The organism is Pseudomonas sp. St29 (genome assembly GCF_001547915.1).
In the GTDB taxonomy this organism is placed as follows: Bacteria; Pseudomonadota; Gammaproteobacteria; order Pseudomonadales; family Pseudomonadaceae; genus Aquipseudomonas.
In genome coordinates this window covers 1,111,313-1,341,998 of record NZ_AP014628.1, presented here as the reverse complement: position 1 = coordinate 1,341,998, position 230,686 = coordinate 1,111,313, and the positions used below count along the sequence as shown (strand labels likewise).

Here is a 230,686-nt window from a genome sequence, read left to right as displayed (position 1 = left end):
CGCCCAGGTTGGTCGGGTTGAGGTTGAGACCGGCACTGCCAATGGCCTTGTCGATGGCGCCGAGCATGTTGCGCTCGAATGGCACGACCTGCAGGGTCTGGGAATCCTTCACGGTAACGTTGGCAACGCCGCTCAACGGCGTGTCGGTACCGTAGTAAGGCACCATCACGCTGCCCAGGATACTCGGGTGGGCCTTGCCGGTACGGATCTGGCCGAATGCATGCGCCAGCGATTCCAGGGACTTTTTCATGCGCTCCTGGGCGTCTTTCTTGATTTCGTTGATCATTGTTCGCCTTCCTCGATCAGGGTTCCTTCAGCGCCACCATGCACGATATTCAGCAGGGCGCCGGGCTTGTTCATGTTGAATACCCGCAGCGGCATCTTGTGGTCGCGGCACAGGCAGATGGCCGTCAGGTCCATCACTCCCAGCTTGCGATCCAGCACTTCATCGTAAGTCAGATGATCGAACTTCTCGGCATGCGGGTCCTTGAACGGGTCTGCAGTGTAAACACCGTCGACCTTGGTTGCCTTGAGCACGACATCGGCATCGATCTCGATGGCGCGCAGGCAGGCTGCGGAGTCGGTAGTGAAGAACGGGTTGCCGGTGCCGGCCGCGAAAATCACCACCTCTTTGGAGTTCAGGTGGCGCATGGCCTTGCGACGGTCATAGTGATCGGTCACGCCCACCATGGAAATGGCGGACATCACGATGGCCGAGATATTCGCACGTTCCAGCGCGTCGCGCATGGCCAGGGCGTTCATCACAGTGGCCAGCATGCCCATGTGGTCGCCCGTGACCCGATCCATCCCGGCTGCGCTCAATGCGGCGCCACGGAACAGGTTGCCACCACCGATCACCAGGCCTACCTGGACGCCGATGCCGACCAGTTGGCCGACTTCCAGCGCCATGCGATCCAGCACCTTGGGGTCGATCCCGAACTCTTCCGAGCCCATCAGGGCCTCGCCGCTAAGCTTGAGTAGAATGCGTTTATAGCGAGCTTGATAACCACTGCCCTGCTGAGCCATTGCGAATCTCTCCTGCGGCGTATTTTAAAAATTCTTTGCGGGCTGTTTTCAGCCTGCGTTCACTCTAGCTTGACGCTGTCACAGCGCCATCAGAACACGACTTTGTAAACCGGTTCCGAGGTCACACAACAAAATTGCCCTGCCCATTTGAAAAGAGGCTGCGCGCGTGAGCGGGCAGCCTCTTCTGGGCGACAGTTGAAAAACCGTCTTACTGTTGCTTGGCAGCAGCCAGTTGTGCAGCTACTTCTTCAGCGAAGTTGTCTTCTTTCTTCTCGATGCCTTCGCCTACGGCGAAACGAGTGAAGGAAACGATTTCAGCGCCGCCTTTCTTGGCCAGAGCACCTACGGTGATTTCTGGATCCTTGACGAAGGCTTGCTCAACCAGGCTGGCTTCAGCCAGGAACTTGCTGATACGGCCAGCGATCATCTTCTCGACGATTTCGGCAGGCTTGCCTTTCATCTTGTCTTCGTTCAGCTGCAGGAACACGCCCTTTTCACGCTCGATGGCTTCGGCGGAAACTTGCGAAGGCAGCAGGAACTCAGGGTTGCTTGCCGCTACGTGCATGGCGATGTCTTTGGCCAGGTCAACGGAACCGCCCTTCAGGACAACCGCAACACCGATCTTGTTACCGTGCAGGTAAGTACCGACCACGTCACCTTCAACGCGAGCCAGACGACGGATGTTGACGTTCTCGCCGGTCTTGCCCACCAGGATCAGACGGTCGGCTTCTTGAGCTTCGATCAACGGAGCGGCGTCGGTCAGTTTGTCAGCGAACGCTTTTTCAACGCTGGCAGCAACGAATGCCTTGAAGTCGTCCTGCAGAGCCAGGAAGTCGGTCTGCGAGTTCACTTCCAGCAGGACAGCGGCTTTACCGTCGTCCTTGATGGCGATAGCGCCTTCAGCAGCCACGTTGCCTGCTTTCTTGGCAGCCTTGATGGCGCCGGAAGCACGCATGTCATCAATGGCTTTTTCGATGTCGCCGCCGGCCTTGGTCAAGGCCTTTTTGCAATCCATCATGCCTTCGCCGGTACGCTCGCGCAGTTCTTTGACCAACGCTGCAGTAATCTCTGCCATTTTCAAAATCCTCTTGGATAGGTTTTCAACCATTCCACCCGATCGAACGGGCGTTCAATTCTTGGGCGCTGCCCCGAATTCACTTCATAACAGCCCCGGATTACAGAATCTGTCGGGGCGCGACGACGAAATGATTTTCGAGTTGGCAAAAAGGGGGCCAAGCCCCCTTTTTGCGTACTGAGTAAACGCTAAGCGTCAGTTACTCAGGCTTCAGCCGCCGGTGCTGCAGCTTCTTCGAACACTTCGGTGCCGCCAGCAACGTTGTTGCGACCACGGATCACAGCGTCAGCCATCGAACCCATGTACAGCTGGATGGCGCGAATGGCGTCATCGTTGCCTGGGATGATGTAGTCAACGCCTTCCGGGCTGCTGTTGGTATCGACAACGCCGATGACCGGGATGCCCAGCTTGTTGGCTTCGGTGATCGCGATGCGCTCGTGATCAACGTCGATCACGAACAGTGCGTCAGGCAGGCCGCCCATGTCCTTGATACCACCCAGGGAACGATCCAGCTTTTCCAGATCGCGAGTGCGCATCAGCGCCTCTTTCTTGGTCAGCTTGGCGAAAGTGCCGTCTTCTGCCTGCACTTCAAGGTCACGCAGACGCTTGATGGAAGCACGGATGGTTTTGTAGTTGGTCAGCATGCCGCCCAACCAGCGGTGATCGACGTACGGCGAACCGCAACGTGCTGCTTCTTCAGCAACGATCTTGCCAGCGGAACGCTTGGTGCCGACGAACAGAATCTTGTTTTTGCCCTGGGCCAGACGCTCTACGAAAGTCAGAGCTTCGTTGAACATTGGCAGGGTTTTTTCAAGGTTGATGATGTGAATCTTGTTGCGCGCGCCGAAAATGTACTTGCCCATTTTCGGATTCCAGTAACGGGTTTGGTGACCGAAGTGCACACCGGCCTTCAGCATATCGCGCATGTTGACTTGGGACATGATAGTTCCTTAATAAGTCGGGTTAGGCCTCCACGTATCCCAATGACCAACCAACAGCCTGCGCTGAGGGCACCCAGGTCATCGTGTCGACACGTGTGTGGGTTTGGGCTTTTCGGGGCATCCCCGGAAAGCGGCGCATTTTATACCACAGCGAGGGGCAAAACGGAACCCGGATTCACATCCGCCGATCCTTGGAGTTTTTGCCCTGTTGCTGGAATCGGCCCAGAATGCACCATTGTATGGAGACAAGCGCCAGCAGAACCTCAGATTTGCGCTGAGCGTCTGTTAGAATCGCTCCTTTGCGGCTTCCGAAAACCTTCCTGCTTCCACCCCGGCGCCAGCCTTGCCGGGGCAGGTTTTCAAGCCATTCCGTGTATATCGCGCCACTGAGCGTCAAGAGAGCCTGTATGACCGTCACCCTCAAAACTCCCGAGGACATCGCCAAAATGCGTGTCGCCGGCAAACTGGCCGCCGAAGTGCTGGAAATGATTGCCGAGCATGTCAAACCCGGGGTCACCACCGAAGAACTGGACCGCATCTGCCACGACTACATCGTCAACGTGCAGGGCGCCATCCCGGCCCCGCTGAACTACAAGGGCTTCCCCAAGTCCATCTGCACCTCGATCAACCACGTGGTGTGCCACGGCATCCCCAACGAGAAGCCGCTGAAGGATGGCGACACCCTGAACATCGACGTGACCGTGATCAAGGACGGCTACCACGGCGACACCAGCCGCATGTTCCACGTCGGCAATGTGCCGGTCTGGGCCGAGCGCCTGTCGCAGATCACCCAGGAATGCATGTACAAGGCCATCGAACTGGTGAAGCCGGGCTGCCGCCTGGGCGACATCGGCGAAGTGATCCAGAAGCACGCGGAAAAGAACGGCTTCTCGGTCGTGCGCGAATTTTGCGGCCACGGCATCGGCAAGGTATTCCACGAAGAGCCGCAGATCCTGCACTACGGCCGCGCCGGCACCGGCATGGAACTCAAGGCCGGCATGACCTTCACCATCGAGCCGATGATCAACCAGGGCAAGGCCGACACCAAGGTGCTGGGCGATGGCTGGACCGCCATTACCAAGGACCGCAAGCTCTCGGCGCAGTGGGAACACACCCTGCTGGTCACCGAGACCGGCTACGAAATCTTCACCCTGCGCAGCGATGACACCATCCCCCGGGTATCTGCCTGATCCACAACGCCGCGTCCCGACCTTATAGATAGAAAGGAAAGCCAATCGATGCCGCAGGTGGATCCCGAACTCTTCGACCGTGGCCAGTTCCAGGCGGAACTGGCACTGAAGGCCAGCCCCATCGCCGCCTTCAAGAAAGCCATCCGCCAGGCACGGGAAGTGCTCGACAACCGCTTTCGCAGCGGACGGGAAATCCGCCGGCTGATCGAGGACCGCGCCTGGTTCATCGATAACATCCTGCAAAAGGCCTGGGACCAGTTCAACTGGAGCACCGAGGCCGACATCGCCCTGGTGGCGGTCGGCGGCTACGGCCGCGGCGAGCTTCACCCCTACTCCGACATCGATCTGCTGATCCTCCTGGACAACGCCGATCACGAGATCTTTCGCGACTCCATCGAACGCTTCCTCACCCTGCTCTGGGACATTGGCCTGGAAGTCGGGCAAAGCGTGCGTTCGGTGGACGAGTGCGCCGAGGAGGCCCGGGCCGACCTGACGGTAATCACCAACCTGATGGAAAGCCGCACCATCGCCGGGCCCGAGCACCTGCGCCAGCGCATGCTGGACGTCACCAGCACCGCGCACATGTGGCCGAGCAAGGACTTCTTCCTGGCCAAGCGCGCCGAACAGAAGGCCCGTCACCACAAGTACAACGACACCGAATACAACCTGGAGCCCAACGTCAAAGGCTCCCCCGGCGGCCTGCGGGATATCCAGACCATTCTCTGGGTGGCCAGGCGCCAATACGGCACCCTGAACCTGCGAGCCCTGGCCGGCGAAGGCTTCCTGGTGGAAAGCGAAAACGCCCTGCTGGCCTCCTCCCAGGAATTCCTGTGGAAGGTCCGCTACGCCCTGCACATGCTTGCCGGGCGCGCCGAAGACCGCCTGCTGCTGGACCACCAGCGCTCCATCGCCGAGCTGCTGGGGTTCAGCGGTGAAGACGTCAAGCAGTCGATAGAAAGCTTCATGCAGCAGTACTACCGGGTGGTGATGAGCATCGCCCAGTTGAGCGACCTGATCATCCAGCACTTCGAGGAAGTGATCCTCGCCCCCGAGGACGAAGCCCCGCCGCAGCCGATCAACGCCCGCTTCCAGCTGCATGACGGCTATATCGAGGCGATCAACGACAACGTGTTCAAACGCACCCCGTTCGCCATGCTGGAGATCTTCGTGCTGATGGCCCAGCACCCTGAGATCAAGGGCGTGCGCGCCGACACCATCCGCCTGCTGCGCGAACACCGGCACCTGATCGACGACGATTTCCGCCACGACATCCGCAACACCAGCCTGTTCATCGAGCTGTTCAAGTGTGAGATCGGCATCCACCGCAACCTGCGGCGGATGAACCGCTACGGCATCCTCGGACGCTACCTGCCGGAGTTCGGCTTCATCGTCGGACAGATGCAGCACGACCTGTTCCACATCTATACCGTGGACGCCCACACGCTGAATCTGATCAAGCACCTGCGCAAGATGCAGTACACGCCGATCTCCGAGAAATTCCCCCTGGCCAGCAAGCTCATGGGCAAGCTGCCCAAGCCCGAGCTGATCTACCTGGCCGGCCTGTATCACGACATCGGCAAGGGCCGCCACGGCGACCACTCGGAAATCGGCGCGGTGGATGCCGAAGCCTTCTGCGTGCGCCATCAGTTGCCTCTGTGGGACACCCGGCTGATCGTCTGGCTGGTGCAGAACCACCTGGTGATGTCCACCACCGCCCAGCGCAAGGACCTGTCCGACCCGCAGGTGATCCACGACTTCGCCCAGACCGTGGTCGACCAGACCCGCCTCGACTACCTCTACGTACTCACGGTCGCCGACATCTACGCCACCAACCCGACCCTGTGGAACTCCTGGCGCGCCAGCCTGTTGCGCCAGCTCTACACCGAAACCAAGCGCGCCCTGCGCCGCGGCCTGGAAAACCCGGTGGACCGCGAAGAGCAGATCCGCCAGACCCAGAGCGCCGCCCTGGACATCCTGGTGCGCAACGGCACCGACCCGGACGAAGTGGAACAACTCTGGTCGCAACTGGGCGACGACTACTTCCTGCGCCACACCGCCGGCGATGTGGCCTGGCACAGCGACGCAATCCTCCAGCAGCCGGCGGACGGCGGCCCGTTGGTGCTGATCAAGGAAATCACCCAGCGCGAGTTCGAGGGCGGCACCCAGATCTTCATCTACGCCCCGGACCAGCACGACTTCTTCGCGGTGACTGTGGCCGCCATGGACCAGCTCAACCTGAACATCCATGACGCACGCATCATCACCTCCAGCAGCCAGTTCACCCTCGACACCTACATCGTCCTGGACAACGACGGCGAGTCCATCGGCAACAACCCGCAGCGGGTCGAACAGATCCGCAAGGGCCTGACCGATGCCCTGCGCAACCCCGACGACTACCCGACCATCATCCAGCGCCGGGTGCCGCGCCAGCTCAAGCACTTTGCCTTCGAGCCCGAGGTGACCATCCACAACGACGCCCAGCGTCCGGTGACCGTGCTCGAGCTCAGCGCCCCGGACCGCCCGGGCCTGCTGGCGCGGATCGGCAAGATCTTCCTGGAGTTCGACCTGTCGCTGCAGAATGCCAAGATCGCCACCCTGGGCGAGCGCGTGGAAGACGTGTTCTTCATTACCGATGCGCACAACCAGCCCCTTTCCGACCCACAGCTGTGCAGCCGCTTGCAGGATGCGATCGTCGAACAGTTGAGTGTCAGCCACGAACCGACTATCGAAACGACCCGCCTGAGCATCTGACAGGTCTGAACCGCCGCTTTGAGTGAGAAAACGCACCGATGAACAACGCTCTGAACCAGTTGCAGCCTTACCCGTTCGAAAAGCTGCGGGCCCTGCTCGGCACCGTGACGCCCAACCCGGACAAGCGCCCGATCGCCCTGTCCATCGGCGAGCCCAAGCACCGCTCGCCGAGCTTTGTCGCCGAAGCCCTGGCCAGCAACCTCGATCAGATGGCGGTCTACCCCACCACCCTGGGCATCCCGGCGCTGCGTGAAGCGATTGGTGCCTGGTGCGAGCGCCGCTTCGGCGTGCCGACCGGCTGGATCGACCCGGCGCGCAACGTATTGCCGGTCAACGGCACCCGCGAAGCCCTGTTCGCCTTCACCCAGACTGTGGTCAACCGCGGCGAAGACGCCCTGGTGGTCAGCCCCAACCCCTTCTATCAGATCTACGAAGGCGCCGCCTTCCTCGCCGGAGCCAAGCCGCACTACCTGCCGTGCCTGGATGAAAACGGCTTCAACCCGGATTTCGACGCCGTACCGGCCGAGATCTGGCAGCGTTGCCAGATCCTCTTCCTGTGCTCCCCGGGCAACCCCACCGGCGCGCTGATCCCGCTGGACACCCTGAAAAAACTGATCGCCCTGGCCGACGAACACGACTTCGTGATCGCCGCCGACGAGTGCTACAGCGAGCTGTACTTCGACGAGCAGACCCCACCGCCGGGCCTGCTCAGCGCCTGTGTCGAACTGGGCCGCAAGGACTTCAAGCGCTGCGTGGTGTTCCACAGCCTGTCCAAGCGCTCCAACCTGCCGGGCCTGCGCTCCGGCTTCGTTGCCGGCGACGCCGAGATCCTCAAGGGTTTCCTGCTGTACCGCACCTACCACGGCTGCGCCATGCCGGTGCAGACCCAACTGGCCAGCGTCGCCGCCTGGAACGATGAAGTGCACGTGCGCGCCAACCGCGCCCTGTACCGCGAGAAGTTCGACGCGGTGCTGGCGATCCTCGCCCCCGTGATGGACGTACAACGCCCGGACGGCAGCTTCTACCTGTGGCCGAACGTGGCCGGGGATGACGCCGCCTTCTGCCGCGACCTGTTCGAGCAGGAACACGTGACCGTGGTTCCGGGTTCCTACCTGTCGCGGGATGTGGACGGCACCAACCCGGGCGCCGGACGGGTGCGCATGGCGCTGGTCGCGCCGCTGGCGGAATGCGTGGAAGCCGCCGAGCGGATTCGCGATTTCGTGTTGCGTCGGGCCTGAGCCCCTTCGTCGACAAGCCGGCTCCTACACCCTCCCTGCAGGAGCCGGCTTGCCGGCAAAAGCGTCATCCGTTCACTTCACCAGCCCCAGATTCGCCTCGCTCAAATCCAGGTCCGCCAACACCTCGCGCAGCACATCGTCACCGATCTGGTGATGCCGGCTCAGGCGGTACAGCTCCAGCCGTTGCGCACGCAGGGCCTTGAGCCGCAGGCGGCGCTCCAGCAAGTCCATCTGCAAGGCCAGGGCCTGGGCCTCGGCGGAGTCGTTGTAGACCTCCAACTGATGCCGGTACTCAGCCATCAAGCGTCCCTTGAGCTCGGTGGCCAGCGCCGCTTGCGCCGCGTCCGGAACCTCACTGGTTTCGGCCACCTCCTCGGCTTCCAGGGCATGGATCGCTGCCTCGGCAGTCTTGCGCCAGGCATCGCGCACCTCCCCGCGGCGCTTGTCGTCGGGGCTCTTCACAATGCCGCGCAACAGCAGCGGCAGGGCAATGCAGGCCGCCACCAGGGACAGCAGAATCACTCCGGCGGCGATAAAGATCAGCAGGTCACGCTCGGGAAATGCCTCCCCGGCGCCCAGGAACAAAGGCACCGACATCACACCGGCCAAGGTCACCGCCCCACGTACCCCACCCACGGTCAGCAGCCAGCAGGAACGCGCCGTGGGCACCAGGGTCAGCTCGCCCTTGCCGCGCCAGCGCCGCAGCAGCCCGGACAGACGCCAGATGCTCTGCACCCAGATAAAGCGCAACACCAACAGCACCAGGAAGATCGCCAGCACATCCAGGCAGCGATAGAACAGGGTCGGCCAGAGCGAGGTCTCGTGACTGACCACGGCCTTGACGATGTCCGGCAGTTGCAGGCCCAAGAGCAGAAAAATCAGGCCGTTGAAGGCAAATTCCAGCAGCGACCAGACACTGCGATTGAGCAGCCGGGTGCTGGTCTGGCGCGGCAGCAGGTCGAGCCAGCTCTGCATCATCCCCGCCGCCACCGCCGAGAGAATGCCCGAGGCCCCCAGGCGCTCGGCCAGCACATAGGCGGCAAACGGCAACAGCAGCATGAACACCACATGGGTCGCCGGGTCGTCCCAGCCGCGGGCGATCATCCAGGCCCGCAGGCGCCCCACCAACCAGCTCAGGGCCACGCCGACCGCCAGCCCGCCCACCGCTACCAGAACAAAGGTCAGGCTGGCATTGGCCAGGGAAAACACCCCAGTCACGGCCGCCACCAGGGCGAACTTGAAGGTCACCAGGCCCGAAGCGTCGTTCATCAGGGCCTCGCCCTGGAGCATGTGCATCAGCGGGGTCGGCAGGCGATTCTGGGAAATCGCCGACACCGCCACGGCGTCGGTGGGCGACAGCACGGCCGCCAAGGCAAAAGCCACCGGCAGAGGAATGGTCGGCAACAGCCAGTGAATGAAGTAGCCGGCACCGACCACGGTAAACAGCACCAAACCCACCGCCAGGGTCAGAATCGGTCCCCTCAGACGCCAGAATTCGCGCTTGGGCATGCGCCAGCCATCGGAAAACAGCAGCGGCGGCAGAAACAGGAACAGGAACAGCTCCGGGTCCAGGGCGACGTGCAATCCCAGGGTCGGCCAGGCCAGCAAGGCGCCGGCGACAATCTGTAGCAAGGGCAAGGGCAGCGGAATCACCCGTCCGACCAGTCGCGAAAGACTCACCAGCATCAGCAGGATGAGGACGGTATAGGCGGTTTGCATAAAGCGAAAATCCAAGGCTCAACAGGAAAAATCGTACGCATCTCAGCTGAGAATCGCCGACGAAGTGCCATATTAGCCGCTTAAACTTGGCGCTGACCGCTGCACATAAGTCGCAAGCCCCGCACCCTGCCACGCAACAACCTGCGACAAAGCCGATTTCAGGCCGGCGCCGAAGCGCTGCGGTCGTGGCATAATCCGTGACCTTTGATCTCCAGCATCTCCAAAGGGGGCAATTCCTTGACCGCTTCAAGTAAAACGTTGCACCTTTTCGGCATCAAAGCCTGTGACACCATGAAAAAGGCGCGCACCTGGCTCGATGAACACGCTGTCAGCTATGACTTCCACGATTACAAAACCTCCGGCATTGACCGTGAGCACCTAAACCAATGGTGCGACGAGCACGGTTGGCAGGTGGTGTTGAACCGCGCAGGCACGACCTTTCGCAAACTCGATGACGAAAGCAAAGCCGATCTCGACCAGGCGAAAGCCGTTGAACTGATGCTCGCGCAACCTTCGATGATCAAGCGCCCGGTGCTCGATCTCGGAGACAAGACCCTGATTGGCTTCAAGCCAGACCTTTACGCAGCGGCGCTCAAGTAAGCCTGCTCACTCAATTTCGCAAGAGGTAACTGCATGTCCACTACCCTGTTCAGCCTGGCATTCGGTGTCGGCACCCAAAATCGTCAAGGCGCTTGGCTGGAAGTGTTCTACGCATCGCCACTGCTCAATCCTGCCGCCGAAATCGTTGCCGCTGTCGCACCGATCCTCGGCTACAGCGAAGGCAACCAGGCCATCACCTTCACTACCGCCCAGGCCGCGCAGATGGCCGATGCGCTGAAGAGCATCGACGCCACCCAGGCTGCCCTGCTGACCCGCCTGGCCGAAAGCCACAAGCCGCTGGTAGCCACCCTGCTGGCCGAAGACGCTCAGTTGACCTCCACTCCAGAGGCCTACCTGAAGCTGCACCTGCTGTCCCATCGCCTGGTCAAGCCACACGGCCTGAGCCTGGCCGGCGTGTTCCCGCTGCTGCCGAACGTGGCCTGGACCAGCCAGGGCGCGATCGACCTCGGCGAGTTGGCCGAGCGTCAACTGGAAGCCCGCCTGCGCGGCGAGCTGCTGGAAGTGTTCTCGGTGGACAAGTTCCCGAAAATGACCGACTACGTGGTGCCGAGCGGCGTGCGTATCGCTGACAGCGCGCGGATCCGCCTGGGCGCCTACATCGGCGAAGGCACCACCGTGATGCATGAAGGCTTCGTCAACTTCAACGCCGGCACCGAAGGCCCGGGCATGATCGAAGGCCGTGTATCGGCTGGCGTGTTCGTCGGCAAGGGTTCGGACCTGGGCGGTGGCTGCTCCACCATGGGCACCCTGTCCGGTGGCGGCAACATCGTGATCAAGGTCGGCGAAGGCTGCCTGATCGGCGCCAATGCCGGTATCGGCATTCCCCTGGGCGACCGCAACACCGTGGAGTCGGGCCTGTACGTGACTGCCGGCACCAAGGTGGCGCTGCTGGACGAGAACAACCAGCTGGTCAAGGTGCTCAAGGCCCGGGAACTGGCCGGCCAGCCGGACCTGCTGTTCCGCCGCAACTCGGAAACCGGCGCCGTGGAGTGCAAGACCCACAAGTCGGCCATCGAGCTGAACGAAGCGCTGCACGCTCACAACTAAGCAGCGATTCGGTTTCACTGGAACCGGCCGGGCGCTTATCATCGGCGCCCGGCCTGTTCAAACGAGTTCTGCCACCATGCTTGTAGCCTCCCCCTGGCGCGCCGACTTCCCGGCCATCGCCGCCCTGCATCGCCAGGACCAGACGTACCTGGACAACGCCGCCACCACGCAAAAACCCCAAGCCCTGCTGGACGCCCTGGCCCACTACTACGCCAATGGCGCGGCCAATGTGCATCGCGCGCAACACCTGCCCGGCGCCCACGCCACCCAGGCCTTCGAAGACAGCCGCAGCAAGGTCGGCCAGTGGCTCAATGCCGGTGACAGCGGACAGATCATCTTCACCCACGGCGCCACTTCCGCGCTGAACCTCCTGGCCTACGGCCTGGAACACCAATTCACAGCGGGCGATGAAATCGTCATCAGCGCCCTGGAACACCACGCCAACCTGCTGCCCTGGCAGCAACTGGCCGAACGTCGTCAACTCAAGCTGATCGTCCTGCCGCTGGATGCCGACGGCATGATCGATATCGAGGCGGCCGGCCACCTGATCGGCCCGAGAACGCGGCTGCTGGCGCTAAGCCAGCTGTCCAACGTGCTCGGTGCCTGGCAGCCCTTGAGCCCGCTGCTGGCCATGGCCAGGGCCCGGGACGCACTGACCGTGATCGACGGCGCCCAGGGCGTGGTGCATGGCCGCCATGACGTGCAGGCCCTGGGCTGCGACTTCTATGTGTTCTCCAGCCATAAACTCTACGGCCCGGACGGGGTCGGTGTGCTCTTTGGCCGCCACGAGGCGCTCAAGGGGCTGCGCCACTGGCAGTTTGGTGGCGAGATGGTCCAGAACGCCGACTACCATCACGCCAGCTTCCGCCCGGCGCCGCTGGGCTTCGAGGCCGGCACCCCGCCGATTGCCGGGGTCATCGGCCTGGGTGCGACCCTGGATTACCTCGGCGGCCTGGATCAGTCGGCAGTGGCGGCGCACGAAGCCGCGTTGCACGCCTATCTGTTGCAGGGCTTGCAGGCACGCAACGGCATCCGCCTGTTGGGCTCCCCGCAACTGGCCCTGGTCAGCTTCGTCGTGGACGGCGTGCACAACGCCGACCTGGCGCACCTGCTGACCGAACAGGGCATTGCCGTGCGCGCCGGGCATCACTGCGCCATGCCGCTGATGAAAAGCCTGGGGCTGGCCGGAGCGATCCGGGTGTCGTTGGCGCTGTACAACGACTCCGAAGACCTGGAGCGCTTCTTCGAGGCCCTGGATCAGGCCCTGGAGTTGCTGCGATGAGCCTGCCGGCGGATGCCGTCGCCGCCCAGCAGGTGTTCCAGGGCGCTGCCGGCTGGGAACAGCGGGCACGCCTGCTGATGCAATGGGGCGAACGCCTGCCAGCCCTGAGCGAGGCCGACAAGGTCGAAGCCAATCGGGTGCACGGCTGCGAAAGCCAGGTCTGGCTGGTGGCGAGCCTGGAAAATGATCATTGGCAATTTGCCGCCGCCAGCGACGCGCGGCTGATTCGCGGCCTGGTGGCCTTGCTGCTGGCGCGGGTCAACGGCCTGACGGCGCAGCAATTGCGCGAGGTGGACCTGGCGGACTGGTTCAATCAGTTGGGCCTGTCGCGCCAGCTCTCGCCATCGCGCAGCAACGGCCTGAACGCGGTGCTGCAGCGCATGAACGAACTGGCCGGCCCCCTGTAGCCGCTGCCGAGCCTGCGAGGCTGCGAAAAGGTCCGCAGGACCTTGCCTGGCGCTCTCCCGCCAGCCCCCCCCTAGCGGCCTCAAGCCCCCCACGGCCCGCCGGGCCGCTCGCAGCCTGCGGCAGCGGCTACAGGGGCTTGCTGCGCTCGGACGGGCGGCGCACGCCGGCAACGATCTTGTCCACCGCCTTGGTCGCCGCCACCATGCCAAAGGTCGCGGTCACCATCATCACCGCGCCAAAACCACCGGCGCAGTCGAGCTTTACCCCGTCGCCGACAAAGCTCTTCTGCAGGCAGATGCTGCCATCGGGTTTCGGATAACGCAGTTGCTCAGTAGAAAACACGCAGGGCACGCTGTAATGCCGGGTCACGGTGCGCGAGAAACCATAGTCGCGGCGCAACGTGGAGCGCACTTTGGAGGCCAATGGATCGTTGAAGGTACGGTTCAGGTCGCAGACCTGGATCAGCGTCGGGTCGATCTGCCCGCCGGCACCGCCGGTGGTGATGATCTGGATCTTGCGCCGCTTGCACCAGGCGATCAGCGCCGCCTTGGCATTCACGCTATCGATGCAGTCGATCACGCAGTCGATGTTCGGGGTGATGTATTCGGCCATGGTCTCGCGAGTGACGAAATCCGCCACCGCATGCACGCGGCAGTCCGGATTGATGCCGCGCAGGCGCTCGGCCATGACCTCGACCTTGGGCTTGCCCACGGTGCTGTCCAGGGCATGCAGTTGCCGGTTGCTGTTGCTGACGCAGACATCGTCGAGGTCGAACAGCGAGATCTCGCCCACCCCGCAGCGGGCAATGGCTTCCGCCGCCCAGGAACCGACACCGCCGACCCCGACAATCGCCACATGGGCCGCCCGCAGCCGCTCCAGGCCTTCAATGCCATACAAACGAGCGACGCCGGCAAACCGTGGATCTTCTGTACTCATGACCATCACCTAAAAAACCGGCGCGCATTATAGGGCTGGGAAGCGACAAGTTTTAAGCCGCCAGCTACAAGTAAAGAACTTAAACGCAATTACAGTGCCCAAGGTCTGGCTTTCCTCTGTGCGCTGTACGCTCAGTTGAGGGCCGGTGTAGGATGCCCGCCGTTTGGCGCCTGCCAACCCTTCCCTCGTTCCACACCCTTTGGAACCCGAAATAGCTATGTCATCGCGTAAATTTGGACTCAACCTGGTGATAGTGCTGGCCATTGCCGCGCTGTTCACCGGCTTCTGGGCGCTGATCAATCGCCCGGTCTCGGCCCCCGACTGGCCGGAACAGATCTCCGGTTTTTCCTACTCGCCTTTCCAGCAGGGCCAGTTCCCGCAGAAGGACCAGTACCCGTCCGACGATGAAATGCGTCGCGACCTGGAGATCATGAGCAAGCTGACGGACAACATCCGTACCTATTCGGTGGATGGCAGCCTGCAGGATATTCCCAAGCTGGCCGAAGAGTTCGGCCTGCGCGTGACCCTGGGCATCTGGATCAGCCCGGACCTGGAGCGCAACGAGCGGGAAATCATGCGCGCCATCGAACTGGCCAACAGCTCGCGCAGCGTGGTGCGGGTAGTGGTGGGCAACGAAGCGATATTCCGCAAGGAAATCACCGCCGACCAGTTGTCGGTGATTCTCGACCGGGTCCGCGCTGCGGTGAAAGTCCCGGTCACCACCTCGGAACAGTGGCACGTCTGGGAAGAACACCCGGAGCTGGCCAAGCACGTCGACCTGATCGCCGCGCACATCCTGCCGTACTGGGAGTTCATCCCGGTGGACAAGGCCGAGCAGTTCGTCCTCGATCGCGCCCGCGACCTGAAGAAGATGTTCCCGAAAAAGCCGCTGCTGCTGTCCGAAGTGGGCTGGCCGAGCAACGGCCGCATGCGCGGTGGCGCCGACGCCAGTCCGGCGGACCAGGCGATCTACCTGCGCACCCTGGTCAACAAGCTCAACCGCCAGGGCTACAACTACTTCGTCATCGAAGCCTTCGACCAGCCGTGGAAGGCCAGCGACGAAGGTTCGGTGGGCGCCTACTGGGGCGTGTTCAACGCCGCGCGCCAGCAGAAATTCAACTTCGAAGGCCCGGTAGTGGCGATCCCGCAATGGCGGGTGCTGGCCATCGGCTCGGTGGTGCTGGCGCTGCTGTCGCTGACCCTGCTGATGATCGACGGCTCGGCCCTGCGCCAGCGTGGCCGCACCTTCCTGACCTTCATCGCCTTCCTCTGCGGTTCGGTGCTGGTGTGGATCGGCTACGACTACAGCCAGCAATACAGCACCTGGTTCAGCCTGACCGTGGGCTTTCTCCTCGCGCTCGGTGCGCTGGGGGTGTTCATCGTGCTGCTCACCGAGGCCCATGAGCTGGCCGAGGCGGTGTGGATCCACAAGCGGCGGCGCGAGTTCCTGCCGGTGGAAGGCGACTCCAGCTACCGGCCGAAAGTCTCGATCCACGTGCCGTGCTACAACGAGCCGCCGGAGATGGTCAAACAGACCCTCAATGCCCTGGCCAACCTCGATTACCCGGACTTCGAAGTCCTGATCATCGACAACAACACCAAGGACCCGGCGGTCTGGGAGCCGGTGCAGGCCTATTGCGAGACCCTGGGCCCGCGCTTCAAGTTCTTCCACGTCGCGCCATTGGCCGGTTTCAAGGGCGGTGCGCTGAACTACCTGCTGCCGCACACCGCCAAGGATGCCGAAGTGATTGCGGTGATTGACTCCGACTACTGCGTCGACCGCAACTGGCTCAAGCACATGGTGCCGCACTTCGCCGATCCGAAGATCGCCATCGTGCAGTCGCCCCAGGACTACCGCGACCAGAACGAAAGCACCTTCAAGAAGCTCTGCTACGCGGAGTACAAGGGCTTCTTCCATATCGGCATGGTCACCCGCAACGACCGTGACGCGATCATCCAGCACGGCACCATGACCATGACCCGGCGCACAGTGCTGGAAGAGCTGGGCTGGGCCGACTGGTGCATCTGCGAAGACGCCGAGCTGGGCCTGCGGGTGTTCGAGAAGGGCCTGTCGGCGGCGTACCACCACGAAAGCTACGGCAAGGGCCTGATGCCCGATACCTTTATCGACTTCAAGAAGCAGCGCTTCCGCTGGGCCTATGGCGCGATCCAGATCATCAAGCGCCACACCGCCAGCCTGCTGCGCGGCAAGGACACCGAGCTGACCCGCGGCCAGCGCTACCACTTCCTCGCGGGCTGGCTGCCGTGGGTGGCGGATGGCATGAACATCTTCTTCACCGTCGGCGCCCTGCTGTGGTCGGCGGCGATGATCATCGTGCCGCAACGGGTCGACCCGCCGCTGCTGATCTTCGCGATCCCGCCGCTGGCGCTGTTCGTGTTCAAGGTCGGCAAGATCATTTTCCTCTACCGCCGGGCGGTGGGGGTCAACCTCAAGGACGCGTTCTGTGCGGCCCTGGCGGGCCTGGCCTTGTCCCACACCATCGCCAAGGCGGTGCTGTACGGCTTCTTCACCAGCAGCATCCCGTTCTTCCGCACCCCGAAGAACGCCGATAACCACGGCTTCTGGGTGGCGATCTCCGAAGCCCGGGAAGAGTTGTTCATCATGCTGCTGTTGTGGGGCGCGGCGCTGGGGATCTTCCTGGTGCAGGGCCTGCCGAGCAACGACATGCGCTTCTGGGTAACCATGCTCCTGGTGCAGTCGCTGCCTTATGTGGCGGCACTGGTCATGGCCTTCCTTTCGTCGCTGCCAAAACCTGCGGAACACCCCGAGCCGGCTCCAGCCGCCTAAATCGATGCAAAGCACTAAACGGCGGCCTCAGGCCGCCGTTTTGCTTTAAGATATCCGCCATTTTGCGCGCCTAGCCCGCAGCTCTCCCTGTAGGAGCGAGCCTGCTCGCGATAGATGTCAAGAATGACGCAAGCACCTGATGCTCTGCGCCGCTCTTGAGTCCATCGCGAGCTTGCTCGCTGCTACAACAAGAAAAGAGCCGCGCCTGATCTTGCCTTGCACCGGAGTTACCCATGACGGCCCACGCCGAGCTTTCGCCGACCCTGCAACTTGCCTGTGATCTGATCCGCCGCCCCTCGGTGACGCCGGTCGACGCCGACTGCCAGAAGCTGATGATGCAGCGCCTGGGCGATGCCGGCTTCAAGCTGGAACCGATGCGCATCGAGGACGTGGACAATTTCTGGGCCACCCATGGCCGGCATGACGGCCCGGTGCTGTGCTTCGCCGGGCACACCGACGTGGTGCCCACCGGTCCGGTCCAGGCCTGGCAGAACGATCCGTTCGAAGCCCTGATCGATGAACACGGCATGCTTTGCGGCCGTGGCGCGGCGGACATGAAAGGCAGTCTGGCCGCCATGCTGGTGGCCGCCGAGCGCTTTGTCGCCGACTACCCGGACCACAAGGGATCGGTGGCCTTCCTCATCACCAGTGACGAAGAAGGCCCGGCGCACCACGGCACCAAGGCGGTGGTGGAACGCCTGGCAGCACGCAAGGAGCGCCTGGACTGGTGCATCGTCGGCGAGCCTTCGAGCACCAGCCTGGTGGGCGACGTGGTCAAGAACGGCCGTCGCGGCTCCCTCGGCGCCAAGCTCACGGTCCGCGGGGTACAGGGCCACGTGGCCTACCCGCACCTGGCCAAGAACCCGATCCACCTGGCGGCAGCGGCCCTGGCGGAACTGGCGGCCGAACATTGGGACGACGGCAATGCCTTCTTCCCGCCCACCAGCTTCCAGATCTCCAACCTCAACTCCGGCACCGGCGCCACCAACGTGATCCCCGGTGATCTGGTGGCGGTGTTCAACTTCCGCTTCTCCACCGAATCCACCGTGGAAGGCCTGCAGCAGCGGGTCGCGGCGATCCTCGACAAGCACGGCCTGGACTGGCACGTGGACTGGGCCCTGTCCGGCCTGCCATTCCTCACCGAACCCGGCGCCCTGCTGGACGCGGTTTCGGCCAGCATCAAGCAGGTCACCGGCCGCGAGACCAAGGCGTCCACCAGCGGTGGTACGTCCGACGGTCGTTTCATCGCCACCCTGGGCACCCAAGTGGTGGAACTGGGCCCGGTCAACGCCACGATCCACCAGGTCAACGAGCGGATCCTGGCCAGCGACCTGGATGTGCTGACCGAGATCTACTACCAGACTCTCGTCAAGTTGCTTGCCTGATGCTCGCCTGTCCTCTTTGCAGCGCCCCGCTGAATGCCGTGGACAACGGCGTGGCCTGCCCGGCCGGGCATCGCTTCGACCGGGCCCGCCAGGGCTACCTGAACCTGCTGCCGGTGCAGCACAAGAACAGCCGTGACCCGGGTGACAACCAGGCCATGGTCGAGGCCCGCCGCGACTTCCTCAACGCCGGGCACTACGCCCCGGTGGCCCGGCGCCTGGCAGAACTGGCGGCGGAACGCGCGCCCCAGCGCTGGGTCGACATCGGCTGTGGCGAGGGCTACTACACCGCGCAACTGGCCGAGGCCCTGCCTGGCGCCGACGGGTATGCCCTGGATATTTCCCGGGAAGCGGTGAAACGCGCCTGCCGCCGCGCGCCGCAACTGACCTGGATGGTCGCCAGCATGGCGCGCATTCCGTTGGCCGATGCCAGCTGCCAGTTCCTCGCCAGCGTCTTCAGCCCCCTCGACTGGCAGGAAGCCAAGCGTCTGCTGAGCCCCGGCGGCGGGCTGATGAAAGTCGGCCCCACCAGCGGTCACCTGATGGAACTGCGCGAGCGCCTGTACGACGAGGTGCGCGAGTACACCGACGACAAGCACCTGGCCCTGGTACCTGAAGGCATGGCCCTGGCCCACAGCGAAACCCTGGCGTTCAAGCTGTGCCTGGAACGCCCGGAAGATCGCGCCAACCTGCTGGCCATGACCCCTCACGGCTGGCGCGCCAGCGCCGAACGCCGGGCCGCGGTGATCGAGCAGGCCGAGCCTTTCGAGGTCAGCGTGTCGATGCGCTACGATTACTTCGTGCTGCAATAAACCCCACTAGAACCCACGACTTCGGGCAGCGGCCCGGGGTCGAAGAAATCCGCGAATGGATTTTTCAGACCGGCAATGAGGACATCCATGCGCCAGCCCGATATCGAGATTTACCTGAAAGACGCCGACGTCGACTACAAGGCCATCGCCGCCTGGCTCGGTGCCGTGCTCGGCCCTTGCAGCGACTGGGTGCAGAAAGGCCAGACCTACAAATGCAGCGCAGGCAACGTGCCAGTGACCTGGCTGCCCAAAGCGGTGGGCAAGTGGAACAGCCTGTACCTGGAAAGCGACCAGACCCCATGGGATGACGACATCGCCTGCGCCCGCGCCGCCTTTGCCGCCTTGAACGTGGAAGTGCGCTGCGCACCGGGCAGCTGGGTCGAGGAAGAAGGTGAAGAGTCCGCCGATCGCTGGATTCGCATCAGCGCCGACGGTGAAGAAGAGATTACCTGGCGCACCGCCTGAACATTGAACCCGTAGGAGCCGGCTTGCCGGCGAAGGCGCCGCCAAAGCTTGCATCGCCAGTGCCCCTGTTCGCTGGCAAGCCAGCTCCTACCGGGTTGGTTACAGGCCGACGACGTCTTCGGCTTGCAGACCTTTCTGGCCTTCGACCACGGCGTACTCCACCTGCTGGCCTTCGGTCAGGGAGCGGTGGCCTTCGCCACGGATCGCTCGATAGTGGACAAACACGTCCGCCCCACCTTCACGCTGGATAAAGCCGTAGCCCTTGGCGTCGTTGAACCACTTCACGTTGCCGGTCTCACGAGTAGTCATGAATCCATACCTCATTTTTTTATTATTGGATTGGCGCACTGCAACCAAACCTTGAGAACTTTCCCCAGACCTGTGTCTCTATGACAGGAGGCAACACGGCCGCGAGAGAGTCGGCCGAGTATATGACAGGCGTAAAAACTCTCAACTCAATCTTGTTTCGGCGCTTTTTTGCCGATTTTCGGCGAATCCGGCACACTACCGGCCCCGAGCAGTTGCTCGGTTTTGTGTTCATCCACATATTCACTCACGCAGAAGCCGTATGACCCGCTCCCCGATCCGCCGTCTCGTGTTTGGCACCTTGCGCCGCCTGCTGTACCTCTGGGTGCGCTCGGAAACCATCAACCAGTCGTCCTTCACCCTCGACCTCGACCGCAGCCGGCCGGTGTTCTACGTCCTGCAAAACCCGTCCCTGACTGACCTGGCCGTGGTCGATAGCGAATGCACCAAGGCCGGGCTGCCACGCCCGGTGCTGCCGGTGTCGGTGGGCAATCTGCTGGAGCCTGCGGCCTTCTTCTACCTGACCCCGGAGCCCGACTGGCTCGGCCGCCAGGACAAGCGCGGCGCGCCGCCGACCCTGACCCGACTGGTCAGCGCCCTGGCCCAGAACGCCGCCGAAGACGCGCAGATCATTCCGGTCAGCGTGTTCTGGGGCCAGTCCCCGGACAGTGAATCGAGCCCGTGGAAACTGCTGTTCGCCGACAGCTGGGCAGTCACCGGGCGCCTGCGCCGGCTGCTGAGCATCATGATCCTGGGACGCAAGACCCGGGTGCAGTTCTCCGCGCCGATCAACCTGCGGGAACTGATCGAACACAACAAGGGCCACGAACGCACCGTGCGCATGGCCCAGCGCATCCTGCGGGTGCACTTTCGCAACCTCAAGGCCGCGGTCATCGGCCCGGACATTTCCCACCGACGCAACCTGGTCAAGGGCCTGCTCAACCAGCCCCTGGTGAAACAGGCGATCCTCGACGAGGCCGAGCGCGAGAAGATCTCCCCGGAAAAAGCCAAGGCCCAGGCCCTGCGCTACGGCAACGAGATCGCCTCGGACTACACCTACACCGCGATCCGCTTCCTGGAAGTGGTGCTCAGCTGGTTCTGGAACAAGATCTACGACGGGATCAAGGTCAACCATCTGGAAGGCGTGCAGAAGATCGCCCAGGGTCACGAAGTGATCTACGTGCCCTGCCACCGCAGCCATATCGACTACCTGCTGCTGTCCTACCTGCTGTTTCGCAACGGCCTGACGCCACCGCACATCGCCGCCGGGATCAACCTCAACATGCCGGTGATCGGTAGCCTGCTGCGCCGCGGCGGGGCCTTCTTCATGCGCCGCACCTTCAAGGGCAACCCGCTGTACACCTCAGTGTTCAACGAATACCTGCACACCCTGTTCACCAAGGGCTTCCCGGTGGAGTACTTCGTCGAAGGCGGGCGTTCGCGCACCGGGCGCATGCTGCAGCCCAAGACCGGAATGCTGGCCATCACCCTGCGCAGCTTCCTGCGCTCGTCGCGCATGCCCATCGTCTTCGTGCCGGTGTACATCGGCTATGAGCGGGTCCTGGAAGGTCGCACCTACCTGGGCGAGCTGCGCGGCGCGAGCAAGAAGAAGGAGTCGATCTTCGACATCTTCAAGGTCATCGGTGCCCTCAAGCAGCGCTTCGGCCAGGTGGCGGTGAACTTCGGCGAACCGATCAAGCTGGCGGAATTCCTCGACCAGGAGCAACCGGACTGGCGCTCCCAGGAGCTGGGCCCGCAGTACCGCCCGGCCTGGCTCAACGAAACCACCAACCGCCTGGGCGAGCGGGTGGCCCAGCACCTCAACGAAGCCGCGGCGATCAACCCGGTGAACCTGGTGGCCCTGGCCCTGCTCTCCACCAGCCGCCTGGCCCTGGACGAACGCGCCATGGCCCGGGTCCTGGACCTGTACCTGGCACTGCTGCGCCGCGTGCCCTACTCGCCCCACACCACCTTGCCGGAAGGCGATGGCCGGGCGCTGATCCAGCACGTCAAGGACATGGACCTGCTGGCCGAGCAAAGCGACGCCCTGGGCAAGATCCTCTACCTGGACGAGCAGAACGCCGTCCTGATGACCTACTACCGCAACAACGTGCTGCACATCTTCGCCCTGCCGGCCCTGCTGGCGAGCTTCTTCCAGAGTTCGTCGCGCATGAGCCGCGAACAGATCCTGCGCTACACCCGGGCGCTGTATCCCTACCTGCAGGCGGAGCTGTTCATTCGCTGGTCCCTGGAAGAACTCGACGCGGTGGTGGATCAATGGCTGGAGGCCTTCGTCGAACAGGGCCTGCTGCGTTTCGAGAAAGACCTGTACCTGCGCCCGGCGCCCAGCTCGCGGCATTTTGTCCTGCTGACGCTGCTGTCCAAGAGCATCGCCCAGACCCTGCAACGCTTCTACATGGCCATTTCCCTGCTGCTCAACAGCGGCCAGAACAGCATCAGCGCCGAGGAGCTGGAAGACCTGTGCACGGTCATGGCCCAGCGCCTGTCGATCCTGCATGGCCTCAATGCCCCGGAGTTCTTCGATAAGAGTCTGTTCCGCCACTTCATCCAGACCCTGCTGGACCAGGGTGTATTGCGCCGCGACGAAGCCGGCAAGCTGAGCTACCACCCACTGCTGGGGGACCTGGCCGAAGGCGCCGCCAAGCGCGTGCTGCCGGCGGAGATTCGCCTGTCGATCCGCCAGGTCGCCCTGCACCGCAGCGAAGATGCCGCCGAGCAGCTCGCGGCACCGGTGCAAAGCGACTAGATTCTTATCGGCGCCGCAGAATCTGCGGCGCCCCCGATACGGAGATCCGCAATGAAAAAACTCACCCTGCTGGCAGCCACTGCGCTGCTCGGCGCCTGCCAAGCCATGCAGCCTGCGGCCAAGGCCAGCCTCGATGGTGAAGTCTTCTACCTGCAGCGCATCGCCCTGCCGCCCACCGCCACCCTGAGCGTGAGCCTGCAGGACGTGTCCCTGGCAGATGCGCCGGCGCAAGTCCTGGCCGAGCAGAGCGGTCCGATCAAGGGCCAGGTGCCGCTGCCCTTCCACCTCAGCTACGACCCGGCCCAGGTCAAGCCAGGCCACCGCTACGCGGTCAGTGCGCGGATCGAACTGGACGGCAAGCTGATGTTCATCACCACCGAACACAACGGAGTCAATCTGGACGGCAAGGATCCCCAGCCGCTGAAACTCCGTGTCGACGCTGTACGTTAACTCTCATTGTCCAAGGAAGCCGCCATGCTCCGTACTTCGCTCCGCTTCACCAGCCTGTGCGCTGGCCTGATGATCTCCGCCAGTGCTCTGGCCCTGTCCCTCAGCGACCTGTCCCAGGGTGACGCCAGCGGCGGCCTCAAGGACGCCCTGACCCAAGGTGCGCAGATCGCCGTGAAACAGCTGGGGACCCCTGGCGGTTTCAGCAACAACCCCGATGTGCGCATCGAACTGCCGGGCAACCTCGGCAAAGTGGCGAAGAAAATGAAACAGTTCGGCATGGGTGACCAGGTCGATCAGTTGGAAACCAGCATGAACAAGGCCGCTGAAGCGGCAGTGCCGCAAGCCCAGGCGCTGCTGGTGGATGCGGTGAAGAAAATGACCGTGGCGGACGCCAAGGGCATTCTCGCCGGAGGCAAGGACTCTGCCACCCAGTACCTGGACAAGAGCAGCCGCGAGCAGATCCGCGCCAAGTTCCTGCCTATCGTCAAGCAGGCCACCGACCAGGTGGGTCTGGCCAAGCAGTACAACTCCTTCGCCGGCCAGGCCGCGACCCTGGGTGTGCTGGATGCCAAGAGCGCCAACATCGAAAGCTACGTGACCGAGCAAGCCCTCAATGGCCTGTTCGAAATGATCGGCAAGCAGGAAGAAGCCATTCGCCAGAACCCGGCGGCCGCGGCCACCAGCCTGGCCAAGAAAGTCTTCGGCACCCTGTAAGACCTTCCCCTCACCCGCAGGAGCCAGCTTGCTGGCGAAGGCGTCTGCCGACAGACGCCGGCCTCAAGGCCTCTTCGCCGGCAAGCCGGCTCCTGCTGGATGCAACCCTGCGCAGCGCTTGCTAGGTTTTCTTGACCCGGAACCACGCCGCATAAAGTGCCGGCAGGAACAGCAGGGTCAGCGCCGTCGCCACGATCAGCCCGCCCATGATGGCCACCGCCATCGGCCCGAAGAACACGCTGCGCGACAGCGGGATCATCGCCAGAACCGCCGCCAGGGCCGTCAGCACGATGGGCCGGAAACGCCGTACCGTGGCTTCGATGATCGCATCCCAGGGCGTGTGCCCGGCCTTGATGTCCTGCTCGATCTGGTCCACCAGGATCACCGAGTTGCGCATGATCATTCCCGACAGGGCAATGGTCCCGAGCATGGCCACGAAGCCGAACGGCTGGCGGAACACCAGCAGGAACAGGGTGACCCCGATCAGCCCCAGGGGCGCGGTGAGAAACACCATGGCCGTGCGCGAGAAACTGCGCAGCTGGATCATCAGCAAGGTCAGCACCACCACGATGAACAGTGGCACGCCCGCCTTCACCGAGTTCTGGCCACGGGCCGAGTCCTCGACGGTGCCGCCCACCTCCAGCAGGTAGCCATCCGGCAGTTCGGCGCGGATCGGCTCCAGGGTCGGCAGAATCTGCTGCACCAGGGTCGCCGGCTGTTCCTTGCCGTAGATATCGGCCCGGACCGTGACGTTGGGCAGGCGGTTGCGGTGCCAGATCACCCCTTCCTCGAAGCCGTACTCCAGGGTCGCGACCTGGGACAGCGACACGCTCTTGCCGTTGTCGGTAGGCACCGCCAGGCTCGGCAACAATGCCAGTTCGGTGCGCTCCTGCCGGGTACCCCGCAGGAGGATCTCGATCAGCTCGTTGTCCTCGCGGTACTGGCTGACGGTGGAGCCGATCAGTGAGCTCTGCAGGAACTTCGACAGGTTGGCAGTGCTGACGCCCAGGGCCCGGGCCCGGTCCTGATCGATGTTCAGGTAAACCACCTTGCTCGGCTCCTCCCAGTCCAGATGCACGTTGACCACATGGGGGTTCTCCCGCACCTTGGCCGCCACCTTGCGGGCCAGGGCGCGAACCTCCTCGATGTGCTCGCCGGTGACCCGGAACTGCACCGGATAGCCCACGGGCGGACCGTTTTCCAGCCGCGTGACCCGCGAGCGCAGGGCCGGGAACTGTTCATTGAGGGTGGAGATCAGCCAACCCCGCAGGCTTTCCCGCTCCTCGATGGACTTGGCCAGCACCACAAACTGGGCAAAGCTGGTGGCCGGCAGTTGCTGGTCCAGCGGCAGGTAGAAACGCGGCGAACCGGTGCCCACATAGGCCACGTAGTTATCGATGCCCGGGTGATCCTTGAGCATCGCCTCCAGACGCTTGACCTCGTCGGCGGTATTGCTCAGGGACGCGCCCTCCGCCAGCTTCAGGTCGACCATTAGTTCCAGGCGTCCCGAGGCCGGGAAGAACTGCTGCGGCACGAAGCGGAACAGCACGACCGAGCCGACAAACGCCAGGATGGTCAGGACGATCACGGTCTTGCGCCGCTCCACACACCAGCCGACCACGCGGCGCACGCGCTGATAAAACGGCGTGCCGTGGGGGTTGGACTCGGCGCCGTGCTTGGCGGCATGGATCTTGGCCAGGTCCGGGAGGAGCTTCTCTCCCAGGTAGGGGACGAACACCACGGCGGCGATCCACGAAGCCACCAGGGCGATGGTCACCACCTGAAAGATCGAGCGGGTGTACTCGCCGGTGCCGGACTGGGCCGTGGCAATCGGCAAAAAGCCTGCGGCGGTGATCAGGGTGCCGGTGAGCATGGGGAAGGCGGTACTGGTCCAGGCAAAGCTGGCGGCCTTGATCCGGTCGAAACCCTGCTCCATCTTGATCGCCATCATCTCCACCGCGATGATCGCGTCGTCCACCAACAGCCCCAGGGCCAGCACCAGAGCGCCGAGGGAGATCTTGTGCAGACCGATCCCCAGGTAGTACATGGTGGCGAACGTCATGGCCAGCACCAGGGGAATCGCCAGGGCCACCACCATCCCGGTACGCACGCCGAGGGAGAAGAAGCTCACCAGCAGCACAATGATCAGCGCCTCGGCCAGCACCCGCACGAACTCGCCGACCCCGGTCTTCACTGCCGCCGGCTGGTCGGACACCTTGCGCAGCTCCATCCCTGCCGGCAGGCTGTTCTGCAGGCGCGAGAACTCGCCTTCCAGGGCCTTGCCCAGCACCAGGATGTCGCCGCCTTCCTTCATCGCCACCGCCAGGCCGATTGCGTCTTCGCCCATGAAGCGCATGCGTGGTGCCGGCGGATCATTGAACCCCCGGCGCACCTCCGCCACATCGCCGATGCGGAAGGTACGGTCAGCGATCCGGATCGGGAAATTGCGAATCTGCTCCACCGTCTGGAAATTGCCCGATACCCGCAATTGCACCCGCTCGCTGGGGGTTTCGAAGAACCCGGCGGTGGAGACGGCGTTCTGCTCCTCCAGCGCCTGCTGCACCGCCGCCAACGGCAGCCCCAGGGTCGCCAGCTTGACGTTGGACAGTTCGATCCAGATCTTTTCGTCCTGCAGGCCCAGCAGGTCGACCTTGCCCACGTCCTTGACCCGTTGCAGCTGGATCTGGATGCGGTCGGCGTAATCCTTGAGCACGGCGTAGTCGAAGCCCTTGCCCGTCAGCGCATAGATATTGCCGAAGGTGGTGCCGAACTCATCGTTGAAGAACGGACCCTGGATGCCCGGCGGCAAGGTCTGGCGGATATCGCTGATCTTCTTGCGTACCTGGTACCAGAGATCGGGAATCTCGTTGGAATGCATCGAGTCCCGGGCGATGAAGGTCACCTGGGATTCCCCGGGGCGGGAGAAGGAAACGATGCGATCGTATTCGCCGGTTTCCATCAGTTTCTTTTCAATACGCTCGGTGACCTGGCGCGACACTTCCTGGGCCGTGGCCCCGGGCCAGTTGGTGCGAATCACCATGGCCTTGAAGGTGAAAGGCGGGTCTTCACTCTGACCCAGCTTGGTGTAGGACAAGGCGCCGACAATGGCCAGCAACAGCATCAGGAACAGGACGATCTGGCGATTGCGCAACGCCCAGGCGGAAAGGTTGAAACCCATCGGGACTACTCCTTGGCCGCCAGGTTAACCATACGGTTGTCACGATCCACCGGGCGCACCTGCAAGCCCTCATGGAGCACATGCACGCCGGCAGCCACCACCCAATCGCTGGCACTCAAGCCTTCGAGCACCGGCACGCTCTTCTCGCCAAAGGCGCCGACCCGCACCGGGGTCTTGTGCAGGGTGTTGTTGGCATCGACCCGCCAGACGAAGGTCGCGCCACCTTCAGCAGTCAAGGCCGACAACGGCACCGACAGCGACAGCGCATCGGCGTTCTGGATAAACACCCGGGCGCTCTGGCCCAGCTCGGCGGGCACTTTGCCGGCAGTGAAGGCAATGCGCGCGGCGAAGGTCCGGGACTTGGGATCGGCAGCCGGCGACAGCTCGCGGATACGTCCGTCGAAGCGCTGGCCCGGCTGGGTCCAGAGCTCGACCGACACGGGCTGGCCGACCTTGAAGCGACCGTAATTCTGCTCGGGGAAACTGATCAGCACCTCGCGCTCGCCATCGGTGGCCAGGGTGAAGACCGTCTGCCCGGCCGCCACCACCTGCCCCACTTCCACCGCACGCTTGGCCACCACGCCGTCCTGCGGCGCACGCAGCACGGCATAGCCGGCCTGGTTGTTGGCCACGTCGAACTCGGCCTTGATCTGCTTCAGCCGCGCTTCACCGGCGCGGTAGAGGTTTTCGGCATTGTCGTACTGGGAGCGGCTGACCATCTGCCGGTCCAGCAGGGTCTTGTAGCGATCGCGCTCGGCACGCACCAGATTGAGGTTGGCGCTGGCCGCCGTGACCTGGGCCCGGGTGGCTTCAAGCTGCAGGCGCACGTCCTGCGGGTCGAGTTCGGCCAGGGGTTGATTGGCCTTGACCCGCTCGCCTTCCTCAACCAGTCGTCGACTGACCTTGCCGCCAATGCGGAATGCCAGCTCGGGTTCGTAACGGGCGCGCACCTCGCCGGGATAACTGTCCGAAGCCCGTGCCGAAGGCTCTGGCTGGACCACCATGGCCGGTCGGATGCCAATTTGAACGGGCTCTTCGTGCCCACAAGCAGACAGAAAAAAAGCCAGGCTGACTGGCAAGGCATAGCGGAACATGGCGGCGACCCTTCGCTAATGGTGCTTTGAATAATTATACTGGCCGGTATGTTATTAATAGCAAACTCACCAGTCCAGTATTAACAGCGAAAAATGTCCGACAATCTTTCCGCAAACGTTGGGCCAGGCAGGCCCAAAGATCTGGCCAAGCGCCAGGCCATTCTCGAAGCAGCGAAAAACCTGTTTCTGAGCAATGGCTACGCCAGTACCAGCATGGATGCGGTCGCCGCCGAAGCCGGCGTTTCAAAGCTCACGGTGTATAGCCACTTCAATGACAAGGAGACCCTGTTCACCGCCGCGGTGGTGGCCAAGTGCGAAGAGCAATTGCCGACGCTGATCTACGAACTGACGCCCGACACGTCGGTGGAAAGCGTCCTGCTGAACATCGCCAGAGGCTTTCACCAACTGATCAACAGCGACGAGTCGGTGAACCTGCATCGCCTGATCATGGCCCTGGGCAATCAGGATCCCAAGCTCTCGCAGATGTTCATCGAAGCCGGCCCAGAACGCGTGTTGCAAGGCATGGAACGGCTGCTGAGGCGAATCAATGAGCTGGGCACCTTGCACATCGACAAGCCGCGCAATGCCGCCGAGCACTTCTTCTGCATGCTCAAGGGCGGGGCGAACTTCCGCCTGCTCTATGGCTGCGGCGAGCCGCTGAGGGGCGACGCGGCGGAAGAGCACGTGCAGGAAGTGGTGGCGCTGTTCATCCGCGCCTACAGGCCGTAGCAGCTGGGTTGAGCAGGCCCTGGCCTGCCAGCGAACAGGCCGTGAAGACAGCCTTCGCCGGCAAGCCGGGCCCTGGGGGGATCAGGCCTTGAGGGCCTTCTTCGGGTAGATGTCGTAGCGGCTGGACTTGCCCTCCAGCCCGTGGCTCGGCTTGGGCCCGTCAATGCACGGGGCCTTGCGCGGGCGCTTGACCACCACCCGGTGGCTGGCCAGGGCCAGGGCCGCCGCCAGCAGCGCCGGCGCATCGTTGTCGTCCCCCACCAGCGGGCGGAACAGGCGCATTTCCTTTTTCACCAGCGCGCTTTTCTCCCGATGGGGAAACATCGGATCGAGGTAGATCACTTGAGGCGGCTCGCCTTCCCAGTTGCGCATCAGTTCGATGGAGTTGCCCTTGAGCAAGTGCATGCGAGCCACGATCGGCGCCACTTCGGCGTCCAGCGCGGCACGGGCCAGGCCGTCCTCCAATAGCGCGCCAATCAATGGCTGACGTTCGATCAGGCTCATCTCGCACCCCAGGGTGGCGAGGACAAACCCGTCCTTGCCCAACCCCGCCGTCGCATCCAGCACGCGGGGGCGCACGCCTTGAGCCACCCCTACCGCCTTGGCGATCATCTGTCCGCTGCCGCCGCCGTACAGGCGTCGATGGGCTGCGCCGCCTTCGACGAAGTCGACCCGTACCGGCCCCGGCGCATCCGCCCCCAACTGCTGCAATTGCAGGCCCTGCTCACCGACCTGCAGCGCGAACTCCGGCTCGTCGATCTGCAAGGGCAGGCCCAGGCGCTCGGCCCATTGCCGCGCCAGGGGCTCGAAGCCAGCGCCCAGGGCCTCGACTTGGATGCGGCAGGCCGCGGGTTGCTCATTCATCTGAAACCACACTCAAAAAATTAATGATCGGCAAAAACTGCCGATAACAGAACTATCGGCCATTTTGCCAGAGCTCAAGCGTCGACCGAGAGCAATGTCAGACATTCAACGCACATCGATAGGTTATATCTCTCGCCACGGCGACTATGGCCTACGCAACTCCCAGGCACTGAGCGGCGTCAGCCATCTGTGGCAGGACTTCTTTGCCCAGGCCCTGGCCGAGCAACGGGGAGATGGCGCGAGCGTTGAAGGGCTGCCGGCGGTTGCCGTCGATGGACCGGTAGAACCGGCGGGCGGTAGCGACGTGCTGGCGCAGATCGTCAATCAGCGCCACTGCGACGTGCAGGAAACCGAAGTTCGCCCTCCCGAGCCGCTGTTCCTGCCGATTGCCGAATTCGAAATGGAGCTGCTGGACAAACCCGCTACGCCTTTCCCGCCAGAAGAAATCGTCGCCCAGCAACGCCAGCAGGACTTCGAAAGTGGCTGGGTACGGCCGCTCGTGCTCAACGCCGGTCAGCCAGTGCCTGCTCCAGGTCCTGCGCCGGAGCCGCGCCCGCTGCACCTGCCGATTGCCGAATTCGAGCTGGATCTGCTGGACAAGCCGGCCGAACCGTTCCCACCGGAGGAGCTCATCGAACAGCAACGGCAGATGGATTTCGACATCGGCTGGGCACGCCCGCTGATTCTGCAGAACCTGCGCATCGCCGCCTGAGCCGCTGTTTAGCGACACACCCACCAAGGCCCCACATCCAGATGGAAATGGTTGCGGTGCGCGCTGTTGTAGTCCGGCCCCAGCACCACATTGAACGCATCGCAGGCGCCGTCCCGGGCCAATCGCAAGAAGCGCCCTTCACTGCTGTCCTTGGGCCAATCCCGCAGCACGCTGATACTGCGTCCATCGCTCAAACGAAAGCCGGCAATATCCAGGGCATTGGCGCTGGCATGCTGACTGCGCGCCCCCTTCTCGCGGCTGTACATATTGCGGCAGGCAAAGCTGCCCAGATGATCAACCCGCGCCACTCGCTGCCCATACACCGCCTGCGCCGCCGGCTGCAGTCCATGGCGCTCGTACAGGGCAAACGCCACCGCCAGCGGACAACTGGCGAGAAAGCTGCTGCTCAACGCCACCGACCCACCTTGCACCCGCAAGGTATTGCTCAGCGGACAGGCGACATCGCCACGACTGTCGGGTTGGCGACTGGTGCGCAAACCGGAGCGCCCCAGCACCTCATCGCACAGCTGCGGATTGTCCCGCAGCCGCGCCAGCTTGAAACGGGTCAGCAGATTGGGCTTGGCTTGCACATCCAGCGGCGCCCAGGGGTTCCACGCATCAGCCACCGGCAACCAGCCCAAGCGGATGCCAAGCAACAACAGGGCGCACAACAGCAACACGGCGCCCAACACTTTCAGCCTCCGCACATGCCCCCCCTGTTCATGGCTGCTTGAACAATTGATTGATCTGCCTAAACGGCATCGCACGCTCGGCAAAATCGAAGCGGCCGTGATCGCGAATGTCTTCAGCCGCGCGGTAGAAGGCGCCATAGGCTGCCCGAGCCAAGGCGGAACCGACGCTGATGCGCTTGACCCCCAGCTCCGCCAGTTGCGCCACGCTCAGGTTGAGGCCGCCGGACATCAGCACGTTCACCGGCCTGGGGGCCACGGCCCGCACCACTTGCAGGATTTCCTCGGCACTGCGCAACCCCGGTGCATAGAGCACATCGGCCCCGGCTTCGGCAAAGGCCTGCAAACGGCGGATGGTGTCAGGCAGATCGTCACGACCGTGGAGCAGATTCTCCGCCCGAGCCGTCAGGGTGAAGGGAAATGGCAGGCTACGGGCTGCCACGACACAGGCCTCGATGCGCTCCACGGCCAGATTGAAGTCATAAATGGGCTCGTCGGCACGCCCGCTGGCATCCTCGATCGAACCGCCCACCACGCCACTGGCCGCGGCCAGCAACAGCGCCTGGGCGCAGCCTTCAGGGCTGTCGGAAAACCCGTTTTCCAGGTCCGCCGCCACCGGCAGGCTGCTGGCGCCGACGATCTCGCGGACGTTGTTCAAGGTGTCTTCCAGGCTGACCGCGCCCTCGGCATCCGGGCGCCCCAGAGAGAAGGCGTTGCCCGCGCTGGTGGTGGCCAGCGCTTCGAAACCGAGGCCGACCAGCATCCTCGCGGAACCGGCATCCCAGGGGTTGGGAATGACAAAGGCTCCGGCACGCTCGTGCAGGGCCTTGAAAACGTTGGCTCGAAGGGATTGCGCGTCCATTTGCTCGCTCCTGAAAAAGGCGGTGAAACCGCCTCAGAGCAGGCCGAGCTGCTCCGCGGCGGGCTCTCTGTATAACTCAGGCAACGCGGGCAAGCCAGGCAAACGTTGCATCAGCCGAGCGTGAAAACGTCGGGCCAGTTCCGCTGCCAGGCGGTTGTCCGAGGTGTGCAGGAACACATAGGGTGTGCGCCCTTCCTCGATCCAGGTGGCGACCTTGTCGATCCAGGGCAGCAGGAACGGATCGTTGGCCTCCAGCTCCGGATGGCCGATGAAACGCACCTGGGGAAACTGCGTGAAGGCCGCCGGCCGTGGCGGCACACGGGGCTTTTTCGACTGTGCATGCAGCACTGCCGGAGCGCTGGACGTGCAACTGAACAGGGCCCGCGGATCCAGGCAGATGCGCTCGACACCCCGCTCGCGCAGCAATCGGTTGAGCCTGCGCTCGGCATCGCCCTTGGCAAAGAATTCCGGGTGCCGGACCTCCACCGCCAGCGGCCGCTGCAGACCATCGATAAACCCCGCCAGCTCCGCCAGGCGCTGGGGCGCGAAGCTGGCCGGCAGTTGCAACCACAGGGGCGAGACCCGCTCACCCAACGGGCTGAGCAACTGAACAAAGGTCTCGGCTGCGCTCAACTGCTGGCGCAGGTCACCGCCGTGACTGATATCGCCGGGAAACTTGGCGGTGAAGCGAAAGTGCTCGGGCATGATCTCGGCCCAGCGCTGCACCGTGGTTGGCGCGGGACGGGCATAGAAGGTGGTGTTGCCTTCGACGGCGTTGAAGACCTGGGAATACAGGCCGAGGAAATCATTCGCTCGGGCATCTTGCGGATACAGGTACTCACGCCAGGCGTTTTCGCTCCAGGAAGGACAACCGAGGAAATAAGGCAGCATCAGATGTGCAGGTCGAGCCCCACCACTTCCAGGTCCCAATCGACAAAGCCGGCGGTGGTCAAGTAGCTGGCCAGAGCATTGGCCACGCTCTTTTTCATCGCGCGCTGGAAGATCATGTCCTGAGGACGGGCGGGGAGATTACCGGTGCGGGAGGCAGAAGCCTGGGAACGGCTTTGGGGTTCGGGCTGGACTTCGACCGCATCGGCATCGTCCAGGGACTCGTCTACCAGCACCGGGCCTTTGCGAGGCTTGCGCTTGATGGGGTAGGACTGCGAGGAGATGCCGTCTATGCGCATACTGAAAAGCCCGGGATCAATGATGGCAATTTAGCGGCACTGCTGCGACTTAGCAAATGCCCGAGTGATAACTAGAACACAGAAAAGCCAAAAGGTTTAAAACCGGGCAGGAAGGATGCTGAAAAACAGACGATTGGCGGCTGTCGGCAGAAAAAATCTGAACAGCCGCAAACACTTGGAGCACCCTCAACGGGCTTTGGGCGTGGCCACCTTATCCCGCAGATAGACCGGCTGAGCCTCGTCGGCGACGATCGCCTCGCCCCGCTCCCAGGCAAATTTCGCCAGGGTCAGCAGGTCTTCGGCATGGGGCAGCATGCCCGCGTCCCGAGCGCTGAGCGTGACGGCAATGCGCTCGCCATACCCCCAGCCCGTGCCCGCGCCAAACCAGTCACCACTGGCGCCTGCCGGCAAGCTCGCGACTTCCGGCGCCAGCACGGCTTCGGCCCCGACCAGGCGCATCTCGCCGGCCGTTTCCCGATAACAGCCCCAATAGACTTCATCCATGCGCGCATCGATGGCCGCGGCCACCTGAGTCGCACCGTGCTCACGCAAGGCGCGCTGGGCCAGCACCGCCAGGTTGGACACCGGCAGCACCGGACGCTCCAGGGCGAAGGCCAGCCCCTGCACCACGCCAATGGCGATGCGCACACCGGTAAAGGCGCCCGGCCCACGGCCGAAGGCGATGGCATCCACCGCCTGCAAGGTGGTACCGGCATTGGCCAGCAGTTCCTTGATCATCGGCAACAGCTTCTGCGCATGCAGGCGCGGGATCACCTCGTAATGGCTCGTGACCTTGCCGTCATGCAGCAAAGCAACGGAGCAAGCTTCAGTCGCGGTGTCCAGGGCCAGCAAGGTGCTCATTCGGGGTTCCATCGGCATTGAAAAAAGTGACGCATTATAAACAGCAACGGCCCGCAAGCGGGCCGTTGAACGATCAAACGATCAGGTAATTCAGCTCAGGGCTTCAAGCACCTTGGCAGTGATCACTTCCACCGAACCCACACCCGGGATGTGGCTGTACTTCGGCTTGCCCTGGGTCGAGGCCAGCTGCTGGTAGAACTCCACCAGCGGCTTGGTCTGGGAGTGATAGACCGACAGGCGATGACGCACGGTTTCTTCGGTGTCGTCCTTGCGCTGCACCAGGTCTTCACCGGTGATGTCGTCCTTGCCGGCAATCTTCGGCGGGTTGTAGACGGTGTGGTACACACGGCCCGACGCCTCGTGTACACGGCGACCGGCGATACGCTGGACGATCTCTTCGTCGTCGACAGCGATTTCCACCACGTTGTCCAGTTCCACACCGGCTTTGACCAGTGCTTCGGCCTGAGGAATGGTGCGCGGGAAACCGTCGAACAGGAAACCCTTGGCGCAGTCAGGCTGGCTGATGCGTTCCTTGACCAGGTTGATGATCAGGTCGTCGGACACCAGGCCGCCGCTGTCCATCACGCTCTTGGCCTTCAGGCCCAGCTCGGTGCCGGCCTTGACCGCAGCACGCAGCATGTCGCCGGTGGAGATCTGTGGAATGCCGAACTTTTCGGTGATGAACTTTGCCTGAGTACCTTTACCGGCCCCGGGAGCTCCCAGCAGAATTACGCGCATCGATGTGCTCCTCAATTTTTTATTTAGAAACGCTCGGATTCGCCTCGTGGGGCCAATCTCAAAAATAGGGTGATGACCGCCCAAACGGCCAAAGGCTGATCAAGATACACAGCCGACACAGCCCGCACAAGCAGTCGAAAGTCGGAGGAACCCGGCCTTTTTATGCCACTTTGGCCGGGTAGAACAAGTCGCAACCCCATAACAAAGTGTCGCCAGATGAATCTGAGCGACACCTTGGGTTTGTCCTGATCAGGGCTGCGCCAGAGCAGGCAAACAGCCCTCTGCCGCCTCAGCCGGTGTTGCGCAAACCGGCGGCGATACCGGCCACGGAGACCAGCAACGCCTGTTCCACGGGGCTTCCTTGCGGCGCCTCCTGCTGGCGCGAGCGCGCCAGCAGCTCCGCCTGCAGCAAGTGCAGCGGATCCAGGTAGGTATTGCGCAGGCGGATGAACTCCAGGGTATCGGGGCTGTGGGCCAGCAATTGCGACTGTCCGGTCAACCCCAGGACCACCGCGCAGGCCTGCGACAATAGGTCGCGTAAATGCGCACCCAATGGCAGCAGTTCCGCCTCCACCAGGCGCTCGTCGTAAGAGCGGGCAATGTCCGCATCGGCCTTGGCCAGCACCATTTCCAGCATATCGATGCGGGTGCGGAAGAACGGCCACTGTTCACGCATCTGCCCCAGCAACTCACCCTCGCCCCGGGCCAGCGCCTTGCTCAAGGCCGCCTCCCAGCCGAGCCACGCCGGCAGCATCAGGCGGGTCTGGGTCCAGCCGAAGATCCACGGAATCGCCCGCAGGCTTTCAATCCCACCGGCCCGGCGCTTGGCCGGACGACTGCCCAGGGGCAGGCGGCCCAACTCCTGCTCCGGGGTGGACTGGCGGAAGTACTCGACAAATTGCGGATTGTCGCGCACCACCGCGCGATAGGCCTGGACCCCGTCGCTGGCCAGTTCGTCCATCAGGTGACGCCAGGCCGGTTCCGGTGGTGGCGGCGGCAGCAGGGTCGCCTCCAGCACGGCGGCCAGGTAGAGGTTGAGGTTCTGCTCGGCAATGTCCGGCAGGCCGAATTTGAAACGGATCATTTCCCCCTGTTCGGTGGTGCGGAAACGCCCCGCCACCGAACCCGGCGGCTGCGACAGGATCGCCGCGTGGGCCGGACCACCGCCGCGTCCCACAGTACCGCCGCGGCCGTGGAACAGCAGCAACTCCACCTGTTGCTCACGGCAGATATCCACCAGCCGCTCCTGCGCCCGATACTGCGCCCAGGCGGCCGCGGTGGTCCCGGCGTCCTTGGCCGAATCCGAGTAGCCGATCATCACCTCCTGAGGCCCCTGCAGCCGCGAGCGGTAGCCCGGCAAGTGCAGCAGTTTCTCCATCACCGGGCCGGCGTTGTCCAGGTCCGCCAGGGTTTCGAACAGCGGCACCACGCGCATCGGCCGCAGCACCCCGGACTCCTTGAGCAGCAACTGCACCGCCAGCACATCGGAGGCCGCCCCCGCCATGGAAATCACGTAGGAACCCAGGGACGCCGCCGGCGCCTGGGCGATCTCGCGGCAAGTGGCAAGCACTTCGGCAGTGTCCGCCGAAGGCTTGAAGTAGCCCGGCAGCAACGGCCGCCGGCTGGCCAGTTCGCGATTGAGGAAGGTGATGCGGTCCTCTTCGCTCCAGTCGGCATAGCGCCCCAGGCCCAGGTAATCGGTGATCTCGGTCATGGCCGAGGTATGCCGGCTGGAGTCCTGACGCACATCCAGACGCACCAGAAACAGGCCGAACGTCACCGCCCGGCGCAGGCAATCGAGCAGCGGGCCATCGGCAATCACGCCCATCCCGCATTCATGCAGCGACTGGTAGCACAGCTGCAAGGGCTCGAGCAGCTCGCGGTTGTTCTGCAACACCTCGGGCCCGGCCGGCACCGCCGCGCCAAGCGCCGCCTGGGCCCAGTTGCGGGTGGCCCGCAGGCGCTCGCGCAGTTGCTTGAGCAACGCGCGGTAGGGTTCGGCACTGTCCCCGGCCTTGGCCAGCAGGGCCGGGCTGGCCTGCTGCATGGACAGCTCGGCGGCCAGGTGATCGACGTCACGCAAATACAGATCGGCGGCCATCCAGCGCGCCAGCAGCAGGACTTCGCGGGTCACGCTGGCAGTGACATTGGGGTTGCCGTCACGGTCGCCGCCCATCCACGAAGCGAAACGGATCGGCGCCGACTCCAGGGGCAAACGCAGGCCGGTGGCTTCGAACAGCGCCTTGTCGGCCTTGCGCAGGTAATTGGGGATCGCCTGCCACAGCGAGTGCTCGATCACCGCAAACCCCCACTTGGCCTCATCCACTGGGGTCGGCCGGGTGCGGCGGATTTCCTCGGTGTGCCAGGCCTCGGCGATCAGCCGCTGCAGGCGCTCCTGAATCTGCCCGCGCTCGGCACTGGTGAGATCGCGATGGTCCTGGGCCGCCAGCTGCGCGGCTATCGCATCGTACTTCTGGATCAGGGTGCGGCGCGCCACTTCGGTGGGGTGAGCGGTGAGCACCAGCTCGATCTCCAGACGCGCCAATTGCCGGGCCAGGGCATCGGCGGAGTGGCCCTCGGCCCGCAGGCGTGCCAGCAGCTCCGGCAGTACCCGGGCTTCGAAGGGCGCCGGTTGCGACTCGTCGCGACGGTGAATCAACTGATACTGCTCGGCGATGTTCGCCAGGTTGAGGAACTGGTTGAAGGCCCGGGCCACCGGCAGCAGTTCGTCTTCGCTCAGCGAATCGAGACTGGCGCTCAATTCGGCACCGGGCGAGCCCCGGCGATCGGCCTTGGCGCCCTTGCGGATCTGCTCGATCTTGTCGAGGAAAGCCTCCCCGTACTGATCTCGGATGGTATTGCCCAACAGTTCTCCCAAGAGGTGAACGTCTTCGCGCAAGCGCGCATCAATATCGGTCATCGAGGTGGTCTCCAGCAGACTCAAGGCGGCACGGAAGGCTCAAGAGTGCCGCTTGCACGCCTGCCTTAGCAAGCGTGCAACCTCACCCCGGGCCAACCCTGGCCGATGGGACTAGTCTCAAGGGTAGGCCGCACAAGGGCCACGCACCGGCCCCGGCCGGTTACTCAACCCAACCTGCCACAAGCAGGCGTTCATCGAGGTCAACATGAAAATCCGTGAACTGGCACAACATTGGGAAGAAAACGCCAAGGGGCGCCTGAGCAAAACCGCCTACCGGATTCACCTGGACGTGGAAGCCGCCGCCCGCCTGGCCGCCCTCTCCGAGATGTACCCCAAACGCCAGACCGAGGAACTGCTCGGCGAACTGATTGGCGCCGCCCTGGAAGAGCTGGAAGCCAGCTTCCCCTACATCCAGGGTCGGCAGGTGGTGGCCACCGACGAGGAAGGCGATCCACTCTACGAGGATATCGGTCCGACCCCGCGCTTCCTGGCCCTGTCACGCCAGCATCTGCAGCTCATGGCCAGCCAGTCCGACAAGCCCAAACACTGAGTCGGCGCCCTCTCCAACTCCCGTTGAACTTCATCGTCCCCGGCCCTGAACAGGGCCGGGGATACCCCGCTGCACGGCAAAAGTTCCCGATTTAGAGCCCTGTCCGAGTCGTCAGTTTTTTTCCGGCCAATCGCCATCTTTCTCTGAACTATTCAAAAAAGCCTCGGGTCACACCCAGTAGCCATCACTGGAACGGCCGTTTCAAATTTTGCCATCAGCGCTCGTCACTCAGCACCACGGCGCCAGGACCGGGATGGACATTGATGTTTTCCAGGAGTTACCCAATGGAGTTGAAGACCATGAAGATCAGCACTGCCAAATCCTCGTTCACCTCTCTGCGCGGGCTGAAGCTGGCCGCGCTGGCCCTCGGTAGCAGCATGGTACTGGCCGGTTGTGCCGGTAACCCGCCTTCCGAGCAGTACGCGGTCACGCAATCTGCGGTCAATAGCGCAGTGAGCGCAGGCGGCACCGAGTTCGCCGCCGTGGAAATGAAGTCGGCCCAGGACAAGCTCAAGCAAGCCGAGATTGCCATGCACGACAAGAAGTACGACGAAGCCCGCCGCCTGGCCGAACAAGCCGAGTGGGACGCCCGTGTCGCCGAGCGCAAGGCCCAGGCCGCCAAGGCCGAGCAGGCGCTGAAGGACTCGCAGAAAGGCGTTCAGGAACTGCGTCAGGAAGGTATGCGCAGCGTGCAGTAAGCCGCCGCCGATTCCCACGTACTCGTATTTGATTGAAAGGACGAACCATTATGCGCAAACAACTGATGATCCCTGCCCTGTTGGCCATGAGCGTAGCCCTGGCGGCGTGCTCCACCCCACCCAACGCCAACCTGGAAAACGCCCGGACCAACTTCTCCGGCCTGCAAGCCAACCCGCAGGCGAGCAAGGTCGCGGCCCTGGAAACCAAGGACGCCGCCGACTGGATGGACAAGGCCGACAAGGCCTACCTGAACAAGGAAGACGAGAAGAAAGTCGACCAGCTGGCCTACCTGACCAACCAGCGGGTTGAAGTGGCCAAGGAAACCATTGCCCTGCGCACCGCCGAAGCCAAGCTCAAGGACGCCGGCGACCAGCGCGCCCGCGCGATCCTCGAGGCCCGTGACGCGCAGATCAAGCAGCTGCAGGACAGCCTCAACGCCAAGCAGACCGATCGCGGCACCCTGGTGACCTTTGGTGACGTGCTGTTCGCCACCAACAAGTCCGACCTGAAGTCCAGCGGCCTGGTGAACATCAACAAGCTGGCGCAATTCCTCCAGCAGAACCCGGACCGCAAGGTGATCGTCGAAGGCTACACCGACAGCACCGGCAGCGATTCCTACAACCAGTCCCTGTCCGAGCGCCGTGCCGGTTCGGTGCAGATGGCCCTGATCCGCATGGGCGTCGACCCGTCGCGCATCGTCAGCCAGGGTTATGGCAAGGAGTATCCGGTGGCCGATAACGGCAGCGTTTCCGGTCGTGCCATGAACCGTCGCGTGGAAGTGACCATTTCCAACGACAACCAGCCGGTGGCACCACGTTCGGCCATCAGCCGCAACTGATGCAGCCTCTGCCTTATATAGGCAGGTGAAACACAACGCCGCCGACCTGTTCAGGTCGGCGGCGTTTTTGTGTGCGTCTTCGCCGGCACGCCGGCTCCCGCAAAAAACCTGCAGATCACTGCTGCAGCTGGGGCGTCTCCTGGCCCATGCAGCGCACGGCCTGCTTCTTCTTGTTCACCAGGACCCCGGTCAGGCCCTTCTGCTGGGTGTCGAACAGCACCAGCACGCCATCGATGCACTGGGCCACTTCATCGGCCGGTTGCAGGGAGATCTTGTAGTCCTCGCCCGGCACGGTCTTGAGCATGGTGAAGTCGCTGAGCAGCAGCGCGTCCTCCGGTTTGGCGAAGTGCAGATAGCCGTAGTACCACAGGCTGCCCACGGTAACGATGATGCTGCAGATACCGGTGATGATCATGGGAATGGCGTTGCGTTCTTCACTCATTGCGGACTCTCTGGAGGTTCAACGGCTGAATTCGGGGGCGTCGGATAATTGGGGATTTCCCCCAGCCGACGCAACCCGTCGAAATGCTGCGGATCATCGAGGTAGCGCAGCATCACGCTGCGCCAGGTCGGATCGGCAAAGGTTTGCACATGGCCGCCGCGAGTCAGTTGCAGGACCCTGGGCGGGGGCGCAGCTTGATACACGCGGATGCCGTTGGAAAGGGGCACGATCGGATCATCGATGCTGTGGTAGATGAGTTTCGGCACCCCGGTCAGGCGCGGCAGAAGGTAAACCGCGCTGTCGCTGTCCGGCACCAGCCAGGACAGCGGCGCCTGCAACGGCCAGGTCAGCCAGGAGGTGCTCAGGGCATAACGCCCGACATCGCGATAACTGGCCGGCACGCCATCGAGGACGATGGCCTTGAGCCGGGCCTGACGCTCGGGGTGCTCCACCAGGTAGTGGATCGCCAGCGCGCCACCCAGGCTTTGCCCCAGCACGATCAGGGGTTTGCCTTGCACCTCAGGGGCCTGGTCCAGCCACTTGAACGCAGCGTCGACGTCCTGGTAGATCGCCGGCAGGCTCGGCGCGCCCTCGGACAGGCCATAGCCGCGATAGTCCAGCAGCAGCACCTGATAGCCCTGCTCCGGCAACCACCAACTGCCCCCCAGGTGCCAGGCAAGGTTGCCGCCGTTGCCGTGCAGGTGCAGCACCGTGCCCTTGACCGCCACCCCCGGCTTGGCCGGCAGCCACCAGCCGTGCAGCTTGAGGCCGTCGGCGCTGGTCAGGGTCACGTCACGGTATTCGAGCCCAGCCCGTTCGGGAGTGAATGGCAGCCCGGGTTCGGGATAGAACAGCAGCGAGCTGCAGCCATTGAGGCACAGCAACAAGGTCAGCGCGGCCAGGATGCGCATCATCGGCCACTCCGTGCAGCTAGCAGTACGTCCATGTGCGCCCCCCGGAAAGATTCAAAGGATATTGGAGTAGTCCGCCTCGATCCGGTCCAGGCTCAGGTGGTTGAGGAAGTTGGAGAAACACATCCAGGCCGACAGGGCATTCAGGTCACGGAACTGGTCCGGCAGGTACTTGGGCGGCACCACCAGGCCTTCATCCACCAGTTGGCGCAAGGTACGCATGTCTTCCAGGGTGGTCTTGCCGCAGAACAGCAAGGGGATCTGCTCCAGCTTGCCCTTGCGCACGGCCAGCTGAATGTAGTTGTAAACCATGATGAAGCCCTTGAGATAGGACAAGTCTTTGGTAAACGGCAGCCCCGTGGGCACCGAACCGCGGAACACCCGGCTGGCGTTGCCGTAGCTCTCGGCCATCTCGAAACCCTGCTCGCGGAAAAACTCGAACACCTGCAGGAAGTCCGCCCCCTCCTCCACCATGTGGATGGCCCGGGTGCGGTTGGTCAGCTTGCGCAGGCGGCTCGGGTAGGAAGCGAAGGTGATGATCTCCATGAGGATCGCCAGGCCTTCCTGGGTCACCGTGGACGAGGGCGGCCCCTTGGCCAGGAAGGTACAGATCGGCTGGTTCAGGCCATTGAGGGTGGTGCCGACATGCACCAGTCCTTCATGGACTTCCAGGGCCCGCACATCGCGTTCGTTGAACATCGCGTCGCTGCGGATCTTGATGTAGTCGGCGCCCGCCGCGGCATCGGCGACGATACCGTCGGACTCGAACACGCGGATGGTTTCCTCGGCCTCGCCGAACACCTTGTTCAGCCGGCCCTGCAACAGGCCGACCGCCTGCTTGGCGCTGAGGACCTTGGGTTCGTCCTTGAGGTCGCCGCGCCCGTCGATGTTGTTCAGGTAGTCGGACATCATCAGCCCTAGGTCCGCCAGGGTCGGATCGCCGGCGTGGAAAGCATCGGACGCGGCGCCGTAGAGCTCCTGGGAGATCAGCCCGAAGTCGCCGGTGCCCCGGGCTTCGAGCATGCGCACCACCATGCGGTATTCCTTGCACATGCGGCGCATGATCTGCCCCACCGGGCTGAACTGGCCCAGTTGCCGGGTGATGTCGCGCTCGATGTTCTGGAATTCCAGCTTTACCGCTCCGGAATCGAAGGACAGCGGCCGTCCTTCGTAATAGGCGCGATCCACGGCGGGCAATTCCTTGCCCTTGGCCTTGAGAAAGCCCTTGCGGATGTTCTCGTCCCACTTCACCGCATCCAGTACGCGGATCGGGGTCTGCGCCAGCACTATGCGATCGGACAAAGTGCGTATCGTCTGCTGGTAGTCGTCCACCGGAAGTTCCTATTGATTGGGTCTGTGGCGCAGGCTCAGCGGGCCACGCGCTTGAAACGTGCCGTCTCGACGAACAGGTCGGAGTTGGCGGGGTCGTCAAGGTAAGCGAAGACCTCGGACAACGGACTGCTGATCAGCACCCCCTCGCCTTCGGCCGTGGGCATGGATTGCCCGCTCAGGGCCTTTTGACCCAGGGACTGGCGCATCTGTTCCAGGTCCAGGGTATAGAGCACCAGTTCGTGCCTGGCCGTCAGTTCGAACCCGGCAATGCTGTAGTGCCCGCCGAAGGCCTGGGGCACCGCGGCCGACAGATACCAGCGATTGCCATGTTGCGCCACCGTGAACTCGTAGGTGTCGCGCGGGCGCGCCGTGCCACCGGGGAAACTCGCGGCCCGATAGCGGTTGGGTCCGATCTGACGCAGTTCGATGTTCAGCGGCTCGCCCCAGGCGTTCTGGCTGGCCCACTTGCCCAGCAACGCGGCAGGCGCCGCCTGCTCGGCAGGCAGTGGCTCCTTGAAGACCACCAGGCAACCGCTGAGCAGAAGAAACGCCAGAGCCATCAGGACGCGCCAGGCTTGCATGCAACTCTCCCTTGAACACCAGAATCACTCTAGCCGCTGACGCCGGCTGCACAGCCCGGGACGGATAAATCAGACCGAAGCCAGCACCAGATGCATGTAGCGGGTGAGGATGCCAAGCATCTCCTCCTCCGCCTGCGGCTCGCTGTCGTTGAGCAGGCCCTGATATTCCATCCGGCCGATTATAGACGTCAACACCTTGGCATCCTGCTGCGGCTCCCGGGAGCCCAGGACCTGAAAGAACTGGCAGGTGCCCTGCAACAGGATCTGCTGGTGCGAGCGCACCAGTTGCGCCAGGCGCGGATTGAGCAGCGCCTCCTGGCGGAACGCCTGCTCGGCCATCAGGTGCTCGCGGCGGGTGTACAACTGGCGCTGTACGTAGTCGGCGGTCAGGCGGGCAATGTCATCGGCCAATTGCGCGCGCGACGCTGGGCTGCCATCACCGTAGGCGACCATCTCGCGCAGCAACCCTTCGTTGCTGGCCCACAGCTTGGCCATGTAGGCCGCGCTGCGCTCGACGTACTGGGCGAAGGTATCGGTGAGCAGGTCATCGATATCCTTGAAGTAATAGGTGGTGGCCGACAAGGGCACACCGGCTTCGGCGGCCACCGCGCGGTGACGCACGGCCCGCACACCGTCACGCACGACAATGCGCATGGCGGCGTCGAGAATCTCCTGTCTGCGCTGTTCGCTGCCCTGTCGGCTGGCCTTGCGCCCCTGGTACTGAACGCTTTCAGCCACCGCAGTGGCGATGCCAGCTGCACCTTCTTGAGCAATTGCGCGGTTCACGACAGGTATTCCCTCTGAAAAATCACACAGAATTAGAAGCGGTACGTCAGTTCCAACCAGACAATAAAAAGCCGCCTGTCAAAGGCGGCTTCATATTCACGACATTCAGGCTTGCGGCCGCATGTGTGGGAACAGGATCACGTCGCGGATCGACGGCGAGTTGGTCAGCAGCATCACCAGGCGGTCGATACCGATACCTTCACCGGCGGTGGGCGGCATGCCGTATTCCAGGGCACGAACGAAGTCGGCGTCGTAGTGCATGGCTTCGTCGTCGCCGGCGTCCTTGTCCGCCACCTGGGCCATGAAGCGCTCGGCCTGGTCTTCCGCGTCATTGAGCTCGGAGTAGGCGTTGGCGATTTCGCGGCCGCCGATGAACAGCTCGAAGCGGTCGGTGACGTTGGGGTTGTCGTCGTTGCGGCGAGCCAGCGGCGACACTTCGAACGGGTACTGGGTGATGAAGTGCGGCTGTTCCAGCTTGTGCTCCACCAGCTCTTCGAAAATCATCACCTGCAGCTTGCCCAGGCCTTCGAAGCCCAGCACCTTGGCCCCGGCCTTCTTGGCGATGGCACGCGCCTTGTCGATGTCGTTCAGGTCGTCGGCGGTCAGCTCGGGGTTGTACTTGAGGATCGAGTCGAATACCGACAGACGGGCGAACGGCTCGCCGAAGTGGAACACCTTGTCGCCATACGGCACGTCGGTGCTGCCCAGCACCAGCTGCGCCAGTTCACGGAACAACTCTTCGGTCAGGTCCATGTTGTCTTCGTAGTCGGCGTAGGCCTGGTAGAACTCCAACATGGTGAATTCAGGGTTGTGCCGGGTCGAAACGCCTTCGTTACGGAAGTTGCGGTTGATCTCGAACACCTTCTCGAAACCACCGACCACCAGGCGCTTGAGGTACAGCTCGGGGGCGATACGCAGGAACATTTCCATGTCCAGGGCGTTGTGGTGGGTTTCGAACGGCTTGGCCGCGGCGCCGCCAGGAATGGTCTGCAGCATCGGCGTTTCGACTTCGAGGAAGTCGCGCTTCATCAGGAAGCTGCGGATGTGCGCGATCACTTGCGAACGTACGCGGAAGGTCTGGCGCACGTCTTCGTTGACGATCAGGTCAACGTAGCGCTGGCGGTAGCGCTGCTCGGTGTCGGTCAGGCCGTGGTGCTTGTCCGGCAGCGGGCGCAGGGATTTGGTCAGCAGGCGCACCTGGGTCATTTCAACGTACAGGTCGCCCTTGCCGGAACGGGCCAGGGTGCCTTCGGCGGCAATGATGTCGCCCATGTCCCAGGTTTTCACCGCGGCCAGGGTCTCTTCGGACAGGGTCTTGCGGTTGACGTAGACCTGGATGCGCCCGGTCATGTCCTGGATCACCATGAACGAGCCACGGTTGAGCATGATGCGACCGGCAACCTTGACCGGGATTGCAGCCTCCGCCAGCTCTTCCTTGGTCTTGTCGGCGTACTGCTTCTGCAGGTCCTGGCAGTAGTTTTCGCGGCGGAAGTCGTTCGGGAAGGCATTGCCCTTGGCGCGCTCGGCAGCAAGCTTTTCCTTGCGCAGGGCGATCAGGGAGTTCTCTTCCTGTTGCAGGGCTTGCGGGTCGAGTTGTTGGTCGCTCATGTCTTTAGATATTCCATCAGGTTCGTTGCCCCCGGGCCTTGCGGCCCGGGGATCGCCAGCAGAGCTGGCTCCTACAGGGATCGCGTTGAATCAGCCGATCCTGTATCGCGTCTTTTTACAGGCCGGATTTCAGGCTGGCTTCCAGGTATTCGTCGATGTCGCCGTCGAGCACCTTGTCGCAGTCGCTGCGTTCGATGTTGGTGCGCAGGTCCTTGATCCGCGACGCGTCGAGCACGTACGAACGAATCTGATGACCCCAGCCGATGTCCGACTTGGTGTCTTCCAGGGCCTGGGAAGCCGCGTTGCGCTTCTGCATTTCCTGCTCGTACAACTTGGCCCGCAGCATTTTCATGGCGGTGTCCTTGTTGGCGTGCTGGGAACGTTCGTTCTGGCAGCTGACCACGGTGTTGGTCGGTACGTGGGTGATACGCACGGCCGAGTCGGTGGTGTTTACGTGCTGACCACCGGCACCGGAGGAACGATAGGTATCAATCCGCAGGTCGGCCGGGTTGATTTCGATTTCCACCTTATCGTCGATCTCTGGCGAAACGAACACTGCCGAGAACGAAGTGTGGCGACGGTTGCCGGAGTCGAACGGGCTCTTGCGCACCAGGCGGTGTACACCGATCTCGGTACGCAGCCAGCCAAAGGCGTATTCGCCCTTGATGTGCACGGTCGCGCCCTTGATCCCGGCCACTTCACCGGCGGACAGCTCCATGATGGTGGCGTCGAAACCGCGCTTGTCGGCCCAGCGCAGGTACATGCGCAGCAGGATGTTGGCCCAGTCCTGGGCCTCGGTGCCGCCGGAGCCGGCCTGGATGTCCAGGTAGGCGTTGTTCGGGTCCATTTCGTGGCTGAACATGCGGCGGAATTCTAGCTTGGCGAGGTTTTCCTCGAGACGGGCCAGCTCGGCGACGACATCGCCCACCGCGCCTTCGTCGTTTTCTTCGACCGCCATGTCCAGCAGGTCGCGGCAATCGGCCAGGCCGCCATTCAGCTCGTCCAGGGTCTCGACGATCTGCGCCAGGGCAGCGCGCTCGCGCCCCAGTTCCTGGGCGTATTCGGGTTTGTTCCAGACACTCGGATCTTCAAGCTCGCGATTGACCTCGGTCAGACGCTCATGCTTTTGATCGTAGTCAAAGATACCCCCGAATAGTTTCGGAGCGCTCGGACAGGTCCTTGATGGTGTTCAGGATCGGGTTGATTTCCATGGGGGGCGGCACTCGTTGGCGAACTTTTGAAAGCCGGCGATTATAACGGAATCACCGAATCACGGCAGCCCGCTTAGCGGCTTTAGCGGCCAATCGGCCATCTAATTTCAGCGACAGCCCCACTGAAATCCGAGTGCACACTGAATTTCATTGCCCTCACTGACCTGCAAGCCCTGTCCGGCAAGTCACATCGCCTTCGATACTCACAGGCCGCGACGTAAAATCACGGCGCCCTTGAGACCGGCCGGCGCAATACAATGCCGCCTGAAATGACACGCAAGCAGTAGGCTCATGGGACGCACACTCAACAACGCCGAAATAGAAGAGATCCAGCGCAGGGAGCGGCGAAACGGGAGAGGCGTCCAGACGTTTTTCGCCGCGCTCTTCAGCGCACTGGCCTTTATGCCATTGATGGGAATCTGGCTGATGGTCTCACCGGCGCTGGCCTGCGCCCTGGTCGTGCCCTGGCTGATCTTTTTGTGGTGGTGGATCTACTACCGCACAAGAATGCTGGTGGATGAGGTCGGTGAGCGAACCCAATGGCTGCAGGCCAGGTTCAGCTGTCGCTGGGTCCACGTCCATAGGGGCGGCTACATGGACTACCGCTTTGGCGACTACCCGATCGCCCCTGGCAACCTGCTGAACAACTGGTTCATCGACAAGACACTCAACACCTACACCACCTATCGCATCGAAGCGGTAAAGCTCACTTGTCGGCACACCGCGAGCCACAGCTACTACCTGTTCAGGGACACCCTGGTGGAGGTCGCACAGGATCAGGCGCCGGCCACGCCAATGGCTGACGCCTAGAGCGCACGCCCAACCCGCCTACTCGATCCCGACCTGATTGCGGCCATTGTTTTTCGCCAGGTACAACCCCTTGTCCGCCGCCGAAATCAACTGCCGGCAATGGCTGTTGGGCTGCGGGGTAATGGTGGAAAGTCCGATGCTGATGGTCAGGCTGGAGCCTTCCACGGGGGCGTTATGGGGAATCTTCAGGGCTTCGACGGTCTGGCGCAGCTTCTCGGCCACCAGCCGCGCCCCGCCCGGTGAAGTGTTGGGCAGTACCAGCACGAACTCCTCGCCGCCATAGCGCGCCGGCAGGTCCGACGGCCGGCTGCTGGCCTCGCGAATCGCCGTGGCCACTTTACGCAGGGCTTCATCGCCCTCCAGGTGGCCAAAGGTGTCGTTGTAGATCTTGAAGTAGTCGACGTCGATCATCAGCAATGACAACTGACTCTGCTCGCGCATCGCCCGGCGCCACTCCAGCTCCAGGTATTCGTCGAAGTGCCGGCGGTTGGACAGCCCGGTCAGGCCGTCGGAGTTCATCAGCCGCTGCAGCACCAGGTTGGTGTCCAGCAACTGCTGCTGACTGACCCGCAGCGCCCGGTAGGCGGCGTCACGTTGCAGCAGGGTCATGTAGGAGCGCGAGTGGTAGCGGATCCGCGCCACCAGCTCGATGTTGTCCGGCAGCTTGACCAGGTAGTCATTGGCCCCGGCGGCAAAGGCCGCGCTCTTGATCAGCGGGTCTTCCTTGGTCGAGAGCACGATGATCGGGATGTTCTGGGTCGCCGGGTGGTTGCGGTACTCGCGCACCAGGGTCAGGCCGTCCAGCCCCGGCATCACCAGGTCCTGGAGGATCACCGTGGGCTTGATGCGGATCGCCTGGGCAATGGCCTGGTGCGGATCGGCGCAGAAGTGGAAGTCGATGTTTTCTTCATTCGCCAACCCACGCCGAACCGCTTCGCCGATCATGGCCTGGTCGTCCACCAGCAACACCATGGCGGCATTTTCGTCGGTCTTGAATTCGTCGAGCTGTAAATCATTCATGGGTTGTCACCTGAGTTGCTACCTGGCCAGGACAGCTGCGTTTATCAGTCATTTGGCAAATATCTCCAGCAAACGTGGAGCGATCTTGTCCAGTGGGCGAATCTCTGTGGCGGCACCGATGGCAGCGGCCGCCTTGGGCATGCCATACACCGCGCTACTGTTCTGGTCCTGCGCGATGGTCAGGAATCCCTGGTCGCGCATCAGCTTCAAGCCCTGGGCTCCGTCACGGCCCATGCCGGTCAGCAGCACCCCCACCGCATCGCCATTCCAGTAGCTGGCGACGCTTTCGAAGAACACGTCGATGGAGGGCCGGTAGATCTCGTTCACCGGCTCGGCGGTGTAGGCCAGGGTGCCGTTCTTCAGCAAACGGATGTGGTGGTTGGTGCCCGCCAGCAATACCGTGCCACTTTGCGGCGGCTCGCCCTCCCGGGCCAGGCGCACCTGCAGGCCGGAGGCGCTGCTGAGCCACTCGGCCATGCCGGCGGCAAACACCTGATCGACATGCTGGACCAGCACGATGGCGGCGGGAAAGTCCTTTGGCAAGGCTTTGAGCAGCACCTCCAGAGCGGCCGGGCCTCCGGCGGAGGAGCCAATGGCCACCAGCCCCTGCCGGGGAGCGCCGCTGCGCAAGGGCACCGGCGCCGAACGGACCCGGCTGCCACGCTGGCCGATCAGCCAGCCGATATTGAGGATCTTGCGCAGCAGCGGCGCCGCCGCTTCCTGGGCATTGCCGGCCCCCAGGGCCGGGGTATCGACCACGTCCAGCGCGCCGTGGCCCATGGCCTCGAACACTCTGTGGACATTCTGCTGGCGATCGACGGTGACGATCACGATGGCGCACGGCGACTCGGCCATGATCCGCCGCGTGGCCTCGACGCCGTCCATCACCGGCATGATCAGGTCCATGAGAATCAGGTCCGGGGTCAGCTCGGCGCAGTACTTCACCGCGTCGGCGCCATTGGTGGCGACCCACACCACTTCATGGCTGGGGTCGAAGGCCAGCGCCCGGCGCAGGGCCTCCACCGCCATGGGCATGTCGTTGACGATGGCGATCTTCATGCCCGCGCGCCTCCAATCAGTTCCACCACCGCGTCCAGCAGCGCGTCGTCATGGAAACTGGCCTTGGCAAGATAGTAGTCGGCGCCGGCATCCAGGCCACGGCGCCGGTCCTCCTCACGATCCTTGTAGGACACCACCATCACCGGCAGGGACTGCAGGCGATTATCGCGACGCAAGAGTGTGACCAATTCAATTCCGTCCATTCGCGGCATGTCGATATCGGTGATCAGCAAGTCGAAACTTTCCGAACGCAAGGCATTCCAGCCGTCCATGCCATCCACCGCCACGGCCACATCGTAGCCGCGGTTGATCAGCAGCTTGCGTTGCAACTCACGCACCGTCAGTGAGTCGTCGACCACCAGAATACGCTTGCGCGCGGCCTGTGCGTGCAACGAATGATTGCCCGCGATGCGCTCCAGGCGTCCGGTATTGAGCAGCTTGTCCACCGAACGCAGCATGTCCTCGACATCCACGATCAGCGCCACCCGGCCATCATCGAGCAGGGCTCCGGCGGAAATATCCTGAATCTTGCCCAGGCGGTCGTCCAGGGGCAGCACCACCAGAGTGCGCTCGCCGATAAAGCGCTCCACGGCGATCCCGTACACCGAGTCACGCTCACGGATCACCACCACCTTGAGGGTTGGCGCGCTGCTCGGGGTCGCCGGGCGCTGCAACAGCTGGCTGGCCGCCACCAGGCCGACATGCCGCCCCTCGTGCCAGAAATGCTGACGCCCTTCGACCTGGACGATCTCCTCCGGCTGCAGATCGCACATGCGCTCGATGTGAGCCAGAGGAAAGGCATAGGCCTCGTCGCCGACTTCCACCACCAGACTGCGCACCACCGACAGGGTCAGCGGCACCTCCAGGTGGAAGCGACTGCCCTGGCCGCTGGTCTGCTCCAGCAACACCGCCCCGCGCAACTGCCGGACCATGTGTTGCACCGCATCCAGGCCGACGCCGCGCCCGGACACTTCGGTGACCTTGTCCCGCAGGCTGAAGCCGGGCAGGAACAGGAACGTCAGCAATTCTTCCTCGCTGAGCTGGGCGGCCGTCTGCGCCGGCGACAGCTGGCGCTCGACGATGCTCTGGCGCAGACGCTCAAGGTCCACGCCGTTGCCGTCGTCGCCCAACTCCAGCACCAGCAGGCCGGCCTGGTGCGAGGCCCGCAGGCGGATCACCCCTTCTGCCGGCTTGCCCGCCAGCAAGCGCTGCTCGGGCAATTCGATGCCATGGTCGACGGCGTTGCGCAGCAAGTGGGTCAGCGGCGCTTCGAGTTTCTCCAGCACGTCGCGATCGACCTGGGTCTTCTCACCCTCGATCTCCAGGCGCACCTGCTTGCCCAGGCTGCGCCCCAGATCACGGACCATGCGCGCCTGGCCGCTGAGCACATCGGCAAACGGCCGCATGCGACAGGCCAGGGCCGTGTCATACAGCACCTGGGCCCGCTGGCTGGCCTGCCAGCCGAACTCATCGAGTTCGGCGGTCTTCTGCGCCAGCAGTTGCTGGGATTCGGCCAGCAGCCGCCGCGCATCCTCCAGGGCTTCCTGGGCCTCCAGGCTGAGGCTGTGTTCCTTGAGGTGCAGGTTGAGGTTTTCCAGGGCCGCCAGGCTGTTGCTCTGGATCCGCTTGAGACGCTGCATAGTGGCCAGGTAGGGCTTGAGCCGCTGGGTTTCCACCAGGGACTTGCTCGACAGGTCCAACAGGCTGTTGAGGCGTTCGGCGGTGACCCGCAGCACCCGCTCGCCGCCTTCGGTCACGCGCCGGCCCGGACGCGCCGCACTCACGCTCGATTCCACCGCTGGCTCATTCGGCAACGCCAGGGATTCGGGCTCGCTCAACGCCTCCGGCATGGCGTCGACCGGCTCCGCCACGGCGGGCATGGGCAAGGGCGCATCCGGCGTCGCCGGCCCATGGCTCAGCAGGTGCTCCATCAGCGCCACGTAGGCCAGCACGTCCGGGGCGGCCAGTTCGGCGCCTCCGGGCGTGGCGATGCGCATCAACAGGTCGGTGCCCTGCAACAGCGCATCGATGTGTTCGGGCTGCAGGTAGAGTCGCCCTTCCTGGGCACTGACCAGGCAATCCTCCATCACGTGGGCGACGCTGACCCCGGCATCCACCCCGACAATCCGTGCCGCACCCTTGAGGGAATGGGCCGCGCGCATGCAGGCTTCCAACTGGTCGGCCTGGGTCGGATTGCGTTCCAGCGCCAGCAGTCCGGCACTGAGCACCTGGGTCTGGGCCTCGGCTTCCAGGCTGAACAGCTCCAGCAGCGAGGCATCGCGCATTTGATCGGGGGTCATGTCAGGCTCCGGGTCACGGCCAAGAGCAACTGCTCTTCATCCAGCAAGCGCAGGCTGCGGCCCTGCCATTGCAACACGCCACGGGTGTACTTGGCATTGGCCTGCTCGCCGGACAGCGACGCGCCATCGAGAATGCGCTCGTCAATGGCATGGATACCGTCCACCTCATCCACCGGCACCACCACCGGGCCACCCTCGGCACCGATGATCAGCATCCGCGGCATGATCCGCGCCGAAGGGGCGGCGCCGGCTGGCGCGCCATCGAGCCCCAGCAGTTCGCTCAACGACAGGCAGGCCACCAGCGCCCCGCGCACATTGGCCACCCCCAGCAGCGCCCGCGAACGCTGGTGGGGCAAGGAGTGGATCGCCTGCAGCGGCGCCACTTCCAGCAGGCAGCGGGTGGCCAGCCCCAGCCACTCCTCGCCCAGACGCAAGATCAGCAGCGAGCGGGTGACCACATCGCTGTCGGGCGAAAGGGCCACCGATTGCTCGCGGTCCTCCTGGCGCAGCGAATAGCGATCCAGCAGGCGCGTGGCCGCGGCGGAGTACACCGAACAGTTGCGGCAATGAATGTGCTCGGCCAGCAACGGGCAGGACTTGTTGCCGTGGATACCGATGCGGTTCCAGCAATCGTCGATGGCCTGGGCATCGTCACGGGTCAGGTCCAATGAGAGGGAATGGCTCATCGTTTCAACTCACTGTCGGCAGCGCGGGTGCTGCGCACAGCCCGCGCCTGCAATCGTTGGGCACCGGCGACATCGCCCTGGGACGCCAGCAGCGCCGCCAGGTGCGCCAGGGCCTCGGGGTGCTGGGGCGCCAGGTACAGGGCCTTGCGGTAAAAGCCCTGGGCCTCCATGGCGTTGCCGGCCACGTCACTGAGCAGCCCCAACCAGTAGAACACCTGGGCCACCGGCTCATGCTGCTGCAGGTAGCGCTCACAGGCGGCACGGGCCTCGGCACTCTTGCCCTCGTTGGCCAGGGCGGCAATGGTGGCCAACAGGCTCGCCGCATCGCTGGGCGGCGCGCTGTCCAGCGCTGGAGCCGGCACCGGAACCGCCCGGGTGGCAAAGGGCCGCGGCCGCGGCGCCGGGGCTGCCGGGGTCAGCGGATGACGCGGCCGCAACGGCAGGGACAGCGGCTGCGGCAAGGTCAACGGCAGCGGCGCCGGTTCCGGCTCCTGGTGCCGACTGAAGGCAAAGGACTGGGGAATGCCGATCGAACGCATGCCCAGGCGCCCCAGCAGACTGCCCTCGGCGGGGCCGATAAACAGCACGCCTTCTTCATGGGTCAGGCGCTTGAGCACCTCGAACACCTGACGCTGGGTTGGCTGGTCGAAATAGATCAGCAGGTTGCGACAGAAGACAAAGTCGAAAGGCGGCTCTGCGGCCAGCAATCCGGGGTCCAGGACATTGCCCACCTGCAGCCGCACCTGCTCGCGCACCCGCTCGCTGAGGCAATAACGATCGCCCTCGACATGAAAGTGCCGCTCACGAAACTCGGTGTGCTGGCCGCGAAAGGAGTTCTTGCCATAGCTGGCGCCCCGGGCCCGCTCCACCGACAGCGGGCTGACATCCAGGCCGTCGACCTTGAATTGATGAGGCGCCAGGCCACCGTCGAGCAGGGCCATGGCGATCGAATAGGGCTCTTCACCGGTGGAGCACGGCAGGCTCAGCAGGCGCAGGGCGCGCATGCCCTTGATCTGCCCCAGGCGGGCCTTGGCCAGCTTGACCAGGGTGGCGAAGGATTCCGGGTAGCGGAAAAACCAGGTTTCCGGAACGATCACCGCCTCGATCAGGGCCTGCTGCTCCTCCCGGGAGCCCTGCAGCTTCTGCCAGTATTCGTCGCTGCTGTGGACGTACAGGGCATTGCAGCGCTGGCGCACCGCGCGCTCGATGATCGCCGGGCCGACCGACGCTACGTCCAGGCCGATGCGCTCCTTGAGAAAATCGAAAAACCGTTGCTCGTCACTCATCGAGGCTCCTCAAGCGACGCCGGGTCCAGGGGCTCCTCGGGAAACAGCAGCTCACGCACCTCGGCCGCCAGCAAGTCGTCGACCCGCACCCATTGCAGCAGCCCCAGGTCATCCTCACGCACCGGCCCCAGGTAAGGGGCCTGGCGGTTGTCCAGGCCATAGGGCTGGAATTCCCGGGGATCGCAGCGCAGGGTGTCATTGGCCTGCTCCAGCAGCAGCCCCAGCACCCGCGGCGGCCGCTCGGCATCGCTGCGGTAGTGCACCAGCACCAGCCGGGTACTGGTGCGCAATTGTGCGGGGCGGCCGAAGGTCAGCTCGCACAGGTCGATGACCGGCACCACCACCCCGCGGTAGGCAAACACCCCGGCGACCCAGGACGGCGCCCGGGCAATGGGCTTGAGCTGCAGGCGCGGCAGCACCTCCACCACATCCACGGCCCGCAGGGCGTAGCGCTCCTGACCGATGCGAAACATCAGGAACAGAGCGCTTTTCGCCCCCGCAGCGCCACTGCGCTTGTGCGCCAGTTCGTCCATCAGACTTTGAAACGCGAGACGCCGCTGCGCAGGCCCACCGCGACCTGGCTCAGCTCGTCGATGGCGAAGCTGGCCTGACGCAGGGACTCGACGGTCTGGCTGCTGGCATCGCCCAATTGCACCAGGGCGTGATTGATCTGCTCGGCGCCGGTGGCCTGGGCCTGCATGCCTTCGTTGACCATCAGCACCCGCGGCGCCAGGGCCTGGACCTGATGGATGATCTGCGACAGCTGCTCGCCCACCTGCTGCACTTCGGCCATGCCGCGACGCACTTCCTCGGAGAACTTGTCCATGCCCATGACCCCCGCCGACACTGCCGACTGGATCTCGCGGACCATCTGCTCGATGTCGTAGGTGGCGACGGCGGTCTGGTCCGCCAGGCGGCGCACTTCGGTGGCCACCACGGCAAAGCCGCGGCCGTATTCGCCGGCTTTTTCCGCCTCGATGGCGGCGTTGAGCGACAACAGGTTGGTCTGGTCGGCCACCTTGACGATGGTCACCACCACCTGGTTGATGTTGCCGGCCTTCTCGTTGAGGATCGCCAGCTTGGCGTTCACCAGGTCCGCGGCGCCCATCACCGAGTGCATGGTGTCTTCCATCCGCGCCAGGCCCTGCTGGCCCGAGCCGGCGAGCACCGAGGCCTGATCGGCGGCGCTGGAGACTTCCGTCATGGTGCGCACCAGATCCCGGGAGGTCGCGGCGATCTCCCGCGAAGTGGCGCCGATTTCCGTGGTAGTGGCCGCGGTTTCGGTGGCGGTGGCCTGTTGCTGCTTGGACGTGGCGGCAATTTCGGTCACCGAGGTGGTCACCTGCACCGACGAGCGCTGGGCCTGGGACACCAGGGCGGTGAGCTCGGTCATCATGTCGTTGAAGCCGGTTTCCACGGCGCCGAACTCGTCCTTGCGGTCCAGGTTCAGGCGGCCGCTCAGATCGCCGGTGCGCATGACATCAAGAATGCTCACGATGCGGTTCATCGGCGCCATGATCGCCCGCATCAGCAGCAGGCCACACAGACCGGCGGCAAGAATGGCCACCAGCAAGGACACGCCCATGCTGACCTTGGCCGTCGCCACGGCCTCGTCGATGGCGTCGCTGGCGGCGTCGGCCACGGCCTTGTTCTCGCTGATGATGTCATTGAGCTTCATCCGCCCGGCAATCCAGGCTGGGGTCAGTTGCTCATTGAACAGGCGAATCGCCTCGGCTTCCTGGCGCTTCTGATGCAAGTCGAGCACCGCGGCCTGGATGCGGTTGAACTCCTGGTGGTCTTTCTCGAAGGCATCGAACTCGGTCTGATCCTCGCGACTGTTGAGGGTCTGCTTGTAGTTGCCCATCTGGGTCTGCAGGCGCTCTTCGAATACCTTGAAGTCGGCCTTGTCTTCGGAACTGATGTCCTGATTCTGCTTGAGGCCAATGATCTCCTGGGTCTGCAGGTAGGTATCGACCCAGGCGCTGCGGATCATCGAACTGTAATAGACCCCGGGGATCGCATCGTCACGCATGCTGTTTTCACCGGCTTCGATCTTCAACAGGCGCGAGTACGAGACGACGACCATCAGCAGCATGATGGCGATAATCACCGCAAAGCTCGCCAAAATGCGTTGGCGCAACGTCCAGTTCTTCACAGTCAGTCCTCGGGGCCATTCAAAAATGGAGGGAGTATAGCCGAGGACGATCGCGGTTTTACGGGTGGTTTAACGACACAGGCAGCACTTTGGGCAAATTTGCGCGCCCGCTCTGGCTCGCGCTTTAGCGGGCTTTTTCCGCCCCTGAAGGCATATCGGCAAATCCCTCGGGCAGAACCGCCATCCATGGCAAAGGGGGCCCGTGCAGGTCAGTGAGCGTTCTGGCGCACCTGGTTTTCCAGTTCGGCCTTGAGCCCCACTGGCAGTTGCAGTTGGCGCGCCAGTTCATCCAGGTAGGCCTTCTCCATGAAGTGTTCTTCATCCACCAGCATCACGCTGGCCAGGTACATCTCGGCGGCCATTTCCGGGGTGCTGGCGGCGCGGGCCACGTCCGCTGGGTCCAGCGGCTTGTGCAACTCGCTGTGCAGCCACTGCTGCAGCTGCGGGTCGTTGTCCAGCTTGCGCAACTGGTCCTCGATCAGCGCCCGCTCGCGCTCGTCGACATGGCCGTCGGCCTTGGCCGCCGCCACCAGGGCCTTGAGGATCGCCTGGCTGTGCTGCTCGACCTGTTGCGCCGGCAACCGGTCGAGGGTCCGCGGCTCATTGGCCGGGGCCGTGCCCTGTTGCGCCTGCCAGTTGCCGTAGGCCTTGTAGGCCAGCACGCCGAGGGCCGCGAGGCCGCCATAGGTCAGAGCCTTGCCGCCGAACTTGCGGGCCTTCTTGTTGCCCAGCAGCAAGCCCATGGCCCCGGCTGCCAGGGCCCCGCCGCCAGCGCCGCCGAGCAGTCCGCCAAGACCGCCGGACTTGCCCCCGAGCAAATCGCCAAGGCCGCCCTGGCGGGCCTTGCCGCGCTCGCCGGACGCGGTGCCGGCCTGGTTCTGCAACAGCTCCTGGCCGGACCTGAGTAATTGATCGAGCAATCCACGGGTGTTCATCTGCCGCCTCCGCAAAGTCAGTGTCGTGTCGACACATCAGGCCGCAAGCCTAGAGAGAAGTGCCGAGGCTCAGGGGACGATAGTGCTTCTGAATGTTGCTTTCACCGGATCAGGGAAAGGTGCTAAACAAGGCATCGGTTTTACCAATACAGCGCCCAATACTTCTAAAAAGCCGCCCGGTAGCCCCGCCATGATGACCTTGCGCCAGATCCGTCACTTTATCGCCGTGGCCGAAACCGGCTCGATCTCCGCCGCCGCCCAGGCGGTGTTCATTTCCCAGTCGACCCTGACCCTGGCCATCCAGCAACTGGAGCAGGAAATCGGCGTCAACCTGTTCAGCCGCCATGCCAAGGGCATGACCCTGACCCATCAGGGGCACCAGTTCATGCGTCAGGCGCACCTGATCCTGGCCACGGTGGACAACGCCAAGCGCAGCCTGCAACAGAACAGCGACCCGGTGGCCGGACAGTTGACCGTGGGGGTGACCAGCCTGGTGGCCGGCTATTACCTGGCGGACCTGCTGACCCGCTTCCAGCGCGCCTACCCCAATGTCGACATCCGGGTCATGGAGGACGAACGTCCCTATATCGAACACCTGCTGGTCAGTGGCGAAATCGACGTCGGGGTGCTGATCCTGTCCAACCTCGAAGACCGCCACGCGCTGCAGACCGAAGTCCTGACCCACTCGCCGCACCGCCTCTGGCTGCCGCCCCGGCATCCCCTGCTGGAACACGACAGCATCAACCTGGCGGACGTGGCCCGGGAGCCGCTGATCCAGCTCAACGTCGATGAAATGGAGCGCAACGCCCAGCGCCTGTGGAGCACGGCCGGGCTGCAGCCACGGATCAGCCTGCGCACCGCCTCCACCGAAGCGGTGCGCAGCCTGGTGGCCGCCGGGCTCGGCCTGTCGATCCAGCCGGACATGACCTACCGCCCCTGGTCCCTGGAGGGCGACATCATCGAGGCCCGGCCCCTGGCGGACCTCAACCAGACCCTGGATGTGGGCCTGGCCTGGCGCCGGGGCACCGCGCGCCCGGCCCTGGTGGACCCTTTCCTCACCGTGGCCCGGGAGCAGCCCCCGGGCGGGCGCAAGCCATCTATTTAATCGAACGGCCCCTTCAGTATTAAGAATTTGTCGACCTCAGGCCCCGCCACTAGTCTCTGGGCATTCCCGATAAGAGCAGGCCGGGCACTCACCCCCAGGGGAGCCCCATGGCCCTAGCAGAAAAGAGAACCCGCAAAATGGCTGGCCCACAGACTCCGCTGTGCACGGCATTGCTGATCGACGGCGAACTGGTGAACGGCCAGGGTCGGGTCGAGCCGATTCTCAACCCGGCCACCGGCGAGGTGCTGACGCAGATCGCCGAAGCCAGCAGCGAGCAGGTGGAAAGCGCGATCCTCGCCGCCCACCGGGCGTTCTCCAGTTGGTCGCGGACCACCCCGCAGCAACGCTCGAACCTGCTCCTGGCGATTGCCGACAGCCTGGAAAGACAGGCCGACTACCTGGCCCGCCTGGAAGCCCTGAACTGCGGCAAGCCGCTGCACCTGGCGCGCCAGGACGACCTCGGCGCCAGCATCGACGTGTTCCGGTTCTTCGCCGGTGCGGTGCGCTGCCAGACCGGCCAGTTGAGCGGCGAGTACCTGCCCGGCTACACCAGCATGGTGCGCCGCGATCCCATCGGCGTAGTGGCCTCGATCGCGCCCTGGAACTACCCGATCATGATGGCCGCCTGGAAGATCGCCCCGGCCCTGGCGGCGGGCAACACCCTGGTGTTCAAGCCCTCGGAACACACCCCGCTGTCGATCCTGGCCCTGGCCCCGAGCCTGGCGCAGTTGCTGCCACGGGGCGTGATCAACATCGTCTGCGGTGGCGGCGAAGGGGTCGGCAGCCATCTGGTCAGCCATCCGAAGGTGCGCATGGTGTCCCTGACCGGCGACATAGTCACCGGCCAGAAAATCCTCCAGGCCGCGGCCAAAACCCTCAAGCGCACCCACCTGGAACTGGGGGGCAAGGCACCGGTGATCGTCTGCGACGATGCCGACCTGGCGGCCGTGGTCGAGGGCGTGCGCAGCTACGGCTACTACAACGCCGGCCAGGACTGCACCGCTGCTTGCCGGGTCTACGCCCAGGCCGGCATCCACGACCGCCTGGTGGCGGAGCTGGGCAGCGCCGTCAGCAGCCTGCGCTTTGCCAGCAAGCGCGACGCCGACAACGAAATCGGCCCGCTGATCAGCACCCGCCAGCGCGACCGGGTGGCCAGCTTCGTCGAGCGCGCCCTGAGCCAGCCCCACATCGAACGCATCACCGGCGCGGCGGTGCACTCCGGCGCCGGCTTCTACTACCAGCCGACCCTGCTGGCCGGCTGTCGCCAGAACGACGAGATCGTCCAGCGCGAGGTGTTCGGACCGGTGGTCACCGTCACCCGCTTCGAACAACTGGAGCAGGCCCTGGACTGGGCCAACGACTCGGAATACGGCCTGGCCTCTTCGGTCTGGACACAAAACCTGGACAAGGCCATGCAAGTGGCGGCGCGCCTGCAATACGGCTGCACCTGGATCAACAGTCATTTCATGCTGGCCAGTGAAATGCCCCACGGCGGCCTCAAGCGCTCCGGCTACGGCAAGGACCTGTCCAGCGACTCACTGCAGGACTACAGCGTGGTGCGCCACATCATGGCGCGCCACGGCAACGAGCTGGAATAACACCACTACGCTAATAACAAGCCGTCCGCGGCCGCAGCACACATCGTCAACCACTGCCCCGATCCTAATAAAAGCAGAGGCAATTCCTATGTCCGCGCACAAGACCGCAATCCTCAGTGCTCTCACCACCGCCCTGCTGGCCAGCGCCAGCCTGCAGGCCGCCGAACCGCTCAAGGCCGTGGGCCCGGGCGAAGGCCAACTGGATATCGTCGCCTGGCCGGGGTACATCGAACGGGGCGAGAGCGACAAGAATTACGACTGGGTCACCGGCTTCGAGCAGGAAACCGGCTGCAAGGTCAACGTCAAGACCGCCGCCACCTCCGACGAGATGGTCAGCCTCATGGCCAAGGGCGGCTACGACCTGGTGACCGCCTCCGGCGACGCCTCCCTGCGGTTGATTGCCGGCAAGCGGGTGCAACCGATCAACACCGCGCTGATCGCCAACTGGAAGAACCTCGACCCGCGCCTCAAGGACGGCCCCTGGTACGTGGTCGAGCACAAGACCTACGGCACCCCCTACCAATGGGGCCCCAACGTGCTGATGTACAACACCCAGGTGTTCAAGCAGGCGCCCACCAGCTGGGACGTGGTGTTCACGGCGCAGAACCTGCCGGACGGCAAACCCAACAAAGGCCGCGTCCAGGCCTATGACGGCCCGATCTACATCGCCGACGCGGCGCTGTACCTCAAGACCGCACGGCCGGAACTGGGCATCCAGAGTCCCTATGAGCTGACCGAGGCCCAGTACAAGGCGGTGCTCGATCTGCTGCGCGCCCAGCAACCGCTGATCCACCGCTACTGGCACGACACCACGGTGCAGATGAGCGACTTCAAGAACGAGGGCGTGGTGGCCTCCAGCGCCTGGCCCTATCAGGTCAATGGCCTGGTCAACGAGAAACAGCCGATCGCCTCGACCATTCCCAAGGAAGGCGCCACCGGCTGGGCCGACACCACCATGCTGCACGCCGAGGCCAAGCACCCCAACTGCGCCTACAAGTGGATGGACTGGTCGCTCAAGCCCAAGGTCCAGGGCGACGTCGCCGCCTGGTTCGGCTCGTTGCCGGCGGTGCCAGCGGCCTGCAAAGAGAGCGAGCTGCTGGGGGCCGAGGGCTGCAAGACCAACGGTTTCGATCAGTTCGACAAGATCGCCTTCTGGAAAACCCCGCAGGCCGAGGGCGGCAAGTTCGTGCCCTACAGCCGCTGGACCCAGGACTACATCGCCATCATGGGTGGCCGCTAGAACGACCTGTCCAACCAGGCCCTCGTCGACCCAGCAGTCCAGGCAGGCCGCCAGTGGCGGCCCTGCCTTTGCGGAGCAGTGCACCATGACCCTTGCAGTCCAGTTCACCCAGGTTTCCCGGCAGTTCGGCGAGGTCAAGGCCGTCGACCGGGTGTCCATCGATATCCACGACGGTGAATTCTTCTCCATGCTCGGCCCGTCCGGTTCGGGCAAGACCACCTGCCTGCGGCTGATTGCCGGCTTCGAGCAGCCCAGCGCCGGATCGATCCGCATTCACGGCGCCGAGGCCGCGGGCCTGCCGCCCTATCAACGGGACGTCAACACGGTGTTCCAGGACTACGCGCTGTTCCCCCACATGAACGTGCGGGACAACGTCGCCTACGGCCTGAAGGTCAAGGGGGTGGCCCGCCACGAACGCCTGGAGCGCGCCGAGGCGGCCCTGCAGATGGTGGCCCTGGGCGGTTATGGCGAGCGCAAGCCGGCGCAACTGTCCGGTGGCCAGCGCCAGCGGGTGGCCCTGGCCCGGGCCCTGGTCAACCGGCCACGGGTACTGCTGCTGGATGAACCCCTGGGGGCGTTGGACCTGAAACTGCGCGAGCAGATGCAGGGCGAACTGAAGAAACTCCAGCGCCAGCTGGGCATCACCTTCATCTTCGTCACCCACGATCAGACCGAGGCCCTGTCGATGTCCGACCGGGTGGCGGTATTCAACAAGGGCCGCATCGAACAGGTGGACAGCCCGCGCAACCTGTACATGAAACCCGCCACCACCTTCGTCGCCGAATTCGTCGGCACTTCCAACGTGATTCGCGGCGAGCTGGCGCAACAGCTCAGCGGCAGCCCGCAGCCCTTCTCCATCCGCCCGGAACACGTGCGTTTCGCCCAAGGCCCGCTGGCGGCCTCGGAGATCGAGATCAGCGGCCTGCTGCACGACATCCATTACCAGGGCAGCGCCACCCGCTTCGAAGTGAAGCTGGACAATGGCCAGACCCTGAACATCAGCCAGGCCAACAACCAATGGCTGGACACCGGCAGCAGCCACTGCACCGGACAACGCATCAGCGCCCGCTGGGCCCGGGAGGCGATGATCCCGCTGACCGACACCCCGACCAGCGAGGCCTGAGATGAGCACCCAGGCCCTCGTCCAAGGCAGCGGCGACACGCCCCTGCGGCGCTTGTCCAACCTGCTGTACCGGCGCCCCAACCTGTACCTGACGCTGCTGCTGGTGCCGCCGCTGATCTGGTTCGGCGCGATCTACCTCGGCTCCCTGCTGACCCTGCTGTGGCAGGGTTTCTACACCTTCGACGACTTCACCATGGCGGTTACCCCGGAGCTGACTCTGGGCAACTTCGCCGCGCTGCTGCAGCCGTCGAACGTCGACATCATCCTGCGCACCCTGGGCATGGCCGTGGCGGTGTCCATCGCCAGCGCCATCGTCGCCTTTCCCATCGCCTACTACATGGCCCGCTACACCAGCGGCAAGACCAAGGCGTTCTTCTACATCGCGGTGATGCTGCCGATGTGGGCCAGCTACATCGTCAAGGCCTATGCCTGGACCCTGCTGCTGGCCAAGGGCGGCGTGGCCCAGTGGTTCATCCAGCACCTGGGGCTGGAGACGGGGCTGCAATGGCTGCTGGGCGTTCCCGGGGTCGGCGGCAGCACCCTGTCGACCTCGCACCTGGGGCGCTTCCTGGTGTTCGTCTACATCTGGCTGCCGTTCATGATCCTGCCGATCCAGGCGTCCCTGGAGCGTCTGCCGCCCTCGCTGCTGCAAGCCTCGGCGGACCTCGGGGCCACGCCGCGCCAGACCTTCATGCTGGTGGTCCTGCCGCTGGCGGTGCCGGGCATCGCCGCCGGCTCGATCTTCACCTTCTCCCTGACCCTGGGGGACTTCATCGTGCCGCAACTGGTGGGCCCGCCGGGCTACTTCGTCGGCAGCATGGTCTACGCCCAGCAAGGCGCCATCGGCAACCTGCCGATGGCCGCCGCCTTCACCCTGGTGCCCATCGTGCTGATCGCCATCTACCTGTCCATCGTCAAACGCCTGGGGGCCTTCGATGCACTCTGAACGAGCATCCTTCGGCCTGCGTCTGGCGGCCTGGGGCGGGCTGGTGTTCCTGCACTTCCCGATCCTGATCATCGTCCTCTACGCCTTCAACACCGAGGACGCGGCCTTCAGCTTTCCGCCCCGGGGCCTGACCCTGAAGTGGTTCAGCGTGGCCTTCAACCGCCCCGACGTGCTGGACGCCATCCAGCTGTCGCTGCAGATCGCCGCCATCGCCACCCTGATCGCCCTGGTCCTCGGCACCCTGGCCTCGGCGGCCCTGTACCGCCGCGAGTTCTTCGGCAAGCAGGGCATCTCGCTGATGCTGATCCTGCCCATCGCCCTGCCGGGCATCATCACCGGCATCGCCCTGCTGGCGACCTTCAAGACCCTGGGCATCGAGCCGGGGCTGTTCACCATCGTCGTCGGCCACGCCACCTTCTGCGTGGTGATCGTCCACAACAACGTGATCGCCCGGCTGCGGCGCACCTCCCACAGCCTGATCGAAGCCTCCATGGACCTGGGCGCCGACGGCTGGCAGACCTTCCGCTACATCATCCTGCCCAACCTCGGTTCGGCCTTGCTGGCGGGGGGCATGCTGGCGTTCGCCCTGTCGTTCGATGAAATCATCGTCACCACCTTCACCGCCGGCCACGAACGCACCCTGCCGCTGTGGCTGCTCAACCAGTTGAGCCGGCCCCGGGACGTACCGGTGACCAACGTGGTGGCCATGCTGGTGATGCTGGTGACCATGCTGCCGATCCTCGGCGCCTACTACCTGACCCGTGGCGGCGAAAGCGTGGCCGGCAGCGGCGGCAAATAACCCGCTTCCCTACCCTCAGCGCCAAGAAAGGAGATGAACATGCAGACCAAATTGCTGATCAACGGCCAACTGGTGGCCGGCGAGGGGCCGGCCCAGCCGGTGTACAACCCGGCCCTGGGCAGCGTGCTGGTGGAGATCAACGAGGCCAGCCAGGCTCAGGTGGACGCCGCGGTGCGGGCCGCCGACGACGCCTTCGCCAGTTGGTCGCAGACCCCGCCCAAGGACCGCTCGCTGCTGCTGCTCAAGCTCGCCGACACCATCGAGGCCCACGGCGCCGAGCTGGCCAGGCTGGAATCGGACAACTGCGGCAAGCCCCTGAGCGCGGCCCTGAATGATGAAATCCCGGCCATCGCCGACGTGTTCCGCTTCTTCGCCGGCGCCAGCCGCTGCCTGGGCGGCTCGGCGGCGGGGGAATACCTGCCCGGGCACACCTCGATGATCCGCCGCGACCCGGTGGGGGTGATCGCCTCCATCGCCCCCTGGAACTACCCGCTGATGATGGTCGCCTGGAAGATCGCCCCGGCCCTGGCCGCCGGCAATACCGTGGTGCTCAAGCCCTCGGAACAGACCCCGCTGACCGCCCTGCGCCTGGCCGAACTGGCCAGCGAGATTTTCCCGGCCGGCGTACTCAACCTGGTGTTCGGCCGTGGCCCGAGCGTCGGCCAGCCGCTGGTGACCCACCCCAAAGTGCGCATGGTGTCGCTCACCGGTTCGATCGCCACGGGCGCGAACATCATTTCCAGCACCGCCGACAGCGTCAAACGCATGCACATGGAACTGGGGGGCAAGGCCCCGGTGATCATCTTCGACGACGCCGACCTCGACGATGCGGTGGCGGGCATCCGCGCCTTCGGCTTCTACAACGCCGGCCAGGACTGCACTGCCGCTTGCCGGATCTACGTGCAGGCCGGGGTCTACGAACGCTTCGTCGAGCAGCTCGGCGCCGCCGTCGGCAGCATCCGCCACGGCCTGCAGGACGACCCGGCGACCGAGCTGGGGCCGCTGATCACCGCCGCGCATCGCGACCGCGTGGCCGGGTTTGTCGAGCGCGCCCTCGCCCAGCCGCACATGCGCCTGATCACCGGGGGCAAGGCCGTGCCGGGCAACGGCTACTTCTTCGAACCCACGGTGCTGGCCGACGCCCGGCAGGACGACGAAATCGTCCGCCGCGAAGTCTTCGGCCCGGTGGTTTCGGTTACCCGCTTCGAGGATGAAGCCCAGGTCCTGGGATGGGCCAACGACTCGGACTACGGCCTGGCCTCCTCGGTATGGACTGCCGACGTCGGCCGCGCCCATCGCTTGTCGGCACGCCTGCAATACGGCTGCACCTGGGTCAACACTCACTTCATGCTGGTCAGCGAAATGCCCCACGGCGGACAGAAACTGTCCGGCTACGGCAAGGACATGTCCCTGTATGGCCTGGAGGACTACACCACAGTCCGCCACGTCATGTTCAAGCACTGAGCCTGCACGGGCCATCGGCAGGCGCTGGCCCCACAGCGCCTGCCGCTCGATCCCCAGCCGCCAGACTGGATTAGCGCCCCCAGTTGCGGCACTATCCGCCGCCTGAAAACCCCGGCGCCATCGACCGGAATCGCTGAACACCTTCCGGCAGCAAGGATGCGCCCATGCCCCGCCCTCCCACCACCACCGCCCGCGAGCGCCGTCCATGAGCCTGGACGCCACAAGCCGTTATCACCTGCTGCGCATCTGCACCAGCCTGGTACCGCTTGCGCTGCCGGCGCCGCTGTTCTATCTGGCGCATGTCTGGGGCATACCGGTGTATCGCAGCTACTTCGGCGCCCTGGCCAAGGGCTTTGGCCTGGGTGTGATGGTGGATTTACTGTTTTATCTGCTGATCATCGTCAGCGTGCTGGTGGCCCTGGTGCCCAACCTGAAGGCCAAGCTGGGCCTGGTCGGCGCCCTGGTGCTGTTCACCGCCTGGGCGATGTTTCCCAACCATCCGGTACGCGGCTACGTCTATTGCCTGCTGATGAGCGTGCCGCCGCTGCTGGCGATCGCTCTGGCCCAGTGGCTGTGCCGCCGCCTGCTGCCCGCGCCCGCCCCGGACAGTCCATGACCGACGCTCTGTCTCCCACCTCAACGAGTTCGCCGATGCCCGCCCTTCGTCATCTTTTGCGCCCACTGTGCGCCGCCCTGTTGCTCGGTGGTGCCGCTCAAGCGGCCCAGGCCGCTGCCCCCGCCTGCCCGTCCAGCGACCTGCCGACCTTCCTCCAGGCCTTTGCCAGCAGCCCGGAGCTGCAGCAGGCGTTCACCGATTCGCCGCTGATCGAACAGCGCCCGGCCCACGACGAGTACGGACGCGAGATCACCACCCGGCACAAGCTGACGGGCGATACCCGACACCTGCTGACCCTGCTCGATCCGAAGGCCCAGGCCCGGGCCGGACTGCAATCCTTCTGGGAGAGCCAGACCCTGGTGGTGCATGACCCGCTAGGCGATGTGGTCCAGGCCTTCGTCTTTCAACAGGGCGCCTGCTGGCAGCTGGTGCGGGTGGAGCAGTGGTCCATGGACGGCCTGCTCGACCAGAACGCCCCGGCCAACGAAACAGCCTTGCAACGGCAGATGCGCAAGGCCGATCTGTTCCTGGGCTACGGCGGCCGGGAGCAATACCTGTTGACCCAGTACTTCTTCGAGCTGGGTCAGCAGATTCTGCTGGACGCCGCCCGCCATGGCTCGGCCAAGGCGGCCGTGCAGGCCGTGAGCCTGGGCTACTCGGGCATGGCGCCGGAGCTCAAGCCCGGGGAGCCGGAAGAACTGCTGCTGCCCTATGCCCAGACCGATGCCGAGGCGGCGCTGATGCTGTCGATGTACTACTGCGATCCGCTCGGCGATGGCTCGGTCAATGAATGCCAGCAACCCCGCAAGTCCGAAGAGCTGGTACAGCGCACCGCCCGGGAACTGGACTCGGCCAGCGCCTTCTACTACCTGGGCAGCGGCTACGCCGAGGGTAAGTGGGGCACCACCGATGCCCCCCGGGCCCTGGCCTGCTACCGGGAAGCGATCAAGCGTGGCGACCTGAACAGCCTCAACCGCCTGACCTGGTGGACCAAAAAGGGCGAAACGCCCGCCGCCGGAGCCCAGTGCCTGCCGGCGCAGAGCTGAACCCGGAGCGGCGTGCCAGCCCCGGCGCAGGCCCGTTGACTTTTTTTCACAAGAGTTTGATTGCCCCCACGCCGCCTGATCGCGTTAATTGAGCCTTCACTCCTTTAACCGACAGGCCAGCCCATGCCCCTCGTCCCTCTGGAACATGCCCTGTTGCCCGGGCCCCGGACATGAACGCGCCATTGCCGCGCCAGGCCGCACGCCTGCAGCAGGTCGATGCCCTGCGCGGCTTCGCACTGCTGGGCATCCTGGCGGTGAATATCTGGTCTTTCGCCGATCCCTACTACGCCTCGCCGGTCAGCAACCCGGCCTACGCCAGCGACCTCGACTACCTGATCCGCTGGCTGGTGTCGGTGCTGTTCGAGGCCAAGTTCTACCTGCTGTTCTCCTTCCTGTTCGGCTACAGCTTCACCCTGCAGATGGCCTCCGCCGAGCGGGCGGGTGAACGCTTCGTGCCGCGCATGCTGCGGCGGCAACTGGCCTTGCTGGCCATCGGCCTGGTGCATGGCACGCTGCTGTTCTACGGCGAGATCCTCACCCTGTACGCGCTGCTGGGCCTGGTGCTGCTGGCGTTGCGCGGGCTGACAGCACGGATGGCGGCCATCCTGGCGATCCTGTTGATCGGCGCCACGGCGCTGCTGATTCTGCTGTTTGGCATCGAGTTGCTGAACGCCGGCCTCTATACCGGGGCCGCCGACGACCAGCCGCTGCTCAAGGATCTGGCCCTGGGTGGAGATGCGCTGGACACCCTCGGCTACAACGCTGCGCATTTGCTGGAAACCGCCTCGGCCCTGTGGCTGCTGCAGGGGCCCAGCACCCTGGCGATGTTCCTCCTGGGTTATGTGGCCGGACGCAAGGGCCTGCTGGTGGCGCCCGAGCGCTTTGCCGCGCGGGTGCCCCGGCTGCTGGCCCTGACCCTGCCCATCGGCCTGGGGGGCGCCCTGTTCTACGGTTACTGCAGCGCCTACGCGCCTGGTGGCGGCCTGGAGGTCATCGGCTACGGCATCAGCCAGATCAGCGCACCGCTGCTCTCGGCCAGCTACGCCATGCTGCTGCTCCGGGCCTTCGACTCGCCTCTGGGCCAGCGCCTGTGCCAACGCCTGGCGCCGCTGGGACGGATGTCATTGAGCAACTACCTGCTGCAATCGCTGATCCTGTGCCTGCTGTTCACCGGCTACGGGCTGGGGCTGATCAACCACCTGCAGCCCCTGTGGATTCCCCTGCTGGTGATCGCCATCTACCTGTTGCAGATGCAGCTCAGCGCAGGCTGGCTGCGCAGCCATCAGTACGGCCCCTGCGAATGGCTGCTGCGGGCGCTGACCATCGGCGCCTGGCCGCACTGGCGCAAGCGCGCGCAGGCTTAAACCAGCCGCAGACATAGGTGGATATCCTCCGGCTCGATGCGCAGCAGCTCCGGGTCCGGGGTCGCCAGCACTTCGCAGCCCAGGCGCCGGTAGAAGTCCACCGTGTGCCACGACGGCGTGGCCGATACATACAAGCCCTGGGCGCCCATGGCCAGGGCCTGCTCCCGGGCCAGGGCGAACAGCTGCCGGCCCAGGCCAAGGCCGCGATAAGCCTGGCTCACGTGGAGGAATTTCAACTGCCGCAAATCCAGCCCGGCGCACTCGATCGCCAGGCAATCGACCACCGCTGCCGCCACCAGCACCTCAGCGTCGAAAATCCCGTACAACCAGCCGCCACGCTGGTAACACTGCTGCAAGATCAGCGCGTCATGCTCGGCCTCGCCCTCCGGCCAGCCGCTGACCACCTCATGCTGGGCATAGCCGATCAGACGGCCATCCTGCACACGGTAGAAGCCGTCGATGACTTCGGCGCGGTCGATCCATTTGAGCTGCGGGATATCGTTTGCGGTAAGGGCACGCGGGTGCAACATGAGGCCGGTTCCTGAGGCGATTCAAGTGGTTACCAATGGACACAAGCTAAGCATTTTTCTGCCTGGGGCGAACCGTTTATTCTACCGACCCTCTATTTATCGTCCGCTGCGTCCGGCCAATGGCATGACCGGACCTCACCTTGCGATCCCCCCAGTCAGCCAGGAGCGGCTGACGATCCCAGCCCCCCACAAGGTTCATCTATGCACCGCAGGCACCTCCTCAAAGCTTCCATGGCCCTGGCGGCCTACACCGGCCTCTCGGCCAGCGGGCTGCTGGCCGCACGAGCCTGGGCCGGCGCCGCTGACGGCGACGCCCAGGCCTTCGATTTCGAGCGCCTCAAGGCCCAGGCCAAGCAGTTGGCCGGCAACCCGTATGTAGACACCAAGCAAGTGCTGCCGCCAACCCTGGCGCAGATGACGCCGCAGCACTTCAACGCCATCCAGTACGACAGCCGGCATTCACTGTGGAATGAGTTGAACGGCCAGCTGGATGTGCAGTTCTTCCATGTGGGCATGGGCTTCAAGCAACCGGTGCGCATGCACAGCGTCGACCCCAAGACCCGCCTGGCCCGGGAGGTGCACTTCCGCCCGTCGCTGTTCAACTACCAGAACACCAGCGTCGACACCGCCCAGCTCAAGGGCGACCTGGGCTTTGCCGGGTTCAAGCTGTTCAAGGCCCCGGAACTGGACAGGCATGACGTGGTGTCCTTCCTCGGCGCCAGCTATTTCCGTGCGGTGGACGCCACCGGCCAGTACGGCCTGTCGGCCCGGGGCCTGGCCATCGACACCTACGCCAAGCGCCGCGAGGAATTCCCCGACTTCACCCAGTTCTGGTTCGAGACTCCGGACAAGGACAGCACCCGTTTCGTGGTCTACGCCCTGCTGGATTCGCCAAGCGCCACCGGCGCCTACCGCTTCGACATCGACTGCCAGGCCGAGCGCGTGGTGATGGCGATCGACGCCCACATCAACGCCCGCACCGCCATCGAGCAGTTGGGCATCGCCCCCATGACCAGCATGTTCAGTTGCGGCACCCATGAACGGCGCATGTGCGACACCATCCACCCGCAGATCCACGACTCCGACCGCCTGGCCATGTGGCGCGGCAATGGCGAGTGGATCTGCCGCCCGCTGAACAACCCGGCGACCCTGCAATTCAACGCCTTCGCCGACAAGGACCCGAAAGGCTTCGGCCTGGTGCAGACCGACCATGAATTCGCCAGCTACCAGGACACCGTGGACTGGTACAGCCGCCGGCCGAGCCTGTGGGTCGAGCCCACCACCGCCTGGGGCGAAGGCAGCATCGACCTGCTGGAGATCCCCACCACCGGCGAGACCATGGACAACATCGTGGCCTTCTGGACCCCGAAGCAACCCGTGGCCGCCGGCGACTCCCTGAACTACGGCTACAAGCTCTACTGGAGCGCCCTGCCGCCGGTGGGCACGCCGTTGGCGCGGGTGCACGCCACCCGCTCGGGCATGGGCGGCTTCGTCGAGGGCTGGGCCCCGGGCGAGCATTACCCGCCAGTCTGGGCCCGACGCTTTGCCGTGGACTTCACCGGTGGCGGCCTCGATCGCCTGCCTGCCGGCACCGGCATCGAACCGGTGGTCACCGCCTCCCACGGCGAGGTCAAGGATTTCAGCATCCTGGTGCTGGACGAGATCAAGGGTTACCGCATCCTCTTCGACTGGTACCCCACCAACGACAGCGTCGATCCGGTGGAACTGCGGCTGTTCATCCGCACCCACGATCGCACCCTGAGCGAAACCTGGCTGTACCAGTACTTCCCGCCGGCGCCGGACAAGCGCAAATACCCCTGATCGGCTGACAGCCCCCGGCACGCCCTAGGGGCCTCTTCGCCGGCAAGCCGGCTCCTACAGACCGCACCGCCTCCGTAGGAGCGGGCTTGCCCGCGAAGGCGTCGGTGCATACAGCGCCTGCCTCAAGGGCCTCTTCGCCGGCAAGCCGGCTCCTACAGACCGCACCGCCTCCGTAGGAGCGGGCTTGCCCGCGAAGGCGTCGGTGCATACAGCGCCTGCCTCAGGGGCCTCTTCGCCGGCAAGCCGGCTCCTACAGACCGCACCGCCCCCGTAGGAGCGGGCTTGCCCGCGAAGGCGTCGGTGCATACAGCGCCTGCCTCAAGGACCTCTTCGCCGGCAAGCCGGCTCCTACAGATTGCACCGCCTCCGTAGGAGCGGGCTTGCCCGCGAAGGCGGCCAGCAGTCAGACACAAAAAAACCGGCCCACACGGGCCGGTTTTTTTACATCGGCACAGCCTTAATCGCGCAAGTCCGACTCGTGAATCGGCTGGTCCCTGTGGGTGGCCCGCTGGTACTGCGCCGGCCAGATCGCCTTGCGCCCGCCCAGGTCGTCATCGGCATGCAGCGGCCAGTACGGGTCGCGCAACAGCTCCCGGGCCAGGAAGATGATGTCCGCCTGACAGGTGCGCAGAATGTGCTCGGCCTGAGCCGGTTCGGTGATCAAGCCCACGGTGCCGGTGGCGATCCCCGACTCCTTGCGCACCCGCTCGGCAAAGCGCGTCTGATAGCCCGGCCCGGTGGGTATCTCGGCATTGGCCGCGGTGCCGCCGGACGACACATCGATCAAGTCCACCCCCAGGTCCTTGAGACGCCGCGCCAGCTCCACGGTTTCGTCGGGGTTCCAGCCGTCCTCCACCCAATCGGTGGCCGACACCCGCACAAACAGCGGCAACTCCTCGGGCCAGACTTTTCGTACCGCCTCGGTCACTTGCAACACCAGGCGAATGCGATTTTCAAACGAGCCGCCGTACTGGTCCTGACGCTGATTGCTCAGGGGCGAGAGGAACTGGTGCAGCAAATAGCCATGGGCGGCATGCACTTCCACCACCTTGAAGCCGGCCACCAGGGCCCGCTTGGCGGCCGCGACGAAGGCCTGGATGATCTCGCCGATCTGCCCTTCGTCCAGTTGGGTGGGCGGCGTGTGCTGTGGGTCGAAGGCAATCCGCGAGGGCCCCACCGGCACCCAGCCGCCATCCTCGGGCTTGACGCTGCCGGACTTGCCGAGCCAGGGCCGATGAGTACTGGCCTTGCGCCCGGCATGGGCCAGCTGGATGCCGGCCACGGCGCCCTGGGCGGTGATGAAACGGGTGATGCGCTGCAAGGGTTCGATCTGCGCGTCGTTCCACAGGCCCAGGTCCTGGGCGGTGATCCGGCCCTCGGCGGTGACCGCCGTGGCTTCGGTGAAGATCAGCCCGGCGCCGCCGACGGCACGGCTGCCCAGGTGCACCAGATGCCAGTCGTTGGCCAGCCCGTCCACCGACGAGTACTGGCACATGGGCGACACGGCGATGCGGTTGAGAAGGGTCAGTTGACGCAAGGTATAGGGTTCAAGCAGCAGACTCATGGGGCACCTCTCGATCAATGGTCAGGCTCCAGGGTTCTGTTTGAACGGTCGACGAGTGACTGCGAAGTGAAGCGCCCGCCCCCGCGGGTAGAGGAATGACAAAAGGTCACAAGGCCAATCAGACAGTGCTTAGAGACTAGTCGACAACACTGCCGCTGGCAGGGTTCCTGATGCGTGCCGGGGTAAAAACTTGCCCCCGGGCCCAAGCGCTAGCCGCTGCGGCGGGGCAGCGGTTAGCAGAGCGTCAGATTGCAGGCCCCCTGCGATTGCCATCAAGCAAGGCTTCCACCACGCCGCGGGCCATCTCCACCGAATGCACCAGCGACCAGATCAAGCCACGCTCGATGCCGCTGGCGTGCTCGGTGATTTCATCGGACACCTCCTCGGCGGCCTTGAGCAGCATGGACACATGAATCAATGCTTCTTGCCGGGGCGCACAGCGAAGGGGTTATCAGGCCCTGCAGGGCCGGCCACGGTGGGTTGCAGAGTCGCGATCAACGAGCCATTTACGCAAGTGTTGGCCAGGGCATGGCGCACAGCTTCATTGGCCAGATCGTGGTCTGGATTACGACGGGAAGAAGGATGGAGAACCGGCGGATCGAGGACGATCTTTTTCATGGTGTAGCTCCTCGACGATGAAGCCTCCACACCTAACGCTGCTAGACGTTTAAACAGGGTGGCGGCTGTACGCGGGCTAGCAGACCGGGTCGAGGAACCGGTGCGCCCGAAAGCGCCCCCACGCACAGCCGCCATAACAACACACTGCAAATCTGCATGGCAGTGCTGATGGCATCGCTTGCGTTCGACCCGGGCTGCTATTCCCGATCACTGATAGGCAGTGATGAACCGAGACTAGTCAGCTGAGTAGATCGCCACAAGCGCCCGGGAGTGTCTCGGAAACCCCTTACAAAAGAAAGAGACATACCGCCATCCCGCTTTCCAAAAGTCTGGCGAAATCACCCTCGTCGCCCTTAACGCGGTTCGATATGGGCAATCATCAACTGCACGGTTTCCTGGCCCCGGAACTCGTTGAGGTCGAGCTTGTAGGCCAGTTCCACCCAGCGGATGGTCGGGTTGGGCCAGACTTCACGGTCGATGCCGAAGGCGATGCCGTCCAGCTTCAGCGAGCCGCATTCGCTGCGCAGCACCACTTTCAGGTGGCGCTCGCCGACGATGCGCTGCTCCACCAGTTCGAACACGCCATGGAACATCGGCTCGGGGAAGTGCTGGCCCCAGGGGCCGGCGTGGCGCAGGGCGCGGGCCAGTTCCAGGTGGAACTCTTCCACCGCCAGGGTGCCGTCCGACAGCAGGCGCCCGGTGAGGTCTTCTTCACGCAGTTGGCGCCGCACTTCTTCGTCGAAGGCCTCGGCAAAGGCCGGGAAGTTCTGCTCCGGCAGCGACAGCCCGGCGGCCATGGCGTGGCCACCGAACTTGCTGATCAGTTGCGGATGGCGCGCGGCCACGGCGTCCAGGGCGTCGCGGATATGAAAGCCCGGCACCGAACGCGCCGAGCCCTTGAGCATGCCGTCGCCGGCATCGGCAAAGGCGATGGTCGGGCGGTGGTAACGCTCTTTCAGGCGCGAGGCGAGAATCCCGATCACCCCCTGGTGCCAGTCGGCATCGAACAGGCACAGGCCGAACGGCATGGACTCCACCGGCAGTTCCTTGAGCTGGGCCAACGCTTCGCGCTGCATGCCCTGCTCGATGGATTTGCGGTCCTGGTTCAGCTCGTCGAGCTGGGCGGCCATGGCCCGGGCCGCCGAGACGTCGTCGCTGAGCAGGCACTCGATGCCCAGGCTCATGTCGTCCAGGCGCCCGGCGGCGTTGAGCCGCGGGCCGAGGATAAAGCCCAGGTCGGTGGAGGTGATGCGCGAATGATCGCGCTTGGCCACTTCGAGAATCGCCTTAAGCCCCGGCCGGGCGCGACCGGCGCGAATCCGCTCCAGGCCCTGGTGCACCAGGATGCGGTTGTTGGCGTCCAGGGGCACCACGTCCGCCACGCTGCCCAGGGCCACCAGGTCCAGCAGCTCGCCGATGTTCGGCTGCGGCCGGGTTTCATAGCGTCCCAGGCTGCGCAGGCGCGCGCGCAGGGCCATCAGCACATAGAAGATCACCCCGACCCCGGCCAGGGCCTTGCTGGGGAATTCGCAGCCCGGCTGGTTGGGGTTGACGATGGCATCCGCCGCCGGCAGTTCATGGCCGGGCAAGTGGTGGTCGGTGACCAGCACTTGCAAGCCTGCGGCCTTGGCTGCGGCCACGCCTTCGACGCTGGAGATGCCGTTGTCCACGGTAATCAGCAATTGCGGCTCGCGCTGCAGGGCCACGGCGACGATTTCCGGGGTCAGGCCGTAGCCGTATTCAAAGCGGTTGGGCACCAGGTAATCGACATGGGCCGCGCCCAGCAGGCGCAGGCCCAGCACGCCCACGGTGCTGGCGGTGGCGCCGTCGGCGTCGAAGTCGCCGACGATGAGGATGCGCTGGCGCTGGTCCAGAGCGGTCACCAGCAGGTCCACCGCGGCGTCGATGCCCTTGAGTTGCTGATACGGGATCAGCCGCGCCAGGCTCTTGTCCAGCTCCTCCACCGACTGCACGCCCCGGGCGGCATAAAGGCGGGTCAGCAGCGGCGGCAGGTCGCCGAGAAAGGGCAGGACGGCGGGCAACTCACGGGGTTCGATACGCATGGGCTAACAGCAACTTCTCTTGGGGGACGGTGGGTCGTTCAGGAGCGGCGCGGGCAATCAGCCGCGCTCGCCCAGCAGCCATTCCAGCTGCACTTCATGCTGGCCGCGATCGTCGGTGACGAAGATCGTGCCTTCGCTGATCATCACGTCCCACTTGATGACCCGCGGCATGTCCTTGGCCAGGGTCTCAAGGACCTCCTGGGGCACGCCGGCGATGTTGAGGTTCTTCAGGTTCTTCACCGCGTCCACCACCCGGGTCTGCCAGACCCGCAGGCTGCCGTAGGCCAGCAGGCTGGTGCGCTCGGTACGGCGCGAGCACCAGGTCAGGCGATCGGCGTCCGGCTGGCCGACTTCGATCCAGTGCAGCACGCGGTCGTCCAGGCTCTTTTCCCACAGGGCCGGCTCATCCACTTCCGACAGACCACGACCAAACGACAGCTGCTCGTTGTACCAGAAGGCGTAGGCCAGCAGGCGCACGGTCATGCGTTCCTCGGTTTCCGAAGGGTGACGGGCGATGGTCTGCTTGACGCTTTCGTAGACCCCGCGGTCGAGGTCGGTCAGGTTCAGTTCGAATTTGTAGGTGGTGGACGGCTGGGCCATGTGCGGGCTTCTTGAGTGTGCGAAAAGGCGGCAAGTCTAACCCGAAACCTGCCGCCCTGCCCGACCGCTGACCGGCCGGAGGCCCTTGCGCTGAAATCCGCAGAAATGCATTGCCTCGGTAAAGTTGGTTGCCAGCCTGCCACCAGGGTTTTATAACCCCCGCGCGAATCGGCCGGCGCGCACCGCGCCAACGCCGCAGTTCAATAGAAAAGGACGTCCATGACTCTCTTTGTCACCCTGCTTGTCATCGTGCTGCTGTTCATCGCGCTGATTTTGTATGCCCGCCAAAAAACCGCCGATCGCAACGAGAGTCTGGAGCTGACCGGCAACCTCACCGCCCAGATCAACCAGACCCTGCTGCTGAGCAAGGCCGAACCGCTGCTGGCGCTGAAACTGGCAGAGCAACTGCCCGGCGAAGCCCGGGAACTGGCCTCGCAGCTGGTGGCCAGCGAGCTCTACCTGGCGGGCCACAAGGCCCAGGCCCGGGAGCTGTACCAGCAATTGCCGCCCCACGCCCGGGACTACGTACTCAATACCCTGATCGAAACGCTGCTCGACACCGACGATAGCCAAGCCTGCCTGGAACTCCTGGAGAACTGGGGGGAATCCCTGCCCAGCTGGCCGCTGCTGCAAGTGCGTATCCTCCAGGCCCGTGGCGAACAGGAGCGGGCCCTGGCCGTGCTCGGCGAACTGAGCGACCCGCGCCAAGCGGCCGCCCATGAGCGCCAGAGCATCGGCAACCTGCTGACCCTGGCGCGCCTGCAGCATCAGGCCGGGATGCAGGACGCGGCGCAGGTCAGCGTCGAGCAGGCATGGTCGGTGTTCGAGGGGCCCGAGGAGGGCCATCGCCAGTCGATTCTGCGCCAACTGTTCGAGGCCAGCGCGACCCTGGGCCAGTTCGACTCGATCCTCACCCGCGCCGCGTCGCTACCGGCCGAAGAGCAGGCCCAGGCGGTCGCCGCCCTGATCAAGGCCGGTCAACTGGACTCTGCCCTCAGCCTGCTGGCCCCCATCAGCGACGATCTCTACTCCACCACGCACAGCGAACTGATGGACCTGGCCCTGGCCCTGCCGCCCATCGACAACGCCCTGCGCCTGTTGGAGAAGGCCCCCGACCTGCATCGCTACAGCCTGCTGCTGAGCCTGCTGAACCACATGGCGACACAAGGCCAGACCGCAGAAGCCGAAGCACTGCTGCCGACGCTGGAAACTGAGCCGAGCCAGCATCCGGGGCTGATGCTCAGTCTCTGTGAACAGCACCACGCCACGCAGCCGCAATGGGCCGAGGCACTGCTGGCCAAGGCGCTGCAACAGATCGACGGTTACAAGCATGACCATGAGTTCTGGAGCGGCATGCGCATCCAGGCGCTGCGAACCCAACTCCAGCTGCAAAGCCGACTGCCGGCCCATCGTCGGGACAGCTGGCTGGTACGCAGCAGCCTTGAGGAACTGCACAGGCTGCATCAGCAGGAGGAAGGCGAACAGCAATTGCTGTGCATTCGCGAGCAGACCAAGCTGCTGCACGACCTGGGGCAGACGGCCCAGGCCAGGACCCTGCTGGAGCAGGCCCTGGCGTTGCTGGACAGCGACAGCCTGCCGGAGGTCGATGAGATGGACAAAACCTTCTACCTGGAGGACATCGCCAGCGCCTACCTGAGCATCGACGAAGCACAGCAGGCCCAGGCCCTGCAGGATCGATTGCACAGCCTGGAGGCCGGCAGTCGCGACCTGGAAGAGGACCTGCTGCTCAATCACATCGAGCACCAGCGCTACGCCCAGGCCATCGAGGCCCTGAACCTGAGCGTCCTGCTCAGCGACAAGAAACCTCTGTCACGCCTGTATCAGGCCCTGGAAGAGCTGCACCAGCGCGCCCCCGAGCGCGCCGCCGAACTTCAGCAACAGCTGATGGAGCGGTTCAGCAGCGGGCAGGCCTGGCGCGCCTCTCAGGCGAACTGACCCAGCGGCCTTTGGCGCCCCCCAACGGGGCGCTGTTGGCGTCCAAGGGCTTGACCATCGGCTCCAGCCGTTTCAATGCCGGCAGCAGATTGCCGCGGTCCGCCAGGCTCAGTTCTCGCCCCCAAGGAAAACCGAATCATGGAAGTGTTTCTCATCCTGCTGCTCATCACCGGCGTGATCTCGCTGCTGGTGGTCTACGCCCACAAGGGCAGCAGCAATGACCAGGGCAGCAGCCTGGGCATCAACCTGGACGAGGAGGCGCAGATCTATCGCGCGGCGTACCTGAGCGCCGTCGAACCGCAGGTGGCCCTGCAACTGGCCCAGCGCCTGACGGGCAAAGCCCGGCAACAGGGGCTGCTGCCGATGCCCGCCGCGCTGTACCGGCAAGGCAACCAGGCCCAGGCCCTGGAGATCCTGGCCGAGCTCGATGAAACCTACCAGCCCATGGCGCTGTACCGACTGCTCGAAACCCTGCTCGACAAGGACGGCCCGCAGGCGGTGCTGAGCCTGTTGGAGCGCCTGCATCAGCCCCTGCCGTCAGCGCCCCTGCTGCGCATCCCGCTGTTGGTGGCCCGCGGTGAGCTTGAGCAGGCCCGCGCCTTGCTGGTGACCTTCGGTGTCGAGCAGTTGAACCAGGGCTGTGCCAGTGAGCACCGAAAGTTGGCAACCCTGCAACGCAGTGTGGGCCTGGCCGAGCAAGCCGCCATCAGCATCGGCCTGGCCTGGCAACTGCTGCTCAAACAGCCGGCAGACGAACTGGACCCGTATGAAGTGGAACAGACCCTGCGCGAGTACCGTGCCCAGGGGCAGGACGTGCAGTTCCCGACCATGGCCGCGCAATTGCCCGCGTCGGCCCAGATCATCGTCGTGGTCTTGCTGATACAAGCCGGGGAATTCGACGCCGGGTTCAAACTGCTGGCGCAGAACCCCGAGCCCGAGGACTACTGCGGCTACCCACCGCTGCTCAAGCTGATCCTGGACGCCAGCCGTCCGGATCTGGCGGCATCGCTGATCGCCCAGGTGCCGGTGAGACACGCCAGCGAGATGCTGCTGAGCCTGTTGCACTGGCATGTCGCGCGCCATGAGCTGGCCGAGGCCGAGGCGGCCTTGCAGGCCTGCGCAGTCGCGCCCTCGCAGCGTCTGTGGTGCCTGCTCTCTCTGTGGCGCACCTATTTCGAGGAACACCCGCATTGGTGCGCCCACCTGCTGGAGCAGGCCCTGCTGACACTGGAGACCTGGCGTGGCGCTGAGCAATGGCCGTGGCATCGCCTGCTGATCGTGGAAACCCAGTTGTGGGTGCAGGCTGCCCTGGCGCCCGAGCGGCGGGATAGCGAACTGATCCGCAACGGTCTTGAGGAAATGGCGCTCCTCAACACCCAGCTCGAATACACCGATCGCCCGGTGAAACAGACAGCACAGGCCAAATTACTGCACGACCTGGAACAGACCCGGCCAGCCATCGAACTGCTGGACCAGACCGTGCAAGCGCTCGACGACGAAGCTCAGAATGCGGCGATGGACCCAGCGGAAAAAAACTACCACCTGGCACAGCTGGCATTGGTCTACCTCTACATCGACGAGCAGGCAAAGGCCGCCGAGCTCAAGAGCCGCCTGGAACAGCACGTTTCCTATACCAGCCAGTTGAGCCACGCCACGCTGCTGAACCATATCCGTCAGCAACGTTTCGAAGAAGCCATTGCCGGCCTGGAACTGGGCAGCCTGTTTAACAGCGAAAACCCGCTGCAGCAGTTGCACCTAGCCCTGGAAACCCTGAGCCAGAGCGCCCCGGAACAGGCCTATAGGTTGCGCCAGAAACTCCTCGACAGGCTGGCCGACGACAGCCTCTGGAGTCAGCCGAGCGCTGCCTGAGGCCGGGTGCTGACCCGCCGCTACACGCCTTAACGCGGCGCGTAGCGGGCCCAGAGTTCGTTGAACTCCTTGAGGTAACTGGCCACCAGTTGCGGGTGGTCGATCACCAGCAGGTTTTCCTCATTGCCGGTGGTGGCGCTGCGGGTCCAGTTGAAGCTGCCATTGAGCAGGGTTCGACCATCGAACACGGCGAACTTGTGATGCATGTGGAACGGCGTGTCGTCGATCCGCACCGGAACCCCGGCCTCGCGCAGCGCGGCGATATCGCTGCCGACATCGAATTGCTTTTCACTGTCGCTGATCACCCGCACGGCCACGCCGCGCTGGTGGCAGGCGCGGATTTCGTCGCTCAGTTGATCGTCGGAAATGGTGAACACGCAGATATCCACCGAGACTCGCGCCTGGCGGCACAGGTCGCGGATCTTGCGCCGGCAGTCTTCACCGGGGCTGAAGTGGGCGCTGGCCATGTCGCGCACCGGGGCGCTGTGGGTGTCCAGGGTCTTGATCACCTGCTCCAGCCATTTCAGCGCCGGCAGCACATTGGCGCTGTCCGCCAGCGCCAGCTCGCGCACCAGGTCAAAGGCCCGGTTGCGCAGGTAGCGCACCTGGTCGCTGCCCAGTTCGCTGCCCAGTTGGCGCAGTTCGTCCCGTTCTTCGTTGCTCAGTTTCAGGTCCAGCAGGCTGTCGCGCAGTTGCCGGTCCAGGTGGGCAAAATCCATGTCGTGATCCTTGGCTGTTCGCCGGCAAGCCGGCTCCTACTATTGGGGGTCCTTGAGGGTCGGCACATCACCGTGGCTGAGCATGCGGCTCAATTCGTCCACCCGCGTGGCGATGTCGCCAATGCGCTGGTGGCTGTGCAGGTCGACGTCGATCTTCTTGTGCATGACCTTGAGCAGCGGCAGGAAACTCTGCTCCAGGTGCTCGGAGAGGTTTTCCAGCACTTCACGCATGCCCTGCTGTTCCGCCGGCCGGGCCAGGCCGCGCACGCCTTCCACCAGATCGTTGAGCTGGGCCACCACCCGGGTGCCGACATCGCTGTCGCTGCCACCCATGGAGCGGTTGCGCACAAAGTCGCGCTTGATCTGCGCCCAGCGTTCGCTCTGCTCCGGGGTCTGGTTGCCCCGCAGCTCGGCGAGCTTGAGCAGGTTTTCCTCGGCGCCGGTGGTCAGCAACTGGGATTCGCCCTGGTAGTGGTCGGCCAAGAGTTGCAGGAGCTCGGCGTCGTTCATCACCGCCGAGATCTTCTCCGCCATCTTGTTCATGTTGCGGTAGCTGCCCTGCAGCTTGAACGGCGGCTCGCTGCGGTACTGGTCGGCCTGGGCGGCGCTGGCGATGTACTGCTGGTTGACCCGCAGCACCACGTCGCGCACCTGCATCAGGCGTTGCAGGGTGGTGGTGATTTCGTTGATCTCGGCGCCGCTGTAGCTGTGGCTCAGTTCGTTGCTGGAGAAGGCCTTGCCTTCGGCCTTGGCGACAAAGCGGTAGACGTCCGCCATGTCGCGGGTGGCCAGGGGTGCCAGCACCGGGTTGGAGGTCAGGCCGTTCTCGATGTAGCTCAGGGCGAAGGCTTCCTGCATGCCGCCCAGGGTGTCGCCGAGGTTATAGATGTCGGCCCGGTTGGCCAGCATGTCGGGGATCTTGAACACCTCGCCGGACTCGGTGTACGGGTTGCCCGACATCACCACGCAGAACTTCTTGCCGCGCATGTCGTAGGTCTTGGTGCGGCCTTTCCACACGCCCTCGATGCGCCGGGTGCCGTCGCACAGCGAGATGAATTTCTGCAGGAACTCGGGGTGGGTGTGCTGGATGTCGTCGACATAGAGCATCACGTTGTTGCCCATCTCCAGGGCCAGGTTGAGCTTCTCCAGCTCCTGGCGCGAAGTAGCGTCCGGCGCCTGGGCCGGATCCAGGGAGCGCACCTGGTGCCCCAGGGCCGGGCCGTTGATCTTCATGAAGATCAGGCCCAGGCGGTGCGCCACGTATTCCATCAGGGTGGTCTTGCCGTAGCCCGGTGGCGAAATCAGCATCAACAGGCCCATCAGGTCGGTGCGCTTGTTCTCGCCCACGGTGCCCATCTGCTTGGCCAGGTTGTCGCCGATAAAGCCCAGGTACACATCGTTGATCAGCTTGTTACGCACGAACGAGCTCAGCGGCCGCGGCTTGAATTCGCTCAGGCGCAGGGCCGAGCGTTCGCGGCTGATGATGCCCTGGCGCAGCGCCTGGTAGCGCTGCAGGCCGGGCAGGAACTGTTCGCGATGGGCCCGCAGGCGGGCAAAGAAACCGTCCACGGTGAGGGACAGGCTGCGCTCCTGGATGCGCGGGTGTTCGCCCATCAGGTTGCCGACGCTGAACCGCAGGTCGACTTCGGTGATGCGCTTGGCAAAGTCGTCCCGCAACAGCGACAGGGCCACGGCCTCGGGCACGTAGTCGCTCCACTCGGCGAACTCGCCCTCGGCACACAGCGCCGACAGCCAGTTGCCGGCCAGCGCCCACTGCGCGGCGGGCCGCTCGGCCAGCTGGGCCAGGGCCTGCTGGTAGTCGTCCCACATGCGCGCGCCTTGCAGGCGCAGGGTCAGGGCTTCCTGCAACTGCCTGGCGTACTTGCTGAAGGTGAACTCGATGCGTTCTGCGGCCAGCTCCTGCACCAGGTACTCGGCGGCTTCCGGCAACAGCTCCGCCGGCAGGCTGAAGGCCTGCTGCTGACGCCAGTCCTGCAGCGCCAGGAAGATTTCGTCCTGCAACTGCAACAAGCCTTCACGACGACCGAACAGTTGCTGGATATGCCGGCTGGTGCGGGCCCGCTCGGCCCATTGCTGCGGTTGCGGCTGGTGCTGCTGGCGGTCCCAGAACAACGCGGCAAAAGCCCGCGCCGAAGCGCCGAAACGCAGCAGGCCGGCACTGTCGCGCAGGGGCAGCAGTTGCAGGAGGATCGCTGCGGCGTCGTGATCGTGGATGCCCTTCTCGTAGCCTTCCTTGTAGCGCGGCGCAGCGAAGTCGCGGATCACCCGCGCCAGTTCCTCGGGGTGCGCCAGCAAGGGTTTCAGGCTTTCCAGGCTCAGGCCTTCCTGGCCGCGGTCGGCGGCATCCAGCACTTGCCCGGCCAGGTACTCGGCGCGGTACAGCTGGGCCGACTCCGACTCCAGGGCCACCTGCCAGAAGTCCCGCAGGGCTTCCAGCTCGGGGTCGCGCAACGGTTCAAGGAAATCCGTGCCGGTCAGGTGCAGGTGCAGTTCGTCGCCCCGGGGCATCAGGGTCAGGTCCAGCTCCTGGGTGTTGACGCTGAAACGGTGGCGCGGCCCCAGCTTGATGACGTTGCCGCCCTCTTCGAACAGCTCGGTCTTGTCGCGCAGGGCACGTACGGCCTGATCCCGGGCGCCCTTGAGGCGCGACTCGACATCGTCGGCCTTGACGCTGTCCTTGAGCTCGCGCAGGCGCTCGGCCAGCTCCCGCAGCTTGAGGATCAGCGGGTCGGCGGCGAAGAACGCGTTGAGTTCCTCGGCCTGGGTGAACTTGGCGGTGCGCCGGCCGAGGCTGTCGAGAATCCGCCGCGCCGCGTCCAGCAGGCCCTGGGCCTTGCGCTGGCGCTCGTCGAGCAACGATTGCTTGTGGGCCTCGAAGGTTTCCAGCAGTTCCTCACGCTTGCCGAGGATGTCGCCGAGGAACTGTTCGTGATCGCCGAAGCGACTCTCCAGCTCTTCGAGCTGCACCAGCAGCCGCGACAGTTGCTCGTCGCAACGCTCGGGGTCCTGGGCCTGGGCCAGGGCGTTGGTGATGCCCTGGCTGAAGAGTTTGAACTGCGCGCCGAACTGCGCCACGGTCTCGGTCGAGCCCAGGCCCTTGCGCCGTTGCTCGGCGCGGGCCTTGGCCTGGTTCAGGCGGGCGTAGATCTGCGAGATCGATTCGATGATCCGGGTGCGCTGGGTGGCGTCGTCGATCTGCAACGAGGCCATCAGGCTCGACAGCATGTCCAGGTCGCCGGCCATGGCTTGCAGGGCGCCCAGGGGCTCGTTGAGCTGGGCCACGGTTTCGGCTTTCTGCGCCTGGGCGTCGAGGGTTTCCAACTGGGTGACGAAGGGCAGCAGGGCCTGGTCGCTGGCGAGGAAGGTCGCGGTGCCAGCGGCGGTGCGCTCCTGGGCCTTGAGCAGCTCGGCTTCCATGGCGTCGATGCGCGCCACGTCGATGTAGCGGTAGTCGCGAATGGTCAGCAGCAGGCCGCGCTGGGCAGTGATGCCGTTGAGCGCATCGACGAAGCTCTGCACCTGGTCCCAGCTGTCCACCAGCAGGCTGTCGAGCAGGGCTTTCTGCTTGGCCTCGGCGGCCACCATGGCCTGGTCCGACTGGCGGCGGATACTTTCGACTTTCTCGTATTCATCCAGCACCAGCTCCGAGGTCGAGGCCACCTCGCGCAGCAATGGGGCCAGGCCTTCGAGCTCGGCGCTACCCAGCCAGTGGTACACATCGAACAGGCGCCGGGTGTTCTGGCACAGCAGCGAATAGCGCTGCACCGACACCGCCGGGGTGTCGATCTCGCGGCACAGGTCGTAGAGATCGGAAACGCTGCGCACCAGCTCGGCGTTGCCGATGCGCCCGAGGAAACCGCTGCGGGTCGGTTGCCGCGCGGCGTATTCCTCGGTGAAGAACGGGGTCTGCCAGACCTGCATCGGGTGGACCCGGGTCGGCTCGTCGCCTTCGGCGGCGAAGATCACCATGCGCCCGTCTTCCAGGCGCGCGTAACCGTGGCCGAACAGCGGGTTCTGCAACTGGCGGTTGATCATGTTGTAGGTCAGCAGCACCGAGCGGCCCTGCTCCGGGTGGTAGAAGATGTACTGCACATCTTCACCGTTGGGCGAGCGCACCGAGCGCTTGAAGCGCATGCCGTCCATGGACTGTTCGAAGGTCTTGTACTCGCCGCTCTGCAGGTAATAGCCACCGGGGAAGATGATCCCGTGGTCTTCCGGCAGTTGCACGCAGGCCAGGCCGATGGCGTCGATGCGCTCCACCTGGCGAGTCAGGCTGTTGAACACCAGGTAGCGCCACTGCTCTTCGCGGTACGGCAGGACCTTGAGCAGGATCAGGCTGCCCAGGCGGGCGAACTCGATCTGCGAGTCGTCCAGGGACTGGGTCTTGTCCAGCACCTCTTCGCGGTAGATGCCCAGGCCGGACTCGGTGTTGTTCTCGACCTTGATGGTCAGGTCGCCGCCGATGGTTTCGACGAACACCGTGTCGAGGATGTTCAGGTGCGGGAAGCGGCCTTCGACCACCATCTCGCGGGTGGCTTTCTTCCATTCGAAGTCGAAGGGCGCCGGCAGGGCGATATCCCGCTCGCCGCGGTTGTCGATGTACCGGACATCCCGTCCGTCCACCGAGATCGACCAGCGGAACACCCGCACATCGGTGACGCGCTCGCCAATCTGGAAACTCGCCAGCAGCTTGCCGTCACGGATCGCCAGTTGCAGCAGGCGGGTGTTCTTGTAATAGGTGTAGAGCTCGTTGAAGTCATTGAGGAAGCCCTGGGCCGCCAGGAAGCTGCCTTCCAGGGGCACGGGCTCGGCTTCGTAGCCTTCGCCCTCCTCCACCAGCCGGTAAAGGGAAAACACGTCGGCGACGCTGGTTTCCTTCTTCAGGCCGATGAACACGTTGTAGCCGAACAACAGGCAGTCGCCGACCTGGACGATGTCCCGGGCGATGCAGTTGTTCTCGGTGCGGATGCGCACCCGCCCGACCACTTCCATGCGGCTGTTGCCGAACTCGTCGAGACGCCTCTGGTTGAGGTCGTCGGTGGTGGCCCGCAGGCGCTGGCCCTGGTCCAGCAGGCGCTTGTGCAGCACCTCATAGGCGCCGCCTTCGGCGACGGCCTTGTCCAATACGTCCTGCGGGGGAGTTGCGACTTGAGCGTCCGACATCGTGGCCTTCCTGGATCTACGGCGGTGTGCAAAAAAAGCGGGCTCCTCAAACCTGGAGCCCGGTGCCCGACACAAGGCCGGTAGCCGCTGCCGCGGGCTGCGTGCTTGAGGGCCCGAAGGCCCTCAAGGGCTGCGCCTCCTACGGCGTCGGTCGCAGCCTTCGGCAGCGGCTACAGGTGTGTCAGGTGTGGGTCAGGCTTCGGCAGACGGCGCGTCGGCCTTGCGCGAGACGGCAGCGGCGGCCAGTTCGGCGGCAACCGCCGGGGCGCCCTTGCCATTGAGCAGGCGTGCCAGGACGTCCTGGACCACCGGGCTCTTGCCCACCACGCCCTCGATGGCCTTGCCCACCGACAGCGACTTGGCGAAGGAGTTGAAGAAGTCGCCTTCGCCGCCGACGATCTCGATCTTGGCCTTGCTGAGGGCCGCCGACAGCACTTCGGCCTGGTCCTTGGCGATCTCCTTGTTGGCGGCGATGGCGGCCATCGCTTCCTCGAAGTTCTTCTCCAGTTGCATGCGGAACTCTTCGTGGGACCGCGCGCTGTCGCTGAGGGAATCCAGGGCACCGAACTTCTTGCCCAGGCCTTCGGCTTCGGCGTTCAGGCGCTGCAGCAGCACTTCGGCTTCGGCCGAACCCAGGTCCTTGGTGGCCTTGGCCTTGGCCGCGCCCAGTTGCTCTTCGCCACGGGCCTGAGCCCCGAGTTTCTCTTCCATGACCTTGGCTTCGGCCAGGCCGTCCTTCTCCTTGGCCGCCGCCTGGGCTTCCATGATGCGGGCGTCGGCCAGGCCTTTTTCCTGCTCGCCACGGGCTTCGGCAATCAGTTGCTCGGTGCGGACGCGGGCTTGCGCCAGGCCTTCTTTTTCCTGGGCCGCTGCAGTGATTTCCAGCACGCGGGCATCGGCCAGGCCAGGCGCGGCGCGCTCGGCTTCCAGGCCTTCGGCCAGGCGTTTCTTGGCTTCGGCCTGCTTGGCCGCGGCTTCCAGCTCGGCCTGGGCCAGGTTGTTGATTTCCACCGCCTTGTGCTTGGAGCGGGTTTCGTCGGCTTCGGCCTGTTTGACCTGGCGCACCAGATCCTGCTCGGCTTCGGCCTGGGCCTGGATCACCACCACTTGCTTGGCACGCTCGGCTTCGGAAACCTCGCGCACTTCCTTGATCCGCTCTTCTTCCTGGGCCACGGTCTTCTCCACCGCGACCCGCTCACGGATCACCGTGGCGATGTTCTTGCGCTGCTCTTCCAGGGCCTTTTCTTTCTCGATGCGCTGCAGTTCCACTTCACGCTCGCGGGCCACCACTTCCAGGTCCTTGGCGCGGGTGACTTTCTCCACTTCGATGACCACCGCGCGCTGGCGGTTCTGCTGGGCCACTTCGACTTCGCGCTGATGGTTCTCGGTGCGCACGTCGATTTCCTGCTGCGCCTGGATACGGGCCTGTTCGGCCTTCAGACGCTCTTCTTCCTTGACCTTGGCGGTCTCGGCTTCCTCGCGGGCGCGGATGGTTTCGATCTCGCGCTTCTGCCGCGCTTCGGCATCGGCCTGCTGGCGTTCCAGCGACAGCGAGGCTTCGCGGGTCTCGACGTTCTTCTTCTGGATCGCCAGTTCCTGGTTGCGCTCCAGTTCGTTGGTGATGACGTTCTGCGCCGCGGTCAGCTCGGTGATCTTGCGGATACCCTCGGCGTCGAGAATGTTGCTCGGGTCCAGGGAATGCTTGGCGGTCTGCTCCAGGTAGTCGATGGCCACGTCTTCCAGCACATAGCCGTTGAGGTCGTTGCCGATGATCTCGATGATGCGGTCGCGGAAGTCCTGGCGGTTTTCGAACAGCTGGACGAAGTCAAACTGCTTGCCCACGGTCTTCAGCGCTTCGGAGAACTTGGCGTTGAACAGCTCGTTGACCGCGGCGCGGTCGGAGGCGCGGTCGACACCGATGGCCTTGGCCACCTTGAGCACGTCTTCCTGGGTTTCATTGACCCGCAGGTAGAAGGCCACGGTGATGTCGGCGCGCATGTTGTCGCGGCAGATCAGACCATCCTTGGCCCGACGGTCGACTTCCAGGGTGATCAGCGAGATGCGCATGAACTCCTTGAGGTGGATGACCGGGTACACCAGGGCGCCGGTGAAGTGCACCTTGGGGGTCGAGGACATGTCGTTGACGATCAGCGCCGTGCCTTGGGGGACCTTGATGTAGAAGGCCTTGAACAGGGCCAACAGGCCGAAGACCACCAGGACGACGAGGCCGATCCCGAGCAGGATGGGCAGCAGCGACGGTAAATTCATGCAATCAATCTCCTTTGATTCTGAGGAAGCCCGGGCTCAGAGGCCGCGAAACTCGTCCTCGGTAATGACCCGATAGGCGTGTTGCGCCTCCAGATACTCCAGTAACACGACGCGATCGCCGCGTTTGAAAGCTCGCGCCTCATCGGCACGCACACGCAGGATCAGGCCCGCGCCGCCGTTCTCGAGCACGGCTTCGCCGTGTTCCAGGGTGACTCTGCCGCTACGCACCACAGCGGTCTGCCCCAGCACCGACTGGCTGCTGGTAGCTTCCATCTTGTGAAACAGCGGGCGCAGCGGGCGGCAGATGGCCGCGCTGATGGGCGCTGCCAGAAACAGCGCAACCACGGCCAGCAACAGGCCCAGGGGATAGCGCAGCCAGCCCAGGGGCAGGTGGCTGAGGACGTAGAGTTCGGCGAAATAGGTCAAAAACCAGCTGAAGAACATCAGCAGGGTCAGCACCAGGGTGACCGGCACCCCGTTGAGCTTGAACTTGATCAGCAGCCCGGCCAGGCCTTCGCCGGCGTGGGCGCTGTCGAGCAGCGAGTCGGCCTCGAAGTCCAGCAGGTCGACTTCAAGCATGCCCATGGCCACCACGGCCCAGTAGATCACGGCCAGGCAGAGCATGAAGCTGAACAGCACTGTGGGGAACGACAACACTGTCTGCAGGAAGATTTCCATTGCTTTCCTATCCCTGAAAAAGCCGGGCAAGGCCCGACGACCCCGCCCCTACAACACAACGATGAATCAGGACTTGTTACGGTCCTTGAGGCGCGCCAGCACGCTGTCGGCGCTGGTGCTGCCGGCGACGATCCCGGCCTCGCGCAACTTGGCGTCCAGGGCGTCGTCGGGGTTGCTGGTGCTGGCCAGCTCCGCTGCGGCTTCCATCTTCGCCGCACGCTCGGCCTGCTTCTGCTTGATCCGCTCCAGGGACTCCACCGCGGTGTGCAGCTTGCTCTGGGAGCCGCCGTAGCGCTGGGCCACGGCCTGCTGGGCCTTCTGCACGCTCTCGGTGGCCTTGACGGTATCCACCTGCTGTTTCAAATGTTTGATATTGCCCTCGGCCTGGGTCACGGCCTTGCGCAACTGGGCCACGCTGGCGGCGAAACCGTCGGCCTGCTCGCGCTCCACGGCCAGGTCGTTCTCCAGGTTGGCGATTTTCTGCGCCACTTCCTGGGCGAGCTGTTCGTTGCCCGACTCCAGGGCCTTGAGGGCGTAGGTTTCATATTCGGCGATCTTCGCCGCGCTGCCATTGGCGCGCTCGGCGGCGAGTTTCTGCCGGGCCATGATCTCGGCCAGGGCCTCCTTGGACTTGCGCAGTTCCTGATCGGCGTCGCGGATTTCCTGATCGAGAATCCTCAGTGCCTGGCTGTCCACCAGGGCTTCACCCGCTTCGTTGGCGCCACCGCGCAGGGCGGTAAGCAACTTGCTCCATACGTTCATGTGCATTCCTCCAGGTCAGGCCTGAGCCTTCAGGTAGCCTTCATAGGCCTCGGTAGCCCTGATCACGTTGCTGGCCAGGGTTTCGATCTCGTAGAGCACGTTGGAGAGGATCGAGGTGGCGCTGAGCGCGCCGAACATCATGTAGAAGCGCTCGCCGCCAAGACGGGTTTCCAGGCCGATGCTCGACAGCGGGAACAGCTGGCGGCTGAGCAGGACTTCTTCATTGAAGGCCTGCACATCGGTCACTTCGCTTTGCGGCCAGAGCAGGGCTTCGACCAGGATCTGCTCGCCGGACAGGGCAACGAACAGCGGCAGGTCGCCGTATTCGCGCATGGTCACGTGCAAGCTCGGTTCGGCGCCTTCAAGCAGCTCAACGCAGGCTTCGCCGCTGCTGAACAACTCGGTGGCCATCAGGGCCTGGCACAGCGATCGGGCATTCCAGATCTGCGGCATGCTCATTTCTCCATCCTTTTCCACAGGAGCCAGCCCCTTGGAGGGCTGACGCAGTTTGCGTTCAACCGCCAGCAACGCCTGGGCGTTCTCCGGCAGTATCCAGACTTCCTTTTTCACCAGGCCCTGATCACGCAGGCGCTGGCGGAATAAACGTTGGTAATGGGCTGAGGATTTGTTTTCCATGGCGCACAGACTAGAGCATCACATGTAAGGAGTTCAATTCATCACATGTAAGTTTTTGATCGGGTATTTGTAACGAGATTTATCAGACTTGCCGATCCGGCAAGAGCACAGGCTCCGTCACGGACATAGACCAGATTGCGTCCTTTGCAAGCGCGTTCTCTCCAAAGGCGTCATTAAACCTGTCACCAAAGGGAATGAGAAGCACAATTGTCTGCGCAGCCACCCGGAAATAATCAACGCGGGCCGGCACCGGACGCTGACTTAATCACGACCAATGGTCTAGGCTAGGCGGATTTTCTTGCCCAGCGGATGCCCCATGAACAGTCTCAGCAAGCCCCTCGCCGGATTGAAAGTGATCGAACTCGGCACCCTGATCGCCGGCCCCTTCGCCTCGCGCATCTGCGCCGAGTTCGGTGCCGAGGTGATCAAGGTCGAATCCCCGGACGGCGGCGATCCGTTGCGCAAGTGGCGCAAGCTGTATGAAGGCACTTCGCTGTGGTGGTTCGTCCAGGCGCGCAACAAGAAATCCCTGACCCTGAACCTCAAGCACCCCGAAGGCCTGGCGGTGCTCAAGCAGCTACTGGGCGAAGCGGACATCCTGATCGAGAACTTCCGCCCCGGCGTGCTGGAGAAGCTCGGCCTGGGCTGGGACGTGCTGCACGCCCTGAACCCGAAACTGGTGATGGTGCGCCTGTCCGGCTTCGGCCAGACCGGACCGATGAAGGACCAGCCGGGCTTCGGCGCCGTGGGCGAATCCATGGGTGGCCTGCGCTACATCACCGGCTTCGAGGACCGCCCGCCGGTGCGCACCGGAATCTCCATCGGCGACTCCATCGCCGCTCTGTGGGGCGTGATCGGCGCCCTGATGGCCCTGCGTCATCGCGAGGTCAACGGCGGCCAGGGGCAAGTGGTGGACGTGGCGCTGTACGAGGCGATCTTCGCCATGATGGAGAGCATGGTTCCGGAGTTCGACGTGTTCGGCTTTATCCGCGAACGCAGCGGCAACATCATGCCCGGCATCACCCCGTCGTCGATCCACACCAGCGCCGACGGCAGGCATGTGCAGATCGGCGCCAACGGCGACGCGATCTTCAAGCGCTTCATGCACCTCATCGGCCGCGACGACCTGGCCAACGATCCCGCGCTGGCCAGCAACGATGGACGCGACACTCGCCGCGACGAACTGTACGGGGTCATCGATCGCTGGGTGGCGTCCCTGCCCCTGGAACGGGTGCTGGAGCAACTGAACCAGGCCGAAGTCCCGGCCAGCCGGATCTTCAGCGCCGAAGACATGTTCAACGATCCGCAATTTCTGGCCCGGGAAATGTTCCTCCAGGCCAAGCTGCCGGACGGCAAGGCCTTCAAGATGCCCGGCATCGTGCCGAAACTCTCTGAGACGCCCGGCTCCGCGGACTGGGTCGGCCCCGAACTGGGCGAACATTCGGCACAGGTCCTGGAGGGCCTGGGCTACAGCAGCGAGCAGATCCAGCACTTGCGCAACTCTGGGGCAATCTAACCTGAAACAGCCGTCTCACACCGACGCTCCACAACCGGCACATCGACGCTCGAACCCCGGCCTTGGCCGACTGACGATGGCGCTCGCGGTGTGCCTGCTGTGGCTGCCCTGCCCACCCGGCCACGCCGGGGAAATGCTCACCTGGCTGCTGCGCGACCTGCCCCCCTTGAATGTGTTCGAAGGCCAGCAGAAAGGCCGCGGCGTCATCGACCTGCTGATGCCACAACTGATCGCCAGCCTGCCCGAGTACCAGCACGAGCTGGTCCGGGTCAATCGCGCCCGAGGCATGCAGATGCTGCGCGAGCCCAGCTTCACCTGCGACCCGGCGCTGATCTGGAGCAAGGAGCGCGCGCAGTGGGTCGCCTACTCCATCACCAGCTTTCGCGTATTGAGCAATGGCCTGGCGATCCGCCGCGCCGACCGCGAACAACTCGCGCACTTCCTGCATGACGGCAAGGTCGACCTGCATGGCCTGCTCGAGAGCGGCAAGGAACTGATTGGCGTGGTGGCCGAGCGCAGCTACGGGCAACAGCTCGACAACCTGCTACAGCAAGTGTCGCCGCAGCAGATTCGCGCCCACTATGGCAACGACGCCCTGGGCAGCCTGCTGCAGATGCAGCGCCTGGGCCGCCTGCAACTGCTCCTGGGCTACTGGCCGGAAATCCGCTATCAGGCCATGCAGCAGGGTATCGACCCGCAGGATCTGGAGTTCTATCCGATCGAAGGCACCAGCAAGTATCAGGAAATCCACGTCGGCTGCTCCGACACCCCACAGGGCAGGCAGGCCATCACCCAGATCAACCAGGCCCTGCTCAAGCTGCGCGAAGAGCAACTGGTGGAGCTGTATGCCGCCTGGCTGGACCCCGGAATGCGCGACGAATACCGCGCCGACGCCCGCGCCTACTTCCAGGACCTGCACGACCACTGACAAATCCCGGGCAAAAAGAAACCCCGAGAAGTGGGGAGACGACTCGGGGTTAAACGCGGTCTTTGACGACCGGTATCAGCCGGCTGCAAGCACCGGAGCACAATGCCTGATCCTGCTGATACTGAGTCTGACTGATACGACTGGCGGAAGGTTCCGTAAAAATTTGCATCAGCGGTGCTGATCGAACACCTTGCCTTCGGCGGCGTGGCGCAAGGCTGCGATCACGCAAGGCTCCAGCCGCCCTTCAGCGATCAACACATCACGGTGCAGCCCATCGACCACATCGGTCAGCAGGCGCTTGTCGGTGAGCTGGGCCTGATTGACCTCACGCTCCACGACAATCGCACCAGCGGTATTCTTCAGCCTCACCAGGCATTCACCGTGGGCGCCACAGGGCATCAGCGTGACCTGGTAGGGACTCAACGACTCACTCAATAAAAGACTGATACTTTCCATCTAGATCACCACTCAATAGCTCGAATTAGAGGTTCGAAAACAAAAATGCCGGTAGCTTTCTGACATTCAAGTGACCATCGCTCAGAGAAGAAAGTTCGCCACGCCTACTGCTGCCGACCTGAGTCAATCGAGCATGCACGGGTAACATGACAGATATAAAACGGCCAACCAGGCGCAACCCACGCCGCCGTTGCATTGGAGCCCAAGCTTTGAAAGCAATGTCGAACCACAGATTGCGCATCATCCTTGCCGACGACCACCCGATCTTCCTGATCGGCCTGCGTGCCGTGCTGGAGCAAAACGACAGCTTGATGATCGTCGGTGAAGCCCGATCCCCCTCCGCCCTCGTCCAGTTGCTGCAGGACACGGAATGCGATGTGCTGGTAACGGATTTCATGATGCCCGAGGAGCAACAGAACGACGGCCTGCGCCTGATCGAACAACTGCGCCGGCATCATCCCGATCTGCCCATCGTGGTGGTGACCATGCTCAACCACGCCGGACTGTTCCGCTCGATCCTCGACCTCGGCGTGATGGGCCTGCTGAGCAAGGCCAGCCTGGCCGATGAGTTGCCGTCCGCCATTGCCCGGGCACGACAGCACAAGCGCTATGTCGCCCAGGCCATCAGCCGGGCCCTGAGCCTTGCCGGCGAAGTGGGCCCGGATCGCCTGGTGTCCAAGGACCAGTTGTCCCCCCGGGAGCTGGAAGTAATCCGCCTGCTGGCCGCCGGCCATGCCGTGGGGGAAATTGCCACCCGGCTCAACCGCAGCAAACAGACCGTCAGCGCACAGAAAGTCAGCGCCATGCGCAAACTGGGTCTTTCCAGCGAAGCGGCGCTATACATCTACGTTCAGGAACATGGGCTGTCCTAGGCACACAAACCGGCCAACTGCTCGCCCGGCCCATTGCATCCCGCTCCTGAAGTTTCGACCAGCCATTGGCGCAACTCGGCGGCGCTCATCGGTGGCGCGATAAAACAACCCTGCAGATGAACCGCCCCCAACGCCCTGGCCGCCAAACAGTCGGCCTCACTCTCGATACCCGTCACCACCACCGCCAGGGACATGCGCCGAGCCATGCTCGTGGCGCCACCGACCAGTGCCAGCTTGCGTTCATCGGCCGCCATGCCTGCAACAAACACCGGAGGGATCTTCAGCTCGGTGAAAGGCAGCTCCAGCAGGCGCTGCAGACTGGTGCCCCCGGTACCGAAATCGCCAATGGACAACTTGCAGCCCAGCATCCGCAGGCGCAACAGTGCCTCGACATGGGCGCTATCGGTTTGCAATTGGGTGGTGTCGACCAGCTCCAGGGTCAACATCCGCGCCGGGACTTCGAAGCGCCTCAGCAAGGCTTCCAACTGCCGAGGGAACAGCGGCCGCTCAAGGATGCCGGTGGGAATGTTCACCGCAATCGGCAGCCAGTAGCCCAGCACCAGCTTCACTCCGGCCACCAGCTCAAGTGCCTGCTCCAGCATGTGCCAGGTGAAGAGTTCTTGCAGGCCGGCGAACTCGATCAGGGGAAGAAACTCGCCCGGCATCAGCAAGCCCCGCTCGGGATGCTGCCAGCGGGCCAGTGCCTCGACACCCTGCAACCCGCCCTGCTGGTGGATGACGGGCTGAAAGTGCGCCACGCCACAACCCAGCACCGCCGCCAGCCCCTCGTCCGTGGTCACAGGTTCGCGAACAAAGGGTTCAAGGCCCAGCAAGTCCCGGAGCAGTGTCTGATTCAGCTCGGGGCCATCGGCCCTGGAGTGCAACTGATAGGCACAGAGCAAGTCGCCAATCACCGCGGCCGACGCCGGTTTTGGCAGGCATGCGAGCACTTTCAGGCCCAATTCACGGGCCATGCCGGACGCGCCCTCAAGCACATCCGGCTCCGCGTCGCTGAGAATGATCAGGGCCTTGGCCTGCTGGTGCCGGGCCAGATCACGGATCAGTTCCAGGCCGTCAGCCTGCTCCAGGTACAGATCGCAGATGGCGATATCCACCGGCCCCTTGCTGTCCAGCGAACGCCGCGCGGATGCCACGTTCTCGGCAGCCAGCACGTTGAAAACGCCATTGGCGTTGAGCATCTGGTGCAAGGCCATCAACTGGAACGAGTTATCTTCGAGAATCAGCACGTTAAGCGTATTCATGGGGGGCAACCTCCGAGACGGCGCAAGTGAAACAGTCCACTACGAGCCGACACGGTAGTCAGATATTTCCTAACCACACATAGGACAAGTCTTATTCGTCCAGAGCCGCCTGAATGTCGCTACGCAAGATCCCGATAACGTCTCGCAACTCCGGCCAATGACTGGCCAGCGCCTGCGCCTGCTGCCCCTTGACCACCTCTTCCAACGCGATACAGACCTTGGCCAGGGGCAAGGCGTCAATCAGGCAACACACCCCCTTGAGACGGTGCAAGGTGCCTCCCAGGCCCCGCCAATCCTGCGCCGCCAGGGCCGCCTCCAGCGCCTGCTGCTCCTCGTCGAGATTACGCAACAACTCCTGCAACATGCGCTGCAGCACCGGTTCATCGGCCTGAGTCATCCCGCGCAAGGTCTGGATATTGAATGACGGTGACGGCAGGAAACGCGCGAGGGACTGAGCCAATTGATCCAGGGTCACCGGCTTGACCAGCAATTGATCCATGCCGGCACGCTCGCAGCGCTCTCGCTCGTCTTCGAAAGCATTGGCGGTACAACCGATCACCGGACAGCGCCGACGCCCCTCTTGCGCCTCGATCCGGCGGATGGCCTCGGTCAGTGCATAGCCGCTCATCTGCGGCATGTTGCAATCGGTCATCAGTACGTCAAAGGCCCCGGAACGCCACTGCTGCAGCGCCTCCTGGGCATTGTCACAGGCCACGACCCGGTGTCCGAGAAACATCAACTGCTGGCTCAGGACCATCCGATTGGCGCTCAAGTCATCCACCACCAGCACCTCGATGCTGCGACTCGGCGGGCGCTCGGCAGACGGTGACGCCTGAGGCTCAAGATCGTCGCTGACCCGTTCCGGATACAGCTCGAGGGTGACCACGGTTCCCGCACCCGGTTCGCTCGACAGGTGAATGCGCCCGCCCATCAACTCGATCAGCTGCCGACAGATGCTCAGGCCCAGCCCGGTACCGCCATACGTCGAGGAGGTCATGGCGTCGGCCTGAACAAAAGGCGTGAAAATGTTCGCTTGCTGCTCGGCACTGATACCCGGGCCGGTGTCCGCAACACTGATGCGCAGGCACTCGATACCGGACTCGTCGGGCTGACGCTCGACCGTCACCCGCACCTCACCTTCCGCGGTGAACTTCAGGGCGTTGCTCAACAGGTTGTGCAGGACCTGGCGCAAGCGCAGCGGGTCGAAGAAATAACGGCCCTGGGCCTCTGCGTTGAACACCAACCGTAAATGCACCCCCTGATTACGCGCCGTCACCTCGAACAACTGCCGAACACTCTCGAAAAACGGCTTGAGGGCGGTGACCTGTGGCACCAACTGCATGTGCCCGGCTTCGATCTTGGCCAGATCAAGGCTGTCCCCCATCAGGCTGATCAACTCCTGGGCGGAGCGATAGGCCACCCGCAAGGCCTCGGAGAAGGGCGCGCCCCGGACCCTGGCCTGCTCCTTTTCCAGCTCAAGCAAGCCGACGATGGCCGTCATGGGCGTGCGGATCTCATGGCTCATGGTGGACAGAAATGCGCTTTTCGCGGCATTGGCCTGATCGGCCGCCTGACGCGCCTCCACCAGCTGATTCTCCAGGCGCTTGCGCTCGGTGATATCGATCCAGCCGCCCAGCAAGCCTTGCAGGAGCCCGTCGGCGCTATAGAAGGGCACTGTCCATTGATAGGCGTGAATCGAACCATTGCGCGTCTCCACCTGCCGATCGGCGAACACCGACGCCTCGCTGGCCAGCAATTGCATGATCTCGCCATGCAACTGGCGAGCGGTGGCCGCAGGCAACAGGTCCAGCTCGGTCAGTTGTCGTCCGCGAATCAGCTCCAGGCTCGTCCCCAACTGCTGCTCGTAACTCTTGTTGCAAGTGATCAGGCGCCCTTCCAGGTCTCGGACAAAGATCGGATTGGGAATACCGTCGAGCAGAGCACGCATGAACACCAACTGATCATTGAGTCGTTGCTCGGCCTGCAATCGCTGCTGAATCTGGCGCTTGAGCCGACTGCTCCAGGCCAGGGAGGCCAGCCCGAACAGCAGCGCCGTGGCAATGGCCCAGTAGACCCAGGTCGGCACACGCTGCCAGGCCGGCATCGGCACCGGCGTGGCCCCCAGCCACTTGAGGCGAATGGCACTGAGCTCCGCCACCGGCAGCGCCTCCAGCGACTTGTTCAAGATGCTCAGCAGTTCGGGCTGATCCTTGCGCACGGAAAACTCGTCAGCCGACCAGGTGCCTTCGACACTGCGCCCGACCCGCAACCCGTCATCGGCCGCCCCCAGCGCCTGAACCTGGACCTCATTCTGAATGGTTGCCCGGGCCTCGCCACTACTCACCAGGGCCCGCGCCTCTTCATCGCTGGCGACACTGCGCAAGCGGATATCGGGGTAGTTGCGGCGAATGTAGCTCTCAAGGGTGTGCCGGGCCGGCAGCGCCAGTACCTCGCCTGCCAACTGTTCCAGGCTGCTCAGGCGCCGATCCTCCGGGCGCACGACAAAAACCCAGGCGGCACCACCAAAGGCATGGGAAAAATTCAGGAACAGTCGCCGGTCTTCACTGGCCGTGAGGGTCGAGTTCATCTGCGCCTGCCCGCTTTCCAGCAGCTCCAGGGTCTGCGCCGTGGTAAGGCTCTCCTTGTGCACAAAATGCAGACCGGTCATGCGCGAGATGCGGTTGAGCAAATCGATGTTCAGGCCAGCCCAGCGCCCCTCCTTGTCCTTGAACACATGGGGCGGATACTGCTGGGACGCGACCATCACATGCGGGTGCTGGAGAATCCAGGCCTGCTCCTCGGCGCTGAGTTCGATGCGCTCACCCGAGATATTCGCCCCCAGCCCGGTGGTCCAACGGGCCTGTATTTCCCGCTGCAGGGACTCGTCGATGCTCTGCAGCGCCTGCTCCAGCATGCCCGCCAGCAGCACGTTGTCATCCCGCGTGGCAAAGGCAAAGCCCGTCGGCGGCAGGCGGCTTTCATCCTGGATCCGTACCGCCAGATAAGGGCGCAGGGCCTGGTAGGCGCGGACGATGATCTCATTGCCGATGAAGGCGTCGGCATCGCCCTGATTCAATGCCTCCAAGCCGCTGTAGAGGTTCGGCGAGAGCATGATCTGACTGTTCGGATACGCCGCATGAACCTGCTCGGCGTTGGCATAGCCATCCAATAACACCAGTTTCTTGCCGGCCAGGTCATCGCCGGAGCTCACCCCGTCACGACGCACCACCACTACCGCCCTGTCAGGCATGTAGTCACTGGTGAAACGCAGCCCCGAGACACCGCGCTCATAGCCATTGGCACTGGTCAGGACATCGATACTGCCGTTGCGCAGCGCTTCAATCGCCTGCTCTCGCTCGGAAAACCCCAGGACCTCCATCGTGACACCCAACCGCTCGCCCACCAGCGCCAGGTAGTCGGCGCTGATTCCTTGATAGCGATTGCGGTCCCGGGTGATATCAATGGGCTGGTAGTCATCGATGGCGATGCCGACCCTCAGCGTCTTATGCGTCGCCAGCCACTGGCGTTCGGCAGGTGCCAGGGCCAGGGGTTCCAGGTCAACGAAAGCCGGCACCAGCTTGAAGGGTAGATTCTTCGTCGCAGCCGCCAGCAACGCGCCACAGAACAGGCAGGCCAGCAGGCCCCCGACAAGCCGCCACAAGGCAAGTGACATGCAATGGGTTTGGCGGTTGCTCATCCGTGCCTCCCTGCCCCAGCCGGGCCAAGCTCATGCAACAGGTGCGAGAAAAAACAAAGCCCGTCAGGAGACGGGCTTCGTGGACGACAAGACCATCCGGTCAGAGCGGCTTGCCACGATTGCCGTGCTGGCTGACGAAAGCCTGCACCGCTTTCAGGTCGTTGGCCAGGACCGTGCAGCGTTCTTCACGCTGGAACAGGTCGGACAGGTGCGCCGGCAGCTCCAGGGCCTTGCCGACACCGGCCTTCTCCACGGCATCCGGGAACTTGACCGGGTGCGCGGTGCCCAGGACCACCATCGGCGTGTCCAGGTTGCGACGGCATTCACGGGCGGCCTTGACGCCGATCGCGGTGTGCGGGTCCAGCACTTCGCCGGTCTGGGCGAAGACTTCGGCGATGGTTTCGCAGGTCTGCTCGTCGTTCACCGCCAGGGAATCGAACAGCTTGCGCGCTTCGGTCCAGCGATCCTGCTCGACACTGAAACCGCCGCCTTGCTTGAAGCTGTCCATCAACGCAGCCAGGGCCGCACCGTTGCGACCGTGCAGGTCGAACAGCAAGCGTTCGAAGTTCGACGACACCATGATGTCCATGGACGGCGACAGGGTCGCGTGCAGGGTTTCCTTGACGTACTGATTGCCGCTCATGAAGCGGTGCAGGATGTCGTTGCGGTTGGTGGCGACGATCAGCTGGCTGATCGGCAGGCCCATGTTGCGCGCCAGGTAGCCGGCGAAGATGTCGCCGAAGTTGCCGGTGGGCACCGAGAACGCGATGGAGCGCGCCGGACCGCCCAACTGCAGGGCCGCGTGGAAGTAGTAGACGATCTGGGCCATGATCCGCGCCCAGTTGATCGAGTTCACCGCCACCAGGCGCGTGCCCTTGAGGAAGCCCTGGTCGGCGAAGCTGGCCTTGACCATCTCCTGGCAGTCGTCGAAGTTGCCTTCGATGGCGATGTTGTGGATGTTCTCGCCGAGGATGGTGGTCATCTGCCGGCGCTGCACTTCCGATACCCGGTTGTGCGGATGCAGGATGAAGATGTCGACGTTGTCGCAACGCTTGCAGCCTTCGATGGCCGCCGAACCGGTGTCACCGGAGGTGGCGCCGATGATCACCACGCGCTCGCCGCGCTTCTCCAGCACGTAGTCCAGCAGGCGACCCAGCAGTTGCAGGGCGAAGTCCTTGAACGCCAGGGTCGGGCCGTGGAACAGCTCCAGCACCCACTCATTGCCATTGAGCTGACGCAGCGGCGCAATGGCGTTGTGGGAGAACGCCCCGTAGGTTTCTTCGAGGATCTTCTTGAAGTCGGCATCCGGAATGCTGCCGGTGACGAACGGGCGCATGACCCGGAACGCCAGCTCGTGATACGGCAGGCCGGCCCAGGAAGCGATTTCTTCCTGGGTGAAACGTGGCAGGTTCTCCGGTACGTAGAGACCGCCGTCGCTGGCCAGACCGGCCAGCAGCACATCTTCGAAATTCAGGGCCGGTGCCTGGCCACGAGTACTGATATAGCGCATGGGGACAAACCTTCGGTTTGAGCTGCAAGTTGCAAGCTACAGGCGACAAGTCAGAGCAGTTGCGCTTCTGGCTTGCCGCTTGGAACTTGAAGCTTGCCGCTGCTTCAATTGAGATGTTCGACGCGGATACGGACCACTGGGCCTACGACGCCCTGCAGGGCCTCCAGCGCGGTAATCGCATCGTTGATGTGCTGCTCCAGAACGCGGTGGGTCAGCAGGATCATCGGCACCAGGCCGTCCTGCTCTTCCACTTCCTTCTGCATGATCGATTCGATGTTGATGCCACGCTCGGAAAGAATGCTCGCCACCTGGGCCAGTACGCCCGGGTGATCCTTGGCCTGGATGCGCAGGTAGTAGGCGCTTTCACAGGACTCGATCGGCAGGATCGGGTGATCAGACAGGGAGTCCGGCTGGAAGGCCAGGTGCGGCACGCGGTTTTCCGGGTCGCTGGTCATGGCGCGAACCACGTCCACCAGGTCGGCCACCACCGAGGAAGCGGTCGGCTCCATGCCGGCGCCGGCGCCGTAGAACAGGGTCGAACCGGCAGCGTCGCCATTGACCATGACCGCGTTCATCACGCCGTTGACGTTGGCGATCAGGCGATCGGCCGGGATCAGGGTCGGGTGCACCCGCAGCTCGATGCCCGCCTCGGTGCGGCGCGCCACACCCAGGTGCTTGATGCGGTAGCCCAGGGCTTCGGCGTAGTTCACGTCGGCGGTGGTCAGCTTGGTGATGCCTTCGGTGTAGGCCTTGTCGAACTGCAGCGGGATACCAAAGGCGATGGACGCCAGGATGGTCAGCTTGTGCGCGGCGTCGATGCCTTCGACGTCGAAGGTCGGATCGGCTTCGGCATAACCCAGGGCCTGGGCTTCGGCCAGCACGTCTTCGAAGGTGCGGCCCTTCTCGCGCATTTCCGAGAGGATGAAGTTGCCGGTGCCGTTGATGATCCCCGCCAGCCAGTTGATGCGGTTGGCCGACAGCCCTTCGCGGATCGCCTTGATCACCGGGATGCCACCGGCCACGGCGGCTTCGAAGGCCACGATCACGCCCTTCTCCTGGGCCTTGGCGAAGATTTCGTTACCGTGCACGGCGATCAGCGCCTTGTTCGCGGTGACCACGTGCTTGCCGTTCTCGATGGCCTTGAGCACCAGCTCGCGGGCCACGGTGTAGCCACCCACCAGCTCGATGACGATATCGATCTCGGGGTTGGTGGCCACGGCGAAGACATCGTTGGTAATCGCAATACCGGTCGTTTGGAACTGCGGCTTTGGCGTACGGGTAGCAATTTGCGCTACTTCGATTCCACGCCCGGCACGGCGGGCAATCTCCTCGGCGTTACGCTGAAGTACGTTTAGGGTACCGCCACCGACAGTACCCAGCCCACAGATGCCTACTTTGACCGGATTCACTCTGAACTCCCCATAAAACGGCCGACTCAAGGCCGGCCGTGGAAAACAGCCGCAAACAGCGCGGCTCTCTATTAATGCCCCTCCAGCTACACGCAGAGGGGCATGATCGTCAAAGGCTAGCGTGACGATGCAGGATTATTTCGCACCCAGCGCCAGTTTGGCGATCTGTGGTGCCGGCTGGTAGCCGGGAATTACCTGGCCATCGGCCAGAACGATGGCCGGCGTGCCATTGACGCCGATCGACTGACCCAGGGCGAACTGCTTGGACACCGGGTTATCGCACTTGGCGGCCTTGATTTCCTTGCCGTCGACCATCTTGTCCATCGCGGCTTTCTTGTCCGCCGAGCACCAGACCGCCTGCAGCTGTTCGTCACCCGGCGAGCCCAGGCCCTGGCGCGGGAAGGCCACGTAGCGCACTTCCACACCCTGCTTGTTCAGCGCCGGGATTTCCGCGTGCAGCTTGTGGCAGTAGGGGCAGGTGGTGTCGGTAAATACGGTGATGTGGGTCTTGGTTTCGCCAATGGCCGGATAGACCACAGTTTCTGCGACCGGAATGCCGTTGATCAACTTGGAAATGCCCAGGCGCTCGGTTTTTTCCGTGAGATTCACCGGCTTGCCGTCCTTGAGCTGGAACAGATAGCCCTGAACCACGAACTGGCCGTCGGCGCTGGCGTAGAGCACGCGACTGCCCTTGAGCTTGACCTCATACAGGCCCGCCAGGGGGCTGGCGGTGATGCTTTCCACCGGCACTTCGAGCTGCAGCGTCTCGAGGCTCTTGCGGATGGCTTTCTCGGCACTGTCATCGGCCACGGCGAAGGTGCTGAGCAGCGCCAGGGAGGCGGCGGCAATAATCTGGGTCAAACGCATGGGAACTCCTGAAGGCGGGCAAATGGGCAAACGCCAAGGCTGGTCGGGACCAAACGCGGGCAAACACCCTTTTTGCAAACCGGCAAAGCCTATCACATCTGTTTGCCGGCACCGACTACGGGCGACGCAAAGCGCCGCACGGACGCCCATTCAGCCCCTTGGATGATGTTTGGCGTGCAGATCCTGCAGCCGCGCGCGCGCCACGTGGGTGTAGATCTGGGTGGTGGACAGGTCGCTGTGCCCCAGCAGCATCTGTACCACCCGCAAATCGGCACCGTGATTGAGCAGGTGCGTTGCAAACGCGTGGCGCAGGGTATGGGGCGACAGCGCCTTGCCGATCCCGGCGACCTTGGCCTGGTGCTTGATCCGGTGCCAGAAGGTCTGTCGGGTCATCTGCTCGCCGCGCTGGCTGGGAAACAGCACATCGCTGGGCCGCCCGCCCAGCAACTCGGCACGGCCATCACGCATGTAGCGCTCGACCCAGACAATCGCCTCCTCACCCATGGGCACCAGGCGCTCCTTGCTGCCCTTGCCCATGACCCGCAACACACCCTGGCGCAGGTTGACCTGCTCCAGGGTCAGGCTGATCAGCTCGGTGACCCGCAACCCGCAGGCATAGAGCACTTCAAGCATGGCGCGGTCGCGCTGACCGATGGCCTCGCTCAGGTCCGGGGCGGCCAGCAGCGCCTCGACATCCGCTTCCGACAGCGACTTGGGTAATGGCCGCCCCAGTTGCGGCATGTCGATCCGCAGGGTCGGATCGACTTCAATCAGTTTCTCCCTGAGCAGATAGCGATAGAACCCGCGCAGGCCGGAGAGAAACCGCGCCGTCGAGCGGGGCTTGTAGGCCTGCTCCACGCGCCAGGCCAGGTGATCGAGGATCAACTCGCGACCGGCTCGCGGCAGCTCCAGCCCCTGCTCCTGCAGCCAGCCGTTGAACAGCGCCAGATCGCTGCGGTAGGCGTCGCGGGTGTTGTCGGACAAGCCTTTCTCCAACCACAGGGCATCGAGAAAACGGTCGATCAGAGGGTGGTCGATGGCGGGCATAAAGACTCGAAAGGCGCGGCCCAGGGGCTGCGGGTAAAAAAATAGTGAACTGCACGGAGGGTCGCTAGTCTTTCATAGCCAGCCATTTCAAGGAACAGGGTGCATTGATGAGCGAACAACAGATTCTGCTGGCCTTCGGCGGCATCGGCGTGGCGGCACTGGGCTGCCAATGGCTGGCCTGGAGGCTGAAGCTGCCGGCCATTCTGTTCCTGCTGCTCAGCGGCATCCTGGCCGGCCCCGTGCTCGGCTGGCTCGACCCGCAGGAAATGTTCGGCCCGCTGCTGATGCCCCTGGTGTCGCTGGCGGTGGCGCTGATCCTGTTCGAAGGCAGCCTGACCCTGCACCTCTCGGAATGGCGCGAGATCGGCAGTGTGGTCCATCGCCTGGTCACCCTCGGCGCGCTGTCCACCTGGGCGGTGATCACCCTGGCCACCCATTGGCTGCTGGGCTTCGACTGGATGCTGGCCCTGCTGTTCGGCACCCTGACGCTGGTCACCGGACCGACGGTGATCGTGCCCATGCTGCGGGTGGTGCGCCCCAAGGCCTCGATCGCCAACATCCTGCGCTGGGAAGGCATCGTCATCGATCCCATCGGCGCCCTGCTGGCGGTGGTGGTCTACAGCTTCATCATCGCCAGTGCCGCCGGCGATGGCCTGAGCCACAGCTTGCTGACCTTCGGCGGCGTGATTCTGTGCGGCAGCCTGTTCGGCATCGTCGGCGGCTGGGTCCTGGGCAGCATCATGCGGCGCCAGTGGCTACCGGAATACCTGCACAACCTGGCAAGCCTGGCCGGGGTACTGGGGATCTTCATTGCCTCCAACCAGGTGATGCACGAATCCGGGCTGCTGGCGGTGACCCTGATGGGCATGTGGATGGCCAACATGAAGGGCGTGGACGTGCGGCACATCCTGCACTTCAAGGAGAACCTCAGCGTGCTGCTGATCTCCGGGCTGTTCATCCTGCTGGCAGCGCGCCTGGACCTCAAGGCGCTGATCGCCCTGGGCCCGCTGGTGCTGATCCTGCTGCTGGTGATCCAGTTCATCGCCCGCCCGCTGAACGTGCTGCTGTCCACCGCCGGCTCCAGTCTCAACTGGCGCGAGCGGGCGTTGCTGGCGTGGATTGCCCCACGGGGGATTGTCGCCGCCGCGGTGTCGGCCATCTTCGCCATCCGCCTGGACGAAGCCGGCCATCAGGGCGCGCTGCTGCTGGTGCCGCTGACCTTCGCCGTGATCATCGGCACCGTGGTCCTGCAAAGCGCCACCGCTCGCCCTCTAGCGCGCCTGTTGAACGTCGCCGAACCGGCGCCCAGCGGCTTTCTGATCGTCGGGGCCAACGGTCCGGCCCGCACCCTGGGCAAGGCCCTGCAGCAACTGGGCAGCCGGGTGCTGCTGACCGACTCCAGCTGGGAGAACATCCGCACAGCGCGCATGGAAGGCCTGCCGACCTACTTCGGCAACCCGGCCTCGCAACATGCCGACGCGCACCTGGACCTGGTGGGCCTGGGGCATCTGCTGGCGCTCTCGCCTTCCGGCGAGCTCAACACCCTGGCGGCCATGCGCTTTCGTCATGACTTCGGTCATCAGCGCCTGTTCGCCCTGGCCAACAGCCAGGAAAGCCGGCGCACCGACAAACACCGCGCCAGTCACGAACACCGAGGCCAGCTACTGGGCAGCGAGGCCCTGAGCTACACCAAGCTGGCCAGCCTGCTGGGCCAGGGCGCGGAGCTGTACAGCACGCACCTGACCGAGGCCTTCGGCTGGGATGACTACCAGGCCCTGCACGGCGAACGCGCCACCCTGCTGTTCGCCCGCGACAGCAACGGCTGGGTGCACGTAGTCACCCCGGAGAGCGACCTCAAGCCGGCACCGGGCTGGACCCTGCTGGCGCTGATCCAGCCCGAGTCCCCGTAACCAGCCCCGGTAGGAACCGGCTGCCGGCGAAGAGCCCCGATAGTGTGCTCGCCGGCAAGCCGCCTCCTACGCCGCAAACCCCGGAAGCACCGGCACCGGGCGCTTTTCGTCATCGATGGCGACAAAGCTGAACAGGCCATGGATGGCTTTTTCCCGCCCATCGCAGCTCATGCTTTCGACAAACACCTCGACTTCGACCTTGAGGCTGGTGTTGCCCACCTTCACCACTCGCCCGACCAACTCGACGATCGAACCGGCGGCAATCGGGTGCTTGAAATCAATGCGGTCGGTGGACACCGTCACCAGCGGCAAGCGACAGAAACGCGTGGCCGCAATGAACGAAACCTCATCCATCCAGGCCAGGGCGGTGCCGCCGAACAGTGTGTTGTGATGGTTGGTGGTGGACGGGAATACCGCCTTGGTCACGCGGGTCACCGAGAGTTCGGTACGACGCTGGATTTCTTGCTCACGAGGGGTCATCGAATTACTGCCTGAATGAATAGATCCGCGCATGGGCACGCTGCGGGCATGGAATGCCGATGAGCGCTGTCGGGCAGCGACCAAAGGCTTGAGGGAAACAATCGGGGGCCGCCTGCCTGTGGATAACGTCAGGTCAGGAGCGCCAGGAGGGTGTCACGCGCCCTGGGCGTCCATGCGGGTTGCACGGCGTGGGCGATCACACTTTATTGGGCCGGCGAGTATATCGCCGCCCGCCAGGGGCCGAAAGAACCCGCCAGGGGCCTGAGGCCAACGGCGGCGAGAAAAAATGCGATGATCCGCGCACTGTCAAAGGAGACCCGCCGCCATGGATGCCCCGCTCACGCCTTCACTCGTCACGCACCTGCAACAACGCCTGAATGCCGACCGAGTGGATCATCCAGACTTCATCGGCCCGCCGCTCGACATCAGCCCTCTGACACCCGCTCAACTGGGCAGCCTGTGGCCGGACATCCGCCGGGCCCTGCGCGACCCTGGCAACCCGGCGGCGCAGCAACTGGCGACCGCGATCGTGCAACAGGCCGCGGAACTGGAACTGAGCCCGGCCCTCGATCACAGCGCCCTGCTGGAGGCGCTGCGCAGTTGCCTGACCTGGCCGGAGGCACTGGAGCAACTGGCCTGTTTCAGCGGTACACCCAGCGCCGCCCTGGCCGCGGAGCTGCGCAGGATCCTCGCGGAACCCGGCGCACAGTGGGCGGCGAATTACCCCCAGGCGTACATGCTGACGCAATGGGTGGATGAAGAGGCCCGTGGGGCGCTGCGACGCTGGGTGGAACAGCACCATGGGAATTCGCCCTATGCCCGGCAGGAGTTCGAACTGCTGGGGCAACTGGAGCCGCGCTCACAGCAGGCCCTGGCCGGTAGCGAGTACTGGACTGGCCATCATCACCTGAGCGCCGATCCGGCCAGGGTGTTGATGGATGACGCGGCATACGTCGAATTCTCACAGCAGATTCTCAACACGGCGGCCCAGCGCCTGGACACGATTCACAGCGGCGCCACGCCCTATGTGGCCGATGGCGCCTTTACCACCGATGACACGCCGGTGATCGCCCGCGCCGCGCGGGTCGCCCTGCTGCGCGATGCCCCCTGGCTGCCACCGCTGATGGACATTTTGCTGCCCAAGGCCTGTGTCGCCCCGACCCAGGCCAAGACCGCGCCATCGCAGTCCCTGGCCATTGCCCTGGGGCACTGCATCGAGCAGGTGCCAACCCCGGAAAGCGTGCAGGCACTGCGCAGCGCCCTGAGCCTGGTGCGCCATGCCGGCATCCAGAAAAAACTCGCGCGCAACCTCAAGCCTGCCGAACGCGGCCTGGCCCAACGCCCCGAGATCGCCCTGCGCCTGGCCCCTACCAGCACGCCGGGCAAGGCCCAGCACGGGCTTCTGGCCAACTGCCTGGAATCCGGACTGTGGCAAGCCTTCGAGCTGCCTTTGCGCGACTGGCGAGCGCAACTGGCCGACTCCGCCGTGGGCTCGCCCTTTACCCGCTCATTGATTTGGGTTGCCCACTGCGACCATGACCAACGCCGCAGCTTCCTGCTGGATGCGAACGCGCAAGCGATGGATCCCTGGGGCCAGTCGCTGGACCTGAAGGCCGGGTGCAGGATTTCGCTGTGGCACCCGCTGTCGGCCAGCGCCGAGGAGCGCTACGCCTGGCAAAAGCTGATCAGCCAACGCCGGATCAAACAGCCGCTGCGCCAGGTGTTTCGCGAGTACTACCTGCCGTCCCCGCCAGAGCTGGAAAGCCACCACTGCCAGGCATTCGCCGGCTACAGCCTGTCCATCCGCCCACTGATCGGCCTGGCCCGCCGCGAAGGCTGGAAGATCGACAGGGACGGCGGTCTGAACCGATGCCTGGGCGACGTCCGGGTGAGCTTCGCCGTGAACACGGCGCTGTATCCGGGCCTGGAGGGGCACTGCCTGTCGGGCAGCACAAGCTTTGCCCGGCGCACCGACCGACATTGGCAGCCGATGCAGCTTCAAGATGTGCCGCCCCAGGTGTTTTCAGAGGCCTGCCGGGCCATCGACCTGCTGGTCAGCGTCAGCAGTTTCGCCATCGAGGAACTGGCGCAGAGCGCCACCGGCCAGCCCCTGCCGCAAATGCCGGCAGCCAGGCGTGAACAACGCCTGAATCTGTTGGCCGGGCAGAATCTCACCCAGATGACGCTGATGCGCCGCCACGTACTGGGCATGGCCTTCGCCACACTGATCGAGGAGGGGCTGGTGTCGCTGGAGGGACGTCATGTCCGGGCCGGCGACTATGCGGTGCATCTGGTCAGCGGGCGCGTGACGCGCAATGGGGCACCGGTGGAAGTAGCCCTGGCGGGGCAAAGTGGCAAATTGGCGGCGCTGCCCTGGCTGCCTTACGACGAGGTCCTGCTGGAGCGGATCGCCAATACGGTCTGCGTCCTGCTCAACCGCTCCGGGGATTAAATGACAGGCAACAAAAAAGCAGCCCGTAGGCTGCTTTTTTCTGCATCGGAAGCTGGACTTAAGCCAGTTTTTCCTTGATGCGAGCTGCTTTACCCGACAGGTCGCGCAGGTAGTACAGCTTGGCTTTACGCACGTCACCGCGACGCTTGACAGCCATGCTGTCGATCTGCGGGGAGTAGGTCTGGAAAGTACGCTCTACGCCAACACCGTTGGAGATTTTACGTACGGTGAACGCGCTGTTCACACCGCGGTTGCGCTTGGCGATAACTACGCCTTCGAACGCCTGCAGACGGGAACGATCGCCTTCCTTCACTTTCACCTGAACGACAATGGTGTCGCCCGGGGCAAAGGCTGGGATCTCTTTGGTCATCTGCTCTGCTTCGAGTGCAAGGATGATTTTGTTGGTCATGCTGTGCTCCTAAGGTAAATCGTCGGATCTACCATCGATACGTTGTTAACTATCGTCCCGCTCGCGGAGATATTCCTCGAGCAGCTTCTTCTCTTCTCCAGAAAGCGAGCGGCTTTCCAGAAGATCGGCGCGTCGTTCATAGGTCCGACCAAGGGACTGCTGTAAACGCCAACGCCGGATGTGTGCGTGATTGCCACTTAGCAATACGTCGGGAACACGCTGATCCGCATACACCTCCGGTCGGGTGTAGTGCGGGCAATCCAGCAGACCGTCCGTGAAGGAATCTTCCTCCGCGGAATCCACATGCCCTAAAGCTCCGGGCAGCAGTCGCGTAACCGCATCAATCAGGACCATCGCCGGCAGCTCGCCACCGGAGAGTACATAGTCGCCAATCGACCACTCTTCATCGACATGAGCTTCAATAAACCGCTCGTCAATGCCTTCATAACGACCAGCAATCAGGATCAATGCATCCTCATTCGCCAACTCGCGCACCGCCGACTGATTCAGTTGACGGCCTTGGGGCGACAGGTAGATCACCTTCGCACCCTCCCCGGCTGCGTTTCTGGCCTGAACCAGTGCATCCTCCAGGGGCTTGATCTTCATCACCATGCCCGGACCACCGCCAAACGGGCGATCGTCCACAGTGTGATGTCGATCCGTGGTGTAGTCTCGCGGATTCCAACAGGTCAGCTGCAACAGCCCCTGTTTCACCGCGCGGCTGGTTATGCCGTACTCGCTGATGGCGGAAAACATCTCGGGAAACAGACTGATCACTTCTACGCGCAAGTTAGCCACGCTTAGAAATCCGCGTCCCATTCCACCTTCATCTCGCCCGCTGCCAGGTCGACGGCCAACACGCATTGCTCGGTATAGGGCAACAGGCGTTCGCGATCATCCAGGCTGCCAGCGCAAGGCTTGACCACCATTACATCGTTCGAGCCGGTCTCTAGCAGGTGATCGATCTGCCCGAGCAGTTGCCCGAGGGTGTCGATGACCTTGAGACCTTGCAGCTGGTACCAGTAGTACTCGCCGTCGGTCAGTTCAGGGAACAGGCTGCGCGGCACGCAGATCTCGTAACCGGCCAGAAGACGAGCTTCTTCGCGATCATCAAGACCCTTGAGCTTTGCGACCAGGAACTTGTCGTTCCCGCGTCCGCTGACCAGCTCAACCTGTTTCACGCTACCTTCGCGCTTGAGCGTCCAGGTTTTGTAGTCCAACAGGTTTTTAATCGGATCAGTAAAGGAAAAGACCTTCACTTCGCCGCGAACGCCATGAACAGAGTAGATTTTGCCGATAACGATCAAATCATCAGCAGGAGCTGGCGTCGCGTTCATAGGGTTCAGGCTGCAGCCTTAGCCGATTCCTTCAGCAACTGAGCAACGCGCTCAGAAGGCTGTGCACCCACGCTCAGCCAGTAGGCTACGCGCTCTTGGTTCACGGACAGGCGGACTTCTTGACCACGAGCGATCGGGTTGAAGAAGCCAACTTGTTCTTTGTGCGAACCGTCACGTGGGTTACGGCTGTCGGTCACGGTCAAGTGGTAAAACGGGCGCTTTTTGGAGCCGCCAAGGGCAAGACGGATTGTTAGCATGTGAACATCGTTCCTGTAGTCGGTGCTGCAAATCTAAATGCACAGCGGGCATGGGTGCCCGAAAGGCCGCATATTCTAAGGAATATCCGGACTTTTGCAAATGACTTTTTCCGGCGCCTATCGGCTGCCACTCAGATTTGCTATGGAGCCGCCGCAAGCGGCAGCGAGTGAGCGCGCCCCAATCGAGGGTTTGCCCAGGATTCCACGTCCCCGTGGAAATGCGCCGACATGACTGCCGGCGCGGATTCTTCAGATCTTCGGCATGCCGCCGCCGGGCAACATTCCGCCCATGCCGCGCATCATCTTGGCCATCCCGCCCTTGGCGGAGAACTTCTTCATCATCTTCTGCATCTGCTTGTGCTGCTTGATCAAGCGACCGATGTCCTGCACCTGGGTACCGGAACCCATGGCGATCCGGCGCTTGCGCGAACCGCTGATCAGCTCAGGGTCGCGGCGCTCGGCCGGGGTCATGGAGTTGATGATGGCTTCCATCTGCTTGAACTGCTTTTCAGCGGCGCTCTGTGCGTTGCCCATCTGCGCCAGATTGACGCCGCCGATGCTCGGCAGCTTGTCCATCAGGCCGCCCAGGCCACCCATGTTCTTCATTTGTTGCAGCTGGTCGCGGAAGTCTTCGAGGTCGAAGCCCTTGCCCTTCTTCAGCTTCTTGGCCAGTTTGTCGGCCTTTTCCTTGTCGAGGGTCTGCTCGGCCTGCTCGATCAGACTGAGCACGTCGCCCATGCCCAGGATCCGCGAAGCGATACGCTCAGGGTGGAACGGCTCCAGGGCCTCGGTCTTCTCGCCCATACCGATGAACTTGATCGGCTTGCCAGTGATCGCGCGTACCGACAGCGCGGCACCGCCACGGGCGTCGCCGTCGACCTTGGTCAGGATCACCCCGGTCAGCGGGAGCGCATCACCAAAGGCCTTGGCAGTGTTGGCGGCGTCCTGACCGGTCATGGCGTCGACCACGAACAGGGTTTCCACCGGCTTGATCGCCGCGTGCAGCGCCTGGATCTCGTCCATCATCTCGCTGTCGACGTGCAGGCGACCGGCGGTGTCGACGATCACCACGTCGATGAACTTGAGTTTTGCTTCCTTAATAGCCGCTTCGGCGATGGCCACCGGCTTCTGGCTCAGGTCCGACGGGAAGAAGGTCACGCCGATGTCGTTGGCCAGGGTCTCCAGCTGCTTGATCGCCGCCGGACGGTAAACGTCGGCGGACACCACCATCACGCTCTTCTTCTTGCGCTCCTTGAGGAAGCGCGCAAGCTTGCCGGCGGTGGTGGTCTTGCCCGCGCCCTGCAGACCGGCCATCAGCACCACGGCTGGCGGCACAGCGCTGAGGTTCAAGTCTTCGTTGGCCGCGCCCATCAGGCTTTCCAGCTCGGCCTGGACGATCTTCACAAAGGCCTGGCCCGGGGTCAGGCTGCGGGACACTTCGGTGCCGACCGCACGTTCCTTCACCGAGTTGACGAAGTCCTTGACCACCGGCAACGCGACGTCGGCTTCGAGCAGCGCCATGCGCACTTCGCGCAGGGTGTCTTTGATGTTGTCCTCGGTCAGCTTGGCCTTGCCGGTGACATGGCGCAGCGTCTGCGAGAGACGGTCGGTTAGGTTTTCAAACATGCTCGATCCTTTCAGGCCCAAGGTAGACCGGGGTAATGGCGGCCCAGAGCGTAATAAACAAGTGCTCGATGAGCCTGCGGCGTGGGCAGGTCGCGGATTATAGCGAAGACTGCGCGTGGCGGACACCTCGCCGTCTGCTTGCGTGGTCTTTCAGGGCTGTGGGTTCTATGCCAAACTCAGCGACTTTCGGGCCTGCCTAACAGGATTTATGCTCCCCTTGTCACCCAGCTTGCTACCCACCCTCGCCGCCGCCGTCCTTTATGCCGCTGCGACCTTCTATCAAGGCTCTCGCCTGGCCTCCGGCGCCAAGGCAAACAAGCGCCTGCTGGTTACGCTGGGCATCCTGGCCCTGCTCGCCCACGGCCTCAGCCTGCTGACCCACCTGCTGACTCCGGCGGGCCTGGGCCTGGACTTCTTCAGCGCCGCCAGCCTGATCGCCGCCGCGGTCATTGCCCTGACCCTGCTGGCCTGCTGGCGGATTCCGGTGGAAAACCTGCTGGTGCTGTTATTTCCCCTGGGCGCCCTGACGGCCCTGCTGGCGCAGTTCGTGCCCACCGGCACGGTGCCGGTGATCGATGAGGAGCCGGGGATTCTCGCCCACATCCTGTTGTCGATCCTCGCCTACGGCATGTTCACCATCGCGGTCTTCCAGTCGTTGTTGCTGCTGGTGCAGGACCACCAATTGAAGAACAAGCACCCTTCCGGCCTGATCAGGAACTTCCCGCCCCTGCAGACCATGGAAAGCCTGCTGTTCGGCTTTCTCTGGGCCGGCTGGACCCTGCTGTCGCTGTCGCTGATCTCCGGCTGGCTGTTCGTCGAAAACCTGTTCGCCCAGCACCTGGTGCACAAGACCTTGCTGGCCTGCCTGGCCTGGGTGGTGTTCAGCGTGCTGCTGTGGGGTCGCAACCGCCTGGGCTGGCGCGGGCACAAGGCGATTCGCTGGACCCTTGCAGGTTTCTGCCTGCTGATGCTGGCGTACTTCGGCAGCAAGCTGGTTCGTGAATACATCCTGCACATCTGACGACCGGCCATGACCGACTCCCTGCCCTCCGGGCCCATGCTCGCGGTAATCGCCCTGCTGATCGTCTGGTCGGGGCTGTTCACCGCCATCGACGCCGCCCAGCAACACCTGCTGACCCAACGCAACGGCTCGCGCTCCGGGGACAAAGCGACAGCGCGACTGGCCTTCCCCAAGGAAAGCCTGATCCTGTGCAATACCCTGTGCCGGGTCCTGGCGGTGATCATCAGCACCTTGCTGGCGCTGTTCTACTGGGCGGAAGAAGGCCCCTGGCTGGCCTGCCTGATCAGCACCAGCGGCTTGCTGGTACTGGCCGAATACCTGCCCCGCACCCTGGCATTGCGCTACCCGGAAGGCACCCTGAGCTTCGGCAACAGCCTGCTGGCGATCCCCATGAAGCTCGTCTATCCCCTGGCCTGGCTGCTCAACGCCATCGGCCAACTGCTGTTGCGCCCGTTTGCCGCCAAGGCCAGCGCGGTCAAGCACAGCGACGATGATCCGGCGCTGCTGGACGACGAGCCCACGCCTCAGGAACACCACGCCCTGTCCGGCATCCACGCCCTGGACAACATCACCGTCAACGACATCCTGGTGCCCCGCAGCGAAGTGCAGGGCATCAACCTCGACGACCCGATCGAGGAGATCATTGCCCAACTGCGCCTGAACAAACGCACCCGGCTACCGGTATTCCACAGTGATATCAATCAGGTCGAAGCGGTGCTCAACACCCGGCAGATCCGCCACCTGCTGCCCGACGCCAGCCTGACCAAGGAAGCCCTGCTGGCCGCCTGCCATGAACCCTACTTCGTCCCCGAAAGCACCCCGCTGCAACTGCAACTGCTCAACTTCCACAAGCAGCAACGGCGCCTGGGCATGGTGGTGGACGAATACGGCGAAGTGCTGGGCATCGTCACCCTGGAAGACATCCTCGAAGAAATCGTCGGCGAGTTCGAAAGCGAGCACAGCCTGGACAACCCCCACATCCACCCGCAGGCCGACGGGCGTTATGTGGTGGAAGGCGCGGCCTCGATTCGCGAACTGAACAAGAGCCTGGGCTGGCACCTGCCCAGCGACGGCCCAAAGACCCTCAACGGCCTGGTCACCGAAGCCCTGGAAACCATTCCCGACAGCGCCGTGTGCCTGAAGATCGGCCGCTACCGCCTGGAGATCCTCGAAACCGAGGAAAACCGCGTCAGCCGCGTGCTGCTCTGGCACACCAGCAGCGTTCCCGCCCGGGTCTGACTCGCAGCCGATACGCCACAGGCGCTGATGCCGGCGCCCTTTCCGGCCCGCAACGGGCTCTCGGGGCCTGGCACAGTGACGCAAACCCGGCAACGAGCACAGGCCTTGTTGGATCGTTAGCAGCCTTTCTATAATCGCGCTGCTTACCCAAGCCCCGCAGATCCGCGTGCTACCCGCACCGCAGACGATCCTGCAGGCATCACCCGCCACCGTTCGACGTCACTCCCATCCCGAGTGACGAGCGCGCCAAACCCACATCCCTGGGTGCTCGACCATAATAATTCGCTCCACAGGAGCACAGACTGTCAGGGATATCCGCATGACGACCAGCACCACCTACAGCGCCACCGCGCCTGCCCAACCGAGCAACTCCGCCTCTCGGGTGGCCACCGCCAGTTTTATCGGCACCGCCATCGAGTTCTACGATTTCTACGTCTACGCCACCGCCGCCGCGCTGGTGATCGGACCGGTGTTCTTCCCCCAGAGCTCCGGCACCGCGCAAATGCTCTCGGCTTTCTTGACCTTCGGCATCGCCTTTCTCGCCCGCCCCCTGGGTTCGGCGCTGTTCGGCCATTTCGGCGACCGCATCGGGCGCAAATCGACCCTGGTCGCTTCGCTGCTGCTGATGGGGGTCTGCACCACCCTGATCGGCGTGTTGCCGGGCTATGACAGCATCGGCGCCTGGGCACCGATCCTGCTCTGCGTGCTGCGCTTCGGCCAGGGCCTCGGACTGGGCGGTGAATGGGGCGGAGCCGCTCTGCTGGCCACGGAAAACGCCCCGGCTGGCAAACGCGCCTGGTTCGGCATGTTCCCGCAACTGGGCCCCTCCATCGGCTTTCTCGCCGCCAACGGCCTGTTCCTGGCCCTGGCCATGGGCCTGGACGACGAGCAGTTCCGCGCCTGGGGCTGGCGCATTCCGTTTCTGCTCAGCGCCGCGCTGGTGATGGTGGGGCTCTACGTGCGCCTGAAGCTGCACGAAACCCCGGTGTTCGCCAACGCCGTGGCGCGCCAGGAGCGGGTGAAGATGCCGCTGGTGGAACTCTTCAGCCAATACTGGATGCCGGTGCTGCTGGGCGCCGCCTCGATGGTGGTGTGCTACGCGCTGTTCTACATCTCCACGGTGTTTTCCCTGAGCTACGGCGTCGCCACCCTGGGTTACAGCCGCGAGACGTTCCTCGGCCTGCTGTGCTTTGCCGTGCTGTTCATGGCCACAGCGACCCCGCTGTCGGCCTGGGCCAGCGATCGCTTCGGGCGCAAGCCGGTGCTGGTGGTTGGCGGCGTGCTGGCGATTCTGTCCGGCTTCACCATGGAACCGCTGCTGACCCAGGGCTCCACCGCCGGTGTAGCACTGTTTCTGTGCATTGAGCTGTTCCTGATGGGGGTGACTTTCGCCCCGATGGGCGCGCTGCTGCCGGAGCTGTTTCCGACCCATGTGCGCTATACCGGCGCTTCGGCGGCTTACAACCTGGGGGGCATTGTCGGCGCTTCGGCCGCACCCTTCTTCGCCCAGAAACTGGTGGCGATGGGTGGGTTGAGCTGGGTCGGCGGGTATGTGTCGGGGGCGGCGATCCTGAGCTTGATCGCGGTGCTGTGCTTGAAGGAAACGCGCAATAACGATTTGAATCGGGTCGTCTGAGCGGCCGCTTCGCGAGCAAGCTCGCTCCTACAGGTTCAATCCGGACCTTGTAGGAGCGAGCTTGCTCGCGATGCGTCTCAGAGTTCGACGACGACCGCTTGTGCAGCACGGGTCGCCTTGGCCCGGGCTGCTTCGATCGACTCGTCACGGGCCAGGGCCACGCCCATGCGCCGCTGGCCATTGACTTCCGGCTTGCCGAACAGGCGCAGCGCAGTGTCCGGCTCGCTCAGGGCGACGCCGAGGTTGGCGAAGGCGGTCTGGGTGGATTTGCCTTCTACCAGAATCACTGCCGAAGCCGATGGACCGAACTGACGGATCAGCGGGATCGGCAGGCCGAGAATCGCCCGCGCATGCAGGGCGAACTGCGACAGATCCTGGGAAATCAGGGTCACCAGGCCGGTGTCGTGAGGGCGCGGCGACACTTCGCTGAACCACACCTGATCGCCCTTGATGAACAGTTCCACGCCGAACAGGCCGCGGCCGCCCAGGGCTTCGGTCACTGCCTTGGCCACACGCTCGGATTCGGCCAGGGCTTTGGGGCTCATGGCCTGCGGCTGCCAGGATTCCTGGTAGTCGCCCTTCTCCTGACGATGACCGACCGGCGCGCAGAAGGTGGTGCCGCCCACGTGGCGCACGGTCAGCAGGGTGATTTCGTAGTCGAAGTCGATAAAGCCCTCGATGATCACCCGGCCCTTGCCGGCACGCCCGCCTTCCTGGGCGTAGTCCCAGGCTTTCTGTACGTCATCGACGCTGCGCAGCAGGCTCTGGCCCTTGCCCGAGGAGCTCATCACCGGCTTGACCACGCACGGGAAGCCCAGGTCTTGCACGGCCTTGGCGTAGTCTTCGAAGGTGTCGGCGAAGTGGTACGGCGAGGTCGGCAGGTCCAGCTCTTCGGCGGCCAGGCGGCGGATACCTTCGCGGTTCATGGTCAGCGAAGTGGCCCGCGCGGTCGGGATCACGGTAAAGCCTTCAGCTTCCAGCTCCACCAGGGTCGCGGTGGCGATAGCCTCGATTTCCGGAACGATGAAGTGCGGCTTCTCGGCTTCGATCACCGCCCGCAGCGCTGCACCATCGAGCATGTTGATCACGTGGCTGCGATGGGCCACTTGCATCGCCGGGGCGTTGGCGTAGCGGTCCACGGCAATCACCTCGACACCCAGGCGTTGCAGCTCGATCACCACTTCCTTGCCCAACTCACCACAGCCACAAAGCAAGACGCGGGTCGCGGTTGGCGACAATGGAGTTCCGATACGAGTCATCTGAAGGTCCTCAAAGGAGCGAATCATCGAGGGCCGAGCGCCAGGCGGACGACCCAAGGGGGAAAGAGCGCGGCATTTTACATGAACCGCGGCCTTTGGCTCAGCCGGCGCACGCCGCTTTGCGCAAACGCCAGGCCATGGCCAGCCAGACCACGGTGACCCCGGCGAACTTCGAGCCCAGGGCGGTGAGGATCACCCCCGGGGTCATGGCATCGATCATGCCGTAGAAGATGAAGGTATCCAGGGGAATGCTCAGGGCCGAACTGATCCACAGGCGATCATGCAGGGGCCGCTTGGTGATGCTGAACACCAGCCAGTCGATGCATTCCGAAACGGCGAACGCGCTGGCGCTGGCCAGGGCAATGGTCGGGTCGGAGGTGACATAGGACAACACCAGGGCCGCCAGCATGGCGACGACGGCGCCATGGCCGAAGCGAGTCTGCACCATGTCCCGCAGGACAAACACCAGCCCGCCCCAGGCCGACCAGACGATATCCAGCTGCGGCGCGACGGAAAAGGCGTAGTTGATCAGCACGACACTGCTGATATAGGTGATCAGGAAGAGCATGGGGCGAAGAGTACCTGTCGGGAAGGCGCACAGGTTACTGCAGGCCAGGGGTTGGGCCAAGAAACCCTTGCGCCGGCAAGCTGGCTCCCACGCATCGCCTGCAGGAGCCGGCGAATGGCCGGATCAGCTCGCCGAGCTGGAACCGACCATCCACAACAGTCCACTGGACTTGGCCCGCTCGTGGCACAGGGCCAGGACGACGCGGCGCTCGTTGTTGTCCATGCGACTCCAGCGGGTGATTTCCTCCACCGTGCGCTGACAGCCGGTGCAGATGTCCTGTTCATCCAGGGCACAGATGCTCACGCAAGGCGAGGCGACGGGTCTTTCAGGGGCAGTCATTGTTCTTGCTCAACCAGATCTCGGGCATAACGCTGGCCATTATGAACGTAGTGGGCGGCGCTGGCTTCGAGCATTTTCTTCTGCGCCTCGGTCAGCTCGCGCACCACCTTGCCGGGCGAGCCCATGACCAGCGAGCCATCGGGGATTTCCTTGCCCTCGCCGATCAGCGCGTTGGCGCCGATGATGCAGTACTTGCCGATCTTCGCGCCATTGAGCACCACCGCATTGATGCCGATCAGGCTGTAGTCGCCCACGGTGCAGCCATGCAGCATGGCGTTATGGCCGATGGTCACGCCGGTGCCCAGGGTCAGTGGAAAGCCCATGTCGGTGTGCATCACGGCCCCGTCCTGGACGTTGCTGTGCTTGCCGATCAGGATCAGTTCATTGTCGCCACGCAACACGGCGTTGAACCACACACTGGCCCCTTCTTCGAGCTTGACCTTGCCCACCAGGGTGGCATTCGGGGCCACCCAGCTCTGTGGATGGGTGTCGACTCGGGCGTCGCCCAGGCGGTATTTCATCTTGTTGTCCTTATGGTTCAGGCAGCCGCGGTTTATGCCATGCCAAGCCATGGCTTCAGGTGTCGATAAAGGATTTCGGCGGGTGATGCAGGCTGATATCGGCGTCGTACAGCAGGTTGACCAGTTCGACCACCATGATCGCGGTCAGGCCCCAGATCTTGTACTCGCCGAAACGGTAGCTGGGGACATACCAACTGCGGCCCTGGTAGTCGATACGGTGGGTGTGTTCGCGAGGGTCCTGGCGGAAGAATTCCAGGGGCACGCTGAAAACAGCGGCAATCTCGGCATCATTGGCCCGGTATTCGACGTAATCGGGAATCACCCCGACGTAGGGCGTGACCTTGATCCCGTGCAGGGAAACCAGCGGACTCAAGGGGCCGATGACCTCCACCAGTCCGGGCGGCAGACCGATCTCTTCTTCGGCCTCGCGCAGGGCGGTGAAGATCAGGTCCGGGTCTTCCGGATCGCGCCGGCCACCGGGAAAGGCCACTTCACCACCATGGGTCGACAGCCCGCTGGCACGCAGGGTCAGCACCAGTTCCGGTTCGTCGCTGCGGGTGATGGGAACCAGCACCGCAGCCTCGGGGAAACGTCGGTCGGTCTCCAGGGTTCGTGGGGTGTAATGGCTTACCCGATGAAGTAGCTCGTCCAGCATGAGGCATCTCGATCTGTTGGCTACCGTGCATCATGCACCAATCCAATCGGTGGCCCAACCCCCGCTCCCGGGCATGTCGCTTAACGACAACTTGCCGACAACCGGACGGCGCGCCAAGATAGCCCCAGCCTTTTCGGATACCCCTCATGAAATTTTGCAGCCAGTGCGGCAACCCGGTGACCCAGCGCATTCCCGACGGCGATTCGCGCCTGCGCTTTGTCTGCGATCACTGCCAGACCATCCATTACCAGAACCCCAACATCGTTGCCGGCTGCCTGGCGACCTGGGAAGGCAAGGTGCTGTTGTGCCGCCGCGCCATCGAACCACGCCTGGGCTACTGGACCCTGCCGGCGGGCTTCATGGAAAACGGCGAGACGGTGGAACAGGCGGCCATCCGCGAAACCTTCGAGGAAGCCTGCGCCCGGGTGCGCAACCTGAATATCTACACCCTGATCGACGTGCCGCACATCAGCCAGGTGCATGTATTCTTTCGCGCCGAGCTGGCGGACCTGGACTTTGCCGCCGGTCCCGAGAGCCTGGAAGTGCAGTTGTTCGAGGAAGCCGATATCCCTTGGTCCGAGCTGGCTTTCCGCACCGTCGGTCGTACCTTAGAATGCTTCTTCGCTGACCGGCGGGCACAGGCTTATGCCGTACGCTCCGAATCCATTCCGCCGCTCTCTCAGCCTGCCATCAGTTAAACAATAAAAACGTGCACGGAATCTGTGCGCGCCTGGGGATATCGTGTCAATGCGCTGGTTGCTTGCCCTGCTGTGCTGTTCCGTCGTCACTCTGTCTCAGGCCTCCACGGTGGAAACCCTGGACGGCAAGGTCATCGAAAAGGTCCTGGTGCTCAAATCCGCCCATCAACTGCAGTTGATCAATGGCGGCAAGCCACTGAAAACCTACCGGATCTCCCTGGGCAAGAAGCCCAAGGGGCCCAAGCTCATGGAAGGCGATAAACGCACCCCGGAAGGCCTCTACTGGCTCGACTGGCGCAAGACCAGCGACCGCTACAACCTGGCCATGCACATCTCCTACCCGAACATCACCGATGCCGCCCGCTCGCGTCGCGAAGGGGTCAATCCCGGCGGCATGATCATGATCCACGGCACCCCGGACACCGAAGAGTTTCCCGAGCAGTACTTCCACACCCTGGACTGGACCGATGGCTGCATCGCCATGCGCAACGTCGACATGCGCGAAGTCTGGGGCCTGGTGAAAGACGGCACACTGATCGAAATCCGCCCTTAACGGCCTCCCGGAAAAAATATTTCTCCCCCCGCCGCCCTCCCCGGGCGCGCATACCACTTGGCGACCCGCTGCGGGTCGCCACCTCGACTCAAGGCCTTCGCGGCCAGACCTGCCTAATACCACTTCAATCATTTATCCTCTCATGCACCCCGAAAGCGCCGGATTTACTGCACTTCAGCCCGATAGATGGCGTTGACATGGTATTTAAGTGGTATTAGTTTTTCGGCATTACCGGGCGACAACAACCTAATAACCGCATCGGAAAACCTACAGATGAATCACCTCCTGACCTTGCGTCCCGACGACTCCCAGCCGACCCCGCTGTACCTGCAACTGGCCCGCAACCTGGAAGCGGCGATCCACTCCGGCCAATGGAAAGCCGAGCAGGCACTGCCTTCGGAACGCAACCTCAGCGAACTGCTGGGCATCTCCCGAGTGACCGCGCGCAAGGCCCTGGAAGTGCTTTTCGAGCGAGGCCTGATTCGTCGCAGCCAGGGCTCGGGCACCTTCATCACTCCGCGCCTCGAACAGCCCCTGTCGCGCCTTTCCGGCTTCAGCGAGATGCTGCGCCTCAAAGGCTTCGTCCCCGGCTCGCAGTGGCTGGAACGCACCCTCACCCCGCCGACCCACGAAGAGCTGATCCGCCTCGGCCTGTCGCCCAACGACAAGGTGGCGCGGCTCAAGCGCCTGCGCAAAGCCGACGATGCGGTCATGGCCATTGAGATGAGCACCCTGCCGGCCAGCATCATTGCCAGGCCCGAGGCGGTGGGTGATTCGCTCTACGAGTACCTCGACAGCATCGGCCGCCCCGTGGTCCGGGCCCTGCAGCACATCCAGGCGATCAATGCCTCGGACGAGTTTGCCGCCCTGGTGGGCATTGCCCCCGGCACCGCCATGCTGCTGATGACCCGGGTCGGCTACCTGGAAGACAACACGCCGATCGAAGTCACCGACACCTATTGCCGCAACGACTACTACGACTTCGTCGCCGAGCTGCGACGCTGAATCCGCCCCCTGGAGCCAGAGAAACGCCCATGTCCGAAGACAACATCCTCACGCCCCAAGGCTGGGTCCGTGGCCGCCTGGTCCATGAGCACGGCAAGGTCGTGGCCATCGAAGGCAGCCCCTGCGACCCGGCGGACAATGACCTGCCCTACCTGCTGCCGGGCTTCATCGACCTGCACGTCCACGGCGGTGGCGGCCAGGACGTCATGCAAGGCCGCACAGCTTTCGAAACCATCACCCGTACCCACGTGCGTTTCGGCACCACCTCGCTGCTGGCCACCACCATGACCGCCCCCAGCGCGGAAATCAGCCAGGTCCTGGCCGAGCTCGGGGTCTACGCCGAGCAGCGCCCCCAGGGCTGTGCCCGAGTGCTCGGCGTGCACCTGGAAGGCCCCTACATCAACCCCGGCAAGCTCGGCGCCCAGCCCAACTTCGCCCACACCGCGCTCATGGCGGAAGTGGAGAAGTACCTGCAACTGGCGCCCATCCGGGTGATCACCATCGCCCCGGAAATCGCCGGCCACGACGCGCTGATCCGCGAACTCAGCGCCCGCGGCGTGCGCATGCAGATCGGCCACACCCTGGGCAGCTACGAAGAAGGCGTGGCCGCCCTCGCCGCCGGCGCCACCAGCTTCACCCACCTGTACAACGCCATGAGCCCCCTGCATCACCGTGAGCCGGGCATCGTCGGCGCCGCCCTGGCCCATGCCCAGTACGCGGAGCTGATCCCCGACCTGCTGCACGTGCACCCCGGCGCCATGCGCGTGGCCCTGCGCTCGATCCCGTGCCTGTACTGCGTCACCGACTCCACCGCCGCCGCCGGCATGCCCGACGGCGAATACCGGCTCGGCAGCCACACCGTGACCAAGTGCCTGGGCGGTGTGCGCCTAGCGGACGGCACCCTGGCCGGCAGCACCCTGACCATGGATCAGGCCCTGCGCAATCTGGTGAAGATCGGCTTGCCCCTGGCCGAGGCCTCCCAGCGCCTGTCGCAATTTCCCGCCGATTACCTCGGCATCCCCGAACGCGGCCGCCTGCAACCCGGCAGCTGGGCCGACAGCGTGCGCCTGGACCGCGCACTCACACTGACCGCCGTCATGGTCGAAGGAGAAGACATTGACTTCAAAAATGCTTGAAGAGGCGCTGTCCTCGCACAGCGCCGTCCGCAGCCAGTTGCAGCACCTGGACCCGTCCCTGGTCGAGGTCGCCGGCCGCCTGGGCCGCCAGCCGCCACAAGTGGCCATGACCGTGGCCCGGGGCAGCTCCGACCATGCCGCCAGCTACTTCGCCTACCTGACCATGCAACAGGTGGGCATCCCGGTGGCCTCGCTGCCGATGTCGGTGGTGACCATGCAACAGGCGCCCTTGCGGGTCAGCGGCCAGGCGGTGTTCGCCTTCTCGCAATCGGGCCAGAGCCCGGATCTGGTGAACAGCGTGCGCCTGCTGCGCAAGCGCGGGGCCCTCAGCGTAGCCATGGTCAATGCCGAACACAGCCCCCTGGAGGCCGCCAGCGAATTCTCCCTGCCGCTGTACGCCGGCACCGAGCAGAGCGTGGCGGCGACCAAGAGCTTTATCGCCACCCTCAGCGCCAGCGCCCGGCTGATCGGTCACTGGAACGAGGACAGCCACCTGCTGGAGGCCGGCCTGGCTCTGCCCGAAGGCCTGCAACAGGCCGCGACCCAGGACTGGAACCTGGCGGTCAATGCCCTGCGCGATTGCCAGCGCTTGATGGTGATCGGCCGTGGTGCCGGCTTCGCCATCGCCCAGGAAGCGGCGCTCAAGCTCAAGGAAACGTCGGCGATCCAGGCCGAAGCCTTCAGCAGCGCCGAAGTGCGCCACGGCCCGATGGCCCTGATCGACCACGACTACCCGTTGCTGGTGTTCGCCCCCCGGGGCGCCGAACAGGGCGGCCTGCTGAGCCTGGCGGCGGACATGCGCCAGCGCGGCGCCAAGGTGCTGCTGGCGGCGCCGGATGACATCGGTGAGCGGGACCTGACCCTGAGCCGCGCGGAACACCCGGTGCTGGACCCGATCCTGGCGATCCAGAGCTTCTATGTGATGGCCGCCGGCCTGGCCGAGGCCCGCAGCATGGACCCGGATCAGCCGCGCCACCTGAGCAAAGTGACCCGCACGCACTAAGCCCCTTTGATCGATGAGTACTGCGCCATGCACAACAACAATAACGACCTGACGCTCAGTGCCCCCCTCAGCGGGCCTGTCCTGCCGCTGAGCAGCGTCCCCGACCCGGTGTTCGCCAGTGGCGCCATGGGAGACGGGATTGCCATCGACCCGCTCAACGACACGCTGCACGCGCCCTGCGCCGGGCAAGTGGTGCAGATCGCGCGCACCGCCCATGCGGTGACGCTGCGGGCCGCCAACGGTGCCGAATGGCTGCTGCACCTGGGCCTGGACACCGTCGAACTGCAAGGCGAAGGCTTTGCCCTGCTGGTGGAACAAGGCCAGCAAGTCAGCGCCGGCCAGCCCCTGCTGCGGTTTGACCTGGACCATGTGGCGCAGCACTGCCGGAGCCTGATCAGCCTGATGATCCTGACCAACGGCGAACACTTCGAGCTGCGTCACCTGAACCTGTCTTCGGTCAAGGTCGGCGAGCCGTTGCTGCATCTCAGCCGCCGCACGGATGCCGCCAGGCCGGAGCTTTCCCGGGCCGACGCCAGCGAGCAGGCCAGCGCCCGGATCCGGGTCGCCCACCGCGGCGGGCTGCACGCTCGCCCGGCCGCGCTGGTGCGCCAGACCGCGGCGGCATTCAACAGCCACTCACAGCTGAGCTTCAAGGACAAAAGCGCTCCCTGCACCAGCCTGATCGCCCTGATGGGCCTGGGCATCGGCGAACAGGATGAAGTGCTGGTCAGTTGCCAGGGCGATGATTGCCAGGCCGCCTTGCAGGCGCTGCTCAAGACGCTAGGCAGCGCCCTGGCGGACGATGCCCACGCCGCAGCGCCGGCCGCACCCCAGGTGCTGCGCCCGGCCACCGAGGATGGCGTGTTGCAAGGCGTCTGCGCGGCACCCGGGCTGGCTTGCGGCCCCCTGGTGCGCCTCAACGCCATGGAGCTGCCCAAGGACAGCGGCCAGCACCAACCCGAGTCGCAGCGCCAGGCCCTGAGCGCGGCCCTGGAGCAGGTGCGCGGGGATATCCTGCGCACCCTGGAACAGGCCCGGCAACGCCGGGATCAGCAGGAACAGGACATCTTCAACGCCCACCTGGGGCTGCTGGAAGACCCGACCCTGCTGGACGCCGCCGACGCCGCCATCGCCCAGGGACGCGCCGCCACCCATGCCTGGAGCGCCGCCATCGCCGAGCAATGCCAGGTCCTGCAACAACTGGGCAATCCGTTGCTGGCCGAGCGCGCCAACGACCTGCGGGACCTGCAACAACGGGTGCTGCGGGCCTTGCTCGGCGAAGCCTGGCAGTACCAGTTGCCCCCGGGGGCCCTTGTCGCCGCCCAGGAGCTGACCCCGTCCGACCTGCTGCAACTGAGCGCCCAGGGCGTGGCCGGCCTGTGCATGGCCGCCGGCGGCGCCACCTCCCACGTGGCCATCCTCGCCCGCAGCAAAGGCCTGCCTTGCGTGGTGGCCCTGGGCCCGGAGCTGCTTGAGCTGGAGCACCTTCCGGCAGTGGTGCTCGATGCCGATGGCGGACGCCTGGAACTGGCACCGGACCCGCAACGCATCGCCCGGGTGCAAGAGGCCGTTGCGGCCCGGAGACAGCGCCGCGAGCAGCAACGCCAGCAAGCCGGTGACCCGGCCCTGACCCGGGACGGCCAGTCGATCGAGGTGGCGGCCAACGTCGCCTCCAGCGCCGAGGCCCGGGACGCGCACCAGGGGGGCGCCGATGGCGTCGGCCTGCTGCGCACCGAGTTCCTGTTCGTCGATCGGCAGACCGCCCCGGACGAAGCTGAGCAACGCCAGGCCTACCAGGCAGTGCTCGACGCCATGGGCGACAAGCCGGTGATCATCCGCACCATCGATGTCGGCGGCGACAAGCAGCTGGACTACCTGCCATTGCCGGTGGAAGCCAACCCGGTGCTGGGCCTGCGCGGCATCCGCCTGGCTCAGGCAAGACCGGAGCTGCTGGACCAGCAATTGCGCGCCCTGCTGCAGGTCAGCCCGGTGCAACGTTGCCGGGTGATGCTGCCGATGGTCAGCGAAGTGGCCGAGCTGTTGCACATCCGCCAGCGCCTGAAGCAGCTCGCCGCCGAACTGGGCCTGACCCAACAGCCGGAACTGGGGGTGATGATCGAAGTGCCGGCCGCGGCCCTGATGGCCGAGCAGTTGGCGGAACACGCCGACTTCCTCTCCATCGGCACCAACGACCTGTCCCAGTACACCCTGGCCATGGACCGCGACCATGCCGGACTGGCGGCGCGGGTCGACGCCCTGCACCCGGCCCTGCTGCGACTGATCGCCCAGACCTGCAGCGGTGCCGAGCGCCATGGGCGCTGGGTCGGCGTCTGCGGCGCCCTGGCTTCCGATCCCCTGGCCACCCCGGTGCTGATCGGCCTGGGCGTGCGCGAACTGTCGGTGAGCCCGCCGCAGGTGGGGGAAATCAAGGACCGGGTGCGCCAACTGGATGCCGCCGAATGCCGCCGGCTGAGCCAGCCGCTGCTCGACCTCCAGGGTGCGGTCGCGGTGCGCGAGGCCTGCGCCCGGCACTGGCCGCTGAACCCATAACAAGCATTCCAGGAGAGACGCCATGTACCAGTACTTCATCGAGGGCCTGCAACGCCTCGGCCGCGCCCTGATGCTGCCCATCGCCATCCTGCCGATCGCCGGCCTGCTGCTGCGCCTGGGCGACACCGACCTGCTGAACATCGCCATCATCCACGATGCCGGGCAATCGATCTTCGGCAACCTGGCGCTGATCTTCGCCATCGGCATCGCCGTGGGCTTTGCCCGGGACAACAACGGCACCGCCGGGCTGGCCGGGGCCATCGGCTACCTGGTGATGATCTCGACCCTCAAGGTGCTGGACGCCAGCATCAACATGGGCATGCTCGCCGGGATCATCAGCGGCCTGATGGCCGGCGCGCTGTACAACCGCTTCAAGGACATCAAGCTGCCCGAATACCTGGCGTTCTTTGGCGGCCGGCGCTTCGTGCCCATTGCCACCGGCTTCAGCGCCGTGGGCCTGGGGCTGGCGTTCGGCCTGATCTGGCCGCCGATCCAGCACGGCATCAACAGCTTCGGCCAGTTGCTGCTGGAAAGCGGCAGCTTCGGCGCCTTCGTCTTCGGCGTGTTCAACCGCCTGCTGATCGTCACCGGCCTGCACCACATCCTCAACAATATGGCCTGGTTCATCTTCGGCAGCTTCACCGACCCGAGCACCGGCGCGGTGGTCACCGGCGACCTGACCCGCTACTTCGCCGGGGACCCCAAGGGCGGCCAGTTCATGACCGGGATGTTCCCGATGATGCTGTTCGGTCTGCCCGCCGCCTGCCTGGCGATGTACCGCAACACCTTGCCGGAACGGCGCAAGGTGATGGGCGGGATCTTCCTGTCCATGGCCCTGACCTCGTTCCTTACCGGGGTCACCGAACCCATCGAATTCGCCTTCATGTTCCTCGCCCCATTGCTGTATCTGGTGCACGCGCTGCTCACCGGCCTGGCCATGGCCCTGACCAACCTGTTGAACATCCACCTGGGGTTCACCTTCTCCGGCGGCGCCATCGACATGGCCCTGGGCTGGGGACGCTCCACCAACGGCTGGAAAGTGTTCCCGGTGGGGCTGCTGTACGCGGTGGTGTACTACCTGGTGTTCGACTTCTGCATCCGCCGCTTCAACCTCAAGACCCCGGGGCGCGAAGACAGTCCATCCGGGGACAAGAGCGAACTCAACGCCGATCAGCGCGCCGCCGCCTATATCAAGGCCCTGGGCGGTGCGGCCAACCTGATCACGGTCGGCGCTTGCACCACGCGCCTGCGCCTGGAGCTGGCGGACCGCAACCTGGCCGCCGACGCAGAATTGAAAGCCCTGGGCGCCCTGGCCGTGGTGCGCCCCGGCAAGGGTGGCAGCTTGCAGGTGGTGGTGGGACCGATGGCCGACAGTATCGCCGACCAGATCCGTCTGGCGCTGCCGGCGGCAGCCCCAGTCGCGGCGCCAGCGGCACCAGTCGAGGCCACTCAATCGATCGAAGTCTCCACCCAGGAAGCCCTGCAGTGGCTCAACGCCCTGGGCGGCCGGGACAATCTGTTGCAGGCCGACTGCGTCGCCCTGACCCGGTTGCGGGTGCAACTGAGTGACAGCCGCAGCCTGTCGGAGTCGGCGCTCGACGCCCTGGGCTGCCAGGGTATGCGGCGCATGGAGGGGGATGTCTGGCACGTGCTGATTGGCCAGAAGGCCGGGGGATTGCAGGCCGCTCTGCAAACGCTGCTGCACAAGAAGGTGGGTGCGAGAGCCTGAAAACGCCTTCGCCGGCAAGCCGGCTCCTACGCTGATCCCGTAGGTGCCGGTTTGGCTGAAAAGTCCCACAAAAAAGCCCGCTGACCGTCTCCGGTGCAGCGGGCTTTTTATCGGTGGATCACTTCAGAACGTTTCAAGACGCCAGACTTCATAAGCCGGCGTCTCGTAGGGATGGCTCTGCTTGAGAGCCGCCACTGCATTGGCGATCAGTTCATCGGCCACCACCAGCTCGACCTTCCATTCCTCCACCCGCTCCACCTGACCGGTCTGCCCGAGAAACGGCTGGCTGCCGTCCAACGGGCGAAACTGGCCCTGGCCGAGCACCTGCCAGGCGCACTGGTCATAGGCGCCGATACGTCCGCCACCGGCGGCAAATACGGCGCTCTTGACCTGCTCCACATGACTGGGAGGCACGAAGAAGCTGAGCTTGTACATCAGCCTCAGTTCACCCAGGCACGTGCGTTGCGGAACATCCGCATCCACGCCGCGTCTTCGTTCCAGTCATCCGGACGCCAGGAGTTCTGTACGGCACGGAACACCCGCTCAGGGTGCGGCATCATGATGGTGACGCGACCGTCGCGGCTGGTGAGGCCGGTGATCCCGCGCGGCGAGCCGTTCGGGTTGGCCGGGTAACGCTCGGTGACCTTGCCGTGGTTGTCGACGAAGCGCAGGGCCACGCAGCCGGACAGATCGGCTTCCAGCAGGGCCTCCTCGCTTTCGAATTCCGCATGGCCTTCGCCGTGGGCGATGGCGATCGGCATCCGCGAACCGGCCATGCCCTGCAGGAAGATCGAGTTCGACTCCTGGACCTGGACCATGGCCACACGGGCTTCGAACTGCTCGGAGCGGTTGCGTACGAAGTGCGGCCAGAACTCGCTGCCCGGGATCAGCTCGTGCAGGTTGGACATCATCTGGCAACCGTTGCACACGCCCAGGGTGAAGCTGTCGGTACGCTCGAAGAAGCCCTGGAAGGCGTCACGCGCGCGGCTGTTGAACAGCGCCGACTTGGCCCAGCCCTCACCGGCGCCCAGTACGTCGCCGTAGGAGAAGCCGCCGCAGGCCACCATGCCCTTGAAGTCGTTGAGGTCGACACGACCGGCGAGGATGTCGCTCATGTGCACGTCGATGGCGTTGAAGCCGGCGCGGTCGAAAGCCGCCGCCATTTCCACCTGGCCGTTGACGCCCTGCTCACGCAGCACCGCCACCTGTGGACGCACGCCTTTCTTGATGTAAGGCGCGGCGATGTCCTGGTTGACGTCGAAGCCCAGCTTGACGCTCAGGCCCGGGTTGTCTTCTTCCAGCAGGACGTCGAATTCCTGCTCGGCGCACTCGGCGTTGTCCCGCAGACGCTGGATCTGGTAGCTGGTTTCCGCCCACTGACGCTGCAGCAGACGGCGCTGGCCGGTGAACACGCTTTCGCCGTTGTAGGAGATGCTCACTTCACCGTTGTTGATCGGCTTGCCGATCACCGCCACGCAGTCGCCCAGACCGGCAGCGCTGAACTGGGCCAGCACGCCCGGGGTCGCATCCTGCCGCACCTGGATCACCGCACCCAGTTCTTCGTTGAACAGGATGGCGGCGATTTCCGCGGCGTTTTCCGCCACGGCGTCGAGGGTCAGGTTCAGACCGCAATGACCGGCGAAGGCCATTTCCAGGGCGGTTACCAGCAGGCCGCCATCGGAACGGTCGTGGTAGGCCAGCAGGTGGCCGTCGGCGTTGAGGCCCTGGATCACGGCGAAGAAGGCTTTCAGGTCTTCGGCGTCATCGACGTCCGGCGCTTGCTTGCCGAGCTTGCCGTGGGTCTGGGCCAGAATCGAGGCGCCCATGCGGTTCTGCCCGCGACCGAGGTCGATCAGGATCAGATCGGTGGTGCCCTTGTCCATGCGCAGTTGCGGGGTCAGGGTCTGACGGATGTCCGCCACTGGCGCGAAGCCGGTCACGATCAGCGACAGCGGCGAGGTGACGCTCTTGTCCACGCCTTCTTCGTTCCAGCGGGTGGCCATGGACATCGAGTCCTTGCCCACCGGGATGGTGATGCCCAGCTCGGGGCACAGCTCCATGCCCACGGCCTTGACCGTGTCGTACAGACGCGCGTCTTCGCCCGGGTGGCCGGCGGCCGACATCCAGTTGGCGGAGAGCTTGATGTCGCTGATTTTGTTGATCCGCGAGGCGGCGATGTTGGTCAGGGTTTCGCCGATCGCCATGCGGCCGGACGCCGGGGCATCCAGCAGGGCCAGCGGCGTGCGCTCGCCCATGGCCATGGCTTCACCGGCGTAGACGTCGAAGCTGGTGGCGGTCACGGCCACGTCGGCCACCGGCACCTGCCATGGGCCGACCATCTGGTCACGGGCCACGAGGCCGGTGATGGTGCGGTCGCCGATGGTGATCAGGAAGCTCTTGCTGGCCACGGCCGGGTGGTGCAGGACGCGCTCGATGCTCTCGGCGATATCCAGGGTGCTTGGATCGAAATCGTCACCCAGCTCGGTTTCCCGCACGGCCGAACGGTGCATGCGCGGGGCCTTGCCCAGCAGCACTTCCAGGGGCATGTCCACCGGGCTGTTGCCGAAGTGGCTGTCGGTCACGGTCAGCTGTGGCTCGGCAGTGGCTTCGCCGACCACCGCGAATGGGCAACGCTCGCGCTCGCAGATGGCCTTGAAGCGTTCGAAGTCTGCTGCGCCCACCGCCAGGACATAACGCTCCTGGGATTCGTTGGACCAGATTTCGTGCGGGGCCATGCCCGGCTCGTCGTTGGGAATGTTGCGCAGTTCGAAGCGACCACCGCGGCCGCCATCGTTGACCAGCTCCGGGAAGGCGTTGGACAGGCCGCCGGCGCCGACGTCGTGGATGAAGCTGATGGGGTTGTTGTCCCCCAACTGCCAGCAACGGTCGATGACTTCCTGGCAACGGCGTTCCATTTCCGGGTTTTCACGCTGTACCGAGGCAAAGTCCAGGTCCGCCGAGCTGGTGCCGGTGGCCATGGAGGAAGCGGCACCGCCGCCCAGGCCGATGAGCATCGCCGGGCCGCCGAGGACGATCAGTTTCGAACCGACGGTGATCTCGCCTTTCTGTACGTGCTCGTCACGGATGTTGCCCATACCGCCCGCCAGCATGATCGGCTTGTGGTAGCCACGCACTTCATCGCCACGGGGGGTGTTGATGGACTGTTCGAAGGTACGGAAGTAACCGGTCAGGGCCGGACGGCCGAATTCGTTGTTGAACGCGGCGCCGCCCAATGGGCCTTCGATCATGATGTCGAGGGCGTTGACGATGCGCTCGGGCTTGCCGTACGGCACTTCCCACGGCTGTTCGAAGCCCGGGATCTGCAGGTTGGACACGGTGAAGCCGGTGAGGCCGGCTTTCGGCTTGGCGCCGCGGCCGGTGGCGCCCTCGTCACGGATCTCGCCGCCGGAACCGGTGGAAGCCCCCGGGAACGGAGCAATGGCGGTCGGGTGGTTGTGGGTCTCGACCTTCATCAGAATGTGCACCGGCTCCTGCACCGCGCCGTACTGGCGGGTTTCAGGGTTCGGGTAGAAGCGCCCGGCAACGGAACCGACGATCACCGCGGCATTGTCCTTGTAGGCGGACAGCACACCTTCGCTGTGCATCTGATAGGTGTTCTTGATCATGCCGAACAGGCTTTTTTCCTGGCTCTGGCCATCGATGTCCCAACTGGCGTTGAAGATCTTGTGGCGGCAGTGCTCGGAGTTGGCCTGGGCGAACATCATCAGTTCGATGTCGTGGGGATTACGCTTGAGGCCCTGGAAGGCGTTCATCAGGTAATCGATTTCGTCTTCGGCCAGGGCCAGGCCCAGTTCGCTGTTGGCTTTTTCCAGCGCGGCGCGGCCGCCGCCGAGGATGTCGATGGCGGTCAGCGGCTTGGGTTCGGCGTGGCTGAACAGGCCGGCGGCCTGCTCCAGGTTGGCCACCACGATCTGGGTCATGCGGTCATGCAGGGCATCGGCAATCGACTGGGCGTCGGCGTCGCTGAACTCACCGGTCACGTAGAAAGCGATACCGCGCTCCAGGCGCTGGACTTTGGCCAGGCCACAGTTACGGGCGATGTCGCTGGCCTTGCTCGACCAGGGCGAGATGGTGCCGAAACGCGGCAGGACCAGGAACAGACGACCGCTCGGCTCTTGTACCGGAACGCTGGGGCCGTACTTCAGAAGGCGCGCAAGCACCTGCTGTTCGTCGCCGGTCAGGACGCCGGTGACTTCGGCGAAGTGAGCGAATTCAGCATACAGGCCACTGACAGCTGGAACCTTCTGGCTCAGTTGTTCAAGGAGTTTGCTGTGGCGAAAGGCAGAAAGGGCAGGAGCGCCGCGCAGGATCAACATCTTCGGGACAGCCTCGGGAAGGGGGTGTGCTTTGAGGCCGTGCATTCTAACGTAAACCGTTGCCATCGGCACTCGAAACCCAACCCCGGGTGGAGCCCGGACGTCGGCCCGGCCCAGGCGCCCTATAACAAAGGCTCATCAGGGTCATTGCCGCGGGTTATTTTAATCGTCACATCAAGCACCGAGGCCCCATTCTTGAGGCCTCCAGCCCAGACCGCCGCTGGCTAGCAGACAAGCCCTTCGCTGTCGAGATATGGCGGCCGTTATCCTTTGCGTATACTGCGCCAATGTTTTCCCCTATGGCTTTACGTCCGCGCTGCGCCAAGTGGCTCATCGTAACCGGACTCTTCCTGATGCTCGGCGCCTGCGTTGAAAAACCCAGCACCCTCGAGCGCGTAAAGGAGGATGGTGTGCTGCGGGTGATCACCCGTAACAGCCCCGCCACCTACTTTCAGGACCGCAACGGCGAAACCGGCTTCGAATACGAGCTGGTGAAGCGCTTTGCCGACGATCTGGGCGTGGAGCTGAAGATCGAGACCGCCGACAACCTCGACGACCTGTACAACCAGTTGGGCCAGCCCAAAGGCCCGGTGCTGGCTGCCGCTGGCCTGGTGAGCAGCGAGCAGCGCAAACAGCAGGTGCGGTTTTCCCACCCTTACCTGGAAGTCACCCCGCAGATCATCTATCGCAACGGCCAGTCCCGCCCTACCAGCGCGCAAAACCTGGTGGGCAAGCACATCATGGTGCTCAAGGGCAGCAGCCACGCAGAACAACTGGCGGAACTCAAGCTCAAGTACCCCGGCATCGACTACGAAGAGTCGGACGCCGTCGAGGTCGTCGACCTGCTGCGCATGGTGGACGAAGGGCAGATCGACCTGACCCTGGTGGACTCCAACGAACTGGCGATGAACCAGGTGTACTTCCCCAACGTACGGGTCGCCTTCGACCTGGGGGATGCCCGCAGCCAGAGCTGGGCGGTAGCCGCCGGCGACGACAACAGCCTGCTCAACGAAATCAACAGTTTCCTCGACAAGGTGGAGAAGAACGGCACCCTGCAACGCCTCAAGGACCGCTATTACGGCCACGTGGACGTGCTCGGCTATGTCGGTGCCTACACCTTCGCCCAACACCTGCAGCAGCGTCTGCCCAAGTACGAGAAACACTTCAAGAATTCGGCCAAGCAGGAGAAGCTCGACTGGCGCCTGCTGGCGGCGGTGGGCTACCAGGAATCCATGTGGCAGGCCGAGGTGACCTCCAAGACCGGCGTGCGCGGGTTGATGATGCTGACCCAGAACACCGCCCAGGCCATGGGCGTGTCCAACCGCCTGGACCCCAAGCAGAGCATCAGTGGCGGGGCCAAGTACCTGGCTTATATCAAGGAACAGCTGGACGACAAGATCGAGGAGCCGGACCGCACCTGGTTCGCCCTCGCCGCCTACAACGTCGGCACCGGCCACCTGGACGACGCTCGCAAGCTGGCGGAAAGGGAAGGCCTGAATCCGAACAAATGGCTGGATGTGAAGAAAATGCTGCCACGGCTGTCGCAAAAGCAGTGGTACAGCAAGACCCGCTATGGCTACGCCCGGGGCGGCGAGCCGGTGCATTTCGTCGCCAACATCCGCCGCTACTACGACATCCTGACCTGGGTGACCCAGCCGCAGCTGGAAGGCGATCAGGTCGCCGAGGGCAACCTGCATGTGCCTGGGGTCAACAAGACCAAGCCGCCGGAAGACAATCCGCCGCTTTAACAGCCCTGGCCGGCCAGCCGACTCCTACAGAGATGGTGCAGGAGCCGGCTCGCCGGCGAAGGTCATTCAGGCCTTGGCCGCAGCCGCCAGAATCAGGGCCTTCATCTCCGCTACCGCCCCCTTGAAGCCGACGAACAGGGCATGGGCCACCAGGGCGTGGCCGATGTTCAGCTCGTTGATGCCCTTGATCGCCGCCACCGCTTCGACGTTGTGGTAATGCAGGCCGTGGCCGGCATTGACGATCAGGCCCTGGGCCAGCCCCACGGCAACCCCGTCGACGATGCGCTGCAGCTCGTCCGCCACTTCACTCGGCGTCTGGGCATCGGCATAACGACCGGTGTGCAACTCGATGGCCGGCGCGCCGACGCGCTTGGAGGCTTCGATCTGGCGCTCGTCGGCATCGATGAACAGCGACACTTCGGAACCGATTTTCGACAAGCGCTCCACCGCCGCCTTGATCCGTGCTTCCTGACCGGCCACGTCAAGACCGCCTTCTGTGGTCAGCTCCTGACGGGTTTCCGGCACCAGGCAGATATGCGCCGGGCGAATGCGCTCGGCGAACGCCATCATCTCCTCGGTGACGCCCATCTCGAAGTTCATGCGGGTCTGCAACACGTCCTTGAGCAGCAGCACGTCGCGCTCCTGAATGTGCCGGCGATCTTCGCGCAGGTGCACGGTGATGCCGTCGGCACCCGCCTCTTCCGCATCCAGAGCGGCCTTGACCGGGTCAGGGTAACGCGTGCCGCGGGCCTGACGCAGGGTGGCAACGTGATCGATGTTCACGCCGAGAAGAATGCGATTGCTGGTGGTCACGGAAGCGCTCCTGGGTAAATGAAAATTCGCCGCACAGCATACGGGGAGAACAGGGTCTGTTGCCATTTGCACGAACGCAGAATAAGCGCTGCGCGTGGCCGGCCGCCGCCGACGGATGAGCGGCAAGTACACCTAGGGTTTGCGAAACAGCTCGCGACTGACCAGGGGCCGCCCGCCCAGGTGCACGGCCAGGGCCTGGCGCATCAGGCGCTTGGCGGCCGACAAGGCACCGGGAGCGCTCCAGTCGGCTTCGGCCATGGCCAACAGTTCGGTGCCATTGAACAGGCCCGGTTGCAGCAGGAAGACCTGCTCCAGTCCGGCATCCACCTGCAGGCGATATAGGCCATCGGCAGCGATGGGCGCGCCGTGGATGTCGCTGTCCAGGGCGAAGCCATAGCCCAGATCGTCCAGCAGGCGCCACTCAAAGGCCCGCAGCAGGGGCTCCAGGGGCCGGCCCTCGGCCAGGGCCAGCAAGGTGGCGGCGTAGTGGTCGAACACCGCCGGATGGGGATCTTCCGCCGGCAGCAGGCGGATCAGCAGCTCATTCAGGTACAGGCCGCTGAACAGCGCTTCGCCGTTGAGCCAGGCGGCGATTCCGGCACTTTCCATGCGCCCGACGTTCTTCAGCTCGCCGCGGCCGCGAAACTCGACTTCCAGAGGAACGAAGGGTCGCGCCAGGGTACCGGCCTTGCCTCGTGCATTGCGCAGGACAGCGCGCAGGCGACCTTGAGGGGTGAGGAAATCCACCAGGGCGCTGCTTTCACGGTAAGCGCGGCTGTGCAGGACGTAGGCAAGCTGGCCGACTGGGGCGTTGCTGGACATGGTTGCGGGGGATCTCAGGGGCAGAGAGGGAACCGGGTCCGGAGAAGGAGGTGAAGCGGTTCGCCGACCAGCCGGCTCCTACAGGGTGTTGTAGGAGCCGGCTGGTCGGCGAAAGGTCTCAGAGGTCGCCGTAGCCCAGGGAACGCAAGGCGCGCTCGTCATCGGACCAGCCACCCTTGACCTTGACCCAGAGGTTGAGCATGACCTTGGAGTCGAACAGCAGCTCCATGTCCTTGCGCGCTTCCATGCCGATGCGCTTGATCCGCTCACCCTTGTCGCCAATGATGATTTTCTTCTGCCCATCGCGTTCGACAAGGATCAAGGCGTGGATATGCAGGGTCTTGCCCTGCTGCTTGAACTCTTCGATTTCCACGGTGATCTGGTACGGCAGCTCGGCACCCAGCTGGCGCATGATTTTCTCGCGCACCAGTTCGGCGGCGAGGAAGCGGCTGCTGCGGTCGGTGATCTGGTCTTCCGGGAAGAAGTGATCGTTCTCCGGCAGGTGCTTGGCGATCAAGCCTTCCAGGGCTTCGAGGTTATGCCCCTGCTGCGCGGAGACCGGCACGATCTCGGCATTCGGCAGTTGCTCCTGCAGCCAGGTCAGGTGCGGCATCAGCTCGGCCTTGTCCTCGATGCGGTCGGTCTTGTTGATCGCCAGGATCACCGGCCCCTGCACGTACTGCACGCGCTCAAGGACCAATTGGTCCTCGTCGGTCCACTTGGTGCGGTCGACCACGAAGATCACCACGTCGACGTCTTTCAAGGCCGCCGAAGCGGTCTTGTTCATGTAGCGGTTCAGCGCCTTCTCGTTGCTCTTGTGCATGCCGGGGGTGTCGACGTAGATCGCCTGGATGGCGCCTTCGGTCTTGATGCCGAGCATGTTGTGACGAGTGGTCTGGGGCTTGCGCGAGGTGATCGCCAGCTTCTGGCCGAGGATGTGGTTGAGCAGCGTCGACTTGCCCACGTTGGGGCGGCCGACGATGGCGACATAGCCACAGCGTGTTGCGGTTGAATCAGTCATGGCCATTCTCCACGCCCAGGGCAATCAGTGCTGCAGCGGCCGCTACCTGTTCGGCAATACGACGGCTCACACCCTGACCTCGGCTTTTTTCATTCAATAAGGTGACTTCACATTCAACGAAGAATGTCCGGCAGTGCGGCTCGCCCTGGATATCCACCACTTCGTAGCGCGGCAGTTCGCAGGCACGGGACTGGAGGAACTCCTGCAGCCGGGTCTTGGGGTCCTTGTTGGTGTCCACCAGGGTCAGGCTCTCGAACTCCGAGGCCAGCCAGGACAGTACGCGGTCGCGGGCGGTTTCCATGCCAGCGTCCAGGTAGATCGCACCAATCAGGGCTTCCAGGGCATCGGCCAGGATCGATTCACGACGGAAACCGCCGCTCTTCAATTCGCCGGAACCCAGGCGCAGGTATTCGCCCAGGTCGAAACCGCGGGCCAGTACCGCCAGTGTTTCACCTTTCACCAGGCGCGCGCGCAAACGCGACAGCTGGCCTTCGCGGGCCTGGGGGAAGCGCTCGAACAACGCCTCGCCGGCCACGAAGTTGAGAATGGCGTCACCGAGAAACTCGAGGCGCTCGTTGTTGCGCCCGGCAAAGCTGCGGTGAGTGAGAGCCAGGAGCATCAGTTCCTGGTCCTTGAAGGAATAGCCGAGCTGACGCTCGAGACGGCTCAAAGAAACGCTCACGGTTTACCCACACTGATTTCGTTGCCGAAACTCGCCATCCTAGGGGCCGCGCACGAAGTGCGGGTGGCAATTAACGCTGTGTTCAAATCCACATCCTGAATATCGTTGACTGCATGCTTCTGGCGATAAGGCTGTTACGGATGGCCCGAAGGCGCGCCGTTTTATACAAGAGCCAGAAAAGCATTCGGCGCTGTGTTCAACAGCGCCGTGTGTGATTACTTGATCAGGCCAACCCGCGAGAAATTCGGCAGGTGGCTGAGTTTCGGTTCGGGCCAGCTCATCCAGACTGCGAAGGCCTTGCCGACGATATTCTTGTCGGGAACCATGCCCAGCAGGTCTTTGGGAATACTCGGATCGTCCCAGTAGCGACTGTCGTTGGAGTTGTCGCGGTTGTCGCCCATCATGAAGTAGTGCCCGGCGGGTACCACCCAACGACCGTCCGGAGTGGCCCGATAGCGGCTCATTTCCTTACGGATCAAGTGCTCGGCGGCACCGAGTTTCTCCTTGTACAGCTCAGCGCTGCCCAGGGTGCCGGGCTCAGCGCCGACCAACTGCTCCGCCACCGGCTGGCCGTTGACGAACAGATGCTTGTCGCTGGTGTAGCGCACTTCATCCCCCGGCAGGCCCACTACACGCTTGATGTAGTTGACGTTGGGGTCGCTTGGGTAGCGAAACACCATTACATCGCCGCGTTGCGGATCACCGATCTCGATGACTTTCTTGTCGATCACCGGCAAGCGAATCCCGTAGGAGAACTTGTTCACCAGGATGAAGTCGCCGACATCCAGGGTCGGTTTCATCGAGCCCGACGGAATCTGGAACGGTTCCACCAGGAACGAACGCAGCACCAGGACAATGAACAACACCGGAAAGAACGACTTGCCGTATTCAACCAGCAGCGGTTCCTTGTTCAGCTTCTCGACCACCAGCCCATCCGGCTGGCTGACGCTGCCCTGATAGTTGGCGATGGCCGCGCGTCGACGCGGTGCGAGAAACACCAGATCGAGCAACGCCAAGAAACCGCATACGAAGACAGCGATGACCAGCAACAGCGGGAAATTTAGTGACATAGGACCTAACTATCCAACCTGAGCACGGCAAGGAAGGCTTCTTGTGGAATTTCCACGTTGCCCACTTGCTTCATGCGTTTCTTACCGGCCTTCTGCTTTTCCAACAGCTTGCGCTTACGGCTGACGTCGCCGCCGTAGCATTTGGCCAGTACGTTCTTTCTGAGGGCCTTGACGGTTGTCCGCGCCACAATCTGCCCGCCGATGGCGGCCTGGATTGCCACGTCAAACATCTGCCGAGGAATCAGATCTTTCATCTTCTCGGTCAACGCACGCCCTTTGTAGTGGGCGTTATCACGGTGCACGATCAATGCCAGGGCATCGACCTTGTCGCCGTTGATCAATACATCCAGCTTGACCAGATTAGCTGACTGGTAGCGATCGAAGTGGTAATCCAGCGACGCGTAGCCGCGGCTGGTGGACTTCAGGCGATCGAAGAAATCCAGTACCACTTCGTTCATCGGCAGATCGTAGGTCACCTGGACCTGGCTGCCCAGGAACAGCATGTCATGCTGCACACCGCGTTTCTCGATGCACAGGGTTATGACGTTGCCCAGGTGCTCTTGCGGCACAAGGATATTGGCCCGCACGATCGGCTCGCGCATGTCTTCGATCGACGACAGGTCCGGAAGCTTGGACGGGTTGTCGACATAGATGGTTTCACCGGTCTTGAGCAGCAGCTCGAAGATCACCGTCGGCGCGGTGGTGATCAGGTCCAGGTCGTATTCGCGCTCCAGGCGCTCCTGGATGATCTCCATGTGCAGCATGCCGAGGAACCCGCAACGGAAGCCGAAGCCCAGGGCATCGGAGCTTTCCGGGGTGTACTGCAGCGACGAGTCGTTGAGGGTGAGCTTCTGCAGCGCTTCGCGGAAATCCTCGAAGTCATCGGAGCTGACCGGGAACAGGCCGGCATAGACCTGGGGCTGGATGCGCTTGAAGCCTGGCAGCACTTCCACGTCCGGGGTCGAACTCAAGGTCAGGGTGTCACCCACCGGCGCCCCGTGAATATCCTTGATGCCGGCGATGATGAAGCCCACTTCACCGGCCTTGAGGTCGGCAGTGGCGGTGTGTTTCGGGTTGAATACACCGACGCTGTCCACCAGGTGGATCTTGCCGGTGGACTTGACCAGGATCTTGTCGCCTTTCTTGACCCGGCCGTGACGCACACGCACCAGGGACACGACGCCCAGGTAGTTGTCGAACCAGGAGTCGATGATCAGCGCTTGCAGCGGATCTTCGATATTGCCGGTCGGCGCCGGAATGGTGGTCACCAGGCGCTCGAGCACCTCGTCCACGCCCAGGCCGGTCTTGGCACTGCAGGTCACGGCGTCGGTGGCATCGATACCGATGATCTTCTCGATCTCTTCCTTGACCCGCTCCGGATCGGCCTGTGGCAGGTCGATCTTGTTCAGCACCGGCATCACTTCCAGGCCCTGCTCGATGGCGGTGTAGCAGTTGGCTACCGACTGGGCTTCAACGCCCTGGCCGGCATCCACCACCAGCAGCGCACCTTCACAGGCCGCCAGGGAGCGACTGACTTCATAGGTGAAGTCCACGTGGCCCGGGGTATCGATGAAGTTCAGCTGGTAGGTAATGCCATCTTTGGCTTTGTAATAGAGGGTGACGCTGTGGGCCTTGATGGTGATCCCGCGCTCACGCTCAAGGTCCATGGAGTCCAGAACCTGGGCTTCCATTTCGCGCTCGGCCAGGCCGCCGCACATCTGGATGAAGCGATCGGCCAGAGTCGACTTGCCATGGTCAATGTGGGCGATGATGGAGAAATTGCGGATATGACTCAAATCACTCACGGATGAACACTCAAAAAGGCTGCAGGCATGGCCCGCCGAAAAATAGCCGGGAATTGTACCTGATACTCGGCACGAGCGTCACGCTCGCCTGTCAGCGTTTGTCAAATGCAAAAACGCCCCGATCCAGAGACCGGGGCGTTGCGCTTAAAACCTGGCGGAACCGCTAAATCAACCGGCCCGGCGCAGCAGCCAGAAGCCTGCAATGGCGCAGATGCCTGCCGGCACCAGCACCGCAAACAGCGGCGAGAAGCCAAAAACCAGGCTCGAAGGCCCCAGCAGGTCCTGGGCGATGCGGAAAGTGAACCCCACCAGCACGCCGGTGAACACGCGCTGACCGAGGGTCACCGAACGCAGCGGGCCGAAGATGAAGGAAATCGCCATCAATACCAGGGCCGCCGTCACCAGGGGCTGCAGGACCTTGACCCAGAACGCCAGCCAGTAGCGACCGTTGTTCAGCCCCTGATCCGCCAGGTAATGGATGTAGCCCCACAAGCCAGTGATCGACAGGGACTCCGGCGCCATCACCACGGTGCTCAGCAGTTGCGGGCTCAGGGCCACGTCCCAGCGTTCGTCGGGCGCGCTGATGACTTCGGTGTGACCTTCACGGAAATAGGTGGTGGTGACATCCGTCAACTGCCAGTAGTTCTCGTGGAAGCGCGCCTGGCGGGCAAAGCTCGACGACAGCATGTGGTGATTGTCATCGAAGTGGTAGCGGGTCACGCCATACAGCAAGCCATTGGGTTGCACGGCGTTGATGTGGATGAACTCCTCGCCCTGACGGTGCCACAGGCCGTGCTTGGAACTCTGGGCATCGCCGGAACCCTGCGCCAGGGCGCGACTGGCCTGGGCCCGGGTCTCGGTGGCCGGCGCCACGTACTCGCCCACCAACACCCCCACCAGCATCAGCACCAGCATGGGCTTCATGACCGCCCAGACGATACGACCGACGGAGACACCGGCGGCCCGCATGATGGTCAGCTCACTGTTGCTGGCCAAAGAGCCCAGGCCGATCAGACAGCCGATCAGAGCCGCCATCGGCAGCATCTCGTACACCCGGCGCGGGGCGGTGAGGACGACGTAGCTCATCACGTCCATCACGGTGTAGGTATCGCTGACGCTGCCCATCTCATCGATGAAGGCAAACAGCGAGGCCAGCCCGAGGATGATCCCCAGGACTGCAAGAATGGCCATGAACACACTGCTACCAATGTAGCGATCGAGCTTAACCACGAGCCATCTCCTTCATGCTGCGACGACTCGCCATTTTCAACCGCATCGGTTCCCAGTACATCAAGCCCAGGCCAATGGCCAGGAACAGCAGGTGAACCCACCACAGCCCCAGGGCAGGCGAGATCTTGCCTTTCTCCAGGGCACCGCGCACCGCGATCAGGATGGTCAGGTACGCCATGTACAGCAGAATGGCCGGGATCAGCTTGAGGAAGCGGCCCTGGCGCGGATTGACCCGGGACAGCGGCACCGCCATCAGGGTCACGATGAAGACCAGCAACGGCAGGGACAGGCGCCATTGCAGTTCGGCGCGGGCCCGCAGGTCGTCCTTGCCGATCAGGTCGCGGGTCGGCATGGCGTCGCGATCGGTGACTTCGTCGCTGACGTCCGGACGCTCCAGCAGCACGCCGTAGGTGTCGTACTTGATCACCCGGTAGTTGGCCTCGCCCGGGTTGCCGTCATAGCGGTAGCCGTTTTCCAGGATCAGGTAACGATTGCCGTCGGGCCGGATGTCCTGATGGCCCTTCTCGGCCACCAGCACCGAGATGCCCTGGTCCTTCTTTTCCTGATTCAGGCGTTTTTCGGAGATGAACACCCCGGAAAGATTGGTCCGGTCTTCCGACAACTGCTCGGTGTAAGTCACCCGGCTGCCGTCGTTGAGCGCCTGAAAGCGTCCGGCCACCAGGGTGTCGAACTCGGTCAGGGCATCCTGCTTGTTCAGCAGCAACTGGAACTGATTGGCTCCCTGCGGCGCCAGGCTCAGGCTCAGCCACGCCACCACCAGCGCCACCAGGGCCGCCGGAACCATGGTCATGCCCAGCAGGCGCTGCTGGCTCATGCCGGTCGCGGACAACACGGTCATCTCGCTTTCGAGATAAAGCCGGCCATAAGCCAGAAGAATGCCGAGGAACAGCCCCAGCGGCAGGATCAGTTGCAGGAAGCCCGGCAGACGAAAGCCCATGATCAGGAACAGCGAGCCCGGATCCAGAGCACCCGAGGCAGCTTGAGCGAGGAACTTGACGAAGCGCCCGCTCATGATGATGACCAGCAGCACCGCACTCACGGCACTCAGGGTCAGCAGGATTTCGCGGGATAGATAACGAAAGACGATCAAACCAGACACTCCAGGGTTGTCAGGCTAAGGCGGCCGAACAAACAAACGTATCGAGCCGGCTCCAAATTGCAGAGCCGCCGAAAAAGATGGCGCATTATCCTGTGATTGCGCGCGCCTGTCACGGAGGATGCTCTCCCGGCGCTCTAAAGCGGCGAACTTGGCCGATACGAGGGTTGTCAGCCGCGACCGGCGAGGTTCAAACTGGCGGCTTTGTCGTCGCCAGCACGCGACGCCTTCTTCTATATAGATAAGCCCCGCGCCGGAGTCTTTCCTGCGCTCTTAGACCATTCATTCAGGGACCCGGACATGGAACTGGTTGTAAAAAGCGTTAGCCCGGAAACGTTGAAGACCGCCACCCTGGTGGTCGCCATCGGCGAAGACCGCAAGCTCGGCACCGTCGCCAAGCAACTCGACGAACTCAGCGGCGGCGCCATCAGCGCCGTGCTCAAGCGCGGCGACCTGGCCGGCAAGGTCGGCCAGAGCCTGCTGCTGCACGGCGTGGCCAAGCTCAAGGCCGAACGCGTGCTGCTGGTCGGCACCGGCAAGGATGGCGAACTGGGCGACCGCCCGTTCCGCAAGCTCATCAGTGGCGTACTGAGCACGCTCAAGGGCCTGGGCGGCAGCGACGCCGTGCTGGCTCTGGACGAAGTCGTGGTCAAGGGCCGCGACAGCTACGGCAAGACCCGCCTGCTGGCCGAAACCCTGGTGGACGGTGGCTATGTCTTCGACCGCTACAAGAGCCAGAAGGCCGAACCTCGTGCCCTGAAGAAAATCACCCTGCTGACCATCAAGGCCGCCGAGGCGGAAGTCCAGCGTGGCGTGACCCACGCCCAGGCCATCGCCAAGGGCATGGCCTTCACTCGCGACCTGGGCAACCTGCCGCCGAACGTCTGCCACCCGACCTTCCTCGGCGAACAGGCCAAGGCCCTGGGTAAAGAGTTCAAGGGCCTGAAAGTCGAAGTCCTCGACGAGAAGAAGATCAAGGAACTGGGCATGGGCTCGTTCTATGCCGTGGGCCAGGGCAGCGACCAGCCGCCACGCCTGATCGTCATGCAGTACAACGGCGGCAAGAAGTCCGAGAAGCCATTCGCCCTGGTGGGCAAGGGCATCACCTTCGACACCGGCGGCATCAGCCTCAAGCCCGGCGCCGGCATGGATGAGATGAAATACGACATGGGCGGCGCCGCCAGCGTGTTCGGCACCCTGCGTGCGGTGCTGGAGCTCAAGCTGCCGATCAACCTGGTGTGCATCCTCGCCTGCGCCGAGAACATGCCCAGCGGCGGCGCTTCCCGTCCTGGCGACATCGTCACCACCATGAGCGGCCAGACCGTGGAAATCCTCAACACCGACGCCGAAGGCCGCCTGGTGCTGTGTGACGCCCTGACCTACGCCGAACGCTTCAAGCCTCAGGCCGTGATCGACATCGCCACCCTCACCGGTGCCTGCATCGTGGCCCTGGGCGCCCATACTTCGGGCCTGCTGGGCAACAACGACGAGCTGATCGAGCAACTGCTCAGCGCCGGCCGGCAAGCCGACGACCGCGCCTGGCAACTGCCGCTGTTCGACGAGTACCAGGAGCAGCTGGACAGCCCGTTCGCCGACATTGCCAACATCGGCGGACCGAAGGCCGGCACCATCACCGCCGCCTGCTTCCTCTCGCGCTTCACCAAGAACCTGAACTGGGCGCACCTGGACATCGCCGGCACCGCCTGGACCAGCGGCGGCAAGGACAAGGGCGCCACCGGCCGTCCGGTTCCCCTGCTGACCCAATACCTGCTGGACCGCGCCAAAGCCTGAAAACCATGACCGCGGAGGGTGTCGCTTGAAAGCGGCGCCCTCTCCGGCTCAGGAACCCCAATGACCAAAGTCGACTTTTATATCCTTCCCAGCGCGGACCCTGCGGCGCGCCTGGATTTTGCCTGCAAGCTCACCGACAAGGCCTGGCGCATGGGCCACCGCATCTACCTGCATTGCAGCGATGCCGCGCAACGGGATGAACTCGATGCCCGCCTGTGGCGCTTCAAGGGCGAAACCTTCGTCCCCCACGGCCCGGCGGAAAGCGAACCCGAAGGCTTGATCGTCCTCGGCCTGGGCCAGGACCCCGGCGAACACAACGACCTGCTGGTGAACCTGGACCTGAAAGTACCGGCCTTCGCCCCGCGCTTTGCCCGAATTGCCGAGGTCGTGGTGGAAGACCCGACTATTCGTCAGGCGGCCCGCGAGAGTTTCCGTTTCTATCGCGAACAGGGCTATCCTCTGCAAGATCACCGTTTACAGCGACTCTGAGCACCCGATGGACACTCCCAACCCGCTGCAAAAACCCGCGCACCTGCTGGACGACCTCGAGTCGATCCGTCAACTGCTCGGTGATGACAACCTGCAACCACCGCTGCTGACCGAGACCGTGAGCAGTGAAGTGCAAATCCCCCTGCTGTTCGACATGGTGGGCAGCCAGCAACCGACCACCACCGAAACCGCCCCTGCCGTGCCAGCCAAACCGCAACCTGCGCCGACCCCGGCTCAAGTCGCAGCACCAGCACCAACCCCTGCTGCGCCCCCGGCTCCCGCGCCAACGCCGGCAGCCAAACCCGCAGCCGCCAGCAACAGTGCCGACGCCCTGCTGCATCTGGACACCGAGCTGCGCGCCGCCGCGCAATTGATCATGCAAGACGTGATCGACGACTTCGCCCCACACATCGAAACCGAGATCAAGCGTCGCCTCGACGCCCGCCTGGAACGCCTGCTCGCAGCAGCCACCAGCGGCAAACCATAAGCCACACGCAAAAGCCGGGCATGGCCATCTTGTCGCTTGCCGCTTGTGGCTTGCTGCTGCCGCCCTCCGCTATACTTCCCGGCTTTTCCTGAATAAATGCCAATAGGGTCCCGCCGCGCATGGATAAGACCTACCAGCCGCACGCCATTGAAACTTCCTGGTACCAGACCTGGGAGTCCGAGAACTACTTCGCCCCGCAAGGCGCGGGCGACTCCTACACCATCATGATCCCGCCGCCGAACGTCACCGGCAGCCTGCACATGGGCCACGGCTTCAACAACGCGATCATGGACGCCCTGATCCGCTTCCGCCGCATGCAGGGTCGCAACACCCTGTGGCAGCCGGGCACCGACCACGCCGGTATCGCCACCCAGATGCTAGTGGAGCGCCAGATCGAAGCCCAGGGCCAGAATCGTCACGATCTGGGCCGGGAAAAGTTCCTCGAAAAAGTCTGGGAATGGAAGGATCAGTCCGGGGGCAACATCAGCCGCCAGATCCGCCGCCTGGGTTCCTCCGTGGACTGGAGCCGCGAGCGCTTCACCATGGACGACGGTCTCTCGGAAGCAGTCAAGGAAGCCTTCGTGCGCCTGCACGAAGACGGCCTGATCTACCGCGGCAAGCGCCTGGTAAACTGGGACACCAAGCTGCACACGGCGATTTCCGATCTGGAAGTGGAAAACCACGACGAGAAAGGCTTCCTGTGGAACCTCAAGTACCCACTGGCCGACGGCGCCAAGACCGCTGAAGGCAACGACTACCTGATCGTCGCCACCACCCGTCCGGAAACCATGCTCGGCGACTCCGCCGTCGCGGTGAACCCCGAAGACGAGCGCTACAAGGCCCTGATCGGCCAGTTCGTCGAACTGCCCCTGGTCGGCCGGCGCATCCCGATCATCGCCGACGACTACTGCGACCCTGAATTCGGCACCGGCTGCGTGAAGATCACCCCGGCCCACGACTTCAACGACTACGAAGTCGGCAAGCGCCACAACCTGCCGCTGCTGAACATCTTCGACAAGAACGCCGCCGTGTTGCCGGCCTGCCAGGTGTTCAACCTGGACGGCAGCCTCAACGAAACCGTCGACGGCAAGATCCCGGCCGAGTACGTCGGCCTGGACCGCTTCGAAGCGCGCAAGCAGATCGTGGCCGCCTTCGACGCCGCCGGCCTGCTGGTCAGCGTCGACGACCACGCCCTGAAAGTACCGAAGGGCGACCGCTCCGGCACCGTGATCGAGCCGTGGCTCACCGACCAGTGGTACGTCTCCACCAAGCCTCTGGCTGAGCCTGCCATCGCCGCCGTGGAAGACGGCCGCATCGCCTTCGTGCCCAAGCAGTACGAAAACATGTACTTCTCCTGGATGCGCGACATTCAGGACTGGTGCATCAGCCGCCAGCTGTGGTGGGGCCATCGCATTCCGGCCTGGTACGACGAGTCCGGCAAGGTCTATGTCGGCCGCGACGAAGCCGAAGTGCGGGCCAAGCACAACCTAGGTCCGGACGTTGCCCTGCAGCAGGACAACGACGTACTCGACACCTGGTTCAGTTCGGGCCTGTGGACCTTCTCCACCCTGGGCTGGCCGGAGCAGACCGAGTTCCTCAAGACCTTCCACCCGACCGACGTGCTGGTCACCGGCTTCGACATCATTTTCTTCTGGGTCGCCCGGATGATCATGCTCACCATGCACCTGGTGAAGAACGAAGACGGCACGCCGCAGGTTCCGTTCAAGACCGTGTACGTGCACGGCCTGGTCCGCGACGGCCAGGGCCAGAAGATGTCCAAGTCCAAGGGCAACGTCCTCGACCCGCTGGACATCATCGACGGCATCGACCTCGAAACCCTGGTGCAGAAGCGCACCACCGGCCTGATGCAGCCCAAGTTGCAGAAAGCCATCGAGAAGCAGACCCGCGCCGAATTCGCCGACGGCATCGCCAGCTACGGCACCGACGCCCTGCGCTTCACCTTCTGCTCCCTGGCCACCACCGGCCGCGACATCAAATTCGACATGGGTCGCGTCGAGGGTTACCGCAACTTCTGCAACAAGATCTGGAACGCCGCGCGCTACGTGCTGGACAAGGGCGAGGACTGCGGCCAGAACGGCGAGGCCTATGAGCTGTCCCTGGCGGACCGCTGGATCATCTCGCAACTGCAGCGCACTGAAGCCGAAGTCACCCGCCAGCTCGACCAGTTCCGTTTCGACCTGGCCGCCCAGGCCCTGTACGAGTTCATCTGGAACCAGTACTGCGACTGGTACCTGGAGCTGTCCAAGCCGGTGCTGTGGGACGAGAACTCGCCGGTTGAACGCCAGCGCGGCACCCGTCGCACCCTGGTGCGGGTACTGGAAGTGGCCCTGCGCCTGGCGCATCCGTTCATGCCGTTCATCACCGAAGAGATCTGGCAGCGCCTGGCGCCGCTGGCCGGTAGCACCGGCAAGACCATCATGCTGCAACCCTGGCCGGTGGCTAACGAAGCCCGCATCGACCAGGCCGCCGAAGACGACATCGAATGGCTCAAGGGCCTGATGCTCGGCACTCGCAACATTCGCGCGGAAATGAACATCGGTCCGGGCAAGCCCCTGGCCCTGTTCCTGAAGAACGCCGGTGCCGAAGACCAGCGTCGCCTGACCGAGAACGAAGCCTTGCTGAAGAAGCTGGCCCGACTCGAATCCATCACTGTGCTGGGTGCCGGCGACGAAGCGCCGCTGTCCGCCACCGCCCTGGTGGGCGAGATGGAAGTGCTGGTACCGATGGCCGGCCTGATCGACAAGGGCGCGGAACTGGCCCGTCTGGACAAGGAAATCCAGCGCCTGCAAGGCGAAGTGCAGCGCGTGGGCGGCAAACTGTCCAACGCTTCCTTCGTCGACAAGGCACCGGCGGAAGTGATCGAGAAGGAACGCGCCAAACTGGCCGAGGCCGAACAGGCCCTGGGCAAGCTGGCGGAACAGCACGCACGGATTTCCAGCCTGTAACGAATATTCGCGCAGTGTGAAAAAGGGAGGCCCATACAGGCCTCCCTTTTTTATGCGCCTTGTCTTGGGCGGCGCGGAGGCAGGCATCACTTGTCGCTCACCGCTTGAAACTTACCGCTGCTCCTGTGTGACAATGCCCGCCACTTTGAACCAGCCCCGAATCGATCCCCCATGACCGCCCCCAGCACACCCAAGCCTGCGCGCAGAAAGCCCAAGCCCGCCGCCCCAAAAACCGCCGCGCCCCGGGAAAAGGCCAGCCTGCATCCGCGCAATCGTCACCAGGGGCGTTACGACTTCCCGCAACTGATCAAGAGCACCCCGGAGCTGGGGCAGTTCGTGATCCTCAATCCCTACGGCAAGGAAAGCATCGATTTTGCCGACCCGGCAGCCGTGCGGGTGTTCAACCGCGCCCTGCTCAAGGCCTTCTACGGCATTGCCCACTGGGACATTCCGGCGGACTTCCTGTGCCCGCCCGTGCCCGGTCGCGCTGACTATGTGCACTTCCTCGCCGACCTGCTGGCCCGCCACAACCAGGGTGAAATCCCTCGGGGCGCAGCCGTGCGGGTGCTGGATGTCGGGGTCGGCGCCAACTGCATCTATCCGCTGATCGGCTACAGCGACTACCGCTGGCAGTTCCTCGGTTCGGACATCGACAGCACCGCCCTGGCCGCCGCCAAGGCCATCGTCCAGGCCAACGGCTTGAACAAGGCCATCAGCCTGCGCCAGCAGGGCAATCCCAGGCAGATCCTCAACGGCCTGCTGGAAAGCACCGAGCGTTTCGACCTGACGATGTGCAACCCGCCGTTCCACGCCTCCCTGGATGAAGCCACCCGCGGTAGCCAGCGCAAATGGCGAGCCCTGGGCAAGGCCGATCCCAAGCGCAAGCTGCCGGTGCTGAACTTTGGCGGGCAGGCCCGGGAGCTGTGGTGCGAAGGTGGCGAGATCCGCTTTGTCAGCCAGTTGATCAGCGAGAGCGCAAGCGTCGGCCAGCAAGTGCTGTGGTTCAGCACCCTGGTGTCAAAGGCTTCGAACCTGCCAGCCATTGAAAGCGCACTGAAAAAGGCCGGCGCCCTGGAAAGCCAGGTGGTGGAGATGTCCCAGGGACAGAAACAGAGCCGCTTCGTCGCCTGGACCTTCAAGGACAAGGCACAGCAACAGGCCTGGAGTCAGGAACGCTGGGTCAGGAAGAACTGAGGAAGAACTAGAGAGGCGGGGGAGGCAAAGACGATTCACCTTGCGTGAATCGGTGTCACACAAACCGTGCCCGGAGAACTTCTGAGCACGGTTTCACTGCAAGTCTTACTTGTTAACAGCGTCGGTCAGGCCTTTAGCCACAACCAGCTTGATAACTTTCTTGGCAGCGATTTCGATGGCAGCGCCAGTCGATGGGTTACGGCCAGTACGGGCAGGACGCTCGGTCACTTTCAGCTTGCCGATACCTGGCAGAGTGATTTCGCCGCCATTTTCCAATTGATCAGCAACGATCTGGGCCAGTTGGTCCAGAGCGTTACGCGCGGTGGTTTTCGGCGCGTCGATAGCTTCAGCGATATCAGCGATCAGTTGGTCTTTAGTAATAGCCATTGTGGTGTTCCTTCCCTATCAAATTCATTTGGATTGCAGAGTGCAGTGTCAGCCATCGAGCCAGATCTTGTGAATCTGGCACCCCGGTTACAACCACGACAGATCGGGGTTATAGATACCGAAATCAGGGTTTGGTTCGACCCGACAAATGCTGAATGCACGCTTAACGCTGAGACATCGCGTAAGACGGGGCAAAACTAGCACACAGACGGGGAAATATCCGCCTCTACCTAGCCATTTGGTCAGCTTTATTGCTCTAAATCGGTAAAAAAATGCATAAGCGTTACCGACGAGCCGTTCATCGCCCGGCAAACCGCGCCCGACCCCTCGGCTGCGGTACACTGGGCACTTTTTCGGGGAGCCCGCCCTCCCCCTTCAATCAGCCGAGAAGCCCATGCCGATCCGTCATTGCATCGTCCACCTGATCGACAAAAAACCCGACGGCAGCCCCGCAGTTCTTCATGCCCGAGACTCCGAGCTGGCAGAGTCCGCGGCCATCGAGAACATGCTCGCCGACCTCAACGAAAGCTATAACGCCAAACAGGGCAAAGCCTGGGGACTGTTCCATCCCGAGTCCGGCGCGTTTCCCTTCAGCGGCTGGCTGAAGGAGTACCTGGACGGCGGCCAGGACTTCACCGCGTTCAGCCGGGTGGCGGTGGAACACCTGCAGAAACTGATGGAGGAATCCAACCTGTCAGTGGGCGGCCACGTGCTGTTTGCTCATTACCAACAGGGCATGACCGACTACCTGGCCATCGCCCTGCTGCACCACAGTGAAGGCGTGGCCGTGACCGACCAGTTGGACGTGACGCCGTCGCGCCACCTGGACCTGGGCCAGCTGCACCTGGCGGCGCGGATCAACATCTCCGAGTGGCAGAACAACAAGCAGTCCAAGCAGTACATCTCCTTTATCAAGGGCAAGAACGGCAAGAAGGTCTCGGAGTACTTCCGCGACTTCATCGGCTGCCAGGAAGGCGTCGACGGCCCGGGCGAAACCCGCACCCTGCTCAAGGCCTTCAGCGACTTCGTCGAAAGCGAGGATCTGCCGGAAGAGTCGGCCCGGGAAAAGACCAAGACCCTGGTGGACTACGCCAGCAGCCAGGCCAAGCTCGGCGAGCCCATGGGCCTGGAGGAGCTCTCGGAACTGATCGACGAAGACCGCCCCAAGGCCTTCTACGATCACATCCGCAACAAGGATTACGGGCTGTCGCCGGAGATTCCCGCGGACAAACGCACCCTCAACCAGTTCCGCCGCTTCACCGGCCGCGCCGAAGGCTTGTCCATCAGCTTCGAAGCCCACCTGCTGGGCTCGAAGATCGAGTACGACGAAGAAGCCGGGACCCTGATCATCAAGGGCCTGCCGACCCAACTGACCGACCAGCTCAAGCGCCGCAACTGATGCTCCAGGGGGTATTGAAGAAGTTCTTGCTGATCCTGCTGGTGGTGGTGATCTACCAGCACTGGGGCAAGATCGAGCGCCTGTTCAACCCTTCGGCGGTGGTCAGCGAAGCGATCCGCAGCCAGGCCCGGGTGGTGCTGTACGCCACCGACTGGTGCGGCTACTGCAAGGCCACCCGGCGCTTTCTCGATCAGAAGGGCATTCCCTACCGGGAGTTCGACATCGAGAAAGACGCGGAGGCGCGTAAGGCCTATACCGCTCTGGGCGGTGCCGGGATTCCGATCCTGGACGTGAATGGCAGCCTGATCCGTACCTACGACCCCGACGCGATCATGGCTGCGCTGAAACCTTAGTCGGAGCCGGCCGGGCGGCGCTCCGCTTGCCGGCGAAAGGGCCAGTAGATCGAGCATCGATCTTGAGGACGCCTTCGCTGGCAAGCCAGCGCCTACAGGTGTGGATCACTGCGCCTGGATGCGGAACCCCAACCGCGGGAAGTGCACGTGGACCAAGCCGGCGCGCGGGTCCTGGCGACGCAGGATCAACTCTTCAGTACCGGCAAACAGCAACTCGCCCGCCACCGGATCGACGCCATAGTCGGTCGCAGCAATCACCACCTGCTGCCCTGCAGCAAAGCCATTGGGATCGACAAACCGCTCATCCGGCAGCGGCGCCGGCGTAGCGCTGCGCGACACCTCAAGGGCCTCTTCGGCACTCAGCTCGGTGAAGGAGCCATGACCAAAGCCCAGCACCCGCGCCAACCAGGCGGATACCGCCGGATACTCGTCCACCAGCGGTGCGGTCACCGGCGTGCCCTTGAGGAACCACAGCGGGTGCGCCAGGGCGATATCGGCAATCGACGGTTCGCCAAACAGGAAGTCCCCCGGCTCGCGCTGCAGTTGCTGCTCCAGACGCGCCATGATGGTCGGCCACTGATGCTTGGCCACGTCCAGGGGCAGACGGCTGGCGCTGCCGCCACTGAACAACCCGGCGCGGTCGGCCATGAAGGCCTTGACCGCTTCCGGCGGCAGCTTGCCAAAGCGCACGGCTGCCGACTCGGGCTGGAACACCAGGGTCACCGCATGCTGGAACACCACCGAGTCGACCCAGGCGGCGAAGGTCGCGCTGATAATTTCCTGGCCTTCGGGGAACAGCGCCGGCGAGGCTTTCTCCCGCTCCAGGCGGCGCGCGATCAAGGCCGTGTCGCAATAGATGTCCGCCCCGATCTGCAACACCGGGGTCTTGCGATAGCCGCCGGTCAGGGCCGTCAGGTCGGGTTTGGGCATGACCGGGGAGATCTTCACGGAGCGCCAGGACAGGCCCTTGAACCCCAGGAGCAAGCGGGCTTTTTCCGCGAAGGGAGAGGTCGGGTAATGGTGGAGAATCAACTCTGACATGCTGGGGTCCGCCACAAGAGGGAGAGCGCTGAAGCTTAGCGCGCAATCCGTGGACGGCCTACAGATCCAACTGATGAGAACCTATCAGTCAGATTGATGCCGCTGCACTGGCCGCGGCCACCAGGCACTCCTTGGCGCTCTTCCTGAGTTTCTTGATCAGCCGCTCCTGGCGCAGGGCCTCGCTCTTGTCTCGGCATGCTTCGGTGTAGACCAGGGCCACCGCCGGGCTGGAGAGAAAGAAACGCGCGCCCTTGCCGCTCTGGTGCTTGGCAAAGCGCTTCACCGGGTCGTCGCTGATGCCGCAGTAGAGAGCGCCATTGGCAGCGCGCACCAGGTACACAAACCAGGGTTTGCCGGCAGGCGCAGGCCGCTCGGCGGCAATTGCGGGGGTTGGATCGGGGCTGCTCACAAAAAGAATCGGGGCCTGTGGATAACCAGCCGCGATCTTAACAGAGGATGGCTTTCAGCGACCGCCCTGGAAGGCCTTGAGGCCCTTGCGGGCCTGAGCGCGAACGGCGTTCTTGAGCAGCGGCGTCCAGCCCAGCAACAGGCCCTTGGCCCCGAGGGCCTGACGCGCCCAACGCCACATGTCGAAATGATCGTGGTGCTCGCAGATCTTGCCGTCGCGAAACACGAAGCGCGCCTGAATGTCATTGACCACGGTGTTGCCGGTCTGGCTGAACAGGTAGGTGGCCACCCAATGCGCGCTGCCGGTGTTCCCATCGGCACGCACCTGATCGAAGGTCAGGGAAAAGTCCTTGGCCCGGGACGTGAGCATGCGCCACATGTCACCAGCATCACGTCCGCGCAATTCACCGAAGGCCGGATCGCTGAACAGCACATCCTCGGTATAACAGGCGCTCATGGCCTCGGCATCGAGCCGCTGGAAGGCCTGGTAGAACTCGGTGATCAGGGCGCGCTGGGCATCACTCATGGACAGACTCCGGAAAGGCAAGGGAATGCCAGCACAATAATCCCCATGCCTCGGGAAGACTATCGGCATTTGCCAGGCAAATACCGACAGCGAAGTCCGTCAGATTTTCTCGCTTTGCACCTGCACATACAGCGAACGACCGGCGCCCAGGCCGGCGATGATCGCCCCGCTGCCCAACACGGCGAAGATCCAGCCCACGGCGTTCCAACCACCGGTCCAGTCGTGCACCAGCCCCACCGCAAAGGGCCCCATGGACGCCAGGGTGTAACCGATGCCCTGGGCCATGCTCGACAGGTTGGCCGCCACATGGGTGTCCCGCGAGCGCAGCACGATCAGGGTCAGGGCCAGGCTGAAAGTGCCGCCCTGCCCCAGGCCCAGCAGGATCGCCCAGCCCCACAAACCGTCCAGCGGCGCATACAGGCAACCGAACAGGCCGCCCAGGGTCATCAGCATGACCATCACGATGGCCAGGCGCTGGTCCTTGCCGCGGGTCGCCAGCCAGGGCGCCGCCAGGGAGCTGGCCAGTTGCACGATCACCGATCCGGAGAGCACCAGTCCGGCCTGGGTCGGACTCAGCCCGCGGCCGATCAGGATCGACGGCAGCCAGCCAAACACGATGTAGGCCAGGGAGGACTGCAGGCCCATGTACAGGGTGACCTGCCAGGCCAGGCGATCACGCAGCAACCCGCGCACACGGAAGGCGACATGGTGGGCGCCGTGTTTGTGCCCCACTTGCGGCAACCAGAACAGCGCCGCCGCCAGCGCCGGTACGACCCAGAACCCCAGGCCCATGGCCCAGTTGCTACCGAAATGCTGGCTCAGGGGCACCGTCGCGCCGGCCGCCATCGCCGCCCCCAGGCACAGGGCCATGGTGTAGACCCCGGTCATGGTGCCTGCATGGCGGGCAAAATCGCGCTTGACGATGCCCGGCAGCAGCACCCCGATCACACCGATGCTGGCGCCGGCCAGGATGCTCCCGGCAAAGACGCCGAACTCCCCCAGGGAACTGCGCAGCACAATGCCCAGGGCCAGGGTCAGGAGAATCCCCAGCACCACCCGCTCGGCACCAAAACGCCGGGCCAGCAGCGGCGCCAAAGGCGCGAACAAGCCCAGGCACAGCACCGGCAGAGTGGTCAGCAGGCCGGCCTTGGCGGCTGACAGCCCCAGTTGCTGCGACACATCGCTGAGCAACGGCGCCATGCTCGACAGCGCCGGACGCAGGTTCAGCGCCACCAGAATCAGCCCCAGCAGCAACAGCCAGGGCCGGCGCACCGCGGGTGGGGCCTGCTGAAGCTCCTCGTCATCGGCCTCGGCGTCGATCAGCAGCTCTTCGAGTTCGGCAGGACGCCGAGGAGCAGACGGGGTATTCGGGGGTACCTGGTGATTGGACATGAAGGTCTCGGATTCAGGATTCGTTGATCAACTGGCGGGACAACTGCTTGGCCTGCTCGGGGTCGCCCTGTTCGATGGCATCCAGCAGATGCTGATGGAGATCGAAGACGTCCTGGCGACGCGGAGCCTGGGTCAAGGTCTGGCGCAACTGCGCGCCCACCACGCTGGAAAAATAGCGGTACAGCTGGCTGAGGGTCGGGTTGTGGGCGGCATCCACCAGGCGCTGGTGAAAAACCAGGTCGCAGGCGATGTAGCTCTCCAGGTCACCATGAAAATGCCCGCTGCTGGCCTGCAAGGCTTGGTTCAGGGCCTGCAGGTCCTCGTCGGTGCGGCGCAGGGCCGCCAGGCCGACCGCCTCCACTTCGAGGATCTGCCGGGTTTCCCGGGCCTGTTCCAGGGAGCACTGGGACAGGGCCTGGAGCATGTCCAGTGGATCGGCCACCGCTCGCAGGTAGCTGCCGTCGCCCTGGCGGATCTCGATCAGTCCGGAGAACGCCAGCACTCGCATGGCTTCGCGCACGGTATTGCGGCTGATGCCCAGTTCTTGGGCCAGTTCCGGTTCGGTGGGCAAGCGCTGGCCGACCCGCCAGACACCGCTGTTGATGCGTTTGCGCAGTTGTTCCAGGGCCTGGTCGACCAGGGATTTTTTGATCAGGGGGGATGTTTCGCTCATGGGACTCGCTCAATCATCCAATCATCGGATGAATTGTCCGACATGGTATTCAGGCTTTTCCGAGAGTTCAACGATTTAGGCTGGAGGAGGCACTTTCGCCAAGGCAAACAAGTCTTGACAAAAAACCCTATAAGGGTAATTTCGGTCAAGCCTCAAGGGTGTCTCATGGAAAAGAAAACACCTCATTACGACCTGTCGCTGATCAAGGCACAGGTCGTTCGGCATGGAGCACAAGCCTTCACTCGAAGCGCATTGCGCTGCGGCAAGGAACTCGGATTGTCCCTGGCCGCCATGCAACGAGTGATAGCCGGACTGCAGGGCAGCCTGTTCTACAAATCGATGACCACCTATGGCGATCACCGGCTGTGGCAGGACGTGTATTACACCCGCATCGATAACCGGACGCTCTACATCAAGGTCACCTACCGCCCCGGTGCAGGGCCTCCGGTGATCTCCTTCAAGGAGGCAGAGACATGAAACGACAACAATGCTACAGCTGCGGCGCTCCCACCGGCATGCTGGCCTTCGAGCAGCGCAGCGAGCTCATCGACTACCGGCACCTGCAGCGTCAGCTCCATGGCCTGGCGGGCTGGGAATGCCAGGAGTGCGGTGAAATCGAATTCGATGCCCAGAGTGCAGAGCGCTATGCCGCCGCGGGCGACCACTTGCTGGAGGAGTACCGGCAGAGCGTCGCCGCCGACCTGAAGCGCATCCGCCGCAAGCTGCACCTCTCGCAGAAAGAAGCGGTCAAACTGCTGTCCGGCGGCGGGCACAACGCCTTTTCCCGTTACGAGCGCGGCGAAGTCGGCGTGCCCCAACCGCTGTACGTGCTGATGCGCCTGCTGGATCGCCACCCACGGTTGATGAAGGACGTACTGGAGCTTGGCGAACCACGGCTGGCGCCCTCAGCCTTGGGCGACCACCCCGAACCACAGCTCGGCGCTGCCGGCAGCTGAATGCCGGGCAAAAATAAACCCGGAGCCAGTCCGGGTTTATCGTCAGCGCCAGCCGTGCATCAGGATCAATGCAGGATCTGGCTCAGGAACAGCTTGGTGCGGTCGTTCTGCGGGTTGTCGAAGAAGTCGTTGGGGGCCGCCTGCTCGACGATTTCGCCCTTGTCCATGAAGATCACCCGGTTGGCCACGGTGCGGGCAAAGCCCATTTCATGGGTCACGCAGAGCATGGTCATGCCGTCTTCCGCCAGGCCGATCATGGTATCGAGCACCTCCTTGACCATTTCCGGGTCCAGGGCCGAGGTGGGTTCGTCGAACAGCATGATCTTGGGCTTCATGCACAGCGCCCGGGCAATCGCCACCCGTTGCTGCTGGCCACCGGACAGCTGGCCCGGGTACTTGTTGGCCTGCTCCGGAATGCGAACCCGCTCCAGGTAGTGCATGGCGATTTCCTCGGCCTTGCGCTTGGGCATCTTGCGCACCCACATCGGCGCCAGGGTGCAGTTTTGCAGGATGGTCAGGTGCGGGAACAGGTTGAAGTGCTGGAACACCATGCCCACTTCCCGGCGAATGGCCTCGATCTGCTTGAGGTCGTTGGTCAGCTCGACGCCATCCACCACGATGCGTCCCTGCTGGTGCTCTTCCAGGCGGTTGAGGCAGCGGATGGTGGTGGACTTGCCCGAGCCCGAAGGCCCGCACAGCACGATGCGCTCACCCTGCCTGACGTTGAGGTTGATGTCCTTCAACACGTGGAACTGGCCGTACCACTTGTTCACACCCTGCATCTGAATAATGCCTTCAGGGCCCACAGGCTTTTTGTTCGCTTCACTCATGGAGATACTCCTAACGCTTGTGGCCTGTGTCCAACTTACGCTCCAGATGCATGGAGTAGCGGGACATACCAAAACAGAAAATCCAGAACACCAGGGCCGCGAAGACATAGCCTTCGGTGGCCATGCCCAGCCATTTGGGATCGGCGGCGGCTTGCTTGACGCTGTTGAGCAGGTCGAACAGGCCGATGATGATCACCAGGCTGGTGTCCTTGAACAGGGCGATGAAGGTGTTGACGATGCCGGGAATCACCAGCTTCAGGGCCTGGGGCAGAATCACCAGGCCCATGGCCCGCCAATAACCCAGCCCCATGGCCGCAGCGGCTTCGTACTGGCCCTTGGGAATGGCTTGCAAGCCACCGCGCACCACCTCGGCCACATAGGCCGACTGGAACAGGATCACCCCGATCAGGGCCCGCAACAGCTTGTCGAAGTTCATGCCCTCAGGCAGGAACAGCGGCAGCATCACCGAGGACATGAACAGCACGGTGATCAGCGGCACGCCGCGCCAGAACTCGATGAAGGTCACGCAGACCACGCGAATCGCCGGCAGGTTGGAGCGTCGCCCCAATGCCAGCAGGATCCCCAGCGGCAGGGCTCCGGCAATCCCCACCGTGGCGATCACCAGGGTCAGCATCAGACCGCCCCATTGGCTGGTGGCGACATTGCTCAAGCCCAGGTAACCGCCATGCAGCAAGGTGTAGGCAACCACCGGGTACCACACCAGGAAACACAAGCCGTAGATCGCCTTGCGGGCAAAGCGCGAGATGAACAACGGCGCCACGCCGATCACCGCCAGCCACACGGTCAGGTCCACCCGCCAGCGCAGTTCCACCGGGTAGTAGCCATACATGAACTGGCCGAACCGCTGCTGGATGAACACCCAGCAGGCGCCGTCCTTGGTGCAATCGGCACGGGTGGTGCCGACCCAGTTGGCGTCGAGGATCGCCCAATGCAGGAGCGGCGGCACCACCAGGTAGATCAGGTAGAAGGCAAACAGGGTCAACAGGGTGTTGAGCCAGCTGGAAAACATGTTGGCGCGCATCCACGCCAGCACGCCGATACTGCGGCTGGGCGGCGGCATGTCGGGCTTGAAAGTATGAGTTGTCATGGGCGCTTCCTCACCGCTCGATCAGCGCAATGCGCTTGTTGTACCAGTTCATCAGCAGGGAAATGCTGATGCTGATCGCCAGGTACACGCTCATGGTGATGGCAATGACCTCGATGGCCTGGCCGGTCTGGTTGAGCACCGTGCCGGCGAACAGCGAAACCATTTCCGGGTAGCCGATACCGGCGGCCAGGGACGAGTTCTTCGCCAGGTTCAGGTATTGGCTGGTCAACGGCGGAATGATCACCCGCAGGGCCTGGGGAATGATCACCTTGCGCAGGGTCGGGCCGTTGCGCAGCCCCAGGGAGCGGGCCGCCTCGGTCTGACCGTGGCTCACCGATTTGATCCCGGAGCGCACGATCTCGGCGATGAATGCCGCGGTGTAGACGGTCAGGGCCAGGGTCAGGGCCAGCAGCTCGGGAATCAGCACCCAGCCGCCAACGAAGTTGAAGCCTTGCAGCTTCGGCAACTCCCAATGCACCGGCGAACCGAACAGCAGGGTGCACAACGCCGGAATCACCAGCAGCAGCGCCAATCCGCACCAGAACTTGTGGAACGGCACCCCGGTTTCTTCAAAGCGTTTGTTGGCCCAGCGGCACATCAGCACAATGGCGACGATGGCCAGCACCACACTCGCCACGAACGCCCAGAACCCAGGGGCCATTTGCGCCGCCGGCATGTTCAGGCCCCGGCTGCTGACAAAGAAGGTGTCGCCGAAGTTGTGGCTGTTGCGCGGCCCCGGCATGGTCAGGAACACCGCGAAGTACCAGAACAGGATCTGCAGCAGCGGCGGAATGTTGCGGAACACTTCCACATACACCGTCGCCAGCTTGTTGATGATCCAGTTCTGCGACAGCCGCGCCACCCCGATGATGAACCCCAGCAGGGTCGCCAGGATTACCCCGATAAAGGTCACCAGCAGCGTATTGAGCAGGCCGATGACGAAGACCCGGGCATAGCTGTCCGCTTCGGTGTAGGCAATCAGGTGTTGAGCGATGCCGAAACCGGCGCTGCGCTCAAGAAAGTCGAAACCCGAGGTGATACCCCGGTGCTGAAGGTTGGTTTGCGTGTTGTCGAACAGAAACCAGCCCAGCGAAACCACCGCCACGAGGGTGATGATCTGGAACAGCCAGGCGCGCACACGCGGATCGCTGAGGCTAAGCCTCTGCTTGGGTGCGCCGATAGAATTTTGCATGAAGTGCCCCAGGAATAATGGAACAGAACATCACCCGGCGGTTGGCCCGCCGGGTGATAGAACCATCAGCGCACAGGTGGTGCGTATTGGATGCCGCCGTTGTTCCACAGCGCGTTCAGGCCGCGGTCGATGGCCAGTGGCGTGCTCTTGCCGAGGTTCTTCTCGAACACTTCACCGTAGTTACCTACTTGCTTGACGATCTGTACTACCCAGTCCTTCGGCAGTTTCAGGTCTTTGCCGTATTCACCGTCCGCGCCCAGCAGACGTGCCACATCAGGGTTCTTGGTCGACTTGGCTTCAGCTTCGACGTTTTTCGAAGTGATGCCCGCCTCTTCGGCGTTGAGCATGGCGAACAGGGTCCACTTGACGATGCTGAACCACTCTTCGTCGCCCTTACGCACCACCGGGCCCAGCGGCTCCTTGGAGATGGTTTCCGGCAGCACGACATAATCGGTCGGGGTCGCCAGCTTGCTGCGCTGTGCGTAAAGCTGGGACTTGTCGGATGTCAGCACGTCGCAACGCCCGGATTCCAGGGACTTGGCGCTTTCATCGGAGGTGTCAAAGGTAATCGGGGTGTATTTCAGACCATTGCCACGGAAGTAGTCCGACACGTTCAGCTCGGTAGTGGTACCGGCTTGAATACAGATGGTCGCACCGTCCAGCTCCTTGGCACTTTTCACACCCAGTTTGTTGTTCACCAGGAAGCCGATGCCGTCGTAGTAAGTGACACCGGCAAACATCAGGCCCATGCCCGCGTCGCGAGAGCTGGTCCAGGTGGTGTTGCGCGACAGCACGTCGATTTCGCCGGATTGCAGCGCGGTGAAGCGCTCCTTGGCGTTCAACTGGCTGAACTTGACCTTGGTCGCGTCACCGAATACTGCAGCGGCCACTGCGCGGCAAACGTCGGCGTCGATCCCGAGGATCTTGCCGGTCGCATCCGGTACCGAGAAGCCCGGCAGACCATCACTGACGCCGCACTGTACGAAACCTTTCTTCTGTACTGCATCCAGAGTCGCACCCGCCTGTGCGAAACCGCTTGTAGCCAGGACCGTGGCCGCCGTGACAGCGGCCAGGGTGGATTTCAACATCTTCATTCAAACCTCCAGTTTTGCTCTTGTTGTGTCGGAGCTTGAGTCCTGCCGCACCCTCATGAGGCGCTGTTGACCCGTGTAGGCTTTTTTATAGGGTCAAGCGGCGTAAGACCTTCGCTATGAGTCTAGTAGGAGAAATCCACGTAATGGGGGGCCTACATCTCACCAATCGGCCGAACGGGCTGTAGCCCTTTGCAGTTCGCAAAGCCCGTAGCGGCCATTGGCGAACCTGTATCAGAGGAGGTTGGCTATGCCATCGCCCGCGGTAGCCTGTTAGTGTTACCGCCGGCAGAGAGTGCTATCACTTCCACTCCTCTTTCTGAGCCATAGCAAAGCCCGTACCACAGTTTCGGCTAAAGCGTTTCAGCCAGTGGTCAATAGCAAAACGTTCAACCGTGCGACATCTTCTTCACCGATCAACCGGGCGCGCCCCTTGACCTCGCACTCAATCAGCGCGCACGCACAAAAATGGAGCAGCCATGACCGAGCCCTTGATTCTTCAGCCCAGCAAGCCCGCAGATGCCTGTGTGATCTGGCTTCACGGCCTGGGAGCGGACCGTTACGACTTCCTGCCGGTGGCCGAGATGCTGCAGGAAAAACTCTTGAGCACCCGCTTCGTCCTGCCCCAGGCGCCGACCCGTGCCGTGACCATCAATGGCGGATATGCCATGCCCAGTTGGTACGACATTTTGGCCATGAACCCGGCTCGCGCGATCAGTCGTGAACAGCTCGACGAATCATCCGATGAAGTCATCAGACTTATCGAAGAGCAACGCGCCAGCGGAATAGACGCCTCGCGAATTTTCCTGGCAGGTTTCTCCCAGGGGGGCGCCGTCGTACTGCACACCGCCTTCCTCAAGTGGCAGGGTCCGTTGGGTGGCGTGCTTGCCCTCTCCACTTACGCACCGACCTTTGGCGAAGAACTGCAACTTTCCGCCAGCCAACAGCGGATTCCGGTGCTGTCGCTGCATGGCCAGTACGACGAAGTGGTGCAAAACGCCATGGGCCGCACCGCCTACGAGTATTTGAAGCAGCATGGTGTCACCGTGACATGGCAGGAATACCCAATGGGGCACGAGGTGTTACCAGAAGAAATCAGCGATATCGGCACCTGGCTGAACGAGCGTTTGCGCTAGAAAATCCGCCTCCAACCGGGGGCCAGAGCAACAGACTACGCCGCGCCCGTTTCTTGCATTACACTGGCCGGCGTACATTCCTTAACCAATTGATGAGATGACCGTGCTCAAAGCACTCAAGAAAATCTTCGGTAAAAGCGAGGCTGAGCCGCTCGCGCCAGGCCCCAGTGCCCCTTCCCCCAGTTCCAGCAGCCGTAATGACGGCCGTCAGCCGGAACGGAGCGCACCCGCTACCGCAGCTAAAAAAGAACCGGTGAACACACCGGCCGCCCCTTCTGCTCCCAAAGCGCCACGCCAAGAGAAGCCCAAGGCCGAGCAACCCAAGCCTGAGCAGCCGCGCCGTCCGCGCGCACCCAAGCCGCCCGCCAGCACCTGGAAACTTGAAGACTTCGTGGTCGAACCCCAGGAAGGCAAGACCCGTTTCCACGACTTCAAGCTTGCACCGGAACTGATGCACGCCATCCAGGACCTGGGCTTTCCTTATTGCACGCCGATCCAGGCCCAGGTGCTGGGCTATACCCTGGCGGGCAAGGACGCCATCGGCCGGGCCCAGACCGGCACCGGCAAGACCGCCGCGTTCCTGATCTCGATCATCACCCAGTTGCTGCAGACCCCGCCGCCCAAAGAGCGCTACATGGGCGAGCCACGGGCGCTGATCATTGCCCCGACCCGGGAGCTGGTGGTGCAGATCGCCAAGGACGCCGCGGCGCTGACCAAGTACACCGGCCTCAACGTCATGACCTTCGTCGGCGGCATGGACTTCGACAAACAGCTCAAGCACCTGGAAGCCCGCCACTGCGACATCCTGGTAGCCACCCCGGGCCGTCTGCTGGACTTCAACCAGCGCGGCGACGTGCACCTGGACATGGTCGAAGTGATGGTGCTGGACGAAGCCGACCGCATGCTCGACATGGGCTTCATCCCGCAGGTGCGGCAGATCATCCGCCAGACCCCGCCCAAGAGCGAACGCCAGACTCTGCTGTTCTCCGCCACCTTCACCGATGACGTGATGAACCTGGCCAAGCAATGGACCACCGATCCGGCAATCGTCGAGATCGAGGCCGAGAACGTCGCCAGCGAAAACGTCGAACAGCACATTTATGCCGTGGCCGGGGCCGACAAGTACAAGCTGCTGTACAACCTGGTCACCGACAACGGCTGGGAACGGGTCATGGTCTTCGCCAACCGCAAGGATGAAGTGCGGCGCATCGAGGAACGCCTGGTGCGCGACGGGGTGAACGCCGCCCAGCTGTCCGGCGACGTGCCGCAGCACAAGCGGATCAAGACCCTGGAAGGCTTCCGCGAAGGCAAGATCCGGGTGCTGGTGGCCACCGACGTGGCCGGCCGCGGCATTCACATCGACGGCATCAGCCATGTGATCAACTTCACCCTGCCGGAAGTGCCGGACGACTACGTGCACCGCATCGGCCGTACCGGGCGTGCCGGGGCAGAGGGCGTGTCCATCAGCTTCGCCGGCGAGGACGACTCCTACCAGCTGCCCTCGATCGAAGCCCTGCTGGGACGCAAGATCAGCTGCGAGATGCCGCCCGCCGAACTGCTGCGCCCTGTAGAGCGCAAACGCCCGCAAGCCTGATCACGGGCGCACCAAAAAAAACGCAGCCATCACCGGCTGCGTTTTTTTTCGCCTGGATATTGCCCACCAAAACTAAAAGTCCATAATGGACAAATTAGTTTAATTTGATGGGAGCCCTTGCATGTCCAGCACGCCCTACCTGATGGCCCGACCCGAAGCCCGCCAGTGGCTCGCGCAAATCGACGTCCCGCAGATTTTGCGCAAACTGTTCCGCGACCTGGCCGCCGGACTCGCCGTGCAACCGGCGCAGCAGCTGGTGGAGTTTCCCCAGGGCGCCGGCGACTTCATCAACTACCTGGGGGTGCTGGCTGAAGATCGGGTGTACGGGGTCAAGACTTCGCCCTACATCGTCCGCGCCGAAGGCCCGCTGGTCACCGCCTGGACCCTGCTGATGTCCATGGACAGCGGCCAGCCCCTGCTGCTGTGCGACGCCGCCGAACTGACCACCGCACGCACCGCCGCCACCACGGCGGTCGCCGTCGAGGCACTGGCCACGCCCGAGGCCCGGCACCTGACGATCATCGGCAGCGGCGCGGTGGCCCAGGCTCACCTGCACTACGTGAAAGACCTGCGCCCCTGGCAGAGCATCCGCCTCTTTTCCCCAAGCCTTGCGAGCAAATCCGCCGAGGAGCTTGCGCGTCTCAAGGCCCTCGATCCGCGCCTGCAAATCGTCCCGCAGCTTGAAGAAGCTGTCGAAGATGCCGACGTGATCATGCTTTGCACTTCGTCCGCCGGGCCGGTGATCGATCCGCGCCGCCTCGGCAAGCCGGCGCTGATCACCTCCATCAGCACCAACGCGCCACGGGCCCATGAAGTGCCGCCCGCGGCCCTGCCAGAGCTGCAGGTCTACTGCGACTACCGGCGCACCACCCCGGGCTCGGCCGGCGAGATGCTGATCGCCGGCGAACAGCACGGCTGGGACAGCGCGGCGATCCTCGGCGACCTGCCGGAGCTGCTTAGCGGCCAGGCCCGGCGCCCCAATGCCGAGCGCCACGTGTTCTTCCGCTCCATCGGCCTGGGCCTGGAAGACATCGCCCTGGCCAATGCCCTGTACCACTTGCAACGCCAGCCCTAAGCCACCGTCACCTGCATCTTTTCCGGAGTTATCAATGACCCAGGCAGACTTCATCATCATCGGCGGCGGTATCGCCGGGGCCTCCACCGGTTACTGGCTGTCGCGCCACGGCCGGGTCATCGTGCTGGAACGCGAGTCGCACCCGGCCTACCACTCCACCGGCCGCTCCGCCGCGCTCTACACCGCTGCCTATGGCACTGCCCAGGTGCGCGCCCTGACCCTGGCCAGCCGGGACTTTTTCGACCACCCGCCAGAGGGTTTCTGTGAACACCCACTGCTGACGCCACGGGGCGAAATGACCGTGGACTTCAACGGTGACCCGGCCGAACTGAACAATCAGTACCTCAGCGCCAAGGCCACGGTGCCGCAGATGCAGCGGCTGAGCGCTGACGAAGCCTGCGCCCGCCTGCCAATCCTGCGCCGCGAAAAGGTCCACGGGGCCCTCTACGACCCCACTGCCAGCGACATCGACACCGACGCCCTGCACCAAGGCTACCTGCGGGGCATTCGCCGCCATCAGGGCCAGGTCCATACCGACCATGAAGTGCTGGGGTTGCGCCGTGATGAACAAGGGCTGTGGCAGGTCCAAACCAGCGGCCAGACCTTCAGCGCCCCCCTGCTGATCAACGCCGCCGGCGCCTGGGCCGACCAGATCGGCGCCATGGCCGGCGCGCGCCGCCTGGGCCTGCAACCCAAGCGCCGCGCGGCGTTTATTTTCGCCGGCCCGGAAGGGCTCGATATTCACCAGTGGCCGATGCTGGTCAGCCTGGACGAATCCTTCTACATGAAGCCCGACGCCGGCATGTTCCTCGGCTCGCCGGCCAACGCCGACCCGGTGGAGCCCCACGATGTGCAGCCCGAGGAACTGGACATTGCCCTGGGCATCTACCAGATCGAAGAAGCCACCACCCTGAGCATCCGACGTCCAACCCGGACCTGGGCCGGCCTGCGCAGCTTTGTCAGCGACGGCGACCTGCTGGCCGGTTTCGATCCACAGGTGCCCGGGCTGTTCTGGGTTGCCGGGCAAGGCGGCTACGGCATCCAGACCTCCCCGGCCATGGGCCAGGCCAGCGCCGCCCTGGTGCGGGGCCAGCCACTGCCGGAACAGCTGACCCGCTTCGGCCTCACGCCCGCCATGCTGTCCCCTGCCCGCCTCGGCTGAAGGCCCTCAAGATGACGCGCCCGAACGATTGCGGCACACTCCCAGCGCCCGCCAACGGCGGGCGCCGATGCCGCCTGGAGTACGACCCATGACCTCACCCGCAAAGGACCCTGCCCTGGACAACTTCCGGGCGATTGCCGATGCCATTGCCACGCTGTTCTTCCCTCACGCCGAGGTGGTGCTCCACGACCTGCGCACGCAGAAGATCGACTACATCGCCAACAACCTGTCCAAGCGCGAAGTGGGCGACGATGCGGCCCTGGAAGACCTGCTCAGTGGCGACAGCGAGGAGCGCAATATCGGCCCCTATGAAAAGCTCAACTGGGACGGGCAGAAGATCCGCAGCCTCAGCAGCGTGCTGCGCGACAGCCACGGCCAGCCAATGGCCGTGCTGTGCATCAACCTGAACATCTCGCTGCTGGAAAACGCCAAGGCGGCGCTGGACCTGTTCCTCTCGCCGAGCAAACTGATTCCCCAGCCCGACTCGCTGTTTCGCGACGACTGGCAGGAACGCATCAACACCTTCCTGCACAACTGGCTGCGCGAACGCCAGCTGGGGCTGAACCTGCTGACCCGCGACCACAAGCGCGAGCTGGTGCTGGCGCTGCACGCCGAGGGCGCCTTCAAGGGCAAGAGCGCCTCCAACTACGTGGCCAACGTGCTGAACATGGGCCGGGCCACGGTGTACAAGCACCTGAAGGAATTGAAGGGACAGTAAAGGTTCGCGAGCAAGCCCGCTCCTACACGCAATTGCACAATACCTGTAGGAGCGAGCTCGCTCGCGAAGGCGTCCTCAAGAACACCGCAATGTCTCAATCCCCATAAATATCCGACTTGAAGTACTTGGCCTGGATCTTCTGATATTCGCCCTTGGCGCGAATCTCATCGATGGCCTTGTTCAACTCGCCCACCAGTTCACTGTTGCCCTTGCGCACCGCGATCCCCGCGCCCTCGCCGACGTACTTCGGATCCTTCAACTCGGGCCCGACAAAGGCGTAGTCGGCGCCGCGAGGCATCGACAGGAAATCATCCAGGGGAATGGTGTCGGCGAAGATCGCGTCCAGGCGCCCGGCCGCCAGGTCCATGTAGATCTCTTCGTTGTTGCTGTAGCGCACCACCTTGATGCCCTTGGGCTCGAAGACCTCGGTGGCGAAACGATCGGTGGTGGTGGAACGCTGCACGCCCACGGTCTTGCCCTTGAGGCTGGCGTACTGGTCATCCACCACCGCGCCCTTCTTCATCACCAGGCGCGACGAGGTGAAGTAGTACTTGTGGGTGAAATCCACCGATTTGCGGCGTTCTGCGGTGATGGTCATGGAGGACAGCGCGGCGTCGATCTTCTTCACTTTCAACGAGGGAATCAGACCGTCGAACTCGCCCTCGACCCACTCGCACTTGACCTGCATCTGCGCGCACAAAGCATTGCCGATGTCGTAGTCGAAACCACCGATCTTGCCGTCGGCGGTCTTGAAGGCGAACGGCGGATACGCCGCCTCGATGCCCAGGCGCAGGGTTTTCTCGGCAGCCATCAGGCTGCTGCACGCCAACAGGCTCAAGGCCAGGCCACTGATGAGGGGGAATTTTTTCATGTTCGTTCTCTCGCGGGTTGTTGTTGGTTTGGCAAGACAGAAGGAAGGGGTGAAACGGGAGACGCTGTATTTGTACTTGTAATTCCATACTGGACTTTTACGTACATATCGTCAACGGCGCGCGCAGCGACTTATCCCCAGCGGTCGGCGGGAACAGTCGCAGTCGATTGCAAGCAGGATTGCGGCGGGATCCGGCCCCGCCGCCAGGCATCAGAGGATCAGTCTTTCCAGCGCTCGGCCGCAGCGTGATCACTGTCGCGGCCTTCCACCCAGCGCGGGCCGTCGGCGGTGTTTTCCTTTTTCCAGAACGGCGCGCGAGTCTTCAGATAATCCATGACAAAGGCACAGGCATCGAAGGCTGCCTGGCGATGGGCACTGGCCGCGCCGACGAAGACAATCGGCTCGCCCGGTTCCAGGGCGCCGACGCGGTGCAGCACCTGCAATTGCAACAGCGGCCAGCGCTGCTCGGCTTCGGCCGCAATCTTGCCCAGGGCCTTTTCGGTCATGCCCGGGTAATGCTCCAGGAACATGCCGTGCACGTCCTGGCCGTCATTGAAATCGCGCACGTAGCCGACAAAACTGACCACCGCGCCCACCCCGGTATTGGCGGCGTGCATGGCATTGACTTCGGCGCCGGGATCGAAGGCCGCGGCTTGCACACGGATTGCCATCTCAGCCTCCGGTCACGGTGGGAAAGAACGCCACTTCATCGCCGTCCGCCAGGGGTTCGTCCAGTTGGCACAGCTCTTCGTTGCGGGCGCACATCAGGTTCTGTTCGGCGAGCACGGCGGCCCCGTCACGGGACAGCAGCGCCTGGCGCACATCGTCGACACAGGCAAAGTCGCCCTCGACAAGCACGCCATCGAGCTTCAGGGCCTCACGGTAGCGGGCAAAGAACTTCACCGAGATCTTCATGCGTCAGCCACCCGGTAATGGCCGCTCTTGCCGCCGGTCTTCTCCAGCACCCGCACGCCTTCGATGATCATGCCGCGGTCCACGGCCTTGCACATGTCATAGATCGTCAGCGCGGCGACGCTGGCGGCGGTCAACGCCTCCATCTCCACCCCGGTCTGCCCCGACAGCTTGCAACGGGCCACGATGTGTACGCTGTCTTCGCCCTCGGCACTGAGCTCGACCTTGACGCTGGTCAGCATCAGCGGATGGCACAGGGGGATCAGCTCGCTGGTCTTCTTCGCTGCCTGAATCCCGGCGATGCGCGCCACGGCAAATACATCGCCCTTGGGGTGACCGCCACTGACGATCATCTGCAGGGTTTGCGGGAGCATGCGCACCCGGGCTTCGGCCGCCGCCTCGCGAAAAGTCACGGCCTTGTCGGTGACGTCGACCATATTGGCGCGCCCCTGGGAATCGAGATGAGTCAGCACGGCGTTACTCCTGATCAGGTGGGCCGATTGTAAACCTGCGGGTCAATTTTTCGCACGGGGCATCTGCCTGCGCCAAACGGCAATCAGCCCGACGAATAGGGCGCATCAGAACAACGAATTGGAGCCCGGCGCTGGATAACCGTACAACAGCGCCAACATCCAAAAAAGGAAGTCGCTTCATGGCCTTGTTCGTTTCAATCCTGCTCAGCCTGCTCGCCGGTTTCGCCGTGCCCCTCCAGGCCGGGACCAACGCCCGCCTGGGCACCCTGCTGGGGCATCCACTGTGGGCCACCGGAGTTTCGCTGCTGGTCAGCCTGCTGGTGCTGGGGGTCCTGCTGCTGTTCATCAAGGTGCCCAAGCCCAATCTCATGGCCGCCCTGCAAGGTCCCTGGTGGATCTGGATGGGCGGCCTGGCCGGGGTGCTCTACATCACCGTCGCGCTGTTGATGGCGCCGCGCCTGGGGGCGCTGAACTTCATCATGGTGGTGATCATCGGCCAGTTGCTGATCTCGCTGATCATCGACTACTTCGGGCTGGTGGGCCTGCCACGCAAGGACATCAGCCTGCAGAAGCTGATCGGCGTGCTGGTGGTGATCGGCGGCTTCGTCATCACCACCCGTGGCTGAAGTACCGCCTCAGTCCCTGGCTGCGCTGGCCAGCCTGACCTGCTCGCGCAACCAGCGATGCGCCAAGTCATCACTGAAACGCGAATGCCAGATCTGCACGAACTTGAAGGGCGCAATGTTCAGCGGCGGGGCCAAGCGCAGCAGTCCCTGCTGCAGCGGGATCTCGTCCAGGGTGCGGCTGGCCACGGTGAGGATCAGGTCGGTGCCACGGATCATGTTCGGCGCGGCCCCCCAATGGGGCACGCTGACCGCAATCTGGCGCTCCAGGCCTTCGTCGGCCAGGCGCTGATCGACCTCACCGTTGAAGCAACCGTCCATCGACACCTGCAAATGGGGACGCGCCAGGTAGGTGTTCAAATCCAGGTTTTGCTCCGCGCCCAAGGTGCTGCCATCCACCAGGCAAGAGAAGGTCTCTTCAAACAGCACCTCCTTGGCGATCTCTGCGCCGAGGCTGGGAAACACTCCCAGGGCCAGGTCGATCTGGCCCTGGGCAATCTGCTCGGACATCTCGTGGCGGCTGCCCTGGGTCACCACCAGGCGCATCAACGGCGCCTCACCGCGCAAGCGCACCAGCAGCCGGGGAAGGACGATGGCCGCCGCGTAATCCGACATCGCCAAATGAAAGATCCGCTGCGAGGTGGCCGGGTCGAAGTCCAGGGATTTGCCGAGCAAGGTCTCGATCTGGCTGAGAACCTCCTTGAGGGGCGCCTGCAGGCTACGGGCCAGCGGGCTGAGCAGCACCTCGTTGCCCTGGCGGATCAGCAGCGGATCATCCAGCAGCACCCGCAGCTTGCCCAGGGAATGGCTGATGGCCGGCTGGCTCAGGTGCAGGCGCTCGCCGGTGCGGGTCACATGCTTTTCCGTCAGCAAGGCATCGAGGATTACCAACAGATTCAGGTCGATATTGCGCAGGGAAACGCGGGTCATCCGGTGTTTTCCAACTGGGGAACGCTCGGCGGCGGGAGCGCAGGATAACCCGGGGCCGGGGCCTGAATGCAAAACGGGCGACCCGAAGGCCGCCCGTGCTGGAAGGCATTGCCGTTACAGATGGCTCTCCGCGTACTCCGCCAGGATCGAGCGCGGCACCCCTTGCAGGGTGATGTGCACGCCGTTGGGGAAGTCCTTGAAGCGTTCGGTGAGGTAGGTCAGGCCCGAGCTGGTGGCCGACAGGTAAGGGGTATCGATCTGTGCCAGGTTGCCCAGGCACACCACTTTGGAACCGGCGCCGGCACGGGTGATGATGGTTTTCATCTGGTGCGGGGTGAGGTTCTGGCATTCGTCGATCAGGATCAGGCTCTGCTGGAAGCTGCGGCCGCGGATGTAGTTCAGGGATTTGAACTGCAACGGCACCTTGCTGAGGATGTAGTCGACGCTGCCGTGGGTGTTCTCGTCATCCATGTGCAGGGCTTCGAGGTTGTCGGTGATGGCGCCCAGCCAGGGCTCCATTTTCTCCGCCTCGGTGCCCGGCAGGAAGCCGATCTCCTGGTCCAGCCCCTGCACGCTGCGGGTGGCGATGATGCGCCGGTAGCGCTTGCTGACCATGGTCTGCTCGATGGCCGCGGCCAGGGCCAGGATGGTCTTGCCGGAACCGGCGGCGCCGGACAGGTTGACCAGGTGGATGTCCGGGTCGAGCAGCGCGTACAGCGCCAGGCCCTGATAGATGTCACGCGGTTTCAGGCCCCAGGCTTCCTGGTGCAACAGGGGTTCCTGATGCAGGTCGAGGATCAGCAGCACATCGGCGCGGATTTCCTTGATCCAGCCGACAAAGCCCTGTTCGTCGATGATGAATTCATTGATATGCACCGCCGGCAGGTTGTCGATCAGCTGCACCTGGTGCCAGGTGCGGCCGTGATCCTGACGGGTTTCCACCTTGCTCACGCGGTCCCAGAACGAGCCGCTCATGTTGTGGAAACCATTGGGCAGCAGGGACACGTCGTCCACCAGCTGGTCGGTGCTGTAGTCCTCGGCGGCGATCCCGCAGGCCCGCGCCTTGAGGCGCATGTTGATGTCTTTGGTCACCAGCACCACGGGCAGGTCCTTGTTGCGCGCGCGCAGGTCGATCAACTGGTTGATGATGATGTTGTCGTTGAGGTTCTCCGGCAACAGGCTGTTGGGCTCGTTGCGCTTGCTCATGAGGATCGACAGCAAGCCCTTGGGCCCGCTCTTGCCACGCTGGATCGGCACGCCCAGCTCGACATCCTCGGGCGAAGCCTCGCCCAGGGTCTTGTCGATCAGGCGGATCGCCTGGCGGCATTCCGCGGCAACGCTGTGATGTCCGCTCTTGAGCTTGTCCAGCTCTTCGAGGACGGTCATGGGAATGGCGACGTGGTGTTCTTCGAAATTCAGTAAGGCGTTGGGATCGTGAATCAATACATTGGTATCGAGTACATAAAGGATTGGCTGGTTGGAAGAAGAGCTACGTCCGTGGTCATCCATACTCGGTCACCTTATGTGGGAGCCAGTCGACGCAATACCATGGGGTATCGCGCCTCGAATGACCACCGAATTCACCCGCAGGGGGGGTCAGGTGAGCTGCACACGAGGAGTCTTGGAAGACGCCACCTGTGTCGCAGGTTTCGGCGGTCTGAGTTCGTAATACTCCAAAAACCGTGACAGGAAAACGCACTTTGACGCTTTTTTGATGTTTATTTTTCAGAGTGACGAAAAGCCCTTGGCGCACTGCCCGCTCACCGTTAAAGTCGGAAGTCCGCCTGCCTCGAAACCCCGCTGAAATCCGCCCCCTTTTGCGCCCACGCCCCGTGTTTCCGGGCACTTGGCCGTTTCAGCGGAACGCGTCCTGACAATCCTCCCAACCAATCCCGCTCTGCGCGGTCTGCGCCAGCAACCAGGGCAGGCTGGTCTTGACCCCGTCCTGCTTGGCATTGAAGGCAATCACCCCGCGCCGCCACAACAGCATCAGGGTCAGCACCCGCTGGCCACTGTCCTCGGCCTTGAGCTTGCCGGCGCCATCCTGGGCGTCGATGTCCCACAACGCCACCTGCATGCCCTGGGCATTGAAGAAACCCTCGGCGTCGGCGCGGCGCTGGCCAAGGGGCGGGCGGAACAGCGGCACGTAGTTTTCCGGCAGCTTGCTCTTCACCAGGTCGGCGCTGCGCTGGATCGAGTACTGCCAGTCCTGCCAGTGGCTGTGGGAGCGGAACTCCCAGCCCTGGACCCCGACGCACTGCCGGGAATACAGCGACTGCAGGCTGGCCACCGAAGCCTTGTCGAGGCGGTTCTGGATGTCGTTGCCGAGGACGAAGAACGTCCCGCTGAGGTTGGCCTTGCGCAGGTAGTTGGTGAGCCAGGGCGTATTGTCCGGCGCCAGGTTGGCGGCGCTGTCGAAGGTCAGCAGAAACAGCCGGTCATTGAGTTCGTCGCCATTGCGCTCGTAATCGCCGAAACGCAGCACCTCGCTGCTGGTCTGCGGTGACAGCGCCGCCTTGCGCAGCAACTCATCCAGGTACTGCTCGTGAAAGCTGCGGCTGGGTTCGCCCCAGCGGGCGTAATAGGAATCCTCGCCGAGCTGGAACTTGCCGGCCTGCTTGCGCAACTGCTGCATGTTTTCCACCAGGAAACAGAACGAAGCGTCCTGATCGCAGCTTTGCTGGGCGAAATCGTAGTTCTCCAGCAGGCGCGCCCACAAATGCTCGCGCAGCTCGTTGATCGCCCCCATGTTGATCATGCGCAAGCCCAGACGCTGCTTGAGCGAGGCCTCGTCCCAGGCCTCGCTGACCAGCAGGGCACGGGCAAAGGTCAGGATCTCGGCCCGCGAGGCGACGTCGAACAGGGTCGGATTGTCGAGCTTTTCCGGCCAGGTGCTGCGATCCAGGGTCGCCGGATCATTGGGCGCCGCCAGCACGCTGACACTCAGTAGCCAGGCCGAGAAGAGAAACGCGATACGCAAAAGGGATGCCTCCAGAACAAAACCCGCGCGGCACTATAGCCGATCTGGGCCAGGAATCAGGGCCCCTTCGCCGGCAAGCCGGCTCCTACAGGGCTATGTAGGAGCCGGCTTGCCGGCGAACCGCGATCAGCGGTCATGGCTATCGCCATCATAGGTGGAGTCCCGGCGCCCGAGCCCCTAGAATCCCCCGACGCTTAAAGGAGACGACCCCATGCTGATGGTGATTTCACCCGCCAAGACCCTCGATTACGAAACACCGCCGGTCACCCAGCGCTTTACCCAGCCGCAATACCTCGACCACTCCCAGGAACTGATCCAGCAACTGCGGGAACTGAGCCCGGCGCAGATCAGCGAACTGATGCACGTGTCCGACAAGATCGGCGGGCTCAACGCCGCGCGTTTCGGCAGCTGGACCCCGGCCTTCACCCCGGACAACGCCAAGCAGGCGCTGCTGGCGTTCAAGGGCGACGTCTACACCGGGCTCAATGCCGAATCCTTGAGCGAAGCGGACTTCGACTACGCCCAGCAGCACCTGCGCATGCTCTCCGGCCTCTACGGCCTGCTGCGCCCCCTGGACCTGATGCAGCCCTACCGCCTGGAAATGGGCACCAAGCTGGCCAACGCCCGGGGCAAGGACCTGTACGCCTTCTGGGGCACCCGCATCAGTGAATGGCTGAACGAGGCCCTGGCCGATCAGGGCGACGACCTGCTGCTGAACCTGGCCTCCAACGAGTACTTCTCGGCGGTCAAGCGCACCGCCCTGAACGCGCGGATCATCAACACCGAGTTCAAGGACCTGAAGAACGGCCAGTACAAGATCATCAGCTTCTATGCCAAGAAGGCCCGGGGCCTGATGAGCCGTTTCGTCATCCAGGAACGCATCAACGACCCCGCCCAGCTCAAGCAATTCGACGTCCAGGGCTACCGCTTCAGCGCGGAGCAATCCAAAGCCGACAACCTGGTGTTCCTGCGCGACCACGCACCGGAATAAAGCGTTCCCCTGCCGCGCTCGTTACCACCTGGCGAGCGCGCCAGAATGTGATCACCCGCACATTCCCCGCCTTCGATAAGCCATTTTTTTGGCGCGACAGAACTTTCCGCGTTTTGCATAACTTTTATTTCACTCGACAGCGCTGAATTTTTTCAGTAGTGGCACCACTTTTTTTATTCGGTAGTGGCACAAAACTATCTACGCAGTTCAACTCCCCACAACTAAAGGCCCAAACCTTAAGTGCTATCAGTTTGAAAGCAGTGCCATCTTTCTCAATATTTCAAGAAATTTCGCAAAACAGGATGAGCGGGCCGGAACTATGCCTGCGGACACCGCTCATACCACCGGTAACGATTCTCAACGAGCTTGTAGGAGATGACTTACACGGACTCAACTGAAACTAATCAAGTTGCGTCCACCTTTGACCAATGAGTCACAAACTTGAACTAAAGGGTAAACAACAGGAGATAAGGCAGCACAACTATCCCCTAACGAGCCAAGGAACAGCTGGCCTTCAAGGGCCGCGAGAACCAACTGAAAAGCCCGTATTACGTGGCCTTCAGCCATCCCAAGGATAGCGGATGGTTTTTCTCGCGAACCCTGCAGCAGGAGCCGCCGGCAACATTCAAGGGCAAATCAGAACAACAAGGATCGGTTGCGCACAACTTGAGTGCACTTATTTAGACACTCGGAACTTAGTCTGCCTGCACGCGGCCCTACAACGTACTTCGTTGTACTTCCGAGTGCGCAACAACAGCTGGCAAACATTAACTCCGGCCATCTAATGGCGTGAATAACACAGAGGTAAATGCGATGCGCATCAGCATATTTGGTTTGGGTTACGTCGGTGCAGTCTGTGCCGGTTGCCTGTCCGCACGGGGCCACGAAGTGGTTGGCGTAGATATTTCGAAAGAGAAGATCGACCTGATCAACGCCGGTAAATCGCCGATCGTTGAACCGGGTCTGGGTGAACTTCTGGCGCAAGGTATCCAGACCGCTCGTCTGCGCGGCACCACCAACTTCGCCGAAGCCATCCGCGATACCGACCTGTCGATGATCTGCGTCGGTACCCCGAGCAAGAAGAACGGCGACCTGGAACTGGACTACATCGAATCGGTGTGCCGCGAGATCGGTTTCGTCCTGCGCGACAAGGCCACCCGCCACACCATCGTCGTGCGCAGCACGGTGCTGCCAGGGACGGTGAAGAACGTGGTGATCCCGATTCTCGAAGACTGCTCGGGCAAGAAGGCCGGGGTGGATTTCGGCGTCGCGGTGAACCCGGAGTTCCTGCGTGAAAGCACCGCGATCAAGGACTACGACTTCCCGCCCATGACCGTGATCGGCCAGTTCGACCAGGCCTCCGGCGATGTGCTGCAAGTGCTGTACGAAGAACTCGACGCACCGATCATCCGCAAGGACATCGAAGTCGCCGAGATGATCAAGTACACCTGCAACGTCTGGCACGCGACCAAGGTCACCTTCGCCAACGAGATCGGCAACATCGCCAAGGCGGTGGGCGTCGACGGCCGCGAAGTGATGGACGTGGTCTGCCAGGACAAGACCCTCAACCTGTCCCAGTACTACATGCGCCCGGGCTTCGCCTTCGGTGGCTCCTGCCTGCCCAAGGACGTGCGCGCCCTGACCTACCGCGCCAGCTCCCTGGACATCGAGGCGCCGCTGCTCAACTCGCTGATGCGCAGCAACGAATCCCAGGTGCAGAACGCCTTCGACATCGTCTCCAGCCACGACAAGCGCAAGGTCGCCCTGCTCGGCCTGAGCTTCAAGGCCGGCACCGACGACCTGCGCGAGAGCCCGCTGGTGGAACTGGCGGAAATGCTCATCGGCAAGGGCTTCGACCTGAGCATCTACGACAGCAACGTCGAGTACGCCCGGGTCCACGGCGCCAACAAGGACTACATCGAGTCGAAGATCCCCCACGTCTCGTCCCTGCTCAACTCGGACTTCGACGCGGTGATCGGCAACTCCGACCTGATCATCCTCGGCAACCGCGACGAGAAGTTCCGCGCCCTGGCCGAACACGTGCCTGACGGCAAGCAGGTCATCGACCTGGTGGGCTTCATGGCCAAGGCCACCAGCAGCAAGGGCCGTACCGAAGGCATCTGCTGGTAAAGCAGCGGCAAGCTTCAAGCTTCAAGCCGTAAGCAAGAGCTCCACGCTTGGAACTTGCGGCTTGGAGCTTGCAACTGATTTTAGGATGCAGATTATGCACAGGCTAAAGCACGGCCTGCTTCAGGCCGCCGGTTGGCTGTTTTACTCGAGTTTGCTGATGGGCATGGCCTTGCTCCTGCCCGCCTCGACCTTCGACTCGCAATCCAAGGACTTCATTTTCCTGATTGGCGCCGTGGGCATCTGGCGCTACTCCATGGGCGCCACGCACTTCGTGCGCGGCATGCTGTTTCTCTACGTGGTCTACCCGCACCTGCGGCGCAAGGTGCGCAAGCTCGGCAGCGCGGCCGACCCGTCCCACGTATTCCTGATGGTCACCAGCTTTCGCATCGACGCGCTGACCACCGCCCAGGTCTACGGCTCGGTGATCCGCGAAGCCATCGACTGCGGCTTCCCCACCACCGTGGTCTGCTCGATCGTGGAGATGTCCGACGAGCTGCTGGTGAAAAGCCTGTGGGCGCGGATGAACCCGCCGGAGCGGGTCAAGCTGGACTTCGTGCGCATCCCCGGCACCGGCAAGCGCGACGGCCTGGCCTTCGGTTTCCGCGCCATCTCCCGCCACCTGCCGGACAGCCGGGCCGTGGTGGCGGTGATCGACGGCGACACCGTGCTCGGCGAAGGCGTGGTGCGCAAGACCGTGCCCTGGTTCCAGCTGTTCGGCAATGTCGGCGGCCTGACCACCAACGAATTCTGCGAAGTGCGCGGCGGCTACGTCATGAGCGAATGGCACAAGCTGCGCTTCGCCCAGCGCCACATCAACATGTGCTCCATGGCCCTGTCCAAGCGCGTGCTGACCATGACCGGGCGCATGTCGGTGTTCCGCGCCAGCGTGGTCACCGACCCGGACTTCATCGCCGACGTCGAAAGCGACTCCCTGCAACACTGGCGCCTGGGCCGCTTCAAATTCCTCACCGGCGACGACAAGTCCAGCTGGTACAGCCTGATGCGCCTGGGCTACGACACCTTCTACGTGCCCGACGCGGCGATCAACACTGTGGAACACCCGCCGGAAAAGAGCTTCATCAAGGCCAGCCGCAAACTGATGTTCCGCTGGTACGGCAACAACCTGCGGCAGAACGCCCGGGCCCTGGGCCTGGGGATCAAGCGCCTGGGACTGTTCACCAGCGTGGTGCTGTTCGACCAGCGCGTGTCGATGTGGACCTCGCTGCTGGGCCTGACCGTGGCCATCATCGCCAGCGTCAAGTACGGCACCGCCTTCCTCCTGGCCTACCTGCTGTGGATCGGCATCACCCGGCTGATCCTGACCCTGCTGCTGTCCTGCTCGGGGCACCACATCGGCCCGGCCTACCCCTTGATTCTCTATTACAACCAGATCGTCGGCGCGCTGGTGAAGATCTACGTGTTCTTCCGCCTCGACCAGCAATCCTGGACCCGCCAGGACACCAAACTGACCCGTGATCTCGCCAGCTTTCAACGTTGGTTCAACACCTGGTCGTCTCGAACCATGACCTTCTCCGCCGGCAGCGTATTCGTCGCCGTGCTGCTGCTGATGGTCTGACCCGACTTGCCTGAATTAATTAGGGTCTGTTCCCGTTTGGTGACGAGCCGCGTTGCTGGGCCAAACGATGCGAGGCAAGGCGCGGGATGCCGCCAATGGTTATTCCCTTGGCAAATCCCGCAACGCAGCCTCGCATCGTTTGGCACGCAACCCGAAGGGACGGGGCCCGCTTGGCGCAGGGCCGCGTTACTCGCAGCTTATTGGGAACAACCAAACCGCGCTGCTCGCGCCTTGCCCTGCGCCAAGCGGGCCGCCGTCGCGGCCTGTCACCAAACGGGAACAAACCCTCAAGGAAATCGACTCTATGAACACCGCCGTGAACGTCAACGTAGTGCATGAATCCGAAGCCCAACGCCAGCACGCCCGGGTCAAGATCCCGGCCAAGCTGCGCTTCTTCGGCAACGAGGCCAAGCCGCTGGAAGTGCGGGTCCACGATCTCTCCGCCGGCGGCCTGAGCTTCAACGCCGGGCAGCAGATGCTGACCGTGGGTGCCGTGCACAAGGGCCGCCTGCAATTTGTCATCGACAACCTCGGCCTGGCCATGGATGTGGAGCTGCAGATCCGCTCCTTCGATCGCCAGAGCGGCCGCGTCGGTTGCCAGTTCCAGAACCTGGAGCCCCAGGACATCTCCACCCTGCGCCACCTGATCACCTCGCACCTGGCCGGCGACATCGTCAGCATGGGCGACGTGCTCGCCACCCTGCAGCGCGACAACTTCACCAAGGCGCGCAAGGTCAAGGACAGCGGCAGCGGCATGAGCGCCATGGGCCGCCTGCGGGCCGTGACCTTCAGCGCCGGGATCTTCGTGGTGGGCCTGGCCGCCTTCGGCTTCGTGCTCAAGTCGGTGTACGGCATGTACTTCGTCAGCCACGCCCAGGCCGGCCTGGTCAGCGTCCCGGGGATGAACGTCACCATGCCCCGCGATGGCACCGTGCAAAGCCTGGTGCAGATCGATGGCGCCGTGGCCAAGGGCGCGCCCCTGGCCAGCTTCAGCACCAGCATGCTCGACGTGCTCAAGGGCCACCTGGACGAAAACCAGCTGCAACCGGCCAAAGTCGAGGAACTGTTCGGCAAGCAGATGACCGGCACCCTGACCTCCCCCTGCGACTGCACCGTGGCCCAGCAACGGGTGGCCGACGGTCAGTACGCGAGCAAGGGCGACGTGATCTTCCAACTGGTGCCCCGCAACAGCCAGGCCAACGTCGAGGCACGCTTCTCCTATCGCCAGTTCGGCGACGTGCGCCCGGGCACCCAGGTCAACTTCCAGATCGCCGGCGAGGATGAAATGCGCACCGGCACCATCGTCAGCAGCACCAGCCTCAACAGCGATGACCTGTCCTCCGACATCCGCGTGCAGATCAAGCCCGACGCGCCTCTGAGCAGCGCCTTCGCCGGTCGCCCGGTGGAAGTCAGCAGCGACCGCGGCCCGTCGATGAACTGGCTGATCGACAAAGCCATGGCCGCGGGTCTGTAACCATGACAGTGCCTACCCAGCTCTCTGTAGCCGCTGCCGCAGGCTGCGCCCGGCCGCGCAGCGGACGCAACCCGGCCAGCTCGATGCCCCCCGAAAACCAGCACGAGCGCTGCGCGCTCGGTCGCAGCCTGCGGCAGCGGCTACAGGGTTCGGTGTTGCCCTTGGTCGCCGCCCTGGCCCTGGCCGGTTGCGCCGGCTTGCCGGACCAGCGCCTGGCCAACGAAGCCCTGAAGCGCGGCGACACCGCCCTGGCCCAGCAGAACTACCGGCAACTGGCGGACCTGGGCTACAGCGAGGCGCAAGTGGGCCTGGCCGACATCCAGGTGGAAAGCCGCGACCCGGCGCAGATCAAGCAGGCCGAGGCCACCTATCGCGCCGCAGCCGATGTGTCGCCCCGGGCCCAGGCGCGCCTGGGCCGCCTGTTGGTGGCCAAGCCCGGTTCCACCGAGGCCGAGCAGCACGAAGCCGAAGGCCTGTTGAAAAAAGCCTTTGCCAACGGTGAAGGCAACACCCTGATTCCCCTGGCGATGCTGTACCTGCAATACCCCCACAGCTTCCCCAACGTCGACGCCCAGCGGCAGATCAGCCAATGGCGCAGCGCCGGTTACCCGGAAGCCGGCCTGGCCCAGGTGCTGCTGTACCGCACCCAAGGCACCTACGACCAGCACCTGGCCGAGGTGGAAAGCATCTGCAAGGCCGCGCTCAACAGCACCGACATCTGCTACGTGGAACTGGCCACCGTTTATCAAAAACGCGGCCAGCCGGAGCAACAGGCCGAGCTGCTCAAGCAGCTGCAGGCCGGCTACAGCCGTGGCACGGTCAGCGCCCAGCGCGTCGACAGCGTGGCCCGGGTGCTGGGCGATGCCAGCCTTGGCAAGCCGGATGAAAAAACCGCCCAGGCCCTGCTGGAACAGGTCGCTCCGGGTTACCCGGCGTCCTGGGTCAGCCTGGCCCAACTGCTCTACGACTTCCCCGAACTGGGTGACGTCGACAAGATGATGCAGTACCTGGACAACGGCCGCGCCGCCGACCAGCCCCGCGCCGAACTGCTGCTGGGCAAGCTCTACTACGAAGGCAAATGGGTGCCGGCCGACGCCAAGATCGCCGAAGCACACTTCCAGAAAGCCGTGGGCCGCGAAGTGGCTGCCGACTATTACCTCGGCCAGATCTACCGCCGTGGCTACCTGGGCCAGGTCTACCCACAAAAGGCCCTGGACCACCTGCTGACCGCCGCGCGCAACGGCCAGAACAGCGCCGACTTCGCCATTGCCCAGTTGTTCTCCCAGGGCCGCGGCACCCAGCCCAACCCAGTCAACGCCTACGTCTTCAGCCAACTGGCGAAGGTCCAGGACACACCGCAGGCCAACGAACTGGCGCAACAACTGGAAAGCCAATTGCCGCCTGCACAGCGCGCCGAAGCCCAACGCCTGCTGCAACAAGAGCAGGCCGTGCGTGGGGCCTTGAGCCAGAACGCGCTGCAACTGCACGCCCTGCAAGAAGACGGCGAGGAAACCCTATGACGCTCCCCCCACTCAATCCAACTCCTGTAGCCGCTGCCGCAGGCTGCCATCGAGCGCAAAGCGCTCGCCACACCAGCCCCCGCCAATCGCGGCCGCTGCCCGACCGGGCGCAGCCTGCGGCAGCGGCTACAGGCAAGCGTTTCAGCCTGTCGAAGCTGGGCATGGCCCTGGGCTTTGCCATGCTCTGGTCCAACCCGACCCTGGCCGCCCTCACCGACACCAAGAACTTCGGCCTGGAAGTGAAGATCACCGGCCAGTCCGAGGACGACCGCGACCTGGGCACCCAGCGCGGTGGCGACGTCAACGGCGTCGGCCTCGACCTGCGGCCCTGGGTCTACGGCGAAAGCGGTGCCTGGAGCGCCTACGCCATGGGCCAGGCGGTGACCGCCAGCGACGTGATCGAAACCGACACCCTGCAACAGTCCAGCGACGACGCCAGCCAGCAATCGAGCAACGACGACCGCAAGACCAAGAAGAGCTACCTGGCGATGCGCGAGTTCTGGATCGGCTACAGCGGCTTCACCGCCTACCCCGGCGAGCAGTTGAAGTTCGGTCGCCAGCGCCTGCGCAACGACGACGGGCAATGGCGCGACACCAATATCGAGGCGCTGAACTGGACCTTCGACACCACCCTGCTGCGGGCCAACGTCGGCGTCGCCGAGCGCTTCAGCGAATACCGCACCGACCTCAAGGAACTGGCGCCCAAGGACAAGGACCGCCTGCACCTGTACGCCGACGCCGCCTACCAGTGGACCCCCGGCCAGTGGGTGGGCATCCGCGCCCACCACACCCATGACGACGGCAAGCTCGACTATGCCCAGCCCGGCGTGGCCAGCGACCCGCTGGACAAGAAGCAGAACGGCGACCTGACCTGGCTAGGCCTGGAAGCCAACAGCGACGCCTTTAACTGGCGCAACACCAATACCGTCAACTACTGGGCCAGCCTCACCGGCATGCGCGGCGACCGCGACAGGGTCAACCCGCTGAACGCCGACGGCAGCCGCCCGACCCAGGCCAAGCGCGGCGACAACCTCGACGGCTGGGCCACCGACCTGGGCGTGCGCCTGCGCCTGGACCCGAACTGGCAAGTCGGCGCCGCCTACGCCCGGGCCAGCGGCGACTACGAGCAGAACGGCCTGCAAAGCAACCGCTCCAACTACACCGGCACCCGCTCCCGGGTGCACCGCTTCGGCGAAGCCTTCCGTGGCGAAATGAACAACACCCAGAGCGCCACCCTGTTCGGCTCCTGGATGCTCAACGATGAATACGACGCCAGCCTGATCTACCACAAGTTCTGGCGCGTGGACGGCAACAAGCCGGTGGGCAGCAACGGCATCAACGCCGTGGACAACGACTATGACGGCAACGGCAACCTGCTCTCCAGCACCGCGCTGCCCCTGCAGGACGGCAAGAAAGACTTGGGGCAGGAAATGGACCTGGTGGTCACCAAGTACTTCAAGCAAGGCCTGTTGCCGGCGGCCCTGAGCCAGTCCATCGATGAGCCGTCGGCCCTGGTGCGTTTTCGTGGCGGCGTGTTCAAGCCCGGCGACGCCTATGGCAAAGACGTCGACTCGTACATGCACCGCGCCTTTATCGACGTGATCTGGCGCTTCTGATGCGAACCGCGAAGGGAGTGCCCGAAATGAACTGCTACCCCATGAACAGCCCCGCTGCGAAAGGCGCCATCAGCCTGTTGGCGGGCGCTCTGTTGCTGGCCAGCAGCTCGGCGTTCGCCAGTGTCGAGCCGGCCAAGGCGCCGATCATCGCCAAGGGCCTGCAGCAGGCCAAGACCTACACCGTCAGCAGCGCGCCCACCGAGCCCCTGGCCCTGGCCAAGCCGACCCTGCCGGACCTGTCCGGCTACACCGCCGAAGCCGTCGCGGCGAAGATCGTGCGCAGCAAGCCGGGCAAGATCAGCGTGCGCCGGATGATGCAGGAAGACGCCCTGAAAGACTTCATCGGCGGCGACAACAAGATGGCCGAATGGGTGGTGCGCCAGCACGGCATCCCCCAGGCGATCTTCATCGACGACGGTTACATCAACCTCAAGCAACTGGTGGGCAAGCTGCCCAAGCAGTACATCAGCGAGACGGCGCCCGGGGTCTACCTGGCCCGCGTGCCCATCGTCGTCGGCCGCCACGGCATCCTCGACATCGACAAGCAGACCCAGGAGCTGCGCCTGTCCCAGGAGGGCGGCGCGTTCCTGGTCAACGACGGCCAGCTGTTCGTGCGTGACACCAAAGTCACCGGCTGGCGCGAGCAGGACAACGGCCCGGCGAGCTTCCGTTCGCCCAAGGAATTCCGCCCGTTCCTGCTGGCCTGGGGCGGCACCGAGACCTACATCGTCAACAGCACGATGGCCAGCTTCGGCTACGCCAATTCCAAGTCCTACGGGGTGAGCATTTCCCAGTACACGCCGAACATGGCCAAGGTGCTCAAGCGCCCCGAGCCCACCGGCTGGATCATCGGCTCGACCTTCTCCGACATGTGGTACGGCTTCTACTGCTACGAAACCCGGGATTTCGTGCTCAAGGGCAACACCTACAAGGACAACATCGTCTACGGCATCGACCCCCACGACCGCTCCCACGGCCTGATCATTGCCGACAACACCGTCCACGGCACCAAGAAGAAGCACGGCATCATCATTTCCCGGGAAGTGAACGACAGCTTCATCTTCAACAACCGCAGCTACGACAACCACCTCTCGGGGCTGGTGATCGACCGTAACAGCGTCAACAACCTGATCGCCTACAACGAGATCTACCGCAACCACAGCGACGGCATCACCCTCTACGAGAGTGCCGACAACCTGATCTACGCCAACAAGGTGATCAGCAACCGCCGCCACGGCATCCGCATTCGCAACAGCGTGAACATCCGCCTGTACGAAAACATCGCCATGGCCAACGGCCTGACCGGGGTCTACGGCCACATCAAGGACCTGTCCGACACCGACCGCGACATCAAGCTCGACCCGTTCGACGCCCAGGTGTCGCTGATCGTGGTCGGCGGCGAGCTGGCGGCCAACGGCAGCGGGCCGATGTCCATCGACTCGCCCCTGAGCGTGGAGCTGTACCGGGTGTCGATGCTGGCGCCGACCAAAAGCAGCGGCATCAGCTTCTCCGGGGTCCTGGGCGAGCGCCAGGACGAAATTCTCGACCTGCTGGTGCGCCAGCAGAAGGCCGTGCTGATCGACCCCGTCGAACGCCAGACCGAAATGCGCGATTGAGGATGACTTGCATGCACCCACACTGGATCAAACTCCTGGGCCTGTCGGCCCTGACCGCGGGGATACTCGCCGCCAGCGCCGGCGCCCGCGCCGATGCGGCCAGCGCTGCGAGCGCCGCGCCCAGCTTCAAGGCCGAGCCGTGCTGCAACCTGTGCCCGGCCGCCCACGACGCGAAGAACTACGTGACCCGCTACCAGCAGAACTTCACCACCCTGGTGCAAGCCCAGGGCGACTGGCTGTTCCGTACCCAGGAAGATTTGCGCACCGAGTTCAACACCACGCCTGAAGGCTACCGCCGCCTCAAGCAGCTGCACGAAGCCTTCAAGAGCAAGGGCGTGGAACTGGTGCTGGTCTACCAGCCGACCCGCGGCCTGGTGAACCGCAACAAGCTCAACCCGGAACAGAAAGCCCGCTTCGACTACGACAAGGCGCTGAACAACTACAAGGCCATGCTCGGGCGCTTCGCGCAGATGGGCTACGTGGTGCCGGACCTGTCGCCGCTGACCAACGAACAGCTGCCCGAGACCCTGCCGGCCCACGACTTCTACTTCCGCGGCGACCAGCACTGGACCCCTTACGGCGCCCAGCGCACGGCCAAGATCGTCGCCGACAAGGTCAAGCAACTGCCGGCCTTCGCCGACATTCCCCGGCGCGAATTCGAGACCCACAAGTCCGGGCGCATGGGCAAGACCGGCACCCTGCACAACATGGCCGGGCAGCTGTGCGGCACCAGCTACGCCATCCAGTACATGGACCAGTTCACCACCGAGCCCAAGGGCGAGGCCGGCGACGGCGACCTGTTCGGTGATTCCGGCAACCCGCAGATCACCCTGGTGGGCACCAGCCACAGCGGCAAGAACTACAACTTCGCCGGCTTCCTCGAAGAGGCCATCGGCGCCGACATTCTCAACGTCGCCTTCCCCGGCGGCGGCCTGGAAGGCTCGATGCTGCAGTACCTGGGCAGCGACGAATTCCAGAAGTCCCCGCCGAAGATCCTGATCTGGGAATTCTCGCCGCTGTACCGCCTGGACCAGGAAACCATCTACCGGCAGATGATGGCCCTGCTGGACAACGGCTGCGAAGGCAAGGACCCGCAGATGAGCGCCAGCACCACCCTCAAGCCGGGCAAGAACGAATTGCTGGTCAACAGCAAGAACCTGGACCTGCGCAACAGCGGCCATCAGGTCGACATCCGCTTCGCCGACCCTTCGGTGAAAACCCTGCAAGCCACCCTCTGGTACATGAACGGCCGCCACGAGGACATCAAGATCGAAAAACCGGAAACGTCCGACACCGACGGGCGCTTCGCCTTCGAACTGCGCACCGATGAAGACTGGGCCTCGCAGAACCTGCTGGCGGTGGAGATCCAGGGCCCGGAAGCGGGCACTGCCGGGCAGAAGGTCGAAGCGAAAATTTGCAAACGCAACGTATTCCCGAGCGCCGAGCAACGCACCGCGCAGATCGGGCAATGAGGTTACCTATGCAAAGCACACAGCTGAAACGCCTGTTGATACCCAGCCTGCTGGGGCTGGCCATGCTCACCGGCAGCGCCCAGGCCGCAGCGCCGCTGCGTCCGCCCCAGGGCTATTACGCCCCGGTGGACAAGTTCAAGAGCGCTGACGACAGCGAAGGCTGCGACGCCATGCCCGCGCCCTACACCGGCGCTCTGCAGTTTCGCAGCAAGTACGAAGGCTCTGACAAGGCCCGGGCCACCCTCAACGTGCAGTCCGAACAGGCCTTTCGCGACACCACCGCGGACATCACCAAGATCGAGCGCGGCACCAGCAAGCGGGTCATGCAGTTCATGCGCGACGGCCGCCCGGAGCAACTGGACTGCACCCTCGCCTGGCTCAGCGCCTGGGCCCAGGCCGACGCGCTGATGTCCAAGGACTTCAACCACACCGGCAAGTCGATGCGCAAATGGGCCCTGGGCAGCATGGCCTCGGCCTACCTGCGGCTGAAGTTCTCCGACTCCCACCCCCTGGCCACCCACCAGGAACAGGCGCAGAAGATCGAGGCCTGGTTCAGCAAGATGGCCGACCAGGTGGTCAGCGACTGGGACAACCTGCCCCTGGACAAGACCAACAACCACTCCTACTGGGCCGCCTGGTCGGTGATGGCCACCGCCGTGGCCACCAACCGCCGCGACCTGTTCGACTGGGCCGTGAAGGAATACAAGGTCGGCGCCCACCAGGTCGACGCCGACGGCTTTTTGCCCAACGAACTCAAGCGCCAGCAACGGGCCCTGGCCTATCACAACTACGCCCTGCCGCCCTTGGCGATGATCGCCAGCTTCGCCCAGGTCAACGGCGTCGACCTGCGCCAGGAAAACAACGGCGCGCTCAAGCGCCTGGGCGAGCGAGTGCTGGCTGGGGTGAAAGACCCGGACACCTTCGAGCAGAAAAACGGCAAGCAGCAGGACATGACCGACCTCAAGGTCGACTCCAAATTCGCCTGGCTGGAACCCTACTGCAGCCTCTACACCTGCGCCCCGGATGTCTTGGAACGCAAGCACAAGATGCAGCCGTTCAAGACCTTCCGCCTGGGCGGCGACCTGACCAAGGTCTACGACCCGACCCACGAAAAAGGCAACAAGGGCCCGTAACAGCAACACCTGTCGCCACTGCCGAGGCACGAGGCTGCGACGCGGTCCAAAGGACCGCCACCAGGGGGCCGCTTCGCAGCCCATCGCCGCCTCGTACCTCGGCAGCGGCGACAGAGAGCGTCATGAATGCAATACGCCCCCGCGGTTTTTCACGGGGGGTTTGGGGGGGCTGCGGCCTCTGACTATTGATTAAACATGGAGAGATCGGGATGGTTTTCTCATCCAATGTGTTCCTGTTCCTGTTCCTGCCGATCTTTCTCGGCTTGTACTACTTGAGCGGGCAACGCTATCGCAACCTGCTGCTGCTGATCGCCAGCTACGTGTTCTACGCCTGGTGGCGGGTGGACTTCCTGGCGCTGTTCGCCGGGGTCACCCTGTGGAACTACTGGATCGGTCTGAAAGTCGGCGCCGCCGGTGTGCGCACCAAACCCGCCCAGCGCTGGCTGCTGCTGGGGGTGGCGGTGGACCTGTGCATCCTCGGCTACTTCAAGTACGCCAACTTCGGTGTGGACAGCCTCAACGCCATCATGACCTCCATGGGCCTGGAGCCGTTCATCCTGACCCACGTGCTGTTGCCGATCGGCATCTCGTTCTACATCTTCGAGTCCATCAGCTACGTCATCGACGTCTACCGCGGCGACACACCGGCCACCCGCAACCTGATCGATTTCGCGGCGTTCGTGGCGATCTTCCCGCACCTGATCGCCGGCCCCGTGCTGCGCTTTCGCGACCTGGCGGACCAGTTCAACCACCGCACCCACACCCTGGACAAGTTCTCCGAAGGCTGCACCCGCTTCATGCAGGGCTTCATCAAGAAAGTGTTCATCGCCGACACCCTGGCGGTGGTCGCCGACCATTGCTTCGCCCTGCAAAACCCCACCACGGGCGACGCCTGGCTCGGCGCCCTGGCCTACACCGCGCAGCTGTACTTCGACTTCTCCGGCTACAGCGACATGGCCATCGGCCTGGGCTTGATGATGGGTTTTCGCTTCATGGAAAACTTCAAGCAGCCCTACATCAGCCAGTCGATCACCGAGTTCTGGCGGCGCTGGCACATCAGCCTGTCCACCTGGCTGCGCGACTACCTGTACATCACCCTGGGCGGCAACCGCAAAGGCACCCTGATCACCTACCGCAACCTGTTCCTGACCATGCTCCTGGGCGGCCTGTGGCACGGTGCGAACATCACCTACATCGTCTGGGGCGCCTGGCACGGCATGTGGCTGGCCATCGAAAAGGCCCTGGGCATCAACACCACGCCGCGCAGCCTGAACCCTGTGCGCTGGGCCCTGACCTTCCTGCTGGTGGTGATGGGATGGGTGATCTTCCGCGCCGAGAACCTGCACGTGGCCGGGCGCATGTACGGCGCGATGTTCAGCTTTGGCGACTGGTCGCTGTCGGAACTCAATCGCGCCAGCCTCACCGGCCTGCAAGTGGCGACCCTGGTCCTGGCCTACGCCACCCTGGCGTTCTTCGGCCTGCGTGACCTGTACCGCAACCCGGCACCGGTCAAGGCCAAGCCCGACGTCGCTACCCCCGCCGACGGCCCGGCCAGCGCCCAGCCCGGCCTGATCAAGGCAGTGCCCGGGGACACCCCCGGCAGCATTCACCAGCCGGGCTACATCGTCGGCACCGAGGCCCAGGTGCAACCGGCCTACTGGAGCGCCGACTGGTCGCGCTACGTGATGCGCGCCCTGGTGCTGCTGCTGTTCATCGCCTCGATTCTCAAACTCTCGGCGCAAAGCTTCTCGCCGTTCCTTTACTTCCAGTTCTGAGGGATCTGCCCATGACCCGCTCATTACGTGTGTTCTACATCGCCCTGTTCCTGGTGACCCTGCTGGCGCTGGGGCTGTGGTCGGTGCGCAGCTTCTTCGGCTTTAGCACCAACAATGACGCCACCGTGCTCAACGGACGCTGGGCCAAGGCCGTGGAAACCCACTACGACGACCAGTTCCCGATCAAGCGCCTGGGCACCAACCTGTGGGCCGCCCTGGACTTCAAGCTGTTCAACGAAGGCCGCCCCGGGGTGGTGCTGGGCCGCGACCAGTGGCTGTACAGCGATGAAGAGTTCAACCCGGTGGTCAACGAGGAGCTCAACCTACAAGGCAACTACGCCCTGGTGGAAGGCGTGCGCCAGACCTTGAAAGAGCACGGAGTGAAACTGGTGATGGCCATCATTCCGGCCAAGGCGCGCCTGTACCCGGAGCACCTGGACGAGGTACGTCCGGCGCGGATCCACGCCAACCTCTACCAGGACTTCCACGCCCGGGTCGCCGCCAACAAGATCCTTGCCCCCGACCTGCTGGGGCCCCTGCGACAGGCCAAGCAACAGGGCCAGCAAGTGTTCCTGCGTACCGACACCCACTGGACCCCGGCCGGCGCCGAAGTCGTCGCTCGCCAGTTGGCCCAGGCCATCGCCGCCAAGACCCCGCTCAGCGGTCCGCCACAACGCTTCGTCACCCAAACCCAGGAGACCGTGAAGCACCAGGGCGACCTGCGGCGCTTCCTGCCCCTGGACCCGCTGTTCGACAACCTGATGCCCGCCGAAGAGCCCCTGCAAAAGCGCGTGACCCGGGCCAGCGAGGAACAGCCGGCCGCCGACGACGCACTGTTCGCCGACCACGAAGTGCCGGTGACCCTGGTGGGCACCAGCTACAGCGCCAACCCCAACTGGAACTTCGTCGGCGCCCTGAAACAGGCCCTGCACAGCGACGTGCTGAGCTACGCCGAGGACGGCCACGGCCCGATCCTGCCGATGCTCAGCTACCTGAAAAGCGACGACTTCAAGAACCACCCGCCCCAGGTGCTGATCTGGGAATTCCCTGAACGCTATCTGCCTGTGAACAACGAAATCGGCGACGCCGACCCGCAGTGGGTCGCAGAACTCAAGCAAGCCGGTGCACGCCAACAGAACCTAGCTGTTAACACCAAATCCGAGACGCCCGACCGGGCGCAAAACTGAAAAAGAGGTAACACTCATGACTTTCATCACTACTCCTCGCCGTCTCGCCCAAGCAATCACCCTGGCTGCCGGCATGAGCGTCCTGTCCCTGTCCGCCTTCGCCGGTGGCGACGCCGCGCTGTACGGCCCCACCGCGCCCAAGGGCTCGACCTTCGTGCGCCTGTACAACGCCAGCAACAGCGAAGTCAGCGCCACGGTGGGCAGCACCAACGTCAACGACGTCGCGCCTCTGGCCAGCAGCGACTTCAGCTTCATGCCCGGCGGCGACTACACCGCCAAGGTGGGCAGCCAGAGCGTGCCGGTAAAACTGGCCGCCGATCACTATTACACCCTGGTCAACAACGCCAGCGGCCAGCCGCAACTGATCGAAGAACCGCCATTCAAGAACAAGCAGAAATCCCTGGTGCGGGTGCAGAACCTCAGCGACCAGGCCCTGACCCTGAAGACCGCCGACGGCAAGACCGACGTGGTCAAGGCGGTGGCCGCCAAAGGCCGCGGCGAGCGCGAAATCAACCCGGTGAAGGTCAGCTTCGCCCTGTATGACGGCGATAAAAAAGTCAGCGACCTCAAGCCCGTGGCCCTGGAGCGCGGCGAAGCGGCGGTGCTCTACGTCACCGGCAACGGCAGCAACCTGTCGCCGGTGTGGGTGAAACGCCCCGTCTCGACCCGCTAACGAATTTCCGGACGGCCGCCGCTCCCCCTGTGTAGGAGCTGGCTTGCCAGCGAAGGCGTCCTCAAGCCCGACACAAGGCTAACAGGCCCCTTCGCCGGCAAGCCGCTCCTGCAGGGGGCGAGCAAGGGCATCCGGGCACGCCACAAAAACAAGAGTGAAACGACAGAACGCAGTAGCTCTAACCCATACGATGTTTGAAGGAGTAACAACATGATTCCAGTGATCTTGTCAGGTGGTAGCGGCTCACGTCTTTGGCCGCTTTCGCGCAAGCAATTCCCCAAGCAATTCCTCGCCCTGACCGGCGAACACACCCTGTTCCAGCAAACCCTGGAGCGCCTGGTGTTCGAAGGCATGGACACCCCGATCGTGGTCTGCAACAAGGACCACCGCTTCATCGTCAACGAGCAACTGGCAGCCCGTAAGCTCGAATCCCAGCGCATCCTCATGGAGCCCTTCGGCCGCAACACCGCCCCGGCCGTGGCCCTGACCGCGATGATGCTGGTCAACGAAGGCCGTGACGAACTGATGCTGGTGCTGCCCGCCGACCACGTCCTGGACGACCAGAAAGCCCTGCAACGGGCCCTGGCCCTGGCCACCGTGGCCGCCGAGCGGGGCGAAATGGTGCTGTTCGGCGTGCCGGCGACCAAACCGGAAACCGGCTACGGCTACATCAAGTCCAGCAACGATGCGCTGCTGCCGGAGGGCATCAGCCGGGTCGCGCAGTTCGTCGAGAAGCCCGACGAAAAACGCGCCAACGAATTCGTCCAGGCTGGCGGCTACTTCTGGAACAGCGGCATGTTCCTGTTCCGCGCCAGCCGCTTCCTCGAAGAGCTGAAGAAACACGACCCGGACATCTACGACACCTGCCTGCTGCCCTGGAACGCAGCCAGCAGGACGCGGACACCGTAACCATCGACGAAGCCACCTTCGCCTGCTGCCCGGACAACTCCATCGACTACGCGGTGATGGAAAAGACCCAACGCGCCTGCGTGGTGCCACTGAGCGCCGGCTGGAGCGACGTCGGCTGCTGGTCGTCGCTGTGGGACGTGCATGAAAAGGACGCCAACGGCAACGTCAGCAAAGGCGATGTGGTGATCCAGGACAGCCACAACTGCATGATCCACGGCAACGGCAAGCTGGTGTCGGTGATCGGCCTGGACAACATCGTCGTCGTCGAAACCAAGGACGCCATGATGATTGCCCACAAGGACAAGGTCCAAGGGGTGAAACAGATGGTCAACACCCTCAACGAACAGGGCCGCAGCGAAACCCAGAACCACTGCGAAGTCTACCGCCCGTGGGGCTCCTACGACTCGGTGGACATGGGCGGGCGCTTCCAGGTCAAGCACATCTCGGTCAAGCCGGGGGCCTGCCTGTCGCTGCAGATGCACCACCACCGCGCCGAACACTGGATCGTGGTCAGCGGCACCGCCGAAGTCACCTGTGACGAGAACGTGTTCCTGCTCACCGAGAACCAGTCCACCTACATCCCCATCGCCTCGGTGCACCGCCTGCGCAACCCGGGCAAGATCCCGCTGGAGATCATCGAAGTGCAATCGGGCAGTTATTTGGGCGAGGACGATATCGAGCGGTTTGAAGATATCTACGGACGCTCGACGCCGGTGGAACGTGGCGTTTCGGTGAAAACTATCGCTCAGTAACAGCGGCAAGTAGAAGCAGCCGTAAGCTTCAAGCGCCAAGCTGCAAGTAAAAGCAGGGAGTCGTGCTAGCAAAACCTTTGTGCTCCCCCTTTCCAGGTGCCTGCGTCCCCTATCCGCAGGCGCTTGGACAGGGGGATTTTTGTAGCCGCTGCCGCAGGCTGCGAAAAGGGCCGAAGGACCTTCAGCGATCTCAAGCCCCTTGCGCCCGCTGCGCGGTCGTTCGCAGCCTGCGGCAGCGGCTACAAGAAACAGCGATCAGTAGAGGCAGCCGTAAGCTTCAAGCGGCAAGCTGCAAGTAAAAGCAGGGAGTCGTGCTAGCAAGACCTTTGTGCTCCCCCTTTCCAGGTGCCGGCGTCCCCTATCCGCAGGCGCTTGGACAGGGGGATTTTTTTAGAAGCAGTAGCAAGGGGCAAGCTTTAAGCGACAAGCCAGATCAACAGCCATCTGTGGATACAAAAGGTCGTTTAAGGCTACACATCTCGGGTTGACCACCCTCTCACTGCTCCCTATCCTCGCGCCTGTCACGACTCATTCGTGATCGAGGTTGACGGCTCGGTTGTTTTCTCAGGAACGCAGTTTTCCAGCACTGTTTTTTTGGAGCACACCATGACCGACCGTATCGCACTAACCAGCAACGAATCCTCCACTCCGACCCTGTTTATCGACACCCGCGCGCCTTTGGACGAACTGCATGCCAGCGCCGCCTACCGCATCCTCGCGGTGACTCAACTGATGGAAAGCATCGTGCACATGGACAGCCGCCACGCCGATGCCACCGACCTGACACAGATCGCCCACGCCAGCGCCATTCTGTTGCGCGATGGTTGTGATCTGCTGGATGTGTTGGGTCGGCGGATTCGTGGCAGTCAGTACCTGAACTAAAACGCCCCGTGATCGTTCCCCTTCAAACGTGGGGGGAACGATCGGCGTAGTTGTAAAACCACACAGAAGATAGATCCCGGAAGAAATCATTTCGGATTAAGTGTGTCAAAGGCTTTTAACCAGGCCATCGATCATTGCTGCGTTCATATCAAGTGCTCCCTGGCCCAAAGGTCACTGCAGATTCTAAGCACGTGATTTTTCGTTCAATTCAAACACTATCTCCTCTACTTCCATTTTGGCGTTGTATTTAAAAACCGCCCTGTTGCGCGCGCCACAGGGCTTGCTGCCCTCAGGATGAGGATGGTCGCCAGAATAATCATCGCACCGCCCGCGATGACGCCGAATGTCAGCGTCTCTCCCAGGAAGAGAATGCCCCAGGCAATGCCGAATAGTGGCGTGAGAAAGGCCACCATCATGGCCCGGGGCGGGCCGATGTCGCGCACAAGTCGGAAATACAGCACAAAGCCCAGCGCGCTGCTCAGCAGACCCATCGCAAGCACGTTGAGCACGATAGTCATATCCACAGGCCCCTGAGGTGGCGCCGCCAGCCAGAATGGCAGCAGCGCCAGTGCAGCAAAGAGCTGGGCGCAGCCTGCCGAGCCCAGCGGGTTCAGATGGGATGCATTGCGCTTGATGTAGATGCCGGCGCCCGCATAGGAGGCTGCGGCCAGCAGGCACGCCAAGATGGCCGAGACGAAGGTGCCCGATGCCGCTGCCGGCATGCTGACACCGGTGATTGTAGCCACACCGGCGATGCCAAGCACCAAGCCGATGCCTTTGGTGGGCGTCATGGAATCACCCAGCCACAGGATGGCGAACAACATGCCAAACAGCGGCGTGGTGGCGTTGATGATCGCCGAGTAGGACGCCGGAATGTACTGCGCGGCATACGAGAACATCAAAAACGGCAGGCCGACGTTGAAGGTTCCTATCACCGCGTACTGCCGCCAGTGCATGCGCCAGCCGGGATTGAAGCGGATAAGGGCAAAGTACAGCAGCAGCGCGCCGCCACCGACGGCCACGCGCAGGTCGGTGGTGACCACCGGCCCCAGCACGGGGGCGAGCACCCGCATGAAAATGAAGGACGCTCCCCACACAGCGCTCAGCACCAACAGCCTAGCCCAGTCTTCACTCCGCATCTTTGCCTCCCCGTCTCGCACCCGTTGCGATGCAGCTTCTTTATCGCCCTAGACAACGCCTGGAACGCTGTCGTGCAACTTGGCCTCTCGAACCCGGCCGATGAACTCCCGAATGAAGGACTCTACCGTTGCCAAGTCCGACAAGTGGCGCTCAATACTCAGGCTGAACAGGCTGCCGACGATGACGCCCTGCGCACCGCTGTGCCAGAAGCTGCGAACCTGCTCAACCTTGCTGATGCCGAAGCCGACCACGATGGGTTGGCTCGACGCCTGGCTCAAACGCTCAATACGCTCGGTGGAGTCCTGCTCGAAGTGTTCGCTGGTGCCTGTGGTGCCAAAGCGGCTGATGACGTAGGTGAACGCCGAAGACTGGGCGAGCAAGAACTTCGCCCGTTCGAGCGGGGTGTTCGGGGCGACCATCTGAATGCTGCCCAGGCCATGGGCAGACAACTGTGCCATGTGCGCCTTGCTTTCCTCAAACGGCAGATCTGAGCAGACAACTGCGTCGATCCCTACCTCGGCCAACTCGCGGTACGCATCATGTCCACGCATGTACAGCAGGTTGTAGTAGAGCAGAAGTCCAATGGGTAATTCCGGGTACCGGCTGCGTATGCGGCGCAGCAAATCCAGGCAGGTCGCGTAGGTGGTGCCGGCGTCCAGCGCACGGCGCATGGACCGCTGATTGACCGGACCATCGGTGATCGGGTCGGAAAACGGAAACCCCAATTCGACGGCATCGGCCCCGGCATCCACGGCGGCGCAGATCAGATTGAAGCTGTCCTGCGGATTGGGATCACCCAAGGTGAAGAAAGGGATGAAGGCGCGGCACTGGGGCCGGGCAAAAAGTCGGTTGAAGCGGTTCATTGGGCCAGCCCCCTGATCTTCCAGTATTCGTCCAGATCCTTGTCTCCGCGCCCAGACAGGCAGACCAGCAAGTTGCTGTCCTCGGGGAAATCGCTGCTGGTCTTGATGGCCAGCGCCAAGGCATGCGCCGATTCGAAAGCAGGAATGATGCCCTCAAGGAGACATAGCCTCTCAAAGGCACTGAGTGCCTCTTCGTCGCTGATGGCTGCATAGCGGGCTCTGCCAGACTCCTGGAGTGCGACCAACTCGGGGCCGACACCTGGATAATCCAGACCCGCAGCAACAGAATGCGTGCCCGCAATCTGGCCTTCTTTGTTCTGCAGGAACAGCGATTGCATGCCATGGAACACGCCGATGGTTCCTTGGGTCAATGTAGCGGCGTGTCGCGCCGAGCCGTCTGCCAGGCCGGCTGGTTCTGCGCCGTACAAGGCAACTCCCGGGGAGCTCTCAAATCCAGAGAACAACCCCACGGCATTGCTTCCACCACCAATGCAGGCATAGACCGCTGCAGGCGGCCTGCCGGTCTGCTCAAGAATCTGCCAGCGAGACTCGGTCCCGATGACCGACTGAAAATACTTAATCATCGAGGGGTAGGGATAGGGCCCTGCCGCAGTCCCAAAGCAGTGGTAGGTACTGCCGACATTGGTGATCCAGTCCCGCATGGCTTCGTTAATGGCGTCTTTCAAGGTGGCCTGGCCAGCGTCAACAGGATGAACCGTTGCACCGAACAGCTCCATGCGCTTGACGTTCTGCTGCTGGCGTTCGATATCGACGGCTCCCATGTACACCTCGACCGGCAGGCCCAGGGCTGCGCCCGTCATCGCAGTAGCTACGCCGTGCTGGCCGGCACCGGTTTCGGCGATAATGCGTGTCTTTCCCATGCGCTTGGCGAGCAGCAACTGACCTAAAGTGCTGTTTGTCTTGTGGGCCCCGCCATGCAGGAGATCCTCACGCTTGAGGTAAATGTTTCGGCCAAGCTGTTTTGAAAGGCGCCTGGCATGGGTCAGCGGCGTTTCCCGCCCCGCGAAATCGCGCATCAGCGTCTCCAGTTCGGTGACGAACTCGGGATCACGTCGCGCTTCGTCGAAAGCCTTCTCGACTTCTTCGAGCACACTCACCAGACTTTCGGAGACATAGCTGCCCCCGAATTCTCCGGCACCGAATTTCCTGACGAGCTCCACCTCTGCGAACATTGGCATCTCCTTGAGTCGGGCCTGCAATCTGCTATTGACGTACGTGGGATGTGTCAGTCCATTCTGGAGCGCGCCGTTGTATCCTGGCAGCGGGATCGGTCTGAAAAATTACGCGGAACTCTCCTGTTTAGTGACATCAAAACCAGACCTGTGGATAACGTCACAACAGCCCTCCTCCATCGCCAACCCCACCTACGCTTAGGTAGGATGTCCCCCTCCTTTTCCCCGAGGCTCGCGTCATGTTCATCGGCGTTCTGCTGGTCGTCACCTGGCTGATCCTGCTTCTGCGCTATCCCGCCAAGGCCCTTCCCGTGTCCCTGGCCGCTGCGTTCGGCCTGGCCCTGGTGGCCTGCTGGGTGGTCTGGCTGGACAACCGCGAAGCCCAGCAACTGGCGCGCCTGGAGCTGCGCCTGAGCTACGCGCCGGACCACTGCCCCGCCGACCGGCCGCTGCAGGTCAAGCTCAACAACGGCAACAAGGTGCCCCTGGTGGAACTGCGCTGGCGGGTCGCCGCCTATGCCCCGGGGGATACCGTCAACCTCGCCGACAACCAGTACAGCGCCCCGCGCTACCGTGGCCCCGGCGAGTTGCAGGCCGGCGCCAACTGGCAGGACTGCCTGCCGCTGCCACCGCTGCGCCCCGGCTATCGCCCGCAAACCCTGGAGTTTCGCGCCGAGCGTCTACAGGGTAGTTTCTCCGACTGATTCGCCCCTCCCCTCACCCAGCACAAGGACCGCGCCATGCCCGTAGCGTTGATCACCGGTTGTTCCAGCGGCATCGGCCGCGCCCTGGCAGATGCCTTCAAGGGCGCCGGTTTCACCGTGCTCGCCACCGCTCGCAAGGCCGAGGACGTGAACACCCTACAAGCCGCCGGTTTCAAGGCCGTGCAACTGGACGTGAATGACGCCCCGGCCCTAAGCGCCCTGGGCGAGGAGATCAACCAGCAATACGGCGGCCTGGATGTGCTGATCAACAACGCCGGCTACGGCGCCATGGGCCCGCTGCTGGATGGCGGTGTGCAAGCCATGCAGCGCCAGTTTGAAACCAACGTGTTTTCGGTGGTCGGGGTGACCCGGGCGATGTTCCCGGTGCTGCGCCGCAGCCGTGGCCTGGTGGTGAATATCGGCAGTGTGTCCGGGGTGCTGGTGACGCCGTTTGCCGGCGCCTACTGCGCCTCGAAGGCCGCGGTGCATGCCTTGAGCGACGCCCTGCGCATGGAGCTGTCGCCGTTCGGCATCCGGGTCATGGAAGTGCAGCCCGGGGCCATTGCCTCCAGTTTCGCCAAGAACGCCGGGCATGAAGCCGAACAGCTGCTCAACGAACAATCGCCCTGGTGGCCCCTGCGCGAGGGCATCCGCGCCCGCGCCAAGGCCTCCCAGGACAAGCCGACCCCGGCCAGCGAATTTGCCGCCGGCTTGCTCAAGGCCGTGCAGCAGGACAACCCGCCGCGCCTGGTGCGCCTGGGCAATGGCAGCCGCGCCCTGCCGCTGCTGGCCAACCTGCTGCCCAAGGGTTTGCTGGAGAAGGGACTGATGAAGCGGTTTGGCTTGAACGCCAAGCTCTGAGCACCCCACGCAGGGCATCCGTTGCATGACACCGTTGTATGCCGCGCCGATGCCCATAGAATGCCCGCACTCAAATTCCAGGGAAGCGGCACCTCAGGCACGCAACGGCTGCACCCCGCCTCTGCTCATGCCCTCTGGCGTCCTGCCTTTTACGATTGAACCTCAGGGACTCTCCATTGATATCTCGCAGCCTGCTGCCCTTGGCCATCCTCACTCTGCTGCTGGGCTGCAATGCCTCGTCACCGGACGAAAAACTCAATGCCACCCTGCCGGACCTGAGCCTGGAACAGATCCTGCCCAAGGTCGAGGCCAACCCGTACTGCTCACCGGAGATGGACAGCGAACGGCTGGTCGGCCTCGGCATCCGACTGATCAATGAGGACGAGGTGCGGCATGGCGCAAGCCGTACCCTGCTGGCAAGCCAGGCCATACAGATGGCCCGCGCCTGCCTGATCATGGCCGCCCCCCACAACACCATGAGCCTGTGCATCCTGGGCGGGATTGTCGGCTCCCGGCAGAAGGACTATGACAAAAGCGAAGCCTTCAACTACATCGCCTACGCCGCCCAGCACAATGAATCCTGCGCGGAAGCGGGCCTGTACCACATCTATAACGTCGGCAAGCTGGACCAGCCCCCGAACAAGGCATTGGCCATGGCCTGGCTGGAACGCGCCGCTCGGCACGGCGACCAGGACTCGCAACAGGAGATGGTGCGCCGCAACGAACAGGACAATTTGCCGCTGGCCTACGCCTGGGCGCGAACCCTGGATGACGCCCAAACGCTCGCAGCGCTGAAACGCAAGATGAGCCCTCAGCAGTTGGCCGAAGGCGAGCAGCATTACACCCGGTTGCTCGGTCAACTCACGCCGAAACAGAAGATTGAGCAGGCGCTGCGCCAGGACCTCATCGCCCTGGGCACAGGGGATCTGTACTTCAGCTACCCGGAAGTATTCGCGGGCATGTCGCCTGAGCAACGGCATGCGTTCGTCGCCCAGTTGGTGGACATGCAGGACCGCCACCCGAAGTTCCACACCCGCGGCCAACTGGTGGCCTACGCCTTGATTTCCCGCCTGGTGCAAAGCACCGGCCCGGCCGTGGACCTGTGGCAAGACCCGGCGCTGCAGGCCGTGCTGGAGGACGATGACCTGAGCGTGGAAGACAGCGTAGCCAAGGCCAAAATCATTCTGGCCAAGCGCAAGTCATAACGGGAGCGGCGGCGCTAGCGCTGTTGAAGCCGTCGCCGAGGTGTCATCCGCTCAAGGCCTCAGGGCCCCTTGCCGCGGTCAACCAGATGCCGCGGTTTGGGTTGTACGCCCTCTCAAACCCCGTAGAATGCGCGACCTTGAGCCCTTAGGGCTCATGCAGCATGGAATCGCTGGCGTCGCCCCCAAAGCACGGAATGGCTAACGCTCCTCCTTCCCCCGTCCCAGCCTGATTTCATGCGTGCTTTTTCATTCGCCGATCAGGGAATACCCATTGAAATTGTTCAACGCGCTGCCACTGGCCTTGGCTGTCTTGCTGGCGGCCTGCGCCTCCACGGCTCCGGAAAACACCGAACCGAAAGTCCCCGAACTGAATGACACCCTGCCCAAGCTGACGCTGGACAGTGTCTTGCCCAAGGTCAGCGCCAACGAGTACTGCAACCCGGCCATGGAGGCCGATCTGCTGTACGGCATCGGTTACAAGCTGAACGAGATCGAGGACTACAAGAACGCCAAGGGCTGCTTCGCCATGGCCGCGCCGCACTACACCCGGGCCTTCTGCTTCCTGTCCACCACCACTGACCAGGAAACCGACAAGCCCAAGGCCGAGCGCGACCGCGAGTCCTTCAACTACATCGCCTACTCCGCCTCGCAGAACGATTGGTGCGCCGAGTACGGCATGTACGCCACCTACTGGTTCGGCGACAAGGACATCCCCAAGGACCGAGACCTGGCCCTGCGCTGGCTGGAACGCTCGGCGCTGCACGGCAACCCGGAGCCGCAGCAGAACCTGGCCGACGCCGCCGAAGAGTCCGGCGATCTGGTGAAGGCCTACGCCTGGCTGAAGGTTATCGACAACACCGAAGACACCAGCCAGCTGGATGCCCTGAAAGGCAAGATGAGCCCGGAGCAGTTGGCCGAAGGCGAACAGCGCTTTGCCGACCTCAAGAAGCGCGTGACCAGCAAACAGGTGATGTACGACGAAGCACGAGATGAGGAGGTAGCGATTTTCTCCGCCGAGATCCACTTCGATCTCCCCGACCTGTTCCAGGGCATGACCACGGCCGAGCGCCAGGCCTTTGTCAAAGCGGCCATCGCCAAGGCCCGGGACAGCGGCCAGTTCAAGCTGCATTACGCGGTAACCCAGTATGTCATCGTCTCGCGGCTGGCCCAGCAGCGTTACCCCGGTGTCGACGTGCTGCAGAACCCGAAGCTGGTGGCCGCGATCAACCACGTCAACGATGGCCTACAAGCCACGGCGAAGAAGTCCCTGGCGATCATGCAGAAAACCTACAAATAACCGCCCCCCCCCCACTGTCGTAGGAGCCGGCTTGCCGGCGAAAGGGCCCGCAAGCCTTGCAGCGCCTGGGCCGACGCCTTCGCTGGCAAGCCAGCTCCTACAGCCGTCAGGTGCACCGCGCAGCTCTCCGTAGGAGCCGGCTTGCCGGCGAAGGGGCCCGCGAGCCTTGCACCGCCTGTGACGACGCCTTCGCTGGCAAGCCAGCTCCTACAGCAGTCAGGTGCACCGCGCAGTTCTCCGTAGGAGCCGGCTTGCCGGCGAAGGGGCCCGCAAGCCTTGCACCGCCTGGGCCGACGCCTTCGCTGGCAAGCCAGTTTCTACAGCCGTCAGGTGCACCGCGCAGTTCCCCGTAGGAGCCGGCTTGCCGGCGAAGGGGCCCGCAAGCCTTGCAGCGCCTGGACCGACGCCTTCGCTGGCAAGCCAGCGCCTACAGCAGTCAGGTGCACCGCGCAGTTCCCCGTAGGAGCCGGCTTGCCGGCGAAGGGGCCCGCGAGCCTTGCACCGCCTGTGACGACGCTTTCGCTGGCAAGCCAGCGCCTACAACCGCCGGCGGCTACAGAGGCTCGGGGTTGACGATGACGGTGCAGGTGATGCCGGCGGCCAGCAGCACGCCGTCCGGCACTTCGTCGATGTGGATGCGCACCGGCACACGCTGGGCCAGGCGCACCCAGTTGAAGGTCGGGTTGACGTCGGCGATCAGTTCGCGGCTCTCCGGGTTATCACGGTCGTAGATGCCGCGGGAAATGCTTTCCACATGCCCCTTGAGCACTTCGCCGCTCATCAGTTGCATGTCCGCCTTATCCCCCACGCGCACGTGGGGCAGCTTGGTTTCCTCGAAGAAGCCGTAGACCCAGAACGAGTTCATGTCGACCACCGCCATCTTCGCTTCGCCGATGCGCGCGTAGTCGCCGCGGTGCACGTTGAGGTTGGTGACGTAGCCGTCCACCGCCGCCCGCACCTGGGTGCGTTTGAGGTTGAGTTCCGCCGCTTCCAGCTGGGCCTGGGCGTGCTGGTAATCGGCCAGGGCCGAGTCGGCGATGTTGCCGGCGTCGTCGCGGTTTTCCTTGGAGATCACCAGGTTGTCCATGTCGGCGCGGCGCTTGGCGTTGACCTTGCGCATCTCCCAGGTGGCCTTTTTCGAGGCCACCAGCGATTGCGCCTGCTTGACCGCGATCTGGTAGTGCTCGGGGTCGATCTGCATCAGCAGATCGCCCTTGTGCACCAGCTGGTTGTCCTTGACCGGCACGTCCACCACTTCACCGGTGACGTCGGCGGCGACGTTGATGATGTCTGCGCGCACCCGGCCGTCACGGGTCCAGGGGGTGTACATGTAGTGCTCCCACAGGGTGCGGCCGATCCACAGGGCCAGGGCCAGCACGAGCAGGGTGGCGAGCAGGCTGAAAAACTTTTTCATTGCGGGGGTCTCAACGGTAGACAGTGAGCGCCATGGCGCCGAACAGACAGCAGAACAGGCTCAGGCGCAGCAGCGCCGGGTGCCAGAAGAAGCGATACAGGTCATAGCCGGAAATGAACCGGTCCAAGGCCCAGGCCAGGGCCGCGGCGATGAAGAACATCAGGGTCATGGTGGGCATGTAAACGCCGTGGAAGGCGATTTCACGAGGCATGGTCAAGTCCTTGGGGGGCAGGCGCCGTTGGCTTGGCCACGGCATAGGCCGCCAGCGGCGATTGCGGGTCGAGCAGTGAAGTGCGGATGAAGTGCAGGTAGCTCTTGACCCGGCGCAGGGCCGAGGTGTCGAAGTGCGGGGCAAAGGGCTCGTCGGTGGCCTGGACCCGGCTGATGGCGTGGTCCACGGCGATCAGCCCGCGTTCCAGGTTGCTCTGGCTCGGTTGCAGGAACAGTCGCACCAGGGAGCGGCCCATGACCCGGATCGCCTGGCGCCACGGCTGGGATTCGGCATAGGCCGGGTGCACCGGGAGGATCGCCTGCTCCTTGCGCAGCTCGATGATGGCGTGGCCGACTTCCAGCACCACGAACATCCAGCGCAGCAGCTCGCTCTGCACCTTGGGCTGGCCCACCGCCAGGCCATAGGCCTGGTGCAGCAGGTCGCGGGTGCGGCTTTCGAAGCTCGACGCCAGGCCCTTGAGCTTGCCGCTGATGGCGTAAACCACTTGGCCGCGCAGGTCCTGCTCCAGGCGCCGCCACAGCCAGCGGCTGTTGGGCGGCAGGATGATCGCCCCGGCCGCGGCGCAAACCAGCATGCCCATGACCATGGCGATGTAGTCGTTGATGAAGGTGTAGGGGTTGTAGACCGTCAGGTTGTCCGGCACCGAGCCGGTGCTGAAGAAGATCAGCAGGCCCAGGCCGACCCCGGCGTACTTGGGCCGCGAGGCGAGGAACGAACCGAGCACGATCACCGGCGCCAGCATCAGGCACAGCAGCGGGAAGCCGTCGATCCAGGGGAACACGAAGAACATTTCGACGAAGCCCACCAGGGCGCCGATAAAGGTCCCGCAGGCCATCTGGAAGGCCATGCGCTTGGGGTTCGGCGTGGCGGCGGACAGGCCGATGGTGGCGGCGGCGATCAGGGTCATGGTGGCGCCGCTGGGCCAGGCGGTGGCCACCCAGTAGCTGCCCAGCACCAGCAGCACGAAGGCCGCGCGAATGCCCGAAGCGGCACTGGCCAGCCAGTTGGTCTGCGGGGTGTAGGGCTCGTCCCAGCGCTCGCGTTCGTGGCTGTGGTCGGCCAGGGACGCGTGGGTCTGGGCGTAGCTGTGCATCTCGTCGACGAAGCGGTACAGCAGCTCGTAGGCGGTGTGGAAATCCAGCTGCTCGGCGTCGCTCGGGCCGCTCTCCTGGAAGGCCGCGCGCAGGCTGCGCACCCGCGCCGGCAGCTCGCTCTTGTAGGCCGCCAGGGCCGTGGCCAGGCGCGCCGCGTCGGGGCTGGTGAGGGCCCGACCGGAGAAACCGTCCAGCAGTTCCGCCAGGTCCTGCAGGCCCGGCTTGATCGCCGCCACCACATGGTCGGCGCCGCTGCTGCGCAGGCGTTCGAGCAACTGGTGCAGGGCGTTGAAGCGCGTGGTGATGCCCATGAACTCGCTGTTCAGGCGGCTCAGGCGGCCGTTGCGCCGACGCATGTGCGGGTCTTCGAACACGGTGACGCTGCGCAGCCCTTCCAGGCCCACGGCCTCGGCAATGAAACGCACATTGCTGCTTTCAAAACTGTCGCGCTGGCTGCGCCCGCGCAGGCCGTCGGTGACGAACAGGGCGAACACCCCGAAGCGCTGGTACAGGGCGTTGCGCATCGCAGCGCTGGCGGTCTGCGGCAGGATCGCGGCGCTGACCAGGGTCGAGCAGAGAATCCCCAGGGAGATCTCCAGCACCCGCCACACCGCCGCCATGAAGGCGCCTTCCGGATGGGCCAGGGCCGGTAGGCCGACCATGGCCGCGGTGTAGCCGGCGAGGACGAAACCGTAGGCGCGGAAGTTGCGGCAGCGCGCGGCACCGGCCGAGCAGATGCCGACCCAGATCGCCAGCGAGCCGAGGAACAGCTCGGTGTTCTGGGCGAACAGGGCAATCAGCGCCACCATCACCGCCGAGCCGGTCAGGGTGCCGAGAAAGCGGTAGAAGCTCTTGGCGAACACCTGGCCGCTCTGCGGCTGCATGACGATGAACACGGTGATCATCGCCGTGCGCGGTTGCGGCAACTCCAGGCGCATGGCCAGCCACAGGGTGAGGAACGCGGCGGCCAGCACCTTGAAGATGTAGACCCAGGTCACGCCGTCGCTGCGTGCCCAGTCGAAGAAACCCCGGCGCCATTCAAGGGAGTACAGCCAGCGCAAAGGGGCGGGCAAGGAAGTCATGAGGGCCTGCTTCAGTGGTCGAACACGGCCAGGGCCGCGGGGGTCTTGGGTGCCTGGGTGCGGTTTTCCGCGGGGACGTCGCGGCCGGCTTCCAGCCCGCCGCCCAGGGCCGTCACCAGGTCCGCCTGGGCGGTCAGGCGCGCGGCCTGCACCTGCTGCTGGATCTGCTGCTGGTGAAACAGCAGGCTCTGGGCGTTGAGCACATTCAGGTAGTCGGTCAGGCCGCGCTGGAAGGCCACGGTGGCGATGTCGTAGGTCTTCTGCGCCGCGGCCACCGACTCGGCGGCGAAGGCTTGCTGCTTGTCCATGGACTCGCGGCGGATCAGCTGGTCGGAAATGCTTTTCAGCGCGTCCACCAGGGTCTGGTTGTACTTGGCCACGGCCATGTCGTAGCCTGCCGCGGCTTCGCCCAGCTCCGAGCGCAGGCGGCCGCCGTCGAAGATCGGCAGGCTGATGGCCGGGCCGACGCTGTAGTTGAGCTTCTTGCCGGTGAGGAACTCCAGGGCGCCGCCGCCAGTGGCCATGAAACCGATGCTGCCCACCAGGTCGACGTTGGGGTAGAAGCCGGCGTGGGCCACATCGATGCCACGGGCCTGGGCCGCCACTTGCCAGCGGCTGGCGACCACGTCGGGGCGCTGCCCCAGCAGTTCGGCGGGCAGGGCCGAGGGCAGTTTCAGCGCGGCGCCCAGGGACAGGCTCGGCCGCTGCAGTTGCGCGCCCTCTCCCGGGCCCTTGCCGGCCAGGGCCGCCAGCTGGTTGCGGGTCAGGGCGATTTCTTCGTCAAGGGCGTCCAGCTGGCGATGGGTTTCCGGCAGCGGCGCCTCGGCCTGGCTGACTTCGAAATGGGTGCCCAGGCCGCCGTCCAGGCGCCGTTGCGCCAGTTCGAGAATCTGTTGCTGCTGCTTCAGGGTGGCGGCGACGATATCGCGCTGGGCGAAGTGCAAGGACAGCTGGATATAGCTGCGCACCACGTTGTTCACCAGTTCCAGCTGGGCCTGGCGGGCTTCGGCCACGCTCATGTGGGCCAGGTCGACGGCGCGCTCGGTGTTGTTGCTCTCGCGGCCCCAGAGGTCCAGGGCATAACTCAAGCCCAGGGCGGCGTTGTTGTCCCAGGTGGTGGTGTTGGCCAGGGCGCCGGGGCCGTAGAACTGATCGGTGGGCCAATTGTGGCGCTTGAGGGTGGCGTCGCCCTTGATCTGCAGCGACTCGGCCGACTCGGCGATACCGGCCAGGGCCTTGGCCTGGCGCACCCGGGCGGCGGCCATGGCCAGGCTCGGGCTGCCTTGCATGGCGAGGCTGATCCAGCGGTTCAACTGCGGGTCGCCGTAGGCCTGCCACCACTGGGCGCTGGGCCAATGGGCCTCTTGCGCGGCGCTCTTTATCGCCTCGTCGGTGGCCAATGTATTAGCGGGAAGTGTCTTGCCTTGTGGGGCAATGCCTCCGGTTCCGATGCAGCCGCTGATTGCTAACGATAAAGCCCAAACACTGAGGGTCTTGAACCCTCTGCTGATGCGACGCGGCACTGCTGCGAATTCCTGAAGATCGGGGGGGAGTATTTCTCTCGTGGAAGTCGGCCGGCCAGCGCAGCGATACGCCTGCTACACCGCGTTGCGCGGATCGCCGGCACGCCGACTCCTACGGATCGGCGCAATTCTAGGGGGCGGCCGGGGCGGCGATAAGCTGGGATTCCTGTGAATCTTTGTTACCGTAAACGCGATAATCCCTTGGTCGCCTATCCAAGCCCCCGTAACTTCGTGTCACAATTTGCCATCTCCCCAGAGAGCACCCCATGGACACTTTGCAAAACATGCGCGCCTTCAGTTGTGTGGCCGAAGCCGGCAGTTTCACCGCCGCGGCGGTGCAACTGGATACCACCACGGCCAACGTCTCGCGCGCAGTCTCCAATCTTGAGGCTCACCTGCAAACCCGCCTGCTCAACCGTACCACCCGCCGTATCGCCCTGACCGAAGCCGGCAAGCGCTACCTGCTGCGCTGCGAGCAGATCCTGGCCTACGTCGAAGAAGCCGAGGCCGAGGCCAGCGACGCCCACGCCCGCCCCGCCGGCCAGTTGAAAGTGCACACCATGACCGGTATCGGCCAGCACTTCGTGATCGACGCCATCGCCCGCTACCGCAAATCGCACCCGGACGTGACCTTCGACCTGACCATGGCCAACCGCGTGCCGGACCTTCTGGACGAGGGCTACGACGTGTCCATCGTCCTGGCCAGCGAGCTGCCGGACTCGGGGTTCGTCTCCCAGCGCCTGGGGATCACCTACAGCATCGTCTGCGCCTCCCCGGCCTACGTGAAAGCCAACGGCTGCCCGCACAAACCCAGCGACCTGCTGAACCACGCCTGCCTGCGCCTGGTGAGCCCGGTGATTCCCCTGGAGAAATGGGCCTTCGACGGCCCGGAAGGCCAGGAAATGGTCACCATCAACAGCTCGCCGTTCCTGGTGAACTCCGCCGACGCGATGAAGACCGCGATCATCAGCGGCATGGGCATTGGCGTGCTGCCGGTGTACGCCGCCATCGAAGGTTTGCGCAACGGCACCCTGGTGCGCGTGATGCCCCAATACCGCTCCCAGGAGCTGAACCTGTACGCCATCTACCCGTCGCGCCAGTACCTGGACGCCAAGATCAAGACCTGGGTCGAATACCTGCGCGGCTCCCTGCCGGAGATCCTTGCCGCGCACCAGGCGGAACTGGCGGCCTATGAACTGAGCGGCAGCCTCACTGGCGCACGCCTGGCCAATTGACCGCCGGGGCACTCCCCAAACCACCGTCCCCACCTGTAGGAGCCGGCTTGCCGGCGAAGAGGCCCGCCAGCCTCAGCACCGCCTTCGCTGGCCAGCCAGCTCCTACAGGATGTACGCGGCTCCCACGAACGACGCCCGCCCCCCTTAGGAGCCGGCTCGTCGGCGAAGAGGCCCGCAAGTTCTGCGCAAATCTGGAAACCGATTTCGCTGGCAAGCCAGCGCCTACACAGGCCAGCGCCGGCAGGCTTTGGCGGCGGCGGCAAAAATGTTAGCTTGCTTGGCATTCTCTCCCGCCTGACGAGTCTTCCCGCAATGAAAAAGACGGTACTTGCCTTCAGCCGCATCACCCCCGAGATGACCGAACGCCTGCAACAGGACTTCGAGGTCATCGTCCCCAACCCCAAGCTGGGGGACATCGCCGCGCAGTTCAATGAAGCCCTGCCCCGGGCCCACGGCCTGATCGGCGTCGGCCGCAAGCTGGGGCGCGCGCAGCTGGAAAACGCCGCGCAGCTGGAAGTGGTGTCGAGCATCTCGGTGGGTTACGACAACTATGACCTGGCCTATTTCAACGAACGCGGGCTGATGCTCACCAACACCCCGGACGTGCTCACCGAAAGCACCGCCGACCTGGCCTTCGCCCTGCTCATGGGCAGCGCTCGCCGGGTGGCCGAGCTGGATGCCTGGACCAAGGCCGGGCAATGGCAGGCCAGCGTCGGCCCGGCGCTGTTCGGTTGCGATGTGCACGGCAAGACCCTGGGGATCGTCGGCATGGGCAACATTGGCGCGGCCATCGCCCGCCGTGGGCGTTTGGGCTTCGGCATGCCGATCCTCTACAGCGGCAACAGCCGCAAGGCGGCCCTGGAGCAGGAACTGGGCGCACAGTTCCGCAGCCTGGAGCAACTCTTGGCCGAGGCGGATTTCGTCTGCCTGGTGGTGCCGTTGAGCGAACAGACCCGGCACCTGATCAGCCACCGCGAACTGGCCCTGATGAAACCCAGCGCGATCCTGGTGAACATTTCCCGCGGGCCGGTGGTGGATGAGCCGGCGTTGATCGACGCCTTGCAGAAGGGCCAGATCCGCGGCGCCGGCCTGGATGTGTACGAGAAAGAGCCGTTGGCAGAATCGCCGCTGTTCCAGTTGAAGAACGCGCTGACCCTGCCGCACATCGGCTCGGCCACCCATGAAACCCGTGACGCCATGGCCGAACGCGCCATGAGCAACCTGCGCAGCGCCCTTTTGGGCGAACGCCCGCAGGACCTGGTCAACCCGCAAGTGTGGAAGGGCTGACCACCCACTGCCTATCACCCCCTGTAGCCGCTGCCGAGCCTGCGAGGCTGCGAAAAGGTCCGCAGGACCTTCAGCGATAGCCCGGCAGCATCAGGTCGCCTGGTTTTGCGACGGCTGCGCCGCCGTTCGCAGCCTCGCGAGCTCGGCAGCGGCTACAGAGGCTGGCACAGCCTTGGGTTTACGGAACACCAGCACGTTGCCCAGCATCACCAGCACCAGTCCGGCCAATGCCGGGGCGGTCCACTGATAGCCTTCGGCAAAGGCCGAGACGTTCAGCGCCACCACCGGGAACAGCACGGTGCAGTACGCCGCCCGCTCCGGGCCCATGCGCCCCACCAGGGTCAGGTAGGCGGTGAAGCCGATCACCGAACCCGGTATCACCAGGTACAGCAGCGAGCCGATGTAGCGGGTGCTCCACTCCAGGTCGAAGGCAATGCCCTGGGCCAGGCAATACACCGCCAGCATCGTCGCGCCGTAGGCCATGCCCCAGGCATTGGTGGTCAGCGGCTTGAGCCCGGCTTTCTGCTGCAGGCTGGAGAGCATGTTGCCCGCCGAGAAACACAGGGTGCCGAGCAGGGCCAGGCCCAAGCCCAGCAGGGTTTGCGGGCTGGCGCTGTGGCCTGCCAGTTCGGGCCAGAACAGCAGCCCCAGCCCGAGCAGCCCCAGGCCGCCGCCGAGCAACACGTTGCGGGCGATCTTCTGGCCGAAGAACACTCGCGCATTCAGGGCGTTCCACAAGGTCGCGGTGGAAAACACCACCGCCACCAGGCCACTGGGAATCCACTGGCTGGCGTGCAGGAAGCACATGAAGTTGATGCAGAACAGGCACAGGCCCTGGGCCAGGCAGATCAGGTGGCCACGGCGGTTCATCGGCTGCAGCGTGCGGCTGAGCAACAGCAGGACGAACAGCACCAGGGCCGCCAGGGCGAAGCGATAGACGATGGACACCGGTATCGCCACCACCCCCAGTTGCAGTTTCAGGGCGATCCAGGTGGTGCCCCAGATCAGCACGGTCAACAGGTACAGCGATAGGTTCATGGCACGACTCCTTTATAAGGCGTGCAGTGTCATGCCCGGCAGATGAGGGGCGCTTGCACAAACTTGCGCTTTTTATCAGCCCGGGGCTGGCAGCGCAGGGGCGACGGAGTAGCATGCGAAACACCGGCAAACGGACCTTTGATTGACGCCCCCACCATGCCCGCACTGGATACCCTGCAAGTCTTCCAAGCCTTGAACCGCTCGCCCCATGCTCGCCTGGAGCACAGTGCCGAGCTCGGTGACGGCTTGTCCGCGGCCTTGTGGAGCAACCATCACGACGCCCAGGAATATCAGGCGCCCGGCCACCACACCCTGTCTTGCTACCTGGCCGGCGGCACCGGCACCTTTCGCCGCGATCAGCCGGGCAGCAAGGGCGCCCCGGGCAAGCTGTGCATCCTGCCCGCCGAGCACCAGTCGGCCTGGGTGATCAACGGCGATATCCGCCTGGCCCACGTGTATTTCAGCCCCGAGCAGTTCGCCCTCGGCTGCGTCACCCTGCTGGACCGCGAGCCCCGGGACATGCACCTGCGCGAGAGCACCTTCGTCGACGACCCCGAGCAGACCCGGCGCTTCGCACAGTTGGTGCGCCTGAACTGGGACGAGCCCGGCGAGCGCCTGCTGACCAGCAGCCTGGCCCACGAGATGCTCAGCCACGCCCTGCTCAATCAAGTGGGCCCGCGCCAGGGTGTCCGGCTCAAGGGCGGCCTGGCCGCGCACCAGCGCCGCCTGCTGGTGGACTACATCGACAGCCAGCTGGACGCGCCGCTGAGCCTGGGCCAGCTGGCGGGGTTGTGTGCGCTGTCGGAATACCACTTCGCCCGCATGTTCCGCGCCAGCTTCGGCCTGCCGCCCCATCAATATGTGCTGGCCCGGCGCCTGGTCCGGGCCCGCTATCTGCTGCGCCACAGCGCCCTGCCCCTGGGGGAAGTCGCCCTGGCCTGCGGCTTCTCCAGTGCCAGCCACTTCACCAACCGCTTTCGCCAGGCCCTGGGCGGCACGCCCGGTGACTACCGGCAGGCGTTCCAGCGCCAAGGTTCGGACTACCGATAAGCCACCTCCGCTGGCCCCTTCTAGCGGCAAAACCCGCGCCGACACGTCCGAATCCGTAAGTGACCAAAGTTCCTTACTTAAACAAGACAACTCTTACAACCCAATTAAACAACTCCTACACGCCCCTCCATAAAAGAGCACTTTCAATAAATACTTATATGACAACCAAAAACATAAACAGGTAATAATTTTAAAGTTTCAGTTACCACTTCATTCACAGAGCTGATGATTCTTGTTTAACCCCAGCCCCAACTTACTCTTCCGACTTTGAATCCCGGGCATTACGCAAAGATTCAACATCCCCATACCCACAACACACCACTCACAACTTCGATCAACTCAAACCAACCGGCAACAACTCAACACGTCATTCGTCAATCGCCTGACTCCAAAAACAACAAGAACAGAGGACGATGCAATGCTTTCAAGAAACTGGCCACGACAATGGGTCAAGCGCTCGACCCTGATGTGTGCCTCGATGCTGGCCATTCCGGTCAACGCCGAACTGCTGGGCGACAGCAGCGCTCGCCTGGAACTGCGTAACTATTACTTCAATCGGGACTATCGCGAAGGCACGGCCCCGAGCCGTGAAGAATGGGCGCAAGGTTTGCTCTTGCGCCTGGACTCGGGGTTGACCGAAGGTGCCATCGGTGTCGGTGCCGACGCCATCGGCATGCTCGGCATCAAGCTCGACTCCTCGCCTGGCCGAACCGGCACCGGGCTGCTGAAGGTGGCGCGCGATGGCCGGGCAGAGGATGACTATTGGAAACTGGCCCTGGCCGGGAAGCTCAAGACCGGCAAGACCCTGTTCAAGTTCGGCGCGCTGGTGCCACCGGTACTGCCAACCTTGAAACCCAACGACGGCCGTCTGTTTCCGCAAGTTTTCGAAGGCGGGCTGCTGACCTCGAATGAAATCGAAGACCTGGAATTGACCGCCGGGCGCCTGAGCCGGGTCATGCAGCGCAACGCCACGCACTACACGCCACTGACCTTAAGCCCCTTGAACCGGCGCTTTCAGGGTCAGGGGGCCACGGCGGAACACTTCGACATGGCGGGCGTCGACTATCGGTTCAACAAGCAATGGCTGGCGCGTGTGCATGTCGCCCAACTGCAGGACATCTACCGCCAGCGGGTCTTCACCCTGGTCAACAAGAGCCCCTGGGGAGCGGGAACATTCAGCAGCGATCTGCGCTTGAGCCTGATGAACGACTACGGCGATGCCAAAGGCGGCAAGATCGACAACCGCGCCCTGCAGGGACTCATCGGCTATGCCTATGAAGGCCACAGCCTTGGCCTGGCTTATCAGCGAATGTTGGGAGACACCGGTTATGCCAACATCCTGGGCGCCGATGCCAACTTGATCAACTTGTCGGTACTGGGTGACTTCGCCAATGCCAAGGAACGCTCCTGGGCACTGCGTTATGGCTACGATTTCGCCAGCCTGGGCTTGCCGGGCCTGAGTTTCAACAGCCGCTATATATCCGGCAGCCATGCCCAGATCACCGGCAGCCAAACCATTGGCAAATCATGGGAGTTGGATAACGAACTGCGTTACGTCGTACAACAAGGCCCGCTGAAAAACTTGAGTGTGCGCCTGCGCACCGCGAACTATCGCTCCAACTATGCCAAGAACTTCATTCGTGACACCGATGATACACGGCTGATGTTCAATTACGCCTGGAACTTCAAGTAACCCAACTAGCAGACCCCATGTAGCGAATCAAACTCCTAGAGGTGATATCCACATGCAACGCCTACTATCGAAATGTTTGGCCGGTGTATTGCTTTCAAGCCTGATCCACCCAGCCGTGGCCCAACAACACAGCCAAACGGACAATGTCCCGGAGTTCCGACCCGGTTACTTGATCGGATATCTGAAACAGCAGGATCTGCCCAATAGTCTTGCGCTGTTACCGCCACCTCCCGCGGTGGGCTCACAAGCCTTCGCGCTGGACCAGAGCATGGCTGAAAAAAGCCAGGTCTTGCGTGGCAGCAAACGCTGGGCGCTGGCCATCAGCGATGCCAACCTGAAGTTCCCCGCCGCCGCAGAGACGTTTTCCTGTGCGCTGAATGCGCCCATCAGCGAACAGCAGACACCTGCGCTGTACAGAGTCTTGCGCCGGACCCTGACCGATGCCGGGCTGGCCACCTATAGCGCCAAGAAGCGCTACCAGCGCACACGGCCCTTCGTCTACAACCAGCAGCCCAGCTGCACCCCGGAAGATGAGGCCAAGCTCGCCGCGGATGGTTCCTACCCGTCGGGCCACAGCGCCATCGGCTGGGCCTGGGCGCTGCTGTTGAGCGAACTGTCCCCCGAGCACGGCGACGCGCTCTGGGCCCGTGGCCGGGCCTATTCGGAGAGCCGCATGGTGTGCAACGTGCATTGGTACAGCGACGTGCGTGAAGGGCGCGAGATCGGCGCGACCACCGTGGCACGCTTGCACACCGATCCGACCTTCCAGGCCGACTTCGCCGTCGCCCGGCAAGAGCTGCTGGCCGTCCGCGCCAAGGGCCTGACCGCCAGCGGCGACTGCGCGGCACAAGCGCAAGCCCTGGCACTGGGCGCCGACTAAGGCGCCACGGCCAGGCCCGGGATCAGGGTGCTCATCAGAACTCCAGGGTGCTGGACAGCGACACCTGACGGGCATCCCCCATGGACACGAAGTACTTGCTGGCCGACGAGGTGTAGTAGGTCTTGTCGAACAGGTTCTTCACGTTGAGCTGGAACTTGACCTTCTGCCCTTCGACCCGGGTGTCGTAGGTGGCGAAGGCATCGGCCACGGTGTAGCCCGGCAGGTCGAAGCTGTTGGGCGCGTCCCCGGCGCGCTGGCCGACATAACGGGCCCCGGCGCCGACCCGCAGGCGGTCGCCGCCGATCAGGCTGCCGAAGTCGTAGACCGCCGACAGCGAGCCGCTGTTCTTGGCCACGTTCTGCAACTGCTTGCCCTTGTACTGGGTGTCCTTGGTCACTTCGGTGTCGGTGTAGGCATAGCTGCCGATCAGGCTCCACTGATCAGTGAGCTGCCCGGTCAGGTCCAGCTCCAGGCCCTGGGAGTGCACTTCACCGGCCACGCTGGTGACGGTCTCGGTGGCGGTGGCCGTGGACACCAGCACATTGCGCTTGGTGATGTCGAACAGCGCCGCGCTGGCGGTGATGCGCCCGGGGATGTCGAGCTTGGCTCCCAGCTCCCAGGACTTGGCCTCTTCCGGGGCGATGGAACCGTCCAGCACCGCGGTGCCGCCGGCCAGCTGGGCGATGCTGGAGTTGGGTTTGAACGACTCGGTGTAGCTGCCGTAGAAGGACAACTGATCGGTGTAGCGATACACCAGCCCGGCACGGGGCACGAACTTCTGCCCGTTGCTGTCGGTGTTGGCGTGGAATGGCCGGCCCTTGCCGGCGTACTGGTCGTATTCCTGGAAGCGTCCGCCGCCCACCAGGATCCACTGGTCGGTGAGGTGGATGGCGTCCTGGAAGAACAGCGAGTCGCTGCGCAGCAGGTCGGTCTGGTCGCTGTCCGGGGCGCTGACCGTGGTGCCGGCCACTTCCCGACCGTAGACCGGGTTCAGGTAGTTGAAGGTGGTGCGGCTTTTCTGCCGGATCAGGTCGGCGCGATAGATCTTGCGGTACTCGTCGTCCAGGCCGAACACCAGGTCGTGCTGCATGCCGCCCAGCTGCACCTTGCCTTCCAGGCTGACGGTGGCGTAGCGGTCGGTGGTCAGGGCGTTCTGGGTGCCGTCCATGCTCCGGGTCAGGGTGCCGTTGGGGTTGACCGCGGTCAGGCGCACCTGGCTGGCGTCGTAGGTCTCGCGGTTCCAGCTGTAGCCGAAGTGGGCTTTCCAGTCGTCGCTGAGCTCATGATCGACTTCAAGGCGATACAGGTCCGAGCGCCCTTCCATGTTGTTGAACGGCTCGTCCAGGCGCCGGGTGGCCGGAATGTCCAGCGGGTGGTTGGTCTTGGGATCGATGGCGGTGCCGCGATCGAACGGGGTGAGGAACTCGCGGTGCTCGTAGGCCAGCAGCACCCGGGTACTCTCGCCGTACCAGGCCAGGGACGGCGCCACCAGGGATTCGCGATGGGTGCCGAAGTTGCGCCAGTAGTCTTCGTCCTCATGGTCGACGATCAAGCGGTAGGCCAGCCCGGAATCGCCGAGCGGGCCGGTGGTATCGAGGCTGCCGCCGCTGCCGTTCTTGCCCGAGCCATAGGTCGAGCCGCGCACGGTCAGGGCCGTGGATTGCTGCAGCTCGGGCTTCTTGCTGACCACGTTGACCACGCCGCCCGGGTCCTGGATGCCATACAGCAGCGACGAGGGCCCCTTGAGCACTTCCACCCGTTCCGCCGTGGCATTGAGCGCCCGGCCCTGCACCACCGGCATGCTGTCGCGCATGATCGAGCCGTTGCGGTTGTCGCCGAAGCCGCGCAGCAGCACCGCGTCCTGGGTGCCGCCCAGGGTGTTGGTCTGGGTGATGCCGCTGACATTGGCCAGGGCGTCATCCAGGTTGCGCGGGGTCTGGTCCCGCAGTACCTGGGCTGGAACCACGTTGATGATCTGCGGGATCTCCTGGTTCAGCGCCTGGGAACGGGCCACCGAGGTGCTGGCCGGCGGCTGGTAGCTGGTGCTGTCGTCTGGCCCCTGGGTGGTGACCTGGGTCGCCTCCAGGTTCAGCCCGGTGCCGCTCGGCAAGGGTTCCAGGACCAGGGTGTGGGCGTCGCTGCGGCGGTAGCCGAAGCCGGAGTTGCCCAGCAGGCGCTGCAAGGCCTGATCGGCGCTGAACTGGCCGCTGAGGGCCGGTGCCGTCAGCGCATAAGGCGCTTCGTCGGTGTAGATCACACTGATCCCGGTGATCCGGGTGAAGTCGCTGAGGGCCTGGGGCAGCGGCTTGGCCGCGATGGAAAAGTTGAACAGCGCGCTGTGTTGCGCAACGCCGGACTCGCTCGCCAGCGCCACGCCTAGGGGCAGCATGGCCAACCCCGACACCACCAGCGCCGAGGCGCCGAACCACCGTTTGACCGAAGCGTTTGCCGCCGAATGTGCCCTGGACTTCATGCTTGAGACTCGCGTGTAAAAAAGCCGTGAATGCGAATTAGTCGCACTTTCAAGCACTACACGTAGCTCGAACGCCAAGACCTCACCTGATTTTTGAAAATATTTTCACGACGGCGAAAACGCCCCCCGCCCGATGCATCCCCTGTAGCCGCTGGCGCAGGCGGCGAACGGGCTGGGCGGTATTCCGACGAAGCGGTCGCGGCGGTGTAAAGATCGCCAAGCAAGGTCCTGCGGACCTTTTCGCAGCCTCGCAGGCTCGGCAGCGGCTACAAGCGTCAGTTGAGGCGCTGGATACGCCCGGCGCTGGTGCTGGAGCCCACAGGCCGGCCCTGCTGGTCCATGGCCTTGAGGTACTGCAGCATCGCGTCCAGGTCGCTGAGCCCGAGGTCGCTGCGGTTGCCCCCGCTCTTGAACAGGCTGAAGCGGTCGCCGCCATCGGCCAGGAAGCCGTTCATCACCACCCGGTAGTTCGCCTCGGCCTGCAGCGGCTGGCCATTGAGGCGCAGGCTGCCGGGCACTACGCGGCTGTCCGGCGGGCGCTTGGCGTCCCAGCGGTAACTGAAGCCCTCGGACACTTGCAGGATGTTGGCATCGTCCGCGCCCTTCCATTGCTGGTTGAGCACCTGCTCGATCTGCCGGCCCGTGAGGTCGAAGGCGATCAGGTTGTTGTTGAACGGTTGCAGGGTCGCCAGTTGCCCGTAGTTCACCCGGGTTTGCCCGGGCTCCAGGGCCAGGTCGCTGCGAATGCCACCGGTGTTCATGAAGGCGATCTGTGCGCCGTTGGCTCGGCCACCGGCCAGATGCGCGTCGGCGATCAGGTCGCCGATGGGCATTTCTCCGGCGGCATCGGCGCGCCGGGCAATCGGCGAGGCGGCGATCGCGCCCACCGGTTTGAGCAGCACCTGGTTGCTGCGCGCTTCGACCTGTTGCTGCAGCTGCGCCAGGGCCGGGTCCTGTGGATAACGGGCCGGATCGGCCAGCAGGTTGACCGCCTGGATGCTCGCCACCCGGTGCTGGCCCGGGGTCACTTGCAGGGTCAGGTGGGTCAGCAGGTGGCCGTATGAATGGCCCTGGGTCACCAGCAGCGGCCCGACCTGGCACAGGTAGCCCTGGTGCGAGTGGGCGCTGATCAGCACGTCCACCGCCGGGTCCAGGCGCTTGGCCACTTCGACGATATCGCCGCCCAGTTGCGAGCAGTCCGGCTTGTCGAACGGCTCCGGGGTCGAGCCGCCCTGGTGCACCACGGCGACGATGGCGTTGACTCCCTTGGCGTTGAGTTCGGGGATCAGCCGGTTGATGGCGTCGGCTTCATCGCTCACCTGCAGGCCGCGCATGCCCTTGGCGCTGACCACCGAGGCCACGTCCCGCAGTACCGCGCCGACAAAGGCCACCTTGACCCCGCGCACCTCCTCGATGCGATAGGCCGGCAACAGCGGCTGGCCGGTGTCGCTGTCCAGCAGGTTGGCCGCCAGGTAGGGGAAGCCGCTGCCCGGGTAGTTCGGGCGGAACTGGCAGGCCTTGTCCGGCCGCGACGACTGGCAGCCACCGTTGAGCTGGCGCAGGAACTCGGCCTTGCCGTTGTCCAGTTCGTGGTTGCCGATGGCGCTGAGCTTCATGCCCATCTGGCGCAGGGCCTCCAGGGTCGGCTCGTCGGCCCACATGGCCGACAGCGGCGGGCTGCCGCCCACCAGGTCGCCGGCACCGATGAACAGCAGCTGCGGATCCTGCTGGCGCAACTGGGTGAGCATGCCGCCCAGGGTGGCGATGCCGCCGGCCGCAAGCTTGCGCACCCCGCCCGGGGCCTGGGGGTCCTTGTAGCTGAAGGGGTTGGCCTGCAGGTAGCCGTGCAAATCGTTGATGGCGACGATGTTCACCGCCACCGGTTGCGGCTCGCGGGTCAGCGAGCTGCAACCGGCCAGGGTCACCAGGGCCAGGGTCAGTGCGCCCAGCAGCCGGGGCATGGGACGAAGACGGGACATGGAAAAAATCCTTGGAAAGTCGACGAAAAAAAAGCCGCTGGCCAAAGCTGTGAGGGGACGACCCGGGGGGCTGGACAACAGCACCGGTCCGGTCGTCGATCACAGCCTGCGCCAGCGGCGACAGGCTAGGCCATCAGGCCGGTTGCAGGCTGCCGTGGAGCGCTTGCGGTGCGGGCGGCGCCTTCAGCGCGGTGCCCATGCCGGCGCGCAGCAGCAGGATCTTCAGGTGGTCGGTGATGCGCTCGACCCGGTCCTGGAAGTGGTTGTGGAAGATCATGCTGCCCAGGGCAATGGCGATCCCCAGGGCGGTGGCGTACAGCGCGGTGCCGATGCCCTTGGACACTTCGCCCGGGTCGCTGACGCCGGTCTCGGCCAGGGCCTTGAAGGTGTCGATGATCCCCAGGATGGTGCCCAGAAGGCCCAGCAGGGGCGCGGCGGTGACCACGGTTTCCAGCAGCCACAGGCCATGCATCAGCTTGCTGCGGGTGGCGATGTAGATCGACTCGCTGAGGTCTTCCAGGTCCTTGTGGCTGGCCAGCCCCTGCTTGTGGGCAAACAGCTCGGCGACCATCTCCAGGGGCAGGCTGTTGCGCTGGCGCAGCTCGGCGGGCAGGTCGTCGACGCTGTGCATCTTCGGGTTGAGCACGCTCTCCAGTTTCTTCGCCTGGCGCAGGCTGAAACTGAAGTAGATGCCCCGCTCCACGGCGATAAAGGCGGCAATCGCGGCGGCGCCGTACATGGTGTAGAAGGTGATGTCGTGCAGCAGATTCATGTCCATCGTCATTTCCTCTTGGCCCCGAAGGGCATCAGAACCCGGCTTCCAGGGAGACCATCGCGGTGCGTTCCTCACCGACGTTGTAGTAGGCGGTGCTCGGCGCCAGGCCGTTGGTGCGCTGGGTGTTGAACGACACGGTACGGGTCGAGGCCAGGTATTCCTTGTCGAACACGTTGAGCATGGAGAAGCGCAGGGTCGCGGACTTCAGCACCTTCTTGTCCACCGGCAGGTGGATACCGGCGTTGAGGTCGACCACGGTGCGGCCGGCGATCTTCTCGTCGTTGGTCAGGTCGCCGTAGAAGGCGCCGACGTACTTGCCGACGACGTTGCCGTAGTAGCGCGAGTCGTCGTAGCCCAGGCTCAGGTTGAACATGTTTTCCGGCACGTTGGCCAGTTGCTTGCCGGAGGTCGGCAGCAGCACGTTCTTGTTGGTCAGGTCGTCCATCTGCTCGGACTTGGTGTAAGTGTACGAGGCGTAGTAGTTGAAGTCGTGGGGCAGCTTGCCGCTCCACTCCAGCTCCAGGCCGCGGTTCTTCACTTCGCCGACGTTGGCCACGACGTAGTCGCCGTTGAGGTCGGTGGTGGAAATCTGCCGGTCCTTGAAGCTGATGTAGAACAGGGTCGCGCTCAGGGCCATGTTCTCTTCGCTGTAGCGCCAGCCCAGTTCCTGGTTCCAGCTCAGCTCGGGTTTCAGGCTGATGGAGTCGCCCTTGTTGTAGAGCACGTAGTTGGGCGGTGTGCGCATGTTGCGAGTGACGTTGTAGAACGCCTGGTTGTTCGGGTCCACCTGGTACTTGGCGTTGAAGCTGGGCAGGAACTGGTGGTACTTGGCGTCGCGTTTTTCCGGCTTGTCGGTGAGGCTGCCGAGGTTGTTGCCGTCGCGTTCCACGTACTGGTAGGCCAGGGCTCCGGTAAGGGTCAGGTCCGGGGTCGCCTGCCAGGTGTCCTGCACCCAGAGCTTCTGTGCCGGGGTCACGGTGTACTGGTGACGGCCCTGGACCGTGACGCCGTTGCGGTCCACCAGTTGGTCGGAACCGTTGTAGTCGCCCCAGACATTCTCCGGAGCACCGTTGCCCTTGATGCCGATGAAGGGCTGGGTCTGGCGCTGGCGGGCGCGCTCGTACCAGTAGCCGACGTCCAGGCTGTGCTCTTCGTTGAGATCCCACTTGAGCTTGGTGGTCATCCCGGGGCGCCAGGTTTCGGTCCACGACGGCCGGTAGTAGGTGCCGGCAGGCAAGCCGGCCAGGTCGTAGTTGCCGGCCTTGTTCGAGCTGGCGGACAAGCTGGTGGCGGTCTGGCCGCTGAAGCTGCCGCCGTTGGACCACACGTAGTAGGGGTTGAAGGTCAGGCTCAGGTCGTCACGCAGCTGAAAGCGCTGGGTCAGCGAAGCGGTCACGCTCTCGAAGGGGTTGCGGTTGAGCTTGTAGGACTGGGACACGCTGCCGTTCTTGAACACGGTGCTTTCCGAGTAGTCCAGGCGCCGGCCCTGGTTCTGGAACTGGGCCTTGCTCAGGCTGTTGTAGTTGTAGTTTTCCTGCAGGTTGTACTTGACGATGGCGTTGGTGGAGTTGCCGTTGCCGTCTTCGAACAGGGTGTTCCACTCGACCTTGTCGGCACGCAGCGTGCCCTTGCCGCGCCACTTGTCGCCCTCGGTGTGGGACGCCGAAACCCAGGTCTTGAAGCCGCCCAGGTCACCGGTATTGAGCCGGGCGAAGCTCTTGCGCACGTTGTTCGAACCGATGGACTGCTTGGCGAACACGCCAAAATCCTTGGTCGGGCGCACGGTCACCAGGCCGATGTTGCCGCCGCTGGAGCCGATGTGCGGGCCGTCGGCCTCGGACGAGCCCTGGGTGACGAAGACTTCGCTGAAGTTCTCCGGGTCGCCCATGAGGTTCGGGTAGATGCTGTAGTCCCCCGAGTCGTTGATCGGGAAACCGTCGGCGGACAGCCCCACCTGGTCGGAGTTCATCCCGCGCATGGTGAAGTTGGTGCCGCTCAGGCCCGTGGCGTCGGTGCTGGAGACGTTGATCCCCGGGGTGTACTTGAGCTTGTCCACGGCGTTGGCGGTGGGGGCCATCTGGTCCATGGCTTCCTTGGTCACGGTGGAGCGCCCCTTGGCGCTTTCTTCCTTGATCATGTGGCCGTTGCCCAGGGTCTGTTTACCGGCAACGTTCACCGCACCGACGTCAACTGTATCTTCGGCCAGAACCAATGGCGCAAAACTGCCCAGGCCCGATGCCAGAAGCAGGGCATAAAGTTTATTGATCTTCACGGGTCAATCCCTTGCTTACAACTTTCGTTAATAGGTGATGGGTTTATTCCACGTTGTAACTAAAGGTCGCGGTAAAACGTTGCTTGTTCTTGCCGGAGAACGCGTCCGAGGGAAACGGTGAAACTTTCTCCACGCGGCGCAAACTGGTTTGCGCGGCGCGATTGAGCAACATGTTCGGCGCCTTGTTTTCGATGCCACTGTCGAGCACGTTGCCGGCCCGATCGACTTCCAGCCAGATCACCACATCGCCCTGGGGACGTTGCAACGAGGCCTCGCGGCCGCTGGGGTATTGCTTGTGCTTTTCCAGTTCCTTGCGCAAAGCGGCGGTGTACAGGCTTTCCTTGATGGCACTGCTGGGCGCCGCGGGTGCGGGGGCCGGAGCAGGTACGGCGGCCGGTGGCGCCACCGGCTTGGGGGCGGCGGCCACCGCGGGCTGCGGCGCCACCGGAGTGCTCTGGGCCACGGCGGCCGGGGCCGGCTTGGGCGGCTGCGGCTTGGCCACCAGCGGCTTGGGCGCCGGCGGTTTGGGCTTGACCACCGGCTTGGGCTTGGGCGGCTCGATCACCAGCGGCTCTTCCTCGGGCACCACCTGCGGCGGCTCGGGCTCGACCGGCAGCGGCTCGGGTGGCGGCGGTGGCTCGGCAGCGGCCAGCAGTTCGGCGGCATCGACCAGGGCAATTTCCACCGTGCTTTCGTCGTACACCGGCTTGATCTGCAACTGTTGCAACTGGCTGGTATAGATCACCAGCAACAACAGGCCAGCCGGCAGCAGGCACGCCAGCCACTTGCGTGTTTTATATAAGGCGAACATGGCGTCAGGACTTGCGTGTAGCGATGGAGACGGAAGAGAAGCCATTGCCCTTGAGCAAGTCCATCACCGACACCAGGCGCTTAACTTCCACGCCCTGATCGCTATTGATAATGATCACCAACTTTTCACTGCCGTTATTCAGCACTTTGAGTTGGGCCAACAGTGCCCCTTCATCCAGGTCCTGTCCGTCCAGTTGCAGACGTTCCTGCAGACCCAGGGTAATCACCGCCTTGTTTTGTGGCTTCAACTGTTGCGCGGTGCTGGCCACCGGCAACTGCGTCTTGATTCCCACGGCGGGAATCACGTTGAGACTGATGAGTACGAAGAACACCAGGAGAAACATCATCACATCGATCATCGGAATGATTTCGATGTGGGCCTTCTTCTTTTTAGCGACATCCCAGCTGCGCATCGTCTTGCTCCCGCTTCAGCCTTCCCTCCCTTGTGAGAGCTGAATCACAACCCTCGCCGATCCTGACCATGTGCTCAGGAATGCGCAGATGATCCGCGCCCCATGTAACGTTTTGGTGACAGAACGGTGTGATCTCGATGAATGTTCGGGAGCTCTGGGACGGGCCTTTCAGCGCAGGACCAGGAGTCGGCCAAAGAGCTGGTGCTGCTCGAAGCCCAAGACGGCCTGCAGGGAATCGAGGACCGCTTGCGGGTCCTTGCTGGAGAAACTGCCGCTGACCCGGCGCGCCGCCAATTCGTCGTTGAGCAGCACGATGCGCCCGGGGAAATAGCGCCGCAGGTCGGCCACCACCTCGCCCAGGGGCGCGTGGTAGTAGTTCAGCCAGCCCTGGCGCCAGGCCAGTTGCGCCTCACTGTCGACGCTGTGCAACGGGGTCGCCGCAGCATGCCCGTAGGCCACTTGCTGGCCGGCGCCGAGTACCTGCTGCGCCGCGCCCTGGGCCGCCGTGACCCCGACCCGCCCGGACAGCACCGTGACCTGGGCCCCTTGCGGTTGCAGGCGCACTTCGAACTGGGTGCCCAGGACCCGCGTCTCGCCCTCCCCGGCCGCCACCACGAAGGGCGCGCCGGTGTGGCTGACACTGAAGAACCCGGCGCCGCGGCGCAGTTGCACATGCCGCTCGCCGCCGCTGAAATCCACGGCAATGGCGCTGTCGGCATCCAGGGTCACCTGGCTCTGGTCGGCCAGGGTCACGGTGCGCACCTGGCCCGGCGCGGAAACGTAGTCGGCCCCCAGGTCATCGACCCAGCGCCCGGGCTGCCAACCGGCGCCCAGGGCCACCGCCAGCACCAGGCTGGCGGCCATGGCCAGGCCCGCCGACCAGCGTCGTCGGCTCCGGGCGCGGGCGCCATCCATGGAACGCAGCAGGCCTTGCAGGGCCAGGGCATCTTCATCGGCCAGGGTGCGCGCCGGCTGTTCGCTCAACTCCCACAGCACCTGGGCCTGGGCATAGGCCTCGATGTGCGCGGGGTCGGCCTGCAGCCACTGGCTGAACGTCGCCTGATCACCGCTGCTGGGCTGATCGTGGAGCAGGCTCAGCCAGGCCAGGGCCGCCTGTTCCTGGGCGGGCGTCGGGATAACGCGGGAGCGGTGGTTCACGGTGCATTCCTTGGCGTGCGCGGGGTCGAGGGGTCCCGCAGGCTGGCCTTGCAGGCTTCGAGGGCGCGCATCATGTGTTTTTCCACGGCGCTTTGGGACAGGCCCATGACCTTGGCGATCTCGGCGTACTTGCGCCCATGGATGCGGTTGAGCAGGAAGATCTGCCGGGTGCGTTGCGGCAGGCTGCGCAGGGCGGCCTCGACATGGCGCAGATCGTTGCCGGCTTCCAGGGCGGCCTGGGGCTCGCAGCCCTGGTTGTCCTGTTGCTCCGGCAGCCAGCCTTCGCTGACCCGCACCCGCGCGCCCTCGCTGCGCAGGTGATCGATGGCGATGTTGCCGGCGCAGCGCAGCAGGTAGGTGCTGAGTTCTTCGACCTGCACCAGCGGCCGGCGCCAGAAGCGCAGGAACAGGTCCTGCACCAGATCCGCGGCGGTGGCCCGGCAACCGACCCGGCGGCTGACCAGGGCTTCCATCTGCGCGCGCTGGGACAGGAACACCTGGAGAAAATGCGCGCGACTGCCCCGCAGATCGGGGTGATCCAGATCGGAGGGTTCCGGTGGCAGGGTGCTCATCATGGGCCGCTCCTTCAGAATCCGGCCAGGGCGGCGAGCGGGCTGGCCAACAGGCTGGCCCCCGCCATCGACAGCACCAGGCGCGGGCGATAGGGCAGCAGCAACACCAACAGCAGGGCGCTGGCCATCAGCACCGCGCACCACTGCACCAGGCCCAGGCTCCAGCCGGTTTCGAGCACCGCCGCCGCCAGCGACAGGCCCAGCAACAGCCAGCCGCCCAGGCGCAGGCCGTGTCGACGCCAGGTCGTGGGCTTGCGCCCGAGCACCTCAGCGTGGTGCCGGTCCAGGGACAGGCACAGACCGGTGAATCCGGCAAAGCACAGCAGCAGCGCCAGCAGCATTCAGTTCACCTCGGTGTCAGGGGCCGGTGGCCGTTGTCGTGGGGCACGGGCCGCCGCCGGCTGGCCGCGATGCATCTTGCGCGCCGCCCAGGCCAGGAACAGGCCGCTGCCCAGGCAGGTCAGGTCGAAGCCTGCCAGCATCCAGTCGCCGCGGACCATGAGGCCGTCGGCCCGGCTCGGGCTGGTCAGGACGTCCAGCAAAGGAATGCCGGCGAACAGCAAGGCCGCCAGGCTCAGTTGCTCGACCCAGGCACGACGCTCCGGCCGCAGCACGGCATGCAGCAAGCTCAGGCCCCACAGCATGAAGAAGCCGTTGACCTCCCAATCGGCACGTTCGGCCAGGGTCACCGGCAACAGCCGGTTGGCCCAGAAGAACCCGGCCACCGCCAGCACCAGCCCGGCCATGCTGGCCAGGTTCAGCACCTGCACCAGACGCAGCTCGAAGGGCAGCGCCGGGCTCCTGGCGTGCTTGAGCTGGCGCTTGCCGAGCCAGAGCACCAGGCCGGTGCCGATCATCGCGGTGCTTGCCAGGCCACAGACGAAGTACAGCCAGCGCAACAGCGGACCGGCGAACAGCCCCATGTGCAAACCATAGAAACTGCCGCTGATGGCCTTGGGCAGGGATTGTTCCGGGCTGGCCTGCAACAGCTGGCCACTGACCCCGTTGAACGACAGGGTGCTGCCCCCATCGCGCACCACCCGGTCGGCGCTGTGGCGCATGACGTGCACCGAAGCATTGGCATCCCCCGGGTGATTGATCACCAGCCGCTGCACCCGGCCCCCCGGCCAATGGTCCAGGGCCTGTTCGAGCAGCGGGTCGAGGGCGGTCAGGGGCGCTGCCCGACCGGCCGCCGGGGTGCTGTTGCTGGCCGGCCGCAGGTCCTTGAAGTAGGCGTTGCTGTCACCCTTGTAGGCCACCTGGATGCTCGCCGGCATGACCATGGACATGAAGATCACCAGGCTGCTGTAGGTGATCATCAAGTGGAACGGCAGCACCAGCACACCCAGCGCGTTGTGCCCGTCGAGCCAGGTGCGCTGGCCCTTGCGCGGGCGGAAGGTGAAGAAGTCCTTGAAGATTTTCTTGTGGGTGATGATGCCGCTGATCAGCGCCACGAACATCACCATGGCCGCCAGGGTCGAGAGCCAGCGGCCCCAGGGATAGGGCATCTGCAACTGGAAGTGGAAGCGGTAGAAGAACTCGCCGCCACGGGTATCGCGCACGTGCAGTTCGCTGCCGGTGCCGGGGTCCAGGAGCTTTTCCGTGAACACGCCGCGCTCGCCGGGGGCGCTCGGCGCCTGCCAGGCCACCGCCAGCAGCGGCTGGCGCGGGTCCGGCAGGTCGATGAACCAGCGCTGGGCGCCCTGGCCGTGCTGTTCCAGGTAGCGCTGGGCCAGCTCCAGACTGACGTCGGCTTTCAGGGCGCGGGCCGGCGCCTCGGGCTGCATCCAGTGGGTGATTTCCGCCTTGAAGTAGGACAGGGTGCCGGTGAAGAAAATCGCGAACAGCAACCAACCCAGCAGCAGCCCGCTCCAGGTGTGCAGCCAGGCCATGGATTGCCGCAACCCCTCCTTCATGACCAGGCCGCCCAGTAGAGACTGCCGCTCACCAGCGCCAGCACCAGGCTCGGCAGCAATACCCCGGCCCAGGCCTGCCAGGCACTGCGACAGGCGAAGCACCAGAGCACCGCCAGCAGGTAGAACACGAAGGACAGGAGCATCCCGCTGAGCACGGCATCGACCCTGGGGCCAGGCAGCAGCAGGGTCAGGCAGACACTGGACAGCGCCGCCAGCAGGTAGCCCCCCAGGACTGCGGCGCAGACCCGCGAGGCAACCGCCAGACGATAGGAAGCGGGGAGCCCGCCGGCCTTGCTTTTCATGTTTGGACCTGGAAACGAAGGGAGAAGCCCGGGATGCCACGCAAGCACCCGGAGCCAACAGGCGCACGATAATAATGATAAATATTCTCATATGCAAAAAAGCCCAGGCACAGCCACTGGCTGCCGGCGATGCGGGCGGATTGCCGAATGCCAGGTAGCGACACTACAATGCGAACAATTCTTGTTCTCTTGTGCGCCCTGCGGGTGCAGGAGCGTCCCGCTTGTCCCATTGCGCTACCGTCGAAGGCCTCTACCAGGCCCATCACAGCTGGCTGAACAACTGGTTGCGGCGTCGGCTCGGCTGCCCCCACAGCGCCGCCGACCTGGCCCAGGACACCTTTATCCGGGTGCTCAGCGCCCGGGAAACGCCGGCCCTGATCGAGCCCCGGGCGTTCCTCACCACCATCGCCAAACGCGTGCTGTGCAACCACTACCGCCGCCAGGACCTGGAGCGGGCCTACCAGGAAGCCCTGGCGCACATGCCGGAGCAACTGGCCCCCTCCGAGGAGGACCGGGCCATCATCCTGCAGACCCTGATGGAACTGGATGCCCTGCTCGACGGCCTGCCACGCCCGGTCAAGCGGGCCTTTCTGCTCTGTCAGCTCGACGGCCTGAGCTACGGCGAAATTGCCCGGGAGTTGAACATTTCCATTGCCACGGTCAAACGTCACCTGAACAAAGCCGCCATGCGTTGTTACTTCGCCCTGTGAGCGCCTCGATGAATCCACACCTCAATGGCCAGCCCGACTTCAGCAACGCCGTGGCTGAACAGGCCGTGCACTGGCTGATCGAAATGCAAGGCGGCCCCTTGAGCCCGCGCCAGCAAGCGGCCTGGCAGCAATGGCACGACGCCCATAGCGAACACCAGCGAGCCTGGGCGCATATCCAACGGGTCAATCAGCGCTTGCGCGGCGTGTCCTCGCCCCTGGCCCACGCGGCCTTGAATGCACCGAAATCCGCCAGCCGGCGCCAAGCGATGAAGCTGTTGCTGATGCTCGGTGCCGGCTCGGCCGCCGCCTGGGGCCTGCGGGAACACAACCCGCTGCCGCCGCTGTTGGCGGACTACCGCAGCGCCGTGGGCCAGCGGCGCACCTTGCAGCTGAGCGATGGCAGCCAGTTGCAGCTCAACACCCGCAGCGCGGTGGATGTGCGCTTCGATGGACAACAACGACTGATCCGCCTGCTGGAGGGCGAGATCATGCTCAGCGCCGGCCAGGACGCCCGGCCGCTGCTGGTACAGACCGCCCAGGGGCAGGTCCGCCCCGCTGCCGCACGAATCAACCTGCGCCAGTTCAAGGAGCACAGTCAGCTGGCGGTGTTTTCCGGAACGGTCAGCGTGACGCCGGCGCACTACAGCGCAATGCCGCCTCAGGTAGCGGCCGGACAGCAACTGAATTTCACCCACAGCAGCTGGCAGCCGCCCCGGGCTCTGGATGCCGGCAGCGGTGCCTGGAGCGAAGGCATGCTGGTGGCGGCCCATATGCGCCTGGCGGATTTCCTCGACGAGTTGGGGCGCTACCGTCGTGGCCAGTTGAACTGCGATGCCCAGGTGGCGGACCTGCTGATCTCAGGCAGTTATCCGCTGGATGACAGCGAGCGGATTCTCGACCTGCTGGCCATCAGCCTGCCAGTCAGGGTGCGGCGCTTTACCCGCTATTGGGTCACGGTTGAGGCTCGGGCCTGATTGTCGGCAACCACCATCCGTCGCGGGTTCTTTCGCTCAGGAAGATTTTTTTCATGGCCGTTGAGCCGTTTTGCCCGGCTCGGGTGACAGAGAGGGAAAGCCACCTTGATTCCCCCTTCTCAGGATCGCCGTTCATGACCGAGCACCCCATCCGCCTCACGCCCCTGGCCCGTACCCTGCGTCACCTGTTGCTGGGCGTCAGCCTGAGTCTTGCCAGCCTGCCCCAGGTCCTGGCCGCCACCGCCGAGACCAAGCCCTACCACATTGCCCCGACCAGCCTGGAAAGCGCGCTGAACCAGTTCGGTCGTGCAGCCGGGGTGCTGATCTCCTTCGGCTCAGAGGTCACCCGTGGCGTGCAAAGTCGTGGCCTGGAAGGTAACTACAGCCCGGAACAGGGCCTCAAAGCCCTGCTGCAAGGCACCGGCCTGCAAGCCCGGGCCGAGGGCCAGAATGCCTTCAGCCTGCAACCGGCCAGCCCCGAGACAGCCCCGGCGTCGGTGCAACTGGAGGCCTCCAGCGTGGTCGGCGACTGGCTCGGCGATGCCCGGCAGGGCGATGTCTTCGAGCACCCCGGCGCCCGGGACGTAATCCGCCGGGACGAGTTCGAGCGCCAGGGCGCGACCCAGGCCCGGGACGTGCTCAATCGGATTCCCGGGGTCAATGCACCGGACAACAACGGCACCGGCAGCCACGACATGGCCCTGAACTTTGGCATCCGCGGCCTCAATCCGCGACTGGCCTCGCGCTCCACGGTGCTGATGGACGGCATCCCGGTGCCATTCGCCCCCTATGGTCAGCCGCAGCTGTCGTTTGCCCCCATCAGCATGGGCAACATGGATGCCGTGGACGTGGTGCGCGGTGGTGGCGCGGTGCGCTACGGCCCGCAGAACGTCGGCGGCATCGTCAACTTCGTGACCCGGGCGATTCCCGACACACCGACGGTCAAGGGTGGTTTTCAGACCGAGACCAGCCCCTCCTCCAGCCATGACGGTTTCAAGACCAGCAGCAACCTGCTGGCCGGTGGCACCGCCGACAACGGCCTGGGTGGCGCCCTGCTGTATTCCGGCACCCGCGGCGGCGACTGGCGCGAACACAGCGACACACAGATCGACGACCTGATCCTCAAGGGCAAGTACCAGCTCGACGAGGCCAACAGCTTCAACGCCATGGCCCAGTACTACGAGGGTGAAGCGGACATGCCCGGCGGCCTGAACGTGGCGGACTACAAGGCCGACCCGTATCAGTCGACCCGCCCCTACGACAAGTTCTGGGGCCGGCGCACGATGTTCAACCTCGGCTATCGCTATCAGGAAGATCGCCGGGAGTTCAGCGTCAACAGCTTCTTCACCAAGACCCTGCGCAGCGGCTACCTGGACCAGGGCAGCTTCCTCTCCCTGTCGCCCCGGGAATACTGGGTGCGAGGCCTGGAAACCCGCTTCGCCCAGGGCTTCGACCTGGGAGACAGCAGCCATGAAGTGGGCGTCGGCTATCGCTACATCAACGAAGCCGGGCATGAACTGCGCTACCGCACGCCGGTGACCGCCAACCAGGCACTGCCCAGCAGCAACAGCCGCAACGACCGGGATACCCGCGGCGGCACCGAGGCCCATGCGTTCTTCGTCGACGACCGGATCGATATCGGCAAGTGGACCCTGACCCCGGGGATCCGCTACGAGATGATCGAGTCCCAGCAGAGCAACAACCTCACCCACGTCAAATACCAGGGCGACTACAACACCGCCCTGCCGGCGCTGAATGTGCTGTATCACCTCAACGAGAGCTGGAACCTCTACGCCAACACCGAAGGCTCCTTCGGCAGCGTGCAGTACAGCCAGATGCCCAACCGCGTGGCCAGCGGCGAGGTCAAACCGGAAAAGGCCCGCACCTGGGAACTGGGCACCCGCTATGACGATGGCACCCTGCGGGCGGAGATCGGGGCGTTCCTGATCAACTTCGACAACCAGTACGACAGCAACCAGACCAACGACACGGTGATCGCCCGGGGCGAAACCCGGCACCAGGGCATCGAGAGCAGCATCAACTACGCCCTGGACGGCCTCGATCCGGCGCTGGCCGGTTTCAATGTCTACGCCACCTATGCCTACGTCGACGCCACCATCCGTGAGGACGGCCCGAACCAGGGCAACCGCGTGCCCTTCTCGTCCAAGCACAAGGGGACACTGGGGGTGAGCTACACCGAAGGCCCATGGAAGCTCAACCTCGACAGCAGCTACCAGAGCAGCCAGTTCGCCGACAACGCCAACACGTCACGCGAAAGTGCCGACGGCAGCAACGGGCGCATCCCCGGCTACATGCTGTTCAGCACCCGGGCCGGCTACGACTTCGGCCCGCAACTGTCGGACCTGAATGTGGCGGTGGGGGTGAAGAACATCTTCAACCACCAGTACTTCACCCGCTCCTTCGACGACAACAACAAGGGCAAGTACGTGGGTGAACCGCGCACTCTCTACGTGCAGACTTCGGTCGCGTTCTGATTTGTTTCGCCACAAAACAAAACGGGCCTGCAATGCAGGCCCGTCGTTGGGAGTGAAGCTCAGCCGTCAGCTATTGAGCGCGGCCTGTTGGTTTTCCAGGAATTCTTCTTCAAGCAGGGCATCGGCCTCGCTGCCATCGCTGCTAGGTACGGCCGCCGCACGTTTGCCGCGCAGTTTGCCGAACATGTGCTCCAGGGCGCTTTCCAGCTTGATGGTGGCACCATCGATGGCCTGTTCCAGGGTGTCGGCCTTGTGGGTCACGGAAATCGGTTGGTGACCTTTCGGACGGGCTTCCAGCTGGCAGCGCATATCGTCCGGACCCGACTTGCCGCCGTTCTCGTCCCGCAGGTGGACCACGACCCGGGTCAAATCTTCTTCGTAGCGTTCGAGCGTGCTTTCAACGGTGCTGCGCACCCACTCCTCCATCCGAAGGCTGCTTTGAATATGGTTATCGCTATGGACTTGGATTTGCATAGTTCTTCCCTTATTTCAGCTTGCTCGTAAGAGGGTCAAGGCAGGGCGTTTGGACCTGCGTTTCGTGACCTCTTGGTTACACAATTAGGCACGGCGACGAACATTTCAACCCCTAAAAAAAGATAAATATTCATACGCAAATAAACCCGGACAAACTGCAAAAGCGCTGTTACTGTCGGGAGTTAGCTCCACTCGGCTACTGCGCTTGCCCTCTCACAATTGCCCCTCTCCCAGAGGGTGCAGACCGCGAAAAATCTCCGCCTCCTCCACCAGCCAGTCATGCACCGCGCGTACGCCCGGATGACTCAGCGCGCCCGGCGCATAGAGCAGCACATAGCGCTTGTGGTTGGGCACCGCCAGGCCGAAAGGCACGATCAGGGTGCCGCGCTCCAGCTCGTCGTTGAGCAGGGTGCGTCGGGCAATCGCCACGCCCATGCCGGCAATCGCCGCCTCGATGGTCAGGTGATTGCGGTTGAAGGTATGGCCACGGCGCACGTCCGCGCCCTCGAAACCGATGGCATTGAGGTAAAACTCCCATTCGGCGTATTCGTAGCTGCCGCGCCAGGCGGTGATGTCGTGCAACAGCGGAAAATGCGCCAGGTCCGCCGGGCCGTGCAGCGGCGGTCGGCCGCGCAAGAGGCTCGGGGCACACACAGGAAAGATCTGCTCATCCAGCAGCGCGGTGGATTGCAAACCGGGGTAGCTGCCGTCGTTCAGGTCGATGGCCAGATCGAAGTCGCCTTCGTGCAGGGCCACGCTGCTGTCTTCGGCCACCAGGCGCAGCTGGATCTCCGGATAACGCTGCTGCAGCCGCGGCAGACGCGGGGTCAGCCACTTGCCAAGGAACGACGGGATCGAACGCAGGCGCAAGGTGCCGCTGATCATTCCCGCGTCCAGGCGCCGCAGTTCCGCATCGATGCTGCCGTAGGCCTCGCTCACCGTCAGCGCCAGCCGCTGGCCCTCGGC

Annotated in this window: 197 protein-coding genes and 2 pseudogenes (2 of these 199 cut by a window edge); 90 read left to right on the top strand and 109 right to left on the bottom strand. The window is 63.9% G+C overall.

Translation table 11 applies throughout. The features are described from left to right. From frr to rpsB, 4 genes are all read right to left on the bottom strand, one after another. Positions 1-286, bottom strand: the 5' portion of a protein-coding gene (frr, locus tag PST29_RS05995; RefSeq protein ID WP_011059527.1) for a ribosome recycling factor. Its footprint begins 272 nt before the window's first position; the window shows 286 of its 558 coding nt (coding positions 1-286); the start codon lies at positions 284-286; its stop codon lies beyond the left edge, outside the window. Beyond that, positions 283-1,026, bottom strand: a complete 744-nt coding sequence (gene pyrH / locus PST29_RS05990) for a UMP kinase (RefSeq protein ID WP_011059526.1) — start codon at positions 1,024-1,026, stop codon at positions 283-285. Before pyrH ends, frr begins: the two co-directional genes overlap by 4 nt. A 208-nt stretch (positions 1,027-1,234) precedes the next feature. Continuing rightward, the gene (gene tsf, locus PST29_RS05985) at positions 1,235-2,101 is read right to left on the bottom strand and encodes a translation elongation factor Ts (protein WP_060837761.1); all 867 of its coding nucleotides are present in this window, start codon (positions 2,099-2,101) and stop codon (positions 1,235-1,237) included. Between the two features lie 203 nt (positions 2,102-2,304). Next, on the bottom strand, positions 2,305-3,042 hold the full coding sequence (gene rpsB, locus PST29_RS05980; RefSeq protein WP_011059524.1) for a 30S ribosomal protein S2: 738 nt from the start codon (positions 3,040-3,042) through the stop codon (positions 2,305-2,307). Positions 3,043-3,449: 407 nt separating this feature from the next. Here rpsB and map point away from each other — a divergent pair, with 407 nt between their 5' ends. From map to dapC, 3 genes are read left to right on the top strand one after another with little or no spacing between them, the layout of a single operon-like run. Continuing rightward, positions 3,450-4,232: a type I methionyl aminopeptidase gene (gene map, locus PST29_RS05975; protein ID WP_047302039.1), complete on the top strand. Its 783-nt coding sequence runs from the start codon at positions 3,450-3,452 to the stop codon at positions 4,230-4,232. A 48-nt stretch (positions 4,233-4,280) separates the two neighbouring features. Next, on the top strand, positions 4,281-6,983 hold the full coding sequence (locus PST29_RS05970; RefSeq protein ID WP_060842600.1) for a [protein-PII] uridylyltransferase: 2,703 nt from the start codon (positions 4,281-4,283) through the stop codon (positions 6,981-6,983). A gap of 38 nt (positions 6,984-7,021) precedes the next feature. Then, on the top strand, positions 7,022-8,221 hold the full coding sequence (dapC, locus tag PST29_RS05965; protein WP_060837759.1) for a succinyldiaminopimelate transaminase: 1,200 nt from the start codon (positions 7,022-7,024) through the stop codon (positions 8,219-8,221). A 72-nt stretch (positions 8,222-8,293) separates the two neighbouring features. Here dapC and PST29_RS05960 read toward each other — a convergent pair whose 3' ends face one another. After that, a complete protein-coding gene (locus PST29_RS05960; RefSeq protein WP_060837758.1) occupies positions 8,294-9,940 on the bottom strand; it encodes a Na+/H+ antiporter in 1,647 nt (548 codons plus the stop codon). Positions 9,941-10,177: 237 nt separating this feature from the next. Here PST29_RS05960 and PST29_RS05955 point away from each other — a divergent pair, with 237 nt between their 5' ends. The 4 genes from PST29_RS05955 (at position 10,178) to PST29_RS05940 (ending at position 13,297) form a co-directional block, all read left to right on the top strand. Next, positions 10,178-10,540 (top strand): ArsC family reductase, encoded by a 363-nt coding sequence (locus tag PST29_RS05955; protein WP_011059519.1) that lies wholly within the window; start codon positions 10,178-10,180, stop codon positions 10,538-10,540. Positions 10,541-10,573: 33 nt separating this feature from the next. Next, positions 10,574-11,608, top strand: a complete 1,035-nt coding sequence (gene dapD, locus PST29_RS05950; RefSeq protein ID WP_015634328.1) for a 2,3,4,5-tetrahydropyridine-2,6-dicarboxylate N-succinyltransferase — start codon at positions 10,574-10,576, stop codon at positions 11,606-11,608. A gap of 76 nt (positions 11,609-11,684) precedes the next feature. Next, positions 11,685-12,890 (top strand): aminotransferase class V-fold PLP-dependent enzyme, encoded by a 1,206-nt coding sequence (locus tag PST29_RS05945; RefSeq protein WP_060837757.1) that lies wholly within the window; start codon positions 11,685-11,687, stop codon positions 12,888-12,890. Continuing rightward, positions 12,887-13,297 (top strand): SufE family protein, encoded by a 411-nt coding sequence (locus tag PST29_RS05940; protein ID WP_060842599.1) that lies wholly within the window; start codon positions 12,887-12,889, stop codon positions 13,295-13,297. The genes PST29_RS05945 and PST29_RS05940 overlap by 4 nt, the downstream gene beginning before the upstream one ends. 127 nt (positions 13,298-13,424) lie before the next feature. Here the strand turns inward: PST29_RS05940 and tcdA are convergent, their stop codons facing one another. After that, positions 13,425-14,240, bottom strand: a complete 816-nt coding sequence (gene tcdA, locus PST29_RS05935; RefSeq protein ID WP_082729180.1) for a tRNA cyclic N6-threonylcarbamoyladenosine(37) synthase TcdA — start codon at positions 14,238-14,240, stop codon at positions 13,425-13,427. 211 nt (positions 14,241-14,451) lie between these two features. Between tcdA and PST29_RS05930 the strand changes: the two genes are divergently transcribed. The 4 genes from PST29_RS05930 to PST29_RS05915 all read left to right on the top strand — a co-directional run bounded on the left by PST29_RS05930 (position 14,452) and on the right by PST29_RS05915 (position 19,702). Next, positions 14,452-17,043 (top strand): glycosyltransferase, encoded by a 2,592-nt coding sequence (locus PST29_RS05930; protein WP_060842597.1) that lies wholly within the window; start codon positions 14,452-14,454, stop codon positions 17,041-17,043. A gap of 233 nt (positions 17,044-17,276) precedes the next feature. Continuing rightward, complete coding sequence (dapE, locus tag PST29_RS05925; protein WP_060837753.1) at positions 17,277-18,428, top strand: succinyl-diaminopimelate desuccinylase; 1,152 nt, start codon at positions 17,277-17,279, stop codon at positions 18,426-18,428. Next, positions 18,428-19,237 carry a putative RNA methyltransferase gene (locus PST29_RS05920; RefSeq protein ID WP_060837752.1) on the top strand — a complete coding sequence of 270 codons (810 nt, stop codon included), beginning with the start codon at positions 18,428-18,430 and terminating at the stop codon, positions 19,235-19,237. Before dapE ends, PST29_RS05920 begins: the two co-directional genes overlap by 1 nt. 87 nt (positions 19,238-19,324) lie before the next feature. After that, positions 19,325-19,702, top strand: coding sequence for a hypothetical protein (locus PST29_RS05915; protein ID WP_060837751.1), 378 nt, complete (start codon positions 19,325-19,327; stop codon positions 19,700-19,702). Positions 19,703-19,801: 99 nt separating this feature from the next. Here the strand turns inward: PST29_RS05915 and PST29_RS05910 are convergent, their stop codons facing one another. Then, positions 19,802-20,011 carry a cold-shock protein gene (locus tag PST29_RS05910; RefSeq protein WP_011059510.1) on the bottom strand — a complete coding sequence of 70 codons (210 nt, stop codon included), beginning with the start codon at positions 20,009-20,011 and terminating at the stop codon, positions 19,802-19,804. Positions 20,012-20,270: 259 nt separating this feature from the next. Between PST29_RS05910 and plsB the strand changes: the two genes are divergently transcribed. From plsB to PST29_RS05890, 3 genes are read left to right on the top strand one after another with little or no spacing between them, the layout of a single operon-like run. Continuing rightward, entirely contained in the window at positions 20,271-22,775 is a 2,505-nt protein-coding gene (gene plsB / locus PST29_RS05900) for a glycerol-3-phosphate 1-O-acyltransferase PlsB (RefSeq protein ID WP_060842596.1), read from the top strand. Positions 22,776-22,826: 51 nt separating this feature from the next. Continuing rightward, the gene (locus PST29_RS05895; protein ID WP_060842595.1) at positions 22,827-23,225 is read left to right on the top strand and encodes a YbaY family lipoprotein; all 399 of its coding nucleotides are present in this window, start codon (positions 22,827-22,829) and stop codon (positions 23,223-23,225) included. Between the two features lie 24 nt (positions 23,226-23,249). Continuing rightward, positions 23,250-23,939, top strand: coding sequence for a DUF4197 domain-containing protein (locus PST29_RS05890; protein WP_060837747.1), 690 nt, complete (start codon positions 23,250-23,252; stop codon positions 23,937-23,939). Positions 23,940-24,060: 121 nt separating this feature from the next. On the opposite strand, the gene PST29_RS05885 is transcribed toward PST29_RS05890, so the two are convergent. Further along, positions 24,061-27,117, bottom strand: coding sequence for an efflux RND transporter permease subunit (locus tag PST29_RS05885; RefSeq protein WP_060842594.1), 3,057 nt, complete (start codon positions 27,115-27,117; stop codon positions 24,061-24,063). 5 nt (positions 27,118-27,122) lie between these two features. After that, positions 27,123-28,211, bottom strand: a complete 1,089-nt coding sequence (locus PST29_RS05880) for an efflux RND transporter periplasmic adaptor subunit (protein ID WP_060837745.1) — start codon at positions 28,209-28,211, stop codon at positions 27,123-27,125. Positions 28,212-28,304: 93 nt separating this feature from the next. Here PST29_RS05880 and PST29_RS05875 point away from each other — a divergent pair, with 93 nt between their 5' ends. Further along, entirely contained in the window at positions 28,305-28,940 is a 636-nt protein-coding gene (locus tag PST29_RS05875; protein ID WP_060837744.1) for a TetR/AcrR family transcriptional regulator, read from the top strand. Between the two features lie 81 nt (positions 28,941-29,021). On the opposite strand, the gene PST29_RS05870 is transcribed toward PST29_RS05875, so the two are convergent. Then, positions 29,022-29,804, bottom strand: coding sequence for a class I SAM-dependent methyltransferase (locus PST29_RS05870; RefSeq protein ID WP_060837743.1), 783 nt, complete (start codon positions 29,802-29,804; stop codon positions 29,022-29,024). A gap of 94 nt (positions 29,805-29,898) precedes the next feature. Here PST29_RS05870 and PST29_RS05865 point away from each other — a divergent pair, with 94 nt between their 5' ends. Next, on the top strand, positions 29,899-30,516 hold the full coding sequence (locus PST29_RS05865) for a hypothetical protein (protein WP_060837742.1): 618 nt from the start codon (positions 29,899-29,901) through the stop codon (positions 30,514-30,516). Between the two features lie 8 nt (positions 30,517-30,524). Here PST29_RS05865 and PST29_RS05860 read toward each other — a convergent pair whose 3' ends face one another. The 7 genes from PST29_RS05860 to ppc all read right to left on the bottom strand — a co-directional run bounded on the left by PST29_RS05860 (position 30,525) and on the right by ppc (position 37,773). Then, positions 30,525-31,223 carry an extensin-like domain-containing protein gene (locus PST29_RS05860; protein ID WP_060842593.1) on the bottom strand — a complete coding sequence of 233 codons (699 nt, stop codon included), beginning with the start codon at positions 31,221-31,223 and terminating at the stop codon, positions 30,525-30,527. Positions 31,224-31,236: 13 nt separating this feature from the next. Then, positions 31,237-32,067 carry an isocitrate lyase/PEP mutase family protein gene (locus PST29_RS05855; RefSeq protein ID WP_060842592.1) on the bottom strand — a complete coding sequence of 277 codons (831 nt, stop codon included), beginning with the start codon at positions 32,065-32,067 and terminating at the stop codon, positions 31,237-31,239. Between the two features lie 33 nt (positions 32,068-32,100). Next, positions 32,101-32,961 carry a DUF72 domain-containing protein gene (locus PST29_RS05850; protein WP_060841880.1) on the bottom strand — a complete coding sequence of 287 codons (861 nt, stop codon included), beginning with the start codon at positions 32,959-32,961 and terminating at the stop codon, positions 32,101-32,103. After that, positions 32,958-33,254 carry a hypothetical protein gene (locus PST29_RS05845; RefSeq protein ID WP_060842591.1) on the bottom strand — a complete coding sequence of 99 codons (297 nt, stop codon included), beginning with the start codon at positions 33,252-33,254 and terminating at the stop codon, positions 32,958-32,960. Before PST29_RS05845 ends, PST29_RS05850 begins: the two co-directional genes overlap by 4 nt. 186 nt (positions 33,255-33,440) lie before the next feature. After that, positions 33,441-34,115 (bottom strand): tRNA (adenosine(37)-N6)-threonylcarbamoyltransferase complex dimerization subunit type 1 TsaB, encoded by a 675-nt coding sequence (gene tsaB, locus PST29_RS05840; RefSeq protein WP_060837738.1) that lies wholly within the window; start codon positions 34,113-34,115, stop codon positions 33,441-33,443. Positions 34,116-34,205: 90 nt separating this feature from the next. Then, positions 34,206-34,853, bottom strand: coding sequence for an adenylate kinase (gene adk, locus PST29_RS05835; protein WP_060837737.1), 648 nt, complete (start codon positions 34,851-34,853; stop codon positions 34,206-34,208). A gap of 289 nt (positions 34,854-35,142) precedes the next feature. Further along, positions 35,143-37,773 carry a phosphoenolpyruvate carboxylase gene (ppc, locus tag PST29_RS05830; protein WP_060837736.1) on the bottom strand — a complete coding sequence of 877 codons (2,631 nt, stop codon included), beginning with the start codon at positions 37,771-37,773 and terminating at the stop codon, positions 35,143-35,145. A 205-nt stretch (positions 37,774-37,978) separates the two neighbouring features. Here ppc and PST29_RS05825 point away from each other — a divergent pair, with 205 nt between their 5' ends. The 3 genes from PST29_RS05825 (at position 37,979) to PST29_RS05815 (ending at position 39,860) form a co-directional block, all read left to right on the top strand. Continuing rightward, the gene (locus PST29_RS05825; RefSeq protein ID WP_060837735.1) at positions 37,979-38,323 is read left to right on the top strand and encodes a hypothetical protein; all 345 of its coding nucleotides are present in this window, start codon (positions 37,979-37,981) and stop codon (positions 38,321-38,323) included. A gap of 284 nt (positions 38,324-38,607) precedes the next feature. Next, on the top strand, positions 38,608-39,021 hold the full coding sequence (locus tag PST29_RS05820; RefSeq protein WP_016967758.1) for a DUF4398 domain-containing protein: 414 nt from the start codon (positions 38,608-38,610) through the stop codon (positions 39,019-39,021). A 50-nt stretch (positions 39,022-39,071) separates the two neighbouring features. Then, positions 39,072-39,860, top strand: a complete 789-nt coding sequence (locus tag PST29_RS05815; RefSeq protein ID WP_016967759.1) for an OmpA family protein — start codon at positions 39,072-39,074, stop codon at positions 39,858-39,860. 115 nt (positions 39,861-39,975) lie between these two features. Here PST29_RS05815 and PST29_RS05810 read toward each other — a convergent pair whose 3' ends face one another. From PST29_RS05810 to prfB, 7 genes are all read right to left on the bottom strand, one after another. Further along, a complete protein-coding gene (locus PST29_RS05810) occupies positions 39,976-40,302 on the bottom strand; it encodes a hypothetical protein (protein WP_016967760.1) in 327 nt (108 codons plus the stop codon). Next, positions 40,299-41,213, bottom strand: coding sequence for an alpha/beta hydrolase (locus PST29_RS05805; RefSeq protein ID WP_060841879.1), 915 nt, complete (start codon positions 41,211-41,213; stop codon positions 40,299-40,301). Before PST29_RS05805 ends, PST29_RS05810 begins: the two co-directional genes overlap by 4 nt. 54 nt (positions 41,214-41,267) lie before the next feature. Next, the gene (locus PST29_RS05800) at positions 41,268-42,545 is read right to left on the bottom strand and encodes a flavohemoglobin expression-modulating QEGLA motif protein (protein ID WP_060837734.1); all 1,278 of its coding nucleotides are present in this window, start codon (positions 42,543-42,545) and stop codon (positions 41,268-41,270) included. Positions 42,546-42,580: 35 nt separating this feature from the next. Beyond that, positions 42,581-43,126 (bottom strand): hypothetical protein, encoded by a 546-nt coding sequence (locus PST29_RS05795; protein ID WP_060842590.1) that lies wholly within the window; start codon positions 43,124-43,126, stop codon positions 42,581-42,583. 69 nt (positions 43,127-43,195) lie between these two features. Beyond that, the gene (locus PST29_RS05790) at positions 43,196-43,912 is read right to left on the bottom strand and encodes a TetR/AcrR family transcriptional regulator (protein ID WP_060837732.1); all 717 of its coding nucleotides are present in this window, start codon (positions 43,910-43,912) and stop codon (positions 43,196-43,198) included. Between the two features lie 105 nt (positions 43,913-44,017). Beyond that, positions 44,018-45,520, bottom strand: a complete 1,503-nt coding sequence (gene lysS / locus PST29_RS05785) for a lysine--tRNA ligase (RefSeq protein WP_060837731.1) — start codon at positions 45,518-45,520, stop codon at positions 44,018-44,020. Positions 45,521-45,635: 115 nt separating this feature from the next. Continuing rightward, positions 45,636-46,731 (bottom strand): peptide chain release factor 2 gene (gene prfB / locus PST29_RS05780; RefSeq protein WP_108544449.1). Its coding sequence is split into 2 segments (ribosomal slippage): positions 45,636-46,658 and positions 46,660-46,731, totalling 1,095 coding nucleotides; the frame shifts between segments, so codons are not numbered across the junction. A 402-nt stretch (positions 46,732-47,133) separates the two neighbouring features. On the opposite strand from prfB, the gene PST29_RS05775 reads away from it, so the two are divergent. Then, on the top strand, positions 47,134-47,541 hold the full coding sequence (locus PST29_RS05775; RefSeq protein WP_232513204.1) for a hypothetical protein: 408 nt from the start codon (positions 47,134-47,136) through the stop codon (positions 47,539-47,541). 18 nt (positions 47,542-47,559) lie between these two features. Here PST29_RS05775 and PST29_RS05770 read toward each other — a convergent pair whose 3' ends face one another. From PST29_RS05770 to PST29_RS05735, 8 genes are all read right to left on the bottom strand, one after another. Continuing rightward, positions 47,560-48,561 carry a response regulator gene (locus PST29_RS05770; RefSeq protein WP_016967768.1) on the bottom strand — a complete coding sequence of 334 codons (1,002 nt, stop codon included), beginning with the start codon at positions 48,559-48,561 and terminating at the stop codon, positions 47,560-47,562. 48 nt (positions 48,562-48,609) lie between these two features. After that, on the bottom strand, positions 48,610-49,620 hold the full coding sequence (locus PST29_RS05765; RefSeq protein WP_060837729.1) for a chemotaxis response regulator protein-glutamate methylesterase: 1,011 nt from the start codon (positions 49,618-49,620) through the stop codon (positions 48,610-48,612). Next, positions 49,617-51,920, bottom strand: coding sequence for a hybrid sensor histidine kinase/response regulator (locus PST29_RS05760; RefSeq protein ID WP_060842588.1), 2,304 nt, complete (start codon positions 51,918-51,920; stop codon positions 49,617-49,619). Before PST29_RS05760 ends, PST29_RS05765 begins: the two co-directional genes overlap by 4 nt. Beyond that, complete coding sequence (locus PST29_RS05755; RefSeq protein WP_060842587.1) at positions 51,917-52,606, bottom strand: chemotaxis protein CheW; 690 nt, start codon at positions 52,604-52,606, stop codon at positions 51,917-51,919. Before PST29_RS05755 ends, PST29_RS05760 begins: the two co-directional genes overlap by 4 nt. Beyond that, on the bottom strand, positions 52,603-53,892 hold the full coding sequence (locus PST29_RS05750; protein ID WP_060842586.1) for a CheR family methyltransferase: 1,290 nt from the start codon (positions 53,890-53,892) through the stop codon (positions 52,603-52,605). Before PST29_RS05750 ends, PST29_RS05755 begins: the two co-directional genes overlap by 4 nt. After that, the gene (locus tag PST29_RS05745; protein WP_060842585.1) at positions 53,889-54,425 is read right to left on the bottom strand and encodes a chemotaxis protein CheW; all 537 of its coding nucleotides are present in this window, start codon (positions 54,423-54,425) and stop codon (positions 53,889-53,891) included. Before PST29_RS05745 ends, PST29_RS05750 begins: the two co-directional genes overlap by 4 nt. Next, positions 54,425-55,987 (bottom strand): methyl-accepting chemotaxis protein, encoded by a 1,563-nt coding sequence (locus PST29_RS05740; RefSeq protein ID WP_442966408.1) that lies wholly within the window; start codon positions 55,985-55,987, stop codon positions 54,425-54,427. Before PST29_RS05740 ends, PST29_RS05745 begins: the two co-directional genes overlap by 1 nt. A 269-nt stretch (positions 55,988-56,256) precedes the next feature. Further along, on the bottom strand, positions 56,257-56,982 hold the full coding sequence (locus PST29_RS05735; RefSeq protein WP_060842583.1) for a tellurite resistance TerB family protein: 726 nt from the start codon (positions 56,980-56,982) through the stop codon (positions 56,257-56,259). Positions 56,983-57,172: 190 nt separating this feature from the next. On the opposite strand from PST29_RS05735, the gene PST29_RS05730 reads away from it, so the two are divergent. From PST29_RS05730 to PST29_RS05685, 10 genes are all read left to right on the top strand, one after another. After that, the gene (locus PST29_RS05730) at positions 57,173-58,087 is read left to right on the top strand and encodes a LysR family transcriptional regulator (RefSeq protein WP_060842582.1); all 915 of its coding nucleotides are present in this window, start codon (positions 57,173-57,175) and stop codon (positions 58,085-58,087) included. A 107-nt stretch (positions 58,088-58,194) separates the two neighbouring features. Then, the gene (locus tag PST29_RS05725) at positions 58,195-59,685 is read left to right on the top strand and encodes a gamma-aminobutyraldehyde dehydrogenase (RefSeq protein ID WP_082729178.1); all 1,491 of its coding nucleotides are present in this window, start codon (positions 58,195-58,197) and stop codon (positions 59,683-59,685) included. 88 nt (positions 59,686-59,773) lie between these two features. Next, positions 59,774-60,925, top strand: coding sequence for a putative ABC transporter substrate-binding protein YdcS (ydcS, locus tag PST29_RS05720; RefSeq protein ID WP_060837720.1), 1,152 nt, complete (start codon positions 59,774-59,776; stop codon positions 60,923-60,925). 85 nt (positions 60,926-61,010) lie between these two features. Continuing rightward, entirely contained in the window at positions 61,011-62,048 is a 1,038-nt protein-coding gene (locus tag PST29_RS05715) for an ABC transporter ATP-binding protein (RefSeq protein ID WP_060842580.1), read from the top strand. A 1-nt stretch (position 62,049) separates the two neighbouring features. Next, positions 62,050-62,994 carry an ABC transporter permease gene (locus PST29_RS05710; protein ID WP_060837718.1) on the top strand — a complete coding sequence of 315 codons (945 nt, stop codon included), beginning with the start codon at positions 62,050-62,052 and terminating at the stop codon, positions 62,992-62,994. Next, positions 62,984-63,793: an ABC transporter permease gene (locus tag PST29_RS05705; RefSeq protein WP_060837717.1), complete on the top strand. Its 810-nt coding sequence runs from the start codon at positions 62,984-62,986 to the stop codon at positions 63,791-63,793. The genes PST29_RS05710 and PST29_RS05705 overlap by 11 nt, the downstream gene beginning before the upstream one ends. A gap of 39 nt (positions 63,794-63,832) precedes the next feature. After that, on the top strand, positions 63,833-65,257 hold the full coding sequence (locus tag PST29_RS05700; protein ID WP_060842579.1) for a gamma-aminobutyraldehyde dehydrogenase: 1,425 nt from the start codon (positions 63,833-63,835) through the stop codon (positions 65,255-65,257). Positions 65,258-65,462: 205 nt separating this feature from the next. After that, entirely contained in the window at positions 65,463-65,873 is a 411-nt protein-coding gene (locus PST29_RS05695) for a hypothetical protein (RefSeq protein WP_060842578.1), read from the top strand. A 35-nt stretch (positions 65,874-65,908) separates the two neighbouring features. Beyond that, positions 65,909-66,919 (top strand): hypothetical protein, encoded by a 1,011-nt coding sequence (locus PST29_RS05690; RefSeq protein ID WP_232513203.1) that lies wholly within the window; start codon positions 65,909-65,911, stop codon positions 66,917-66,919. 170 nt (positions 66,920-67,089) lie between these two features. Further along, entirely contained in the window at positions 67,090-68,283 is a 1,194-nt protein-coding gene (locus PST29_RS05685; protein WP_060842576.1) for a DUF418 domain-containing protein, read from the top strand. Here PST29_RS05685 and PST29_RS05680 read toward each other — a convergent pair. After that, complete coding sequence (locus PST29_RS05680; RefSeq protein ID WP_047301982.1) at positions 68,280-68,813, bottom strand: GNAT family N-acetyltransferase; 534 nt, start codon at positions 68,811-68,813, stop codon at positions 68,280-68,282. The two genes, PST29_RS05685 and PST29_RS05680, sit on opposite strands and share 4 nt — an antisense overlap. Positions 68,814-69,014: 201 nt before the next feature. Between PST29_RS05680 and PST29_RS05675 the strand changes: the two genes are divergently transcribed. Then, positions 69,015-70,634, top strand: a complete 1,620-nt coding sequence (locus PST29_RS05675) for a glucan biosynthesis protein D (protein ID WP_060837712.1) — start codon at positions 69,015-69,017, stop codon at positions 70,632-70,634. A 457-nt stretch (positions 70,635-71,091) separates the two neighbouring features. Here the strand turns inward: PST29_RS05675 and PST29_RS05670 are convergent, their stop codons facing one another. From PST29_RS05670 to PST29_RS05655, 4 genes and pseudogenes are all read right to left on the bottom strand, one after another. Next, complete coding sequence (locus PST29_RS05670) at positions 71,092-72,198, bottom strand: NADH:flavin oxidoreductase/NADH oxidase (RefSeq protein ID WP_060837711.1); 1,107 nt, start codon at positions 72,196-72,198, stop codon at positions 71,092-71,094. A gap of 244 nt (positions 72,199-72,442) precedes the next feature. Then, a pseudogene (locus PST29_RS05665) lies at positions 72,443-72,816 on the bottom strand (hypothetical protein). A 353-nt stretch (positions 72,817-73,169) separates the two neighbouring features. Next, on the bottom strand, positions 73,170-74,879 hold the full coding sequence (recJ, locus tag PST29_RS05660; protein ID WP_060842575.1) for a single-stranded-DNA-specific exonuclease RecJ: 1,710 nt from the start codon (positions 74,877-74,879) through the stop codon (positions 73,170-73,172). Positions 74,880-74,936: 57 nt separating this feature from the next. Then, complete coding sequence (locus PST29_RS05655; RefSeq protein WP_060837708.1) at positions 74,937-75,479, bottom strand: YaeQ family protein; 543 nt, start codon at positions 75,477-75,479, stop codon at positions 74,937-74,939. A 219-nt stretch (positions 75,480-75,698) separates the two neighbouring features. On the opposite strand from PST29_RS05655, the gene PST29_RS05650 reads away from it, so the two are divergent. Together PST29_RS05650 and PST29_RS05645 are read left to right on the top strand one after the other, a co-directional pair. Beyond that, positions 75,699-77,435 (top strand): hypothetical protein, encoded by a 1,737-nt coding sequence (locus PST29_RS05650; RefSeq protein ID WP_060842574.1) that lies wholly within the window; start codon positions 75,699-75,701, stop codon positions 77,433-77,435. A gap of 138 nt (positions 77,436-77,573) precedes the next feature. Beyond that, complete coding sequence (locus tag PST29_RS05645) at positions 77,574-79,304, top strand: hypothetical protein (RefSeq protein ID WP_060842573.1); 1,731 nt, start codon at positions 77,574-77,576, stop codon at positions 79,302-79,304. 29 nt (positions 79,305-79,333) lie between these two features. Here PST29_RS05645 and PST29_RS05640 read toward each other — a convergent pair whose 3' ends face one another. The 6 genes from PST29_RS05640 to bacA all read right to left on the bottom strand — a co-directional run bounded on the left by PST29_RS05640 (position 79,334) and on the right by bacA (position 89,551). Continuing rightward, positions 79,334-80,023 carry a phospholipase D-like domain-containing protein gene (locus PST29_RS05640; RefSeq protein WP_060842572.1) on the bottom strand — a complete coding sequence of 230 codons (690 nt, stop codon included), beginning with the start codon at positions 80,021-80,023 and terminating at the stop codon, positions 79,334-79,336. 39 nt (positions 80,024-80,062) lie between these two features. Beyond that, on the bottom strand, positions 80,063-85,207 hold the full coding sequence (locus tag PST29_RS05635) for a DNA repair ATPase (RefSeq protein ID WP_060842571.1): 5,145 nt from the start codon (positions 85,205-85,207) through the stop codon (positions 80,063-80,065). 192 nt (positions 85,208-85,399) lie between these two features. Beyond that, the gene (locus PST29_RS05630; protein ID WP_060842570.1) at positions 85,400-87,475 is read right to left on the bottom strand and encodes a flotillin family protein; all 2,076 of its coding nucleotides are present in this window, start codon (positions 87,473-87,475) and stop codon (positions 85,400-85,402) included. Between the two features lie 36 nt (positions 87,476-87,511). Then, the gene (locus tag PST29_RS05625; RefSeq protein WP_060837702.1) at positions 87,512-88,153 is read right to left on the bottom strand and encodes an OB-fold-containig protein; all 642 of its coding nucleotides are present in this window, start codon (positions 88,151-88,153) and stop codon (positions 87,512-87,514) included. Positions 88,154-88,219: 66 nt separating this feature from the next. Continuing rightward, complete coding sequence (locus PST29_RS05620; protein ID WP_060837701.1) at positions 88,220-88,915, bottom strand: PspA/IM30 family protein; 696 nt, start codon at positions 88,913-88,915, stop codon at positions 88,220-88,222. Positions 88,916-88,930: 15 nt separating this feature from the next. Then, entirely contained in the window at positions 88,931-89,551 is a 621-nt protein-coding gene (gene bacA / locus PST29_RS05615; protein WP_060837700.1) for a biofilm formation regulator BacA, read from the bottom strand. 316 nt (positions 89,552-89,867) lie between these two features. On the opposite strand from bacA, the gene PST29_RS05610 reads away from it, so the two are divergent. Then, the gene (locus PST29_RS05610; protein ID WP_060842569.1) at positions 89,868-91,067 is read left to right on the top strand and encodes a CaiB/BaiF CoA transferase family protein; all 1,200 of its coding nucleotides are present in this window, start codon (positions 89,868-89,870) and stop codon (positions 91,065-91,067) included. A gap of 76 nt (positions 91,068-91,143) precedes the next feature. Beyond that, the gene (locus PST29_RS05605; protein ID WP_060842568.1) at positions 91,144-91,995 is read left to right on the top strand and encodes a TIGR02285 family protein; all 852 of its coding nucleotides are present in this window, start codon (positions 91,144-91,146) and stop codon (positions 91,993-91,995) included. A gap of 168 nt (positions 91,996-92,163) precedes the next feature. On the opposite strand, the gene PST29_RS05600 is transcribed toward PST29_RS05605, so the two are convergent. Beyond that, positions 92,164-92,451 carry a DUF3509 domain-containing protein gene (locus tag PST29_RS05600; protein WP_060837698.1) on the bottom strand — a complete coding sequence of 96 codons (288 nt, stop codon included), beginning with the start codon at positions 92,449-92,451 and terminating at the stop codon, positions 92,164-92,166. A gap of 218 nt (positions 92,452-92,669) precedes the next feature. Between PST29_RS05600 and PST29_RS05595 the strand changes: the two genes are divergently transcribed. Then, positions 92,670-93,323, top strand: coding sequence for a response regulator transcription factor (locus PST29_RS05595; protein WP_173655887.1), 654 nt, complete (start codon positions 92,670-92,672; stop codon positions 93,321-93,323). On the opposite strand, the gene PST29_RS05590 is transcribed toward PST29_RS05595, so the two are convergent. The 6 genes from PST29_RS05590 to xerD form a co-directional block, all read right to left on the bottom strand. Next, positions 93,320-94,585, bottom strand: coding sequence for an EAL domain-containing response regulator (locus PST29_RS05590; protein WP_060837696.1), 1,266 nt, complete (start codon positions 94,583-94,585; stop codon positions 93,320-93,322). The genes PST29_RS05595 and PST29_RS05590 overlap by 4 nt on opposite strands. Positions 94,586-94,676: 91 nt before the next feature. Continuing rightward, positions 94,677-98,282, bottom strand: coding sequence for an ATP-binding protein (locus tag PST29_RS05585; RefSeq protein WP_060842567.1), 3,606 nt, complete (start codon positions 98,280-98,282; stop codon positions 94,677-94,679). Positions 98,283-98,382: 100 nt separating this feature from the next. Then, a complete protein-coding gene (thrC, locus tag PST29_RS05580; protein WP_060842566.1) occupies positions 98,383-99,792 on the bottom strand; it encodes a threonine synthase in 1,410 nt (469 codons plus the stop codon). A 104-nt stretch (positions 99,793-99,896) separates the two neighbouring features. Then, positions 99,897-101,201, bottom strand: coding sequence for a homoserine dehydrogenase (locus tag PST29_RS05575; protein WP_060842565.1), 1,305 nt, complete (start codon positions 101,199-101,201; stop codon positions 99,897-99,899). A gap of 135 nt (positions 101,202-101,336) precedes the next feature. Then, positions 101,337-102,068 carry a thioredoxin fold domain-containing protein gene (locus PST29_RS05570; protein ID WP_060837693.1) on the bottom strand — a complete coding sequence of 244 codons (732 nt, stop codon included), beginning with the start codon at positions 102,066-102,068 and terminating at the stop codon, positions 101,337-101,339. A gap of 150 nt (positions 102,069-102,218) precedes the next feature. After that, a complete protein-coding gene (gene xerD / locus PST29_RS05565) occupies positions 102,219-103,115 on the bottom strand; it encodes a site-specific tyrosine recombinase XerD (RefSeq protein ID WP_060842564.1) in 897 nt (298 codons plus the stop codon). Between the two features lie 107 nt (positions 103,116-103,222). Between xerD and PST29_RS05560 the strand changes: the two genes are divergently transcribed. Then, positions 103,223-105,025 (top strand): cation:proton antiporter, encoded by a 1,803-nt coding sequence (locus PST29_RS05560; RefSeq protein ID WP_060837691.1) that lies wholly within the window; start codon positions 103,223-103,225, stop codon positions 105,023-105,025. 66 nt (positions 105,026-105,091) lie between these two features. Here the strand turns inward: PST29_RS05560 and PST29_RS05555 are convergent, their stop codons facing one another. Beyond that, complete coding sequence (locus PST29_RS05555; protein ID WP_060837690.1) at positions 105,092-105,505, bottom strand: acyl-CoA thioesterase; 414 nt, start codon at positions 105,503-105,505, stop codon at positions 105,092-105,094. Positions 105,506-105,830: 325 nt separating this feature from the next. On the opposite strand from PST29_RS05555, the gene PST29_RS05550 reads away from it, so the two are divergent. Further along, positions 105,831-107,957: a DUF4132 domain-containing protein gene (locus PST29_RS05550; protein ID WP_060842563.1), complete on the top strand. Its 2,127-nt coding sequence runs from the start codon at positions 105,831-105,833 to the stop codon at positions 107,955-107,957. Between the two features lie 58 nt (positions 107,958-108,015). Here PST29_RS05550 and rplS read toward each other — a convergent pair whose 3' ends face one another. The 5 genes from rplS to ffh form a co-directional block, all read right to left on the bottom strand. Then, the gene (gene rplS, locus PST29_RS05545; protein WP_009047143.1) at positions 108,016-108,366 is read right to left on the bottom strand and encodes a 50S ribosomal protein L19; all 351 of its coding nucleotides are present in this window, start codon (positions 108,364-108,366) and stop codon (positions 108,016-108,018) included. A gap of 45 nt (positions 108,367-108,411) precedes the next feature. Then, positions 108,412-109,185, bottom strand: a complete 774-nt coding sequence (trmD, locus tag PST29_RS05540; protein WP_016967526.1) for a tRNA (guanosine(37)-N1)-methyltransferase TrmD — start codon at positions 109,183-109,185, stop codon at positions 108,412-108,414. Further along, positions 109,167-109,703, bottom strand: coding sequence for a ribosome maturation factor RimM (rimM, locus tag PST29_RS05535; protein ID WP_016967527.1), 537 nt, complete (start codon positions 109,701-109,703; stop codon positions 109,167-109,169). The genes trmD and rimM overlap by 19 nt, the downstream gene beginning before the upstream one ends. A gap of 5 nt (positions 109,704-109,708) precedes the next feature. Continuing rightward, the gene (gene rpsP / locus PST29_RS05530; RefSeq protein ID WP_007927680.1) at positions 109,709-109,960 is read right to left on the bottom strand and encodes a 30S ribosomal protein S16; all 252 of its coding nucleotides are present in this window, start codon (positions 109,958-109,960) and stop codon (positions 109,709-109,711) included. Positions 109,961-110,209: 249 nt separating this feature from the next. Then, a complete protein-coding gene (gene ffh, locus PST29_RS05525; protein WP_060837688.1) occupies positions 110,210-111,586 on the bottom strand; it encodes a signal recognition particle protein in 1,377 nt (458 codons plus the stop codon). Between the two features lie 208 nt (positions 111,587-111,794). Here ffh and PST29_RS05520 point away from each other — a divergent pair, with 208 nt between their 5' ends. The 3 genes from PST29_RS05520 (at position 111,795) to PST29_RS05510 (ending at position 115,482) form a co-directional block, all read left to right on the top strand. Further along, the gene (locus PST29_RS05520; protein ID WP_060837687.1) at positions 111,795-112,607 is read left to right on the top strand and encodes a cytochrome C assembly family protein; all 813 of its coding nucleotides are present in this window, start codon (positions 111,795-111,797) and stop codon (positions 112,605-112,607) included. 9 nt (positions 112,608-112,616) lie between these two features. After that, positions 112,617-113,846, top strand: a complete 1,230-nt coding sequence (locus PST29_RS05515) for an HlyC/CorC family transporter (protein WP_060842562.1) — start codon at positions 112,617-112,619, stop codon at positions 113,844-113,846. A 319-nt stretch (positions 113,847-114,165) separates the two neighbouring features. Next, the gene (locus PST29_RS05510) at positions 114,166-115,482 is read left to right on the top strand and encodes an MFS transporter (RefSeq protein WP_060842561.1); all 1,317 of its coding nucleotides are present in this window, start codon (positions 114,166-114,168) and stop codon (positions 115,480-115,482) included. Positions 115,483-115,559: 77 nt separating this feature from the next. On the opposite strand, the gene purT is transcribed toward PST29_RS05510, so the two are convergent. The 5 genes from purT to PST29_RS05485 form a co-directional block, all read right to left on the bottom strand. Next, the gene (gene purT / locus PST29_RS05505) at positions 115,560-116,741 is read right to left on the bottom strand and encodes a formate-dependent phosphoribosylglycinamide formyltransferase (RefSeq protein WP_060837684.1); all 1,182 of its coding nucleotides are present in this window, start codon (positions 116,739-116,741) and stop codon (positions 115,560-115,562) included. A gap of 100 nt (positions 116,742-116,841) precedes the next feature. Continuing rightward, complete coding sequence (locus PST29_RS05500; RefSeq protein ID WP_060837683.1) at positions 116,842-117,309, bottom strand: VUT family protein; 468 nt, start codon at positions 117,307-117,309, stop codon at positions 116,842-116,844. A 123-nt stretch (positions 117,310-117,432) separates the two neighbouring features. Beyond that, complete coding sequence (locus PST29_RS05495) at positions 117,433-117,648, bottom strand: DUF1289 domain-containing protein (RefSeq protein WP_060842560.1); 216 nt, start codon at positions 117,646-117,648, stop codon at positions 117,433-117,435. After that, entirely contained in the window at positions 117,645-118,169 is a 525-nt protein-coding gene (locus PST29_RS05490; protein WP_060837681.1) for a gamma carbonic anhydrase family protein, read from the bottom strand. The genes PST29_RS05495 and PST29_RS05490 overlap by 4 nt, the downstream gene beginning before the upstream one ends. A 55-nt stretch (positions 118,170-118,224) precedes the next feature. Further along, the gene (locus PST29_RS05485) at positions 118,225-118,824 is read right to left on the bottom strand and encodes a CoA pyrophosphatase (RefSeq protein WP_060842559.1); all 600 of its coding nucleotides are present in this window, start codon (positions 118,822-118,824) and stop codon (positions 118,225-118,227) included. A gap of 146 nt (positions 118,825-118,970) precedes the next feature. Here PST29_RS05485 and PST29_RS05480 point away from each other — a divergent pair, with 146 nt between their 5' ends. From PST29_RS05480 to nagE, 7 genes are all read left to right on the top strand, one after another. After that, positions 118,971-119,522 carry an NUDIX hydrolase gene (locus tag PST29_RS05480; RefSeq protein WP_060837679.1) on the top strand — a complete coding sequence of 184 codons (552 nt, stop codon included), beginning with the start codon at positions 118,971-118,973 and terminating at the stop codon, positions 119,520-119,522. A 49-nt stretch (positions 119,523-119,571) separates the two neighbouring features. After that, positions 119,572-120,075 (top strand): L,D-transpeptidase family protein, encoded by a 504-nt coding sequence (locus PST29_RS05475; protein ID WP_047301939.1) that lies wholly within the window; start codon positions 119,572-119,574, stop codon positions 120,073-120,075. A gap of 273 nt (positions 120,076-120,348) precedes the next feature. Next, on the top strand, positions 120,349-121,080 hold the full coding sequence (locus PST29_RS05470) for a GntR family transcriptional regulator (RefSeq protein ID WP_060837678.1): 732 nt from the start codon (positions 120,349-120,351) through the stop codon (positions 121,078-121,080). A 29-nt stretch (positions 121,081-121,109) separates the two neighbouring features. Continuing rightward, entirely contained in the window at positions 121,110-122,216 is a 1,107-nt protein-coding gene (gene nagA, locus PST29_RS05465; protein WP_060837677.1) for an N-acetylglucosamine-6-phosphate deacetylase, read from the top strand. Continuing rightward, positions 122,197-123,219 carry an SIS domain-containing protein gene (locus tag PST29_RS05460; RefSeq protein WP_148659595.1) on the top strand — a complete coding sequence of 341 codons (1,023 nt, stop codon included), beginning with the start codon at positions 122,197-122,199 and terminating at the stop codon, positions 123,217-123,219. Before nagA ends, PST29_RS05460 begins: the two co-directional genes overlap by 20 nt. 27 nt (positions 123,220-123,246) lie before the next feature. Next, a complete protein-coding gene (gene ptsP, locus PST29_RS05455) occupies positions 123,247-125,769 on the top strand; it encodes a phosphoenolpyruvate--protein phosphotransferase (protein ID WP_060842557.1) in 2,523 nt (840 codons plus the stop codon). Between the two features lie 22 nt (positions 125,770-125,791). After that, positions 125,792-127,498 carry an N-acetylglucosamine-specific PTS transporter subunit IIBC gene (nagE, locus tag PST29_RS05450; RefSeq protein WP_060842556.1) on the top strand — a complete coding sequence of 569 codons (1,707 nt, stop codon included), beginning with the start codon at positions 125,792-125,794 and terminating at the stop codon, positions 127,496-127,498. A 123-nt stretch (positions 127,499-127,621) separates the two neighbouring features. Here nagE and PST29_RS05445 read toward each other — a convergent pair whose 3' ends face one another. Together PST29_RS05445 and purL are read right to left on the bottom strand one after the other, a co-directional pair. Continuing rightward, positions 127,622-127,933, bottom strand: coding sequence for a Nif3-like dinuclear metal center hexameric protein (locus tag PST29_RS05445; protein ID WP_060837673.1), 312 nt, complete (start codon positions 127,931-127,933; stop codon positions 127,622-127,624). Between the two features lie 5 nt (positions 127,934-127,938). Continuing rightward, a complete protein-coding gene (gene purL, locus PST29_RS05440; protein ID WP_060842555.1) occupies positions 127,939-131,835 on the bottom strand; it encodes a phosphoribosylformylglycinamidine synthase in 3,897 nt (1,298 codons plus the stop codon). Positions 131,836-132,122: 287 nt separating this feature from the next. Between purL and mltF the strand changes: the two genes are divergently transcribed. Beyond that, on the top strand, positions 132,123-133,583 hold the full coding sequence (mltF, locus tag PST29_RS05435; protein ID WP_060837671.1) for a membrane-bound lytic murein transglycosylase MltF: 1,461 nt from the start codon (positions 132,123-132,125) through the stop codon (positions 133,581-133,583). Between the two features lie 66 nt (positions 133,584-133,649). Here the strand turns inward: mltF and pdxJ are convergent, their stop codons facing one another. From pdxJ to lptF, 8 genes are all read right to left on the bottom strand, one after another. After that, complete coding sequence (pdxJ, locus tag PST29_RS05430; protein ID WP_060842554.1) at positions 133,650-134,396, bottom strand: pyridoxine 5'-phosphate synthase; 747 nt, start codon at positions 134,394-134,396, stop codon at positions 133,650-133,652. 132 nt (positions 134,397-134,528) lie between these two features. Beyond that, entirely contained in the window at positions 134,529-135,218 is a 690-nt protein-coding gene (gene recO / locus PST29_RS05425; protein ID WP_060837669.1) for a DNA repair protein RecO, read from the bottom strand. 118 nt (positions 135,219-135,336) lie between these two features. Then, on the bottom strand, positions 135,337-136,239 hold the full coding sequence (gene era / locus PST29_RS05420; RefSeq protein WP_019094760.1) for a GTPase Era: 903 nt from the start codon (positions 136,237-136,239) through the stop codon (positions 135,337-135,339). After that, positions 136,232-136,921 carry a ribonuclease III gene (rnc, locus tag PST29_RS05415; RefSeq protein ID WP_011059421.1) on the bottom strand — a complete coding sequence of 230 codons (690 nt, stop codon included), beginning with the start codon at positions 136,919-136,921 and terminating at the stop codon, positions 136,232-136,234. The genes era and rnc overlap by 8 nt, the downstream gene beginning before the upstream one ends. A gap of 215 nt (positions 136,922-137,136) precedes the next feature. Then, entirely contained in the window at positions 137,137-137,991 is an 855-nt protein-coding gene (gene lepB, locus PST29_RS05410; protein WP_060837668.1) for a signal peptidase I, read from the bottom strand. 5 nt (positions 137,992-137,996) lie between these two features. After that, positions 137,997-139,796: a translation elongation factor 4 gene (lepA, locus tag PST29_RS05405; protein WP_060837667.1), complete on the bottom strand. Its 1,800-nt coding sequence runs from the start codon at positions 139,794-139,796 to the stop codon at positions 137,997-137,999. Positions 139,797-139,964: 168 nt separating this feature from the next. Next, complete coding sequence (gene lptG / locus PST29_RS05400; protein ID WP_060842553.1) at positions 139,965-141,026, bottom strand: LPS export ABC transporter permease LptG; 1,062 nt, start codon at positions 141,024-141,026, stop codon at positions 139,965-139,967. Beyond that, entirely contained in the window at positions 141,019-142,137 is a 1,119-nt protein-coding gene (lptF, locus tag PST29_RS05395; RefSeq protein ID WP_060842552.1) for an LPS export ABC transporter permease LptF, read from the bottom strand. The genes lptG and lptF overlap by 8 nt, the downstream gene beginning before the upstream one ends. A 306-nt stretch (positions 142,138-142,443) precedes the next feature. Here lptF and PST29_RS05390 point away from each other — a divergent pair, with 306 nt between their 5' ends. The 5 genes from PST29_RS05390 to rlmF all read left to right on the top strand — a co-directional run bounded on the left by PST29_RS05390 (position 142,444) and on the right by rlmF (position 149,070). Next, a complete protein-coding gene (locus tag PST29_RS05390; protein ID WP_060837664.1) occupies positions 142,444-143,934 on the top strand; it encodes a leucyl aminopeptidase in 1,491 nt (496 codons plus the stop codon). A 60-nt stretch (positions 143,935-143,994) separates the two neighbouring features. Beyond that, positions 143,995-144,423: a DNA polymerase III subunit chi gene (locus PST29_RS05385; RefSeq protein ID WP_060837663.1), complete on the top strand. Its 429-nt coding sequence runs from the start codon at positions 143,995-143,997 to the stop codon at positions 144,421-144,423. Positions 144,424-144,430: 7 nt separating this feature from the next. Then, positions 144,431-144,910 carry a hypothetical protein gene (locus tag PST29_RS05380; RefSeq protein ID WP_060837662.1) on the top strand — a complete coding sequence of 160 codons (480 nt, stop codon included), beginning with the start codon at positions 144,431-144,433 and terminating at the stop codon, positions 144,908-144,910. A 119-nt stretch (positions 144,911-145,029) separates the two neighbouring features. After that, complete coding sequence (locus tag PST29_RS05375; RefSeq protein ID WP_060842551.1) at positions 145,030-147,876, top strand: valine--tRNA ligase; 2,847 nt, start codon at positions 145,030-145,032, stop codon at positions 147,874-147,876. A gap of 171 nt (positions 147,877-148,047) precedes the next feature. Further along, positions 148,048-149,070: a 23S rRNA (adenine(1618)-N(6))-methyltransferase RlmF gene (gene rlmF, locus PST29_RS05370; protein ID WP_060842550.1), complete on the top strand. Its 1,023-nt coding sequence runs from the start codon at positions 148,048-148,050 to the stop codon at positions 149,068-149,070. A 105-nt stretch (positions 149,071-149,175) separates the two neighbouring features. Here rlmF and PST29_RS05365 read toward each other — a convergent pair whose 3' ends face one another. Continuing rightward, entirely contained in the window at positions 149,176-149,457 is a 282-nt protein-coding gene (locus tag PST29_RS05365; protein WP_003440137.1) for an HU family DNA-binding protein, read from the bottom strand. Positions 149,458-149,851: 394 nt separating this feature from the next. Here PST29_RS05365 and yejK point away from each other — a divergent pair, with 394 nt between their 5' ends. Both yejK and PST29_RS05355 read left to right on the top strand, forming a co-directional pair. Further along, a complete protein-coding gene (gene yejK, locus PST29_RS05360; protein ID WP_060837659.1) occupies positions 149,852-150,856 on the top strand; it encodes a nucleoid-associated protein YejK in 1,005 nt (334 codons plus the stop codon). Beyond that, on the top strand, positions 150,856-151,209 hold the full coding sequence (locus tag PST29_RS05355; protein WP_060842549.1) for a glutaredoxin family protein: 354 nt from the start codon (positions 150,856-150,858) through the stop codon (positions 151,207-151,209). The genes yejK and PST29_RS05355 overlap by 1 nt, the downstream gene beginning before the upstream one ends. 105 nt (positions 151,210-151,314) lie before the next feature. On the opposite strand, the gene PST29_RS05350 is transcribed toward PST29_RS05355, so the two are convergent. The 5 genes from PST29_RS05350 to PST29_RS05330 form a co-directional block, all read right to left on the bottom strand. Continuing rightward, on the bottom strand, positions 151,315-152,250 hold the full coding sequence (locus PST29_RS05350; RefSeq protein ID WP_060842548.1) for a glutathione S-transferase family protein: 936 nt from the start codon (positions 152,248-152,250) through the stop codon (positions 151,315-151,317). Positions 152,251-152,338: 88 nt separating this feature from the next. Next, positions 152,339-152,659, bottom strand: coding sequence for a GIY-YIG nuclease family protein (locus tag PST29_RS05345; RefSeq protein ID WP_060842547.1), 321 nt, complete (start codon positions 152,657-152,659; stop codon positions 152,339-152,341). Between the two features lie 54 nt (positions 152,660-152,713). Continuing rightward, on the bottom strand, positions 152,714-153,184 hold the full coding sequence (locus tag PST29_RS05340; RefSeq protein ID WP_060837655.1) for a nuclear transport factor 2 family protein: 471 nt from the start codon (positions 153,182-153,184) through the stop codon (positions 152,714-152,716). A 99-nt stretch (positions 153,185-153,283) separates the two neighbouring features. Then, positions 153,284-154,576 carry a CynX/NimT family MFS transporter gene (locus tag PST29_RS05335; RefSeq protein WP_060837654.1) on the bottom strand — a complete coding sequence of 431 codons (1,293 nt, stop codon included), beginning with the start codon at positions 154,574-154,576 and terminating at the stop codon, positions 153,284-153,286. A gap of 13 nt (positions 154,577-154,589) precedes the next feature. Further along, positions 154,590-155,249 (bottom strand): FadR/GntR family transcriptional regulator, encoded by a 660-nt coding sequence (locus PST29_RS05330; protein WP_060842546.1) that lies wholly within the window; start codon positions 155,247-155,249, stop codon positions 154,590-154,592. Positions 155,250-155,414: 165 nt separating this feature from the next. Between PST29_RS05330 and PST29_RS05325 the strand changes: the two genes are divergently transcribed. Continuing rightward, positions 155,415-155,726 (top strand): type II toxin-antitoxin system MqsR family toxin, encoded by a 312-nt coding sequence (locus PST29_RS05325; RefSeq protein WP_060845072.1) that lies wholly within the window; start codon positions 155,415-155,417, stop codon positions 155,724-155,726. Next, entirely contained in the window at positions 155,723-156,205 is a 483-nt protein-coding gene (locus tag PST29_RS05320) for a type II toxin-antitoxin system MqsA family antitoxin (protein ID WP_041116095.1), read from the top strand. The genes PST29_RS05325 and PST29_RS05320 overlap by 4 nt, the downstream gene beginning before the upstream one ends. Positions 156,206-156,270: 65 nt before the next feature. Here the strand turns inward: PST29_RS05320 and PST29_RS05315 are convergent, their stop codons facing one another. The 4 genes from PST29_RS05315 to PST29_RS05300 all read right to left on the bottom strand — a co-directional run bounded on the left by PST29_RS05315 (position 156,271) and on the right by PST29_RS05300 (position 160,429). Continuing rightward, a complete protein-coding gene (locus tag PST29_RS05315; protein ID WP_016965197.1) occupies positions 156,271-157,035 on the bottom strand; it encodes an amino acid ABC transporter ATP-binding protein in 765 nt (254 codons plus the stop codon). Positions 157,036-157,045: 10 nt separating this feature from the next. Next, entirely contained in the window at positions 157,046-158,143 is a 1,098-nt protein-coding gene (locus tag PST29_RS05310; protein WP_060837651.1) for an amino acid ABC transporter permease, read from the bottom strand. Between the two features lie 10 nt (positions 158,144-158,153). After that, positions 158,154-159,335 (bottom strand): amino acid ABC transporter permease, encoded by a 1,182-nt coding sequence (locus PST29_RS05305; RefSeq protein WP_060837650.1) that lies wholly within the window; start codon positions 159,333-159,335, stop codon positions 158,154-158,156. 65 nt (positions 159,336-159,400) lie between these two features. Continuing rightward, positions 159,401-160,429 carry an amino acid ABC transporter substrate-binding protein gene (locus tag PST29_RS05300; RefSeq protein WP_016965200.1) on the bottom strand — a complete coding sequence of 343 codons (1,029 nt, stop codon included), beginning with the start codon at positions 160,427-160,429 and terminating at the stop codon, positions 159,401-159,403. A 476-nt stretch (positions 160,430-160,905) separates the two neighbouring features. Between PST29_RS05300 and PST29_RS05295 the strand changes: the two genes are divergently transcribed. The 5 genes from PST29_RS05295 to PST29_RS05275 all read left to right on the top strand — a co-directional run bounded on the left by PST29_RS05295 (position 160,906) and on the right by PST29_RS05275 (position 166,111). Beyond that, positions 160,906-161,562, top strand: coding sequence for an alpha/beta hydrolase (locus PST29_RS05295; RefSeq protein ID WP_060842545.1), 657 nt, complete (start codon positions 160,906-160,908; stop codon positions 161,560-161,562). A 97-nt stretch (positions 161,563-161,659) separates the two neighbouring features. Beyond that, positions 161,660-163,156, top strand: a complete 1,497-nt coding sequence (gene rhlB, locus PST29_RS05290) for an ATP-dependent RNA helicase RhlB (protein WP_060837648.1) — start codon at positions 161,660-161,662, stop codon at positions 163,154-163,156. Between the two features lie 121 nt (positions 163,157-163,277). Then, positions 163,278-164,231 (top strand): ornithine cyclodeaminase family protein, encoded by a 954-nt coding sequence (locus PST29_RS05285; protein ID WP_060842544.1) that lies wholly within the window; start codon positions 163,278-163,280, stop codon positions 164,229-164,231. 34 nt (positions 164,232-164,265) lie between these two features. Next, complete coding sequence (locus PST29_RS05280) at positions 164,266-165,393, top strand: NAD(P)/FAD-dependent oxidoreductase (RefSeq protein ID WP_060842543.1); 1,128 nt, start codon at positions 164,266-164,268, stop codon at positions 165,391-165,393. Between the two features lie 88 nt (positions 165,394-165,481). Next, positions 165,482-166,111 (top strand): helix-turn-helix transcriptional regulator, encoded by a 630-nt coding sequence (locus tag PST29_RS05275; protein WP_060837645.1) that lies wholly within the window; start codon positions 165,482-165,484, stop codon positions 166,109-166,111. 94 nt (positions 166,112-166,205) lie between these two features. Here the strand turns inward: PST29_RS05275 and PST29_RS05270 are convergent, their stop codons facing one another. The 4 genes from PST29_RS05270 to moaC all read right to left on the bottom strand — a co-directional run bounded on the left by PST29_RS05270 (position 166,206) and on the right by moaC (position 168,367). After that, positions 166,206-166,982 carry an ABC transporter substrate-binding protein gene (locus PST29_RS05270; protein WP_060842542.1) on the bottom strand — a complete coding sequence of 259 codons (777 nt, stop codon included), beginning with the start codon at positions 166,980-166,982 and terminating at the stop codon, positions 166,206-166,208. A gap of 218 nt (positions 166,983-167,200) precedes the next feature. After that, a complete protein-coding gene (gene moaE / locus PST29_RS05265; RefSeq protein ID WP_060842541.1) occupies positions 167,201-167,653 on the bottom strand; it encodes a molybdopterin synthase catalytic subunit MoaE in 453 nt (150 codons plus the stop codon). Position 167,654: 1 nt separating this feature from the next. Next, entirely contained in the window at positions 167,655-167,897 is a 243-nt protein-coding gene (locus PST29_RS05260; protein ID WP_060837642.1) for a MoaD/ThiS family protein, read from the bottom strand. Further along, positions 167,894-168,367 carry a cyclic pyranopterin monophosphate synthase MoaC gene (gene moaC, locus PST29_RS05255; RefSeq protein ID WP_060837641.1) on the bottom strand — a complete coding sequence of 158 codons (474 nt, stop codon included), beginning with the start codon at positions 168,365-168,367 and terminating at the stop codon, positions 167,894-167,896. The genes PST29_RS05260 and moaC overlap by 4 nt, the downstream gene beginning before the upstream one ends. Before the next feature lie 179 nt (positions 168,368-168,546). Between moaC and PST29_RS05250 the strand changes: the two genes are divergently transcribed. Beyond that, positions 168,547-168,993, top strand: a complete 447-nt coding sequence (locus PST29_RS05250) for a DMT family transporter (RefSeq protein ID WP_047301890.1) — start codon at positions 168,547-168,549, stop codon at positions 168,991-168,993. Between the two features lie 9 nt (positions 168,994-169,002). Here the strand turns inward: PST29_RS05250 and PST29_RS05245 are convergent, their stop codons facing one another. The 3 genes from PST29_RS05245 to PST29_RS05235 all read right to left on the bottom strand — a co-directional run bounded on the left by PST29_RS05245 (position 169,003) and on the right by PST29_RS05235 (position 172,900). After that, positions 169,003-169,920, bottom strand: coding sequence for a LysR family transcriptional regulator (locus PST29_RS05245; protein WP_060842540.1), 918 nt, complete (start codon positions 169,918-169,920; stop codon positions 169,003-169,005). Between the two features lie 114 nt (positions 169,921-170,034). Next, on the bottom strand, positions 170,035-171,429 hold the full coding sequence (locus PST29_RS05240; protein WP_060842539.1) for a PhoH family protein: 1,395 nt from the start codon (positions 171,427-171,429) through the stop codon (positions 170,035-170,037). Positions 171,430-171,775: 346 nt separating this feature from the next. Beyond that, the gene (locus tag PST29_RS05235) at positions 171,776-172,900 is read right to left on the bottom strand and encodes a polysaccharide deacetylase family protein (protein ID WP_060837638.1); all 1,125 of its coding nucleotides are present in this window, start codon (positions 172,898-172,900) and stop codon (positions 171,776-171,778) included. Positions 172,901-173,111: 211 nt separating this feature from the next. Between PST29_RS05235 and yaaA the strand changes: the two genes are divergently transcribed. The 14 genes and pseudogenes from yaaA to PST29_RS05165 all read left to right on the top strand — a co-directional run bounded on the left by yaaA (position 173,112) and on the right by PST29_RS05165 (position 192,606). Further along, positions 173,112-173,891, top strand: a complete 780-nt coding sequence (gene yaaA, locus PST29_RS05230) for a peroxide stress protein YaaA (protein ID WP_060837637.1) — start codon at positions 173,112-173,114, stop codon at positions 173,889-173,891. Between the two features lie 813 nt (positions 173,892-174,704). After that, entirely contained in the window at positions 174,705-176,021 is a 1,317-nt protein-coding gene (locus PST29_RS05225; protein WP_060842538.1) for a nucleotide sugar dehydrogenase, read from the top strand. Positions 176,022-176,115: 94 nt separating this feature from the next. Continuing rightward, on the top strand, positions 176,116-177,597 hold the full coding sequence (alg8, locus tag PST29_RS05220) for a mannuronan synthase (protein ID WP_375136246.1): 1,482 nt from the start codon (positions 176,116-176,118) through the stop codon (positions 177,595-177,597). A gap of 304 nt (positions 177,598-177,901) precedes the next feature. After that, positions 177,902-179,071, top strand: a complete 1,170-nt coding sequence (locus tag PST29_RS05215; protein ID WP_060837634.1) for an alginate biosynthesis protein Alg44 — start codon at positions 177,902-177,904, stop codon at positions 179,069-179,071. A gap of 83 nt (positions 179,072-179,154) precedes the next feature. Further along, on the top strand, positions 179,155-180,591 hold the full coding sequence (algK, locus tag PST29_RS05210; protein ID WP_232513251.1) for an alginate biosynthesis TPR repeat lipoprotein AlgK: 1,437 nt from the start codon (positions 179,155-179,157) through the stop codon (positions 180,589-180,591). 161 nt (positions 180,592-180,752) lie between these two features. Continuing rightward, positions 180,753-182,207, top strand: coding sequence for an alginate export family protein (locus tag PST29_RS05205; protein WP_060837633.1), 1,455 nt, complete (start codon positions 180,753-180,755; stop codon positions 182,205-182,207). A 41-nt stretch (positions 182,208-182,248) separates the two neighbouring features. Then, positions 182,249-183,823 carry a mannuronan 5-epimerase AlgG gene (gene algG / locus PST29_RS05200; protein ID WP_442966407.1) on the top strand — a complete coding sequence of 525 codons (1,575 nt, stop codon included), beginning with the start codon at positions 182,249-182,251 and terminating at the stop codon, positions 183,821-183,823. Between the two features lie 11 nt (positions 183,824-183,834). Continuing rightward, positions 183,835-185,295, top strand: a complete 1,461-nt coding sequence (locus tag PST29_RS05195) for an alginate O-acetyltransferase (RefSeq protein WP_060837631.1) — start codon at positions 183,835-183,837, stop codon at positions 185,293-185,295. Between the two features lie 8 nt (positions 185,296-185,303). Next, entirely contained in the window at positions 185,304-186,428 is a 1,125-nt protein-coding gene (locus PST29_RS05190; RefSeq protein WP_060842535.1) for a mannuronate-specific alginate lyase, read from the top strand. A 209-nt stretch (positions 186,429-186,637) separates the two neighbouring features. Next, positions 186,638-188,203 carry an MBOAT family O-acyltransferase gene (locus PST29_RS05185; protein WP_060842534.1) on the top strand — a complete coding sequence of 522 codons (1,566 nt, stop codon included), beginning with the start codon at positions 186,638-186,640 and terminating at the stop codon, positions 188,201-188,203. Positions 188,204-188,214: 11 nt separating this feature from the next. Continuing rightward, positions 188,215-189,390 (top strand): alginate O-acetyltransferase, encoded by a 1,176-nt coding sequence (locus PST29_RS05180; protein ID WP_060842533.1) that lies wholly within the window; start codon positions 188,215-188,217, stop codon positions 189,388-189,390. 16 nt (positions 189,391-189,406) lie between these two features. Continuing rightward, the gene (locus tag PST29_RS05175; RefSeq protein WP_047301872.1) at positions 189,407-190,063 is read left to right on the top strand and encodes an alginate O-acetyltransferase AlgF; all 657 of its coding nucleotides are present in this window, start codon (positions 189,407-189,409) and stop codon (positions 190,061-190,063) included. Between the two features lie 210 nt (positions 190,064-190,273). Beyond that, positions 190,274-191,724 (top strand): annotated as a pseudogene (locus PST29_RS05170) (mannose-1-phosphate guanylyltransferase/mannose-6-phosphate isomerase). A gap of 606 nt (positions 191,725-192,330) precedes the next feature. Next, positions 192,331-192,606: a hypothetical protein gene (locus tag PST29_RS05165; protein ID WP_015634231.1), complete on the top strand. Its 276-nt coding sequence runs from the start codon at positions 192,331-192,333 to the stop codon at positions 192,604-192,606. A gap of 224 nt (positions 192,607-192,830) precedes the next feature. On the opposite strand, the gene PST29_RS05160 is transcribed toward PST29_RS05165, so the two are convergent. The 3 genes from PST29_RS05160 to trpB are packed head-to-tail and all read right to left on the bottom strand — an operon-like array spanning position 192,831 to position 195,802. Beyond that, positions 192,831-193,745 carry a DMT family transporter gene (locus PST29_RS05160; RefSeq protein WP_060842532.1) on the bottom strand — a complete coding sequence of 305 codons (915 nt, stop codon included), beginning with the start codon at positions 193,743-193,745 and terminating at the stop codon, positions 192,831-192,833. A gap of 48 nt (positions 193,746-193,793) precedes the next feature. Further along, on the bottom strand, positions 193,794-194,609 hold the full coding sequence (gene trpA, locus PST29_RS05155) for a tryptophan synthase subunit alpha (RefSeq protein WP_060842531.1): 816 nt from the start codon (positions 194,607-194,609) through the stop codon (positions 193,794-193,796). Then, positions 194,606-195,802 (bottom strand): tryptophan synthase subunit beta, encoded by a 1,197-nt coding sequence (trpB, locus tag PST29_RS05150; protein ID WP_060842530.1) that lies wholly within the window; start codon positions 195,800-195,802, stop codon positions 194,606-194,608. Before trpB ends, trpA begins: the two co-directional genes overlap by 4 nt. Before the next feature lie 239 nt (positions 195,803-196,041). Here trpB and PST29_RS05145 point away from each other — a divergent pair, with 239 nt between their 5' ends. From PST29_RS05145 to PST29_RS05130, 4 genes are all read left to right on the top strand, one after another. Continuing rightward, positions 196,042-196,506: a hypothetical protein gene (locus PST29_RS05145; RefSeq protein ID WP_060837626.1), complete on the top strand. Its 465-nt coding sequence runs from the start codon at positions 196,042-196,044 to the stop codon at positions 196,504-196,506. 36 nt (positions 196,507-196,542) lie between these two features. Continuing rightward, the gene (locus PST29_RS05140; RefSeq protein WP_060842529.1) at positions 196,543-197,367 is read left to right on the top strand and encodes an SDR family oxidoreductase; all 825 of its coding nucleotides are present in this window, start codon (positions 196,543-196,545) and stop codon (positions 197,365-197,367) included. A gap of 176 nt (positions 197,368-197,543) precedes the next feature. Then, entirely contained in the window at positions 197,544-198,572 is a 1,029-nt protein-coding gene (locus tag PST29_RS05135; RefSeq protein WP_232513202.1) for a sel1 repeat family protein, read from the top strand. A 271-nt stretch (positions 198,573-198,843) separates the two neighbouring features. After that, positions 198,844-199,869: a sel1 repeat family protein gene (locus PST29_RS05130; RefSeq protein WP_232513201.1), complete on the top strand. Its 1,026-nt coding sequence runs from the start codon at positions 198,844-198,846 to the stop codon at positions 199,867-199,869. A 553-nt stretch (positions 199,870-200,422) separates the two neighbouring features. Here PST29_RS05130 and PST29_RS05125 read toward each other — a convergent pair. Genes PST29_RS05125 through PST29_RS05110 form a run of 4 tightly spaced genes read right to left on the bottom strand, consistent with a single transcriptional unit; the run spans position 200,423 to position 205,214 of the window. Continuing rightward, positions 200,423-201,283: an efflux RND transporter periplasmic adaptor subunit gene (locus tag PST29_RS05125; protein WP_060837623.1), complete on the bottom strand. Its 861-nt coding sequence runs from the start codon at positions 201,281-201,283 to the stop codon at positions 200,423-200,425. Between the two features lie 10 nt (positions 201,284-201,293). Beyond that, positions 201,294-201,494, bottom strand: coding sequence for a DUF1656 domain-containing protein (locus PST29_RS05120; RefSeq protein WP_007930063.1), 201 nt, complete (start codon positions 201,492-201,494; stop codon positions 201,294-201,296). Beyond that, a complete protein-coding gene (locus tag PST29_RS05115) occupies positions 201,484-203,691 on the bottom strand; it encodes an FUSC family protein (RefSeq protein WP_060837622.1) in 2,208 nt (735 codons plus the stop codon). The genes PST29_RS05120 and PST29_RS05115 overlap by 11 nt, the downstream gene beginning before the upstream one ends. Before the next feature lie 11 nt (positions 203,692-203,702). After that, positions 203,703-205,214, bottom strand: coding sequence for an efflux transporter outer membrane subunit (locus PST29_RS05110; RefSeq protein WP_060842527.1), 1,512 nt, complete (start codon positions 205,212-205,214; stop codon positions 203,703-203,705). Between the two features lie 266 nt (positions 205,215-205,480). Between PST29_RS05110 and PST29_RS05105 the strand changes: the two genes are divergently transcribed. Then, positions 205,481-206,449, top strand: a complete 969-nt coding sequence (locus PST29_RS05105; RefSeq protein WP_060837620.1) for a LysR family transcriptional regulator — start codon at positions 205,481-205,483, stop codon at positions 206,447-206,449. Positions 206,450-206,761: 312 nt separating this feature from the next. Continuing rightward, positions 206,762-207,736 carry a 2-hydroxyacid dehydrogenase gene (locus tag PST29_RS05100; protein WP_060837619.1) on the top strand — a complete coding sequence of 325 codons (975 nt, stop codon included), beginning with the start codon at positions 206,762-206,764 and terminating at the stop codon, positions 207,734-207,736. Between the two features lie 90 nt (positions 207,737-207,826). On the opposite strand, the gene PST29_RS05095 is transcribed toward PST29_RS05100, so the two are convergent. Continuing rightward, a complete protein-coding gene (locus tag PST29_RS05095) occupies positions 207,827-208,774 on the bottom strand; it encodes a DMT family transporter (protein WP_060842526.1) in 948 nt (315 codons plus the stop codon). A gap of 156 nt (positions 208,775-208,930) precedes the next feature. On the opposite strand from PST29_RS05095, the gene PST29_RS05090 reads away from it, so the two are divergent. The 3 genes from PST29_RS05090 to PST29_RS05080 all read left to right on the top strand — a co-directional run bounded on the left by PST29_RS05090 (position 208,931) and on the right by PST29_RS05080 (position 212,397). Continuing rightward, on the top strand, positions 208,931-209,824 hold the full coding sequence (locus PST29_RS05090; protein WP_060837617.1) for an AraC family transcriptional regulator: 894 nt from the start codon (positions 208,931-208,933) through the stop codon (positions 209,822-209,824). A 418-nt stretch (positions 209,825-210,242) separates the two neighbouring features. Beyond that, complete coding sequence (locus PST29_RS05085) at positions 210,243-211,517, top strand: OprD family porin (protein ID WP_060842525.1); 1,275 nt, start codon at positions 210,243-210,245, stop codon at positions 211,515-211,517. A 268-nt stretch (positions 211,518-211,785) separates the two neighbouring features. Then, a complete protein-coding gene (locus PST29_RS05080) occupies positions 211,786-212,397 on the top strand; it encodes an acid phosphatase (RefSeq protein WP_232513200.1) in 612 nt (203 codons plus the stop codon). A 34-nt stretch (positions 212,398-212,431) separates the two neighbouring features. Here PST29_RS05080 and PST29_RS05075 read toward each other — a convergent pair whose 3' ends face one another. From PST29_RS05075 to PST29_RS05025, 11 genes are all read right to left on the bottom strand, one after another. Then, positions 212,432-214,786 (bottom strand): TonB-dependent siderophore receptor, encoded by a 2,355-nt coding sequence (locus PST29_RS05075; RefSeq protein WP_232513199.1) that lies wholly within the window; start codon positions 214,784-214,786, stop codon positions 212,432-212,434. A 359-nt stretch (positions 214,787-215,145) separates the two neighbouring features. After that, positions 215,146-216,849 carry a bifunctional metallophosphatase/5'-nucleotidase gene (locus tag PST29_RS05070; RefSeq protein WP_060842522.1) on the bottom strand — a complete coding sequence of 568 codons (1,704 nt, stop codon included), beginning with the start codon at positions 216,847-216,849 and terminating at the stop codon, positions 215,146-215,148. Positions 216,850-216,982: 133 nt separating this feature from the next. Next, on the bottom strand, positions 216,983-217,627 hold the full coding sequence (locus PST29_RS05065; RefSeq protein WP_060837612.1) for a MotA/TolQ/ExbB proton channel family protein: 645 nt from the start codon (positions 217,625-217,627) through the stop codon (positions 216,983-216,985). A gap of 28 nt (positions 217,628-217,655) precedes the next feature. After that, positions 217,656-219,896 (bottom strand): TonB-dependent receptor family protein, encoded by a 2,241-nt coding sequence (locus PST29_RS05060; RefSeq protein WP_060837611.1) that lies wholly within the window; start codon positions 219,894-219,896, stop codon positions 217,656-217,658. A gap of 43 nt (positions 219,897-219,939) precedes the next feature. Next, complete coding sequence (locus PST29_RS05055; protein WP_060842521.1) at positions 219,940-220,707, bottom strand: energy transducer TonB family protein; 768 nt, start codon at positions 220,705-220,707, stop codon at positions 219,940-219,942. Positions 220,708-220,711: 4 nt separating this feature from the next. Further along, the gene (locus tag PST29_RS05050) at positions 220,712-221,119 is read right to left on the bottom strand and encodes an ExbD/TolR family protein (protein ID WP_060837609.1); all 408 of its coding nucleotides are present in this window, start codon (positions 221,117-221,119) and stop codon (positions 220,712-220,714) included. A gap of 168 nt (positions 221,120-221,287) precedes the next feature. Then, on the bottom strand, positions 221,288-222,277 hold the full coding sequence (locus tag PST29_RS05045) for a FecR family protein (protein ID WP_060842520.1): 990 nt from the start codon (positions 222,275-222,277) through the stop codon (positions 221,288-221,290). Next, positions 222,274-222,852, bottom strand: coding sequence for an RNA polymerase sigma factor (locus PST29_RS05040; RefSeq protein ID WP_060842519.1), 579 nt, complete (start codon positions 222,850-222,852; stop codon positions 222,274-222,276). The genes PST29_RS05045 and PST29_RS05040 overlap by 4 nt, the downstream gene beginning before the upstream one ends. Positions 222,853-222,863: 11 nt before the next feature. Continuing rightward, a complete protein-coding gene (locus PST29_RS05035; RefSeq protein ID WP_060842518.1) occupies positions 222,864-223,190 on the bottom strand; it encodes a DUF3325 domain-containing protein in 327 nt (108 codons plus the stop codon). After that, positions 223,191-224,765, bottom strand: coding sequence for a PepSY-associated TM helix domain-containing protein (locus tag PST29_RS05030; RefSeq protein WP_060842517.1), 1,575 nt, complete (start codon positions 224,763-224,765; stop codon positions 223,191-223,193). Next, positions 224,762-225,067, bottom strand: a complete 306-nt coding sequence (locus tag PST29_RS05025) for a DUF3649 domain-containing protein (protein ID WP_041116026.1) — start codon at positions 225,065-225,067, stop codon at positions 224,762-224,764. The genes PST29_RS05030 and PST29_RS05025 overlap by 4 nt, the downstream gene beginning before the upstream one ends. Positions 225,068-225,288: 221 nt before the next feature. Here PST29_RS05025 and PST29_RS05020 point away from each other — a divergent pair, with 221 nt between their 5' ends. From PST29_RS05020 to fecA, 3 genes are all read left to right on the top strand, one after another. Then, positions 225,289-225,777: a sigma-70 family RNA polymerase sigma factor gene (locus PST29_RS05020; protein ID WP_060837604.1), complete on the top strand. Its 489-nt coding sequence runs from the start codon at positions 225,289-225,291 to the stop codon at positions 225,775-225,777. Positions 225,778-225,785: 8 nt separating this feature from the next. After that, positions 225,786-226,751, top strand: a complete 966-nt coding sequence (locus tag PST29_RS05015; protein ID WP_060837603.1) for a FecR domain-containing protein — start codon at positions 225,786-225,788, stop codon at positions 226,749-226,751. A gap of 134 nt (positions 226,752-226,885) precedes the next feature. After that, on the top strand, positions 226,886-229,246 hold the full coding sequence (gene fecA, locus PST29_RS05010) for a TonB-dependent Fe(3+) dicitrate receptor FecA (protein ID WP_060842516.1): 2,361 nt from the start codon (positions 226,886-226,888) through the stop codon (positions 229,244-229,246). Positions 229,247-229,312: 66 nt separating this feature from the next. Here fecA and PST29_RS05005 read toward each other — a convergent pair whose 3' ends face one another. Both PST29_RS05005 and PST29_RS05000 read right to left on the bottom strand, forming a co-directional pair. Next, complete coding sequence (locus PST29_RS05005; protein ID WP_060837601.1) at positions 229,313-229,720, bottom strand: HPF/RaiA family ribosome-associated protein; 408 nt, start codon at positions 229,718-229,720, stop codon at positions 229,313-229,315. Between the two features lie 213 nt (positions 229,721-229,933). Next, a protein-coding gene (locus tag PST29_RS05000) for a LysR substrate-binding domain-containing protein (protein WP_060837600.1) crosses the window boundary here: on the bottom strand, positions 229,934-230,686 show its 3' portion. Its footprint extends 195 nt past the window's final position; 753 of the gene's 948 nt are visible here — the last part of the coding sequence; its start codon lies beyond the right edge, outside the window; it ends in the stop codon at positions 229,934-229,936.

What these genes read in the sequence shown, in the direction of transcription:
- pyrH (WP_011059526.1), bottom strand. Translation starts at nt 1,026, where the DNA reads ATGGCTCAGCAGGGCAGTGGTTATCAAGCTCGCTATAAACGCATTCTA.
- tsf (WP_060837761.1), bottom strand. Translation starts at nt 2,101, where the DNA reads ATGGCAGAGATTACTGCAGCGTTGGTCAAAGAACTGCGCGAGCGTACC.
- rpsB (WP_011059524.1), bottom strand. Translation starts at nt 3,042, where the DNA reads ATGTCCCAAGTCAACATGCGCGATATGCTGAAGGCCGGTGTGCACTTC.
- map (WP_047302039.1), top strand. Translation starts at nt 3,450, where the DNA reads ATGACCGTCACCCTCAAAACTCCCGAGGACATCGCCAAAATGCGTGTC.
- PST29_RS05970 (WP_060842600.1), top strand. Translation starts at nt 4,281, where the DNA reads ATGCCGCAGGTGGATCCCGAACTCTTCGACCGTGGCCAGTTCCAGGCG.
- dapC (WP_060837759.1), top strand. Translation starts at nt 7,022, where the DNA reads ATGAACAACGCTCTGAACCAGTTGCAGCCTTACCCGTTCGAAAAGCTG.
- PST29_RS05960 (WP_060837758.1), bottom strand. Translation starts at nt 9,940, where the DNA reads ATGCAAACCGCCTATACCGTCCTCATCCTGCTGATGCTGGTGAGTCTT.
- dapD (WP_015634328.1), top strand. Translation starts at nt 10,574, where the DNA reads ATGTCCACTACCCTGTTCAGCCTGGCATTCGGTGTCGGCACCCAAAAT.
- PST29_RS05945 (WP_060837757.1), top strand. Translation starts at nt 11,685, where the DNA reads ATGCTTGTAGCCTCCCCCTGGCGCGCCGACTTCCCGGCCATCGCCGCC.
- PST29_RS05940 (WP_060842599.1), top strand. Translation starts at nt 12,887, where the DNA reads ATGAGCCTGCCGGCGGATGCCGTCGCCGCCCAGCAGGTGTTCCAGGGC.
- tcdA (WP_082729180.1), bottom strand. Translation starts at nt 14,240, where the DNA reads ATGGTCATGAGTACAGAAGATCCACGGTTTGCCGGCGTCGCTCGTTTG.
- PST29_RS05930 (WP_060842597.1), top strand. Translation starts at nt 14,452, where the DNA reads ATGTCATCGCGTAAATTTGGACTCAACCTGGTGATAGTGCTGGCCATT.
- dapE (WP_060837753.1), top strand. Translation starts at nt 17,277, where the DNA reads ATGACGGCCCACGCCGAGCTTTCGCCGACCCTGCAACTTGCCTGTGAT.
- PST29_RS05920 (WP_060837752.1), top strand. Translation starts at nt 18,428, where the DNA reads ATGCTCGCCTGTCCTCTTTGCAGCGCCCCGCTGAATGCCGTGGACAAC.
- PST29_RS05915 (WP_060837751.1), top strand. Translation starts at nt 19,325, where the DNA reads ATGCGCCAGCCCGATATCGAGATTTACCTGAAAGACGCCGACGTCGAC.
- PST29_RS05910 (WP_011059510.1), bottom strand. Translation starts at nt 20,011, where the DNA reads ATGACTACTCGTGAGACCGGCAACGTGAAGTGGTTCAACGACGCCAAG.
- plsB (WP_060842596.1), top strand. Translation starts at nt 20,271, where the DNA reads ATGACCCGCTCCCCGATCCGCCGTCTCGTGTTTGGCACCTTGCGCCGC.
- PST29_RS05895 (WP_060842595.1), top strand. Translation starts at nt 22,827, where the DNA reads ATGAAAAAACTCACCCTGCTGGCAGCCACTGCGCTGCTCGGCGCCTGC.
- PST29_RS05890 (WP_060837747.1), top strand. Translation starts at nt 23,250, where the DNA reads ATGCTCCGTACTTCGCTCCGCTTCACCAGCCTGTGCGCTGGCCTGATG.
- PST29_RS05885 (WP_060842594.1), bottom strand. Translation starts at nt 27,117, where the DNA reads ATGGGTTTCAACCTTTCCGCCTGGGCGTTGCGCAATCGCCAGATCGTC.
- PST29_RS05880 (WP_060837745.1), bottom strand. Translation starts at nt 28,211, where the DNA reads ATGTTCCGCTATGCCTTGCCAGTCAGCCTGGCTTTTTTTCTGTCTGCT.
- PST29_RS05875 (WP_060837744.1), top strand. Translation starts at nt 28,305, where the DNA reads ATGTCCGACAATCTTTCCGCAAACGTTGGGCCAGGCAGGCCCAAAGAT.
- PST29_RS05870 (WP_060837743.1), bottom strand. Translation starts at nt 29,804, where the DNA reads ATGAATGAGCAACCCGCGGCCTGCCGCATCCAAGTCGAGGCCCTGGGC.
- PST29_RS05865 (WP_060837742.1), top strand. Translation starts at nt 29,899, where the DNA reads ATGTCAGACATTCAACGCACATCGATAGGTTATATCTCTCGCCACGGC.
- PST29_RS05855 (WP_060842592.1), bottom strand. Translation starts at nt 32,067, where the DNA reads ATGGACGCGCAATCCCTTCGAGCCAACGTTTTCAAGGCCCTGCACGAG.
- PST29_RS05845 (WP_060842591.1), bottom strand. Translation starts at nt 33,254, where the DNA reads ATGCGCATAGACGGCATCTCCTCGCAGTCCTACCCCATCAAGCGCAAG.
- tsaB (WP_060837738.1), bottom strand. Translation starts at nt 34,115, where the DNA reads ATGAGCACCTTGCTGGCCCTGGACACCGCGACTGAAGCTTGCTCCGTT.
- adk (WP_060837737.1), bottom strand. Translation starts at nt 34,853, where the DNA reads ATGCGCGTAATTCTGCTGGGAGCTCCCGGGGCCGGTAAAGGTACTCAG.
- ppc (WP_060837736.1), bottom strand. Translation starts at nt 37,773, where the DNA reads ATGACCGATATTGATGCGCGCTTGCGCGAAGACGTTCACCTCTTGGGA.
- PST29_RS05825 (WP_060837735.1), top strand. Translation starts at nt 37,979, where the DNA reads ATGAAAATCCGTGAACTGGCACAACATTGGGAAGAAAACGCCAAGGGG.
- PST29_RS05820 (WP_016967758.1), top strand. Translation starts at nt 38,608, where the DNA reads ATGGAGTTGAAGACCATGAAGATCAGCACTGCCAAATCCTCGTTCACC.
- PST29_RS05815 (WP_016967759.1), top strand. Translation starts at nt 39,072, where the DNA reads ATGCGCAAACAACTGATGATCCCTGCCCTGTTGGCCATGAGCGTAGCC.
- PST29_RS05810 (WP_016967760.1), bottom strand. Translation starts at nt 40,302, where the DNA reads ATGAGTGAAGAACGCAACGCCATTCCCATGATCATCACCGGTATCTGC.
- PST29_RS05805 (WP_060841879.1), bottom strand. Translation starts at nt 41,213, where the DNA reads ATGCGCATCCTGGCCGCGCTGACCTTGTTGCTGTGCCTCAATGGCTGC.
- PST29_RS05795 (WP_060842590.1), bottom strand. Translation starts at nt 43,126, where the DNA reads ATGCAAGCCTGGCGCGTCCTGATGGCTCTGGCGTTTCTTCTGCTCAGC.
- lysS (WP_060837731.1), bottom strand. Translation starts at nt 45,520, where the DNA reads ATGAGCGACCAACAACTCGACCCGCAAGCCCTGCAACAGGAAGAGAAC.
- PST29_RS05775 (WP_232513204.1), top strand. Translation starts at nt 47,134, where the DNA reads ATGCCATTGATGGGAATCTGGCTGATGGTCTCACCGGCGCTGGCCTGC.
- PST29_RS05770 (WP_016967768.1), bottom strand. Translation starts at nt 48,561, where the DNA reads ATGAATGATTTACAGCTCGACGAATTCAAGACCGACGAAAATGCCGCC.
- PST29_RS05765 (WP_060837729.1), bottom strand. Translation starts at nt 49,620, where the DNA reads ATGAAGATCGCCATCGTCAACGACATGCCCATGGCGGTGGAGGCCCTG.
- PST29_RS05760 (WP_060842588.1), bottom strand. Translation starts at nt 51,920, where the DNA reads ATGACCCCCGATCAAATGCGCGATGCCTCGCTGCTGGAGCTGTTCAGC.
- PST29_RS05755 (WP_060842587.1), bottom strand. Translation starts at nt 52,606, where the DNA reads ATGAGCCATTCCCTCTCATTGGACCTGACCCGTGACGATGCCCAGGCC.
- PST29_RS05750 (WP_060842586.1), bottom strand. Translation starts at nt 53,892, where the DNA reads ATGAGTGACGAGCAACGGTTTTTCGATTTTCTCAAGGAGCGCATCGGC.
- PST29_RS05745 (WP_060842585.1), bottom strand. Translation starts at nt 54,425, where the DNA reads ATGGACGAACTGGCGCACAAGCGCAGTGGCGCTGCGGGGGCGAAAAGC.
- PST29_RS05740 (WP_442966408.1), bottom strand. Translation starts at nt 55,987, where the DNA reads ATGCTGCTGATGGTCGTCGTCTCGTACTCGCGCCTGTTGAAGATCGAA.
- PST29_RS05735 (WP_060842583.1), bottom strand. Translation starts at nt 56,982, where the DNA reads ATGAACACCCGTGGATTGCTCGATCAATTACTCAGGTCCGGCCAGGAG.
- PST29_RS05730 (WP_060842582.1), top strand. Translation starts at nt 57,173, where the DNA reads ATGATGACCTTGCGCCAGATCCGTCACTTTATCGCCGTGGCCGAAACC.
- PST29_RS05725 (WP_082729178.1), top strand. Translation starts at nt 58,195, where the DNA reads ATGGCCCTAGCAGAAAAGAGAACCCGCAAAATGGCTGGCCCACAGACT.
- ydcS (WP_060837720.1), top strand. Translation starts at nt 59,774, where the DNA reads ATGTCCGCGCACAAGACCGCAATCCTCAGTGCTCTCACCACCGCCCTG.
- PST29_RS05715 (WP_060842580.1), top strand. Translation starts at nt 61,011, where the DNA reads ATGACCCTTGCAGTCCAGTTCACCCAGGTTTCCCGGCAGTTCGGCGAG.
- PST29_RS05710 (WP_060837718.1), top strand. Translation starts at nt 62,050, where the DNA reads ATGAGCACCCAGGCCCTCGTCCAAGGCAGCGGCGACACGCCCCTGCGG.
- PST29_RS05705 (WP_060837717.1), top strand. Translation starts at nt 62,984, where the DNA reads ATGCACTCTGAACGAGCATCCTTCGGCCTGCGTCTGGCGGCCTGGGGC.
- PST29_RS05700 (WP_060842579.1), top strand. Translation starts at nt 63,833, where the DNA reads ATGCAGACCAAATTGCTGATCAACGGCCAACTGGTGGCCGGCGAGGGG.
- PST29_RS05695 (WP_060842578.1), top strand. Translation starts at nt 65,463, where the DNA reads ATGAGCCTGGACGCCACAAGCCGTTATCACCTGCTGCGCATCTGCACC.
- PST29_RS05690 (WP_232513203.1), top strand. Translation starts at nt 65,909, where the DNA reads ATGCCCGCCCTTCGTCATCTTTTGCGCCCACTGTGCGCCGCCCTGTTG.
- PST29_RS05685 (WP_060842576.1), top strand. Translation starts at nt 67,090, where the DNA reads ATGAACGCGCCATTGCCGCGCCAGGCCGCACGCCTGCAGCAGGTCGAT.
- PST29_RS05680 (WP_047301982.1), bottom strand. Translation starts at nt 68,813, where the DNA reads ATGTTGCACCCGCGTGCCCTTACCGCAAACGATATCCCGCAGCTCAAA.
- PST29_RS05675 (WP_060837712.1), top strand. Translation starts at nt 69,015, where the DNA reads ATGCACCGCAGGCACCTCCTCAAAGCTTCCATGGCCCTGGCGGCCTAC.
- PST29_RS05670 (WP_060837711.1), bottom strand. Translation starts at nt 72,198, where the DNA reads ATGAGTCTGCTGCTTGAACCCTATACCTTGCGTCAACTGACCCTTCTC.
- recJ (WP_060842575.1), bottom strand. Translation starts at nt 74,879, where the DNA reads ATGCGTATCGAACCCCGTGAGTTGCCCGCCGTCCTGCCCTTTCTCGGC.
- PST29_RS05655 (WP_060837708.1), bottom strand. Translation starts at nt 75,479, where the DNA reads ATGGCCCAGCCGTCCACCACCTACAAATTCGAACTGAACCTGACCGAC.
- PST29_RS05650 (WP_060842574.1), top strand. Translation starts at nt 75,699, where the DNA reads ATGACTCTCTTTGTCACCCTGCTTGTCATCGTGCTGCTGTTCATCGCG.
- PST29_RS05645 (WP_060842573.1), top strand. Translation starts at nt 77,574, where the DNA reads ATGGAAGTGTTTCTCATCCTGCTGCTCATCACCGGCGTGATCTCGCTG.
- PST29_RS05640 (WP_060842572.1), bottom strand. Translation starts at nt 80,023, where the DNA reads ATGGATTTTGCCCACCTGGACCGGCAACTGCGCGACAGCCTGCTGGAC.
- PST29_RS05635 (WP_060842571.1), bottom strand. Translation starts at nt 85,207, where the DNA reads ATGTCGGACGCTCAAGTCGCAACTCCCCCGCAGGACGTATTGGACAAG.
- PST29_RS05630 (WP_060842570.1), bottom strand. Translation starts at nt 87,475, where the DNA reads ATGAATTTACCGTCGCTGCTGCCCATCCTGCTCGGGATCGGCCTCGTC.
- PST29_RS05625 (WP_060837702.1), bottom strand. Translation starts at nt 88,153, where the DNA reads ATGGAAATCTTCCTGCAGACAGTGTTGTCGTTCCCCACAGTGCTGTTC.
- PST29_RS05620 (WP_060837701.1), bottom strand. Translation starts at nt 88,915, where the DNA reads ATGAACGTATGGAGCAAGTTGCTTACCGCCCTGCGCGGTGGCGCCAAC.
- bacA (WP_060837700.1), bottom strand. Translation starts at nt 89,551, where the DNA reads ATGGAAAACAAATCCTCAGCCCATTACCAACGTTTATTCCGCCAGCGC.
- PST29_RS05610 (WP_060842569.1), top strand. Translation starts at nt 89,868, where the DNA reads ATGAACAGTCTCAGCAAGCCCCTCGCCGGATTGAAAGTGATCGAACTC.
- PST29_RS05605 (WP_060842568.1), top strand. Translation starts at nt 91,144, where the DNA reads ATGGCGCTCGCGGTGTGCCTGCTGTGGCTGCCCTGCCCACCCGGCCAC.
- PST29_RS05600 (WP_060837698.1), bottom strand. Translation starts at nt 92,451, where the DNA reads ATGGAAAGTATCAGTCTTTTATTGAGTGAGTCGTTGAGTCCCTACCAG.
- PST29_RS05595 (WP_173655887.1), top strand. Translation starts at nt 92,670, where the DNA reads ATGTCGAACCACAGATTGCGCATCATCCTTGCCGACGACCACCCGATC.
- PST29_RS05590 (WP_060837696.1), bottom strand. Translation starts at nt 94,585, where the DNA reads ATGAATACGCTTAACGTGCTGATTCTCGAAGATAACTCGTTCCAGTTG.
- PST29_RS05585 (WP_060842567.1), bottom strand. Translation starts at nt 98,282, where the DNA reads ATGAGCAACCGCCAAACCCATTGCATGTCACTTGCCTTGTGGCGGCTT.
- thrC (WP_060842566.1), bottom strand. Translation starts at nt 99,792, where the DNA reads ATGCGCTATATCAGTACTCGTGGCCAGGCACCGGCCCTGAATTTCGAA.
- PST29_RS05570 (WP_060837693.1), bottom strand. Translation starts at nt 102,068, where the DNA reads ATGCGTTTGACCCAGATTATTGCCGCCGCCTCCCTGGCGCTGCTCAGC.
- xerD (WP_060842564.1), bottom strand. Translation starts at nt 103,115, where the DNA reads ATGCCCGCCATCGACCACCCTCTGATCGACCGTTTTCTCGATGCCCTG.
- PST29_RS05560 (WP_060837691.1), top strand. Translation starts at nt 103,223, where the DNA reads ATGAGCGAACAACAGATTCTGCTGGCCTTCGGCGGCATCGGCGTGGCG.
- PST29_RS05555 (WP_060837690.1), bottom strand. Translation starts at nt 105,505, where the DNA reads ATGACCCCTCGTGAGCAAGAAATCCAGCGTCGTACCGAACTCTCGGTG.
- PST29_RS05550 (WP_060842563.1), top strand. Translation starts at nt 105,831, where the DNA reads ATGGATGCCCCGCTCACGCCTTCACTCGTCACGCACCTGCAACAACGC.
- rplS (WP_009047143.1), bottom strand. Translation starts at nt 108,366, where the DNA reads ATGACCAACAAAATCATCCTTGCACTCGAAGCAGAGCAGATGACCAAA.
- trmD (WP_016967526.1), bottom strand. Translation starts at nt 109,185, where the DNA reads ATGGGACGCGGATTTCTAAGCGTGGCTAACTTGCGCGTAGAAGTGATC.
- rimM (WP_016967527.1), bottom strand. Translation starts at nt 109,703, where the DNA reads ATGAACGCGACGCCAGCTCCTGCTGATGATTTGATCGTTATCGGCAAA.
- rpsP (WP_007927680.1), bottom strand. Translation starts at nt 109,960, where the DNA reads ATGCTAACAATCCGTCTTGCCCTTGGCGGCTCCAAAAAGCGCCCGTTT.
- ffh (WP_060837688.1), bottom strand. Translation starts at nt 111,586, where the DNA reads ATGTTTGAAAACCTAACCGACCGTCTCTCGCAGACGCTGCGCCATGTC.
- PST29_RS05520 (WP_060837687.1), top strand. Translation starts at nt 111,795, where the DNA reads ATGCTCCCCTTGTCACCCAGCTTGCTACCCACCCTCGCCGCCGCCGTC.
- PST29_RS05515 (WP_060842562.1), top strand. Translation starts at nt 112,617, where the DNA reads ATGACCGACTCCCTGCCCTCCGGGCCCATGCTCGCGGTAATCGCCCTG.
- PST29_RS05510 (WP_060842561.1), top strand. Translation starts at nt 114,166, where the DNA reads ATGACGACCAGCACCACCTACAGCGCCACCGCGCCTGCCCAACCGAGC.
- purT (WP_060837684.1), bottom strand. Translation starts at nt 116,741, where the DNA reads ATGACTCGTATCGGAACTCCATTGTCGCCAACCGCGACCCGCGTCTTG.
- PST29_RS05500 (WP_060837683.1), bottom strand. Translation starts at nt 117,309, where the DNA reads ATGCTCTTCCTGATCACCTATATCAGCAGTGTCGTGCTGATCAACTAC.
- PST29_RS05495 (WP_060842560.1), bottom strand. Translation starts at nt 117,648, where the DNA reads ATGACTGCCCCTGAAAGACCCGTCGCCTCGCCTTGCGTGAGCATCTGT.
- PST29_RS05490 (WP_060837681.1), bottom strand. Translation starts at nt 118,169, where the DNA reads ATGAAATACCGCCTGGGCGACGCCCGAGTCGACACCCATCCACAGAGC.
- PST29_RS05485 (WP_060842559.1), bottom strand. Translation starts at nt 118,824, where the DNA reads ATGCTGGACGAGCTACTTCATCGGGTAAGCCATTACACCCCACGAACC.
- PST29_RS05480 (WP_060837679.1), top strand. Translation starts at nt 118,971, where the DNA reads ATGAAATTTTGCAGCCAGTGCGGCAACCCGGTGACCCAGCGCATTCCC.
- PST29_RS05475 (WP_047301939.1), top strand. Translation starts at nt 119,572, where the DNA reads ATGCGCTGGTTGCTTGCCCTGCTGTGCTGTTCCGTCGTCACTCTGTCT.
- PST29_RS05470 (WP_060837678.1), top strand. Translation starts at nt 120,349, where the DNA reads ATGAATCACCTCCTGACCTTGCGTCCCGACGACTCCCAGCCGACCCCG.
- nagA (WP_060837677.1), top strand. Translation starts at nt 121,110, where the DNA reads ATGTCCGAAGACAACATCCTCACGCCCCAAGGCTGGGTCCGTGGCCGC.
- ptsP (WP_060842557.1), top strand. Translation starts at nt 123,247, where the DNA reads ATGCACAACAACAATAACGACCTGACGCTCAGTGCCCCCCTCAGCGGG.
- nagE (WP_060842556.1), top strand. Translation starts at nt 125,792, where the DNA reads ATGTACCAGTACTTCATCGAGGGCCTGCAACGCCTCGGCCGCGCCCTG.
- PST29_RS05445 (WP_060837673.1), bottom strand. Translation starts at nt 127,933, where the DNA reads ATGTACAAGCTCAGCTTCTTCGTGCCTCCCAGTCATGTGGAGCAGGTC.
- purL (WP_060842555.1), bottom strand. Translation starts at nt 131,835, where the DNA reads ATGTTGATCCTGCGCGGCGCTCCTGCCCTTTCTGCCTTTCGCCACAGC.
- mltF (WP_060837671.1), top strand. Translation starts at nt 132,123, where the DNA reads ATGTTTTCCCCTATGGCTTTACGTCCGCGCTGCGCCAAGTGGCTCATC.
- recO (WP_060837669.1), bottom strand. Translation starts at nt 135,218, where the DNA reads ATGTCCAGCAACGCCCCAGTCGGCCAGCTTGCCTACGTCCTGCACAGC.
- era (WP_019094760.1), bottom strand. Translation starts at nt 136,239, where the DNA reads ATGACTGATTCAACCGCAACACGCTGTGGCTATGTCGCCATCGTCGGC.
- lepB (WP_060837668.1), bottom strand. Translation starts at nt 137,991, where the DNA reads ATGTCACTAAATTTCCCGCTGTTGCTGGTCATCGCTGTCTTCGTATGC.
- PST29_RS05390 (WP_060837664.1), top strand. Translation starts at nt 142,444, where the DNA reads ATGGAACTGGTTGTAAAAAGCGTTAGCCCGGAAACGTTGAAGACCGCC.
- PST29_RS05385 (WP_060837663.1), top strand. Translation starts at nt 143,995, where the DNA reads ATGACCAAAGTCGACTTTTATATCCTTCCCAGCGCGGACCCTGCGGCG.
- PST29_RS05380 (WP_060837662.1), top strand. Translation starts at nt 144,431, where the DNA reads ATGGACACTCCCAACCCGCTGCAAAAACCCGCGCACCTGCTGGACGAC.
- PST29_RS05375 (WP_060842551.1), top strand. Translation starts at nt 145,030, where the DNA reads ATGGATAAGACCTACCAGCCGCACGCCATTGAAACTTCCTGGTACCAG.
- rlmF (WP_060842550.1), top strand. Translation starts at nt 148,048, where the DNA reads ATGACCGCCCCCAGCACACCCAAGCCTGCGCGCAGAAAGCCCAAGCCC.
- PST29_RS05365 (WP_003440137.1), bottom strand. Translation starts at nt 149,457, where the DNA reads ATGGCTATTACTAAAGACCAACTGATCGCTGATATCGCTGAAGCTATC.
- yejK (WP_060837659.1), top strand. Translation starts at nt 149,852, where the DNA reads ATGCCGATCCGTCATTGCATCGTCCACCTGATCGACAAAAAACCCGAC.
- PST29_RS05355 (WP_060842549.1), top strand. Translation starts at nt 150,856, where the DNA reads ATGCTCCAGGGGGTATTGAAGAAGTTCTTGCTGATCCTGCTGGTGGTG.
- PST29_RS05350 (WP_060842548.1), bottom strand. Translation starts at nt 152,250, where the DNA reads ATGTCAGAGTTGATTCTCCACCATTACCCGACCTCTCCCTTCGCGGAA.
- PST29_RS05340 (WP_060837655.1), bottom strand. Translation starts at nt 153,184, where the DNA reads ATGAGTGATGCCCAGCGCGCCCTGATCACCGAGTTCTACCAGGCCTTC.
- PST29_RS05335 (WP_060837654.1), bottom strand. Translation starts at nt 154,576, where the DNA reads ATGTCCAATCACCAGGTACCCCCGAATACCCCGTCTGCTCCTCGGCGT.
- PST29_RS05330 (WP_060842546.1), bottom strand. Translation starts at nt 155,249, where the DNA reads ATGAGCGAAACATCCCCCCTGATCAAAAAATCCCTGGTCGACCAGGCC.
- PST29_RS05325 (WP_060845072.1), top strand. Translation starts at nt 155,415, where the DNA reads ATGGAAAAGAAAACACCTCATTACGACCTGTCGCTGATCAAGGCACAG.
- PST29_RS05320 (WP_041116095.1), top strand. Translation starts at nt 155,723, where the DNA reads ATGAAACGACAACAATGCTACAGCTGCGGCGCTCCCACCGGCATGCTG.
- PST29_RS05315 (WP_016965197.1), bottom strand. Translation starts at nt 157,035, where the DNA reads ATGAGTGAAGCGAACAAAAAGCCTGTGGGCCCTGAAGGCATTATTCAG.
- PST29_RS05310 (WP_060837651.1), bottom strand. Translation starts at nt 158,143, where the DNA reads ATGACAACTCATACTTTCAAGCCCGACATGCCGCCGCCCAGCCGCAGT.
- PST29_RS05305 (WP_060837650.1), bottom strand. Translation starts at nt 159,335, where the DNA reads ATGCAAAATTCTATCGGCGCACCCAAGCAGAGGCTTAGCCTCAGCGAT.
- PST29_RS05300 (WP_016965200.1), bottom strand. Translation starts at nt 160,429, where the DNA reads ATGAAGATGTTGAAATCCACCCTGGCCGCTGTCACGGCGGCCACGGTC.
- PST29_RS05295 (WP_060842545.1), top strand. Translation starts at nt 160,906, where the DNA reads ATGACCGAGCCCTTGATTCTTCAGCCCAGCAAGCCCGCAGATGCCTGT.
- rhlB (WP_060837648.1), top strand. Translation starts at nt 161,660, where the DNA reads ATGACCGTGCTCAAAGCACTCAAGAAAATCTTCGGTAAAAGCGAGGCT.
- PST29_RS05285 (WP_060842544.1), top strand. Translation starts at nt 163,278, where the DNA reads ATGTCCAGCACGCCCTACCTGATGGCCCGACCCGAAGCCCGCCAGTGG.
- PST29_RS05280 (WP_060842543.1), top strand. Translation starts at nt 164,266, where the DNA reads ATGACCCAGGCAGACTTCATCATCATCGGCGGCGGTATCGCCGGGGCC.
- PST29_RS05275 (WP_060837645.1), top strand. Translation starts at nt 165,482, where the DNA reads ATGACCTCACCCGCAAAGGACCCTGCCCTGGACAACTTCCGGGCGATT.
- PST29_RS05270 (WP_060842542.1), bottom strand. Translation starts at nt 166,982, where the DNA reads ATGAAAAAATTCCCCCTCATCAGTGGCCTGGCCTTGAGCCTGTTGGCG.
- moaE (WP_060842541.1), bottom strand. Translation starts at nt 167,653, where the DNA reads ATGGCAATCCGTGTGCAAGCCGCGGCCTTCGATCCCGGCGCCGAAGTC.
- PST29_RS05260 (WP_060837642.1), bottom strand. Translation starts at nt 167,897, where the DNA reads ATGAAGATCTCGGTGAAGTTCTTTGCCCGCTACCGTGAGGCCCTGAAG.
- PST29_RS05250 (WP_047301890.1), top strand. Translation starts at nt 168,547, where the DNA reads ATGGCCTTGTTCGTTTCAATCCTGCTCAGCCTGCTCGCCGGTTTCGCC.
- PST29_RS05245 (WP_060842540.1), bottom strand. Translation starts at nt 169,920, where the DNA reads ATGACCCGCGTTTCCCTGCGCAATATCGACCTGAATCTGTTGGTAATC.
- PST29_RS05240 (WP_060842539.1), bottom strand. Translation starts at nt 171,429, where the DNA reads ATGGATGACCACGGACGTAGCTCTTCTTCCAACCAGCCAATCCTTTAT.
- yaaA (WP_060837637.1), top strand. Translation starts at nt 173,112, where the DNA reads ATGCTGATGGTGATTTCACCCGCCAAGACCCTCGATTACGAAACACCG.
- PST29_RS05225 (WP_060842538.1), top strand. Translation starts at nt 174,705, where the DNA reads ATGCGCATCAGCATATTTGGTTTGGGTTACGTCGGTGCAGTCTGTGCC.
- alg8 (WP_375136246.1), top strand. Translation starts at nt 176,116, where the DNA reads ATGCACAGGCTAAAGCACGGCCTGCTTCAGGCCGCCGGTTGGCTGTTT.
- PST29_RS05215 (WP_060837634.1), top strand. Translation starts at nt 177,902, where the DNA reads ATGAACACCGCCGTGAACGTCAACGTAGTGCATGAATCCGAAGCCCAA.
- algK (WP_232513251.1), top strand. Translation starts at nt 179,155, where the DNA reads ATGCCCCCCGAAAACCAGCACGAGCGCTGCGCGCTCGGTCGCAGCCTG.
- PST29_RS05205 (WP_060837633.1), top strand. Translation starts at nt 180,753, where the DNA reads ATGGCCCTGGGCTTTGCCATGCTCTGGTCCAACCCGACCCTGGCCGCC.
- algG (WP_442966407.1), top strand. Translation starts at nt 182,249, where the DNA reads ATGAACAGCCCCGCTGCGAAAGGCGCCATCAGCCTGTTGGCGGGCGCT.
- PST29_RS05195 (WP_060837631.1), top strand. Translation starts at nt 183,835, where the DNA reads ATGCACCCACACTGGATCAAACTCCTGGGCCTGTCGGCCCTGACCGCG.
- PST29_RS05190 (WP_060842535.1), top strand. Translation starts at nt 185,304, where the DNA reads ATGCAAAGCACACAGCTGAAACGCCTGTTGATACCCAGCCTGCTGGGG.
- PST29_RS05185 (WP_060842534.1), top strand. Translation starts at nt 186,638, where the DNA reads ATGGTTTTCTCATCCAATGTGTTCCTGTTCCTGTTCCTGCCGATCTTT.
- PST29_RS05180 (WP_060842533.1), top strand. Translation starts at nt 188,215, where the DNA reads ATGACCCGCTCATTACGTGTGTTCTACATCGCCCTGTTCCTGGTGACC.
- PST29_RS05175 (WP_047301872.1), top strand. Translation starts at nt 189,407, where the DNA reads ATGACTTTCATCACTACTCCTCGCCGTCTCGCCCAAGCAATCACCCTG.
- PST29_RS05165 (WP_015634231.1), top strand. Translation starts at nt 192,331, where the DNA reads ATGACCGACCGTATCGCACTAACCAGCAACGAATCCTCCACTCCGACC.
- PST29_RS05160 (WP_060842532.1), bottom strand. Translation starts at nt 193,745, where the DNA reads ATGCGGAGTGAAGACTGGGCTAGGCTGTTGGTGCTGAGCGCTGTGTGG.
- trpA (WP_060842531.1), bottom strand. Translation starts at nt 194,609, where the DNA reads ATGAACCGCTTCAACCGACTTTTTGCCCGGCCCCAGTGCCGCGCCTTC.
- trpB (WP_060842530.1), bottom strand. Translation starts at nt 195,802, where the DNA reads ATGTTCGCAGAGGTGGAGCTCGTCAGGAAATTCGGTGCCGGAGAATTC.
- PST29_RS05145 (WP_060837626.1), top strand. Translation starts at nt 196,042, where the DNA reads ATGTTCATCGGCGTTCTGCTGGTCGTCACCTGGCTGATCCTGCTTCTG.
- PST29_RS05140 (WP_060842529.1), top strand. Translation starts at nt 196,543, where the DNA reads ATGCCCGTAGCGTTGATCACCGGTTGTTCCAGCGGCATCGGCCGCGCC.
- PST29_RS05125 (WP_060837623.1), bottom strand. Translation starts at nt 201,283, where the DNA reads ATGAAAAAGTTTTTCAGCCTGCTCGCCACCCTGCTCGTGCTGGCCCTG.
- PST29_RS05120 (WP_007930063.1), bottom strand. Translation starts at nt 201,494, where the DNA reads ATGCCTCGTGAAATCGCCTTCCACGGCGTTTACATGCCCACCATGACC.
- PST29_RS05115 (WP_060837622.1), bottom strand. Translation starts at nt 203,691, where the DNA reads ATGACTTCCTTGCCCGCCCCTTTGCGCTGGCTGTACTCCCTTGAATGG.
- PST29_RS05105 (WP_060837620.1), top strand. Translation starts at nt 205,481, where the DNA reads ATGGACACTTTGCAAAACATGCGCGCCTTCAGTTGTGTGGCCGAAGCC.
- PST29_RS05100 (WP_060837619.1), top strand. Translation starts at nt 206,762, where the DNA reads ATGAAAAAGACGGTACTTGCCTTCAGCCGCATCACCCCCGAGATGACC.
- PST29_RS05095 (WP_060842526.1), bottom strand. Translation starts at nt 208,774, where the DNA reads ATGAACCTATCGCTGTACCTGTTGACCGTGCTGATCTGGGGCACCACC.
- PST29_RS05090 (WP_060837617.1), top strand. Translation starts at nt 208,931, where the DNA reads ATGCCCGCACTGGATACCCTGCAAGTCTTCCAAGCCTTGAACCGCTCG.
- PST29_RS05085 (WP_060842525.1), top strand. Translation starts at nt 210,243, where the DNA reads ATGCTTTCAAGAAACTGGCCACGACAATGGGTCAAGCGCTCGACCCTG.
- PST29_RS05080 (WP_232513200.1), top strand. Translation starts at nt 211,786, where the DNA reads ATGGCTGAAAAAAGCCAGGTCTTGCGTGGCAGCAAACGCTGGGCGCTG.
- PST29_RS05075 (WP_232513199.1), bottom strand. Translation starts at nt 214,786, where the DNA reads ATGCTGCCCCTAGGCGTGGCGCTGGCGAGCGAGTCCGGCGTTGCGCAA.
- PST29_RS05070 (WP_060842522.1), bottom strand. Translation starts at nt 216,849, where the DNA reads ATGTCCCGTCTTCGTCCCATGCCCCGGCTGCTGGGCGCACTGACCCTG.
- PST29_RS05065 (WP_060837612.1), bottom strand. Translation starts at nt 217,627, where the DNA reads ATGGACATGAATCTGCTGCACGACATCACCTTCTACACCATGTACGGC.
- PST29_RS05055 (WP_060842521.1), bottom strand. Translation starts at nt 220,707, where the DNA reads ATGTTCGCCTTATATAAAACACGCAAGTGGCTGGCGTGCCTGCTGCCG.
- PST29_RS05050 (WP_060837609.1), bottom strand. Translation starts at nt 221,119, where the DNA reads ATGCGCAGCTGGGATGTCGCTAAAAAGAAGAAGGCCCACATCGAAATC.
- PST29_RS05040 (WP_060842519.1), bottom strand. Translation starts at nt 222,852, where the DNA reads ATGATGAGCACCCTGCCACCGGAACCCTCCGATCTGGATCACCCCGAT.
- PST29_RS05035 (WP_060842518.1), bottom strand. Translation starts at nt 223,190, where the DNA reads ATGCTGCTGGCGCTGCTGCTGTGCTTTGCCGGATTCACCGGTCTGTGC.
- PST29_RS05030 (WP_060842517.1), bottom strand. Translation starts at nt 224,765, where the DNA reads ATGAAGGAGGGGTTGCGGCAATCCATGGCCTGGCTGCACACCTGGAGC.
- PST29_RS05025 (WP_041116026.1), bottom strand. Translation starts at nt 225,067, where the DNA reads ATGAAAAGCAAGGCCGGCGGGCTCCCCGCTTCCTATCGTCTGGCGGTT.
- PST29_RS05015 (WP_060837603.1), top strand. Translation starts at nt 225,786, where the DNA reads ATGAATCCACACCTCAATGGCCAGCCCGACTTCAGCAACGCCGTGGCT.
- fecA (WP_060842516.1), top strand. Translation starts at nt 226,886, where the DNA reads ATGACCGAGCACCCCATCCGCCTCACGCCCCTGGCCCGTACCCTGCGT.
- PST29_RS05005 (WP_060837601.1), bottom strand. Translation starts at nt 229,720, where the DNA reads ATGCAAATCCAAGTCCATAGCGATAACCATATTCAAAGCAGCCTTCGG.